Below are 171517 nucleotides of genomic sequence, written 5' to 3' on the forward strand. Positions count from 1 at the left end.
AACCATGCAATATCACGATCGGAAATCCTTCTCCAATGACTTTATGATAAATTGACATGTATTTGCATCCCCTTTTCTAGCGCTTCCCTAGTAATCTCAAGATTTTTTGTTGTTTTTCTTCATCATAGCTTAAAGTGAATAAAATCTTTGTTAGGAAGCTATGCTATGATTCCCCAACGAACTTCTCACGCAGATGGATTTTATTATGACTTTGATTTTTCTAATTGGTTTTCGCCCCATAAAAGAAGTTGTTCGAATATAGGGATCAGCTCTAGTCCTGCCCCAGTCAATGAATATTCTACTCTTGATGGAACTTCATTATACTGAACTCGTTGAACAATTCCGTTTTCAATCAGGTCCTTTAATGATTGATTGAGCATTGTTCCTGTAATTCCATACACTTTACGCTTTAACTCATTATATCGAATCTCCTTGTAACTACATAGTACAGCTAAGATTTTTAAATTCCATTTTCCTGCTAATATATTTAATGCATAACTCGCTGGAGCTATCGCTTTATTCAGCTCACTTTCAGTCATATTTTATCCACCCCTTAGTCAGTTTTTCCTTCCTTAAGCAGTTTATATTGCGTACTTGTTAAATCAATTCCATTTATTATAATCAAATATGTAAACCGTGTCATCCATGTAATAGAGAGCTAAATTGATTATAAAAATCCTTCAAGTTAATACTTTTTCAAGGAGATGGAGTGAGTAAATGAAAAATGAGAAGATGCGCGCTGCACAATACACTAATTATGGATCACCGAATGTTCTTTTTGAAGATTTTATATCAAGACCAGTTATAGAACCTGGAGAAGTACTCATTCGTGTACATGGGTCGAGTGTAAACTCTATGGATACACTGTTTCGATCAGGTAAGTTAAAACTATTAACGGGTAATCAATTCCCTAAAGGGACTGGAGCAGATTTTTCTGGAGAGGTTGTTGAAGTAGGGTCGAACGTAAAAAGTTATCAATTAGGTGATAATGTGTGGGGGGTTCTCCCTATTAATTTAAGGAACCAAGTTGGTAGTGCTGCTGAATATGTAGCTATATCACCTGAGAAAATATCTAAAACTCCTATAAAGATTGATCTCATACAAGCCGCGGCATTGCCTGGCGTAGGTGCTACTGCAATTATTGCCTTAAAATATAAAGCGAACCTTAGAAAAGGAGAAAAGTTACTTGTACGTGGTGCAAGTGGTGGAGTCGGAAGCATTGCGATTCAAATTGGAAAAATGTTAGGTGCTCATGTAACTGCTCTTGCAAACGAAAAACATCTTACTTTTCTTCAGGAGCTAGGTGCAGACGAAGTATTTGATTATAAAGAAACATCTCCTACTGATCTTAAAAAGTTTGATGTAGTCATGGACACTGTGGGAACTGACCTTAAACATTATAGACGCTTGCTTGCAAAGAACGGTAGAATGGTTACTATTGGATTTCCTAGTTTTTCGTCCTTCATATATATATTAACTTCAACTATTTTCGGCTCTCGTAGAGTTCGCACATTCAGCGCAAACCCCCAAAATGAAATTTTAAAAGAATTAGCATCTTATGTAGATTCCAACAAGGTCAGACCAGTTGTTGATAGCATTTATCGTTTATCTGATGTTGCCAAAGCACATCATTCCTTAGAAACTGGAGGTGGACGGGGAAAACGTATCATAAATTTACTTGATAAAAAATAAACCATCAATTGACATGACATTAATTTTTCTGTTGCAAAAGGTACATGCTTGGTAGCCATTTCAAATCTTCCAGCTCTTCTAAAGTATTCAGCTGCTTCTAATTCAAAATCTTCAATATCATTATACATTTTCCTACTTTTTAAGAACCCAAAACATCGGTCTAACAAATGCTTATCTTCTTTTAAATACAGACCTTGAAGATTATTAAATTTCGAAATATACTCGACATCCATACAATGAAAATATTTCACATTTTATGACGAATTTGTAACAAAACCAAACTTAGGGGGGAAGTTTAAAAATTTAACACAGATCATATAATGCTCTTACTCGAGGAATATAATATTATACAAATTTTTCTCTCCAAAATAAAAATATTGAAAATAACACAAAAAAACCAAAGGTCTATAAACCTTTGGTTTCTTAGATGCGGCCGAGAGGACTTGAACCTCCACGGGTTATTCACCCACTAGGCCCTCAACCTAGCGCGTCTGCCATTCCGCCACGACCGCGTGTATGATGTGCTCATATATTCATAAGTGCACTGTTTAAAAACAATGCGGGTGAAGGGACTTGAACCCCCACGTCATAAAGACACTAGATCCTAAGTCTAGCGCGTCTGCCAATTCCGCCACACCCGCGTGACAATGGTGAGCCATGAAGGACTCGAACCTTCGACCCTCTGATTAAAAGTCAGATGCTCTACCAACTGAGCTAATGGCTCATCTGCTATGCAGAAAAACATATATAAAAAAATGGCTGGGCTAGCTGGATTCGAACCAACGCATGACGGAGTCAAAGTCCGTTGCCTTACCGCTTGGCTATAGCCCAACGAATCAACATAAAAAAGAAAACATGACCCGTACGGGATTCGAACCCGTGTTACCGCCGTGAAAGGGCGGTGTCTTAACCGCTTGACCAACGGGCCATATGATAATGGCGGAGAAGGAGGGATTTGAACCCTCGCGCCGCTTGCGCGACCTACACCCTTAGCAGGGGCGCCTCTTCAGCCACTTGAGTACTTCTCCATTATGGCTCCGCAGGTAGGACTCGAACCTACGACCGATCGGTTAACAGCCGATAGCTCTACCACTGAGCTACTGCGGAATAATGAGACATGTTTCATTATATCTATGCCAGAAAAATGTGTCAAGAATTTTTAAACGTTTCATTCCTGCTTCATTTGCGACGGCTTTTATAATTTAACATATACTAATATAACAGTCAAGCCTTTTTCCATGCCATTTGTTTAACTTGGCAGAAAGCCCCCGACCTCCACGTAGACCAAGGGCCTTGATGCACCCTTCCTCATAAGATTAAGACAAATGAAACTTTCGCATCCACTTATAAAAAGTACTTCTTGGCACTCCTGCTAACCTCGCTGCTTCTGACACATGACCTTTTGTTTTATGCAGTGCGTCTATCACTGTTTGCTTTTGAATGCGTTCCCTGAATGTGAGTTCTTTTGAAGTCTCGGGTTGCTCCGCTGGATGCAGCTTCTGTTTTTTCTGATCAATCGTCTCTAATACTGAAGCATATTGCGATTCACCAATCCATCCACCTTTCGGAAAGAGGACCCTTAGATGTTCAAACAGGTTAAAAAGCTCTCGTATATTCCCTGGCCAATGATACGCCTGTAATTTCTGAAAAAATGATTCAGGAAACGCTGCATTCCAGTGATGCTTCTTTTGGTAATAACGATACAAATCATGAATGTCTTCTTTTCTTTCTCTAAGCGGCGGGATATTGATCGGATAGACATGAAGACGGTAATACAAGTCTTCTCGTATTTTTCCTTCCTTCAGCAGTTCGTTCATATTACGGTGAGTCGCTGTAATGATTCGAATATCCAAAGGGATTTCGTGTGTCCCGCCTAGCGGTACGACTGCCCTTTCTTCTATCACCCTAAGAAGCGCTACTTGCATCGCATATGGGATTTCGCCTATTTCATCTAGAAAGAGTGTTCCTTTATGGGCTTGTTCAAATTTCCCTTTAGCTCCGTGACGTTTTGCTCCTGTAAAAGCACCTTCAGCATAGCCAAACAGCTCACTTTCTAACAGGCTTTCAGGAATGGCTCCGCAATTAACAGCAATAAACGGCCCTTTATGCCTTTCACTGGCGGAGTGAATGGCCCTAGCGGCGAGTTCCTTCCCTGTCCCTGTTTCTCCCCAAATATACACATGAGCATCTGTTTGTGCCGCTCTCTTCATCTCACTAAGCGTCTGTTGAAATACCTTACTTGTTCCTGATTCCCCGGGAAATTGAGCAAAAGAAACGGTCATGCTGCTTTTCGCTGCTTCTTCAAGAGAAAGGGATATGCCTAGCACCTTCCCGTCTTGCTCTGATTGAATGATCTGCTTTCCCCGGATAACAAATGGATGATCCTTAAGCCGCTCAACATCCATTCCATGCCAGTCTGAAAATCGATCTCTTATCGACCTGCTGGCAGACACAATTTGCTTTTTTTCATTACAGACCACATACGGTTCATCTGCTTCCACCTGCTGGAGACAATGAGTGATCAGTTCCATCTCTCTCCTTTTTTGCTCGACTTGAATTTCTCTCTCTATGGCATAAGCAACCGTTGAAGCCATTCCAAGCATAAAAGGGTGCTTGTTATCCGTCATACAGGAAATGTCAATCACCCCTATGATTGTACCGTCCGCATCGCGAATTGGAGCAGCTGAACAACTCCAATGATGTGAGGCGATAGAAAAATGCTCCGTTCCGTTGATCGTCACCGCTTCTCCGATGACGAGTGCCGTTCCGATCGCATTTGTCCCTACATCTGTTTCAGTCCAGCGTGAACCCTCCATAAAATTAATTCTTCTGGCTTCCACCATCGTTCTTTCGCTTCCTGTCAGACTTAGCACATAACCATCTGCATCGATGAGTAAGGCCAGCATATCAGAATCTTTTAATTGCTGATTGATTTTATTTAAGTAAGGAAGAGCCGCATTTAGGAATAATGAATATTTCTTTTTTTGGGCACTGAATCGTTCCTTTTCTAACAACGACTGTCCTTTATCTAAATACGGATTCACATTTGCCTGTTTACACCTGTGCCATGATTCTGCCACTCTCTTATTCAGACGAGACTGATCAAGCAAACCTTCACGAACAAAACGTTTCCACGTATTTAAATAACAAGGCGTCGGATTCATTCCATCCTCTCCTCTGGGGGCTTTTTATTCATTATAGATAAACATAAAAGCGCTTTCAATTATCATTGGCTAACCCAAGAAGTCAATTGGATAGAAAAGGAGTCTCTTTCAGCAGTGCACCGCTCTTCCAATGGTTTGCAGAACGGCTTCGTGTATTGCCTCTGAAAGTGTCGGATGTGCCGCAATAAACTGCTCTAATGTATCGGCGGTCAACTCTGCATGCATCATCACCGCCGCTTGTCCAATCATTTCTGTTGCATTCGGTCCAATGATTGAAACGCCTAATATTTCTTGATATTGCGGCTCTACAATGACCTTTACGTGACCGGCTGGTTGATTTAAGATTAATGCTTTTCCATTTGCAGAAAATGCACATGTACCTATCCGAATCTCCTCATATTGTTTTCTAGCACTCTCTTCATTTAAACCAACACTCGCGATTTCTGGAGAGGTGTAGATGCACCTCGGAATCACTTGTTCATTGACCTTTAGATGTTCACCTGATGCATGGGAAGCCGCAACCGTCCCTTCATGAAAGGCAGTATGAGCAAGCTGGACACCACCTGTCACATCACCGCACGCATAAATATGCGGGAGATTGGTTTGCATATGTTCATTGACGTAGATTCCGTTTCTATCAAATTCAATTCCAATCTGATCAAGATTCAACTCTCCAAGTTGCGGAGTTCTGCCAATCGCCACTAAGCAAAGATCCGACTGGATGTCACAACGTTCTCCTTGATTATTCTCCACCACTACTTTTCTTGAAGAGGAATCAAGCTGTTTGACTGCGGCGGACGTCAAAATGTTTACACCCGTTTCTTCGAGCTGCTCGTGAAGACATTGTGCTGTATCACGATCTTCTTCTGGTAAAATGTGCACTGTCCGTTCAACCATGACAACCTTTGATCCCATTCTGCTAAAGATGCTCGCAAACTCACAGCCAATCACCCCGCCCCCAATGATACAAAGTGAATCTGGGATCGAAGAAAGTGACATGGCGTCCTTGCTGTGAATGATCCATTCGCCATCAAAAGGTGCAAACGGTAAAGCCGCAGGCACAGCCCCTGTTGCAATAATGATTTGTTTTGCTTGAATGATTTCAGACTTTCCTTCACTTTCTATGAATAGCTCATGTGCTGATAGAAATGAAGCCTTCCCATTTACCACGGTAATTTTGTTTTTATTCATCAAGTAACGAACACCATCAGTGAGCTGCTTGACGACAGACTGTTTCCGCTTTTGGACAGCATTCCATTGAATGATAGGCTCATGTTCTGGAAGCTCAATTCCAAAATGTCCAGCCGATTTCACATGCTCATACATATCGGCGCTTTGCAAAAGTGCTTTGGTCGGGATACAGCCTTCATTGAGGCAGGTACCTCCCAGCTGACCTTGATCAATTAACACAACCTCTCTGCCAAAACGGGCGGCTGTTATGGCCGCCACATAACCTGCTGGTCCGCCTCCTATAATGACCAGTGTCATGGTACATTCACCTTCTTTCTATAAAAGAATGGATAATGGTTCTTCTAAGTGTGCTTTGACCGTTGATAAAAATGCAGAGGCAGGCGCCCCGTCCAGCACGCGGTGATCAAACGTAAGACTGAGTGGTAGGATGGTCCCTTTGCACAATTCATCCTCTCGATAAACAGGGGTGTCATACATTGTTCCGACGCCAAGGATCCCCGCTTCCGGCGGATTCAAAATTGGTGTGAAATGCTCTACACCATACGCTCCAAGATTGGTGATGGTAAAGGTAGAACCTTTGATTTCGTCATGTAGAAGCTTTCCTTCACGTGCTTTTTTACCATACAATTTAATGCCCTTCGCCAGCTCTATCAGCGTTAACCGCTCCGCATGCCGAATGACCGGTACAGCCAATCCGTTATCTAACGCAGCAGCAATCCCAAGATGAACATTCTCAAAGGTTTCGACAACTCCGTTATGATATTGACTGTTCATCGCAGGATGTTCTAACAACGATAGGATTGCTGCTTTGGCTACAAAATCGGTGATGGTCAACTTTGTCTCGTAACGTGCGATGGCTGTTTCATTCAGCTGTTGTTGTAGGTTTGTCAGTTTTGTCACGTCCGCTTTCATCGTAATGGTTAATTGTGCACTTGTTTGCAGGCTTTCCATCATTCTTGAGGCAATTGTTTTCCGCATCATGTTAATAGGCTGTTGCACTGTCTCGTTTTGTTTCTTCTCTTTCCGTTCAGGAAGTGCACGAAGCACATCCTCTTTCGTAATTCTTCCACCTGGTCCTGTCCCCACTAGCGTATCAATGTCTAGATTTGCGCTATTCGCCATTTTACGGGCAACAGGGGAGATTTTCTTTCTCTCTTTCTTTGGTTTTGACTGGATTTCTTTTTCTTTCTTTCTCTCCACCTGTTCATTTCCTTCACCGATATAGCAGATGACCGTGCCGGGCGGTACACCTTCTCCCTCAGACACTTTTATATCCAAAATGGTTCCTTCAGCAGGTGATTCGATCTCCATTTCAATTTTTTCGGAGTTGATGCTTGCAATGCTTTCTCCTTTACTTACGGTCTCACCGACCTCTTTATTCCAGACAGATACCGTTCCTTCTTTCATCGACATGCCCAATTTAGGCATCACAACTTCGACAGCCATCTCCCTCTCTCCTTTCTCTAGTTCAAGATCTTGTCATGCCTCTTGCCAATCATCTCTAATACTGTGTTCACAACTTTATCGGGTGTTGGCAAATATATATCTTCAAGAGGCGGTGAAAATGGCACCGGTGTATGAGGAGCCGTCACTTTTTTGATTGGTGCGTCCAGTAAATCAAATCCTTTATCTGCAATCAAAGAAGAGATATCTGCGGCAATTCCGCATCTTGGATTTGCTTCATCGACAATGACAAGTCGATTTGTTTTTTCTACTGAAGTCAGAATGGCCTCCTCATCGAGCGGCGACAAGCTTCTTGGATCAATTACTTCCGCTTCAATACCTTGAGCAGACAATTGCTCTGCCGCTTCGAGTGCTGTATACACTTGTTTGCCCACCGCAAAGATGGTTACATCAGAACCTTCCCTCTTCACATCTGCTTGACCAAGCGGCAATGTGTAATACCTCTCCGGCACATCTCCTGTGATATTGTAAAGCGTCTTGTCTTCAAAAAAGATGACAGGGTCCTGATCCTCGATGGCTGCCAGCAGCAGCCCTTTGGCATCATATGGTGAAGAAGGCACAACTACTTTCAATCCAGGGATACTTGTAAATAGTGCATACAAACTTTGCGAATGCTGGGCAGCTGCTCTAAAACCCGCCCCATGGGTCGTTCTAATCGTGATTGGCACCTCTGCTTTTCCGCCAAACATGTATCGAAATTTTGCGCCTTGATTCAGCACTTGGTCGAGACAAGTACCGATAAAATCATTAAACATGAGTTCAGCAATTGGTCTTAGCCCTGTTGAAGCAGCAGCCATGGCCGCACCTATATAGCCAGCTTCACTAATCGGTGTATCAAGGACACGTTCACGCCCAAATTCCTGAACAATCCCTTTTGTTACACCAAGAACACCGCCCCATGCTTCATCATCCTGTAAGTGATCTACATGAGCACCTCCCGCAACATCTTCCCCCATTAAAATGACATCTTCGTCTCTTCTCATTGCCAGTTTAATCGCTTCATTCAAAGCACTAGACATGCTGATTTCTCTTGTCATTTCCCTCTCTCCTTTCAGATTTATTGATACGAAACATACACATCAGTTAGCAATTCAGTATGATCTGGATATTCACTTTCTTCACTGAATCTCACGGCTTCATCTATCGCTTCTGCTACAGACGCTTCAATACTTGATATTTCTTGATCTGTTAGCAGCTGCTGCTTTAATAATTCATTTTTAAAAAGAGTGATGGCATCTTTCTCTTCTTGATGTTCGGTTTTTTCTTGATTGGTTTTGTAGCGCTGAGCGTCTCCTTCAAAATGACCATAATTCCGATATGTCATGCATTCAATCAATGTCGGACCTTCTCCATTTTTTGCTCGTTCTATCGCTTGTTCTGCTGCTTGATAAACGGCTGTCACATCTTTTCCATCCACTTGAATACCCGGAATACCATAACTGGCGGCTCGATCCACAATCGATTTGCAGCTTGAAGCATACGAAAATGGCGTCGCTTCCCCGTAACCATTGTTTTCTGCGATGAAAATGACTGGCAGTTTCCAGATGGCAGCGAGATTGATTCCTTCGTGAAAAGTCCCTTGATTGTTAGCACCATCCCCAAAAAAGCAAACGCTTACATTATCTTTCTTTTTATATTTAGCCGTGAGGGCTGCCCCACACGCAAGTGGAAAGCCGCCTCCAACAATCCCGTTGGCACCGAGCATTCCTTTATCAAAATCTGCAATGTGCATAGATCCACCTTTACCTTTACAAAGACCTGTGGCTTTTCCATAGATTTCTGCCATCATTCCTTTTAGATCACAGCCCTTGGCGATACAATGACCGTGGCCACGGTGTGTACTTGTAATACTGTCTTGTTCATTCAGGTGAGCGCAGACTCCTACAGCAACAGCTTCTTCACCAGCATAAAGATGGACAAAACCTGGCAAGATCCCTTTTGTAAAAAGCATGTGTACTTGATCTTCAAATTGGCGAATTTCCTGCATTTTTTGATACATCCAAACGGCTTTTTCTTTTGTAAGTGCCATTTCCATGATAAAACCTCCTATCTTTTTTGCTTGCACTTCTATACAAGCAAAAAGCGTGCCAACATCATGGCGCTTGAAAGCTGAGGATTTGAGCGATTCCCATCGATCAAAAAGAGACAAAATGAGACTCGCGTCTCTATTTGTCTCAATATGTCTACTTCATCTCACAAAAAAAGCATCCCATAAAGGAATGCATATCACTCTGAACCGATTGTACGCTGCCATTTTAATTTTCCTTTGCAGACGCCGCACACATAACGAGAGGTATCAACTCGCCTTTTCCTGATAAAATACTGACCGCATCCTGTGCAAACATATTCTTGTCGCTTCTGTCCACGTCGTTTATTTTGTACGGTCTTTAGCGCTGTACAAAAACGCGGGGCTCCTACTTGTTTTAATAACTCTTTAAAGGAACGGTCACGATGCTGATAGCCTTTTCCCTCAAGATGCAGATGATAATGACACAGCTCATGCTTGATGATTCCGATTAATTCTTCTCGTCCATGTTCTTCTAGGTATCGGCGGTTCAATTCGATATTGTGTGTTCCAAGTAAATATCTCCCGCCTGTCGTTTTTAAACGGGGATTGAAAACAGCCTGATGGCGAAACACCTTACCAAAGAACTGCTCTGAAATGTCTTCTGTTAACTGCTGTAACTCTCTCTCGTTCAATCAAAATCGTTCCTTTCTATAAAAACCTCGAACGAGACAATTTCCTCTTTGCATACATTGAAGGTACACCCACTGTTTTGATCAAAGGAGGAATGGGCGATGCCCAACTGGCTGAAAAATCAGATGCAGAAAGCATTTTATGAGAAAAATCATTATCAAATCAAATTGCTTAATCAATGCTGGTACTTCTATAGAAAAAAACATTCAGTCACATCAAGGCACACCCCATCCTAAGGTGCGCCTCGTTTTTTGTTTACTCTGGTTTTAGCATCGAAAGAGCCACCCGACCTTTTGCCTGGTCAACGGAGTCTACCCAAACAGTCACAATATCACCGACTGACACGACGTCAAGTGGGTGCTTCACAAAGCGGTTGCTCAGCTTCGAAATGTGGACAAGTCCATCCTGTTTTACGCCAATATCAACGAATGCGCCGAAGTCTACGACGTTTCTCACCGTTCCTTGTAGCTCCATCCCTTGCTTCAAGTCCTCCAATTTCAACACATCTGTTTTCAAAAGAGGTTTTGGTACTTCATCGCGCGGATCACGCTCAGGTCTTGTCAGCTGATCAATGATATCCTGGAGTGTAATTGGACCAATGTCAAGCTGCTGTGCGGCTTCGTCTAACTTGACCTCAGCCATTTTCTCTTTTAACTGTTCTGTTCCAAGATCGTCTGGCGTCATGTTGATCATGCGTAAAAACTGTTTTGTTTCTTTATAGCTTTCAGGGTGAATACCTGTGCGGTCAAGTGGATCTTGTCCATCTGTGATGCGCAGGAAGCCGATACACTGCTCATATGTCTTTGCACCAAGCCTCGGGATATCCTTCAGCTCTTTTCTGCTTGTGAATCTCCCAATCTCTTCACGGCGCTTGACGATGTTCCCTGCGACGGCTTTTGAAAGACCTGACACATATTGCAGCAGTGCCTGTGAAGCTGTATTAACGTTCACACCGACTTGGTTGACGACCGTCTCCACCACGAAGGTTAACGAGCTGTTTAATTGCTTTTGGCTCACGTCATGTTGGTATTGGCCTACTCCGACAGACTTCGGATCTATTTTCACGAGCTCTGCTAATGGATCTTGTAATCTTCGAGCAATGGATATAGCGCTTCGTTCTTCGACTTGCAAGTCTGGAAACTCTTCTCTTGCCAGTGCAGATGCAGAGTATACACTTGCCCCTGCTTCATTCACGATCAAATATGAAACTGGCTGGTCCAGCTCTTGGATCAAGTCTGCGATGAATTGTTCGGTCTCTCTTGAGGCTGTTCCGTTTCCGATCGCAATGACTTCAATGTTGGATGATTGAATGATTTCTTTCACTTTTTGTTTGGCTTCCGCTTTTTTCTGCACAGGCGGGTGCGGATAAATGACGCCAATATGATGGACTTTTCCTGTATCATCCACGACGGCTAATTTACAGCCTGTACGAAACGCAGGGTCCACCCCAAGTACACGTTTCCCTTTCATCGGCGGTTGAAGAAGGAGCTTTCTTAAGTTTTCAGCGAAAATATGAATGGCTTGTTCCTCTGCTTTTTCTGTCAGCTCTTTTCGTATTTCCCGTTCAATTGAAGGCTGAATCAAGCGCTTGTATGCATCATCAATGGCCGCTTCAATGTAAGGTCTCGCCGTCGTTTGCTTGCCTTTTAAAACTTGTTTATCGAGGTAGAAACGGATATTTTCAGCAGGTGGTTCGATGGTTGCTTTCAAAATCCCTTCTTTCTCGCCTCGGTTGACCGCGAGTACACGATGAGGCACAATTTTTTTAATCGGCTCTTGATAGTCGTAATACATTTCATAGACGTTTTTCTCGTCGTTTTCAACGTCTTTTCCTGATGTGACAAGACTTCCCTTTTGGTACGTCTCACTGCGAATCCATTTCCGCATATCAGGATCATCCGCAAGCTGTTCAGCAATGATGTGCTGGGCGCCCTCTAGTGCTTCTTCTGCGGTTGTGACTTCTTTTTCTTCATTAATAAAAGCCGATGCTTTCTTTTTGATCTCATCGTTTGGCAGCTGCAGTAAATACTCCGCAAGCGGCTCAAGTCCTTTTGCTTTGGCTACATTGGCCTTCGTTTTTCGTTTTTGTTTAAATGGTCGATATAAATCTTCGACCTCTTGCAGCTTATGCGCCTGTTCGATCTTCTGTTTTAATTCATCTGTTAATTTGTCTTGTTCAGCGATTAAGCGAATCACTTCTTCTTTTCGATTCGTCACATTTTGGATATATGTATAGCGTTCAGAAATGGTTTGAATTTGCACCTCGTCTAGTGAGCCTGTCTGCTCTTTCCGGTAGCGTGCAATAAACGGGACGGTATTGCCATCCTCTAATAGCTGGATCACACTTCCAATTTGTTTTGTTGAAAGCTTTAATTCTGTCGCAATTTGTTTCAATAAAAAGTCAGATGTCTTCATACTTTGCATCCTCTCACTGTGTCTTCTCTTTTAGTGTATCAAAAAAACCGGCAAAACAGAAAAAAGGTCAGCTATTTCATGTAAGCTGACCAAGTACATAGGTGAGATCGTCTTTCTTGTCTTGTGTGTATGTTTCAAGTTCTTTTGCGATGTCTGCAACTGAATGGCTATGCTTTAAACACATTCGCATGTTTGGCACATTCAGCCCGTCTGAATACATAATGAATGTCGAACCTTTTTCGTAGGAATAGGTGTATGTTTTGTATTTTCTAGGTTTACCTGATAGATATCCTGATGTCGGAAGTGGATAAATATAGTCGCCAGAAGGTGCATTCAAGATAAAACGAATGTTACCAACCGAACAATAGGTAAACTGCTGTTGGGAAAAATTCACCTTTAATATGGCTACAGTGGCCCCGCGTTTATTTTTCATGGCTTGATTGCATCTATCAATGAGGGTTATTACATCCTCATGTCCATATTCTTCGACAATTTCGCTGACTAAAGAAGATGATTCATTGGCGAACTGGCCGCTGCCTAATCCGTCTGCTACAGCACAAATTAGTTCTTCATCATCTGCTTTAATAAAAAAACTGTCCCCGCAGCATGATTTTCCTTCTTTGTTCGATTGATAGATAATGGCGTTTACATGCTCATGCTGTTCGATCTGCTTCATTACCCTAGCTCCATAGACGCATCTTCTGACAATGCATCTCGTAGCTTTTTAACTGCCTTCCGCTGCAGCCTTGATACATGCATTTGAGATATGCCGAGTAAATCGCCTGTTTCTTTCTGGCTTTTATTTTGCAAATACGTGAGATTGATAATTTCTTTTTCTCTATCTGTCAGAACGTGAAGCACACTTTCAAGCATCATTTTTTGGTTTACACGTTCGTACCCTTCTTCTTGTGAGCCGACGACGTCTAAAATCGTCACAGTGCTTCCTTCAGAATCTGCCTCTACGCCTTGGTCAACAGACAGCGCTTGATAACTTTTGCCCATCTCCATTGTTTCAAGAACTTCTTCTTCTGTTACATCTAGATATTCTGCGATTTCTTGTACTTTAGGTGACTTTTGCGTTTCCGTTGTCAGGTGATCAACTGCCATCTTGATTCTTGGTCCAAGCTCTTTAATTCGTCTTGGTACATGGACACTCCATGTTTTATCACGTAAAAAGCGTTTGATTTCCCCGATAATGGTTGGAATGGCAAATGCCTCAAATGACTTACCGACAAGTGGATCATAACGCTTAATTGCGCCGAGTAGACCAATCATTCCAACTTGTCTTAAATCCTCATGAAAGCTTTTTCCTTTGGAGTATTTCTTCGCGAGCATATCCACAAGATTTGTATAACACTCAACTAGTGTTAGCTGCGCCTGCTCGTCTTGGTTGGATTGATAGCTTTGAATGAGGCGATCCACTTCATCTTTAGTTAGTTTCATAGTTTTGGATGGTTGTGTCATGGTCAACTCGCTCCCTGTTTAAAAACTTTGTCATCGCCACGGTAACTCCGGAGTTTGCTTGCACCTCGACTTCATCCATCAATGTTTGCATTAAGTATAAACCAAGACCTCCTTCTGCCAATTGATCCACCGTATGAGCAGATGTGTACGGCCCTAGGTCTTCCTGCTTTTGCTTAAAGTCAAAGCTACCGCCTTTATCAGCGACAATGATTTCTAGACGATCTTCATAGACAAGAAAGCGAACCGCTACCTCTCCATCTTCGCCATCTGCACCTTTATAGGCATGCTGAACTGCATTTGTACAAGCCTCACTGACGGCAATTTTTAAGTCTTCGATCTCTTCGTAGACATAGCCCATTCGGCTCGCTACGCCTGAAAGAGTCAGACGAATGATGCCTACATATTCTGGTTTTGCCGGTATTTTCATCTCGATTAGATCTACTGTTTCGTTCATTGTACCCCACCCTCTGACTTTGCAGAAATGTCAATGATGTCCTTTAGTCCAGTGATTTCAAACAACCTTACAAGCCGCTCTGACAAGTTCTCAAGCTTTAGTGTTCCACCTGCTTTTTGAGCTGCTTTAAACAACCCAACAAATACACCTAATCCTGTACTATCCATATACGTAACATCCTTCAAACAGATCTCTAGATGCTCGCCCGCCTCGGCTTTAGGCATGAGTGTTTCTCTTAGCTGAGGAGCAGAGTACACATCGATTTCTCCGCTAACACTAATTTTTGTTTTTTGATCTATTTGATGCTCTTTTACAGACATATTCATTATGCATTCACCTCGAAATTCTTGTTTCCTTGAATTTTATATACCCGTCTATGCACTTTCTAAACCTTCCTTTTGAGGACAAGTAACGTAAAATCATCATGCAGCTGAAATTCTTGCAGCTTGAGTAAGCTGTCATAGATGGAATCCACCATTTCCTGAGCTGAATAGGATAGGTTCTCAGATATCAGGGCTTTGATATCCTCACGCTCTAGGAAGCCATCCTCCGATTTGGATTCTGTGACACCATCAGAGAATAAGATCACCATATCCCCTACGTCCAAATGCTTCTCATACTGCTTATAATCAAAATCTGGTGCAATTCCAAGCACAAGACCCTTCGCATCTAAATCGTAAAATTGATTCTCTTTTTTGCAATAGAAAAAGCCCGGCTCATGTCCAGCCGATGCGTACTTAAATTCATGTGTTTCTTTATTATAGCTGCCATAAAACATGGTGATAAACATGCTTGGGTCTACGTTTTGCTCGACCACACGATTAAGGGTTTTGAGCACTTTCGTTGGGCCGCTTCCTGACTCTGGCAAGGAGTCCATCGCATACTTAATCATCGACATACAGAGCGCAGCTGGAATGCCTTTCCCAATGACGTCTGCAATCGCGATATTGATTGTATCGTGATCTGTTACGAAATGGTAATAATCCCCGCTCATCTGTTTTGCCGGCACACTGATGGCTCCGATATCAAATGTGTCTCCTTCTGGAATTTTCGTTTCCAGAAGGGTTTGCTGAACATTTGCAGCAATTTCAATTTCCGACTTAATTTCTTGCTGGATGCCTCTTAGTGTTAAATGCTCCTGGTAGGCAAGTCCGTATCCAATCATGACTTCAATTAAGAAGTCTAGTGAATGAAAGACATCTTCCGGCAAATCAGGGTAAAGCTCCTGAATCACTTTTCGGTGAACACTCACTATTTCTTCAGGAGGTATTTGATGCTCAATGGTTTTACGGCTAAATTTTTGAGCTTGATAAAGCGATGTTTCAGTTAAATCACTGATATAACGACTGAGCAGCTGATGGTACCGCTGCTCCATTACCTCCTTAAAATCCATGGTTTCCCTCCTAGCGAAGCCACTTGACAGCTTGTATCTCAGTTCCTTGTTCTGGTGCGGAATCTAATTTAAATTCATCCATCAGTCTTCTGACGCCCGGCAAGCCTGCTCCGAGTCCGCCTGATGTAGAAAATCCGTCTTCCATTACTTTACGTATATCCATGATGCCAGGCCCCTCATCGGCTGCGATGACTTTGAGTCCACGCTTTCCGCGCTCCATTACTTCTTCTATACAAATCTGACCTTTACCAGCGTATAAATAGATGTTACGAGCTAATTCTGAAATGGCCGTCGTAATTCTTGCTTGGTCAACTGTTCCAAAACCAAGTTCTTTTGCAACATTCCGCCCCAATTGTCTTGCTGCGACTATGTCCCATTCCGTCAATATTTTTACACAGGATTGGTCTTTCATATCTATTCCCCCAATTCCCGCTTCAGTGTCTCAAGCCCTTGTTCAAGATCTAGTGCTGTCTGAATTTCTTCCAGTGAAATGCCAAGTTCAATAAGCGTCACAGCGACTGCCGGCTGTATTCCTGTTAATACAACTTTTGCCCCCATGAGCTTGGACATGGTGATCACATCGCCTAATACCTTTGCGATAAATGAATCAATCATATCGACGGATGTTAAGTCAATGACCACACCGTTTGCTCCTGTTTCATGAATTTTATTCAGTAAGTCTTCTTGAAAGTGAAGAGCTGTTTGATCATCAAGCTCCCACTGTATTGAAATCAGAAGACAATTATATAATTTTAAGATTGGAATCTTCGGGTGATTTCTCAATTGGTTATCCCTCCAATGAAACAATTTTTCGATTTGTCATTTCCAAAGCAGTTTGAATTCCTTTTTGAAGGGTATTCTTTGTTGTAACCTGAGATAAATCAATTCCAAGGTTAACGATCGTTTGGGCTATTTCCGGGCGAATACCAACAAGTAAACACTTCGCTCCTACTAATCTCACAGCCTCTGACGCTTGAATAATATGGTGTGCCACCATTGTGTCCACGACAGGTACACCCGTGATATCAATCAAAACGACCTGTGAGCGATGTTTGACGACACCATTAAGCAGGTTCTCCATAATTTTTTTCGCACGATCTGTATCAATTGTGCCAACAAGTGGCATGACGGTGATGTGCTCAAACACAGGGATTAGCGGGGCAGAAAGTTCCTGCAGCGCAATTTTTTGAAGGCTGACGGTTTTTTCCCATGAGATGGAATACTGGTTTAAGATCTCATTATGGATGGGTGTGATGAATCGATCGATTTGCCAGATGAGGTCATGACTTTCTTGTGTTGTATCTTTGTCATCGTTCATTTTTTCATATAAATGTGTACGGATTTCCGTTAGACCGTTTGCCAGTAACTTAAGTGATATACCCATTTGAACGATTTTCAAAGCAAAATTTTGCACTTTTTCTTCAAAATCCTCATTACCCCCCTCTGAAAGAGATGTAATGATGAGTTGAACATATTCCGAACAGATGGTTTCATACATTTTGTCGTTCAGCATCATGTCCGTTTCTTTTTCTCCGAGTCGTTTTAAAATGTCCGTCCACTCTGTTTCTAATTCCTTTTGGTGCTTTCTTGCAAAAGCTAACACGATATGATTCGACATGTTTTACCCCCTACTTACATTTAAAGCTCTTCTTTAGTCTTTCTTCATTATAACGTTAAAAAAAATTGAACACAAAAAAAGTTGCTCCCAATAGAGCAACCAAGTATCACCATATTAAAAATCAATAAGAGCCAAACTAACTTGTAAGGCTTCATCAACCTTCTCCATCATCTCATCATCAAGATGTGTGATTTTATCTGTCAATCTTTGTTTATCGATCGTACGAATCTGTTCCAAAAGAATGACAGAATCTCGTTCAAAGCCGTAGCGCTTTGCATTAATTTCGACGTGAGTCGGTAATTTCGCTTTTTGTATTTGGGCTGTTATGGCTGCAACGATAGCAGTCGGGCTGAAGCGATTTCCAATGTCATTTTGAATCACCAATACTGGGCGAACCCCGCCCTGCTCGGAGCCAACAACAGGAGATAAATCAGCAAAGTAAACATCACCGCGTTTAACAATCAAATGTTTAACCCCCGCTGACTAATCGCTCAACTGTATTCTCAGCCTCAAACTCTGCGTATTGTGCTTCTGAAGAGATATTCAGATTAATTTTCGCCATCTCCATGTAGCCGCGTCTCATCGATTCACGATTTTGTCGAATATTACGTTCACGAATATACGTTTTTGTCGCTCGGTAGATCAATTCATTTCTTGTTACCTTATCCTGCTCTGCTACTCGTTCGATCTCAGACATTAAAGTCTCCGGCAGTCGAATCTTCATTTCGTTTGTTGCGCTGGATTCAGACAAAAAACATACACCTCCACAAAACTTACGGATTCCGTATCGATCCATTCCAAGACTAATCATACCATTATTCAATGCACAAGCAAAGCTGTTTTTTCATGATTTCTTATTAGAACATGAAGCGGCTCGCCACCCGTAAATCAAGATGATAATGGAGTTCCTCTTTCCCATTATACGCTTTTTTCCGAAAATCATACGGTATTTCCAAAATCTCTAAAAAAGGGAGAATGTTTACCCTATTTTTGTCGAATAAAAAAGAACGAAGTCAGTTTGACTATCGTTCTTTTTGAATGTTGTTTATAAAAAACTTGACCCGCCTTGAAGGAGTGGATTCCGCACTTGCACTCTTTTGCCGTCTTCTATATATACTCTTGGAACACGGTGGCCAATCGAGCACGTGACTTCATAGTTAATGGTTTCAAGTCTTTTAGCGATTTCATCGACTGGTACCATGTCTTCTCCTTGCTTACCAATTAAAACGACCGGTTCCCCTACTGGAAGCTTGTCTTTCAGTTCAACCATGAATTGATCCATACAAACCCTTCCGGCGATCTTCCGGCGCTTTCCACCAACAAGTACTTCCGTTCCTGCCAGCTTCCGGATCCATCCATCTGCATAGCCAACTGGAACCGTGCCGATCCACGTATCTTGATTGGCTGTATACGTTGCTCCGTAGCTGACACTCTCACCCTTTTGAATGTGCTTCACATGGGCAAGTTTTGTATGAAGAGACATAGCTTCTTCGAGCTTGAAAGGCAGTTCATCCTTGATTTCTTCTGACGGTGACAGCCCGTACATACTGATACCGAAGCGAACCATGTTAAACAAGACGTCTTTAAACCTTAGACCCGCTGCACTGTTGGCGCAATGAACGAGCAGCTTGTCCGTATGAAGCGGCTCAAGCAGTGTTTGAAAGGTGTCGACCTGCCGATCAAAGTAGGACTCATCCTTTTCATCTGCTGTCGCAAAGTGAGTAAATACGCCTTCCAGCTGTAAATAAGAGTGCTCGCTGACAAGTTTTTTCACTTCGTTCACTTGCTCAATCGTTTTCACACCTAATCGGTTCATTCCGCTGTCTATTTTCAAATGAAATCGTATAGGCTGTCCCATCTGCCCTTTTATCATGTTGGTGACGTCTCTCAGCCAATCGATGGAGTATGCAGTCATGATGACATTGTATCGAACGGCGACTTTGACATATTCAGCAGGTACAGCGCCGAGTACCAGTATTGGTGCTTTGATGCCTTTATTTCTTAAAGAAATGGCTTCATCTAAAAAGGCGACGGCTAATACGTCTGCTCCTGCTTTGAGAGCAGCTCTTGTCACTTCTATATCTCCATGTCCATATGCATTGGCTTTCACCACAGCCATTAGTTGAACATTTTGACCGATATGATCTTTCATATGTGAAACATTATGCTTGATTGCTGATAAATTAATTTCTGCCCATGTGTCTCTATAAAAGGCGTTTGTGTCCATCCGTCACACTTCCCTATTGAATGATTCAATCCCCTCATATGATACTAAAAATCCAGAATAATGTGAAACAACTCAAAGAAAATCAGCCCCTGCACAGGGCTGATTTGTTGTTATGTTAAGAATCTCGCCTATTTCGCTGACTGTCCTTCTACACTTTTGGCAACCATCAAGAGCTCTTCCTTCGATAGATCACTTGAAGAAATCAAGTAGTCAACTCCATCAGATGTCCAAGAAAGAGATTTGTCTGTCAGAACACCCACTGTCATGCCAAGATCGACTGGCTCGCCGTTCATTGTCACAGGCGTAGACGCTTCTGCTACCCGCGCTTTTTCCTGAATGAGTGTGAAGGATTTCTTTCCGCCATACGTCATCACATAACGCTTCCCGGCATCTGTTGTCATTTCTTTCTCTTCCATTTTCTTCACGCCCTCTGGCATATCCACAGGTGTTTTCACCGCAAAGCTGTCAGATGGATCTGCACTTGTGGCAACATCCATTTGAGAAAGTGTCATATTTTTCTTCTCATCAAAGGCGTCTTTGTCAAAGGATTTGTTGAATTCAAAGTGAGAGAATTCTACTTTCACCATTGGCTTTTTATCGCTATCCAGTACTTTCACACTGGCAGGCGCCATTGTTTTTTTATGAAAGGTAATCTCTTGGGTCGGCAGCATTTGGTTGTGCTGATAGTTGGTTTTTGTTTCAAAAACGTACTTCGACTCTTTTGCTTTGAACTGAGCTGCACTGTCATTTTTAATGTCTTTCACAAGTGATTCAAATAAATACACCTGACTGCTGTTGTTCGGCCAATCGCTATGGAAGCGGAAGCTTTTGTTTAATGAAGGTGTCAGCACAAATACACCATTGCCATTTCTTAAAATGACTTGACTCTGATCCTTCTTCGGATTTTCTAAGTAGACACGGTAAAGCTCCGGCTTCTTGTACCAAATTTCCACATGGTATTCCTGCGGATCATTTCCTGTCTCAATGGTCATTTTTGCTTTGGCTTTGTATGATGTCATTTCCTCTGCCTTTTTGTTTAAATCTCCAACGATATCCTGTTGAGATTTTTGACCGCATGCGGAGAGAATCAGTACAAAAAGGATCCCCGTTACAAGCAAAACAAAGCTTTTTCTCACCCTTTTCAACCCCTTCGTTAATTGTGTTAAAAGGAAGAAACCGCTTGTTTGACTTTAACAGTACGCCTCAAGAGTTAACTGCGTACCGCGAACCATCAAAGCCTGTTAGCAACTCGCCCTTCCTTATCGCACTACCCAATATATGAAGGGGGGACAAACAATATGCAGACTAGCTTGACAACCTTTCAATTAAAACTTGTGCTGCAGCATATTCTTTTGTGTGTGTAATGGATACATGAACGTAGTCTTCTTTTGTTTTCTCACTTTTGATGAGAGGTTTTCCGTTCGCATCTTTTTGTATCTCGATGTCGTGAAAGCTGACATACTGACCAATTCCCGTACCGTATGCTTTTGCGAATGCTTCCTTCGCCGCAAAACGGCCTGCTAGAAACTCCAGCTGTCTCTTTTCACTTAGTGTGCGAAAGACTTCCTGTTCACGTAAAGTCAAAATTCTTTCTGGTAAACGGGGCTGCCTGCTAAGCACTCGTGACAGCCGGCCGATCTCTACAATATCCATACCGATTCCTTTAATCATGAGGTACCTCCTATGATACTCGTACTAATTTGGTTGTTCGCTTCATAAACGTGTTACTATAAACTTACCATTATCTAGTCAAAAGGGGTTTGTTATGTTTATTCGAACGGAGAGCTTTCAACAATTTATTAGATCGTATCCAATCGTAACAGCGATCCTTGCTTTGCAAATCGGCCTATGGCTTTTATTTGCAATCCCTATTCCAATGATCCAGCTTGGGCAGGACCATCTCGTTGGTTTTAATTATGGTGTTGCAGCAGGAGAATGGTGGCGGCTTTTAACGCCTATTTTTCTTCACGGAAGTCTGACACATATTCTGTTCAATTCCATGTCGCTCTTCCTATTCGCTCCAGCACTTGAGTATTTGCTTGGAAAGGTTCGATTTCTTGTGATTTATCTGGGTGCTGGATTCATTGGCAATCTCGGAACCTATTGGGTGGAGCCTTTAGAGTACGTACATGTCGGGGCTTCTGGTGCGATATTTGGTTTATTTGGCGTCTATCTTTATCTTGTCCTATTTAAACCACATATGATGGACCGTGGTAATTCTCAGGTCATCTTAACGATTCTCGGCGTTTCTGTCATTATGACGTTCGTCAACTCGAACATCAACATCATGGCCCACTTATTTGGATTGATAGGCGGCATGATCCTAGCACCGATCACCCTATTCTTCCATTCAAAAAAACGACGCTATTAAGCTCATAAAAAATGTCGATCACTCCGTTTAACGGGAGCTGATCGACATTTTTTGGTTTAAGTTGATTGATTCGTTTCATAGGAATACCAATCGCATACACGTGCAGCATCTTCCTCTTCAAGGTGATGCACACCAAAGGAATCAAGCAAGGCAGAGGACTTCACAAAGGTGTGAATACTTGCCACCCGCCCTTTCTTTTGAAAATAGGATTGGGTCATCGTATAGTTTTGCATTCGTTTTCTTAAAACAATTCCGGTGGTCTTGCCGATACCTCTTGTCGTTAATTGAATCAGTTGATCTTTGATCACATATCCTGATTGTTTATAGGCTAAATACCCAAAAAACAAGGCAAATGGTAATGGAACCAGCGCCAAATATCCCCATGGTGGAAAACGTACAGAAAGGATTATACCTACAAGTAATGGAACAAATCCGTAAGATATCAGATAACGTTTTAGTGAACGCTTCGGCACTTTTTTCAATTCACTTTCTAGTGCCAGCTGATATTGATCTGTAAATTGCGTTAACAATTCATTGATTTTTTTCTTCCGTATGAGTGGAAATAAGACAGAAGAGGTCTCTTTTTCTGTAATGGAACCTCCTGCGCTGACAAGCATGACCGTCGCAAAACCAAATGGTTCACGCAGAATATTTTCTTTGATTTTCACTGCTTGAATTCTCGCAAGCGGAATGGTCATTTGATGCCTTTCAATGAGTCCTCTTGTGATGATGATGTCTTTCCCTTTTCGTTTTGCGGTAAAATTCGCATATTGAAGGGCTGTTACCCCAACACTAAGAATCCACGCAATCAATACGGCAATAAATATGAGAATCGCATAAATCTCAACACTCGCATGACTTAAAAAAGAAAACCGTTTGAAGAATCCGTCCAAAGGCAGAATTTCATCTATTTGTGTGTAAATGGCGAGACACCCAGAAATAATGACGCCGATTCCGCTTGAAGTGGTCGCAGCCAAAAGCAGCTCTGGTATACCCATTCGGTAGGAAACACTGATTTCTTTTTCTACAGGCTGTTGCGCTGTCAGAGGATCAGGGAGATCTAAATTTTCATCATTCATTTCTTCTTGTTGCAAGCTTTTCTTCCGGTTGAAAATCGATTGCTTTAATTGCTCAGCTTCTGCTTTTGTAATGGCCGTCAGGCTCACTTCAGGTCCATCCGTCCCGCCTGCCGTTTCGATTTGCACCCGAACCAAACCGAAAATCCGCTGGAAGATGCCTTCACTTGTATTCACCGTTTGAATTCGTTCTAATGAGATATACTTTTTCTTTTTGGTGATGACACCTGATTCTACTCGAAATTCATCGTCTTCCATTCGATAGGTGAATCGTCTCCATGCTAAAACGGTTGAAACAGCTTTCCATAAAAGAAGCACACCAAGAATGATAAACGCATAAAAACGAATACTTGAATTCGAGTTCACAAAAATAAGCACGAAAAAAGGGATAATGAAGTTTTTGATCATGGATACGGCATCTGATATAAAATCAATGAACATCGAGATTGGATGTACACGTTTTGGTTCAGACATCATCTTCCGTCACCCTTGCTAATCGAGATATGTAATCGCGAAGCTCATCTGCCTCTTCTAATTCCAGCGCCGGAATATCATGCACTGTCGCAGCAGTAGAAATTTGAACAGATGCCAACCGGTAGCGCCTTAAAAGCGGTCCTTGAGAAGTATCCACATGCTGAACACGTACCATTGGCACAATGACACGTGTGACACGAATCAGTCCGTGCTGTATTTCAATTTCGTTCTCAAATACTTCGTAGCGCCAGATGTGATGGCGGATTTTCGGTATGAGCCAGATTCCGAAGATGACCTGTAAAATCCACAAACCGATGAGGATGGCTCCAATCCAATATGGCCATTGAAAATAATAACTAGCTACAAATACCCCAATGATGATGAATAAGAAAATCAATGAGATAATTCCATTTTGAAGACGCCATACTTTTAATCCATTTAAGCTGATTTGACGTTGCGGCTGTTTTCTCACATTCTTCCCCCATTCTCTTACTTTTCTATCAATATATTACGAAAGAAAGCCTTAAAAGTTTCATTAGGCCTGTTAAAAAAAGCGAACCCTGCAAAGGATTCGCTTTTGAATTAGTTGTTATAAGATTTCTTTTGACGACGATCGTTAGAAGAACGATTGCGGTCATTTGAAGAACGCTTTTTATCACCGTAAGATGAACGGCTTTTTCCGCGATAGCCGCCTCCGCCGCCACCGTCTCTACGTTTTGAAGAGCTGCGGTTGTTACGATTGCGTTTTGAAACCATTGGTGCTTCGTCTGTCAAACGAACAGGCGTTGCATCTGGCTCTTTTGTCATCATTTTGATGGCAGCCGCAACCACTGTAACAGAATCATGATCTTCTAATAATTCAGCAGCTGCTGTCATGTAGAAGTTTAAGTTGTTTTCACTGATGATTGTGCGCAGACGATCAATGGTTACTTGTTGTTGTCCTTCGATTGCCTCATCTAGTGTTGGTTCTTTCATACGATCCATTTTACGTTTAGTCGTTTGCTCGATCGCACGAAGCATATCTTTTTCACGTGGTGTGATGAATGTCATCGCCATACCTGTACGTCCAGCACGTCCAGTACGTCCAATACGGTGTACATAGCTTTCTGGATCTTGTGGCACGTCAAAGTTATACACGTGTGTTACGCCTGAAATATCAAGTCCACGTGCTGCAACGTCTGTTGCTACAAGCACATCGATTGAACCTTCTTTGAATTTACGAAGCGCAACCATACGTTTCGCTTGAGTCAAGTCACCATGAATTCCTTCAGCTGTATAACCTCTAAGGTTCAGTGCTTCAGTCAATTCGTCAACGCGGCGCTTTGTACGGCCGAAGACAATTGAAAGCTCAGGTGATTGAATGTCAAGAAGACGAGTCAATGTATCAAACTTTTTACGTTCATGGATATCCAAGTAGAACTGCTGGATGTTAGATACAGTCATTTCTTTCGCTTTTACTTTTACGTGTTCTGGGTTTGTCATGAAACGTTCTGCAATACGCTTAATTGGTGCAGGCATTGTCGCAGAGAATAAAAGTGTTTGGTGTTCACTTGGTACATTTGAAAGGATCGATTCAATGTCTTCGATGAAACCCATGTTTAGCATTTCGTCTGCTTCATCAAGCACGACTGTTTCAACATTTTGAAGACGCATTGTACGACGGTTAATGTGATCGAGTAAACGTCCTGGAGTCCCTACGATGATATGAGGATTTTTCTTGAGCGAACGGATTTGGCGACCGATATCTTGTCCACCGTAAATCGGAAGTACGCGCGCACGCTTGTCTTGGCCAATTTTGTATAGCTCTTCAGATACTTGAATCGCTAATTCTCTTGTTGGCGCAATGATAATCGCTTGGATATTTGGAGACGCTGGGTCGATTTTTTCTACAAGAGGAATACCAAACGCTGCAGTTTTTCCTGTTCCTGTTTGTGCTTGTCCAATGACATCTTTATTCTGAAGACCGAGAGGAATTGTTTCCGCTTGAATCGGTGTTGCTTCTTCAAATCCCATGCGGTTAATAGCTTTCATGAGACTTTCGCTTAATTGAAAATCTTGAAACGTTATAGTCAAATTATTCAAACTCCTTCTAATTGCTGTTTCAGTAATCTCGTGAATGATCATTAAAAACTGCCCTTTGTATGAAAGGACAGGTCCATTATATACAAAGCCCGAATTACCCTACATTATATCTTACCATTACACTATTTGTTTTTCAACAAGACAGAAATGGATATATCTACTGCTCGACAATGACCGATTCACCTTCACTTTGATCTCCGTCCATCCATTTCCACTTTTCAAACAGTTGAATTTTTCCGTTATCCAGCTGCTTAGGAGTGGAATGACATGAACCGCTTCTCATGCTGCCATCCTTACTTACATGGTGATATCTAAAATGAAGTGCTCCGTCTTTATTCACAGTTCCTACAAGCACGCCAGATTGAATACTGCCGCCTTGATATGTGCCCGTTAAAATATTCCCGTCCTGACGATATTGAAATATGGTTCCTTCCGATACTTCCCCATTGCTCGAATTAGACTGCGGGACAAAGGTTTTTCCGTCATATTGAAACAACCGAATCGACCACCTTTTCTTACCTATTGTAACATAGGCCTGTCACTCATTCGACAAAAATGATGCAATTTTTAACAAGTGGGATTCAATTTATATTAGTTTAGCCACATTTTAGCTTTTCTATAGATTAAATTGTTTTTTTTAGAAATTGTTCGACTTTCTCAAACAATTGCTGTGCACAAGGCTCATGACAAACGTGATGTTTACAATCAGGTAAATAGAACATTTCTTTCTGACGGGACGGGATTTTATGATAAATGAATTCCGCACTAGAAGCGGGGACGATCCCATCACTTTCACCTTGAACGATCAAGACAGGTAGATGAAGCTTTTCAAGAGAACCTTTCGTTTGCTTCACCAATTTCATAAATTCTACAGCAGCTGATAGCGGTGTACTCGTCAGCTTATGACGATATCGATCATACAATGGGTTCGTCTCAATCAAACCAGACAAGGATTCCTTCACCATCTGCCTTGTGTCTTGAATCATTTGTTTTGGGTTTACATATTTAGCAGCAGCACTTAACAGAACAAGACGGGCCACTGGATACTTCGCTGCTAAATATGAGGCAATCATCCCGCCCATAGAAAAGCCGATCAAATAAATGGTGTCACATGTTCGGTAAAGGGATAAGAGTTCTAATTCAGCGGTGGCAATCCACTCCTGATAGAGAATGCCTTTGAGCTGAAGTTCCTCCCCATGCCCCGGAAGCGTGACAGATTGTACCGTCCAATCTGTCGTCTGCTTTAAATATTCCGCAAGCGGCTCTACTTCATACGGGGCACCAGTAAAACCGTGTATACATAGACAGCCAATCACCCTGTCACCTTCTTTGCCGATCTGATTTATAGTGCAGTAATAACGTCTTCCAATCTCATGCCACGGGAAGCTTTGACCAGAACGACATCGTCAGGTCCTGCCACATCCGCTAGTTTTTTCTTCAGTTCTTCTTTGTCCATATAAGAAGACACGCTATCGTCTCCAAATGCTTTCTTCGCTCCTTCAGCAATGAATGCGCCAAGACGGCCAAACGTTAAAACATGATCAATAAACTCAGGCTTGATGTACTCCCCTACTTCAAAATGATAGGTCTCTTCTTCACTGCCCATCTCCAGCATATCTCCGAGAACGAGTATGCGGTTAGCAAAGCCATCCATATCTCCTACAAGATCAATCGCTGCTTTCATCGACGTAGGACTCGCATTATACGCATCGTTGATAACCGTGATACCCTTATCTGTTTTAAACAGTTCTAAACGCATGCCTGTCAATTTCGTTTGCATCAGCCCTTGGGCAATTTGTCTTTCATTCAGACCGAAATGCTGGCCGATTGCAATAGCTGCAAGAGCATTCTTTACATTGTGTTTCCCTAATACAGGAATGAGAAACCCTTGAGCATATCCCTCCACTTGAAATTCAGTGCCTTCAGCGAGTTGGTGAATGTGAATCACCTTGATATCACAGTCCTCTGATTCTCCAAACGTTTTTACGCTGCGTGCCAGGGCATTTGCTCTTTGGCGGAGTAAAGGCTCATCTCCTAAATAATAAAAAGTCCCATCCTCTTTTAACCCTTTTGTGATCTCACATTTTGCATCTGCAATAGCTTCTCTTGATCCTAAATCCTGCATATGAGATTCTCCAATATTCGTGATGACAGCTGCATCAGGTTCAGCGAGTTTAGATAAAAATTCGATTTCCCCTTTTGCACTCATGCCCATCTCTAGTACAGCAATCTCGGTTCCTTCTGGCATCGCAAGGATGGTCAGTGGAAGTCCAATGTGATTATTAAAGTTGCCATCTGTTTTGTGGACTCTGTATGTCGTTTGTAGGACAGAATGGATCATATCTTTCGTCGTTGTTTTGCCATTACTTCCAGTAATACCGACAACTCGAGGGTTTTCCTCTTTTAAGTATGATTTTGCAAGCTGTTGGAGTGCTGTCAAAGTATCCTCTACAAGTATGACAGGTACACCGAACGGTGGATTCGCTTCTGTTTGATTCCAAAGAACCGCTGCCGCTCCAAGCTCCACTGCTTTTGAAGCAAAAGTGTGACCGTTAAAATGTTCCCCAATAAGCGGGATAAATAGTGCGCCTTTTGATACTTTTCGTGTATCTGTTGTCACTCCGTGTATCTGTTCTTCGCCAAAAGCTTCATTCGATAATGTGCCACCAGCCATTTGGGCGACTTGTTTCACTGTACGTTTGATCATGTTTTTTCGCCTCTCTTTCTCATTTCACGTTTGAAGGAAAAGAGACACTACCTGTAGGATAGTGTCTGCTTGCTTCTTACATTAAAAAGTGGTTTTAATGGTTTGTTTTTCTTGATGGCGCTCAATTGCAAGTGACACCAGCTTCTCAATCAGCTCAGGATACTCTACACCAGTATGTTTCCAAAGCAGCGGGAACATACTAAAAGGTGTGAACCCTGGCATTGTATTCACTTCATTGATCAGCACTTCGCCTTCTTCTGTTAGGAAGAAATCTGCACGTACGAGGCCAGATCCATCAATGGCTTTAAATGCCTTAATCGCCATATCGTGAATCGTCTTGTACTCTTCCTCTGTCACACTCGCAGGAATGATCAAATCTGTATCGCCATCTTCATATTTTGCTTTGTAGTCATAAAAATCTGTTTTAGGTGCAATTTCACCAACGACTGAGCATTTCGGCTCGTCATTTCCTAATACACCAATTTCAATTTCTCGTCCTACAACGCCTTCTTCCACAACAACACGACGATCATATTGGAAAGCCAAATCAAATGCTGTTTGCAGCTCTTCTTTGCTGCGGCATTTACTAATTCCGACACTTGATCCCATGTTGGCAGGTTTCACAAAACAAGGATACCCGAGAACTGCTTCTACCTGTTCTAGACTGTCTGATATGGCTTTCTCATAATCCTTTTTATTGAAGGAAAGATGCTTTGCCTGCGCAAGCCCAGCTTGAGCAAACACATCTTTCATCATGACTTTATCCATACCCGCAGCAGACGCGAGAACGCCGTTACCGACATACGGGATATTCATTAGTTCAAGTAACCCTTGCATGGTCCCATCTTCACCATTTGGCCCATGTAGCAATGGAAAGACGACATCAATCTTTTCATCAGCTGATGCAGGCTGTGGAAACATGCTTTCATTTAAAGAAGTTGGTAAAAACGTCTTTGCATTTTGTTCAAATTGAAGCATTTTGACGTTTGATACTGGTTCAGTGAGTTTTTCTCCTCTTAGCCATTCGCCCTCTTCTGTAATATAAATTGGATGTATATCGAACTTCTCAGTGTTAAGTGCTTTTGTAACTGCAAGGGCTGTTTGCAGTGATACATTATGTTCGGCTGACTTTCCGCCGTAAACCAATCCTAAACTTATTTTCAATGGATACTCCCCCCACTAAAATTCATCTTTACTATCTTATCACTTTCAAGCAAAAATGCTCTAATTAATTTTTGTTGTTACGGAATTGAAATGATTTGTAAAGGTTGTAAGCGCCCCCCCGAGCATTTGTATGTCATTCGCCTTTATTTTATATTAAAATGACATTGAAAAGGAGTTGTGACAAATTGAAAAAAATTACAAGCACTGAACAATTCAACGAAATCATTCAATCAGACAAAGAGGTCATCGTTAAATTTTTTGCGACATGGTGCCCTGATTGCACTAGAATGGACATGTTCATTCCAGACATCTTAGAGGCTTATGCTCAGAATGAATGGTTTGAAATAAACAAAGACGACTTTCCTGAGTTAGCGGAAACGTATCAGGTCATGGGAATTCCTAGTCTGTTAATTTTCAAAAATGGCGAAAAAACAGGTCATTTACACAGTGCCAACGCTAAATCACCTGAAGAAGTAACAGAGTTTCTTCAAGAACACGTTTCATAACTCATTTGAATGGAGACATCAGCCAACTTATGCTGGTGTCTTTTTTTATATCCTTTTAAATCAAATCTCTTCATAAGACGAGATGTGCGGCTAAAATGTTTCAACATCGACAGGAATGTTTGATCTGATTTCATGACAAGGTTTGACAGCGGATTATTTCCTGGGAAAGAATTCATCGTCGATATGGATGGGAATATGTCGGTTACGTGAATTTTCTGAATTGAATCTTTACTTATGACATTCTGCTTTGTATAATGGAGATGCTAATTGAAAATGATTATCAATTTCATCTGTGTGAAATCTTATAGAGTCCATTCTACCAAAGGAGCGTTGAGTTACATGTCTAAGAAGAAAATCAAAACGTATCAGCAATTGATCGAAGAAAACAAGGAAGCAATCATGCAAGACCCTAAAATGATGGAAAGTATATACGAAACCATCGACAAAAAGCACCAGAAGCAGCTTGCCGCTGCTGGACGTGAATCATAAACACAAGAAGAGCAGTCAAACAGATGGCTGCTTTTTTATTTGCCTGAAGAAAAGAAAAAGCCGATAAAATCTATTCTTCGATTTTATCGGCTTTTGTTTTAATGTGATTTCGCTACACGGTCTTGTTTCATTCCTAAATAGATGAGCATATATGTTAGATAACCCATTGTCATCGTTAAACCACCGAAGAAGAATTGTGAAAACACGGGTTCTTCAAATGTCGTAACGGCAGCAAGAACGATCCAGCTTGCATATAAATAGACCATGAACCATTTCATGTTTCTTTTAAGTGTATACAGAAAGAAAAGACCCGCTAATGAAAAGATCCCTAGCGCTAGTCTGAAATAAACAAGATGATCAAACTGGAAGGCAAAAGACACAAACGAAAACGACAACAGCAACAAAATAGGTAAAGCCGTAATAAAATTTTTCACGATAGTGCCACCTCCATGACTCTGTCTTATTATAAGACAAAATCAGCCGGTTATCGTGAAATACAGACTCGTTTTCACAAAGATGTCACGAATTTTTCTTGTTATTTGACACAATTTTTACACATTTACATCACGCTTCCAAAAAAGGAGCCAAGCAGCACCAACAAAGAAAACGAAATGCGCCCCTACAATGAATAGCGAAAACAGAGGGCTCATGCCCTGAAAGAGCGGCGGACCTTGAAAACTGTATTGTGTGAAGTCCGTATTAGCGAAAAGTAGAATTTTCCCCCACTGATTTTCTAAAAGAGACATGATCGACACTAATGATTTCGCCGCGTATAAGACGAAAAATGAAGTCACAAGTGCAATCAGACTGTTTCTAAACAAACTTGAGCACAGAAAAGCAAAGCTTGCCATCATGACCACTTCCACCCACTGTGATCCAATCACAGCAAATGTGTGCAGAAATAACCGGCCAGTGCTTTCATCAAAATCAGTACCAAAGAAAATAAGGCCAAAAAGAAAAGCGAACACATAATAAAAAACAAACAGGTAAAGGACCATCAGCACAAGAGTGATGTATTTTGACAAGAAAATATGAAGCCTTGTCTTCGGCCGAATCAACAAGAACTTGATGGTTCTCTTTTGAAACTCTGTTGAGATCAATGTGGCGCCAATCACGACAGCGAACACTTGTAAAATAAACACAACATTCGTGGAATAAGCAAAATAGTTCGCGACTGTATCTTGCCCGCCAAGCCCGGAAATGACTCGTTTTAATGCTAGAGCCATTGTCAATTGAAAGACAACAATCAGTCCAAGTGCAATGAATGTGATCTTTTGTCTCGTGATTTTTTTATGTTCATTCTTGATGAGTTGAAGCATCTGCCGTCCCGCCTTCCGTCCATTTCATAAAGGCCTCTTCAATTGATTGTTTTTGAGGCGTCATTTCAAGTACATCAAATTCTGCTAAGACAAGCTGTTTATTCAGCTCCGGCACACGGTCTTTTTTCAGTTGAACCAGCACATGCTGATCCCTTTGTTCATATGTATATCCTTGCGTATCTAGCCATGAAACTGCCTTTTCTACTGGCTGAATATTCATCAGCACCTGCTCTTTTCCTTCCATGTCGCGAAGGTTTGTATTGGCTTTGATCTGTCCTTTTTGGATGATGATCATGCGGTCACAAAGCTCTTCTACTTCATGCAAAAGATGTGTAGCAAATAACACAGAGACACCTTCTTCTTGTACAAGCATTTGCAAGTGCTCTCGAAACTCCTTCATTCCTGCGGGATCAAGCCCATTTGTTGGTTCATCTAAAATGAGCAGATTGGGCTTATGCAAAATGGCTTGTGCAATCCCGAGCCTTTGTTTCATCCCTAGTGAATACGTTTTGACCTTCAGGTGAATGGCGTGCTCCAGACGAACTCTTTTTACCACTTCAAAAATGCGCTCTTCTGAAACTCCATCATGCATAGACGCATACAGCTCAAGGTTTTCAAAACCTGTTAAATATGAATAAAATTCCGGATTTTCTATGATCGCCCCAACAGATGACATCGCCTTTAGATGATCATCATCTTGAGAATATCCATTAATGATGATCCGGCCGTTGTTTTTTTTCATCAAGCCAACAATCAATCGAATCAAGGTCGTTTTTCCAGACCCATTTGGTCCAAGTAAACCGACAATTTCCCCTTGCCTAATGTCCATCGAAATATGTTGCAAAATTTGATGCCGGCCAATTTGTTTATCGACGTTCTCTATGTGTAGAACAGCAGACTGCAAAGTGGTTCCTCCTTCTGATGTAAAACCTATGGCGGCAGTTACGGCCGCTCATCCTGTAAAAAGTATATCACGCTAGACAAGCCGTTCCACGAAAAAAAGGGCTGATCCAGTCAGCCCTTCTTGTTGTTACAGTGATAAATTAGGTGTTGGTGCTTCCTTCTCATGTTTCTTCTCGGTTTCAGATACAATCACCGCACATGCTGCGTCACCTGTAATATTGACCACGGTTCTTGCCATATCTAATAAGCGGTCTATGCCAAGGATCAGCGCAATGCCCTCAACAGGAAGATTCACGGAATTTAAAACCATGGCTAGCATGATGAGCCCTACCCCTGGGACACCTGCTGTGCCAATACTTGCTAGTACTGCCGTTAAGACAACTGTCAGCATTTGAACAAGGGTTAATTCAACTCCATACACTTGTGCGATAAAAATAGTCGCAACCCCTTGCATGATCGCTGTACCATCCATATTAATGGTCGCACCTAGCGGCTGCACAAAGCTTGAAATAGGTTCTGGCACCTTTAAGCGCTTTTGAGCTGTTTCCATTGATACTGGCAGCACTGCGTTACTGCTTGATGTACTAAATGCAACAACCATCGCTGGAGAAAATCCTTTGAAGAATGCCATTGGATTTCGTTTAGCTAATAGGGCAACGGTTGACCCATAGGTCAGGAAGAAATGCAAGATCAGCGCAATTAAGACGACTGAGAAGTAAAGTCCCATCGCTTTCATGGCATCGAGCCCCTGACTGCCAATCGCCGTTGCGATCAAACCGAATGTCCCGTACGGTGCGAATTTCATCACAACACCGACAAGATACATCATTAATTCATTTCCTTGTTCAAACAGCTTCAGCAAACCTTCTGTTTTTTTACCGAGCAAGGCAATGCCAAGACCTAAAAATACACAGAAGACGATAATTTGAAGCATGTTTCCTTCAACTAGAGATTGGACTGGATTGGTTGGAATAATATTGAGTAGTGTGTCTGCCATTGATGGGGCTTCCTCAGCGGAATATTCTGCCGCTTTCGTATCAAAATTGCCAAATGCGCCTGGCTTAATAAGTAAGGCCAATGAAATGCCAATAATGATGGCAAAAGTTGTAGTGAGTAGAAAGTAAGTAATGGTTTTTACGCCGATTCTGCCAAGTTTTTTCGGATCGCCAAGGCCTGCTACACCAAGTGTGATCGAAAAGAAGACAATCGGTACAACTAACATTTTAATCAGGTTTAAGAAGATTTGACCTAGAGGTGTAAATAGATAAGGGTCTAACACTTTGAATACATTTGGAGCAAAAATGTTGAGCAGTAGTCCTGTGATTGCACCTACAATTAAAGCAATAATAATTTTCGTCGCAAGCTTCAATAAAATCTCCCCTTCCTCGTCAAAAAGGCCCACGAGAGAGTCTTCTCGTGGGCCTGCGTGTCCATACGTGTACCACTGTCTACTCTCTTCACGCTGATGAGGTTAGCTGACGGGTTAGGACGAAGAGATGTCCTTTTTTCTTAAATAAGAAAAATTCACCCCAAAAACTTGGGTCCCCCATTCCTTTAGAAGGATTAAGCGTGTGGTAATATGATATTTTCATACTATTTATACCTTATTTTTAGAAAATTGTAAACAGGTTCATATGAACTTTTTAATTACTTTCTTCCTTATTCGTGACCTCCAAGATATCTAAGATAAACACAAAGATTGGGATGCCGATAATCAGTCCCCAAATGCCAATATAGTGTTCAGAAAAGATCAGGACAATAAACGTGAAGAAAATAGGGAGCTCTGTTTTAGCTGACATGAGCTTCGGATTTAAGAAGTAGGCTTCAATGGCATGGATGATCACAATCACCAGCACAATATATAGGACGTACATTCCGCCTCCAAGTGTATACGCAATGATGCTGAGTGGAACGAGGGAGATGACCACACCCGCTACCGGAATTAAACCTAACAAGAAGACCATGACCGCTAATCCAAATAATTGCGGAAAGCCCATAATGCCAAGCGCAATTGTCGTTAAGACACAGTTAACTGTTGCAATGATGAACTGTGCTTCAAGTACCTTACCAAATGTTCTGGAAAACTTACGTCCAAAGAAGGCAATTTCATGATAGAACACGGAGATTTTACTCGTTTTGAACTTATTCATGAATTGAATGAGGCGTTCCTTTTCGAACAGGAAGAACATGCTTAATATTAAGGACATAATGACCTGGATACTGAACGTGCTGAAATCTGTTAAGTATGTATAGAGGAAATTAAACCCTTTCTCGAAGAAAGAAGATATTTTGAAATCTCCGAACACATTGGTGACGACGTCAAAGAAGGGTAAATCTTGTGGATGATCTGCAATCTTTTTCCCTAAATGAAATAACTGTTCCACCTGTTTAGCAATGATGGGCACAAACACAAAGCCGCCAAACGTCAATCCACCAGCTAGAAGGATGTACAAAATGGTGATGACTGATTTCTGTCCTATTTTCAGGAAGCGATTTAAAAAGCCTCTTATGACCTCTTCTAACCGGTTCATTAAAAAAGTGAAAATGAAGGTCAGGAGGATTAAATTCATCATTCCTCTTAATAGATATAATGCTGTGGCTAATACTACAAATACTGAAAACCTCTTGACACCAGGTTTTTCGAACAATTTAAAAAATGCCGCCATACGTTACACACCTGCCAGGACTAAAGTCTATTTTTCGTTGGATCTCATATTCATTATATCGGATCTTTCTGTAAATTATATAACAAAAGGTCAATGAGGTCTTACGATTCGTCCTAAATTAATCAAGCTTTTATGTTTTTTCTTTTTTTACACAAGAAAAAACCGAACCCCATGTAGAACATAAGGTTTCGGTTTTTGGTTGTTTTTATACTAAACAGCCTGCTTGATATTTCGCATTTCCTGTAGCGCTGTTTTACTCTTCGCTTCGTCAAATTCCCCTTCACTTTTCGCTACAACAATTGTAGCAATTCCATTTCCAATCAGGTTCGTAATCGCTCTTCCTTCACTCATGAAACGGTCGACCCCTAATAGCAGTGCAAGACCTTCTAGCGGGATAACCTGAAGTGCAGCAAGTGTAGAAGCCAGCACGATAAATCCGCTTCCTGTGACTCCAGCTGCTCCCTTTGATGTGAGCATCAGAACAAGGATAATCGTGATTTGCTGTCCGATGGATAGGTCCACCCCAAACACTTGCGCTAAGAAGACCACGGCCATGGACAAGTAGATTGAAGTACCATCTAAGTTAAAGGAATAGCCTGTCGGAATGACAAGTCCAACGACCGACTTAGAGCACCCGTAGCGTTCCATTTTATCCATCATTCTTGGCAAGACAGATTCTGAAGAACTTGTGCCAAGAACAATTAAAATTTCATCTTTGATAAAACGGAGATAACCGAACAGGCTGAAGCCATACATTTTACAAATGATGTTCAGCACGACGAAAATAAACAAGAACATCGTCATATAAACGGAAAGCATCAGACTAGCCAGTGGTTTAATTGAAGCTAAACCGAAGTGTCCGATTGTATAAGCCATTGCTCCAAATGCCCCTAATGGCGCGGCACGCATGATGTAACCAATGATTTTAAAGAAGACAAGCGACAGTTTATCAAGCCATTCGATGATGCCTTTCCCCTTCTCGCCAAGTGCAGCGAGCGCAACACCGAATAAAATAGAGAAGAATAAGACCTGTAAAATATCTCCCTTTGCAAAAGCATCTACCATGTTAGATGGCACAATGTGTGTGACAAACTCCATCCAGTCGATACCCTGTCCCCCATTTTGGGTATATTGCGAGACATCCCCTTTTTCAAGCTTACTATAGTCAAGACCCGCTCCCGGCTTCATGATATTGACCACAAACAGTCCGATGACAAGCGCAAGCGTCGTCACAACTTCAAAATAGATAAAAGCTTTTCCCCCAACTTTTCCAACCTTTTTCATGTCCCCCATCTTGGCAATTCCAAGAACAATGGTTAAGAAAATAATGGGTGCAATGACCATTTTCACTGCATTAATAAATGTGTCACCAAGCGGCTTCATTTCTTTCCCGACGTTTGGCCAAACCATCCCAACAATGATCCCGATAATGACAGCTGCAATGACCTGAAATGTCAGGTTCTTCAATAGCCTCTTCATAAAAAATCAACTCCCTCACCCTTTGATGTAAACGCTTAACTGTTATCTGTAGGTAAATGATAGCGATTTCATCAAAGGCTGTGAAGCTTATGGACATATCGTACATTTTGGTCTTTTTGGTCTCTTAGTCAGAATGTACGATATATTTATTCACAGGGCGTCCGACCCCGCCATATTGCATATCTAATTTCAGCTCGCCTTCTTTTACAAGGAAGTCTAAATAACGGCGTGCCGTGACACGTGCAATCCCAAGTGCATTGGCGACTTCCTCTGCAGACTGCGCTCCTTCTTGCAGACGCATATAGGCTTTAATTTCATTCATCGTATGCACATTCAGCCCCTTAGGAAGCCATGTCTCTTCCTGCTTAACTGCAGGCTTTCGTATGATATCATCGAGCATCTCTTGAGAAAATTCTGCTGCGGTACGAATTTTTGATTTGAACGCTTTATAGCTTTCAAGAGATTCTTTCATCCGTTCAAACTTAAATGGCTTAATGATATAATCTCGGGCACCATTTTGAAGCATGGTGCCGATCGTCTCTTTGTCCTTTGCTGCCGAAATAACAATCACATCCACCTGCATCTTTTGCTTTCTGATGTCTTGCAGTGTTTTGACGCCATCTTTTTTAGGCATATACACATCGAGCACCACAAGATCTGGGCGAATGTCTTTGATTAGCTGGATGCCCTGCTCGCCATTTCCTGCTACAGCCGCAACTTGAAAGCCAGGGACACTCTTAATGAACTCTTTATTGACTTCTTGCACCATCGGGTCATCTTCAATTAATAGCACCTTAATCTGAGTCATCTGTCTCTCTCCTCTATTGTCATTGGGAATTCGATTGAGAAGGTGGTACCAATGCCGATGCTTGATGTGACTTCTACATTTCCCATTCCTTTGTCGATAATCGTTTTTACAATATACAGTCCGTAGCCTGTTCCGCCTTCTTTACCGTGAGTAAAGCCTTTGTCGAAAATATGAGGAATCATGTCCTCTTCTATTCCAGAACCATAATCTTCAATTAAGATCGCGAGGACATCCTCTGTTTGATCAATACTAATAGAAATGAGTTTTGTGTCTCTTTCTACAGTATCATACGCGGCAAAGGCGTTCTCGATCAGGTTGCCAAGTAGCTTCGTCATATCATGCTGATCCAGCCGCTCTGGGAAATCGCTCAGACTGCTATTTTCATCTACTTCAACCTTGATTCCAAGCTCCTTGCCCCTTCTTATCTTGCTCATCAATAAGCCTGCCACTGCGTCATGCTGTATCACACGGTGGAGAAAGTCCGTCACATGCTCCTGCTCTTCGGTCGTTTGAAACGCTAAATCGAGTGCTTGATCGGCTTTCCCCAGCTGAATTAATCCCGCAATTGTATGAAGCTTATTCATATGTTCATGATTTTGCACCCGTAGGCCATCAACGAAGTTCTTCACCCCGGTTAATTCCTCCGCCAATTTGGCCGCCTCTGTCCGGTCCTGAAAAATCGCAACCGCTCCGATGATTTTCTTTTTCATCACAATCGGAATTCGGCTGCTCATGATCCGCTTTCCGCTCATATGAATTTCTTCATTGTAGACGGGTTCTGCGCGGTCAATGATTTCTGGAAGCCTTGTATCTGACAGCACATCCCAAATATTTCGGCCCACTACATCACCTGTCACGCTGAAAATTTGCTTTGCTTTTTCATTAAAAATGGTGATCATGTGCTGGTTATCAATGGCAATGACCCCTTCATTAATGGAATGAAAGGTAGCGGTGCGCTCCTCTAGCATTCTGACAATCTCATGCGGCTCCAGCTTAAACATTTGCTGTTTAATATGACGGGCGAGCAAAAATGAACCGACAAGCCCAAAGCTGAGCGTCAGCAGCAGGATCATGAGGATATCTCGCTTCATTTCTCCTAATATATCTGCCATACTCGGCAGTGTTCTTCCGACTAGTACAACCCCTGTTTGGTTAAATTTTTCATCCTTTACTGGATAAAAGGCTCTAATGGCTGTGCCAAGCTCTCCCTGTGCTTCTGAGAAATAGATATGCTCTGCAAAGGCAGGTTCTTCATCTGTCCCCTCAGAGCGCTGGCCAATCCTTGTTTTCACTGGATGTGTCAATCGCACGTGATCCATATCCATGACAACAATGTAGTCAGCATCTTGGATAATCCGAATCTCTTCAATGGCATGCTGCAACCGAGCACGCTCCTTTGTCTGATCATCCAATGCCTGCTTTACCTCATTCATCTCAGCTACTGTTCTTGCCGTGTTCATGAGCCTTTTTCGAAGTTCTCGTTCCTCTGTTTGCTGAATTCCCCCGACTAGAACAATTCCTCCGATTAAAAGGGCAAAAATGACAACGAAATATGTGAGGATGGTGAGCTTCCATCTAATAGATAATTGTTGTAATTTCAGTCGATTTCTCATCATTTTTTCACCTGTATCTTTACGAATTCTTCCTCTGTCAAGTATCCTTGACATAAGGGGGATCTGACGCATGAAGAATTTACTCGCCTATACGCTATTGCTCATCATCGGTTTTGTAACCGCTTTATACTTTGGTTTTTATCATATGATGCCTAAATCAGCGACGATCTTCGACGATGAACAGACTGGGCTGAAGGATCAGCTTGTGTTCAAATTCAGCCATGTTGTCGCAGATAATACCCCAAAAGGGCTGGCTGCAAAGAAATTTGCTGAGCTTGTTCATGAAAAATCCGACGGCAGGATCAGCATTCAAATCTTTTCAAACGGGAGTCTTTATTCTGATATCGAAGAAATTAATGCACTAAAAGAGAATCAAGTTCAATTTATTGCTCCGTCTACGTCAAAGCTCGGCATGCTGTCCCCTGAATGGCTGGCACTTGATCTGCCCTTTGCCTTTTCTAACTACGATGCTGTCCAAGAAGGGTTACATGGTGCGATTGGACAGAGACTGTTCGGCACACTGCAAAAAGACGGACTAAAGGGAATGGCCTACTGGACAAATGGCTTTAAGCAAATCACTTCGAATAAAGGCCCAATCAAGCAGCCTAGTGATTTAAAAAAACAATCTCTCCGTATTATGCAAAGTGACATGATTGAAAAGCAATTCAAGCTTCTTGGCGCAAAACCCTATCAGGAATCGTTTAATTCAACTTTTCAGCTGCTAGAAACAAAAAAAGTAGACGGTGAAGAAAATACAATTTCAAATATTTATTCAAAAAAATTCTATCATATACAAGACTATATGACGATCAGTAATCACGGGTATTTAGGGTATGTCGTCTTAACAGATCAATCCTTTTTTGATCGCCAAACACCTGAGACGAAGCGAATTTTACTCGAAGCGATGGAAGAAACAACAGCATGGAACGAAAAACATGCAGAACAGATGAATAAGGATCAGCTGGAGGATATTAAACGCGAATCTCCAATTGCCATACACGAATTAACACCAGCAGAGCGGCAAAAATGGATGAAGGCGCTCGATCCTTTATATGATGAAGCAGAAAGGATCATCGGTTCCACCTTAATCAAACAAATCCGCGAGCTCCGGGCACGCTATGAATATTCTCCGATTCAAGCGTTTGAAGAAGATGCTGAGACCAAATAAAAAATCCCTTTTAGAAAGGGATTTTTTTATGCGCCGGAGTCACGCTGTTCTTGCTGAGCGAGCTCCTCTAATCTTGTTAATATTCTGCGCTTTCGATATTGCATGATGCCTGTTTCAGCAATTCCTTTTAACTGTGAGCGGTTGGACGCTGCACCAAACAAAATCCCCGCAATTGGGACAAGTTGAAACAGCTTCTTCCAGCCAAACGAATCACGGTAGTTATATACGACCTCACGCCATCCTTGAATTTGAGAGATCATGTTTTCGTGCTTCCCTTCTGATGCATGATAGCTCTTCAGCTCTTTTAATATTGATTTTTTCCCAACAACGTCAGCAGAATTCAACTGTAAACATTTAATGATAAAGACTCGTTCTTCTTTATTTTTCGGATCATAGCCATAGGTGACGGCGATATCCTGTAATGTTTTTAAAGAGAGACCGAGGACAGCCGGAATATCTGCCGCTAATGTAAACATACCTCCGACACCTGTTGTCGCACCTTGTACAGTGGCGAGGTTTGTTCGGTTTTTCCCCATCTGGTCACTAATGGCATCCATGACCTCGATCGGAGCCGCCTCAATATCTTCAATACGCTGAATCGATTCATCGGCACATTTCTTTTGAAATTGATGAATAATGCCTTTCTCTGACGTCAAATAGACACCGCCTGATTGAATGTAGTGCCCCATCTCATCTAATAACACACCGATTTTCTTTTGAATAAAGGCAGGGGTCAGCTTGTCCAGCATTTGAAATGGAAGCCGGCTGAGTTTCTCCCAAAACCATACCTTTTGCTGGTCTTTCTCCCATTTTTCAATCTCTTTTAATTGTGCTTTTAGCCACTCTCTTTCCTCCATGCCATTTGCCTCCTTAGATGCCGTTCAAGTATATGTCTGTTATTATACACAATCCTTGTCCATCATACGTATCGAACATTGAAGCGGTTCCGAAAGGTTTTAATCTCTTTTAAAACGGTTATTGCTTAGTAAACAAACAAAAGAGGAGTGATCAACATGTTAGGATTTCTGATTTCATTAGTTGTGGCGATTGTCATTGGTCTCATTGGGAGTGCACTCGCTGGAGGCAGTGTACCAGGAGGCTGGATCGGTTCAATGATTGCCGGGCTTGCAGGTGCTTGGATTGGTCATGGATTACTTGGAACGTGGGGTCCTAGTCTGGCAGGATTTGCGATCATTCCAGCGATCTTAGGAGCAGCCATTTTTGTCATTATTTTAAGCTTGATCTTCCGCAGCGTTGGATCAAGGGTTTCTTAAAAAACGATACAAAAGAAGAGGAAGCAGAGGATGCACCGCCTAAGATCAGAGGCGGTGTTTTTTATGTATTGATTGACAAGGTATCTATTTTTTTCACTTACATATGATAAACAAACCTATTAGTTCAGATAGTTGACTTTTCATGAAGATGGGCATATGATGATTAAAAATTGCATCGAGGAAACTTTTTGTGCCAAAGCAAAACTTTGTAGAATCTAGGTGATGACATATGACAAACAAATACATCGAGGCACAGGCCCACATGTCAGTGGCAGCGGAGCGTGCACTTGAAGGAAAGGTGAAGGGTTTTAGAAGGCTCCTTCCTTTTCTCGGACCTGCTTTTATCGCAGCCATTGCCTATATTGATCCAGGAAACTTTGCGACCAACATTGCGGCTGGCTCGAAATATGGCTACCTTCTGTTATGGGTCATTCTCATATCCAATCTCATGGCCTTACTCATCCAGTCTTTGTCTGCAAAGCTTGGAATCGCAACAGGGAAAAATTTACCTGAAATTGCTCGAGAAGAGTTTCCAAAACCAGTCTCGATCGGTTTATGGATTCAGGGCGAACTCGTCATTATCGCCACAGATTTAGCCGAATTTATCGGGGCTGCCCTTGGTTTATACTTACTCTTTCGTATCCCGCTGCTTGAAGCATCGATTATTGCAGCGATCGGTTCTTTTGCCATTTTAGAGCTCCAAAGACGAGGTTATCGAGCGTTAGAAGCAGGAATTACCGGCATGCTGTTTGTTGTCGTGATTGCTTTCGCTGTACAAACCTTTGTGGCTAAACCTGATCTTGCAAGTGTCGCCGGTGGACTGTTCATTCCAAGGTTTGAAGGGACAGACAGCGTACTGCTTGCCGCTGGTATTTTAGGCGCTACGGTGATGCCGCATGCGATCTATCTCCATTCAGCCTTAACGCAAAGAAGAGTCGTCGGCAGAACGGAAAAAGAGAAAAAGCTGATTTTTCGTTTTGAGTTTTTAGACATCCTCATTGCGATGGTAGTTGCTGGTGCCATCAATGCCAGCATGTTGATTGTAGCAGCTGCTTTATTTTTTAAAAATGGTCTTTTTGTTGAGGATTTAGATGTAGCATTTCAGCATTTTGGAACTCTCGCAGGTCCTGTATCAGCGATCTTATTTGGTGTAGGTCTGCTTGTAGCCGGACTTTCCAGTTCTTCTGTCGGTACACTGTCAGGCGATATTATTATGCAAGGTTTTATTCAGTACCGAATTCCGCTGTATGTCCGCCGGCTGATTACCATCATTCCACCTATTGCGATCATTGCATCTGGAGTCAATCCGACATCTGCGCTTGTGATGAGTCAAGTGGTCTTATCATTTGGAATTGCGTTTGCTTTAATTCCGCTCATTTTGTTTACAAGTAAAAAACGAATTATGGGCGATTTGACGAATGCTCGCTGGGTAACCGGAATATCTTGGGTGATAGCAACTCTTGTTGTCGCACTTAATCTGTTTTTAATTGTGGATACGTTTATGTAAAAGACAGTGATCAGGCTGTCTTTTATATCGAGTTGTGGTAGAATTTCCCTTGAGAGGATGTGATCACATGTTTTTTTATCAGGATCAAGATCTATCCATGCGGCTGCTTGAACCAAGAGACGCGAGAAGTCTGTATCTGCTCATCCAACGCTCAAGAGAGCACTTACGTGAATGGATGCTATGGGTCGATTCGACGCAGACAGAAGAAGACAGCATGGCGTTTATTCAAGGTGCCATGCAACAAGCTTTGCAAAACAATGGTTTTCAGGCTGGAATCTGGTCACATGGAGAACTCGTTGGTATCATTGGCACCCACCAAATTCATTGGATTAATCGGACGGTTTCCATTGGCTATTGGCTCGGGGAAGGCTATCAAGGAAAAGGCATCATGACAAAAGCATGCAAAGCGGTCATTCACTATTTATTTGAAGAGTGCGGTCTGCATCGCATTGAAATAAGGGCCGCTGTTGATAATCAAAAAAGCAGACGCATCGCAGAGCGTTTATCTTTTTCACTTGAAGGCATATTAAGACAATGTGAATGGCTAGGCGACCACTTTGCCGATCACTGTGTGTACGCACTTTTACAGCCTGAATATATGAAACAAAAAACGAATTCGATCAATCAGCCCACTTAATTGTGTCGATTGCATGAACTATTTTACAAAGTGAAGCTTTGTAGTATCCGTTGTGATTGGCATCTGATAAAATAGAAGGAAAAAATCGAGGTATGATGTATGTCTCTTATTATTTTATTTTACTTATGGATTGTCCCTTTATTATTTGGCATTTTCTTCTCATTCCTAACAAAGAAAGCCACATACAAACGCCGCTTTGTCCCATCATATAGCATGGCAGGACTCAGCATCGTGTTTCTCATTCTGGCACTCGTCTTTTCAGCCAGTCATTTTCTATTCATTTGCGGTATGTTCCTATTTGCCACAACACTTGTCGGCACAGGCATCCCGTTATTTTTAGCCTTTACCAAAACACCTTCATAAACAAAACCACCTTTTCGCGATGGAAAGGTGGTTTCTTTTTTTACTGCTGAGGCATTCGATAGGTCATTGTACCATTTGGGTTTTTTTCAATTACTTTCACAATGTCTTGAAGGATCTCTGACGCTCGATCGCTTGAGTCATACTTGCCGAGCGTCTTGACCCAAGAATCACTGCCTGCGATAAACCCTTCAATCTTTTTACCGGTTACTGTGACTTCGTGAACATTAACGAAACTTTGTTCGTTTTGTGTGAAAATCCATAGCATGGTTGATTCCCCTTTTTTTGTGGTGATTGAGTTTCGATAGTGTCATTTTCTAAATCTTAAAAAATGAGTACTTCACATTTCACCCTTTTTTGTTAATAACTCATTTCGAATAATGCGTGTCTCTATATCTGCATATCTTACAGGGATCGGCAGTCGACTATTTTTATCAATAAGTTTCATCACAATTTTTGTAGTTGTATCTAAATCAATCCAGTTACCACATGAAATAAAAATGGGCTTAACATTCATTCTGGTTCGAAGTACTCGACCATAAATTTCATCATCTATAATAATATCTGTGTATGCATTCTCTTTATTTTGGGGTAGGGTAAAATCTATTCCTTTGATTTTCAAATAGCTTTTTGCTACACCAATGGTAGGCTTCTTTAAGAAAAATGATGCCTGTGTAGCAATACCCATATGTCTATCATGTAAGTAACCATTTCCATCAAACATATAGATATCTACTTGTTTCGTCAGCTTTTTTACTGCATCTTTAATTAAAGGCAATTCACGAAAAGCAAGAAATCCGGATATATAAGGAACCTTTATTTCTCCATAACTATTCACTTTTTCAATTACTTGTTTTTCTGTCAAATCATATACAACTATGCAACAAACACCTTTCGATTTTCCATTTGTTTCAAAATAAGAAACATCTACCCCTGCGATAAACCGTATGTTTTCTAATCGGAAATTATTTTCCAATTTAACTTTAGGCAAGAGAGCTTTTTGTTCATTTTTAAATTTTTCTATTAAATGATCTATTTTATCATTATCCAGATTAACCATATATCACTTTATCCTTATTAATCGTTGAATTTTTCGACGTATTTTAAATCAGATTCATCAGGTTCTGCTTTTTGCTCTACAATATTTCCGTTTTCATCGTATTTTATATAAGTCATTTCTCGACCAGCAATATATTCAGATTCATACTTTCTATTTCCATTCTCAAAAAACTCGACTTGATATCCATCTGCAGCACTTTTATTCATATTACCTATTTTTTTCACATTTCCATTTGAGTAAAATTCAACACACTTTCCCTGCTTAACACCTTGCTCTACATAGAAGTAACTTTCGATATTTCCATTTTCGTATTTATCATAAGCTAAGCCCGTAAATAGTTTTTCGTTACCATCCGGGGTATATTCCACTATTGCTAGTTCGTAAGGACCCCCATACTCTAAATGTTCTTCAAACTCCGTACCATTTTCTAAAATAAAATCCTTTTGTAATATATCATTTAACATTTTTAGGAACCTCCGTGATAATTTTAGATCCATCCGTAAGATAAGCACAATGTGGACATCGTGGAAACATCATCCCAGCCGGTTTCACTCTACTTTGACCGGTCCTAACTACATTCAAAATAAAATTATCTAAACTAGCACCTGGGTTTTCCTTTAAGGCATTATTCAATGCAATCACTTCGGCATGTGACCCCGCACCTTTTGTAAATGCATATGAATCTATAACCTCTTTTGGCATTTTATCATATTTGTTTTTTATTAAGGGATGAAAATCTGGTAACTTTCCATCATAATCATTTATTGCATAAGAATATTTCCCAGTTTGTTTATCATAAACTCCAGCAAAAGCAGGTCCCATTTTCTTCTTACTAATACCAGTACCTTTTAATTTATTTAGCTCTTTCATCGTTTCACCGCGCAAATTGATTCTTTCATTTAATTCTTTAGAACTGATTGTTCCATATTTATTTCTTAAATAATCTATACGTTTTCCACTCTCTACAGCACCCATCTTCCCATGAAATCCTTTCGCCCCAAATGGCAAAAGCATCCCCAGCGCCGCATTCATACTTGCTTCCTGCTGTTCTTTCGAGACTTTATTTCCAAACATGTCTCGACCTGTAATCGCTTCGCTGAAGCCGTTGGTCGCGGTCAGCCCGTATAAACCTTTTTGGGATGTCTTTAGGGCATCAAAAGATTTTTGTGACGTCTTGTAGATGTCGACCGCTCTGACTGCGGCTGACGTGGCTTGGGTGGTTTTATAGACAGCCTTTCCGCCTTTGAAAATGCGACCTGCCCAACCAACGATAGGGATGTAGCCTGCTGCTGCCATGCCGCCTGCGGCGACTCGTTGGCCTGCGGTGAGTTCTTCACCTGTGATCGGATCGACACCTGTTGCGGCACGTTTTGCATCGTTCACGCCTGTCAGTTCATTGACGATATTTCCTCCGTAATCAAGAGCTTTTTCATACCAAGGACGGTTGGCGAGCGCTTCTTGTTCCTTTGCGATCTTGCGGGCTTCTTCTTGATCTTTTTTGATTTTTAGATATTCAGAAGTTTGCTTCTCAATATCGCTTTTTGCCTTGTAGATTTCGCTATTTTGATACGCTTTCTTGTCAAAATTCATAGGCAAAATGGATTTTCCGTCATTTGTCGCATTCATCATTTCTGCGTACAATGCCATTGTAGCCTTCTCCTCAGTCTCTGACAAAGCATATTCATCTTTTAGATTTTGATCAAGTTCTATTAAATCTTTAACCGTTTTCTTCCGTTCATCTTCCGCATCTGCAATCTTTTCGTCAAAGGTTTTACTATCAAATACCTCCAGAGAAATGAGGTCATCAATATCTTGAAAAATCGTTTTGAGTGCCTTTTTTTGATCCTTCACGATGCTTTTGGCATTCTTGATTCCCATATGTACAGCGTTGTCTAAAAAGTGTTCTTCTACAAAGGTGTCGCCGCCAAAATTTGTATCATCAAGCGTTCCAGAAACACCTTCATGAAAGGCTTTTTGTTTATCAATGAAGCTAATAAACATGTCCACATTTCCGGCGAGTTCTTTGTAGAAGCTTTTAATGTTATCGGCACCTTTTCCAGTGAAGTCGTCACCGAGATTGGCAACACCTTGTAATGCCTTTTTTAAATCTATCATTTGTTCGCGGAGTTCCTGATAGTGTTTTGCCCTTGTATCCATGGCACTGGTTAGTGCTTTTGCATCAAGTATCTTGCCCAGATTAAGCCACTCCCTCCATTATTGATCATAAAGTCTATTTTACCTTTCTCACCGAATTGGAAAAATAGGCTTTGAGTTGCAAAAAATCCAGTCTGTATATTTTTATATAGAAGAAAACAAGTGACAATTGAAATGATTTTACCTATTCAACAAAAAAAGTCAGTCTTCTAATTAGAAGACCGACTACCTGCTGTTTAGAAAAAGCGTTTAAGGCTTTTCTTGAGTGGAGGGATATCCAGCTCACCTTTTTCAAAGAATTTTTTCAATAAATATTTACTAAAGCCTGCTGCTTGTGTGTACGTGATTTTACCAGGTAACGGTGGTTCATTGGTCACCGCAACATCAATGATCACAGGTTTCTCAGCTTGAAGTGCTTGATCAAAGGCTGGTGCTAGTTCTTCATGTGATGACACCGAGATTCCTTTACCACCGCACGCTTCTGCAAATTTTGCAAAATCAATATCTTCCAGCTCTATACCATAGTTGATGTTGCCTTTTACCTGTTGTTCATATTCAATCATACCAAGGTTGTTGTTGTTTAAGATCACAACGACAATTGGCAGTTTATATTTTACCGCCGTCACAAAATCTTGCATCACCATTGTGAAGCCTCCGTCACCACAGACAGCAATGGCTTGGCGATTTGGTTCATTTAATTTAGCTGATATTGCGCCAGGTAAACCACAGCCCATTGTGGCAAGCCAGCTGGAAATAATGAAATCCTGCTGCTTCATTTCGAAATGACGTGCCATCCATACCGTCACATTACCGACATCAACTGAAAGAATGGCATCATCATCTACCGCTTCTTCTAATCTAGCGATGACTTGCTGCGGTTTAAGCGGTGATGTGGCAATAGATTTTTCCTTATCCATTTCTTCTCGCCATTTCATCATATGCTCTGTACAAGCTTCAAGGAAACCGCGCTGCTCTTTATATTCAATATAAGAGGTTAGTTCATGAAGACCAGTCTTACTGTCACTTACAATCCCCACTTCAACTGGATATCTTTTACCGATCTGATCCGGTTTGATATCCAATTGAATGGCAGGTGTGTCTTTCGGTAAGTAATCCCTATATGGGAAGGAGGTTCCAAGCATGATTAATAAATCGCACTCTTCCATCGCTTCATATGCCGGCTTCGTACCGATCTGACCTAGGTTTCCTAAAAAGTATGGATGCCTGTCTGGAACAACACCTTTTGCAGGAAGTGTAATGACGATCGGTGCAGCTGCCTTTTCTGCAAACGAAAGAAGTTCTTCTTTTGCATTTCTTAATCCTTTTCCTGCTAAGATGACTGGCTTCTTCGCATTGTTAATGAGTTGAGCAGCCTTTAGCAGTTGATCTTTCTTCGGCCGCACATCTCCCTCTACATAAAGAGGTGATGTATAAACGGGACTCCGCTTAATTTTCTGAGAAAATAAATCATCTGAGACAGTGAGAACCGCCACCCCTTTATGGGTATAAGCAGCTTTGATGGCTTGATTCAATAAGTCAGGCAGAGCTTCTGCTGTTTGTACTTGCTGATTAAAGACAGCAACATCGTCAAACATCCGCTCTAATTTGATTTCTTGAAATGCATCTCTGCCTACTTCAGTTGAGGCAACCTGCCCTGCAATCGCTAATACAGGTGCACCGTCCGCTTTTGCATCGTATAGTCCATTTAATAAGTGGACAGCACCTGGCCCAGCAATTGATAAACAAACTCCAAGTTTGCCTGTTAGTTTCGCATCAGCTGCTGCTGAAAGTGCTGCCACTTCTTCATGTCTTGTTTGTATAAATTGAATTTTGCTTGATTCATGCCTTAGTTCTTCGATTAATTCGTTAATACTGTCGCCGGGCATTCCATAAATATGTTTCACGCCCCACTCTTCCAGTAGCGCTGTTACTTCTTTTCCTGCGGTTCTTTGCGGCATGTGAGAAAACTCCTTTTTTCTTACTCCATACCACCGCACCCTTTTGATCAAACGTTTCAACTTGCTCTTGTTACTTTTTAAAGTGATATGGAAGAGTGGCGACAACAATATCCCGTTTCCATAATAAACGGAATCTTAATAAGAAAGCAGATTGATTATGCAAAATGGTGTGCCATCTTTTTTTCGGAATAAATTGAGGGACGAGCACCATCACTCTATATTGATGTGCATTTGCTTTCGCTTCAATCGTTTCAAGAAATTTATCAAGCGGGTGAATGAGACTTCGATAAGACGAATGTAAAATCACAAGACGCACATCACTATTCAGCTTTTCCCAATCAGCTTCAATTTTCTTGTCTTTCTCTTTATCAAACGATACATGAACCGCTATGACCTGGTCTGATAAGGATTTTGCATATTGCACAGATTGTTCGACGACACGTGTGACACCTGCTATTGGGACGATGACCACATTTCCTTTGATTTCGACAGGCTCGGTTTCATTCAATAAACGTAATTGTTCTCCAACAGACAGATAATGTTTCTTAATAGAATGAAAAATAAATAGAACAATTGGCATGAAAACAAATACTGGCCATACAAGATGGAACTTGGTCAAAATGAGAATCATGAAAACCGTAAATGAAATAAGTGCTCCCACGATATTGATAGGCATTTTCACTTTCCATCCCTGTGGTTTTTCACGAATCCACTTTACACACATACCTGTCTGAGACAAGGTAAATGGAATAAACACACCGACAGCATAAAGTGGAATGAGGTGTTCCGTTTTCCCATCAAATAGCCAAATAAGCAGCATAGAAGCTACACCTAAAAAGATAATACCATTGGAATAACCGAGCCGATCTCCTCTCACTGTGAACATGCGCGGCATATATTTATCCTTTGCTAAGTTGACAGCCAATAATGGAAAAGCTGAAAAACCTGTGTTTGCCGCTAATATTAAAATTAAAGCTGTGACAGCTTGAATGACATAGTAGAAAAATGTCCGTCCAAATGTGTCTGATGCAATCTGTGACACAACCGTTTCTTCTGGCTTTGGCGAGATGCCAAAACCAAACGCAAGCAATGTCACTCCTACAAATAGAACGGCCAGTAATCCCCCCATCATCAATAAAGTTCTCGCTGCATTTTGTGCAGCTGGTTTTTTAAAGGATGGAATTGTATTAGAAATCGCTTCAACACCAGTTAAAGCAGAACAGCCAGACGAAAATGCCTTTAATAAAAGAAATAACGTGATGCCTGATACATGTGTGCCAAATGCTGTATGTTCAGGTGCTGGCGGCACTTGCCCAGTTAATAGTTTAAACCCGCCCACCCCAATTAAAATGAGCAATGAAAAGACAAATAAGTACACAGGATAAGCCAAAATAGATGCCGACTCTGTCAGTCCACGAAGGTTTAACACCATAATCACTAGGACTAATACGATTGAGATCATGACATGATATGGATATAGAGCTGGAAAAGCCGATGTGATCGCATCGGTCCCAGCAGAAATGCTCACTGCTACGGTTAAAATGTAATCGACGAGTAATGATCCACCAGCAACCAGCCCTGGTTTTTCACCCAAGTTTCTGCTGGAGACGACATACGCCCCGCCGCCTTCTGGATAAGCATAAATAATCTGGCGGTAAGATAGAATTAACGCCATTAAAAGGATTAATACACAACCTGCAATCGGGAGTGAGTACCAAAACGCTGCCGCACTGACAACTGATAGAACAATTAAGATTTGTTCTGTACCGTATGCGACTGACGATAATGCGTCTGATGACAATAATGCCAAAGCTTTGATTTTTGATAGTTTTTGTTCTCCTGCTGCCTGTGATTTTAATGGTTTACCAATTAAAATACGCTTCATCAAACTGTACATGTGATGCCCGCTCCTTTAGTGTCAAACGATTTGAGTTACAAAATTTGGATCGCCAAAAAGACACAGAGGCAATAGAATGCCCCTGTGCCTATTGTTTAGATCACAGGTTGGTCTTTGCTCTCTTTAACGCTTACGAGGTTAGCTGACGGATTCGGGCGCATGAGATTTTGCCCTACCTTAAAAGGATTCACCCCACGTGGTGTTTTATACCACCACAATTGGTTCCCCCGCTCATCGAAATGATTCAGCGATTGGTCTTTTATAAAAGAGATCATACTCCCGTTTGACACCAAAGTAAAGAGATTTTTTCAAGGTCTTTTGATCGTTTAGAACTCAGTCTTTTTACGGTTTTTTCGTACGAAATAGACAATCATTAAAAGCACAAAAAGGATGAGTGCAGCGATACACACAAAGTAAATCCAAGACTCGCTACTGCTTTGTTTTTCACTTGTTTTCAGACTGCTGGATGTGCTGCTGACAGATTGATGATTAGTAAACACACCTTTGTTTTTACTCTCTATTGCAACTGTTGCTTTTTCTGTATTTGTTTGAAGAAATTGCATTACTTCATTTGACACGTTAGCTTCAGTTGCAGTCATTCCTGAAAAGACTGTCATTGTCTGTTCTTTATTCCAAACAGATGGCTGCGTCCATACAATTCGAGCCGTTGTTTCGTTGATCATGCCGAAAGAAGATACATCATACTGATCCTTTTTCACCGGAACAACGAGATCGGCTGCTTTTTCTTTCAGAAGAGAGAATGTTTGAATGCCTCCGATGAAAATGAGAGGGTGATTTTTCAATTGTTCATTTGTCACTTGAGAAGCTTTTATTAAATGATATTGAGCTACTTCTGGCTGACTAAAAGATTCCGTCAACATGGCCATTTGATTGATTGTTTCACGTTTGATTTGATCTGGTATGATGATCAATGTATTTTTCGAAGTGAACGGGAGCGGCCATGCGGCTAAATCTGGCTTTTCACTCGTTGTTCCTTCTGGTATTTGAAGAGAGCTGTCTTTGTCAATGAATATCCAGCCTTCTTCATCCGTATGTCTGCAAGATTCCATGTTTTTAAAACCACTTGTGACAAATTGCAAATCAATATATTCATTTTTTTGAAGTATCTTTGAATCTACTGGAATCGAGACATGATAGAATCCATTCGCATCTTTGCTGCCTAGTTTTGCTAATGGTATGTCGTGCGGTTCGTCATTGATCATAACAGTTAACCGTTCTGTTTTGCTTGCCGCTGTATCAGATTTTTTGAATGAAAGATTGAGCTTTGCACCTGATTTTTGGTTAGCCAGTAGCGCTTTCGGATAATAGTAGTGGTCGGATGCCGCCTTGTTGGTCCCAACCGTGACATCATCTCCGCCAAAATCTTTCAAACGAATCTTGTGAGATGGTTTAGACGTTTGAGCTGCAGCCTTTTGAAGCACTAGGTCTGTTCCAGTCAGTTGATCCGTTAATTCTGACTGAGTTAGAACATTGATTTTTCCAGCGATTGTCACAGGCTTTTCCGCTGTCACTAATAAAATGGGCTGTCTTGTTTTCTTTGCTGTCAAAGTTCTCATCGCTAACGTAAGATGACTACTTTTCGTTTTAATTCCTGCAGCTTGTTCAATCGTTTTCATCCGTCCATCCCAGCTTCCTATAGCTCCCACAGCAATCGTTGGGTGAGCCACTTGCTTGATGTCCTTTTCTTGGATCAGTTTGATCTCTTTTTGGCGATCTTTGTTTTTCAACGTACGATATACTTTGATGGCTGCTTCTAATTCAGCTGCATCCGGTGAATTAGGAATTACAATGTCTGTCTGTTCTTTCTGATCACCTGTTTGAATAAAAGGTGATGGAAAGCTATCTAATGTGAAATCTTTTGTCTGGATTCCTTTGAATGTAAGTTCACTTTCAGGATACACTTTTAGCCAATTAGCAGGTGTCTCTTGGTTGATACACACGCCTTCTTTTAAAACACCATAAAAGGTGACCTGAATGCGGTGAGTACCTTTTTTCAATTGTGCTTTGTTCAACTTGATTTGAATCGACTTTTTCTGGTTTTTCCCTGATACAGGGATGGTCTTTTCGATCTCTCCATCAATCATAACAGTGAATGAGGAAGGTGAAATCAATAATGGTGAAGCCTCTATATTGAACGTCAATGTGCTTGACTCTGTTTTTTCCTGATCCACTTGATAGGTAAATTCAGTGCGGTCTTCTTGTCCATATAAGGTCACTACGTCTTCTGATGGATGCTGCGTTTTTGTTTTGCTTTCTTTTGAAGGTTGAACCCAATCATCTTTGACTTGAACTCGGTTGGATTGCGCCATTGCTTGACCTGCCATGAAAAAAGGCTGGATCGCTAAGGATAATCCTAATATATAAATCAACCATTTTAACGATTTCAATATGTCACCCGCTTTTCTTTTGTTGTTGATTGTAACGCTCGGTTTTGTACCATTTCACTTCTTGTTTCAATAATCGGCTTTTCACCTCTACACATAAGGAGTACACAACAAGCACAATCCATACTTGGGAATAGGTAAAGTACATGAGAACGACAATGAGAATGTTTTGTTTGGTCAGCTCTGTTTTCTCTATGCTTAACGTAATCATTACTTCTGTTAAAAAGAGGAAGAAGGCTAACCCCCATAGGATGAGTGCCACAGCTCCCACAGATAAGTGAAGATCAACGAATAAGTTTACGATAAAAATGCCATTGGAGAGCAGTACACCAAAGAAAAATAAGAAATACGTAAAGAAAAAATAAAATAAATCGAAAATCATTCGTTTTCGTTTTAATTTCATAAACTGCCTTAAAAATTTGAGCACAACATATTGGTTGCCTCTAGCCCAGCGTGTTCGTTGCCGCCACCAGACTTTCCATGTTTCAGGCTCTTGTTCCCATGTAATCGCAGCAGGAAAGAACCGAATCACATAGCCCAGGTTATACACACGAATCGTTAATTCAGTGTCTTCAGCTAGTGCATGGACATCCCAGCCGCCAAGCTCTTCTAAAATATGCCGACGGATCGCAAAGTTGGTGCCTGGTATTGTCGCAATTCCAAACCATTTCCATCTCCCGCCTTGCGCCATCCACTGGAAGCAGATCGTTTCTATGTTAATGAATTTTGTCAGGAGGTTTTTGGCTGCATTGATGACCCTGAATTTCCCGACAACAGCACCTGCTTTAGGATCATTCAATAATCCAAGAACCAAATGGTAGACGGCTTTCTTTTCAGGCATATTATCTGCATCGTATACACAAATAATGTCTCCTGTCGAAGCCTTTAAGCCTTCATTCAGTGCAGTAGATTTCCCCTTCCCTGCAAATGGCGGCTTTGTTTCAATCATATGGACATGATCGTATTGCTCACTAAATGATTGCACAATCTCCCCTGTACGATCAGAGGAATTGTCATTAATCACAATGATTTCAAGAAGGTGTTTGGGATAGGATAACTGGACCATGGCTTTTAGCGTCTGCCGAATGACCACTTCTTCATTATGTGCTGGAATGAGAATGCTGACGGTCGGCAGATCTTTCCCTTGTTTTGTCCATTTAGGCAGCACTTTTTCGTAAGTTAAATAGTGCTGAAAGCCTCCCTGCATCAGAAACATATGATATAGGAGCATGATCCAAATCAGTATTAATGATAGGTAAAATAAGATATCAGCCACCTGATTTTCTCTCCTTAAAGATCCGTTTTTTCATCGTCAGCCTTAAATACAATGTGTAAAAAGCAAATGCCACAATAAAGAGCAGCACCACCATTGTGAGTATTCGAAGCATATTTTCCATCCCGCTTCGTTTGTTTGTTTTTGGTTCAGCTATATTGGATTGCTCTATTTGAATCTGTCCATTTCCTGTTGTTTTGATCTGGACATTCTGAGTTTGAACAGTCTGTTTTGTTTTCTTTAAATCTAGCCATTCACTAGAAGGGATCGCATCCATTTGTGTGATTACATCTTGCAGCCCATCTATCCCCGCTTCCACATCATAGGACAGCCCAATGGCGGCGGATTGGATATGCTGCATGGATTGAATTGTTTGCTCAGTCAGTATGTTTGCACCTTCTTGGTCAGACGCTGTATCTATAGACTGTTCAGGATATAAAGTCATGCCATGAAGCATGGCGGGTGTCGACAAAAATGGTGATGCACTACTTGTTTTCCATGTACGGTCTGAGAGCTGCACCTGTCCAAATAGACTGGACATATGGCGGGAAATCACTTCATAGCCTTGCAGGGAAATGGCGTCATTTGGCACTTCAAATGCAAGCGGATATAACCCCTGCTGCGCGAGCAGTTCAATGCCTTTTGTCAGCTTTTCTTCTGTATAGATGGCTTCTTGATGTTGATTGGATGTGTTATACGCATTAAAATCTTTTTCATTCGGAAAAAAGCTTTTGTTCAGCTGCTGATCAGCTTTCTCTGGTTCATTTGACGTAACGGGCTGATCGTACTTGACATCCCAGAATTCAAAGCCTTTACCCGACTCCTCCGTTCGATACGTACGGCTAAACCCGTGAAGAACGACACTAGCTCCATTGCTTTGCAATTGTGTTAACACGTGGACAAGTTTAGGCCGGTCACTGAGCGTCACTTCATCCCCTGTTGCTGGATCAATCCATATAGGGGTCACCGCCAGCAGAAAAGGGATGTGGCGAGCTGTTACGTATCGTCCAAGTTCAAGTAACTTCTTCTCATCCGTTACGGGGTTAATCTTCCCAATCTGTAAGTACTTTGTCGTCGTTTGATTAGAAGCCGGCAGGAGACTTTCCAGCACCTCTGCAAGCAGCTTGTCGTGCTGAAGGATATTTAGCATTCCGACATATGCCGCACCTTCTTTTGTTTGAATCACAAATGGCTGTTCAGCTTGATTTTTCTTCAATAAGAATTTACGTTGCAGATCTGTCCCTTGAACCGTCTGAGCTGTGATTCCTCTCTCTAGCTGACGGTATTCTTGATCATCAGTATCTTTGATTTGACTGATGTGATCTTGTTTGTGAAAAGTAAGCTTGGAGAATGGACGAAGCTGTTCCGCATTGTATCCTATTGCGATTAAGCGTTTTGATTCGTTTATGAGACGAATGGTTTGTGCTTTCAACGTTCTCTTTTCTTCACCTATATAGATAACTAGCTGAGAGTCATTGAGGTTCTTTTCAGTGATTTGTTCATCAGATAAAATGGTCGTTCGTGTGGAAAAATGCCCCACAAGTACATCAAGCATATGAACAGATGGCGTTGTCTCACCTGATTGTGTGGAATAGACGATGAGGGTCCTTGACTCTTTCTCAAGTGCACCGGCTGATGTACTGTCTTTGATCGAAAGCATAGAGAAAAGAACGATTAACAAACAACATTTCGTCAAAACATTAAAGTTCATTCATCATCATCTCGTTTTCTAGTTCTTCTAAAAATTGCTCTGGTGTCCGATAGTCCGAGCTGCTTGTTAAATGACAGACATGAAAAGTTAAGGTCACTTCACGACCATTTAGCAGGACATGCGTTTGCAGTTTATCCTTTAGCTTTTCAAGAACGATCGAGACGTTTTCTGCAGGTGTGTGAGTGAGCAGCAGCCCGATTCGTTCCTCGGATAATCGAAATTTCTTATCGGTTTCTCTCACACTTTCGCGAATCTTCATACTGAGTTGCTGGAAAAGATGCTGCATTTCTTTTTCTCCATATAATGTTTTGAATTCCGCTGAGTAGTGCATATGAAGAAGGATAAAGACGAATGGCTGTTTATATCGTTCTGCTCGTTTCATTTCCTCAGACAATTCGAGCCTCATCCGCTCTGCATTGTCAAAGCCTGTGGTTGAGTCAATCGCTACAAATTGTTTGATGGCCCTCTTTTGTTGGTCAATGGTGTAACGCATCGTTTTTATTCGCTCATGCACGTTTCCAGCAGAAATAGCAAAAAAGAGAAGCGCCACGCCCCATATCACGACATCTTGCAACGTTTGATGAGAAAAGAGTGAATTTGTGTGACCAAGCTCTGTAAAGAACATCCCGCTTCCTATAAAGAACAAAATCAACAAAGTAAAAACCAATGCTGGCAAAATACCAAATAAAATGCCGCATCCTATCACGACAAATGTGAGTGTGATGATCATGACACTCTCCGCATCACGTCCATTCAAGTAGCCCATAAATAAAATGAGTCCCGCAAACGTGAGGAGCACCGTATAATACGTGCGATAGGTGTTACTGAATAACCTTTTCATTTAGAAGCTCCCTTTCTGCAATTAGAGGCAATAAATTATCAAATGAGTGTGTATCTTTTTCGTTCATATAGCCTCCGTAATAAGGCTTGAGAGGATCTAGGATTTGCAGCTCTTTCATTCGGTGATAGACGTCTTTTGCAAAATCATCTTCTCCTTGTTTGAGTGCATATAAGATCACCAGTGCATAGACCGAAGGTGATTCATACGTCACTGCTGGCTTTAATGTGCTCAGTTTATATCGTCCATACAGTTTTCCTTCCTTTTGGAAGTTGGTTTTCAGCCATTTCATGATGACTGTTGTATCAACCTGTGCACGTTCGGCATAAAGAGCCGTATAAAGCTGGTCGATCAAGTTGATTTCCTGATCAAACGAGTAGACTTTCTTCGCTATGTCATAGGATTTTGGAAAAAATCCTTTTTGTCTCGGTGCATTTTTTAGAATGGCCAATTGGTTGTTCATCATTTGTTCTGTGAATAGGTGGAGGGATACTAGTTCTTTGATTGCTTTTGGGTCAAGATATGAAAGTGTGATTGTATGTGAAGTTTGCTTTGTCGATGCATCATAATAGTCGGTCAACATACCCTTGAACATGTTTTTGTCTTTTAACGCTTTTGCGATTTTTTTGGCTGTGGTTTGATACACTGACTTCTGCCACAATTGATCTGCTTTTTGAAGCGCTGTTACTACACGTAAGTCATCAACTAAAGCATTGACTTTGCTTTTTTGATGAGATTCGATTTGCCAGCTAAGAAGATTATGTTCCAGTAAAAATTGAGTGCGCAGGACGTCTACCTGTTGATCAAAAGATGTTTGATCTTTTTTTCTAACAAGATAATCCATCCAAAGTCCGAGCGATTCTGATAAGTAAGTAGGCTGCTCCGCAAGCGAGGTCCGGATCATGCCTTGATCTGTCATTAAGTGGTGAGTCATAAAGTACTCTCCTGACAATACTGGCTTTGCAGGTTCTGGTTGAGCTGAATGTTGCTGCTGTTTCCAGGTACATCCGCCTAGTAAAATGACAATAAGTATAGCGATAGACGTACGATATATGGGTGTATCCATTCGTGTCCCCTTTCAATCCTTGTTCTCTCTAAGCATCTAACGATTTATTATAGAGCGTTTCTGTTTAAATGAAAATAAATATTTTATACCAAATTACGAGTCTTTTCGCTTACATATTCCCATTTACAGAAAAACAACATGTCAAAATACTCGAACAAACAAAAAACCCATGCGAATTCACATGGGTTTTTACACAACTATTGATCTAATTTTAGTTTCTTCAATTGTTCTGCAAGTGCGTTATTGATTGGTTCTTCCACTTTCTTTTGTTTCTTCATATATTTAGACACATCGTGCTTACTGGCTCGTTTTTGATTGGATTGTGATTTGCGCTTTTCGAAAACAGACAATTTCTCTCTATGACCACAAACACAGGCAAATATTTTGCCATCACCTTCTCCTCGTAGCTCAAGCTTTTTATGACAGTTCGGGCAGCGTGCATTTGTTTTCTTTGCCACATTTTTTCGATGTCCGCATTCTCTATCCTGACAAACAAGCATGGTGCCGTTTTTCCCGTTCACTTTTAACATGAGTTTTCCGCAGTCAGGGCAATGTGTGCCTGTCATGTTGTCATGCTTAAAGGTTTGGTTCGTTTGTTTGATTTCAGATACGGCTTGTTTTGCATATGACTTCATTTCACTCATGAATTGAGAAGCTTTCAATTGGCCTTTCGCAATTTTAGACAGCTTTTGTTCCCATTCCGCTGTTAACGCAGGTGACTTTAAATCTTCAGGTACTAAAGAAAGAAGCTGCTTCCCTTTCGATGTGATGAAGATGTCTTTGCCTTTTTTCTCAATTAAGAAGCTGTTAAATAGTTTCTCAATGATATCAGCTCTAGTTGCCACTGTCCCCAATCCACCCGTTTCGCCAAGGGTTTTCACTAAGTCTTTTTCCTTGTTCTCCATAAATGCAGACGGGTTCTCCATGGCAGATAAAAGGGTCGCTTCGTTAAAACGAGCAGGAGGTTTCGTTTCGCCTTTTGTCTCTTTTAATTGGCGTACATCAAGTGACTGCCCCTCTGTTAATGCCGGCAAGTGCTGATCTGCTTCGGCTGATTCCTCGTCTTCATAGGAATCATCGTACACGGCTTTCCAGCCGGCTGATTGCACAATTTTTCCTTTCGCTGTGAACGTCTCACTGCCGATCTTGGCGATCACTGTTGTTTCCTCATATTCAAAAGGGGTCATCAGTACAGCGAGGAATCGCTTGGCAATCAGGTCATATAATTTACGCTCTTTATCGCTTAATGCACCTGGATACAGCTCTTCCTCGGTTGGAATAATCGCATGGTGATCTGACACTTTGGCATCGTTGACGAATCCTTTATGTGCATTAATGCCTGATTGTAAAATGCGATTCACATGCTGTGCGTAAGGTCTAACGTTCATTCCTTTGAGTCGATCTTTTAATGTAGGCACGATATCTGCCGAAATGAAACGTGAATCCGTACGCGGGTACGTGACGAGCTTATGCTGCTCATACAGACGCTGAAGTGTAGACAGTGTTTCTTTTGCTGAAAAACCGTAGCGTTTATGGGCATCACGCTGCAATTCTGTCAGGTCATACAACCCTGGAGCAAAGGCTTTTTTCGCTGTTTTTTTCAGTGCATCAATCACTGCAGGTTTTCCTTTACAGGCTGCCAAGCGCTCCTTCACTACATCTTCTTGGAATGTACGGTTTTGTTTTGTCTTTGCATCCTGCCAAGTCAGCGTCAGTCCGTCTACTTGTGCAGTCAGCCCAAAGAACGGCTTCGGCTGGAATTGCTGAATGTCTTCCTCTCGCTTGGCGATCATAGCAATCGTTGGCGTTTGCACACGTCCACAGGATAACTGCGCATTGAACTTCGTTGTCAGCGCTCTTGTTGCGTTGATCCCTACAATCCAGTCTGCCTCTGCACGCGCCACCGCAGAGCGGTACAAGTTGTCATACTCTCTGCCGTCTTTTAATCGTTTGAACCCTTCTTGAATGGCTTTGTCTGTAACAGACGAAATCCATAAACGTTTTAGAGGCTTTTTCACATGTGCTTTTTCAAGAATCCACCTTGCCACAAGCTCCCCTTCACGTCCAGCATCTGTTGCGATGACAATGTCTTTTACATCTTTTCTCGCCAGCTGCGCTTTAACCGCTTGGAACTGTTTCCCTGTTTTTTTCATCACGACAAGCTTGAGTGGTTCTGGAATAATTGGTAAATCCTCTAGGCGCCAGGATTGAAATTCTTTCCCGTAGCCTTCTGGATCAGCCAGTGTCACCAAGTGGCCCAGCGCCCACGTGACAATGTATTGATCTCCTTCTAAGAAACCATTTCCTTTTTTATGACACTTCAGCACACGTGCAAGGTCACGTCCTACCGAAGGTTTCTCTGCTAATACAACTGTTTTTGACACGAAATTTCACATCTCTTTCTTCTATCCATCCTTTTATTATAGCAGACGTGGAGATGCGGTTCTAATGACTGAACATAAATGAGAAATAGAGCTGAAATACTAGTGTAAAGACAACACACTTGAAATAGAGACATATCTACACTGAAACGTATTCAGAAAGTACCACGAAATTAGAGCTTGTAGTGCCGCATAGGCACCAACCCGCCAAATTTTCGTTCCATCATATGTTTTCCAGTCATACAAAAAAACCCTCTGTATTCAAAAAAAAGAATTTAGCATTTATGCCCTAGCTCATTTCATGATATCGATTAATCTTTAAAATCCATCAGAGCTGCAATTCTCCCATTTTTTAAAAATAACATGAACATATTTTGAATTTTTCGTAGATTATCGCATGTCCAGACGATCTTTCGTTTATATTAGAAGATGAGAAACTAGCTTTTATACAGGAGGATTTGTATATGCATACAAGTATTAGCCGTCTTCGACAGGCGGGTTTTATTGAGGGTATGTCTCTTTTAACCCTTCTTTTAATTGCCATGCCTCTAAAATATTTTGCGGATATTCCGATGGCGGTCACCATTGTGGGCTCTCTTCATGGCGCATTGTTTGTGATCTATATGCTCATTTTGGCATATGTGACATTTAAAGTTCGCTGGCACTTGAAATGGTCCATCGCCGGATTCTTTGCGGCATTCATTCCTTTCGGCAACTTCGCCTATGATAAGGTGCTTCGCCAGTATGATACAAAAGCTTAATCAAAAGGGCTAAAACGAAATTCGTTTTAGCCCTTTTTCTACACGCTGACGTATTTTTTAAATCGATGCATATTTCACAATGGCTGCTTGACGCGTCATGTCGTGATACGCCACCCATAATTCATCACCTGGCAGTACGCTAGTGATCGGATCGATTGGCTGTTTCACTTCATACATCACGCCATCTCTCTCAATCTGAATGATCGCTAACGGCTGGTTGCCGATGACACCGGAAAATGTGACATGGGTCACTTTTGCACTTCCTTGTTTCTCTTGCATAAGACTGATTTCTTTATCCAGCTCTTCTTGTTTTGTCTGCATCGTGATTTGAGTTCCTGGCGCGACCTCCATATGGTCAGGGATGAATTGACTGACCGTTTTTGTGATGGATTGATCTCCGCTAGAAACCGTCACATCCAGCATAATAGGCTTCTGATCATGAATTGTGACTGGATATTGCTTCACACGCTGGATCGTTCCTGTTAACGTCACATCTTTCCCCGATCGATTCCGCACTTCATGCCCATAGGCTGCCATTTTGAGCTGACCGCTGATGTCAACGAGATCGGCTTTTTCTCCTGTTCTAAACTCAAAACCAGCGGCTTGAATCATCGGAATGGTATACCTTTTCTGATCTGCTTCAAATGTAAGTGATAAGACGGTGCCTCGTCCTACGGTTCCATATGATGCTATGTTTCTTAAAATAGCGCCTTTGATGAACTTTGGCTCGCTCGGCTGCGAGAAGTCACCCTCTTTTAAGAGCATCGCTTTTTTCTTTTTCGGATTGTAGAGAATGGCGATACGCTGACCCGGTTGCGGTATCTGAGTATAGGATACAACCGTTTTAACCGCCTTCTCGATATTTTCCCCATCATATTGAAATTGAAGCTGCATGTTGACCAGCGGCTGTTCATTGATGTAGGTACCCGTTTCTTTGACAGATACAATATTGGCTTCTAATGTGACACTGTCCTTTATCTTGTTCTTTCTCACCAGTCTCAAAATCGGCGGCAGGAAGATCGCTAGCACAAATAACAGCAGTGGGATAAAGAGCCATATCGCCCAGTTGAGAATGAGTGGGCCTCCCTTCATGACATATTGTATAAAGGTGTCAACAGACGTTTGGTGGGCTGGACTGGCATTTTCGATTGAGATGACCTTTTGCAAAGGGAATTCCTTTAGCTGTTTGCTTTTCGCCTCAAATGCCCCCGTTAATTGGTTGCCAAGTGAATAATAGAGCCAATTGCTCTTCACATTTTTATGAAAAGAGAGATCTTCTTTTTGTAAAGATTCATATGACAACGACTGAAAAAGCTTGCTGGCAGACGTCGCCTTATTCGTGCGATGATTATAAATATAACCAGTCAGCTTGCCTTTTGCTTCGTCCTTTGCTGTAGAGCCTGCAAGAAGAACTTCTTCTTCATTCAGCTGGTAGATAAAGGTTTGGTAAATCGGTTTTGGTGTTGGGACGACTTCCCCAAGCCTTCCCTCTGCATCCACTTTCCTTGGTCTTTTTGGATAGTTAGATTCGACAGCGACTGCAACGTTTTGTGATGATCCGATCGTTTTTTGCAGCTGCTGCTCGACTTTATCTTCAATGAGGCTGAACGGTTCAGCACTTTTGGAGACATAGACCCCAAGCTGATGCTTCTCGTTTGAGATTCCGCTGACATACGCCTTCTGGTCATTTTTCAAAGTCAATTCAAACATAGGGAATGGGGTCTGCCCTCTAAAAGAATTCATGACGACATCGATGGAAACAGGTCTTGCTGGTAGCTTCAGCTCGTTGAGATTGTGGACATGAAACTGACCATTCTTTAGCTCACCGAGGACCGCAGCAGCGCCTTCCTTTTCTCCTGTAAACAAGAGTCGTCCATTCCATTGATATGTATTCGTTTTTAAAAATGAGGGAATCTGTAAGTTTTGCTTAACGAGTTCTTTCTTTGCTCCGCTTGGAGACAGTTTCTCGATCAACAGCTGCCCCTCTTTATTTTTTAAAGCAAGTAAGAGGTTGTTCCCTTGAATAGATGGCAGCATTTCATTAAACGTATCGCTTTCCGTGGTCCATTCACTGATTCTTTTTCCTGATTGAGGATCATACATTGCAAAATGGAGTTGCTGGTTTTTTGATACAGCACTCACCACTCGTTTTCCTTCATCGAATGTAAACATTCGTTTGACGTCATACTCTGTCGCTTTCCCTGCTGACAAATCATCTTGGTAATGGTTCCACACCAAGACACTAAGAATGATTGCTGGAATAAAGAAGACAATATACCTGAGGAAAATCACTGGTATTCTTTTCACTTGATCGCTTCCTTTCATGGAGTTCCTTTTTCTTATACGTCAGTGCAGCAAGAATGTTTCATGCTAGAAGAATACCATTCCAACTTTCTAAATCCATATTTTACATATTTGATTGTTTACGATAAAATCCAATCAGATTCAAAAAAAGGATGTTATCTCAATGGATAAGCTATCATCGATCATTCTAGCGGCTTGGCTGCGTGTTCCCCGTTGGTTCAAGCAAGGGGTGCTCGTATCTATTACCATTTTCTTTTTTTATATGTGCTTTGTAAAGGGGCTGACTAGCTGGTACACCTTGCCGCCTGTTACTTTGCTCGCATGCGCCATTTGTTCCTTCTTCATCTGGTTGGTGTGGCTAAACAGTCAAAAAAACAAGTAAAAAGGAGAATTTCATGAAAGAATCCATCTTTTATTTTGCTATCTCTTTTGTTCTTCAATGGGTTTGGTTTGGGGTTGTGCATTCAGATAGAGGCGTGACACTGCTGGACATGTTGATCTTCTCTATTTTGTTTACGGTGATGTTCTTTTTTATTGGCCGGATTTGGAGGTATCAGAAGAAAGGGCGAAGTGAGTAATGATGAAGCATTTCCTCTTTCTGTCGATGAGTGTTCGTTGTTCTATTGTTGGCGGCGGATCTTTTTGAAGAAGATATCATGCGGACGGTGTCCGCTTTTATCTTCCTTTTTCCTATTTTATTGTTTAAAACGTAAAAAGGCTGCCAAATAGATGGCAGCCCGTTTCTTACTCTTTTCATGCAAATAAATAATCAATGTTTAATCTCCGTCACGGAGTGTATGAATTAAGATTCGATCATATCAGTGTGTCATATGTGTTCCGAGTGAACCTACGTTTGAAAGTAAACGCCATGGAAGTTCTGGATAACAAGACAACGAAAGCCCTACCTCTCATTCGTCCTTACGGCTCCGAAGCCGTGCCAGTGTGAATTGTAAATCAAAACGTCTTTTTTCCATTCTTCCGCTTTTATAGGGGGGCGGTTGCAGAAGGAAAAGAATAAGTTTGTTCGCTTTGACAGCGTCTCGTTCTTATCAAGTAGAAGCTCTATTGCTTCTCATTATGTCATAGAAAAAAGAAAGTTTACTTTCTTTATTTATTTGCTATTTCAACACTTAATATAAAACTATAACACGTTCCCCCAACTTACGCAAGTGTTAAAGTGATAATTCTGCTGGTGTCCGGTTTCCTTCGTTCATATAACGAATAGAGGTTGGGTCAATCTTAAGGATCACTAGGTTTGGATCATCTTTTCCTTTAAACCATTTCTCCATCTCATCTGACCAAAGGCGGTCGATCAGTTCTGGATCATCAGTTAATGTGGCTTTACCTGCGATTTCTGCATATGTGTCCCCAAATCCTTCACCTGAATAACCAATGAGAATATGAACATTCGGATTTTTTTCAATCTCATCCGCTTTATGTGTTTCTTTGCTTGTTGGTGTATATAATGTCAGCCCTTCATGAAAAAAAGTCATATAGCGGGTATGCGGCTTATCTTGTTCAACAGTCGCCAATGTTCCCACTTTTTGTTCGTCTAATAAGTTCATTACCTTTTGCTTTAACTCTTCTTGTGACATGTATCTTCACTCCTTCAAAATGTCATCCGTACTCTTAGGTTTCCACGACAATCCATTCATTAAACAAAGAAATGTGTTTTTCATAAAAAGACATCTTCTAGCTGATGCTATAAAAAACGGATACATTGAAAGGGGAAGTTGAATATGCATCATGAAACGATGTTCCATTTGAGTTCACTTGTTATTGCAGCGGTTGTTGTGGGCATTATCATATGGTCTGTCTCATCTGTACAGAAGAATCGGAAGAAATACTAAATACACCGCCCAATCAAATCTGGGCGGCGTGCTATTGATCATGTATTCATAAAGGAACCGCCGTTGACATGAAGTGTCTGTCCCGTCATATAAGACGATTCGTCCGAAGCAAGCAGTACATAGCAGCCTACATGCTCCACAGGCTGTCCTGGTCTTCCCATTGGTGTCTCGGCCCCGAAGCTTTCGACACTGTCTTCATCAAATGTAGATGGAATGAGCGGCGTCCATATTGGACCGGGTGCTACACCGTTTACCCGAATTCCATCTTTCACAAGCGACTGTGCCATAGAACGAGTAAAGCCGTTGATGGCCCCTTTTGTCGCTGTATAATCAATCAGTACCTTGTTGCCTCGATACGGGTTAATAGATGTTGTATTAATAATGGAACTTCCCGGTTTTAAGTAATCGAGTGCCTTCTTCGTAAAATAAAAATAAGAATAGAAATTGGTTCTAAAGGTTTGGTGAAGCTGTTCACTAGAAATATCTTGAATACGTTCTTTCGGATGCTGTTCGGCCGCATTATTGACTAATATGTCCAGCTGTCCAAAGGCTTCAACTGTCTTTTCTACCGCTTTCTCACAAAAGCCTTCGTCCCCGACATCCCCTGCAATCGTTAAACATTTGACGCCTTCCTGTTCTACACGTTTTTGCGTATCCTCTGCATCCTCATGTTCATTTAAGTATACGATCGCGACATGAGCTCCTTCTTTGGCATACGCGACAGAAACGGCACGTCCAATTCCGCTGTCTCCACCTGTAATCAGCGCTACTTTTCCTTTTAGCTTACCAGACCCTTTATACGATTCATCCTCATAGATCGGCGCAGGATTCATTTCTCTTTCACTGCCTGGCTGCTGATCCTGCGTTTGGCGCGGAATGCCATTTGTTAAGTATTCACGTAAATCCATGTGTAAGCTCCTCCTTGATTTGTTGATGTATCCTTTCATTACCACTTCATTTTTCCACTCAAACATCCCTATGCGTAATCGATGCGTTTTGAAAACTGACAGGTTTCAGGATGGGGAAAATCGGTTACATAAACATAAAAAAGGAGCGTTCTCACATGCTGTCAACCATTTCTAAAACCTTCAGCAGACCAAAAGGCTGGCTCGGAAGCATCGCAGGTTTTATTATGGCAAATGAAAATAAGGCACTGAATCAATGGGCGATCCAGCATTTAGATTTATCAGATGGTGAAAACATATTGGAAATAGGCTATGGCCCCGGCTATAGCATCAAACATATGCTCAAGCATTTTGACGATCTTCACATTGATGGACTAGATGCTTCTTCAACTATGAAGGAACAGGCGCATTTGCGTATAAAGAAACGATCCAAAGAGAAGCAGGTCCGGCTGTATGTCGGGAAAATTGAAAAAACACGCCTGCCGGCAGATCAGTATGACAAAGTACTTTCTGTTAACAATTATACGATTTGGGATGACCCAAAGGCTGGCGCACTCAACCTTTATCACACCTTGAAGCCGGACGGAAAACTCGTCATTGTGATGCAACCAAGAGAAAAAGGAGCGGACGCCAATCGGACAAAAGAAATGGGCGAAAGCATCCTCAATGACTTAGAATTTGCTGGATTTGATCAGTTTTCTGTTGAATATGAAGAGATTCGTCCCACCCTCGCTGTCTGTGTCACAGCAAAAAAGCCGAGAAGCGAATAAGCTCTCGGCTTTTTCTTACCATTTTGCCTCTTTGACAAATTGATAAAAAAGTTGATGCAATTTCTGTTCAATCTCTTCCTTTTTTCCTTGTCCATAAAGCGCCATGCTTTCTTCGCTTTCAATGATGGATGAACTGATCAGGCTAAACATTTCAGACCCTTCTTTGCCAAGCTCTCGCGGCGCCAGCATGAGGAGCATTCTGGACATGAGCTGCTGCCCGCCATCCATGCTTTTGATCTCGTATGCCTCATCAAGATCATAGATATGAAAGACCGGTTTCTTAATGAGATCATGCTTTAAGTGAAAAAGAGCAAACTCGGTTCCTGGAATGCCTAAACCACCTTGCTGCTCACGCTCAAGCAAACCGGCTGTCACTTCGTCTGCACGTTCTAAATAGCCTTGACTTTCAACCTGACGCATCAGCTCTCTCATTGTTGACTCATGCTGCTCCGTCGTCTTCTTTTTTTCGATTGTAAAATGGGACAAGATGCTGCGAATCACTGACATATAATTCGTGATTTGCTCTGCCATCCCTATCATATCAACCGTTTCCTCCACCGATTCTTTTGCAGATTCCTGCGCTCTTTTTTTCTCAATCAGATAAGGAATTTTTCGTTTAATATGAGACTTGACCCGCACTGCGTCATCCTCGTTTAAGAGCGGGCTGACCATAATGTAATCAATATGCTCATAGGGGATCGGCACGGTTGATACAATCATGTCGTAGCTTGCAGCGTCGATTTCCTTTAGCTCCATTAAGGAAGATAGATCGAATTTGGCGATCTCAGGCAATTCTTTTTTTAATCGTGATGCGAGCATTTTTGACGAACCGATACCGCTTGAGCAAACGACCAATGCATGAATCTTGGTTTCTTCTTTTTTAATTTCAAGCACCGAACCAAAATGAAGCACGATAAAGGCAATTTCATCCTCAGGAAATTCGATCTCAGGAAAGAAGCGTTCCACACCTTCTTCAATCGCCATGAACAGCAAGAAGTAGTCTTTTTTTATTTGTTGTGTGAGCGGATTGTAAATCCGCATCTTTTCTTTTAATCGGTTCATAGCTGGTTCAAGATGAGACACGAGTCCCTCATACAATGAATCGTTTTCATTTAAATGATAGCCTGTTTTATGAGAAATAAAGTCAATGAGTTTCTTCGTTCTCAGCGCGATATCTAACTCAATCTCATCAATGCGGTATTCTGCCGTAAAGCTTCGATTTGCACTGCGCAAATGGATGGTCATGTATCCAACTTCAGCTTCAGGAATCTCTACATTAAACATGCGTTCTAATGCTCGCGCGATTCTGAGTGAAGATTCAAATTCCTTCGTCCGCTTTAATTCAAGCAATTCTTCCTCTTCCATCCGAATGGTTTCACCGATTTGAATGCGTTCAATGGCATAGGTCAAGTGAACGACAAGTGCAATATAGGCACTATCTGACAACGAGAGAGAGAGTCTGTTTTTCAAATGAAAGAGCAGCCTTTCTACCTTGAGCAGCTGTCCTCGACTGACTACCCCAAACACCTTTTCAGTCGCTTTCGTTCGATGTTTAATATTCATCTCAATCGTTTCGAGAAATAATTGAATGTCGAGACGGTCAACGATCAGGTTCCCGACAATTTTTCGTTTGGCTTCCTCCGGCCCTTTTAATTCAATGCCGTACCCACGCTTGCGGATAAGCAGTAAACCGTAAGGAGCGATCCAGTCCGTCAGTTCATCTAAGTCGTAGCTGATGGTCGCATTTGTGACCTGCAAGTCGGCTGCAAGTGTATATAATTTCACCGGTTCTTTTGCTTCAAGTAGGGCACACAGGATTAAGAGCTTCCGTTCATCAGAACTATATTCAATTTGATCTTCATTTGAAATATGAGACAGAAGCCGCTGTTTGTCTTCCTGTTCACCGACCGCCTTCAAGCCCTTCCCCGGCTGTTTATCAAGTGATAGGTTGTAATTCTTTAAAATAGGTTTAATGGATTTAAGTTCTCTATGAATGGTTCTTGTACTTACCTGAACAGAATCGGCGATCTCACGAATGGTGACATAACGATTTTGCTGAATCATATATTTGATCACTTTCTGTTCTCGTGCCGTTATGTACATGAAATGCCTCCTTCTGCTTAAATAGGTCTATTGTCACAACTTAATATAAAACGCTTTCACTGATCGATGCAACCTGAAGTTGATCTAAATTTGGCACACAGGCTGTGACAAAATGAAAGACTCACACGTTTCTCCAAAAGGAAGGTCCATAATCCTTTTGATGAAATTGAATCGTTTGTTCATGAAATGGCAGTGTGCCCCCGACCTTTAATGAATAGGTAGGGTTATAGACGGGAGAGCCAAAACAATACTCCATCGTCCCTTCCTCCGGCCGAAACATGACGGTTCGCATCGTCCCAAACAGCTCTTCATAATTGTGCACAGTCAGACCAGCAGGGTATTCTGTCTGAAATAGTTCCGTAAGAGATTCGCTTGACGGCTGTTCTTCTAAAGCTTGAATTAACATGTCATACCTGACAACAGAATGATGTTTCGTCAACCCTTTTGCCGTGTGATCAGCGAGCGGATGGTTCGTAGCCGCAATAAATCCACGCTCCGGCCTTCTCACCTTTTTTTGCCCATCAATCATTTCAATCACAGCCGCCTCTCCCTTCCGGTCAGCAAGCATGAGGTGAACATTAGACGCGACGGGCATTTCCTGTACCAAACGGACGGCATCCTCCACCGTTTTACAGGACTCTAGCACAGCACGAATGACATGATATACTTGCAAGCCAGCAACAGCCGGCGGCTTTAAGCCTGGTTCGTTGCCAATAGGCGGACCGCATGCAGAAAATGTCACCGATAGACCATGTTCATTCATCCCATCCGATCGACCAAATAAGATTAATGATGAGCCTGTATGGACTGCTGAGCCCTTCACATGCGTAGATACAAGACGCATATCATCAAACACCGGAGAAAAATCATAGTTGCGCAGCATCACCGTCTGTTGATTGGCAGCCTCATTCCCCTGCATCACACAATGGGAACAGCCCGGCTGAAGATGCGAAGAATAGAAAAAGGTCAAATCGCTTTCATCTATTTGCATTTCATCACAAAATCCCGAGAGCTCTTCTTCTAACTGAGGAAGAAACGGTCGAATCAGCTGCTTTGTTTCCTTCACAGCCTCTTTTGATAACGGTTCTGATTGAATGTATTGTTTCTTAAGCAAAGGGCGTTCCTTCAGCCAAATAGCCTGCTGCTTTCCTACCTCATAAGCTGTTCCTTTCAATTCATGAAAATACGCACTCATCTCCTGCATGCATCCACCTCTTTTGTCTTTGTTTCTTTTATCATATCGAAACAGCCCTTCATTTAAAAGAATGAAAAAAACTGTAATCCCGCGGGATCACAGTTACTTAAAGGTTTGTTGAAACAGCGCTTCTGCCATTGCTTCATATCCTTTGTGGTTCGGATGAAATTGATCAATCGATAAGTATGCGCTTTGATGACCTTCAAATACACCGTATATATCCACCACTTCTACATGTGGATTCGTAGCAAGCTGGCGAAGGTGATGGTTGTATTGCTTCAGCCATCTCTCGGCGATCGGAATCTCAGGAAAAGGATTATATAAATTCAATAAATATACGCAGTATGGTTGATGCTGTCCTCTTTTTATCAGGGCAATTTCTTGAACCATTTTGCTAAAATTCGCCTGACAATGCATAGACGCTTGCAGCAGTTTCTTTTCATCTTCACCTTTTTCATACTGCAGAACAGCTTGAACAAGATCATTCCCGCAGCCTGTGATGGTGATGATGTCAGCATGAGCAATCGCCCGTCTTACATCAGACCGCTGAAAAAGCTGCAAGATTTCTTCCGTTGTTAACCCTGATTTCGCAAATACGGACAGTTTCACCGGTATATGCAGCTTCTTTTCAAGCCTCGCCGCATATCGCTCCGTAAAACCGCCGCCAAATAAACGTGCCCCCACCCCAACCGTTAAGGAATCTCCAATCGCAACATAGGATCGTCCCACTCTTATCCCTCACTCTCTCCTGCCTTCTCTTATATATACGAAAAAGAAGAAGAAATGCTTGTAGCAGATGGCTTAAAGGCATCCACCTTTTTTTCAAAAACGCAGGATGAGCGCATTTACAAACACTTTACTTGCGATATCGATCCATTTTTTGTTCAATGGGAGTAGGGTTTTTTTGCTTAAATCGCGGACTTGAAGCGTTTCAGAAAAATTTACAAACTTTTTATCTTGATTTCAAGACTTTATACCTTGACTTCAAACTATATAGTGATTACAATGAAAATATCAGTTTTTATGTAACTGTGCTTGTTACATCTTTTTCATAGCATTCCAATATGATTAAAGATGCCACATATTCAGTGTATCTTTGGGATACACTAAAAAAATCATTGAAACAGGAAGGATTGAATGAACATGGCAAAAGTTTTATACATCACTGCACATCCGCATGATGAAACAGTTTCTTACAGTATGGCTACTGCTAAAGCATTTATCGAATCTTATAAGGAAGCAAATCCAAGTGACGAGGTTGTACATATCGATTTGTACAAAGAAAACATTCCTCACATTGATGCAGATGTATTCGCTGGATGGGGCAAGCTTCAATCTGGTGCTGGCTTCGATACACTTTCAGCTGAAGAGCAAGCGAAAGTTGCTCGCCTAAACGAATTAAGCGATCAATTCGTTTCTGCTGACAAATACGTATTTGTTTCACCACTTTGGAACTTCTCATTCCCACCAGTTCTTAAAGCATACATCGACTCTGTTGCTGTAGCTGGTAAAACATTCAAATACACTGAGCAAGGTCCTGTTGGATTACTAACAGACAAAAAAGCGCTACACATCCAAGCACGTGGCGGATACTACACTGAAGGTCCTGCTGCTGAACTAGAAGCAGGTCACCGTTACCTTGGAACAATTGCAAACTTCTTCGGTATTCCTTCTTTCGAAGGTCTTATTGTTGAAGGTCACAATGCTGAGCCTGCAAAAGCAGAACAAATTAAAGCAGATGCGATCGAACGTGCAAAAGCTTTAGGTAAAACTTTCTAATCATGAACACGCAAAAAGCCAATGATCTTAACGGTCATTGGCTTTTTATTTGTTCAGATGTAAAACCTAATTCTTTTGAAATGCCGCTGGCCGCTTTTTTGACCTGCTCAATTAAATAAGGAAGCCGTTCCTTTTGATAGCCGGCCTCAAACCCTGCAATACTAATGCCTGCTGCCACTTCTCCGTGATGATTAAAAATGGGCGCTCCAATAGCCGCAGTATAGTTTTCAAGCTCTGAATAGCTTAAGGTATATCCACGCCTGTTTGATTCTTCGATCATGTTTCGCAGGACATCTTTATCGGTAATGGTTCCGATCCCGATTTTCCCGAGCTCTACCGAATCAATATAGGAAAGTCTCTCTTCCTCTGGCAAAAAGGAAAGAATACTTCTCGCACAAGCTCCCGCATATAATGGGGATCTTCTTCCGACAGCGGTATAGAGCCGGACAGGCTGCGTTCCTTCCATTTTCTCCACATAAATGGCTTCATCTCCTTCACGAATAATGAGCTGAACAGCCTCACCTACCTCATCACGCAAGTTTTCCATAAAGGGCCTTGCAATTCTACGGATATCAAGGCGGTCTGCGACAAGCTGACCGTATTCAAGGAACATCAATCCTAATCGGTAAACACCTGAAGGATGCTTTTCTAATAACCCCATATCGGCTAACGAGTTGGCCATTCGGTGTACAGATGTTTTGGGCATGCTCGAGAGCTCAATCATGTCATTTAACGTTAATTGTTCGTGTGTGATAAAAAGCCGTAATATCTCCATTGATTTCACAACGGTTTTATTTGTGTTCTGCATGTTTCTCACCTTTTCTAAAATGAAAATGCTTCGAGTTTTAATCTTGCCGTCAGGTCCTTCATCTCTGCTTCTTGTGTGAATAAGGCTTGCTCTGCTTCTTGGCGGCTAATTTGTTGAAACGTGAGATTCGCTCCAGGCATCGCCTGCGCAATGAGCGGCAAATCGACTGTTGCCACCTCACCAATACGGGGATATCCACCTGTCGTTTGACGATCTGCGAGCAGAATAATCGGCTGGCCGTCAGGAGGAATTTGAATAGAGCCAAAAGCAACCGCTTCTGAAATCAATTCAAGTTTTTGCTTTAAACGAATCGGTTCCCCTTTCAATCTGCATCCCATACGATCAGATTGGGGAGTGACCTGATAAGACCGTTCGAAAAAAGCTTGCTGCGATTCTTCCTGAAAATGAGATAAATGTCTGCCTGCAAGCACCCGAATGACTGGTGATTTCCCGAGAGGCAAAAAATGCGCATGATTGACTGTCCAGTCTGGCGCAATTTCCCCTTTGCTTTTTAACATGTGAACGAGGCGCTCCGCCAGTGGTGACGGTTCTCCAATTGGCAGGACGTCTCCTTTTTCTAGCGGACGCCCTTCTATCCCGCCTATCTTCGCTCTGACGTACGTACTTTTACTTTTCATCACCGGCTCAACATCAAATCCACCGGCTACAGCGAGGTAGGAGCGGCATCCCCTCTTACAAGGGCCAAAGGTGATCGTGCTTCCTGCTCGAATGAAGAGTGGTTTCCATAGAGGCGCTCGTTCCCCGTCAATCTCAATCTCCACATCAGCACCGGTCAAGGCAATCAGCTGATCCTTCTGACATGTCAACACTGGGCCGGGCCCCATTAAAGTGATTTCCAGTACCGCTTCGTTTTCTTGATTCCCGGTGAGGATGTTGGCGATTCGGAGCGAGAGCGGGTCCATGCCGCCACTCGTTAACACACCGTACTTCTGATAGCCTATTCTCCCTTTATCTTGAATGGTGGTGAACATTCCTGGCTTGATGACATGCATACTCAACGTTCTTCCTCCTTCATGCTGAAAAATTCCTTTTCAGACAGTTGAACAAATCGAACCTCGTCCCCTGCCTTTAGTAGACTAGGTCTCTCAGCATTCGGCCGAAATAAGGACAAAGGGGTTTGTCCAATGAGCTGCCAGCCTCCGGGTGTAGATATCGGATAAACCCCTGTCTGCTTCCCCGCAATACCCACAGATCCTTTTGGAATCGACATTCTTGGTGTTTGTCTGCGCGGAGCTGCAATTTTTTCAGAAAGTCCGCCTAAAAACGGAAACCCAGGAGCAAACCCAATCATATAGACAAGATACGTTCCGGAGGTGTGAATGCGTACAACTTCTTCAGGCGTCAAATCATTGATACGGGCGACTTCTTCTAAGTCAGGACCGAGCTCTCCTCCATAACATACAGGAATGTCGACGATCCGGCGCTTTGCCTGATTCCCCTCCTGCCAGTTGTCTTCAAGGAGGTTTTCAATATAGTCTTTGACCCATTCATACGGAGAGATCGCACGTTGCTTAAGCTGAGCAGATTGATACACCTTATAGGGCTCATAAAAGACGGTCACGTTTGTAAAAGCTTGAACAGCTTCCACATATCCTTCAAATGGATGCTGTTCAATACATGAAAACAGCTGCTTCACACGCTCATGAATGTCTTCACTTATGTCAGTCCCGGCTTGGATGACAATGGCTGCGTCTCCTAGCGGGTGGAACGTGATCGTATCTTTTATCGTTGAAAATGCCACTCTTATGACACCTCTCTTTCTACAGGACACCGAGCTTTTGATCTCTTACATCTGTTATAAACATATGACCGGGTGCATGGGTGATCGCAATGTCTGGCTTAGTGTGCATGACGATGGCTTGCGGCGTCACACCACATGCCCAAAACACCGGAACTTCCCCTTCTTTGATCACAGATGGCTCTCCAAAGTCTGGTTGATCTACATGTTCTATGCCAATCACAGCCGGATCACCTATATGGATAGGACCGCCATGTACCGATGGGAATCTAGACGTCACCTGAACACTTCTTGTGACTTGATGCGCTGGGATCGGCCTCATGCTGACAACCATCGGACCATGGAATACACCTGCCCTTTCACATGAAATGTTCGTTTGATACATTGGGACATTATGTCCATTTTCAATATGGCGGACAGGAATGTCATTCAGCATGAGTGCATGCTCAAACGTAAAGCTGCATCCGATGAGAAAGCCCACCATATCATCCTCCCAATAGGAAGAAATATCTGTTATCTCTTCTTGAAGAACCCCTTTTTTGTAAACACGGTATTTAGGGAAATCCGTTCGAATATCCGCATCAGGTGCTGAACGCCTTGGCACTGGATCACCTGGGTCGAGCACATCAAGCAAAGGACACGAAGCCGGATTCCGTTGACAAAATAAAAGAAAATCGAAGGCCAGCTCTTTTTTGACGATCATTAAGTTGGCTTGCGCAAATCCCTCAGCAAAGCCAGCCGTTGGTCCTGTGATCTTCTGCTTACGAATCAATTCCCTTATTTGTGACGGCTTATAGGTTTGATATGCTTTCATGTGATCAGCTCCATAGTTTTGGAATTTCATTCATGATGGTATATCCGCCCATGATTGCCATGATGACAACAACAAACGCACCTGTTGCGGTCAAAAAGAATGGATGGCGATAATCACCGACAATTTCTTTTTTATAGGCAGCAATCAGCAATGTTCCGAGTGCAAGCGGCAAGATCAATGCATTGATGGCCCCAACCAAAATCAATATGTTCACAGGTCTTCCAATCGTTATAAAACAAATGGTCGAGAGCGCAATGAATCCAACGATAATGCCTCGTTGATTTTTCTCGATTTTTGGTGAGAAGGTTTTAAAGAAGGAAACGGAGGTGTATGCCGCTCCAATGACTGAGGTAATGGCGGCAGCCCACATAATAATCCCGAACATTTTATATCCAACATTTCCAGATGCTAATTGAAAAACAGACGCAGGCGGGTTCGACGGATCAATCTGTAAGCCTTTTGAGACAACTCCTAGAACGGCTAAAAATAAAGCCACACGCATCACGGATGTGATCAAAATACCGAAAATGGAACTTTTCGTCACTTGCGGCAATGCTTCCTTCCCCTTAATGCCAGCATCCAGCAGACGATGACCACCAGCAAAAACGATATAGCCTCCGACCGTTCCGCCGACAAGTGTGACAATCGATAACATGTCAATTTTCTCTGGCACGAAAGTTCTCATGACCGCTTCTCCAACTGGCGGTGCTGTGGAAATAGCCACATACAGCATCAGACCAATCATGACAAAACCAGCGATTTGTGTGAATCGGTCCATCGCCTTTCCTGCCTCTTTGATGACAAAAATGAGAATGGCAATGACTGCACTGACCCCAGCCCCTATGCGGGGATCGACGCCGAATATGACCTGAAAACCGAGACCTGCACCAGCGATATTTCCAATATTAAAGGCAAGACCCCCAATGACAATCAAACAGGCTAACACATATCCGAGCCCCGGCAGAACCATATTGGCAATGTCCTGTCCTCTTTTTTCCGAGACGGCAATGATACGCCATACATTTGTTTGCGCAAAAATGTCTAGCAAAATGGAAATCAAGATGACAAACCCAAAGCTAGCTGCGAGCTGCTGTGTGAACACCGTTGTTTGTGTTAAAAATCCCGGTCCAATGGCGGACGTTGCCATTAAAAAGGCTGCGCCCATCAGCATAGAACGGTTCCCTTTTGGAGCTTTCATCTGTTTGGCTTTCTCTCTTTTCATGCTGTTTCCCCCTTTGATGACGATTTATCGAAAGGCCTTGAGTTGAATAGCGGCTTCTTTTAGCTTCGCTGTAATGGTTTTTGCAAATTGAAGCGCGTGACTGCCATCCCCGTGGATGCACACCGTATCTGCTTTGAGCTGAACATCTTCCCCTTGCACTGTCCGCACTTTCCCCTCTCTTACCATACGGATGACCTGCTGAACCGCCCTTTCATCCTCTTCAATAAGTGCATGAGGTTCACGGCGGGATGTCAGTGTCCCGTCTGGTTGATACGTGCGATCAGAAAAAACTTCATGTGCCACTTGAAGACCGATTCTTTCCCCTGCTGACGCAAGTTCACTGCCTGACAGCGCAAATAACACAAGGTTAGGATCAATATCATACACAGCCTTCGCAATTGATTCAGATAATTCAGTATTTTTAGCCGCCATGTTGTAAAGGGCGCCATGTGGTTTGACGTGCTGCATCATGCCGCCTTCTGCTTTCAGAAAAGCTGATAGTGCACCAATTTGATAGATCACAAGATCATAGGCTTCCTCTGCTGAGATAGCGATTGGACGTCTGCCAAAACCGACTAAATCTTGCAGACCTGGATGTGCACCAATTTGAACCCCTTTATCCAGTGCCATTTTAACCGTCTTTCTCATCACAGTTGGATCTCCCGCATGAAAACCGCATGCAATATTGGCTGAGGTAACATATTCAAGAATTTGTTCATCTGAACCGATGGTGTATTGACCAAAACTTTCTCCCAAATCACAGTTAATATCCACTTGATACATAGGACCCCTCCTTGTCGTTCCGAATTGCGGAATATAAAGTCCGAATATTCGAATTTATATTGATTATACCAACTTTGAATAGACTGCACATGAAATTGTCAGAAAATATAACAATAGAACTAGTAGAATGTGTCTCTTGCAAACTTTCGGTCTCATTCTCAAAAAGGCTATTCTATCAACCTTTTTGAACATTAAAAAAGAACAAACGTTTGCAAATAAATGCAGACAAAAGCATTCATTTGGGGGAGTTTTTTAATAATTGACAGACGTAAAAGGAGCGTAAAATGAACATAAACAAAATAAGATCACTTCTATATAAAACATCAAAATACCTGGGTGACGTCAATGCCGTTCAAAAGGGTACTATCGGAAAACGTATCATGCGACGTGCTGCGGGTAAAACAACCGGCAAGCTAATGAAAAAGATATTCAAATAAAATAGTTCACGGTAGTGATTTAATGAATGATCTTGAGAGGGAGCTATACAGGATCATATAAGATGATCAGGAAAAGACGAACAGTCCATTAGAAAAGCCGTTAGAAACCTTATGTCTAGAAATGAACTGGCGTGGGATAAGGAGAAGCAGGAATGGAGATTCAAATAAAAAAAGAAGCCCCGAAAAGGGCTTTTTTAATTAAGCAAAATAACCGATACTTGTTGTATGTCCCCGTTGGGCTTCATTATGGATATCGTTAGATGAAACATAACTAAAAGCACCTAACACACTGACAATAATTAATACGGCTGCTACTGACTTAAATTTCATAAAGACAATCCCCTCTCTTAATTTGGAGTTGGAAATAAAGAATCTTCTCATAAAATTCGTTTGCACGCTCTTTATCTCCTGCCTTATTATAATGCTTCGCCGCATCTTTCGATAAATCTTCAAGATTCGCATAAAGAAATTTTGACTCCAAATAAGCCATTGCTTCTTTTAAACGACTAACATTGTTTTCTAAATACAATGATCTCAAGAGAGTGAATGTATTTAAAAATATGTCGTCTTTCAATTTTCCAGCCAATTCTATTCCCTCGTTTAAAGCGTATAACCCTAAATCATTTTGATCAGTTTTAAAGTATGACTTTGTCAACATAACCATCGGATCAAGAATTTTATTTAAATGTTCGTATCCTTGTTCTTTAAATGAATGGATTGATTCGTTAAAGTATTTGATAGCCATTAGTAGTTCATCATTGTGGAAATAACTTAATCCTATATTATAAAGCGCCGATCCTTTTAATCTTTTTGTTGAGTTGTCAGAAGCTTTTTTTAGTGCGTATTCAAAATGAGGCATTGCTTTTTCGGGGCACCCCATATCAATATAATTTAATCCAATAACAAAAGAACACTGTATCTGCCTAACAGTATAAGTGTTTTTTTCTTTGTAACAATCTATTGCTTGGGCTATATGGTGCATAGACATGTGGTTTTGTTTCATGTGGTAATAGATTTCCGCTATCTTGAAATTAAACTCGGCACGTTCAATATCATCACTTACAAGAGATAGCTTTTTTTCTGCTCGTTTGTAGAAGGTAATAGCGTTGAGGTATTCATAGTTTTCAAATTCGTACATGCCGTAGAAAAAGTTAAAATAATAATCTAGCAAGCCTGTTAATTTCTCTTGATCCTTTTTTATTTTCATTGCTAACTCTCTAAAGTTGGCGCGCTCTTTCCCATTTTCCAATGGGTTCAAATAATCCAACATTAATTTATGTCGGAACTCCATGAGTGAGAAATACAATAATAAATCTTGATTTTCTTCCATATCATCGAGCAAAGATTTTATTTCTTCTTTATATGCTTCGGCGTCCGGTACGTTAAATCTTTGAATATGATAATACCATTCATTGATTTTCATACCGACATGAGAAGATAGAACTATCTCCATAAGACCCTACCCCTTCCTTGCTATTCCCTATAATGACATATATTATCATTTTCCGAATAATTCCACACCGAAAACAAACCGCAATTTATGTCTACATATGAAAATGAAAAAAAGTGGAATCATGGTTAACTTGAAGGGGAATTGTCTAAATTAAGGGAATTTTAAGGTAACTCATCTTGTTTTGAATTCCTTTTATATGTACATTTGTAATTAAATAGAATGTAATTAGATGGTAAACGAGCAGCTCTATGACCACTTTTCGGGCATTTCCTCTAAAAAATTTAGCAGCTTGGGCTCATGAATTTCTGATATTGCAAATTGAATAAAATCTATATCATCAGTGCCGGGGAAATTAAATAACTGGATACTATAATTTGATGTGTTTTCACCAAGTAAACTGGCTATTTTTAAAGCAATATCGACATTTTTATAATCAACTCGGAAAATAATTTTCCCCCCGGAAGTGTGGAAGTCTTGAATTGCATTTTCAGTTTTTTCAGGGTTTACCATTAAGTCTAGAAAAGTCTTCAATTTATTCGCATGTTTAATCATCTTTGTTTATTACCTCCTAGATTTTCTATGAATTATAACTCAAAAATAATTTGTAAGGAAGTGTAAATAGTGGTTAAAAAAATGATTAGCCTTGCTTTAGTTTCTGTTCTAGCTTTAACTGTTTTTTCGAGTTCCGTTTCAGCAAGTGAGTCAGAAGTCGTTTTTGGTGGGAAATATGATTCTGTTATAAAAACATTGCCTAACACCTCAATAAGCGAACTTGCTTTACAAAAGAAAGCCGGGGAAGTTTCCACTAACACAACACAATGGGGACCGGGTGGAACGGCTTCATTAAGTGTAACTGGCGATCGTAGGCATATTTATTGGAGTGTTAAGCCAGCCGCAAAAGGTCCGTGGGTTTTTCATGGAAAATTAAAGTTAAGATATAAAAGTGGTTTTAAAAGAGATGTTCCTATTAGAGGCTTTGGCGTTTCCGGGGTTGGTTTTTCAAGTGTTGTAGATATTAATAAAAACAAAGGTGGAAAGGTTTTTCTATCAGGAAGTGCAGAAGATTCCTTTGGGGATAGATTCCCTGTATTACCTGGTTTCTTTGTAAGTTTTTAATAAGGTTTTCTATCACGTAAAAGAAGACAAAGGGCTAAAATCAAGTTCGTTTTAGCCCTTTGTCAACAATCTGTTTTTCTACTCATTTATTTAGACAGCACCCAATGTTGGATGGCTTTTGCTACCCCGTGCTCTGTATTAGGAGCCGTAATCCAATCTGCCGCTTCTTTCACAACTTCTTGTGCATTGCCCATTGCAATGCCTAATCCGGCTTCTTGAATCATCGCCATATCATTCAGACTGTCGCCAAGTGACATGACGTTGTCCATTGTGCAGCCAATGCGTTCTGCTACTTTTGCAAGAGCTGCCGCTTTGTTAATGCCTGCTGCATTGACTTCAATATTGGTTGGACTGGAATTTGTGATTTCTAGCTGTCCATTTGTTTTCAATGTATGGAGGACTTCCTCACGAACAGCATCGTCATGAATATCAAAACCAAATTTCAACCATTCGTGGTCATGAATGCGTTCTGGGAATTCTCCTCTCCACACCTTATCCACAGTAGATGCCCAGTAATCAGTTTCGTATCTGTTTTTTAGATCCCACATCATCTGAACGTGATCGGGATGCAGCAGTTCCCGTTCGATCAACTGGAAGTTTGAATCCCAAATTTCACTTCCGTTTGCTGTGACAAGATAAGAAGAGAGTTTCAGCGGCTCGACCAGCTCTTTGCATGTCATCAGCGTACGTCCTGTACTAATCACCACATGGACCCCTTTGGCTTCTGCTTCTTTAATGGCTTGTTTATTTTCCTCAGGAATGACGTGCTCACTGTTTAACAGCGTGCCATCCATATCAATGGCAATCAATCGGATGTCTTTCTTATCAGCTTGTGTTGACAAATTGAGTACCCCACTTTGTATCATTTTTTGAATCTATCTTTATTTTAATATAAAGATGAAGATGGCACAAAGGGACGAGTTTGATCCCAAAGAAAAAAGACCTTGTGACAGGTCTTTTTTCTTCTTCTTAACGTTCACATGCAATGCCGTCTTTATCACGGTCAAGGTGTTTATTTTTTAAGTAAAGTGCTTTTGATACATAAGGCTTGTACTTCGTTTTTCCACCTTTGTTTTTCGTATTTTTGCTTTTTGCCACGCCGCCTTTATACACTTTGTTGAGTGCTTTGCAGTTTTTGTACTTGACTGTTTTTGCATCCGCTGTGTGAGTGTCAACTTGTGTAAAGCTAAGTAAAAGACCGAAAGATATGACAGCCACCATGATTTTTTTCAACATGTAAGTCCCCCCTATTTTTTCTGATTTTACATTTTTATCATATGTCACCACATTTTGTTTTTCAAGACGATTGAGGTAGAAATATTGGTTTTTTTGGAATTAAATGAATCTTATTGCCTATGTGGTAAAATGAGTGGGAAACCTTTCCGGTTTTGACACGTATATGAAGAGAGGAACTTTCCACATGAAAATGAAATATACCATTCTATATGTAAACGATGTTGAAGCAAGTATTCAGTTCTACCATCATATCCTCGGTTTCCCGATTAAATTAAGAGTTGAATCCTATGTTGAGTTTGATACAGGAGAAGTGACCTTATCGATTAATTCACGCCAAGATGTGAAAGAGTCACTTGGTCTGCCTGTTCCAGAGGCAGTTAGCTCGTCACAAACGTTTGAGATTGGCTTTGTTGTGGATGATGTGAATGAAACAATTGCGTCCTTGAAGGAAAAAGGAGTACATGTCATCAAGGAACCTGCCAAGAAGCCGTGGGGACAAACGGTCAGTTATGTGTCTGATCCTGATGGACATTTCATTGAAATATGTGATGCGGTCTCCTAATAGCTGTCTGAAGGAGTGAAGCATAATGAGAAAGAAACATGCTTTTTTTGCTGGTGTTTGCTCCATGCTGGTGATTTGCAGTGCGGCGCTCATATTACAGCACCATGAATGGATTGGATTCGTCAGTGGTGGAATCTCTATTATTGCGTTCGTTGCATCTGGATTTCTTATGGGTGCATGGACCAACGGGGAAGAGGCACGAGCGGCCTATCACTCTGAAACAAAAGAACACCGGATGTTTCGTCTTGATACGGCTTTTCTTTTCATCATCTTTGCCCTTCCGCATATGGGTGTAGCACTGTTATATGTTTTTATGTAAATAGTTAATTTGGTTCAAAGGAGTAATTAACATGGCTGTTTTTGTCTTATTCGTTGTATTTGGTTTCCCTATGATCTCTGTGCTGATTGGTATTTTCGGCACATTGTTTTTAAAGAACATTTGGTTTCCTACCTTGATTGTGCTGGTTGCGAGTGTGATTCTGATGTTCACCTCTATTGGTGGAAATGAATCTTTTCTCATTTGGGTCATCGTCTACACAGTCTGTGCATTTCTCGGTGCATTCATTACAAAGCGATTCAAAGCTGTTTCATAAATACTCATCAAAAAAAGAACAGTTTACCTGTTCTTTTTTTGATTAAATATCGGCACACCATAGCTCTATTTCGATTTTTAGCTCTGGCCACCCTAATGCAGTCACATAGGCAACGGTCATTGATGGATATGTCGTTTTGAAGATTGCATCCCACTGTGGATATAGATGATCCCAATCAATTTCTTCTGTTGCCCAAATATTGACTTTGATGACGTGTTCTTCATTCAACCCTTCTGATGCAAGGATTCTCTTTATATTTTCAAACGTATTGGTGACTTGGTCGTTTAAGCTTGATGGGATCTGTCCATCCGCTCCTGTCCCTACTTGACCTGATGTCACAAATAACCCCGCACCCTTTGGCACCCTAGTAATATGACTGTAGTTGCCAACGGGTTTCGGCATACTTTCTGGATTTTTTCTCGTGATTTTCTCCATGTAAATCCCTCACTCACTATGATTTTTCTGCGTGTTTTTCTTCCTGTAGACAGACTTCACCAATTTTTGTCTATCCTAAAAGAAAACAGCAGTGGAGTATCCGTAGCCACAAGGTAAGAACATCAATATTTTCTTTTTCATGGACGAAACACTCCTTTTTGATTGCGTGAGCAAGGTTTAGATTCATTTCATCCTACCTGATAAATGAACCACAGTCAAAAATAAACGATAACGTGTAATATCTTGATTCTTATTGCCTATTATCTAAAATCGTTCTTTTCTTGTTCATGGTTTGTTCAAATTTCTTCTATATAGTAGATCGTAATAGGAGGTAGGATACATCATGGCAAAAATAAATAAGAAAATGATTAGTCTTTGCACCGCAGCTATCAGCAGCTTATACATCACTGGTTATGCAACTACCCATCACGCACAAGCCGTTCAGACAGCACAATCAAATACACAAGCAGACGCTTCTTCAAATCATACATCTCTCACATCAGATACTACCGCCACTCAAACAGAAGATACCACTTCAGAAACTGAACTCACGGATGGTACTTTCTCTGGTACTGGATCAAATGAGATTGGCTCTATTAGTGTATCTGTTACCATCAAACAAGGAAATATCACTTCTGTCGAGATTACGAGTGATAACACTAGATACGGACAAAGCTCCATTTCATCATTACCCAATGAAGTGGTCATCAGACAAAGTGCTGATGTAGATACGGTGAGCGGCGCAACATTAAGTACTCAGGATTTTGAAACAGCCGTTGCTCAGGCTTTAGAGCAGGCAAAGGCATAGAGAGGAGACACCAAGATGAAATGGTTAGGACAACAAAAACTCATTACTTTTCAAAAATCCATGCTGGCTATGGGAACTGTTATCAATATTCAAGTGGTTGCCTATGAAGAAGATCGACGGGCTGTTTTAGAGGACATCAACCGTGCCTTTTCCATTTTTTACGATATCGAGCATCGTTTTAGCCGTTTCCGCTCTGATTCTGAAGTCATGAAGTTAGCCAATCTTTCAAAGCAAGAGGTATTAGTCAGTGAAATGCTTTTCGATTTAACAGCCTATGCGCTAGAGTTAGCCGAGTTAACAAATGGCAAGTATGATCCAACCATCGGAAAAATCATGGAACAAAAAGGATTCGATCGTTTATATACGACAGGACAAACTTTTTCATCACATGACGTTCCACATGCAGCCGTTCATTATCGTGACGTCCAGTTAAACGAGAAGAATCGGACGATCCATTTGAACAAACCGCTGATTTTGGATTTCGGTTCTATTGCAAAGGGATTTGCGTGCGATCTTGCCGCAAAAGAGCTTGAAGCATGGGAAGGCTTTATGATAAATGCTGGTGGGGATGTGTTGGTATCTGGATTTAACGAACAACAAGAAGAGTGGACAATTGGGATTCGGCATCCCATTCACAAACAGACCAACATCTCGGTCATTCAAACCACAAATTGTGCGATTTGTACATCTGGAAGCTATGAACGGATCAGTCGTTATGATCCTCATACGCACCATTTGATACACCCTCAAACGAAACAGTCTGAACAAAGTTTGTTAAGCTGTACCGTCATTGCACCACTTGGTATGCTCGCAGATAGTCTCTCTACAGCTGCTTTTTTATTAGGTCGAGAAGGAGGTTATTCTTTTTTAGCCGAACATGAAATACCTGCCGTGATGGTAGATCAAACCGCTGATATGATCGTAACACCGGAGATGAAGGAGGTTCACTCATGGAATCACAACCAGCACCTATCACAAACCAAACATTTTTGAAACCATCACCCTCACTAAAAGCCTACATTCGGACACCAAAACGGTATGTCATCGCCATTCTTTTGGTCCTTTTAGCCGCCGGGAGTCTGCACGCTGGTTTTCTTAGTGGTCTCGCTACAGTTGCTACCAGCATCGGGACAGCACTAATTCTTGACTCTTTCATCTCAAGAGTGATTTGGAAAAACAATAAACACACATTCCCTGATGGAGCTCTGCTCACAGGGCTGATTATTGGCATTGTTCTAAGTCCAGCTACTTCTTTTGCTGTTTCTGTTTTCACAGCCGCAGCAGCCATTTTATCTAAGCATGTCATCACTTATCAAAAGAAACCGATTTTGAATCCAGCTGCGTTTGGTTTATGGCTCTCAGTCATTTTATTTTCTTCCAATCAAAGCTGGTGGGGCGGTATGTCTCTTCTACCTTGGTGGACCCTATTCCTTGTGGTGGTCGGCGGTTATTTAGTGACCAGCCGCGTACAAAAATTCCCGCAAGTTTTCGCCTTTCTAGCAGCATACGGCCTGATCCACCTCATATTTGGATTCATTGGCTTAACGGATGCTTCATCTGCTTTTATTACGCCCTACTTGAATGCTGTCTTGTTTCTTGCGTTCTTTATGTTGACTGATCCACCTACTTCACCAGCAAAGAATCGTGATCAAATCATCTTTGGTATCCTCTGTGCTGTCGTTTCGTGTGTGGACTTCTATTTATTTAATAGCTTATCTTACTTACTCACAGGGCTTTTATGTGCCAATGCTTGGAAAGCCTATCGAACGTACCAAACAAATCAAAAGCGACGGGCAACACGGACGAAAGTCGTCTAAATAAAAAAACGGACATCGACTTTTCGACGTCCGTTTGACCATACCTTATAAACGATAACGTGCAATATCTTGATTCAATCGCATGCTTAGCTCATTGAGCCTTTCTGCTGCCTTCGCCACATTGGAGATGGCGGTGACTTGTTCGTCTGTAGATGCAGTGATTTCTTCAATCGCTGCGGCATTTTCTTGAGAAATATGCGCTGCACCATGCATCGCTTTTGTGATGAGGTCGTTTTGTTCCAGTAATGTATTCAGCTCTTTTGCCATCGCATTTGTTTCAACGATGGTTTGTGAAATCGATGTAGAGATGGAATTGAATTCTTGTTCTGTTGCGTGAACCGCTTCATCAAGCTCGGCAAAACGATCCATTGTTTTGGACATCATGCCAGCTGTAGCCGTCGTTTCTTCTTTAATGCCTTGAATCATCTGCTGGATTTGAACGGCTGATTGCTTTGTCTGTTCAGCTAAATTCCGCACTTCACTCGCCACAACCGAGAATCCTTTGCCATGCTCTCCTGCACGAGCTGCTTCAATGCTCGCATTCAGGGCCAGTAAGTTCGTTTCATTTGAAATGCTTTCAATGGTATCTGTGATTTGAGAAATATCTTGTACTTTTGTACTTAACTGCTCGATCCCTGATCGAATGCCTTGAGATGCCTGAATGGATTGCTCATTTGATTGTTTTAATTGCTGGACAATTTGCTGACCCTGCTGGGAAGATTGGTTCGACTGGTCTGAAATTCGTTTGATCTGGTCGCTTTGTTCTTTGACGTTTTCAATGGATTGATTGAACTGAGTCATTTGTTGATTGGCTACCTCAAGGTCTGATGCCTGATGAAGTGTCCCAGTTGAGATATCTCCAATCGCTCGGCCAATTTCTTCACTGCTAGCGGATGTTTCTTCAGAGATGGCGGATAGATCTGTCGCAGATTCGACGAGCTGGCTGCTCGTTTCCTGCAAACCGCTCACAAGTGCTCTAAGCTCTCCTGACATATGATTAAAGCCTTTTGCCAACTGCCCAATTTCATCCGAGGTTTCTTTTAAGCTGGTGCGTTCAATATTGCCCGCCGCAATTTCTTTTGAAGCAGCCGTAACTTGCTTGAGCAGTCTCACTTTTCCTCGGGCTACCAAATAAAAGACACCCATACTTAAAAGAGCGACACCTGCTGTAATGAGAATAATATAGAGCTTCATCTGCTCTAGTTCTTTATAAAATTCATCCTGAAATACGGCGATTCCTATACTCCAATTCCACGGTGTAAACTGGTTCATATAAGCGAGTTTTTGCTTTTCTTCCCCCGTGGCATCGTCTTTATCCATATAGGTGATATAGTGTGCATCCTCGCCTTTTGCTGTAGCGCCAGCGACCATTTTTTGACGATTTGTCGTGTTATCTGGGATGACACCGATGTCGTTAACCGGATGAACCTGTGATGAATAATCGGCTCCATATGCGACAAGGTAGCCTTTATTTTTATAGATGAAATCTGATTTTTGAAATTGGTACCCTTTGCCGTCTTCATTCTTCGGCCCGTTCAAATAAATACGGGCTTGTTCCTGCGCCTGTTCAAGCGTCAGTTCTTTGTTCTCCACACGGTCGTTCAATTGTTCAAGAGTGGCCATCGCTCCATTTACGATGTGTTTTAAATCTGCTTTCCCTGCATCAATTAAGACATTTTTCGCTAAAAAATACCCCGTTGTTCCTACAAGTCCGCCTGTTAAAATTGTAATAACGATAATGGCTGACATCAATTGAAAAAAGACACTTCTTGAAGCAAACGCTCTCTTTTTCATATTCTAATTCCCCCTTACTACATATATCGTCATGCAGGGGAAAGTATTAAAAAAGTCATAGAAAAAATCCCTTTTACGTTAGAAAGGGATCTCAGATTGTTGACAAAGGGCTAAAATGAACTTGATTTTAGCCCTTTGTCTTCTTTTCAGCGTGATAGAAAACCTTTGCAGTCTAGGAAGGACGAGTATCGGAGCGGAGCGAATGAGAGATTCGTGAGCACCGACACACAGGACTGACACCGAATGCGGGGGTTTGTCTATACGCTGAAAATCCCTTTCACGTCAGAAAGGGATTTTTTGATTATCGCTCGGTTTCTTTGAGGATGGCTTGATAGAGATCGTCTTCAGGTTTGAGTCCACATACCTCTTGAAGCACACCTTCAATTCCTTTTTCTTTCCTTAATGCCTGCAAGCGAACCGCTTCTTCGTCTTCTGCAAAGTCGTAAGCCAAAGCAGCAGCGATCCCTTTGATTAAGTACACTGGCTGCTTGATCTTTTTCGCTGGACCGATTAAACGGTCATCTGCTCCCAGCTTTCTAAGAGGAGAGCGTGCGACACGAGTCACTTCATCGGAAATAAACGCATTTTCAAATCGCTTGATGATTTTTTGAATATACGCATCATGTTCTTCTTTTCGGAAGCCATACGCGTCAATTAAATAACTGCCCGTTTCATGAAGGGCACCTTCGACAACTTGACGAATATCTGGTGTATCAACAGCTTCTTTAATGGTTTTTACGCCTTGCTGATACCCGACATAAGCCGCTAGTGCATGTCCTGTATTAACGGTGAAAAGCTTCCGTTCAATATACGGCGTCAAATCTTGGACAAAGGTCGCTCCGTCAATTTGCGGAACATCTCCAATAAAGCCCGTCTCATCAATGACCCACTCGAAAAATGGTTCAACTGACACTTTGAGAATGTCCTCATGGTGCTGAATCGGAACAATGCGGTCAACCGCAGCGTTTGGAAAGCCAACGGTTTGTGATATCGCTGCTTGCTCATCTACTGTTAAATGAGAGAACACCGCTTCTTTTAAATGAGCACTTCCCCCAATCATATTTTCACATGCCACGATGTTGATGATATGGTCAGGCTTTTTTTGTTTTAATCCTTCAGCAATTGATGAAGCAATGATCTTCAATACGGCTGGTCCAACAGCTGTTGTAATCAAATTGGCTGTGGCAACGGCCTCTGTTAATGCTGCTGGATTTTGCGAAGAATTGATCGCTGATACGGGTCCGACTACTTCTTGCTTCTGCCCTGGTGCTGCGAGTTCAACCGTGTATTCTCCTCTTTCATTCAGCTCATTGATGACCGCTTCATTCACATCGGTAAAGACAAGCTCAAAGCCTGATGCCTTTAACAAAGATCCGATAAACCCTCTGCCAATATTCCCTGCTCCAAAATGAAGTGCCTTCATATTAGTTCACCTCGTTAAAGATGGCGATCAGTTCATCCTGATCCTTTGCATGAATGATCCGTTCTACATTTTCTTCTTCTGAACAGACAATCGCAATTTGAGACAGAATATCAAGATGCTCGTTGTTTTTCCCAGCGATCCCAAAGACGACTTTCGCCACATTTCCTTCACCATATTCAACACCATCTGGAATTTGGATAATCGAAATCCCTGAATGAAGGACAGCCGCTTTCGCATCCTCTGTTCCATGAGGGATTGCAATGCCGTTACCCATAAATGTAGAAGAAATCTCTTCTCTTTCAAACATTTTGTCGACATAATCACTTGTGACATAGCCGTTTGCTACGAGGACTTCGCCTGCTTTTTTGATGGCTTCTTCTTTAGAACCTGCTTGTTCGTTTAGAAAAATATTGTCTTTAGAAAGTACTTGTTTCATACATGATCACACACCTTTTTTAGAATAAAAATCAGGAAAACAACCAAAACGGGGAGTTCAATTAGGAAAAATTGGACTCAACCCGTTTCTTCATGTTATTTTTTCAATTTCTCAATCAGCTCATCATATTTCGGGCTGTTTAAGAAATTATCCACTGAGATATGCACAGCGCCTGGCAGCTTTGCCTTTGCTCTGTCTGTTAAATCTTTATGAGTAAAGACCACATCCGCATCGTCTGGGATGTTGCTGATCGATGTGTTTGTCACATCGATATCAAGCTCTGCCTTTTTCACTTTGTTTTTCAGAATGGACGCACCCATTGCACTTGAACCCATCCCTGCATCGCAGGCAAAGATGATTTTGTTCACGTCATCTGGATTGACATCACTTGGAGATGCTGCTTGCTCGTTTGCTTGAGCGTCTTCTTTTTGTGCCGTAAGAGCAGCGGCTGCTGCACTTTTCTTGCCTTTCATGTCCTGCATCTTTTCTGTTGCTGCTGTTAAATCTTCGTCAACTTCTTTAGATGCTTTCAAAATGACCGATGCGACAAGGAACGATACGATAGCTGCTACGACAACACCTGCTAAAACGGCAAGGTGACCGCCTTTTGGAGACATCAGCATAAGCGCAATAATACTTCCTGGTGACGGCACAGCTTTTAATCCTGCATTTAATAATGTGAACGTCAGGACACCACTTGCTCCCCCTGCAATGACAGCCAAAATAAGTTTTGGTTTCATTAAGATGTACGGGAAGTAAATTTCATGGATTCCTCCTAAGAACTGAATCACAATGGCACCTGGTGCAGACTGTTTCGCATTTCCTCTTCCAAAGAACATATACGCAAGAAGAACCCCTAAACCTGGCCCTGGGTTTGTTTCAAGCAAGAACAGAACAGACTGCCCTGTCTTCGCTGCTTGCTCCACCCCTAACGGACCTAAAATACCTTGGTTAATCGCATTGTTTAAGAACAATACTTTTGCAGGTTCAATGAAGATACTTGCCAGCGGTAGTAAATGAGCATTGACAATGATATCTACACCTGCCGCAAGGGCTTTATTCAGACCTAGTACCACTGGGCCGATGGCATAGAATGCAATGGCAACGAGAATGGCACCGAGGATACCTGCCGTAAAGTTATTCACAAGCATTTCAAAGCCAGATTTGATTCGGTCTTTGAACAGCTGGTCGATTTTCTTAATAAGATAACCGCCCAGCGGCCCCATGATCATGGCACCTAAAAACATTGGAATGTCTGAGCCAACAATGACCCCAATCGTAGCCGTAGCACCGAGCACTCCACCTCGATGGTCATAGACGAGTTTACCGCCTGTGTAACCAATTAAGAGCGGCAGTAAGTAGTTAATCATCGGTCCAACGAGTGTAGCTAATTGCTCATTCGGAAGATAACCACTTGGAATGAACAAAGCTGTAATCAGTCCCCATGCAATAAATGCACCAATATTCGGCATAATCATGCCGCTTAAATAGCTTCCAAAGCGCTGTACTTTCACGCGGAATCCGCTTTTTTCCTGCATCTGTGAAAACCCCTTTCTTCTCTCCCTTTATTTCGGGCTTTATAGGTCAAAAGATATAAGAACAAGAGTCAGTGAAGCCCTTATACCTATCGTAAAACGCTTTCACTTTCCCTTCAATTGAAACTAAATGTCACTTTGTCACTTAGTGTGTGACAAAATTGAAAAATAATGTGACACCTCTCGGCATACCATAGATGATAGCGGGGTAAAAGTTGAATCTACTGTTGTTTTGGCGCAAAATTCATTGGAATTTCACAACTTTCAAATGGTCACTTCTTGTTTCCTCTACTTAAATCGAATAGGCTTATATTGATCAAACATTCAAGAAACGTCTGCGCAGACAAGACATGACACAGAAAAAGTGAACCATCTTGCTATTTGTTTCGTTTACCTTTTAGAGTGGGCGGTACAATAGAAAGAGCGGTTTTTCTGTGACTCACAGTTTACTGCCGCTTTCTTTCTGATACATGAGACATTTTCATAGGTAGAAAGGCGGTTATTCACATTGTTGAAATATAGTAAGTGGCTTTTGCTGCTCATCTTCATGTTCTCCTTCTTCATGCCAAAAGAGGCATTTGCTCATGCATATGTAGTGAGCTCAAATCCAGTGGCAAATGAAGAGCTGGATCAGCAGCCTCCTGCAGTCTCGATCACCTTTAGTGAAGGAATCGAAAGTGGATTTCATGCCATTAAGGTGTTCAATGCAAAAGGGGATCGTGTAGATCGAGGAGATACGGTCATCAAAGAGCAAAAGATCATGGAAGCAGCTTTAAAAAAGAATTTACCTAAAGGAATTTACACCATTCAATGGAATGCGGTATCAGCCGATGGACACTCTGTGTCTGGCATGATTCCGTTTAGTATCGGAAAAGCGGATGGAGGATTTGATCAATTAGATCAAGGACAGTCGAGTGAATCCATCGATATGGCTTCAACCATTGACAAAGCCTTTCTGTATACGTCATTTAGCTTATTTCTTGGAACCATTTTATTTGGGCTTCTATGGTTTAAAGCGGCCATAACCGACGTTTTAGCCCGGCGAATGAAGCGACTCTTAACTGTTTCATTGATCATGATGGGCGGAGCACTCTTGTTCCAGCTGCCGATTCAAACTAAATCAGCGGCAGACGTGTCCTTTTTAGGGGCATTTCAACCATCTCTTTTACAAGAAACCATTGCGTCGACTTCGGGCGGGAGTCTGTGGATGATGCTAATGGCGTCATTTGTTCTACTGACGATCTGGACGATTGTGGCGATGAAAAAAGGAAACTTCACTTCCTTCCGGGTATGGCTGTTTCCACTGCTCATTTTCATCGTACTCCTTTGGCTGAAAGCACAAATCGGTCATCCAGCCGCAACAGATAATAAAATACTGACAACGTCACTTGACTTCATTCATCTCGTTTCTGCATCCATTTGGGTCGGCGGCTTAACAGCCATTGTTCTTCTTTTGATGAAGAAACTGCCGAATGAAGATCAGCCGCTCATACGCAGCACCCTGACAGCTTTTCATCCGTGGGCACTGCTCTCGGTTGGACTGATTGTGTTTTCTGGGTTTGTGAATGCGATTTTTATTCTGCAATCATTTGATGCCCTTTTCCAATCAGCTTATGGACGCACCTTCTTAATCAAACTTGGTTTATTTATCATCATGGGTCTTCTTGGGCTCGTCCATTATTTGATGCTGAGATGGGAAAAGAAGCAGAAACGAAACGTATCTTTACGAGCAGAGTGGATCATTGGGATCGCTATTTTACTATTAACAGCCGTATTCACCAATATCCCAAGTCCTCCGCCGCCTGCACCAGAGCCATTCTTTGCAGCCAATCAGGTGGAGCATCGTGACCTTGTGTCTTTGAGCATTACCCCGAATGCTCCTGGTAAAAACACGTTCGAGGTGGCATTTACGAAGAAGGATGGACAAACGATCACAGACATTCAATCTGTGACAGCTAAGATCCACAAAGTCTCCTTGTTCGGTGATGAAACGCCTAACGAGTTTCAGCTGAAACGATTAAAGAATGGACACTTCTCGGCTGAAAACCTCTTACTAAATGAAAAAGGCACTTGGAAAATTAACATTCATGCGTTAACTGGTTCTTTTGACAACATCGATACGACATTCATTAGAAGAAACTAAAAGGAGTTTATATGATATGAAAAAATACGTTAAAGCTTTATTACCAATGCTTCTCGCTTCATTTTTACTGGCGATTCCTGTAAGTGCACACGTGACAGTCAAACCTGATACATCCGCAACTAATGCTTGGGAAACCTATACGTTAAAAGTACCTTCTGAAAGCGACAGTCCGACAACAAAGGTTGTCATCACGATGCCTAAAGGCGTAGAATTCCAGCAATACGAGCCAGTGCCTGGCTGGAAAACAACAACTGAAGAGAAAAACGGAAAAGTCACAAGAGTCACTTGGGAAGCAACTGGCGATGGTGTCCTTGCTGGGCAGTTCCAGCAATTCGTGTTTGTCGCAAAAAACCCTGAAAAAGCCGGCGAAGCGGCATGGGATGCGTATCAATATTATAAGGATGGAACAGTAGTTGAATGGACTGGCGACAAGGACGCTGATAAGCCTCATTCAATCACAAATATTGTTGCGTCTAATACCGTAACGGATTCACATGGGCAAGAAAAACCAAAAGAAGAAAAGGCATCTGAAACAGCCTCTGCTTCTTCTTCACCACTTGTTCTTGGTCTGTCCATTGCAGCCTTAGTTGTGGCATTGATTGCACTTGGGCTTGCTTTTAGAAAGAAATAAACCTTACATGAGCGATCGTTTTTTCAAGCGGTCGCTTTTTATTTTCCCAACCTATCATTTCCAATATAGGATTGAATAGGATACTCGTGCATGCCATAATGAGACACATGACCACCTAGGAGGCTATGAGATGAACCATCTAATCATATTTGCTCATCCCCAGCAAAGCTTAAATCAAACCCTATTAGATCTTGTTGTAAGCACTCTTTTGAACAATGGTCATGATGTGACAGTTCGTGATGTGTATGCCATTGACTTTCCGCCAGAGCTGACAACAGCAGAAAAGGCTGCCATGAAAAATGGGCATGTGCCGGTACCGGTTCAAAGAGAGCAGAAGCTGATTCAGCAAGCCGATGTCCTCACATTTATCTTTCCAATATGGTGGACAGGCTTGCCAGCGATGCTAAAGGGTTATGTGGAGCGCGTTTTTTCAGAGGGGTTTGCATATGAGATCAATGAAAACGGAGTGGTGAAAAATCTGCTTCGAGACAAAAAAGGGGTCATTATTAATACGCATGATGCACCGAGGACCTTTCTTGATTCAAATATGATCATCACCCCCAGCCATCACATGACGACAGATACAGCCGCCTTCGATCTGATCGGCGTTGAGCCAGTCGAACGGCTCTTGTTCAGCAGCATGGAACAAGCATCTGCAGACGACATCCACGAGATTCTCAAAGAAACAAAAGAAACGGTGGATCAACTTTTCCCACCGGCTGTTTAACATAAAAAAGACTGCCGAGACTTCTCGGACAGTCTTTTTCACATGTTATTCATCTAAACCAATTGACACATACTTCGTTTCTAAATAAGGTTCGATGCCTTCGATGCCGCCTTCACGGCCAATACCGCTCTCTTTCATACCGCCGAAAGGTGCCTGCACAGCGGATGGTCCCCCGTCATTCCAGCCAATAATCCCGTAATCTAGATTCTCAGATATATAGAGGCCATTGCGGTAATTCTCTGTAAAGAAATAAGCCGCAAGTCCAAAAGGTGTATCGTTCGCTAATTCAATGGCTTCATCTAAAGTGCTAAATGTCGTAATTGGTGCAACTGGACCAAACGTCTCTTCATGCATAATGTTCATTGAAGGGTCGACATGAGTTAGCACCGTCGGCTGAACAAAATAATACGACTTCTCCTCGTCAAAATGTGTATCGCCGCCGACAAGAACTTTCGCCCCTTTATCCACGGCATCTTGAATTTGGTCGACAATTTTATCGAAGCCTCGCTTATTGATAATCGGTCCGATGGACGTGCCTTCTTCAAACCCATTTCCTACTTTCAGCTTTTCTACTTCTTTGCTGAAGCTTTGCGCAAATGCTTCATGAATTTCTTCATGGACGATTAAGCGATTGGCACAAACACACGTCTGGCCTGCATTACGGAATTTAGATGCCACTGCTTGTTTCACAGCCAATTCAAGGTTGGCGTCCTTATCGACGATCAGCGGGGCATGACCGCCAAGTTCCATAGAAACGTGTTTAACCGTGCTCGCACTGTTTTTGATGAGATGTTTTCCAACTGGTGTTGAGCCAGTAAACGTGATCTTGCGGATCAATGGACTATCTGTGAAGATTTCCCCCACTTCTTTTCCATCTCCAATCACCCATTGCAAGGCATCCTCTGGAATTCCGGCTTCATGGCCTAATTTCACAAGTTCAATGGCCGTAAGCGGCGTGTCTTCAGCAGGTTTCACGATAAACGTACAGCCCGCCGCAAGCGCTGGTGCCGCCTTCCTTGTAATCATCGCCGCAGGGAAATTCCATGGTGTAATGGCGGCAACAGGACCGACTGGCTGTTTTGTGACAAATAGGCGTTTGTTTGTCGTATGAGATGGGATCGTTCTGCCGTAAATCCGCTTTGCTTCCTCTGCGTACCACTCAATATATCCAGCGGCATAGACGATTTCCCCTAATGCTTCTTGATACGGCTTCCCGTTTTCTTCTGTGATGATTTTTGCAAGCCTATCTTTATGCTCGATCATGAGATCAAACCATTTGCGAATGATATTTGCACGTTCATGGGCTGACGTTTTTGCCCATGTTTTGAATGCTTTGTGTGAGCGAGTGATCGCATCTTCAATCTGTTCTTTTGTATGCTGAGCAACTGAGGCAATTTCTTCTCCGGTTGCAGGATTATACACTTTGAGTTCGTTTGTCATGCTCTATCTTCTCCTTCGTTCTTGGATTCATTACATATAGTATATACCCAATGAGTGCCCAACCTAAAAGCAAAATCCATTCAGCTGGCCATGACAAGGAAGCCGGCATCCCTGGAAAATAAAATGAAAGAAAAAGGAGACTGAGTCCAATGGCAAAAACGCCGGTCGTCCGCCAATATTTAATGCGGTATGGACGCTCAAGCTCAGGTTCTGTCTTGCGAAGTCTCATAAAGGCAATGGACACAATCAAATACCCAACGATGATGCCCACACCCCCTGCATTGACAATCCACACGAGGGCAGGTCGACCTAGTAATGGTGCAAAAAAGGCCAATGCACCTAAGAACAAAATGGCATTTGTCGGAGTTTTATACTTCGGATGAATATACGCAAACCATTTGGAAATCATGCCTCTTTCCGCCATTGCGTAGAGGATACGGCTTGCACCAATGATAAATGCATTCCAGCTCGTCACAATGCCTGCTACACCACCAATGACAAGCACAGTCCCAAACGCCTGATGACCAAGAAGCTGTACCATGGCATCTGCTGTTGCCAGTGATGAAGCCTCAAGCTGACCTTTTGACAATCCTGCCGCTACTCCAAAGACAATGAGCAGATAAAATACAACCGCACTCACAATGGAGATAATCAAAATTCTCCCGATGATCTTCTTCGGTGCGTTAATCTCCGCCGCTACCTGCGGGATGACATCAAACCCAACGAATAAAAAGGGAATCATCACTAACACAGCCATCAGACCGCCAACCCCGCCTTGAAACATCGGCTCAAGGTTTGCAAAATCTCCATTAAATGTAGCTCCGCCTAATAGAAGAAAACCTGTCAGGATAATGGCCACTGTGAACACCGATTGAAAAATAGCAGCAGGCTTTGCGCCAATGTAGTTCAGAGCTGTTAAAAACAGCGCACCGCCAGATCCAATCAATACCCATGTAAAGTAAACATCCCATCCTCCTATATTCCATAGGAAACCAACATGCTGTGTTGGAATGACATAGTCAATGACTGTCGGAAGTGCGACCGCTTCAAACGTAATCACGGACACATAACCGAACAATACGCCCCATGCGGAGACAAACGCTGATTTGATCCCAAATGCCCGCTGGACAAAGACGAGTCCTCCGCCTGTTTCTGGAATCGCAGAGGAAAGCTCTGCATACGTTAGTCCAATAAAGATGACGAGAATGCCCCCTATGACAAAGGCAATCACACTTCCTAAAAATCCAGCTGTTAAAATCCAATCTCCCGAAAGTACAACCCAGCCCCAGCCAAGCATTGCACCAATGGATAAAAACAGTACGTCTGACTGCGACATGGTTTTAGCCATTTGTTGTTTTTGCATACAACCATCCCCCTTTGTTGTTTAGCGTGCTGTGAAGGCGTCTTCGATGATCCCTAGTCCTTCTTGCAGCAGCTCATCTGTGATGACAAGTGGTGTTAAAAAGCGAATAATATTCCCATTGATCCCTGCCGTTAATAAGAGTAGTCCGTGCTTGTTTGCATAGGCTGCAATCGCTGCGGCTGTCTTCTTATCTGGTGTACGCGTTTTTTGATCTTCCACAATTTCAATGGCCGCCATTGCCCCTAATCGCCGGACTTCCCCGATGAATGAATACTTACTTCTCCACTCATTCGCTTTGTCCTCAATGACTTGTCCAATGTGTTCAGATCGTTCATTCAGTTGTTCTGTTTCAATAATATCAAGTACAGCCAATGCCGCCACACAGCCTAATGGACTGCCAGCATACGTCCCCCCTAGCTCCCCTGGGTCCGCTGCATCAAGTAATTCTTTTCTGCCAACAACACCGCTCAGCGGCAGGCCAGCTGCAAGTGATTTTGACACAGTGATTAAGTCTGGCACCACATCGAAGTGTTCAATCGCAAAGTATTTCCCTGTTCTTGCGAATCCTGTTTGGATCTCATCTGCCACGAATACGATGCCATGCTGCTGACAGAATGAAGCGACGTGCTGGACAAAACGCTTCGATGGTACAATGAATCCGCCCTCCCCTTGGACTGGCTCCATCACCACACAAGCGACTGTTTCTGGTGCAGCGGTTGCGACAAAGAATTGATTAAACTGATCAATGATGTATTCGTCGTAGGCTGCATCGCTTAATCCTTCAGGTTTTTGATAGTAATAAGGATACGGCGCTTGATACACCTCTGACGCAAATGGTCCGAATCCAAATTTATAAGGCTTGACCTTGCTTGTCATGCTCATCGTCATATTCGTTCTTCCGTGGAACCCTCTTGTAAAAGAGACAACCGCTTGTCTTTTCGTATATTTACGGGCAATTTTCACTGCGTTTTCAACTGCTTCTGCACCTGAATTTAAGAAAATGGCTTTTTTGTCATGGTCGCCTGGTGTGAGGTGGCATAGTTTTTCTGCCAATTCGATATAGGATTCGTACATCATGACATTAAATCCTGGATGAATCAGGCTATCTGCCTGTGCTTTGACTGCTTCCACAACCTTTGGATGGGAGTGTCCTACATTTAATGTACCGATGGCGCCTGCAAAATCGATAAAACGATTGCCATCAATATCGAAAAGCTCGGCTCCCTTCCCTTTTGCTGCAAGATGACGGTTGCCATTACTTACGCCTCTTGCGACGTATTGATCTCTTTTCCCCTGCCATTCCTCTGTTGAAAAACGGTTTGTTGTCGTTTGACTCATTGTCATCCATCCCCTTTATGTCTTTTTTATTATTCTGAATATTTTTTGGTATGATAGAAAGTACCAATATCATTTTTTTCATGGTACCAGAGAGGATGGAATGACGAGATGCTGACAATTCAACTAGATCAAACAGGGGAAAACGGCTTTATTTATCATCAAATTTACACGAAAATTAAAGAGGAAATTTTAAACCGCAACCTGCAACCACACGATCAATTACCGTCTAAACGAGAGTTAGCAGATACTTTAAACGTCAGCGTCAACTCAGTGAATGGCGCCTATCAGCAGCTGCTTGCAGAGGGATATTTATATTCAGTTGAACGGAAAGGCTTTTTCGTGGAATCACTGGAAACATTTCATGAATCAGGTCAACTGAAACCCTCTTCCCTTCCAGCGGATTTAAAAGAGAATCCGATTGAGCGAGATGACTGGTATTCCTTTTCACATATTTCTGTTGATACAGCCAATTTTCCTTTTAAAAGCTGGCTGAAAAGTGAGCAAAAAGCGATTCATCTCCACCAAGAAGCCTTTGGTGAGCTGCCGCACCCACAAGGCGTCTATGAGCTACGGGAAACGATCGCCCGGCTGATTGGACTTGCACGGGGGGTCAAATGCTACCCTGAACAGCTCATTTTAAGTGCAGGTACACAGTCACTCATTCATTCATTATCTAGCATCCTTCCAGCTGATCAAATATATGGATTAGAAAACCCCGGCTATCGCAGACTGTATCAAATGCTGAAAAACAATCATCACCGGATTGAAACGATTGGCATTGATCGAAAAGGGGTGCGGATGAGCGATATTCAGAAGAAAGAGCCAAATGTCTTGATCATTACGCCTTCTCATCAGTTCCCAACAGGGGTGATCATGCCGATTTCCCGGCGGATACAGCTGTTAAACTGGGCGGCTGATCAGCCAGACCGCTATATCATTGAGGACGATTATGACAGTGAATTTAAGTATGGCACAGACAGCATACCGGCGCTGCAGAGCCTTGACCGCTATGACAAAGTCATTTATATGGGGACCTTTTCGAAATCATTGCTGCCCGGCTTGAGGATCAGCTACATGGTGCTACCGCAGCATTTATTAAGACGCTATAAAGAAGAACAGCACTTTTTTATTCAAACGGCTAACCTTTTTACACAATACACCCTTCTTTATTTTATAAAAGATGGCGCCTATCAGCGGCATATTAAAAGAATGAATGGGCTATATGAGGAAAAACGAAAACAGCTCATTGGAGAGCTCGACACTGTCTTTCGTGACAACGTAAGGATTATCGGGGAAAATGCAGGGCTGCATTTTATCGCAGAGTTCCGTTCAAACCGCACGCAGCATGAGATTTTACAACGTGCCAAAGAGCGAAAGCTAAAAATGTACGGAATGGACCGTTTCACCCTTGATGAGCATGTACCCGGTCACAAAGAAGGCTTTGTCCCGCTCGTCCTCGGTTTCTCGCATATGCGGCCAGAGGATATTAAGCCAGCGGTGAAACGCCTGTATGACTCGATTTATGGGAAATGAAACAGCTCATGTAGATGAATCGTGGCACTCCTTTGACGGGACTATCCCCATAGAGGAGTGTTACGATCACATTCTTTCATAAACGAAATAGTTGATGTGAATATTTTTTTCTAGCAATTTCACGAGTGTTTGAAGGCTTTTTAAGTTGGTTGGCAGTAACGCAATACCATCTCCCTGTTCAACGATTTTGATCATTCCTTCAAACGAATCTAACTCAAATAGGGTTCGATCACCCAGCATACGTCTGGCCTCATGTCTTAATGGGCAAAGCTGATCACGATTCACGACCAATGAAATATCATCATCGTATATCTCTTTAGATTTTCCATATACGTTCAATGCCAAGCTCTTTACCTCTTTTAATTGATATTCCGCTTTTTCCATTTGATTAAAAGAAATAATTTGATCATACACATCCTCTGTTAATTTTTTGTTGATCGTACTTGATGAAGCAATGATAAAATCAGTGGCTTGAATATCCTCTAAAACATGCTGCTCGTATAAAACGGTAAATAGAAGCTCAGAGCATAAAACGGTCTTTTTCTTTGAAGTCAATTTTTGTTGAATGGCCTTCGTTTCTTTTACGATTTTTTGAGCGTATTGATAAAATAAATCCCCCTGTCCTGTTGAACTGATTCCATGATGATGCCGGATAAAAAATGTTGCATCATATAAAGTTTCAAGCGCTTTGATTCTTTGTGAAATATTGGATTGCGCATACCCTAAAGCTTTAGCCGCCTGATTAATCGATTCTTTTTGATACACCTCTATAAAAATAATCAAATCATTTATATTCATCATGATCACCTATCACTTTTTGTGATAACAATAACACAAATATGTATTATTCAACTGGTTTGAAGTCGATTATGATGGCTATTGAAAGGGAGTGTTTCTATGCATGCCATGCAATATCATGTGGATCTGCCTGCGGATTATGATATGAATATCATTAGAAAAAGAGTACGAAACAATGGATGGAAAACAGATGGATATCAGGATTTATTATTTAAAGCTTATTTGATCACTGAAAAAGACAAACATAGGAGTTTACACAATGGCTATTGCCCATTGTATATTTGGAAACAATCTGAGGGCATGACGGATTTTGTGTTTAAGGGGTCATTTGATCATATTTTACGTTCTTTTGGCTGGAAACAAATCAATATTGGCATCACGTATTCCGTTCATTTAACAGATGATTTTCATCGTAGCACATTCGTTCTTGAAGAGTATGTGACGATTCATCCTACTGATTGCCTGGAAAACCTAGATATCGCTCATCTCTTTTCCCATTTTAACGACAATAAGGGGGAAGTCATCGTATATAACCCCGATAAATGGAAATGCGTCAAATATTCTTTTCTAGACTCATTGCCAGTGAATATAGAGAAGCAAATTCACACTTATGAGATTATCCATCTGTCTATGGATCATTCAATGGCCTAATTCCGTTTTACACGAGACGCATCACAAATCCCCAAGGTTACAATGCCTTGGGGATTTGTCATTTATTGATGCAAAATTCTCTTACCACCGCTCCTTGTCTACAGCTAATACGGATGACAAGAGGCCTGGAAAAGCGGTATCAATGTCGTCCTTTCTGAGAGAGTAGTAACGGTGCTTCCCGTCAATTCTCACTTTCACGATGCCTGCTTCTCTTAGTACTTTAAAGTGATGCGACAGTGTGGACTTGGCAATGTTCATATGATACGTACCGCATGTTCTCTCACCCGCTTCTGCTAAGCAGCGGACAATCTCCAGCCGAACAGGGTCAGCCAATGCTTGCAGCACAGAAATGAGTCTCATGTTTTCTTGGGTTGGATGATTTGGATTATTCATACGATAAATGTATCGTATTTTGTTCTAACATACAATCTCGTTACTCGCCTATGACATTGTAACGTGACAACCTTTGGAAACGACTATGACTCATAGACACTATTTTGAAGGGAAGAACCTTATTTGACACGTACAATATGGACTTGCTTATTCATGCTCTTATTGGCAACGAGCTTATGCGCCTGCCAATCTGTTCAGCAATTTGAGTCAAAACCACCTAGTGCAGAAGAGTTATTAGCTCTCGATCCACAGGCAGATTTATTTCAATGGGAAGAAACGATCTATGAAACAAACATAGATTGGACAAAATCATTAAATGTAACAAAACATCAGCAAGTAGGTGTCATTCAGAAAACAGCTACCACACATTTTGAACATGGAACAGCTTCTCGGTTGAAAAAAGGAACACCTATTTACTCTGTCAAGGAGCGAGAAGACCTTTTAATCGCCGAACGTAACGGACAGATCCACATATATGCCGCACATGCGGAAGGATAAATACCTGTCATTGGGGCAGGTATTTTTTTAAGTTCATTTTCTTGTCATGTGCCATTGGTTTTGTTATCATAGCAAAAGTGACCACTCGGTTTCCATTGTGACCATATGGTTTTGCCGATTCGGAAAGGACTTATGAAGATGAACGAAAAGCAAGAAGAGATTTTGCGGGTATCGAAGAAATTATTTTCTCAAAAAGGCTATATGAGTGTCTCCATGCAGTCAATTGCTGATGCCTGTAAAATATCAAAAGCGTCTATTTATAAACTGTTTGATTCAAAGGAAGCTCTTCTATTGGAACTGATTAAATACAATCAGCGCAAAATGAGAGAGATTTCTCAGATCATTCATTCCGAAACGACGCTGTCCAAAAAGGAAAAATTCACAAAAAAGATTAAGCTTGAGCTTGAAGAGTTTAAAGAGAATCATAAATTTTTGAATATGCTGTCCTTTGAAGCTTTTTCACAGCATTCGCCCATCGTCATTAAGCATTTACGTGAGACACGCTCCATTATCATGCAGCGACACAGAGACATCATTTTAAGCACATATGGTGAATCTGTTGCGCCTTATGTGTGGGATCTTGTGATTGTCCTCAACGGATTAATGAGAGAATTCATCTTGATGTTGGCGATTGAGCACAAGAACATCCAATTAGAAAATGCCGCCGAAATGATCATCGGTGTGATGGACCGTGTATCAAAAAAGCCTTGCTCCATTGAGCCTGTGTTAACAGATCAGCTGATGGACTCTTATTTGCTTTCCACACAGGAAGAATATGATGAAGAAAAGCTTGTCATCTCGTACTTAACAAAGATGAAACAAGAGCTTCACACACTATCAAACGGAGAAGAAAAGGACGACCTCCTCTCTGCGTTTGAACTGCTGAGTCAAGAACTGTCAAAGGACCAACCGAGAACCTTTTTAATCAGCTCATTGCTTGATTATTTAGGCAAACACAGCGTTTTATCTCAAAACGTGTCACAGCTGAAAAGCATTATTTTATAGATAAAGAAGGGATAATATGAACCAATCAACAACATCGTATAACCGGTCTGTGATTGTTGGGATTTTCCTCGTTGGGGCGTTCGTTGCGATCTTAAACCAAACGCTTCTCATTCCAGCGATCCCGCATATCATGGAGGAATTCAATATCGATGTCAGTAAAGGCCAATGGCTGACCACAGCCTTTATGCTGACAAACGGGATTCTCATCCCAATTACGGCCTTTTTAATTGAGAAATTTTCAAGCCGTTCCTTAGTCTTAACGGCTCTTAGCATTTTTACAGCAGGTACCATTCTTGCTTCGTTCGCCACGAATTTCCCGGTGCTACTTGCAGCACGTATCGTGCAGGCAGCCGGCGCAGGAATTTTGATGCCGCTCATGCAAACGATCTTTTTAACCATTTTCCCAAAAGAAAAACGCGGGCAAGCCATGGGTATGGTCGGACTAGTGATTTCATTCGCACCGGCGCTTGGACCAACACTTGGCGGCTGGATTGTCGATTCCTTTAGCTGGAAGTTCTTATTCTATATTGTTCTTCCAATCGGTATTATTGATCTCATTCTTGCTTTCTTCTTAATGAAAAATGTCACACAGCAAAGAGACACTCGTATCGATGTCTTATCGGTGATCCTGTCTTCCTTCGGATTTGGCGGACTGCTGTACGGATTTTCAAGTGTCGGAACGTATGGTTGGACGAGTGCGACCGTTCTGATTTCACTCATTGTCGGCGCTGTAAGCTTGTTCTTCTTTATCCTGCGTCAGTCGAATTTGAAAAGACCGATGCTTGAGTTTGGCGTCTTTAAGTTTGCGATCTTTAGCTTAACGACCTTCCTCGGTATGCTCGTCTTTGCTTTACTGATTGGAACAGAGACGATTCTGCCGCTCTATACGCAGAATGTCAGAGGGTTATCTGCCCTTGATACAGGGCTGATCTTATTGCCAGGGGCTCTCTTTATGGGATTCCTATCACCGATTATCGGACGAATTTTTGACAAAGTAGGCGGTAAAGGGCTGGCTCTAGGCGGGTTTACGATATTAGCTGTCACTTCCCTGCCATTTATGATGCTGAACCTTGATTCATCGATTGCCCTCATTACAATGGCCTACACACTTCGCTTAATCGGGGTTGGGATGATCATGATGCCGCTGACAACAGCCGGTATTAACTCGTTACCACCGCATTTGATTCCGCACGGGACAGCAATGAATAATACGATGAGACAAATGGGCGGCTCTATCGGGACGGCTGTGCTTGTCTCCATTATGAGCAGCTCTGCTGCCAATGCAGCATTATCCGATCCAATGAAGTCAGCCGTTCATGGTATGAATACGTCATTTATCGTGTCTGGTGCTATTGCGGTCATTGGACTCGTTCTCTCGTTCTTCTTAAAAGAAAAACGTAAAAACAAAGTGATGAAGCAGGAGCTATCTTCTTCGTCCTCTTCTTCATAAAGACAAAGAGCTCGGCATATCGCCGGCTCTTTTTTCATCTATTCACACATAACGTCCTCCCCAAAAATACATTTGTTCATTCAGAGAAGAAAAACCTTGATAATTTGAAGAAAAGAGTTGATAATAGAAACTATTCAATTTGTGAGAAAATTTTTACTATAGGAGATGTATGCATTGAAGGTCGTTAAATTTGGTGGCAGTTCTCTTGCTTCTGGCAAGCAGCTGCAAAAGGTATTTGACATTGTCACAGCAGATCCAGCTCGAAAAGCAGTCGTTGTTTCCGCACCAGGAAAACGGCATTCAACGGATACGAAGGTCACCGATCTATTAATTAGTTGCGGTGAACAATATTTACGTTTAGGTGAAGCACACGATTTACAAGAAGCTGTCATCGAGCGATATGCCTCGATTGCGGATGAGCTGGGGTTAGGTCAAGACATTATTGACACCATCCGGCAAGATGTAAACACGTTATTACAGGCTGATTCTTCTCATCCTGAGCGTTATCTTGATGCGATTAAAGCAAGCGGTGAAGATAATAACGCAAAGCTGATTGCAGCCTACTTTCAGCATCAAGGCGTCGAAGCGCACTATGTGAATCCAAAAGAAGCCGGTCTATTTGTCAGCGACGAGCCTGGTCAAGCGCAAGTCCTTCCAGAATCGTATGATCATTTGTACAAATTAAGAGAACGCTCTGGCATTATTGTGTTCCCTGGCTTTTTCGGTTTTAGTCTAGCGGGTGATATCGTCACTTTTTCCCGTAGTGGATCAGACATTACCGGTTCCATTTTGGCAAATGGACTGAAGGCAGATGTGTATGAAAACTTTACGGATGTGGATGCAGTCTACGCCGTCAATCCAACGATCGTTCATGAACCAAAGGAAATCACAGAGCTGACGTATCGTGAAATGCGTGAATTGTCCTATGCGGGTTTTTCTGTATTTCATGATGAGGCACTTATTCCAGCCTTTCGGGCAGGCATTCCTGTTCAGATTAAGAACACCAATAATCCAGCGGCTAAAGGCACAAAAATTGTAAATCAACGGGATCATACGAATGGCCCTGTTGTGGGAATCGCGTCAGACAATGGATTTTGCAGTATTTATATCTCTAAGTATTTGATGAACCGAGAAGTGGGCTTTGGACGTAAGGTGTTGCAAACGTTAGAGGAATATGGACTTACGTATGAACACGTGCCTTCTGGCATTGATGATATGACCATTATTTTAAGGCAGGATCAGCTGGAGGAGCAGCAGATTGAACAAGAGCTTTTAGACCGATTAAAGCTTGTGCTTGATGCAGATGAAGTGGTTCTAGAGCGGAACCTCTCGCTTATTATGGTCGTAGGAGAAGCGATGCGTCATAATGTTGGTACAACAGCAAGAGCGGCAAAAGCGCTGTCAAAAGCCAAAGTGAATATTGAAATGATCAACCAAGGCTCTTCAGAGGTGAGCATGATGTTTGGCGTCAAAGCAGCTCAAGAAAAAGAAGCCGTTCAAGCCTTATATGAGGAATTTTTCTCTATGTCCACGGTGCCTGTCACCATTTAATCAGCAGACTGTCAGATCTCCGGATCGGCAGTCTTTTTGATCTCGCACGATTTGCGCATTAAAGTATATCTATTTCTCGTTTGATTTTGTATGATAGAGACAAATCAACTATTGTTCCGGCCATTGATCGGAGCTACAAGGAGTCCTAATCCATGCCTCGTCAACAACTATTAAAACAGTTTCGCAATTTTCATGATGCTTCTACAAGTATTTTAAACATGATGAGTCAATTCATTCATATGAATACACTGTTTATTGCTAAAAATGATCAAAACACCAATCAGATTGTGAAGGTGCTAAATCATGACGAGCAGCTTCTTGAAGAAGGGGAAGAAAATCCTTACGAGAAGACATTTTGCAAGCTGGCGGTCGATCATCGCGATACGCTGTTGATCCCTGATATCCGCTTGGACGAGCGTTCAAAAAACTTAGACGTCACGAAACAGCTGCAAGGCGGCTCATTTATTGGGGTTCCCATCGATTTTACTGATGGTACGAACTATGGAACAATTTGTGGACTTGATCTAAGGCCGCAGCAATTTACAGAAGAGCATGTTCATATGTTTGAAACGATGGCATCTTTGTTGAGTTACGTCTTAGAACTCGACCAGGCCAATCGGCAGATTCAGCAATTATCTGTACCGATCGTACCTGTTGTTGACGGTGTCGCCGTGCTCCCTCTTCTTGGTGATATCGAAGAGACACGTGCGCAGCATATTTTAGAAACCATTTTACAGGAAAGCTACAGGCTGTCGCTCTCTCATTTGGTCATTGATGTTTCAGGGACAAAACGACTCAATGAACAAAGCATTCAATACTTGGTCAGCTATGCACAAACGTTAAGACTGTTAGGCATCTCAGCTGTTTTAACAGGAATTAAGCAAGACCTTGCGCTGAGTGCGATTCAATCGAATATTTCATTTAAAGACATCACCATTCGTAAGGATTTACCGCAGGCACTTGCTCATATCGGCCTAACGTTCTCCAAAACAGAATAAGTGATGATACACCAAAAAGGGCTAAACAGAGTTTAGCCCTTTTCCTGTGGGAGCGGCAATCGAATGATAAATGTTGTTCCCTTATGTTTTTCACTTTTTAAATCAATCTGTCCGTCATGCAAGTCTACAAGCTGCTTGACAATCGACAGGCCAAGTCCGTATTCTCCATATGGTGTATTCGTTCTCGAAATATCCGCTTTATAAAAACGTTCCCAAATGTGTTTGACTTCTTCAGGTGCAATGCCGATTCCCGTGTCTTCTACTTCAATGATCGTTTCCCCGTTCTCTTCTTTCCCTCTCAAAGAAATACGGCCGCCTTCTGTAAATTGGATGGCGTTCTTTGTGATGTTGACGAGGATTTGAATGAGCCGGTCATAATCTGCGTATACCTTTTGTTCAGGGTGAACCTCTACCATGAGCTGATTGTTTTTCTCTTCAGCCATTCGGCTCAGCTGCTCCTTAATCACTTCAAACGTATCAATGAGTGGATAGTGAAATTTTTGAAGGGTGATTTGATTCGACCTGATTTTCTCATAATCCATATTTTCATTGACGAGACGCAGCATTCGTTTTGTCTCATCAGTGATCAGCGCATAGCATTTCTCTTTCTCTTCTGCCGGCACATCCGCAGTATTCAGCCATTCGACCAATCCTCGAATGGTCGTCAGCGGTGTTTTCAATTCGTGAGACACATCCGCAATGAATTGGCGTCTTCGTTTTTCGAGCCGGTCAATTTCCTCTCTTGACCGTTGAAGACGATTGGCCATCATATTAAAATCCTCACCTAGTGTGCCAATTTCATCAAGGTGTTTGTTTTCAAGATGAATGTTGTAGTCACCATGCGCAATTTTCTCAGTTGCCTCTCTCAATTTTTTGATACGATTCACATGGAACTTCGACAGAAACAGACTGAGAATAAAGGTAATCGTCAATGCCACAAACACGATGATATATAAATACCGGTTCATTTGAGCAATCAGCTCTTCTGCTCCTTGAATAGGAGCTATGAGCACCACCCCGCCCTTCAACTTTCCGTCTTCCATGACAGGAATTGCCACAAGTGATGCTTCTTGATCAAGCCGGCGCGAATCACTTCGCTTGACAATGATTTCTTCACCTTTTGCAAGCTTGGCCCACAAATCTTTTGTGAGTAACGCTTCATGCGGTGGCATCTCTTGCTGCTGAGACAGCACAGTCCCTTTTTCATCAAAGACGAAAAAACGGATTTGTCTTGTCGAAAGAATGTCTTCAAATGGACGCAAACGGAAGTTCATCTCGGCTTTCGACAGTTGTTTAAAATTCTCCAAAATTTCATTCCCATACGAACTCATTTCGTCTACCCTATTTTGATAGGCAATATCTTTTACAAAATGAGACATGAGGGTGCTGATAATAATGATGGCAATGAGCAATAACCCAAGGTGACTAATCAGCAACTGGTAAAAATATTTAATCTTCATCGAACTTATACCCTACGCCCCATACCGTATACAGAAAGGGCTTAGGTCCGTCTCCGATTTTTTGGCGCAATCGTTTAATATGAACATCAACTGTTCGTTCATCACCATAAAATTGGTATCCCCAAATTTGCTCAAGCAATTGTTCTCGTGAAAATACTTGCCGAGGATGCTCTATAAAAAAGCACAGCAGATCGTATTCCTTTGGCGTTAAATTTTCGATCCGTTTCCCCTCTAGAAACACTTCTCTCGTTTTTTTATCTAACTGAAAATGTTCGGTCTCTAGCCGTTCATCCTCTTTCGCTCCTTCTTGAGTAGATGTTGTTTGAGCAAAACGTCGTTTCACTGCTTTGATTCTTGCCATTAAGGTGAGCGGACTAAAGGGTTTTGTCACATAATCATCTGCCCCAAGATCGAAGCCCAGCACCTGATCAGATTCCGTTTCCTTTGCTGTCAGCATAATAATCGGAACATCACTGATCTGGCGTACTTTTTGACAAATGGTCAGACCATCCATTGAAGGAAGCATGACATCTAAGATGAGCAGATCCCAATCCTCCTCTTGCTTAAATCGATTCAATCCTTCTAATCCATCATGGACGAATTCCGCTTGAAATCCTTCTCGTTGAAAAAACATATCCGTCATTGTACAAACACTCTGGTTATCTTCAATCATTAATATTTTCATCATCAGCCTCCGCTGTTGCCTTTGTTTTTCTTTATGTAGCTTTATTTTACATGTTCCTTCTCAAATCTCAATTGGATTGATACGATTTCATGAACTTATCATGCTTTGGTCATCTTTTATTCATACTTTTTGATGGAGTTGACATTTTGGGGAATCACATTGTTCTTTTTTAATATAGTAGAATGGCAAAATGAAGGAATTGCAGAGGATAGTCTAAGATGAGGACAGTGTCATTTACGTTCTTTGAGAAGAAGAAGTCTCCCATGAAGTAAAAGAATGAAATGACACGCTTCCTGATCGTTATAAATGGTCTATATAAAACAGTTTGGAACTGGACATGCATATCGAGGGCGGGTGTGCCCTAACGAAGCTAATTGTGATTTTCTATAAGGCACCCCATTTCGATGCGAATTTCCTTTTTCTTTATATCTTCATTTGAATAAGAATTGACATTTAATCCAATCAGTTGAAAGCCATTTTTCAAATAAAACTGGATAGCTGGAAAATTGGATGATTGGGTTTCTAATACAATCATTCTAACTCCCAATTCACGAGCGCGTTTTTGTGCCATTTTAATGAAAGTGCTGCCAATACCTTTTCTTTTAAATTGTTTATCCACATATAAATCATGAATGAGTAATGTATTATTCCATTTCATGTGTTGAATGACTATAATTCCAGTTTCTTCACCATTCATCTCTGACACGTAAACCTCTGAACCCTCTTTATATGGATCGAAAATCTCCTCTTTTAGATTTTTTTTAACTGGCGCTTCAAATTCTTCTTCTGTAAGGGAGATGTTCCAACCATTGTGACTGGTTTCCATATGAATTTCATAGTATTTTTCAGAAGTATATTGATAATATACTTGTTTTCCTTTAGGATAATTTTTTTGATAGATACGACGAATCGTTAACATTTCATACTCCCTTCATTTCAATGATTTAAATCTTTAATCGTACTACTAAATTCGTCGATTTGCGATTTGATACCTTTAAAAATACACCTAAAAGATAAAACTCGTTTTGCCTCTGTCATAGAATAGGGTCGTTTTTAAATGTGATTGTTGTAGATCAAGATCAATTGTTCACCTGACGAAGAGAATATCTTCTTTGACGTTATAGAGTGTATTCACTCTTATAAGAATAAGGACATTTAAAAAGCTCATCTCCAAAGATGAGCTTTTTTCATATCACACGAGCAACTTCAGATAGGCAGCGTCATTCCCCTCTTCAACCGCCTGTAAAAGCTGCTTTGCCTGTGATGTGCTGGTGACGCTGCTTAACTTTTGTATGATATCTTCTGTCGATAACGCACAGCCTGGTGCTCCCCGAGGGATATCGACTCGTTTGCTGATGGTGGTTCCGTCAGATAAGGTGAGCTTTACAATCGTAAATCGTCCTTTTGGCACTGCGTCTGGATGGGGTTCTATCGTTTGATCATATACTCTATTTACCCGCTTCATCCATGTCCGCAGCTCTGGTGAAATGGCTTTTTTCGTAAAAGCATCCAGTGATAAAGGTTGTCCAAACACCGCTAGTGCGATGACATACTCGACACTAAATCGTCCCTCTTCTCCCGTCAAAGGTGTCCGCTCCGTGAGTGCGGCATCTCCGCCAGGCGGAAACATGACGTCGACCTGTTCGATCTTCCCCTGTAAGAAAGAGTGTTCTTGTACTAATGACTCGATCGCATCAGCTGCATGATGCGCCGCTGAACAGAACGGATACACTTTAAACCATAGACCTGGCGACACGATACGCCACGCAGTGCCATAGTCTTCTAGCAAACATCTTTCCGCTAGTTTCTGATCCCCATAGAGAGAAAAGAAGCCCAGCTCTCCATCCAGAAGCGATTCACTCCCGCCAAAACCTGAGCAAGCTAAATCTATGGACCATACGGCTGTTTTAGCGGCGAGGCCAGCTTGTAATGGTTTCATATCAGTCCCAAACTGCTTTCGCATTCCAGCTGATTGCGCACCAGCAAAGCCGATCGCTTTCGCCAGCTCTTTCTGTGAAACTTGTTTCAAATAACCAATCGCACAGACTGCTGCAATGGCTCCGAGAGTTCCGGTATTATGCCAGCCCCGCTCATAGTGCGACTTGCCGATGAATTCACCTAGCCTTGCCATTACTTCGACGCCAGTAATGTAGGCTGCTAGAAATCGATCACTGTACGCCTCCCCGTTGGTCAGCTGGGAAAGCAAGGCCGGGATGATGACCGCACTTGGGTGTCCTCTCACATCAGAATGCACATCATCATAATCAAGGGCGTGAATCAGGTAGCCATTTAGCATGGCTGCGGATTGACGGCTGACCTTCTTCCCTTGTCCAATGACGGGAATTTGAGCCGCGCCGCCTTCTTGTTCCACCAGCGCCATGAGCTTCTGAATCCCTTCATCCTCTTTTGCAGCAAGTGCTGCTGCCGCAGCGTCTAACAGACCGTTTCGAGCCATTTGAACGGCCTGTTGATCTTGCAGCGGATCAGCAGAGAGCACTGCCTCTGCGAGCTGTTTCGTTAGTTCCATGATCTTGACTCCAACGCCCGAACCGCAAGCTCGGAGAAGAAAGCAGCGGCAACAGGGAGTGCGTCTTCATTTAACGTAAAGGCAGGGTGATGCCACTCCTTTGTACCGCTCGTCCCCATCCAGACGAAAAAGCCTGGAATGTGCTCTTGGTAAAGGGCAAAGTCTTCTCCGCCTGGTGACTGTTCTGCCTCCACTACTGCGAGATCAAGCGCTCCTGCCGTTTCTTCCACAACCTTTGTCAAACGCTCGTCATTCATCACAGAAGGCAAATACGGATGCCATTTCACTTCTGCCTTTGCGCCAAATCCTTCTGCGATACCGCTCACGATCTGTTTCATGAGTTCTGGAATCATCGCTCTCACTTCAGGTTCAAACGTCCGAACGGTCCCTTCCATCTCGACGCGATCAGGTATCACATTCCATGATGTGCCGCCTTGAATACGTGTGATGCTGACAACCGCATGATGCAAAGAACTAATGCGGCGGCTGACAATTTGCTGTAGGGCGCTTGTGATCTGACCGCTGATGGCAATCGGATCAATTGTGTGATTTGGAATTCCAGCATGACCACCCGTTCCTTGAATGTCAATTTCAAAGCGATCGACACTCGCCATTAATGCTTTTTCTCTTATCCCGATGGTGCCAACTGGCAGGTTAGGTTTATTGTGCATACCAAATATCGCATCGACTCCATTTAAGACGCCTGCCTCTATGACGTGTTTCGCTCCTTGCGCCACTTCCTCAGCCGGCTGGAACAAAATGCGGACTGTTCCCTTGAGCTCATGTTTCCGTTCGTTTAATAGGACGGCCGCACCAAAAATCGAAGCGGTATGGAAATCATGACCGCATGCATGCATTTTCCCCTGTATCTTTGAAGAAAATGGTTCGCCAGATGCTTCTTCAATTGGAAGTGCGTCAATATCGGCTCTCAGAGCAATCGTTGGTCCCTCTTGTTCTCCTTTGATTTCACAAACGACTCCTGTTTGAAGATCTGGGAAATCGAGCACTGTGATCCCTTCCTCTTCTAACCAGCCTCGTAGTTTTTTTGTCGTTTCATACTCTTCAAATGCTAGCTCTGGATGCTCATGAAGCGCTCGGCGCATGTTAATTAAACGTTTGTTTAAAGCTTCATTTCCTAATGATTTCACTGATACTCACCCCTCTAAAGAGTAAAAAGCAGCTTATGCTTCTTCAGCCGCTGCTTCTTTTTGGATAAATCGTTTTGTTCGTTCATTCTTCGTTTCGTCAAATAGTTCGGTTGGCGTTCCCTGCTCAATGATATGACCATCTGCCATAAAAATCACATGATCTGCTACTTCTCTTGCAAACGCCATTTCATGTGTCACGATGATCATCGTTGTTTCTTGAATGGCAATGGATTTAATGACTTGAAGCACACCTGAAACAAGTTCTGGGTCAAGTGCTGATGTTGGTTCATCTAGCAGAATCGCATGTGGATCAACCGCTAAGGCTCGGGCAATCCCGATTCGCTGCTGCTGGCCGCCGGATAGTGTGACCGGGTAGCTGTCAGCTTTTTGTTCTAGCCCTACTTGTTTCAATAGCTTCATACCGATCTCATTTGCCTGCTGTTTTGTCATTTTTTTCGTCACAAGCAGTGACTCTGTAATGTTTTGCAAGGCTGTTTTGTTTTTGAATAAATTATAGTTTTGAAACACCATGGCCGTTTGCTGACGCAGGTGATGGGCTTCTTTACGTGTATATTTAGACGCATTCAGCTTCGCATCGCCAATTTCAATCGTACCTTCGTCTGGCGTTTCTAATAGATTTAGACAGCGTAGCAATGTTGATTTACCGGAGCCAGAAGGTCCGATAATGGCCACAACCTGCCCTTTTTGCACGTCAAGATTAATTCCGTCTAAGACGACAAGGTCGCCGAATGATTTTTTCAAATTGGTGAGCTTGATCATGTCCACACCTCCTTAATTCCGGTAAGGTTTGCTGAGTTTTCGTTCAAATAGGTCTTGTAGGAAACTATAAATGATGGTGAGCACCCAATACACAATGCCAACCGCTAAATACGTTTCAAAGTACTTATAATTGGCCGATGCAATCATTTTCCCTTGTGCAAACATTTCTGCCACCCCAATGGTAAAGGCAAGCGATGTTTCTTTTAAAAGTCCAATAAAGGTATTCCCCGTCGCTGGAATGGCATTTCTGACGGCCTGCGGGAAAATAATTCTGACGTAAGACTGCCATCTTGTCATGCCGACAGATAAGCAGGCCTCAAGCTGCCCTTCATCCACTGAATTAAGAGCCGCTCTAAAAATTTCTGCTAAGTACGCTGAGTTTTTAATACTTAAACCGATAATGACCGCTGTTAAGGCATCCATTGAGGTCATCGCAGGGAATAGCTGCGGAAGACCAAAATAAATGAGAAAGAGCTGAACCAAAGTTGGAACCGCTCTGAAAAAAGAAATATACAGCTTGGCAAATTGGTATAAGACAGGTATCCGGTTTTTCGTTATAAGCGCGAATACCACACCAATGATAATGGCAAATACCATGGAGACAATCGCCATGAAGATCGTTATCGGCAAGTATTGAATCAAGGTTGGAAAAACCGTCACCATATACTGCCAATCAATGTGATTCATGTCTGCTTTTCACCGCCGCTGTTGTTATTTTTTAATTGGAACTGTGACATCATCTTTGAAATATTTCTCAGACAATTTCTTCAGTGTTCCGTCTTCTCTTAATTCTTTGATCGCTTGATTGAATTCTTCTCTTAGCTTGTCGTGCTTTTCATCTTTGGCAAATGGGTAGCCGACTTCTTCATATACGATTGGGTTGCCGACGATTTTGAGTGGAAGTCCTGTTTTTTCAATTTGAGCTAACAAGACACTGCGTCCGTTGACGTAAGCATCTACACGGCCATTTGCGACTTCATTTAAGACACCGTCTTGTGTTTCATATGTTTTGATGTTGATTTTCTTGTCTGGGTCTTTGCTCTCTAGGTTTTTGGCATGGTTTGAGCCAAGAACAGCCGCCACCGTTTTTCCTTTTAAGTCATCAAGTCCTTTAATGTCCTTGTTGTCCTTCTTGACAATGATTTGTGTTCCTGCGTATGCATACGTATCTGTAAAGTTGAACGTTTGTTTACGCTCATCTGTAATCGCAACTTGGTTTGATACAGTATCCAGCTTACCAGATGTCAGCTGGCCCATCAGTCCGCTGAATTCACTCAGCTGCCAGTCTAGTTTGTAGCCTAGCTTTTTCGCAATGGCTTCTGTGACCTCGACATCAAATCCTACTAGTTTGCCGTTTTCTTTATAAGCAAATGGATAGCTTTGGCCTGTAGCGCCCACTTTAAGCACTTTCTCGTCTTTGCCTTCACTCTGATTACCCCCGCCGCATGCTGCTAACACCGCAAGCATTGCCGCAAATAAAACAACTAGCCACTTTTTGTTTTTCATGTTCGTACACCCTTCTTTCCTCTTATGGTTGTGTAATATCTGATCTTAATTGTTTTTTAAAATAAATGGTGATATGGCCTTTGCCTAGATCCTTTTCACCTGCTCTGACATAGCCTTTACGCTCATACATGTCCATGAGCCACGGATGCTTATCAGCTGTCCCAAGAGAGACAAACGGTACCTTTAGTGTGTCCCTTAGCACTTCCGTTTCAACCCACTCAAGCAAGGCTGAGCCTGTGCCTTTTTTTGCCGCTGGTTCTGAAGCAAACCACCAAATATGCGGAACGCCGAATGGTCCTGGCTGTTCTCCCCACGGCATACGGAGTGATAAGGTGGAGAGAAGCTCTCCGTTTTCTTCCATTACATAGCAAAGGTTCTTTTGTACATTTTTCTGAACGAGGGCGATATCTGCATGTGCTGCTTGGAACTGGATGCCGAGCTCACGAATCGGCTCATAGGCTCTTGTTGTCAGTTCAAGTAGCGCTTCTATATCATCCTCAGTTGCCAGACGAAACGTATATCCCAACGTTAGTCACCTCACCTTTATGTCGTGTAGCGATTTTTTGGCTGTTTTAATCCGAGATTTTCTCGTAAAGTTTTTCCTGTGTATTCTGTTTTGAACAGGCCTCTTTCCTGAAGGATCGGAACGACGCGATCTACGAAGGCATCAAGTCCTTCTGGCAATAATGGCGGCATCACGTTAAAACCGTCGGCTGCTTCCTCAACGAGCCATGTCTCCATCACATCTGCTAGCTGCTCTGGTGTTCCAATGAAGATATGGTGCCCACGGGACCCTGCAACAGATTGGTAGAGCTGGCGAATGGTCAGGTTGTCCTTTCTCGCCATATTCATCACAAGGTCAAAGCGGCTTTTCACGGCATTTGACGCGCTTGGATCAATCTCTGGAAGCGGTCCGTCTAGTGGATACTGCGAAAGATCAATACCCCCTAAGTAGTTTTGTAAAATGCTAAGGCCGATCTCTGGAACAATCAGCTCTTGTAATTCTTCATACTTCGCTTTTGCTTCTTCGACAGTATCGGCAATGATTGGGAAGATGCCCGGCATGATGCTGACATCCTCTCTAGCTCGTCCAGCAGCCTCTACTTTTCCCTTCAAACTTTGGTAAAATTCCTTCGCTTTGTCGAGATCGTTTTGTGCCGTGAAAATAAGCTCAGCCGTTTTAGCCGCAAGCTTTTGACCATCTTCAGAAGACCCTGCTTGAATGATCACTGGCTGTCCTTGAGGGGTGCGTGATACATTAAGCGGACCCCGTACGGAGAAGAATTCACCTTTGTGCTGCAGCTCATGAAGCTTACTAGGCTCAAAGAATTCTCCTGTTTCTTGGTTTCTGATAAGTGCGTCCTCTTCCCAAGAATCCCACAGACCTTTGACGACATCGACGAATTCTTCAGCTCGTTCGTATCGTTTGTGGTGTGCTAAATGCTCTTCTCCGCTAAAATTTTTCGCTGTTTCTTCAATAGAAGATGTGACCACATTCCATGCTGCTCGTCCGCCTGATAAATGATCGAGTGAGGCAAACTGTCTCGCAATATGGAATGGCTCACTATATGTAGTTGATGCTGTTGCTGCTAAACCAATTGTTGAGGTAGACTCTGCAATCGAAGAAAGCAGGGTGAGCGGTTCAAATCTTGTTAATACATTTGGATGAGATGTATGATTAATTGATAAGCTGTCGGCTAAAAAGAGCAAATCCAGCTTCCCTTCCTCGGCCTTTTTCGCTAATTGTTTAAAGTAATCAAGATTCATGGCTGCGTCTGGTACTGCTTTCGGATGTCTCCAAGAGGCGACATGATGTCCAGTTCCCGCGATGAATACGCCTAGCTTGAGCTTCCGTTTCGGCTGTGACACTTGTTCTTCATCCTTTCTATATCTTCCTTGTATCAAGTGATTATTTTACAAGATACATTTTTCTGATTGAATTAATCGGTTTTATCCATAAAAAAAGGGCAAATGTTGCGAAAAATGAAAAATAATTATTACTATATGCCCTTTTTACATGATTGTCAACCGCCTTCTAAACCTCCAAAAAAAGGGATTTACAGGCGGTTACGGTGGATCAATTTCAATATTTCCGATGAGCCGGTCCGTGGAGTGCGTCATCAATTGACTGCGCTCTAGTACGTTATGGGCAATCACCGAATGAGTGGAAGATGTGGTGCGGACGGCAATCGCTTTTTGAGGAGAGAGATTAATGATGTTATTCCGCAGCACACGTGCTGAGACAACCTCATCAAGAAAAACGGCTGTCGGCTGTCCGATTGAACGATTTAAATAAAAGCGGTTATCACCAATTTGGGGTGAGCCATTTTTAATATACATCACCACATATAAGGATGTTTCTTCAAAGGAATTGTCTTTAATCTCTAAAGGAGCGGTCGTATTGCTGTAGACGGCATAGTTTTGATAGTGCTTAAAACGATTCTGCCATATGAAAGCCTTTGCATTTCCTGTCACGCTGATTGTATACGAAGATGCGAGCTGTGAATGTCCTTCTTGAATAAAGTGATTGCCGTTGATCCCCGCTTCTCCCTCCTGCACCCATATCCCTCGGCTGAATTCCTTGAATTGATTATGCTGAATTAAGATATTCGTTCCTCTGACCATCGCCGCATCGATGACAGAGTAGACGGTATTGTTTGAAAAAACAATGCTGTCTGATTGATAAATACGCAGCGATGTACTTCTAAGCCGTGTGTTTGTCCCTGACTCAATATGATTTCCTTCTATTAAAATGCGATTGGCCATATAGACAGACACAGCCGCATCTTCAAAAAGACTGATTTTATTACCTGTGATGTGCACGCTGTCTCCCCTCACATCAATACCCTTTTCAAACCCTTCAATCATATTGCCAATAATGATCACATTGTTTTCCGATTGATCAAGCGGCACACCTAAGCTCGTAATCCCTGCTTTTGTCACGCCCCCTCTCACTGCACGAATCAAATTATTCGCAATGATCATTTCAGTGGCGAAGCCATAGGAGATACTGCTGTCCGTTTGATTGCCTTCAATGATCACACCATAGCCGTTGAAATTATAGATAGAGCTGGCTGCGCCGCCTCTGACTATGTTGTTTCGAATTTGAATATTCAGCGGTTCCTCCAAGTTGGTCGCATTTTCTCCGTATCCTTCAATATCAATGCCCATTTTTGGCTCGACCCCGTTTACCCCTGCCCTTTCAAGCAAACAGTCTTCCACAATGACACCATCACAGCCTGTAATAGAAATATTGTTTCGCCTTGAGTCAGTGATGGTGCAGCCAGAAATATGAATTGACGAAGCAGGCGAGTACGATTCGATATGGGTCAATAAACCGTGCGGACTGACAATGATGCCGTCTCCCGTACAATTGTTGATTTGAACACGATCGATATTCACATGGGAAGCACCTTCAATACACACCCCGAAGCCCCATTCATGTGTTTTTCTTTCTGGCGGGAGTGCCTTGTACACATGCTCATCACGGTCGCCTTCGATCCGCCCGCCCCGAATGGTCACATGCTCTACCTCTCCTATATAAAAGGCTGCATATCCCCACGAATCATTTGGTTTCACTTTGATAACGGCATCTGATGCCATCTCAATACAAATATGACTTGGCACTCGTATGCCGGCATGACGAAAAGGAAAAAATTGATCCCCCCTGTACACCGCATCTATTAGATACGTTCCACTCGGCAGCCAGACGTGGGAGTAACCCTGTGCTTTTGTCCATTCCAGGCATTCGTTCAGTTTCGCTGTACAATCTGTTTTCCCGTCAGCAATCACGCCAAAGTCTAATACATTGACAATGGGTTTCTTCAGATCAGATTCATTTACATCCCCCAATGAAAACCCCTCCTTTTTACACATGTCCTCTTGTCATCCTATGCATGTGGGAAAGGTTTGCTTGTACGATATTTCAAATTTTATATAAATTCTTCTGGAATAACTTTCTGATGATTTTCACTTGAGCGAATTTTTCATCTTTTTGAGTCTTTACGCCTATTGAACTAACATTTTCCTGTTTTAGAATAGTTTTATATTGACACAAGAACTATACAAGAATATCATTTTTCTCATATCTCTTTTTTTAAGAAAGGATCTATGCCATGTCTACAATTGACCACGATAAAATTGTTAAAAGTGTTCCTCAAAAAGGGTTTTTTGGACATCCTAAAGGACTTTACACACTGTTTTTCACTGAATTTTGGGAGCGTTTTTCTTATTATGGCATGCGTGCACTGCTTATTTATTATATGTACACAGAGGTGACAAAAGGCGGTCTTGGCTTCGACCAGACAACCGCTAATTCGATCATGTCTGTCTATGGTGCGCTTGTCTATATGTCAGGCATTATTGGCGGATGGCTTGCCGACCGGGTATTTGGTTCGTCCAGTACGGTCTTTTATGGCGGGGTATTCATTATGCTTGGTCATGTCATTTTGGCACTACCTAGCGGTGCAACAGCGCTCTTTATTAGTATGGGGCTGATTATTATTGGGACAGGCCTCCTAAAGCCGAACGTGTCAAACATAGTCGGTGACCTATATACAAAAACAGACCCTCGCAGGGATTCTGGATTCAGTATTTTCTATATGGGGATCAACATGGGTGGTTTTATCGCCCCATTAATTGTCGGAACACTCGGTCAAAAAGTGAATTTCCACCTTGGTTTCTCACTCGCTGCCGTTGGTATGCTTGTTGGACTGATTACGTTTGTCATCACGAAAAAGCCGAATCTTGGACTTGCCGGCACTTATGTCACAAATCCACTATCAGCTACTGAACGCAAGAACTTCAAAATTTTCGGTACATTGATCGTGATTGTACTTGCTGTTTTTGCTGTCATCGGTATTCAAACAGGAGCGCTCACGATTAATCTATTCACTTGGTTTGTCAGTGTCCTTGGTGTGCTGATTCCAATTGTTTATTTTATTGTGATGTATTTTAGTAAAAAAACGAGTGCAGTTGAGCAATCGAGGGTACTCGCTTATATTCCATTGTTCCTAGCTGCGGTGATGTTCTGGGCCATTCAAGAACAAGGCTCAAATATTTTAGCCACATATGCAGATCAGCGAACAAACTTGAATTTCCTTGGCATGACATTAGCCTCTTCTTGGTTCCAATCATTGAACCCAATCTTTATTGTGCTCCTGTCACCAGTATTTGCTTGGTTATGGGTCAGACTCGGTAAGAAACAGCCGTCTACCCCGATTAAATTCTCACTTGGCCTTCTGTTCGCAGGATTATCCTTTATCATCATGATCATTCCTGCCTACATGTCTGGACCACATACACTTGTAAGCCCACTATGGCTCGTTCTAAGCTTCTTCCTTGTCGTCATCGGAGAGCTTTGCTTATCACCAGTTGGGCTGTCAGCGACAACAAAACTGGCACCTGCTGCCTTCTCAGCGCAAACGATGAGCCTTTGGTTCCTTTCCAATGCAATGGCACAGGCGATTAATGCGCAAGTGGTCAAGCTGTTTGATAAAGTGCCAGAAACCGTCTATTTCGGGATCATCGGCATGCTCGCTATCGTTTTATGTGGCGTTATGCTTCTGCTTACACCGGTGATTAAGAAAGCGATGAAAGGCGTGCATTAAATTGAAAAAGAAGCCTCCCAAATGGGAAGGCTTCTTTTTTTGAATTAAAACCGAATCTCATCATTTCCGTGGATTTGCAACTGGAGCGGTTCACTTTTCACCTGATGTTTTTTCACATAGCGGTGATAGACAACATATCCAATGATCATGAGCGGTACGCCGACATACAGCCCAATCCGCTGCTCCGCATCAAAGGCAAGACTGATTAGCACAATCGAATTCAGCGTGATCGCAATGATCGGCAGTACCGGATAAAGAGGGGTTTTAAATTTTAGGTTTTCCAGCTTTCCGCCTGCTTTCAAATATCTTCTGCGGAAAAGCAGCTGTGATAATGTAATCGTAATCCAGCCGGTTTGGGCACTCATGCCCGCAATTGACACGATCCAAGCAAAAACGGTTTTCTCTGCAAAGAATCCTGATAATAACGAAATACCTGTAAACAGGAAAGTGAGCAGTAAGGCATTCATCGGGATGCCCCGCTGATTGACTCGTCTAAACGCCTTCCCTGCCATTCCTTCCTTCGACAAAGAGTACAGCATTCTCGTAGAGGCATATAGGCCAGAGTTCGCCACAGATAATAAAGCAATGATAATGACAAAGTTCATGATATCTGCCGCATAAGGAATGCCCGTTCTCTCAAACACAGTGACAAATGGGCTTTGCAGCACACTCGCTTCTTTCCAAGGCACCATACCCGCTAAGACAAAAATAGATAAAACGAAAAAGACAAGGGTGCGCCAAACCGTCTGATGAATAGAGCGAGGTACGGTTTTCTCCGGATTTTCACTTTCTCCTGCCGCAATCCCGATCAGCTCCGTCCCTTGAAACGAAAAATTCACCGTGATCATCGTGACGACAACGGCCAGCAAGCCATTCGGAAACAGACCGTCACTCACAAAATGACTAAAGTAAGGAGCTGGTTCCCCGCTCGTCGTTTGAATAAAACCAAACATCGCCGCTCCGCCTACGCCAATAAATAGTAAGATGGCAACAATCTTAATGGTTGAAAAGAAAAACTCCGACTCCCCGAACGCTTTCGCTGACCTGGCATTTAATAAGAACAAACACAGCCCAAATATGAGACACCAAATCCACACATCCACTTGTGGAAGCCAGCGTCTCATCAGCTGCCCTGCTGATAAAAATTCCAGCGCCACAGTAGCTGCCCAGCCAAGCCAATAAATCCAGCCAACAGCAAATCCTGCTGCAGGGCTGACAAATTTCGTCGCATACGTATGAAACGACCCCGACACAGGAAGCGCGACTGACAGCTCTCCAAGACACAGCATGGTTAAATACATAATCAATCCGCCCACTATATAGGAAAGAACAGCTCCAACTGGCCCTGCTTGTCCAATCGTATAGCCTGTTCCAAGAAAAAAGCCTGTCCCAATGACACCGCCAAGAGAAATCATAAATAAATGGCGGGAGGTCATCGCCCTTTTCAATTGTTCGGGCTGATTTTGTCCAACATCCACAATGATGCCCTCCTTCTTCTAAGATGTTCTGTTATCAAAACATGTCTCCATGTGATTATTCCATTTTCAAAACAACCTACTAATTATACATCTTTTATAATAAATATGCTTCCTTCTATCGTCACTGTTACAAAGTCTTTATTTTAGTAATGTTCGCACAACTATACGGTGATTCTGATCATTTGATAGGATGCCTTATATCCAAAAGAATTGCACGAAAAAACCAGCATGCAAACTTACATGACACACTGGTTTCATTTCCCTCTATTCGAGTCTCATTTCAAACAGTCATGAGTCATTTTTCTTTTGTAGACACTCTTTGATAAAACCATCTATTTCTTGAAAGCAGCGATTTTTAGATTCAGCGTGAAAAGTCGTAGAATCTGGATTGGCGAACCCATGCTGCCCCTTTACTATTTTCACGCATAGCTTTTCCTTTTTCTCCAAAACATTCGCAACCTCCCGAGGGTTAAAAGAAGCTTCAACTTCCGGGAAAAATAACAGCGTATTGCAGGTAGGCGTCATATCGAGAAAATCTCTTATCCGTGAACCATAAAATCCAATGACACCGGTAAACAACTGATCATATTGGCTGCATTGCCAAGCAATTGTTGCCCCCACACTAAAACCTATCAGACATATGTCTCTCTCTGCATTTTTCGTTTTTAACTCTTTTGCCACATTCAATACGATCTTTACCGATTCATCAAAACCAACTTTATTCATAAAGTAGTCATATGCCTCATTCTCACTGGCATAAGGGAAGTGTTTAGCCTGTCCTAATAAATGAGGACAATAAACCTCAAAACCAGCTTTGTCAAAATGATCGATCATACTCTTCATATGATCATTTATTCCATATATTTCGTGTACTAAAATCATGACAGGTTTTTGTTTCAATGTATGCAAATGATCACACTTCCCTTTTATTCCGTTTGTTCACTGGAGGATCTTGTACTTTAGAAAGTCATTTAAGTCAACTGATCAACACCCACATAAACTTCTTTCGATGTGAAAATCATAGCATATTTTACCATTAAGTAGTCTATCTCACATTCTCATCAATCGAACTCTCTTCATCATCGTTTGAGAATGCGTTTGGTTTTATCCACCTTTTGTTTTGGGTATAGTTCTATCGTTTATCCGTTCAACCAGTTCAAGGCATAAAGTTGGTGAGATTCGCTCAAGCTAGTTTCAAATGCTTTACTTTTAGGTTGCTTCTCTGTAAGATCATATGTTGTAAATACCAACAAGAAAAGTGGGGAATAAAATGAAAAAAATGTTCTTTGCCATTATTTTAGGCGCTTGTGTTGCATTGATCACAGCATGTGGATCAGCTGCAAACGACAGCGCAAATAAACAATCTGGGTCTAAGGAATCAGGTGACCTTTGGAAGTCCATTCAGGATAAAGGCGTATTAACCATCGGTACAGAAGGTACATATGCTCCTTTCACCTTCCATGACAAAAAGACAGATAAATTAACTGGCTATGATGTCGAGGTCATCACAGAAGTCGCAAAACGTCTTGACTTAAAACCAGAATTCAAAGAAACACAATGGGACAGCATGTTTGCTGGTCTGAATTCAAAACGTTTTGATGTGGTAGCGAACCAAGTTGGTAAAACTGGACGTGAAAATCAATATGATTTCTCTGATAAATACACAACATCTCAAGCCATTGTTGTGACAAAATCAGATAACAATGACATCAAGAAACTTTCTGATGTGAAAGGCAAAAAAGCAGCACAATCATTAACAAGTAACTATAACAAATTAGCTACAGATGCTGGCGCTAAAATTGAAGGGGTTGAAGGTCTTGCACAATCCATTCAATTGATTCAGCAAGGGCGTGCTGATTTGACGTTCAATGACAAATTGGCTGTCTTGAATTACTTGAAAACAAGCGGTAACAAAAACCTAAAAGTTGCATTTGAAACAGGAGATCCACAAGAAACGTATTTTGCCTTCAGAAAAGGCAGCGGCGAAGTCGTTGACAAAGTGAATGGCGCACTAAAAGAAATGAAGAAAGACGGTACACTCGCTAAGATTTCTAAGAAATGGTTTGGTGAAGATGTTACAAAATAATATCCTCGGAGTCGTCATTCCGTGGGATCTTCTTCAGCAATCTTTTTGGCCAATGGTGATGCAGGGAATTTATTATACAATTCCCCTCGCCATCATTGCTTTTATCATTGGTCTTTTTATCGCGCTTGTGACAGCTCTTGCTAGAATGTCTAAAATCAAAGCGCTCAGATGGATTTTTTCTATCTATGTGTCGGCTGTTCGCGGAACGCCGCTTTTTGTGCAATTGTTTATTATTTTCTATTTCTTTCCGACATTTAATATCACACTTGATCCATATCCAAGTGCTATCATCGCTTTTTCTTTAAACGTAGGTGCGTATGCTTCGGAAATTATTCGTGCATCCGTCCTATCTGTTCCAAAAGGACAATGGGAAGCGGGGTATTCGATTGGGATGACCCATCGCAAAACGCTCGTCCGCGTGATTTTACCGCAGGCAGTGCGTGTATCGATTCCGCCGCTGTCTAATTCATTCATTAGTTTGGTGAAAGATACATCGCTTGCCTCCCAAATCCTCGTGGCAGAGATGTTCCGTAAATCACAGGAAATTGCTGCGGCGAACTTGGATCAAATTTTATTTATTTATATGGAAGCAGCCCTGATCTATTGGGTATTCTGCTTCATTCTATCGCTCGTTCAACACCAAATTGAAAAACGACTTGATCGATATGTCGCAAGGTAAGGAGGGAACGACATGCTAACAGTCAAAGGCTTAAACAAATCCTTTGGTGAAAATGAGATTTTAAAGTCGATTGATTTTACGATCAACAAAGGGCAGGTTGTGGCGATTCTTGGTCCATCAGGTTCAGGAAAAACAACGATGCTTCGCTGTTTAAATGCACTTGAAATTCCAAATGCCGGCTCCTTTACCTTCGATGATTTCTCGATTGATTTTTCTAAAAAAAATAAACAAGCTGATTTGCTCAAGCTTCGCCGGAAGTCAGGCATGGTGTTTCAAGATTATCATCTGTTCCCACATCGCACTGTTCTTGAGAATGTGATGGAAGGTCCAGTCCAAGTCCAGCGCCGTCCGAAAGAAGCGGTGCGAAAAGAAGCGATTCAGCTTCTGCAAAAGGTAGGACTTGAGGATAAAAAAGATTTGTATCCCTTCCAGCTGTCAGGTGGTCAAAAGCAGCGTGTCGGCATTGCCCGTGCACTTGCCATTCAGCCAGAGCTTATGCTTTTTGATGAACCAACCTCTGCGCTTGATCCTGAGCTTGTCGGAGAAGTCTTAAAGGTCATGAAGGATCTAGCGAAAGAAGGCTGGACGATGGCGGTTGTCACACATGAAATCAAGTTTGCCCAAGAAGTGGCGGACGAAGTGATTTTTATTGATGGCGGCGTCATCGTTGAACAAGGTCCTCCTGAAGAAATCTTCAAACGACCAAAGGAAGAACGAACAAAACAATTCTTAAATCGAATTTTGAATCCAGTATGATCAAAAAGGCTGTTCTCATCATGTGAGAACAGCCTTTTTTTACCACTTTTAAAGAAAGCGATTACATTAAGCAAAGCCATTTAAAGGGGCGTGCGAGTATGTTACGATTGAAATCGAGTGTTTAAGAAAGAAGGGAAAGCTTTTGAAGCGGGAACATCTTTTACGTTGGTTTTTTTATTTTGTTGGATTGGTTGTACTTGCTTTTGGACTATCGCTGACAGTGAAGGGAAAGATCCTTGGCATTGGTCCGTGGGACGCTTTTCATTATGGACTGTTTCAGCATTTTGGTTTAACCATTGGACAATGGTCGATCATTATTGGTGCACTCATTGTGACACTGACATCTGTTTTCACGAAATCTTTTCCAAAGATCGGCGCCCTTCTCAATATGGTGCTGATTGGCGTGTTTATTGATTTCTTTAATGCAGTATTACCTGCACCACATGGGTATTTACCTGCTTTATATGTATTTATTACGGGCGTGATTGTGTCTGGGTATGGCGTTGGCATTTATGTCTCAGCTAATCTTGGCGCTGGGCCAAGAGATTCATTAATGCTGCTCATCTCAGCAAAAACAGGGCTGAACGTACAGTGGGTTCGAAATGGTATTGAGTTAACCGTGCTTCTATTTGCATGGATGCTCGGCGGCCCGATTGGCATTGGAACGATTCTGACGGCCATCTTTACTGGACTCGTCCTTCGCTTTTCATTGCCACAATCGACACGGCTCTTGCAGCTGCTCATTACAAAAACAGCGGAGAAACCTGTTCAAACCCTTACCCGATAAGAACAAGCCATTCTACTAAAAGAATGGCTTGTTTTGTGCTAAACTAAATAGACGCAATATTCTTAAAACAGGAGATGATCCTCTGATGCAGCTTTTCCATTATCATTACTGGACACCATTTGTTGAGGAGACGGAGCAGGCGTACACTTCATTAGGCTTTGAAGTAAAGGGGCGTTTCGCAAAGGAAGGTTCCTTTCCTCCTCCGCAGACATGGGATGATTTTAGAGAGAAGAAGCCCTCTTTCCGAATCATTGAGATGAGAAAGGGACAGATCAATATCACATTTGGTTATAGTAAAAAAGTCCTTTTTGATCACATCGGCTTTCTAGTGACTAATGATGAATATGATCAGTTGCTGGTACAAGCGCAAAAGAGAAACTGGGCAATCCAGACCGGGGAGCGAAGAACGTTTCTTTCTACACCGATGCGCTTAAGGCTTGAATTGCAGCGGCGGACAGATGTGATTGAAACTGGTGAAGAAGCAATTGCCGAGATGACGATCGCAGTACCTGATTTGACTCATACACCTGCGGTCGATCAGTTGCTGGACGGTTTGACACAACCTATTCATTGGAAAAAGGGAGAACGTCTCTCTTTACTTGAAGTGAAGATGATAGATTCTCATGGGATGAATACGACCGATCCAAACGGTGTTCACATCCTCAAACAAGGATAAAAAGCAGCGAGATACGCTGCCTTTTTTATGATTGTTTACGGATTGGAATCCAAATCAATGTCACATGATCTGGAGAATGTATCTCTCCATCTAAAGGATACGTTTCCATCTCCATTCCCCCAGCATGCTCATATCCTGAGGCAGGAAACCATTCTGTGAAAATACGTGTCCATGTTGAATGCACAGCGGTTTCGACAGGCCCCTTTGCCTGAAATACAGCCCATGTACTGGCCGGAATCTGCTCGACTGTCATGGTCGAATCTGGTTCTTCCTCACCTTGCTCAATCCCAATGATATAGTCAAATGTTTCAAGCGTTTCATCAAAATGCGCACATACACCGATATATCCGAGTTCTCCAGCTGCATGAGCCAGTGAATGCGTCCATCCTTCTTGATTGACACGCTTCCAAAAGGCGGGAATATCCTGTTTGTTTTGGCTATTCTTTGTTGTTGTCTTTAGTCTTCTGCCCATGATTGAAAATGAATCCTTTTCCACAATTCGATAATGCATCGGTTCGACTCCTTTTATTTGAAGTTCGAAGGAGAGACGGGGGTAGGCTTTCACTGTAAACTCGCCTGTTTTCACTGCTGCCGGTGTATATCCGTGATGCCGCTTGAAGGCTTTCGCAAACGACTCTGGGGTTTCATAGCCATACTTCACCGCCGCATCAATGACTTTCACTTGCTTGGTCATGAATTCTTCTGCCGCAAGGGTTAATCGTCTTTTGCGAATATATTCTGCTACTGCAATTCCTGTCAGCATATGGAATAGCCGCTGATAATGAAATTTAGACATACAGGCGGCCTCTGCCACTTCTTCGATCTGCAAAGGCTGATCCAGCCTCTCTTCCATATAATTGATACTATCCATGATCAAGTGAATCATTTTTCCCTCTCCTTCCTTTTCCACTATATCGAGAACCGCCCGCACCTTCCTGTCATTTTGTGCTTTCATTGAACAGGATGTCTGTTTCTCTTTTGCAGAGGTTCATCCAATGGTACAATAAATGTAAAAAATTGAGGTACGTTATGAAGATTTTCGCTATTCAATTACAACCTTTAGATGATAAAAATGCACGAAAACAAATAGAACAGCTGAAGCCTTTTGTGTCATTTGAAAAACGCGCCGCCGCTGAGCGCTTTCGTTTTTTGATCGATGCAAGAAGAACGCTTTTAGGTGAGGTACTGATTCGTCACATCATTCATGAGATGTACGCACTGCCTATGGAACAGATCATTTTTGAAACAGAAGGGAATGGAAAGCCTGTTGTCCGGCAAATTCCTTCTTTTCATTTTAATCTTTCTCACTCTGGTGATTGGGTCGTGGGCGCAGTAGATGATGCGCCTGTTGGCATTGATATTGAAGAGATTAAACCGATTGATTTAGCCATTGCCAAACGATTTTTTTCAGCTGACGAATATCAAGATTTACTCTCACAGCCGGCAGAACGGCAGGAAGCCTATTTCTTTCATTTATGGTCCATGAAGGAGGCTTTTATCAAGCTGACAGGGAAGGGAATATCCTATGGTCTTTCATCCTTTACCGCTCGCTTGTCAGAGGATGGACAGGCTACTTTGAGATTACCTGATCACGAAGCCCCTTGCGTTGTCCAAACATATTCACTTGATCCTGCCTACCAAATGGCGGTTTGTACAAGAAAACCCGCTGCGGCTGAGCACGTCGAGATACTCACTTGTGAGAACATGCTGTCTCGCCTTAATAACGTGTGATTTGTTGAAGTGATGACTTGAGCAAATCGACGCCTCGTGCGATATCCTCTTCTTTTACATGCCAAATGTTCAGTTGAAGTATAGGCTCCTTATGATAAGTAGAAATGAAATGGCGGTCGATCGGCTGAACCATCACAGAAGCCTTTTTTAGCTGCTGAATGAGCTGATTCATCGGAATGGACCGGTCGACACGAACGTGGGTATGGGTAGCTGGCTCCTCTTCTCCCAGCTCATAAGCGCCTTGATCATTTTTCAAACAGGCCACAAGTTGTTTGGATCGAGCTCTATAGGTCGCCTGCATCCTTTCTCTATGACGCTCAAACATCCCGCTTTTCAAATAAATTTCTAAAGCAGCCTGCGAGAGCATCGAGCTGTCGATATCAATAAGCCGTTTATGTTCACTAAAGGGGCCAATCAGCTCGTTTGGTAAGACGACAGCACCTGTTCTAAGCCCCGGAAAAATGATTTTTGAGAAGCTTTTTAAATAAATGACCTTCCCCGCCTGATCATATGAATAGATCGGGTCTCTTTTTGTATCGAATTCTAAATCAGCCAAATAATCGTCTTCAACGATGTAGACATCATATGCTTCGGCAAGGGCTGCAATCGCTATTTTTTCTTGTTTCGACAGACTCGTTCCAAGCGGGTTTTGAAATCTTGGCATCGTATAGAAAAAGCGAATATCCTCCTCTCGGAAGATACGCTCCAATTCCTGAAGATCGAGTCCTTTTTCCGTCCGCTGAATCCCCCGGACAGGCAGCTGGTTTTTCTCTAAGTATTGGAGGAATAGGTGATAGCCTGGCTGTTCGACCAATATGGTCTGTTTTCCATTCGGAAACGGGATGGTGCTTAAAATCGATAAAGCCAGCTGAATACCAGAAGTCATGACGATCTGTTCTGGAGAGGCAAACACTTGATAATCCGTTAAACGCTTTGAAATGATTGGCAGTAAAGATGGTAATCCATTGGTGGTGCCATAGATAAATAAATCATTTTGATACAGATCAATCGCTTGATTGATGCAGTGCTGAAAATCGACATATGGAAACACAATGGGATCAGGCGCAGAGGAAGCAAAATCAATCCATGTGCTGCCCTTCTTAACGGCTGACTGATTGGTTTTCACGACAAAATAGCCACTTCTTTCTACAGAGTACAGCAAGTGTTCACGCTCTAATGTGTCTAGTGCTTTTATGACAGTGCTTTTGCTCACAGCATATTGAGCCGCTAAGTGACGAATGGATGGAATTTTCATTCCAGCATTGTATTCACCGCTCTCGACTTTGTTTTTTATATTCAACACAAGCTGATCATATTTCCTCACAGTACTACCCTCCTTGTACCGGTACAGATATCAATAACTCTTATTGTACACTTTACTTGATCTGTTTACGATAAAAAGACAGAACCGGTCAATTCAACTGAAGCATGCATGCTCTTGTAAGGAGAATTCTGATGGATATGTCAAAACAAAAAGCGTATGCTGCTTCGATCGCATACGCCTGTATTATTGGTTTTTCATTCTTGTTTGTCAAAGTAGCCTTAGCATCAGCGAATCCAATTGATGTATTGGCACACCGATTTACTGTTTCTTTCGCAGCCGCTCTTTTGTTATTTCCATTTTTACGAAAAAAGTACCGTTTTTCCATTCAATGGCGTGATCTCATTTACATTGTGCCATTTTCCTTGCTTTATCCTGTGTTGTTTTTTGCATTTCAAGTGTGGGGGCTGATGTTTACCTCTTCATCAGAGGCCGGCATTATTCAGGCGACCATCCCTATTTTGACAATGGTGCTTGCAGCATGGTGTTTAAAGGAACGTCCTACCTCGATTCAGGTGCTGTTTACCATTCTTTCTGTGTGCGGGGTGATGCTCCTCTTTGTGGTGAAGGGAATTGATGTGAAACATTCTCATCTCATTGGTTATGTGCTGATCTTACTTTCAGCCTTATCATCCAGTGCCTATAGCGTATTTGCCAGGGTGATGACACGGCGATTCCATGTCATTGAACTGACTTTCGTGATGACATTCTTTGGATTTGTCTTCTTTAATGCTGCTGCTCTCATTCGGCACTCGGTAAATGCTACACTACCGCAGTTTTTCAGTCCGTTTACGCAGCCATCCTTTGTATGGTCTATGCTCTTTTTAGGCATTCTCTCATCACTGCTCACAGCGTATTTATCAAACTATGCTCTTTCCCACCTTGAAGCAGCAAAGGTGAGTATCTTTAACAATCTTTCTGCTTTCATTACCATTGCCGCTGGCGTGCTTATTTTACATGAAACGATTGATATGGTTCACCTCATCGGGGCTGTGCTCGTCATTGGCGGAGTGATTGGCGGGAATGTGGTGAGAAAGGGGAATTCAACACAGAAGAACTAGACAAAACTAACAACAAAACCATTTATTGTCTTGTATTTTTTTGTATAATAAGGAGAGAGAACCTTTCCTTATTATACAAACTAAAATGGACGTGTTATGAGTGCATATATTTATAGTATTTACAAAGATATTGATCCTCAACGAGTTAAGAGGCTATCAACGTAACAGACCTTATTTATATGTGTTATTTGCGATGAACTACATACTAGCACCACTCTTCCTAGGTGGACTGCTTGCGTTTTTTGTCAAAAACGTATCAATCATCTACATCTCTTTTTTCATTTTTTTAACAACGATTCACCTTGATAAAAGTCTTATGCGAATCTTATTTTCTTCAGATAAAAAACAAATGGCCATCCTGAAATTGAATATGGATCAATATATTTTTGGGAAAGATATGAGTAAATTTTTCGGTGTCATGATTGGTTTTATATGCTTTTTTTTAGGTTCTTTCTGCATGATTTTAAACACACATGCTTTGTATCATTCTTTTATTCTTGGAGCCTTAGGCATTAGCTCGTTATTATTCGGATATTTACTTAGATTGAACTTATTATTACTTCTTACTAGACCTAGATTCTTTTCAATCACACCCATGATTCAATACATCACCACTGGGATCATTGCTTCTTGGATGTTTTTTGTTTTTAAATTCGAATTATTTTCTATTCCTTTTTCTAACCAATTGGTGCTTACGCTTGCTGCTTTGATCTTTCTTACTAGTCTTATTTTGTTAATCAATTGGAAAAAGAACCTTAGATATACGCCTATCTTCCATTCAGAGGAGAAGAATAGACATCATCAAAACACAACATCAAGATCTTTCGATCATATTTTATTTTTTGAAATCATCCTTCTTTTGAGAAACCCTCCAATACAATGGTCGGTTTTACTATTTATATTCTCAATATCTGGTGGTCTATTTACTCTCATTCTGTATGGTGTTCATACAAACCAAATCGAAACACTGAATATAGAAAATGATTTTTTGTTTATCTTTAGTGTGATATTCCCTATGATTTTTATTTCTAACGCCCTTCAATCTTATGTCTCTTTTGATGTTGATGGTCCCATTATTCCTTTAAAACATCGGTTACCTCACTTTATAAAGAACAAAATAAACTCTAAGTTGATATTATCCGTTTTATTACATATGTTTTTTTGTATTGTATATGCTATCTTTTCTACTTTTACAATAAATGTAGATCACCCCTTTTATGTGATATTTACTTTGTTAGTTAGTAGCGTTTTAATAGGCGTATGCACAGTTGGTTCTACTGTTCTATTTCCTTATTTTAAATGGGAGTATGTGTATCAAGTTCCTAGCACACTGAGCAAATTAACATTAAACCTTTGCTTCAGTTTCATTTTAGGCTTATCCGTTATGTCCTCATATAACCTAGCCTCTTTTATTGCGGCAAATACGATCATGATTGTTTGTACAGTGATCATCATCGTCATCATGTTTTTATTTTGGGATAAAACGATTAACAAAAACTGCAAATCAGTTAAAACATTATTCGAGTGAGGGATTGTATGCTTTCAATTCATGATCTAATCAAAGAATATACAGAGTCCAACTTCAAAATATCAATTCATGAATTACATTTTCATAAAGGCTCAATTGTTGGATTATTAGGCAAAAATGGTGCTGGAAAAACAACCATTCTTGAAATAATCGCGGGGTTGATCACACCAGATAAAGGTGAATTGATCATACAAAAGGATATAGCAAATGGTTTTTCAACTGTCGGTTACATGGAAGATGATCCAACACTTTTTGAAAACTTAACATGCTTCGAATTGATTAAATATCAATCCATGTTAGTTGAACAACCGTTAAATAAAAAACAGATTCAACATTTATTAGAAAAATATGGGCTTGAAAAACAAGCCCATATTCGCTCTTCTTCTCTATCCCGAGGGATGAGGCAGAGAATTTCTTTTATATTAACCACCTTACACAATCCATCTATTATCTTATTAGATGAACCATTTACCGGTCTAGACCCAGCAAATATGACACTTATGAAAAGACATCTAAGAGAATTTAAGGCTCAAAATAAAACGATCATTCTTTCTACACACATCCTGCAATTTGCCGCTAACTTATGTGACGAGATCCTTTTTATAAATGAAGGACAAATCGTTCATTCAGAAAAAAAACCTTCCGAAGAAATATTTGATGAAGGTCAGCTTGAAAAAAGATTCTTTGAAACGTTATCCTAAATAGCAGTTTCTCTGCGTTTAAAATGATATTCAGCTATAGAAAACAACGGCCCTCGTTTGACGGGGCCGTTGTTTTCTTTTATTGGCTGATGAATTGCTTTTTGGTTGTCTGCTCAATGACATGCCTCATATGTTCTGCGAACTGCTCGAGGTGTGTGTTGATATACATGTGGCCTCCTTCGAAATCAGTGCGTTCGATGGCGTTTGCCCATGTTAGCCAGCCGTCTGCGTCTTCCATGCATTTCTTATCTTGCTTTCCGTTCAATAAATAAACGGGTGATTCAATGATTGTTTTGTCTGTGTGCTGGAAGGATTCTAATGCTTGATAGTCGGCACGTAAGGATGGTGTAAAGTAATCCATCATTGGCTTGTTCTCTAACAATTCTTTTGGAATTCCGCCCATTTCAGCAATATGCTGAACAAATGCTTCATTCGATAAATGGGTCAATATTTGTCTTTTTGTTTGCGGCGGCTGAATGGCAGAAATGACAACTGCTGCCGGATCGATGCCTTCCCTTTCTAGCAACTGAGTCAGCCTGTACACCACAAGTCCGCCCATGGAATGTCCGAACAAAATAAATGGACGGTTTAATTTGCCTGTCAGTCCTTCTTTATACAATTCAGCCAGCCGGTCAATGCTTGTTTCAAGCGGCATGAGGTTCGTTCCATGACCCGGAGGTTCTGCTGCTGTCACTTCGGCCGTGTCCTTCAGCTGTTCAAAGAGCGGACGGTAAGAGGCGGAATATCCGCCTGCAAAAGGAAAACAAATAAGCTGAATGAGATCTGATTTTTTTTCAAAGGTTTTAAATAATTGGTTCATACGTCCTTACCCCTTTACGATCGTTTCAAGAATCTGCGCAAGTTGATCTGCCTGCGGTCTTTTCATCATGGTCACATGGTCGCCTTTTATTTGATAATACGAGCACGTTTCTCTCGTGTAAGCTTCCCAATCGGCAAATTTTTTCTGGAAATCTGTGGCGTGATCGCTGCTTTGTATAATATAAAACGGCACAGAGAATGGGTCTTTTTCTAATTCAATGGCTTGTGACATGATGGTATTATGAGTCTGCATTTGCAAGTATTTATCTAAATAGTGATCATTCATAAATTGATGAACGACTTCATCCTTTTCTGCTACTTTGAGGATTTTCTGCTTCACTTCTTGGAAGCTGAGCCCTTGTAATGCTTCTGGTTTGATGCCGACGAGGTTCCCCATACCTAGGACGAGGGCCAGCATTTTCACTTCTTCTTCGTTCATATCGGCATGAAGCGCTTGATCTGCCTCATCTCTTAATACCGGAACCGTATCTAAAATGATCAATCCTTTTGGCGCTTTTCCTGCATGACAGAGTCTCTGATTCATTCCGTAAGCAAGATGTCCGCCCATGGAATGCCCTGCCAAATAATCAATGCCTGGTCGATAGAATGTTTCAATGGCTTCAATAAAAATGGTGACAAGCTCTGTATAATGAAGGAATTGTGGTTCTTCATCCTCATACAAGCCTGGAGACTGCAAGGCGTAAACAGCTCCTTCATGTGTCATGAGCTTGGCCACATCAATATACCCCATCACCGTTCCACCAGCAGGCGGTGCAAAGAAAATTCTCGGTTCAGCCGGATCCCCTTTTTTCAACTCGATCACATAGTCTTTCGGCGCTCTTTCGACAGGCTCGCCTGTTTCTGGCACTGTGTCCAAATATGCCGCTAACTGCGCTGGCGCTGGGTGCATGAAAATCCATTTCGGATCAACACGGACACCTTTTTCTTTTAATTTGGCAACGGCTTGAATACTCATAATGGAATCTCCACCTAAATCAAAGAATGAATCATGAATTCCTACTCGTTTGACACCAAGCACTTCACTGAAAGCTGTCACAATCAGCTGCTGTGTTTCTGTTGCCGGTTGATCGTCTTCATGTGAGGAAGAGACTGCGTCTGTCGGCTCCGGCAATGCTTTTTGATCGACCTTCCCATTTGTTGTGACAGGAATTGCGTCAAGTACGATAAAGTAACTTGGAATCATATAGCCTGGCAGGCTTTCCTGTAAAAATGCTTTCCATCCGGGAACAGGCTCTCCCCCATCTGTGACAAGGTAGGCTGCCAGCCGTTTTGAGCTGCCGTACGTTTTAGCAATGACGGTACATTCTTTTACTTGTGGGTGTTTGAGCAGGGCTGTCTCAATTTCTCCACATTCAATTCGGTAGCCTCTAATTTTGACCAAGTTGTCTTTTCGGCCAAGGTATTCAATACTGCCATCAGACCGCCATTTCCCTAGGTCACCGGAACGATACAGTTTGTCCCCTTTTAATGCCGGGAATGGATTGTCAATAAACCGCTCCTGCGTGCGCTCTGGGTCATGCAGATATCCTTTTGCCAGCCCTGTTCCGCCGATATAGATTTCTCCTTTGACGCCTGTAGGTACTGGATTGAGATGATCATCTAATATGACAACCGTTGAGTTGGCGACTGGCACACCGATTGGCACTGATCTTGCATCCTCGGGTACGTGTGTGACTTGATAAGTGGTCGCTAATGTTGTGTTTTCTGTTGGACCGTAAGCATTGATCAGCACACCCTTCATATGTGGCAATGCCTTTCGTGCATGCTCACTAGACATGGCTTCTCCGCCAACAAGTAATGTACGGTATCCAGCTACACTTTTTGGATCATGCTCAATCAGCCGGTTGAATAATGCAGTTGGCAAACAGTTGGCTGTGACTTGATGCGTTTTGATTAAACGGGTTAATTCGTCCATATTCAGAGCAGCATATTTCGGGATCAGAACCAGCTGACCGCCATTGAGCAGCATTCCCCATAATTCAAAGGTAAAGGCATCAAATGCATAGTTAGACAGCTGAAGCATTTTATCTTCTGAACCAAGCTCAATATAGTTTGTTTCTTTCACTAAGCGGACCACTCCTGCATGAGGAAGCATCACGCCTTTTGGTGTGCCTGTTGAGCCTGAAGTGTAGTTAACATAGGCAAGCTGGTCTTCTCCTACAATCGATTTTTCCCTTTGATACACTGCGCCTGTTTCTGGTAACGGCTTGTCCATTTCAATCTTTGTGCCGCTCAGATCGTCTAAACGATTGATCAGATGCGACTGGGTTAAGATGATATCGCTTTGTGTATCGCGAACGATCAGACCGATGCGGGCATCTGGATACTCAGGTGACATCGGTACATAAGCAGCACCCGACTTGACGATCCCTAGAACTGAGACCATCATGTCAAACGAACGATCAAACAGCATCGGGACAAGTGAACCTGGTCCAACGCCTTTTGACTGTAAATAGGCAGCCAGTTTTGTCGCCTTCTCGTCTAAATCTTGATATGTCATATGCTCTTCCATATAGGATACAGCAATCCGGTGCGGGTCACGCTGCACTTGTTCTTCAAATAATTCTTGCAGCGTACGCTTTGGATAAGGCGTGTCAGTTTGATTTTTCCTTATGATCATGGCATCCTGTTCTGTTTTGTCCATGACGCAAAATTCAGCAAATGTCCGTTCAGGCTGAGCCGTCATGCCATCTAACAGATTGAGATAATAATTCATCATACGGTGGATCGTTTCTTGCTCAAATAAATCCGTATTATATTCCACATGGATAGACAGCTTGTCCTCCTGCTCAAATACATGCAAGGTGAGATCAAATTTAGAGACGGTATGATGGACCATCACTTGTTCCGATGTCAGTCCTTTTAGGTTGATATCCAGCGAATCAGTGACATACCCCATGGCGACTTGGAAGATCGGTGAACGACTTAGGTCTCTATCAATTGAAAGGTCATCCACAAGCTTGTCGAATGGATAATGCTGATGCTCAAAGGCTTTTAACGTCATTTCTTTCACCTTTGCCAGTAAATCGGTAAAGGTATCGGCTTTTGAAACGTCCTGTCTCAGCGCCAATGTATTGACAAACATGCCGACGAGCTTCTCTGATTGTTCGACATCACGACCAGCGATCGGCGATCCAACAATGACATCTGTTTGTCCAGACAACTTGTGAAGTAGGACATAATAGGCTGACAACATCGTCATAAATAGTGTTGTCCCCTGTTGTCTCGACAAGGCATGTAAACGACGAACAAGCGGTTCATCTATCACGATTTTCTCTGTAGCCCCATTAAATGTTTGAACCGGCGGACGAGGACGGTCAAACGGGAGCTCTAATACCGGCAACTCACCTTGTAACGTTTCTAGCCAATAGCTCTGAGCCTCATGGTGGTTCTTTAATTGCTCATTCTCCCAATGAACATAGTCGGTCCATTCAATCTCAAGTGCAGGTAGCTCAGGCGTTTTCTCTGATAATAGCGCACCATACACGACTTCTAATTCTTGAATAAGCAGGCTGAGCGACCATGCATCGGAAATGATATGATGCTGCGCACAAAGCAAGTAATATTCCTCTTTCCCCATATCAACAATTGTCCATTGTGCAAGCGGTCCCCGTTCTAAGTCATAGATGCGGTTCGCCTCTTGCTGAATCAGCTGTTCCAATCTTCTCGCTCTTGTTTTTTCATTAAATAATGAGAAATTCGCAACGGTTACTGATGGCGGAAGATCTTCACGGATGACTTGAACCGGCTTGCCGCCAATGGTTTGAAATGTTGCGCGCAGTGCTTCATGACGTTTTGTTAAGAGACCGATCGCCTTTGTTAACGTTTGGATGTGTAATTGGCCCATCAGCTTCCAAGCACCTAATATATTGTAATGATGGCTCTTTTCTAATGTAGATAAGAACCAAATCCGCTTTTGAGCGTGTGACAGTTCATAGCTTGTTCGTTTTTCCAGCTTTGGAATGCTGGCTTCCTGAATAGCTGGTGCTCCATTGATGTCATCGACCATTTGTGCCAAGTGTGCCAGATTCTTGCTTTCAAATAATATTTTTAGCGGTGCCTTTATTGAAAACTCATGATTAATACGAGAAATCGTTTGAGTGGCCTTTAATGAATGTCCACCAAGGTCAAAGAATTGATCCTCTTTGTACACACGATCGACTTCTAAAATATCCTCCCATATGGCCGCAAGCACCTGCTCTGTCTTCGTTTCTGGCAATTGCTTTTCAAACGGCTGTGCGTGTTTGTGATGGAACTGTTTGAGGGCTTCATGATCAATAGAGCCATCTTGTTTTTTCGGTATATCTTCCACTTGCCTGATGTCCCATTTCCCCTCTATGATGTCTGTGATCTTGTCAGCATCCACTTCTTTGCCTGATTGAACCTTATAGTACAGTTTCTTTTCAAAATATGGCATTGGTGCTGGTTGAAGATGTTCAGCAATTTCTTGATTCGCCCCATCTAGGCCAATAAATAGATGCGCTTCATTCAGCCGAACACCTAGACATAATGAATGGAGTCCTTGTTTTTTTCCAATCAATTGAAAGCCCTTGCGAACGGTTAGCGCAGCCCCAGTATGTCCCTTAGACAAACCAAGATTATCCCACATGCTGAAATTCAACGAAATCGCTCTTCTTCCCTCATGATAGGTAAGGGCATGTGCGAGTCCATCTAAAAAGCTGTTCGCCGCAGAATATGCGCCAAATGTGGTGCCGCCAAAAAAGCCATTCACTGATCCAAAAAAGACGAGTGGAACTGACGGATCATGCTTGAAGGCTTCTTGCAGCACCCAAGCACCATCTGCCTTCCCTGAAACTTCTTTGACGAAATCTTCTTCTGTTGTATGAGCCAGTGTGTACGTATCCACATGCTGAAAGTGCTCAGATACATTGCCAGCACCGGCTAAATGAAGCGCTCCTCGGATCGACTGTCCGAAATGCTTTTCTGCTTCATAAATCGCCCGCTCGACGTCACATAAATTCGTCACATCGGCTTGTACATAAAGGACGTCTCCCAGATCTTTCAGTTGTGAGAATGACGCCTCTTTTTCTCTGTCTTCTTCAAGGGATGTCCGTCCAATTAACACGAGCTTCAAGCCAAATTGGAGCATTTGCTTAGACAGTTCAAATCCAATACCGCCAAGCCCTCCAGTCAGCAAGTACAAGCCTTCATATTCTAAAAACCCTTCTGTCTGAGGTGCCGTCATCATATTCACTTTTTCCAGCTTTGGTACGAGACGCTGGCCATGCCGGTAAGACACTTCTGCTTTCAAATGAATCGCACCTAGTTCGTCCGCAATATGCTTGGCATCCTGTTCCACATTCTCCGCTTCAATATCAAGGTGAGACACTTCTGCCCCTTCCCATTCTTGCGGGATGGTTTTTAATAATCCGGCAAGAGACGTTTTCTCCACATGAAACTCATCTTGCGGTTTTACAAATTGACCACCTTTTGTGACAACAACGAGACGCATCGGCTCTTTATTTTCTTGTCTCAATGCTTGATACAAATACAAAATGGATTGGCTAGTGCTTGCATTCAGTTCTTTGAACTGCGCAGGGCTCGCAATCATCTCCGTGTCTGATACATTCCACAAGTGGAGCATACGGTCAATTTTTAATTCATCGGCTTCAAGCGCCGCCACAAGCCTGACGTAATCCCCCTTGATTCGAGGGTTCATCTGATACATCCCTTTTGACAGGCGTAAAAATTCATAACCCTTTTTCACAGAAACATAAGGCAGGTTCATTTGTTCAAATTGTGTATAAAGCGATGGATAAAGCCCTTTTTCATCCTCAAATACGAGTACATGATCAGTGGAGACTGGCTGAGATGGACCGATATTCTCTTTTACCCAAATACGTTTAAAGAACCAATCTGGGAGGGTTTGTTCATTTTCCGAAGCAAGATCAAGTGCACGTTCAATGTCATGAAATACCCCATCTTTCAGTGCCGCACCTAGTTGGGCACGTTGAATTTTTCCGCTTTCTGTTTTCGGAAATTGGTCTTTTTTCACCGGAATGATATGGTCAGGTTCGATTCCCATTTTGCGAATGATGCTCTCTCTAATCTGCTGAATCATTGTGATTTGATCCTCTATCGAATCCTTCTGCGTGACAAAAAAGATGGCGAGTGTGTCATTACTTGATTCGGGATTGTAAATGCCGTACGCAGCGGCAAAGGTGACTTCAACCCCCTCAACTTCTTCCACAACGGCTTCAATTTCGTAATTCAAATAGTTCGCTCCGTTGATGACGATGATATCCTTTTCCCGTCCTGTGAGGACTAGGCGCCCTTCATGAATAAATCCTAAATCTCCTGTATGAAACCAGCCGTTTTCCGCAAATACTTCTTCATTGGCTTCCTCATTTTGATAGTAGCCCATCATAATCGTTGGACTCTTCACCTGCAAGCGGCCGACTTGATCTTCTGGCAGCACTTGGTGATGCTCATCGACAATCCGAATCCATACAGAAGGGATTGGTGCACCGACTTCTGTAAAAGTCATCTTGTGCGGATGATCGTGCGTCACATATTGAATCTCACTTGTTAATGTGGTCTGATCAATGGTCAGTTGTCCACCCTGATCATCATGACGCATGAATTCTTTTGACTGGACAATGGCTGATGATGTTTCTGACATGCCATAAGCCGGCACCATCGCATGGCGGCTTAATCCGTGCTCACCCATGATGTGCATGAAACGCTGCGTCACTTTAGGAACAACTGCTTCGGCGGCGTTCATGATATAGGTCAAGGTGGAGAGATCCCAGCTCCCTTTGCGAATGTCGTCTTCATATTCATTCATCATCGCAAAGGCAAAGTTTGGCGCCCACGTCCTTGTGACACCGTATCTTTCTACCCAATCCAGCCACACCATCGGCCGTTCGATAAATTGATCAATGGATGGACTAATTTGCTGGCAGCCGAGGTAGACATCATGGACATGAAACATGACAATGCCCCCTACATGATCAAGCGGCATCCAGTTCATTGATACATCCTCATGCGTGAAACCATTTGCCTGCTCAAAGGAAATGATTCTAGATAAAATGCTTTGATGGTTGTGCCGGATACACTTTGGCACACCCGTACTTCCTGAGGACAGCAGCTGAAGCACAGGCTCATCCGGCTCTGGTTCATAATGCTGTTCATCTGGGTCACAGGCAAGTAATGTTTCAATTGTTAAAATCGGAATCGCTTTTGCTTCAAACGTTTTACGTAGCCCTGCAATGTCCTCAGCACTCGCTTCATTTGTAATAATGAATGGCTCATTTTGAAGCTGAAATACGCCCTTGAGCTTGTTCACACCTTGATTCATTTCATCATACACAGGTGGTACAGAGACTGGGGTTGGAATGATTCCACCGAGAATACAGCCCCAGAATACCGTGATAAAATCTTGATGGTCTTTCAATTGAAGCAGCACTTGATCGCCGTTTGAAAGTCCGGCTGCCCTTAATCCAGATAGGACACGTTCCGCTCCTGTGAGTAATTCCGGGTAAGTCTGGATCACCTCATGACCGCCTTCTTTGAGATACGTGACTCCGCGATTTGGTGACATAAAGGCGGCTCGGATCAGTACCTCTGTCAATGTGACTGGTGTACCTGGTTTTCTGATCACATCACCTCCATAAACAAGAGCTGGTGGTTTTTCTTGTACGGAGGATTGTATGGTTTGGCTGACTTCATCTTTTGAAAACGATTCGTTTCCATTTGTACGCTGTCTATCTGGGAAGAGGTCATTTAAATGATAGGGTGTTTGTTTTTCTGTCTGACTCTCTATCAAAACGGCTGCTTCCTCTACTCCATCTATGGCTTTCGTGCGTTCTTCTATCTTTCTCCGTTCCTCTTCATCTAGTACGTCAATGGCAAGCAGCGCCTCGGTATCGACCGCTCCATTTTCTTTTCGCGGCAAGGAAGGGACGAGGACGAGTGCGGCTGGCACTTCATCAGGATGAAGCGGGCCTCTCATCAAATCCTCTCTTGTCAACGAAGGGTCCTTCGCCTGTGCAAACAGCACAAGCGATAGGCCTCCTTCTTGATTTTTCTTCGGGATGAGCGCACATTCCTTTAGTGGAAAGTGAAGCATGAAGACTTTCTCTAATGCTTTGAGATCGATTCGTTTTCCATTGATCCTGACAATATGATTTGCTGCATTTCCTTTTCGTCTACTAACTAGCATTCTTCTTCTCCTCCTACATCCAATCCAAAATCTGAATCTTGCTTTCTTCCGTCCAAACGCCGACATCCCCTGTCGGATAAAGGTATTCGCCTGTTTGATGTTTGAATGGATGCGGAATTTTATGCGCCTCCATCCAATCGGCTAGCTCTCCAAAAAGTGCTTTGATCTCTTTGGCGCCGATAAAAATATCTCCAGGAAATCCAATCGGCATGAGCTGATGTTCTTCATTCAGGACATATATTTCCGTTTCATAGGCAGGATCATGTACGCCTGCATAAACTTCTTCTTGGTCTGGGTATAGCACGCTGACATGTGCGTTTTTCGCCCAATCACTGATCATCTGCTCTTTTTCCTCACTTGTCACAAGTGTGAAGGAAGATAGCGGCGTATCCACTTGTTCTGTCATGGCTTCAAGTGTGTGAATCAGCTGCTGCATCAGCGTTTGTATTTGCTTTTCTGTATATTGATTTAAGTTGTATGTGATCCGAAGCTCCAGCGTATCTCCCGGCACTGCGACAAGGGTTAAGTCATAATTTGTTTCTTCATGACTGGCGATGTCTAAAATGCGTACGCCATACGGCTCAATGGATTCAATCGGATAGTTTTCAAACACGACAATGCTGTGAAACAATGCCTCTCCATTTGGAATTTCCGTCATCTGCTGAATATCTGGCAATACGGTATACTCGTATTCTCTCATCTGAAAAACGGTTTCCTGTGTATGGGCGAGCAATCGCGCAATCGTCCAGTCCGAATGGATCGGTAGACGAAGCGGCAATGTGTTAATAAAGAGCCCTGTCATGCTTTCCACTTCTGGTAAGTCGGCTGGCCGGCCAGATACGGTCACCCCAAATATGACATCCTCTGCGCCCGAATGAAGGTGCAAGAGCAGTCCCCACGCTGATTGAATCAGTGTGCTCATCGTGACCTTCTGCTTGCCAGTCATCTTCTCCAGCTTCTGCTGCATCTCTGGCGTCAATTTGACGCTGGACTGCGCCATGCTTGCTTCTTGGTCTGAAGCGTGTTCTTCGCCATCTCCTGGAAGCGGTGTCGCTTCCTCTACGCCTGACATATAACGCTGCCAGAATTCTTGCGCCTTCTCTTGATCCTGCTTTTGCAGCCATTCGATAAAATCTTTATATGGACGGACTGTAGAAAGACTGATCTCTCGTTCATCCACAAGAGAGCGATACAGCGCAAAGGATTCCTGAATAAAACTGAACAAACTCCAGCCATCGATTAAAATGTGATGAAAACTAAAGACAAACGTGCATCTTTCCTCATCACAACGGAATAAAGCAATCCGAATCAGCGGTTCATCTATATGGTCTAAATTGAAATCCTTTGAACGATCAGATACTAAAAATTGTTGGATTGTCTCTTCTTGCTCCGCATCACTCAGGTGGCGCACATCGTGCTGAGTGAGGTGGATGCTTCCTTCTGATTGAATGAACTGAACAGGCTCCTTCAGCCCTTCCCAAGCGAATTTTGTTCTCAAAATCGAATGACGTTCTACAAGAAGGTTCCAAGCTTGTTCATAGGCATCACCGTTTGTTAAGCCTTGGAGCGTCATATGCACCTGACCAAAATAAGCTTGTGAGGCTTGATCTAGCAGTGCATGAAACAGCATTCCTTGCTGCATTGGAGACAGCGGATACACATCGACTACATTGTCTGGAAGTTCATCTATTTGCTTTTGCGTGAGCTGAACCATTGGAAAATCAGATGGTGTAAAGCCGCCGCTCGTTTCAACACAATGCGCCAAGATGATCTCCATTTTTTCTTTAAAACGTTCAGGTAACAACCGCACCTCTTGATCTTGCAGCAGTTCACGATTGATCATAAAGTTCATCTGCAACTGACCATCTGTCACATATCCATACACATCGATCAAATGCTGTCTTTCTGCTTTCGGATCGTGAACATGTCCATTTCGTTCGTCTGCGATATAAAGCTTGGCTTCGCCATCTGCCTGATCTAACTGACCGAGGTAATTAAAGCTCATCTGCGGCGTTACCGTTTTGAGTAAACGAGATTCTGTCATGTATTGAAGCAAACCATAGCCGATTCCCTTTTGCGGCACAGCTCGTAAGGTTTCTTTGACGTCTTTGATTTGTCTTGCAACATCGGTTTGTATAAAAGGAATAAAAATAGGATAAGAGCTTGTAAACCAGCCGACTGTCCGTGACAAATCCATCTGTTCAAATAAATCCTCGCGTCCATGCCCTTCTAACGTGATGAGCATTGGCTTTCCAATGGCTTGCGTGAGTCCTGATAACAGTAAATCGTTAATCTCTGTTCGGTATGCTTGTGAGGCCTGTCTAAGTAACATATCTGTTTGTTCCTTTGTGAGCTGAACCGACAGGATCTCTGCATGTTCTTCTATATTAGAAAGCGCAGGCAGTTGGAAAGGAGAACCTTCTTCCTCTTGATCCTTGATTTTTTGCCAAAAAGAGGCCTGCGCTTGTAATTGATCTGTTTGTGCATATTCATATAAGGCATCTGCCCACTGCTTATAGGAGGCGGTTTTTTTCGCAAATATGATGTCCTGCCCCGTAGCAAGCTGTTTCAATCCATTTAGTACATCTTCTTGTATCATGCGCCATGATATGCCATCCATGACGAGATGGTGTGCAGCAATAAAGAGCTCAGACGTGTCTTCACCTGTATGAAAAAGAATGGCTTTGATCACTTCTCCGCGCTCTAATGACAATGTTCCTTGACAGGCACTTGTCTCCAAGCGGATTTGTTCCCGTGCTTCCTCCTGAGATACATCCGTCACATCAAAGAATGTGACACATGGTGTGACACCAGGCTCACGAATGGTTTGAATCCATGTGCCATCTGCCTCTTTTGTATAGATAGCTCTCAGCATATCGTGATGATCGACCAGTTTTGAAAGAACCTGTGTTAACTGTTCATGTGGAACAGATCGCTTCATTTCAATATGCGCCGATAGATTCCAATAATCTTGATTGGTCATCGATTGCTCAAAGAACCAAGATTGAATCGGGAGAAGACGAACCTCTCCTGTCACAGGTGATTGATCATAGACCTTAGAGACCTCTGACTTTCTCATCGTTTGTGCGAGTTGTGAGATGGTCTGTTTTTCAAATACATCTCTCGGCTGGATGACGTAGCCTTCCTGTGCTAAGCGTGCCACCATTTGTATGACAATAATGGAATCTCCGCCAAGCTCAAAGTAGTTATCATGGACGCCAATAGAAGGAACGCCTAGCAGCTGAGACCACACTTTTTCTAACACACGTTCTTCCTCAGTAGCTGCTTTGTCAATGGCTGTTTCTACTTCTTCTTGTCTCCACTCTGGCGGCGGAAGACGCTTTTGGTCTACCTTGCCATTTGGCGTGAGCGGTAATTCATCCAGCTCTATTAATAGGCTTGGCACCATATAATCTGGCAGAATGTCTTTTAAGTTTTGGCGAATGTCTTGCGTGGTCATGCCGCCTTTTTGGACAAAATAACCGATCAATCGCTTATGACCACTCTCGTGCTGATGCGGGATAACGGCACATTCTTTGATGTCATCAAATGTCAGCATAGCGGCTTCAATTTCTCCACATTCCACGCGGTGTCCACGAATTTTCACTTGATGATCGATTCTTCCAAGACAGTCAATGATGCCATTTGACAGCCAACGGCCCATATCGCCTGTTTTATATAAACACGCTCCTTCTTGGAAAGGATGCGGGATAAATGATGATGCTGTTTTTTCTTCATCTCCAAGGTAACCAAGTGCTAGCCCTGTGCCGCCAACATAAATTTCGCCGATGACGCCTTGCGGAACTGGCTGCATTTGGTCATCTAATACATAAGCTTGTGAATAAGCAATAGGCTGTCCAATCGGGACCGTCGCCTGATCTTCTTCCAGTGCCCGAATGTGATGCACACAGGAGAATGTTGTATTCTCTGTTGGTCCATAACCATTTAAAAGCCCTTCAGGCAAATACGGTAGTGCTTTTCGGATATGAGCGGCTGATAAGGCATCTCCGCCGACCAATAATGCATGAAGTCCAGATAAAGCTTCTGGATGTTCTTCTGTTAAACGGTTGAACAGCGGCACAGTCAGGAACCCTGTTGTAATCTGATAAGTTTTTAGTGCTTCCGCTAATGTATCCATTGATAAAATGGTATTTCGATCCGTCAGTATGAGCCTTCCCCCGTTTAAAAGGGCACCCCATATTTCATACGTAAAAGCATCAAAAGAGAAGCTGGCGATTTGTAAAATGCGCGTTTGTTCATTAAGGGTGACATAGTCTGTTTCACACACAAGCCGGACGACCGCTTGATGCGGGATCAGTACTCCTTTTGGCTGTCCAGTTGACCCCGATGTGTAATTGATATAAGCAAGTCCATCAGGTCTTAGTGCAGCGGGCATGACCTCTGCTTCTGGTAAAAATTCTTCATACCCTTGATCAAGACAAATAAGTTCCGTTTGATGGATGGATACTTTTTTCAGCCATTCATTTTTTGTCAGTAAAAGCTGAATCCCTGTATCTCTCAGCATATAGTCAATGCGGGCATCTGGATATTCAGGATCAATTGGCACATAAGCCCCGCCTGCTTTCACAATGGCCAGCACCCCAAGAATCATTTCAGGCGATCTGTCGATGAGCAGTCCAACTGGTTCATGCGGCGTCACGCCTCGTTGCTGCAAATAGGCTGCTAGACGATCGACTTTCTCATGTAACTCTTGGTACGTCCACTCATCTCCCTGGAACTCGAGCGCCACTGCATGAGGTGTCTTTTTCACTTGCGCTTCAAATCGTTCTGTCATAAGCAGCGGACCTTTTGGTTGATCAGTCTTTCCGCTCCATTCATAGAGCAATTGATGCTTTTCTTTCTCTGGCAGGAAATTCACTTGTCTGATCGGCTGCACTGGATTTTCACAAATGCTTTCAAGCAGGTGCTCGTAGTATGCGAGGAATCGCTCCATCGTGTCATCAGAAAATAAATCCGCATGATACTCCAGTTTTAACTGAAGGCCTTCAGCTCCTTCAAACACAAACAGGGAGAGATCAAATTTCGCTGTATCATTATCTTCAATGGCTAAAACCGACGTCGCCTCCCCCATTGGAGATGCTTCCAGCGGTAAGTTTTGCAGAACAAACATGACCTGAAACAGCGGCTGCTTACTGGCATCACGCACAATATTCAATTCATCGACCACCATCTCAAACGGCACATCCTGATGTGCATAAGCACCGACAGTTGTCTCCTTCACTCGCTCTAATAATTCCGTAAAGGCTGGATTCCCGCTATGGTCGATCCGAAGCGCCAATGTATTCACGAAAAATCCGATTAAATGCTCCATTTCCGTTCGATTTCTCCCAGCAATGACCGAGCCAATGACAAACTCATCCTGTGAAGACAATCGATGTAAAAGCGTAGAGAAAGCCGAGAGCAAGGTCATATACAGTGTGCTGTCTGTTTTCTTGGATAGCGCCTCAATCTTTTTAGACAGCGACTTCGACAGCTGATATGTTTTCGTCTTCCCTTTGTAGGATTGAACGGCCGGCCGCGGATGATCATACGGCAATACCAAATCTTCAACAGGTGCCGCAAATTGCTCCTTCCAATAGGCAAGCTGCTTATGCAATGGCTCTCCTGTCAAATACTCCTTCTGCCACAGTGCGTAATCCGCATATTGAATAGGCAGTGCCGGCAAGTGAGGCTCCCGCCCTTCGATCGCCGCTGTATACCACTCAGATAATTCTCTTGCAACAATGCCAATCGACCAGCCATCTGACACGATGTGGTGAATGGACATAAGCAAGATATGCTCTGCGGATGAAAGTCGAATCAGCTTCACTCGAAAGAGCGCTTCGTGTTCTAATTGAAAAGGTGTGGATGCCTCTTCTTTCGCCCATTCAGTCGCTTTTTGTTCTTTCTCTTCCTGTGACGCTATGCCTGAAAGGTCCATCACCTCAAGCTCTGGCAGGGCCATCTGTTCATGAATGACCTGTACCGGTTCATCCCCGCTCATCGTAAAGGACGTTCTGAGCGATTCATGCCTTTCCACCATATGATGCAGACTTTCCTGAAGCACCTTGATATCTAAAGGCCCATTCATCCGAAACGAAATCGTATTATTGTAAAATGGCAGATCCGGCTCTAATTGATAGAGGAACCACTGTCTTTGCTGGGCATAAGACATCGGAATTTCCTGACCCTTCTCCATTTTTCTCATCGGAATCACTTCATCTGCTTTGGCATTTGAATCGATCCAATCTGCTAATTCTCCGAGTCTCGTATGTTCAAACAACACAGCAAGCGGCACGTCAAACCCTGTTTTTTGCCTAACCGCAGACAGCATTTGCGTCGCCTTCAGCGAATGACCTCCTAGTAAAAAGAAATGATCGCCGCAGTTGACATCTGAGACACCGAGCAGCTCTGACCAAATGTGTGCGAGCAGTTTCTCCGTTTCTGTGTGAGGTGCTCTGTTGTCTGCATCCATTCCGCTTTCCTCTATTAATTCATGAAAATATGCCTCGTCTGGCGATCCATCTTCTGTTTCTTTCCAATATTCCTCAGGAAACAAATGTACGGCATATTCACCAGATAGACGGGACTGTAAACATGTATGAATCGATTGATAAAGCCGCTCTTCCACCGCCTTTGTTTGATCAGTTTTGAAAAAGACGTAAAAGGTCTGCTCTGTTTGCATCTCCGCATCCCCATGGATCATCTCGTGAATCTCTTTCTTCGATCGATCCAATCCCGCATAAATGAGCGGAGCATCTGTCATCAGACATGCGAGCATCGTTTGGAAGCCTGCATGCTTTGAAATTGGAAGATAACCTCTTTCTTTTAAAATGCCTTTTATCATGGAGCCTTCACTCATGCCAATCTCGTCCCACATGCTGAAACTAAAGCAATATGGCTTCACTGTAGATGTCAGCTTCTGATAATGAGCAAATTGTTCCACGAACTCATTGGCAGCGCAATAGGCGCCGACAGTCATACCGCCCTTTAGCGTTCGGGCTGACGAGCTGGAAAGAAATAAAACATTCCTGCGTTTGGAGGCAGCTTCATGAAGCGCAATTGTTCCATATACCTTCGCTTCGTACATGTCATTCAGAGACACAGATGTCATATCAGCAAGTAGTTCTTCTTGAATGATACCTGCGAAATGAATGATGCCATCCAGCCTTTGATTTCCAGCGACCTCATGTCTAGAGATGATCGCTTCCACCTCTTTTTCAGCCGTGATATCTGCTTTCTCATATAGAACCTTGCCGCCATGCACTTTTGCCTGCTTCTCTAGCAAAGACAATGTCTCTTGCTGGTCACTAGAAAGTGCCTCTCTCTCTTTCCTTCCAAGCAACACGAGATGTGCTTGATAAGATGTCAGTAGGTGTTCACTGACTAAACGTCCAATTCCGCCTAGCCCGCCTGTTATGACATAAAGCCCAGATGATTCAAATGGCGGCTCTTTCCTTTTCTGTTCCTTTTCCAAATGAAGAGGTGCTAAAAAGGGAATATAACGAACACCGTGACGATAAGCAGCGACATGACGGTCTTGGTCATGTGTGAGTTCTGCCATAATCGCCATTGCATGAGAATGACTAGATACCGATTCTGCTAGAGAAAAATCAAGACATTGCACCTTGATAAACGGCCATTCATGCTGAACTGCTGTCATCAGTCCGGCTGTCGTTGCTTTTTCTACATCGTGGATATGATCCTCCGGCACATTCATCGCATGGGCTGAGACAAAAGTGATGGCCACCTGCTCCTCATAGACGGAAATGGCTTTTGTTAAAAATAATGCACTCATGCTGCCCGTTTTCTGCGCTTGTTTCGCCTTGGCCACATAAAGCTTGTCTTCTTGGTTTGTATAGTTCCAAAGGTGAATGATGTGTTTCACCGAAACGCCATACGAACGGAGCGTCTCAAAGAGTTGTTCGTAGTCAGACGGCCGATTCGGGTGGATGATGAAGTGAGTGTGTGTGAGTTGTTTGAACGCTTGACCCGGTTCAACCGTAATGTATGTTTGTTCACTGTTTGCAAAAGATTTCAATTGATCTGCCAGTCCTAATGGATCTGCAAAGATCACAACGTCCCCTATGATCTGCTTGTCAGCTGCATCAAGTGGAGCAGGTATCCACTTCTTTTGATAACTCCAATCAGGCAAGGTATGTTCATTTTCAAGTCTCATGTCCATTTCCATGATCATTTCATCAAATTCGCCTTCTTGCCATCTTGTCTTGAGCTGTGCCCTTTCTATTTTTCCAGAGCTTGTTTTGGGAAATGCATGCTTCTGGACAGGAATGATGCGAGATGCAGACAAGCCCATTTTTGTTGCAATATGGGATTTAATGTGCTGACTTGCCCTCATAATATAAGTCGGCTCATACAGCTTCGGTGTAAAAAAGAGAATCAGTTCATCGGATGCAGAAGCCTCCATTCGGACGGAACAAGCAGCCACAAAGCTCGTTTCTACTCCCGGTACTTCCTCTGCTATGGCTTCAATTTCATAGTTGTGATAGTTTTTCCCGTTGATGATAATCATGTCTTTTTCTCTACCGGTTAGTGTCAGCCTTCCTTCGTGCAGGAAACCTAAATCACCCGTGTGAAACCAGCCATCCACTTGAAATACTTCTTGATTCGCTTCGTCATTCCGGTAATAGCCCTTCATGGTGGTTGGGCCTTTTATTTGCACACGGCCAATATGATCTTCTGGAAGAAGCTCATGCTGATGATTGACGATGCGTATCGTGATACCTGGAATCGGTTTGCCCAGCTCTGTAAAGCTGACGGTTCCTGTCTCACGTGCTTCTGCTGGTCTTAGCTGCTCTGTCAGCGACGTTTCCTCAAAGGTCAGAACCCCGCTGTTTTCATCTCCACGCTCAATCGCAAAGGAAAACACAACCGCTGATGAGATTTCAGACATGCCGAAAGCCGGTCTAATCACATCTCCCTTTAAGCCGTGCGGAGCAAGCAAGTTTAGAAATCGGTGGATGGTTTTTGGAACGACCGCCTCTGCCCCATTGATCATGCAGGCCATCGCCGACAGATCCCAAGACCCTGATGAAATCTCTTTCTCATAATCGTTGATCATCGCAAATGCAAAGTTAGGTGCCCACGTCTTCGTTGCACGGTAGCGGTCCATCCAGTCAAGCCACCGCAGCGGCTGAGCGATAAAGTCATCTGTTCTTGCCCGAATCTGCTCGCAGCCTGTGTACACATTGACAAGGTGGAACATCACGATGCCACCAATATGATCTAAAGGCATCCAGTCTAACGAGACATCCTCTTGTGTAAATTGATTCGCTACCACTGTTCCTTTGACGTTCGCCAGCACACTTCTATGGGAATGCTCTACACACTTTGGCATCCCTGTACTTCCAGACGTTAAGATAAAGAAGACGGAATCATCCGGCGCGGCAGGGTGAGCGGCTGTATCTCTTTCTAATGTCAACATCGGCTCAACTGCTGCGACACGTAATTGGTCTGTATGCCACAGTAAGGCTAACCCTTGCACCTCCTCGATCAGTGAGTCATCTGTTAGGATGAGCGGATGCTCGAGCAGCTTCCAAGCATGATGAAGCTTCTTCACTGCAGCATTCATCTCCCGATAGGTTGGGGCAGCTGACACAAGCGTTGGAACAAATCCGCCTAATACACATGCCCAAAAGGCAGTGACCATGGCATGATTCGATGAGAATTGAAAGAAAACAGGATCGCCTGCCTTAAGCCCCAGTGCCCTTAAACCAGTCAGAACCCTCTCGGCGTCTCCTTGTAACTGCGCATAAGATTGTGTGAGTTCGTTCTTGCTATTCACGATATACGTAAGCCCATTTGTCGTTTTTGCAGCCTCTGTTAAGACTTCCTGTAAGGTCTGTGCGCCTTGTGTGACGTCGAGATCCCCTCCATAGGAAAGAGCGGGCGGCATGTCGGCCAAAGCAGGTACAGCCGTTTGCGTCTGTATCGCTTCCGCTGCGGCCTCCTGCTCAATGTGCTTATCGAGAAATAAATGAGAGAGGTGATACGGCCGCGGTCGAATGGTTTTTTCACGTGAAAAAACAGCGAAGCGTTCGATTTCGTTGGTTTGTAAAATGGTTGTCTTTACATCTTGTAAAATCGCATCCATTGATTCATGTCTACTCGTTTGGTTAATGGTTGATGGTTTCATATGAGTTCCTTTCCTTTTTTGTTAGGCAGGACTGCAAGGCTGCATCCTGCCTAATCTAAAGTTTACAAGACTCGTTCTCTATTTGTTTGATTGACAATATGTTTGATCAGCTTTGCATTTTGAGCTGCACATTCTTTATGTTTGAACATATCAGCATGCCGGCCATAGCCTTGGTATTGGGTAAAAGATCCGGCCGTTGCCTGTGTCCACTCTTCCATCCAGTCCGGGATCGCTATTTGTTCTTCAGATTGGATGAACGTAATATCTGCCTGTATTTTGCCTTGATTCACCCCCTTAACAAACGTTTCATAGTAGGCGCGCGTCTTTTGGGCAAGCGCTTCTTGAACGATCTCCCCTTGAGCAAGTTCGCTTTGTTTCGTTTGATGAACAATCGCTTCAATATCATCATCAATGGATCGCCCTTCTAAATCACTTTCTCCAATTTTCTTATAGGAATCGATCATGATGACCTTCTCGACTGTCCGTCCTCCTTGTTCAAGCGCTTGAACAAGCTCAAAGGCGAGGTAACATCCGCCTGAGTACCCCATCAACGTCAGCGGCCCTTTTGGCTGAAGGTGCTGAATATGCTGAACGTACTGCGCCATTCGGTTATTCGTTTCAATAAAATCAAAGGCGATCAACCGGACATCATCAAGCGTTTTTGCTGCTTCCTGATAGATAAAGCCGTAGCCTGGTAACGGCGGAAGAGCAAAGACTGTTGATGTTTGAGATTCATTGAATACAAGATAGCCAGCGGTTTCCCCGTCCTGATGCTGAATATAATGACTAAGCGCTTCAATCGTCGGGGTCTCAAACAACAAATGGATCGGCACCTGAACCTCAAACTCTTTTGATACTTTGGACAAAAGAGACATCGCTTTTAAAGAATGTCCACCAAGCTCAAAGAAATGGTCATCTGTGCTAATATCTTCTCGTTCAAGTACTTCCCGCCACATCACCAACAGCTTTTGTTCCACTTCATTTGCGGGCAGTTTCACACGGCGGTTTCCTTGCGGCGCCTCTGGTTTTGGTAGCTGGCGTTTATCAACCTTCCCGTTTGGCGTAAGTGGGAGGTTCTCCAGTTCAATCAGCTCATGAGGCAGCATATAAGCTGGAAGACGCTCTTTCAGCCTTGATTTGATGTCATCGAGTTTGCCTTTCCATGCATCATCACACGTGATGTAGGCAAGCAGCCTTGTATGATTGGTTTCATCATGATCCGCTAGGAGTACAGCTTGTTTTACACCTGGGTGCATGAGTAGGTTGGCTTCAATTTCTGTCAGTTCAATTCGGTGTCCTCGAATTTTTACCTGATCATCAACTCTGCCTGCATACTCAATCAGACCGTCTTCTCGAAAGTAAGCTAAATCCCCTGTGCGATACAGACGCTCACCCGAAGCGAAAGGATGAGGAATAAACACTTGTTTTGTCAGATCAGGACGATTCAAATATCCTTTTGCCAGTCCTTTGCCGCTCAGACAAAGCTCTCCAACCATTCCAATCGGCTGAAGCTGCCTGTGCTCACTCAATATATAAGCGCCCGTCTGGTTGAGCGGCTTCCCAATTGGAATAGAATGTGACTCTAACGGGATCGCTTCATCTATCGGATAATACGTGGCAAAAACCGTTGATTCGGTCGGGCCGTATACATTCAACAATCTGCCTTTTCCCATCACATCAAAGGCTTTTCTCACATGCTGAACCGATGCCCTCTCTCCCCCAAACAGCACCTTACGCACACCGCGCATCCAGTCTGTTCCTTCATCAACGAGAAGATGGAATAAAGCGGTTGGAACAAACATGACAGAAATATGCTCTCCTTTTATCAGCTCAGTGAGCTTCCCCATATCTAAAATGGTTTCTTTTTGCGGCAGGACAAGCTTTGCTCCGTTTAAAAGCGCACCATATACATCAAATGTAAAGCCATCAAATACACTATTTGATAACGACAGCAATGTATCTGTTTCTAAAATAGTTAAGTAATTCGTATTTTTGACCACCCGGGCAATATTGGAATGGGTCGTCATGATGCCTTTTGGCTGTCCGGTTGTTCCTGATGTATACATGATGTATGCCGTATCATCTAAACCAGCTTCAAGTGGCAGATTCTCTGAGCTCATCAGTAAAATTTCTTGGTCATCTGCAAAAAGATACGTGCCATCAAATGCGAGTGACCTCGTCTGACTGATAAAGGATGAATGAGTCAGAAGATGCGTCGCTCCGCTGTCTTTCAGCATATATTGGATACGGCTTTCTGGATAATCTGGATCAATCGACACATAGGTGGCACCTGCTTTTAAGACAGCGAGTAAGCTGACAATGAGTTCAGGTGTCCGCTCTGCTAAAATGGCGGTCACCGTTTGATGATTGACCCCATTTTTTTGCAAATGCCTTGCCAGTCGATTGGCTTGTTCGTTCAGCTCCGCATATGTCATCGTGTGATCACCTGCTGATAATGCCACTGCATTCGGCTGTTTTCGGACATTATGTTCAAACCACTTTGTCAAATAAAGCTGATCATGCTCCAGCTCAGGTGCATTCCATTCCTCTAACATTCGCTGCTTTTCCTGCTTAGTCACAAGTGTCAGTGTATGAACTGACTGATCTGGATGTTTGATGGTCCCTTTGATCAAAAGGGTCAGCTGATCCTTTAATTTATGGACAAATGCAGGATCAAATGCACGCTGATTAAAGGCCAGCTTCAGCTGCAATCGTTCCCCAGGTGACGCAAGTAAATTGAGATCATAGTTCGATTTTTCATAGACATTCATGTCTTCTACTGTAAAGCCAAGCAGTGACTCCTGCTCGTCTTTCTTTGCAGCAGGGACATTCTCAAACACCACAATATGATCAATGAGCTGCTGCTGACCTGCTTTAGCCTGAATATCATAAATCGGGATATATTGGTGCGGTTCAGCCGCTAAAGACTGCTGCTGCGTCTCTGATAATAGAGAACGGAACGTCATTTGGTCTGTCAGCTGAATTCGTCTTGGAATGACATTGATGAACAATCCCACCATCCGATCCACACCAGCCAAATCTGCCGGACGTCCTGACACAACCGTTCCAAACAACACATCGTTTGAGCGCTGATACCTGCTGAGTAAGATAGACCAAACCGATTGAAGCGCACTGCTTAACGTGGCATTCTGCTGCAAGGCTAACTCTGATAAAGCAGCTGTTTCTTCTTTACTCATGGCCCATTCGATTTCGCCTAATTCATGCTCATTTGTTTGCTTTCGCTGTTCTTTAAAAGTCGATTGCCCCTCAAAGCCAGCCAAAGATTGCGTCCAATATTCAAGTGAGGCTTGTTTATCTTGTTTTTCCAGCCATTGAATATATTCTTTATATGGCTTGACTGGCTCCAGCCTGTAAGGGATGTCATGCAAAAGTGCATGATAAATCGCAAACAATTCCTGTACAACTAGACCAAAACACCAGCCATCTAGAAGGATATGGTGATAGCTCCATATCCAGCGATAGCTTGAAGGACCCGTTTGAAAAACAGAGGCCCGCATGAGCAGATCCTTCGAGAGATCAAATCCTCTTAGCTGATCCTTTTGTTTAAAACGATCGATACGTTCAAGCTGTTCACTTTCAGAAAGATCCTGTATGTCCACAATATCAAGCTGGAAAGGTCGATTCTTTAATACAACTTGGACAGGACGCTTCACTTTTTCGTGGAGGAACACGGTACGAAAAATATCGTACCGTTCCACGATGATATTCATGCTTTTCTCAAGCAGATCAGACCGAAGTGTCCCCTTTACGTTCATATCCATTTGTTCTACATAAAAGCCTTTTTCTTGATGATGGAGGGTATGAAACAGCATTCCTTCTTGCATCGGTGACAGATAGTACATATCTTGAACTTGATCCCTTTTAAATTGACTCATCTATTTCATTCCTCCTTTCCTTTTTCATGACTGATCTAGTGGTGTTACGTCAATTTCTCCTCGAGCATGTCAAAGATATCGTCCATTTCATCCATTTCAAGGTCTGCAGCCGAGAAGTCACTTGGCGTAAATTCTCGCTCTTGATGCGCTAAGCAATGAGTGATGATGGATCTGATTTTCTCCTTCAACAATGCGATGAACTGCTGTATCGTTTGTTCTTCATATTCACTTGCACAATATGAGCACGACAGAATGAATTGATTGTGCTGAACAAGACCGCTGAGGTTCAGCTTATAAACAGCTTCTGATTCAGGGCTTGCTTGACGGCCCATATCATAGGTTGAGGGCCCAAAGAGTTCTGTCGTCACTTCCTGATCAATCTGCCCGAGATAGTTCAAGCTGATTTCAGGCTGCACGTGTTTGACTGACGGTTCGGATGGTGTCATGTATCTTAAAATACCGTAACCAATCCCTTTATTCGGTACACGCCGCAGCATCTCTTTCGTTCCTTTGATAGCGTCTGCAATGGTCTGATTCGGCTTCGCTTCAAGAACGACTGGATACATGCTCGTAAACCAGCCAACTGTGCGGGATATATCTAATCCTGATAAAATATCCTCTCTTCCATGACCTTCAAGCTGTACATGTACATGAGATTGTCCTGTCCATTCCTGAACGGCCAGCCCCAGCGCACATAGAAGAATATCATTCATTTCTGTTGTGTACGGAAGATGGATATTCGTTAACAGATGCTCGGTTTCTGCTTCTGTCAGCTGCATTTTGACCGCTTTCGTATCCGCGACTTTTCTTTCTTTTACTTCATGGTCAACAGGTAAAGTCGTAAACGGTCTATTTTCAATCGCCGCCCAATACTCCTTCTGGTTTTTTAGCAGCTGCGACTGCGCGTATCGTTCAACCGCTTCTGCCCATTCTTTGAAAGAGTGCGTTTTTGGCGGCAGAACCATCGTTTCTCCTTTTTCTGCCTGATGATAAAGAGACATAAAGTCTTCTAGTAAAATCCGGCAAGAAACGCCGTCAATCACAAGATGATGGGTGATGATGAGTATGTGATCACCGTTTTCTGTATGGAAACAAATCACTTTCATCAATGGACCTTTTTCAAGATTCAGTTGACGCTGATACTCATTGGCGTATGTTGAAATCGCCTGTTTCACATCTTGCGCTTTTGAAACATCACAAGAAATAATTGAAAATGGTTCTGATAGCTCCCGCTGATTGTATTGCAGAATGTCATCATGCTCCTGTCTGAACACCATGCGCAGTGCATCATGATGTGAGAGTAGTCTTTGCAGAACTTGTTCTGTGACAGCCAAGTCAAACCCTTTTGGCGCATGAAGCATCATTGATAGATTCCAGTGGTGCTGGTGATCAAAGTTACGCTCAAAGAACCAGCGCTGAATCGGTGTTAAAATGACTTCCCCTTCCACAGGTGATTGATCAGCTGTGAGAATATCCGCTTCTTCGATATATGGGCGAAGCTCCGCAATCGTTGGGTATTGGAAAAGCAGTTTCATATCGAGCTTCCAGCCTTCTTGCGTGAGTCTGCTTGCCATTTGGATGCCTTTAATCGAATCTCCGCCAAGGAAGAAGAAATGGTCGTGAATACCAACTTGGCTGACGCCAAGCACATCTTCCCAAATGCCGCAAAGCAGTGCTTCCACTTCATCTCTTGGCGCTTCGTATGCTGTTTGATTCGCTTCCATATCAGGTGCTGGCAGTGCTTTGAGATCCACTTTGCCATTTGCCGTCATCGGCATTTGGTCTAGCTTGATGATCCATGATGGCACCATATAGTCAGGCAAGGTGCGCTTTAAGCTTTCTTTCAAAGTGGCCGCTTCTTCATCTGTGATGGCGTAAGCGACAAGAGCGTCTTGATCACTTGCGTCTTTGACCGTTGTCACGACGGCTTCTTTCACTTCATTTAGCGCAAGGAGCTGCGCTTCAATTTCTGATAGCTCAATCCGGAATCCGCGGATGTTCACTTGATGGTCTTTTCTACCGAGGTAGATCAGCTCGCCATCCTCTGTCCATTTCACCAAGTCGCCTGTACGGTACATGCGCTCTCCAGGATAAAACGGATCCGGGACAAACCGTTTGTCCGTTTCCTCTGGGAGATTCCAGTAGCCTCTTGCCAGTCCTTTCCCCGCAATCACGAGCTCACCCGGTACGCCTTGCGGCGAGAGGTCATATAACGAACCCTTAATGTAAAAACGAGTATTGGCAATCGCTGTTCCGATAGGAAGCGTGCCTTGATCTGGATCAATGATCCCGCTTGTCGCCACGACCGTATTTTCTGTTGGGCCGTAGTTATTGACGAGTTTGTATGGAACGGGCTTCACCTGTTTCAGCTTGTCCCCGCCTGTCAGTAAGTAACGGAGAGAATGATTGTCCATCGACATAAACTGCTCACATAGCTGTGTTGGCAGGAACGCAATGGTGATGCCTTCGTCATTGAAATACGTATTGAGCTTGATCATATCGAGGCGAATCGCTTCGTCGATGATATGAAGCTCTGCGCCGGCCATCCACGTCGGGAACATCTCCCAAATGGAGGCATCAAAGCCAAAGCCGGCATATTTGGCGGTTCGGTCTTGTTTCGTCACCTGGAAGGCATCATTGTGCCAGTAAGCCAGATTGACAAGAGACTGGTGCTCGACCATGACACCCTTCGGCTGTCCAGTCGTTCCAGATGTGTAAATCATATAAGCAAGATCCGTTGGTTTGATAGGAACCTGAATCTCGTGTGCTTCTCCTTCTACCGCCTCTTCTATGAAGAGGGTATGACCTGTGAATGAAGGTGGTGCAGTGAGCCCTTTCTGAATCAGAAGGACCTCTGCCCCGCCATCTTCCAGCATGTAGGCAATGCGCTGCGCTGGATAATCGGCATCAATCGGCACAAATGCCGCACCTGCCTTGAGAACTCCGAGAACAGCGGCTGTCATCTCAAGCGATGGACGTGTGAGAATGCCAATGCGGTCTCCCGGTTTTGTGCCGCTGGAAATGAGTCTTGCGGCGACTGTATTCGCCCGGTTGTTCAGTTCTTCATACGTCCAGCTTGTGCCGCAGAAAGTTGCAGCTTTTTGATCAGGTACTTCCTGTGACTTCGCCTCAATCAATGCATGAACCGTTTGATCTGTCGGGACATTTAGATAAGGTCCGGACCATTCATCAAGCAGATGTCGCTCTTCTTCTTTTGTTAAGATGGAGATGGTCGAGATCGACTGATTCAATTTCGCAAGCATTTCGTCTATGATTCGCTCAAAATATTGACTCCATCGCTGAATGGTACTCTTTTTAAATAATGCCGCTGCATATTCAAAGCGCAAGCCCACTTGATCTTGTTCCTCAAAGACACCGAGCGTTAAATCAAATTTTGCCTGAACGGCTTCTTGCTGTTTGTGCGAAAGCGTAAGTCCATTCAAATTCGGTAACGTCAGATCACGCTCATCCGTTGTCATCATGACACTAAACAACGGGTTGCGGCTCGTGTCTTTCGGAAGGTCTAACTGCGCGACCAAATCCTCAAATGGGAATCCTTGATGTTCATAAGCTGATAGATTGTGATCTCTTATTTTTTCTAGCAGATGCTCTGCAGTTTCTTCTAACTGAACGTCATGTCGAAGGGCCAGTGTATTCACAAACATGCCCGGGATCCGTTCGATTGACGCATGTGTACGTCCAGCCGTTACAGCCCCTATCACGATGTCATGCTGCCCAGTCAATTTATGAAGGAGAATGGCAAAGGCCGTTTGCATCACCATGTTCAAGCTCACACCTTTTTCAGCCATGAGCGCTTTGATATGCCGCGCCTTTTCAGCAGACAGCCATCTATCAACCCGGTCTCCTGCAAATGACTGCACGCTAGGCCGCGGGAAATCAAGCGGAAGTGCCAAGTCTTCTGGTGGCTGTGCATATTGCTCCAGCCAATACTGCCGCTGTTTTTCAAGTGCTGCTTGCTGCTCTTCCTCTTGCTGCCATACCGCATAATCCTTGTAGTGCAACTGAACTGGCGGTAACGTCTTATGCTCATACAACTCCGCTAATTCTTGAATAAGCAGACTGCGTGTCACTCCGTCTGCGATGATATGGTGCATATCCATCATGAACACATATTTGTCATCAGACAGCTTTGCCACTTTTGCTCTCATTAGAGGTGCTTGATGTAATGAGAATGGTGTCATGAAGTTGTCTACGACGGATTGTACCTGATCGCTTTCTACTTCAACCATCTGTAACGTAAACGGCACACGGCGATAGATTTTTTGGACGGGACTGCCATCAATTTCAACAAAGGCTGTCCGCAATGACTCATGTCTATCAATTAAAGCTTGAATCGCTCCTTCTAGCTGCTTCAGATCAAGGTTTCCTTCCATCATGAAAACGGCTGGCATATGGTAGGTGACGGATTCTGGATGCAACTGCTGTAATACGTACATTCGCTTTTGTGCGGAAGAGACTGGATAGAAATCTTGCTTTTCCGCTGGCTGAATGGATGTGACGAGCGAAGCATCAGCTTCTTCCAAATAGGCAGCTATCGCCCGTATCGTTGGCTTTTCAAAAAGAACCTTGAGTGGAACATGCTGATTCAGTTTGGCTTGCATTTTCGAAATGAGCACCATGCCTTTCAAAGAATGCCCGCCTAATTCAAAGAAATGGTCATCAATGCCGACTTTTTCAATCTCAAGAACATCTGACCACATATCACAAAGCGTCTGCTCAAGCGCCGTTTCTGGTGCTGCATGTGCCGTGCGGTTCATATGTGCCTCATGAGGAAGCGGCAGAGATTTTGCATCCACTTTTCCGTTTTGCGTCAGCGGCATATGATCCACTTTGACAAAATAAGTAGGAATCATGTAATCCGGTAGTGTCTCTGAAAGCTTTTCTCTAAATGTCAGCGTTCCAATGTGATCAGGTGCTGTATAATATAACGCCAGCTCCGGTAAACGAGATGTGTTGATCACTTTGACATACACTTTTTGAATGGTTGAAAGGGCACGTGCGGCATGCTCAATTTCTTGTTTCTCAATTCGATAACCGCGAATTTTCACTTGATCGTCTACTCTTCCAAGGAATTCAATCTCCCCATTAGCATGCTGTCTAACCAAATCTCCCGTTCGATACATCCGCTCTTGAGGGAAATAAGGATTTTCAAGAAAACGCTCCGCTGTTAATTCAGGCTGATTCAAATAACCTCTTGAAACACCATCACCTGAAATATAAAGCTCCCCCGGTGCACCATAAGGAACAAGGCGCTGCTCGCGATTGCATACGAGCGCTCTTGTATGAGCAATAGGCTTTCCAATGATAGAACGCTCCTTTAAAGCGTCCAGCTCATGCGGTGTCATTAGCTTGCTCACTGTACCAATCGTTGTTTCTGTCGGACCGTAATGGTTCATCACTGCCACGCATGGATGCTGCTTCATAAATGTCGCAACATCTTCAGAGACAATCGGTTCTCCTCCCAATACCACAAGCCGTAAAGCATCAAATGTATGACCCTTCGAATCTGCCATCATATGAAATAAGGATGGTGTCATTTTGATATAAGTCAGCTCTTGTTCATCAATAAAACGCATGAGACGTACAGGGTCTGTATACACGTCTTCATGAGGAATATAGAGTGTCCCGCCTGCTTTTAGAACAGGGAAAATGCTTGTGTAACCAAGGTCGTATGCATAAGAAGACAGGAGTGCCGTTCGATCGCATTCTTGTAAAGTCACTTCATGTGTCAACCAATTGACGTAGTGTGATAGATTACGGTGCGTGAGCTGTACACCCTTTGGCTTCCCTGTTGTTCCAGATGTGTAAATCACATAAGCCAGTTGATCAACCGATACGTCTGGCAGGTCTAGGGAATCGTTTCGTTGGACGGCTTTCTCCACATGTACGACCTGAATCGACTTGAGATGCTGATACGAATCGCCAAGAGACTCATTTGCCACGATGACTTTTGCCCCTGAATCTTTTAATGTGTAACGAATACGTTCCGCAGGAAAAGCTGGATCAATTGGTACAAATGCACCGCCTGCTTTCATTACACCTAGCATCGAGACAATGACATAGACAGAGCGATCAAGAATAAGTGCGACTGTGCTTTCTTTCTCTACGCCTTGCATCTTCAGCTCACTGCAAAGAGCATTGGACATGTGATCTAGTTCACGGTAGGTCAGCTTCCTTTCACCATCCATCACCGCAATGGCATCAGGCGTTTCCATGGCTTGACGTGAAAATTGCACATGGTACGGCTCATGTTGACCTGTTTGTTCCCCATCCCTTTTCTCCAGCCGCTCCATTTGCTCATGCTGATCCAAGAGGTTGAACAAGCCAATTTGTTCATTCGGATGCTGGACCGCCTCACGAATAATCGCAAGAAGATGTGTTCCGAACCGGCGGATGGTTTCCTCTTTAAATAATGCCGTTGCATAGTCTAGGCTTAGTTTTATTTCTCCCTCACGTTCAAATGCTTCTAGAGACAGATCAAATTTGACGGATCGGTGCTGCATTGCATAAGGCGAAATGTTCAGATCGCCGAGCTTTAGTGCAGGAACATCCATGTTCTGCATATTAAACGAAACACTAAAGAGCGGGCTTCGGGTTGTATCACGATCAAGCGGTAGACGCGCGATTAACTCTTCGAGCGGATAGCTTTGATGTGCAAAAGCATCTACACTCGTTTCTTTTATTTCTTCAAGCAGCTGTAAAAATGACTTTGTTTGTTCCGGTTTTCCGCGCATCGCAATGGTATTGATGAACATCCCTGGCATGTCCTGAATATCTGGATGTGTTCGCCCCGCAACAGGAGATCCGACAATGATATCTTCCTGTCCACTGTAGGATGCGAGCAGCACTTGAAATGCAGATAACAAGAACATGTACAGTGTCGTATCTGTTTTCTTGAGCAGCTCATGAATACGCTGAGTTGTCGCTTGATCACAGCCAAACATCACCCGTTCTCCAGAAAAATCACGTTCCACTGGACGCGGGTAGTCTGTCGGCAAATCTAAAACCGGTACATCTCCTTGGAATTGTTTCAGCCAATACGCTTCATGTGCACGCTGTTTCTCTGTTTCTTCTTCACTTAACTGCCAGACAGCGTAATCTTTATAATGAATGGCTCTTTCTGCAAGTGCCTCTCCATCATAGGCTTTCGCCAAATCCTGAATGAACGTCTTCATGGAGCTGCCATCTGTAATCAGGTGATGTGCTTCCAGAACTAATAGATGACGATCATGACTCACTTTGAGCAGCTGTGCCCGCAGGAGGGGAGCGGCTGTCAAATCAAACGGCGCCTGACGTTCAGCAAGAAATGCCTCGGCCTCTTCTTCCTTTACATCATGGATGGGGAGGTCAAATGCCGATCGTTCATGTACCCTTTGGACGATGTGCTCGCCTTTCATATGAAAACTCGTTCTTAAAATTTCATGCGTTTGAATCAATTCATCAAATGCTGAGGTGAGCCGCTGATGATCGAGCGTACCCTCAAGCGTTAAGACGATCGGAATATGATAGTTCGTACTCTTAGGTTCAAGTGTTTGTAAAATGTATAAGCGCCGCTGAGCTGGTGACACTGGATAGTTCTCCGCCTTCGCTGCGGGTAAGATCGGATGTCCTTGTTCTTCTTGACCGTCCTGGTCAATGTATGACGCAAGCGATCGAACCGTTGGCTTTTCGAATATCACTTGAATCGGAACTTCCTTTTGGAACACTTCTTGGATTTTGGCTGACATCATCATTGCTTTGAGTGAATGTCCGCCAGTCATGAAGAAATGCTCATCTATTCCCACCGCTTTCCCAAGCAGTTCCTCCCAAATTTGAGCAAGCGCCTTTTCCGTCTCGGTTTCAGGTGGAATGATCCTGATTTTTTCACGATCAGCTTCGTCAGGCGTTGGTAAAGCTTTTCGATCGACCTTTCCGTTTGTGGTAAGCGGAAAAGCATCTAGCTTCATGACGTGATGAGGTACCATATATGCTGGCAGTGCTTGATTAAATAGAGCCCGCACTTCTTCTTCCGTGATCTTTCCCGTATAGTAAGCGGTCATTTCTTTTTCATCTGAAGGAGACTCATGGATGAGCACAACCGCATCATCGATCCCCGTCTCTTGTTGAAGAATCGTTTCAATTTCACCGAGCTCAATACGGAAACCACGAATTTTCACTTGATCATCTGTCCGTCCGAGGAATTCGATTTGACCATTTGAACCGTACCTAGCCAAATCTCCTGTTCGATACAAACGCCCTTCTGCCTTGAAAGGATCAGCGATAAATGCTTGCTTTGTTAATTCTGGACGATGGAGATATCCTCTTGAGACACCGTCTCCGCCAACATACAGCTCTCCTGGTGCGCCAATTGGCTGAAGTCTTTGATTGTCATCTAAAATGTAAGCGGACGAATGATTGATCGGCTGACCAATTGGAATCGTGCCCGTTTCATCCCCTATCACCTCATAAATGGTCGAGATGGTGGTGTTTTCTGTGGGGCCATACGCATTCAGTAAAACAAGTGATGGATGATTTTTCTTCACAAGCTCTGCACTTTTCACATTGATCACATCACCGCCTGTGATCAATTTGGACAGTCCTTTAAACATATGCGGCCGCTGCTGAGCGAGTTGATTAAACAAACCAGTTGTTAAAAAGAGCGCCGAGATTTGATTCGTTTGGATAAAGCGTTCAAACCGGTTGATGTCCAATAACGTGTCACGGTCAACAGGATAAAGCGTTGCACCGTTCAGCAGTGTGGTGAAAATTTCAAAAGTAATGGCATCAAAGCTGACTGCTCCTGTATGTGCCATACGATCCGACTTGTTCAAGCCCAGTGTCTCCTGAGAACATGCCAATCTGACAATATGCTGATGCTCAATTTGAACACCTTTTGGCTGGCCGGTTGACCCCGACGTGTACATGATATACGCCAATTGCGAAGGAGAGGTCTCGACTTCGAATGGTCCGTTGGACTGATCCGATATGTCCGACACACGAACGGCTTGGATACTTTCATGAACTGGCGGCTGGCTGTCCGCATAGAGCAAAACGGATGCGCCGCTGTCTTCAAGCATAAAGCGGATTCTCTCCTCTGGCTGGGCTGGATCAATTGGTACATAAGCAGCCCCTGCTTGAAGAATCGCTAAAATGGCGATCACCGCTTCAGCAGATCGATTCATATACACTGCGACGGCATCTTCTTGTTTCACTCCGCTATCAATCAAATATCCCGCAACACGATGGATTTCTTGGCCGAGTTCTTCATAGGTGAATGCCCGCTCTCCTTCGACTAACGCTAGATGGTCTGGCTGCGTTTGAATGCGTTCTTTAAGAAGCTCAGGAATAGACAGATGCTTTGGATAATCTCGTTCTGTCTTGTTCCATGCTTCAATCTGCTGTTTTTCTTCTTCGGTGATACACGTCACGTCATGAAGGCGAACTTCCGGATTCTCGATGATCTGCTTCATGAGGTTGGTCAGGTGTTTCGATATTTTTTCAATGACCTCTTCTTCAAAAGCAACCGCATTGTATTTGATTTTCAATGTCCATGTTTCACCTGGATATACAAGGACATTTAGATCGAAATTCGTTTGTTCAAATCCGTCTTTTACATCAATGGAAAACCCTAGACGTTCCGACATAGTGTCACCAGATAGCTCTTGATCTAAAGGATAGTTCTCAAATCCGACCAAGTGATCGAAGAGTTGTCCTCCTGCAGCTGTCTGTTGCTGAATGTCATAAAGCGGCATAAAATCATAGTTTTCCGCTTCCAGCGCATGCTGCTGAACTTTTTGAAACAGCTGTTTGAAGGTGTCTTCCTGATTCATTTCTACCCTGACCGGTATTGTATTGATAAAAAGCCCTGCCATCTGTTCTATCCCAGCCACACTTGGCGGCCTGCCAGATACGACTGTTCCGAAAGTGACATCATTTGTAGCATGGTAAGTGCCTAAAAGAACCGACCAAACAGCCTGGAATAGATTTGGTGCTGTCACTTGGCAATTCCTTGCGATCTCTTGAATGGTGCTGACCATTTCAGCATCCCATGTGAACGTCCATTCCTGATGGTCATATTGTCCGTTCGCTTCTTTTTGCTGCAAAAGCCCTTGATGCTGAATCGCACCATCTAAGCGATCCTTCCAATAGCCTTCCGCTGCTTGTTGATTTTGCTTGCCAAGCCACTGGATATAATCTGCATAAGGTTTTCCTTGTGAGCGATCCGGCGTTTTGCCGTTCCGATAAGATTCGTAGTAATGAAACAATTTTTTCATCAAAACTCCCATGGACCAACCATCCATGATGATGTGATGGTTGCTCCAAATGAGATGCCAGTTTGTTTCATTCAGTTGAAAAACAGCGACCTTCAATAACAAATCATTCGTTAAATGGAAGCCTTGCTTTCTCACTTGCTTTTTATATTGATCTAGTACCTTTTGCTGTTCCTGATGATTCAGGTGAGATAGATTCTCTCTATACACATCTAGATTGCGCTCTGCCAGTACAACCTGACGCGGCTTCTGTAATTGCTGATAGACAAAGGCTGTACGGAGAATGTCATATGTGCCGATGAGCTCATTGAGACTTTTTTCAAAAAGATCGAGATCAAACTCCCCTCTTATTCCAAGCTCCAGCTGTGTGAAATAAGAGGACGAATTAGGGTCTAGCATGGCATGATATAACATACCTTCTTGCATTGGTGTTAAAGGATATACCTTTTGAATCTTCTGTTTGCTCATAGTCCACCTCTTCGTTTGCTTAAAATATATCCATTAGCTTTTCAAGTTCATCCATGGTCAGGTCATCGTCTCCTACATCACTAGGCGTAATTTGCGCTTCATCTTGTGATACACAATGTGAGATGAGTGCCTTCACGTTCTTTTCTAAAAGGTCCTTAAACTGTTCCATCGTTTGCTCTTCAAATTCAAGCTGGTGATAGGATATCGTCATCTGGAACATGCCCTGTTCTACGAAACCAACAATATCTAATGCATGAGGTTTCTCTGATTCTGGACTTAATGATTGACCTGCCTGCCAAGTGGATCGACTTAGTTCACCCCCGCCAATCTGTTCATCAAACTGACCAAGATAGTTAAAGCTGATATCTGGCGTGACATCAAATGCGAGACCGCCCTTCATTTTGTCAGGCGTTAAGTATTTTAAAACGCCATAGCCGATTCCCTTGTTCGGAATGTGTCTAAGCTCTTCTTTCAAAAGCTTGATTTGATACGAAAGATCCTCCGCATGCGACAAATCAAGCAGCACAGGATACATGCTCGTAAACCAGCCGATGGTCCGCGACACATTGACCGCCGGAAGGATGTCTTCCCTTCCATGTCCTTCAAGGTGAATAAAGTGTCTGTCTTCTCCTGTCCACTCTTTCAGGGTCAATCCTAAAGCGGTTAGCAAAATGTCGTTGATTTCCGTGTGGTACGCCTCATGTACTTCTGTCAGTAGGCTGCGTGTTTCTTCCTCAGACAGCGTAAAGCGAATGGTTTTTGTATGCAGCATTCTTTGATCCTCTGTGACATGATCCTTTTGCAGAGGTGCAGTTAAATGCCCAAGTACCTTTTTCCAATAGTCCCTTTCTGCCAGCAGCTCATCTGACACTGCGTATTCCGTCAACTTCTGGGCATATGCTTGGAATGAATGTGTTTTTTCAGGAAGTGTCAGCTCCTCCCCGTGCTTCGCCTGCTCATAAAGAGCCATGAAGTCTTCAAGGAAAATACGCCATGACACACCATCAATGACAAGGTGATGTACAACGAGCAATAAGTGATCTCCATGATCCGTACGGAAAATCGCAGGTTTGACTAATGGTCCCTCTGTTAAAGAAATACTCGCCTGCACTTCATTTGCTAGCTTTTCTACCTGCTGGATTTGCTGTGATCGTTCTCCTTGTACTTCTATCACGTCCACCGCTACATCGTTTTCGTCTACTCCACGATGACGCTGGATGATGCGTCCTTCTTCTATCGGATAAACCAATCGCAAAGCATCATGATGGGTCATCATCTGCTCGAGCACTTGTTTGACAAGCACTTCATCCAAACCATTTGCCGCATGGAGCATAACGGACTGATTCCAATGATGTTGGCTGCTGAAGTTCCGTTCAAAGAACCAGCGCTGTATCGGTGTTAAAATAACCTCTCCTTCGACAGCTGACTGATCGGCTGTGAGAAGGTCCGCTTCTTCGATATATGGGCGAAGCTCCGCAATCGTTGGATATTGGAAAAGCAGTTTCATATCGAGCTTCCAGCCTGCTTGCGTGAGTCTGCTTGCCATTTGGATGCCTTTAATCGAATCTCCGCCAAGGAAGAAGAAGTGGTCGTGAATACCAACTTGGCTGACGCCAAGCACATCTTCCCAAATGCCGCAAAGCAGTGCTTCCACTTCATCTCTTGGGGCTTCGTATGCTGTTTGATTCGCTTCCATATCAGGTGCTGGCAGTGCTTTGAGATCCACTTTGCCATTTGCCGTCATCGGCAGTTGGTCTAGCTTGATGATCCATGATGGCACCATATATTCAGGCAAGGTGCGCTTTAAGCTATCTTTCAACGTATCCGTTTCTTTATCTGTGATGGCGTAAGCGACAAGAGCGTCTTGATCACTTGCGTCTTTGACCGTTGTCACGACGGCTTCTTGGACTGAATCCAGCGCAAGGAGCTGCGCTTCAATTTCTGATAGCTCAATCCGGAATCCGCGGATGTTCACTTGATGGTCTTTTCTACCGAGATAGATCAGTTCGCCATCCTCTGTCCACTTCACCAAATCACCTGTACGGTACATACGCTCTCCTGGATAAAACGGATCTGGGACAAACCGTTTGTGCGTTTCCTCTGGGAGATTCCAGTAGCCTCTTGCCAGTCCTTTCCCCGCAATCACGAGCTCACCCGGTACGCCTTGCGGCGAGAGGTCATATAACGAACCCATAATGTAAAAACGAGTATTGGCAATCGCTGTTCCGATAGGAAGCGTGCCTTGATCTGGATCAATGATCCCGCTTGTCGCCACGACCGTATTTTCTGTTGGGCCGTAGTTATTCACGAGTTTGTATGGAACGGGCTTCACCTGTTTCAGCTTGTCCCCGCCTGTCAGTAAGTAACGGAGAGAATGATTGTCCATCGACATAAACTGCTCACATAGCTGTGTTGGCAGGAACGCAATGGTGATGCCTTCGTGATTAAAATACGAATTGAGCTTGATCATATCGAGTCGAATCGCTTCATCGATGATATGGAGCTCTGCGCCGGCCATCCACGTCGGGAACATCTCCCAAATGGAGGCATCAAAGCCAAAGCCGGCATATTTGGCGGTTCGGTCTTGTTTCGTCACCTGGAAAGCATCATTGTGCCAAAAAGCAAGATTGACAAGAGACTGATGCTCGACCATGACACCCTTCGGCTGTCCAGTCGTTCCAGATGTGTAAATCATATAAGCGAGATCCGTTGGTTTGATAGGAACCTGAATCTCGTGTGCTTCTCCTTCTACTGCCTCTTCTATGAAGAGGGTATGACCTGTGAAAGAAGGTGGTGCAGTGAGCCCTTTCTGAATCAGAAGGACCTCTGCCCCGCAATT

The 171517-nt window shown here is 42.7% G+C and carries 140 protein-coding genes, 7 tRNA genes and 2 riboswitches (1 of these 149 only partly in view); of the genes, 42 read left to right on the forward strand and 105 right to left on the reverse strand.

Annotated elements, in window-relative coordinates; genetic code table 11:
* A protein-coding gene (locus tag MHI20_RS17560) for an alpha/beta fold hydrolase (RefSeq protein WP_144668425.1) crosses the window boundary here: on the reverse strand, positions 1–58 show its start. Its footprint begins 737 nt before the window's first position; 58 of the gene's 795 nt are visible here — the first part of the coding sequence; it begins with the start codon at positions 56–58; its stop codon lies beyond the left edge, outside the window.
* 145 nt (positions 59–203) lie between these two features.
* A complete protein-coding gene (locus MHI20_RS17565; RefSeq protein ID WP_034666063.1) occupies positions 204–539 on the reverse strand; it encodes a winged helix-turn-helix transcriptional regulator in 336 nt (111 codons plus the stop codon).
* Positions 540–717: 178 nt separating this feature from the next.
* On the opposite strand from MHI20_RS17565, the gene MHI20_RS17570 reads away from it, so the two are divergent.
* A complete protein-coding gene (locus tag MHI20_RS17570) occupies positions 718–1692 on the forward strand; it encodes an NAD(P)-dependent alcohol dehydrogenase (RefSeq protein WP_144668427.1) in 975 nt (324 codons plus the stop codon).
* 428 nt (positions 1693–2120) lie between these two features.
* Here MHI20_RS17570 and MHI20_RS17575 read toward each other — a convergent pair.
* The 13 genes from MHI20_RS17575 to MHI20_RS17635 form a co-directional block, all read right to left on the reverse strand.
* Positions 2121–2204, reverse strand: a tRNA-Leu gene (locus tag MHI20_RS17575).
* Between the two features lie 46 nt (positions 2205–2250).
* A tRNA-Leu gene (locus MHI20_RS17580) sits at positions 2251–2333 on the reverse strand.
* A 7-nt stretch (positions 2334–2340) separates the two neighbouring features.
* Positions 2341–2416 (reverse strand) — tRNA-Lys (locus MHI20_RS17585).
* A gap of 32 nt (positions 2417–2448) precedes the next feature.
* Positions 2449–2523 (reverse strand) — tRNA-Gln (locus tag MHI20_RS17590).
* Positions 2524–2548: 25 nt separating this feature from the next.
* Positions 2549–2620 (reverse strand) — tRNA-Glu (locus MHI20_RS17595).
* Between the two features lie 9 nt (positions 2621–2629).
* Positions 2630–2720 (reverse strand) — tRNA-Ser (locus MHI20_RS17600).
* Positions 2721–2724: 4 nt separating this feature from the next.
* Positions 2725–2799, reverse strand: a tRNA-Asn gene (locus tag MHI20_RS17605).
* 209 nt (positions 2800–3008) lie between these two features.
* Positions 3009–4856 carry a sigma-54-dependent Fis family transcriptional regulator gene (locus MHI20_RS17610; RefSeq protein ID WP_340940203.1) on the reverse strand — a complete coding sequence of 616 codons (1848 nt, stop codon included), beginning with the start codon at positions 4854–4856 and terminating at the stop codon, positions 3009–3011.
* 108 nt (positions 4857–4964) lie between these two features.
* Positions 4965–6344, reverse strand: coding sequence for a dihydrolipoyl dehydrogenase (gene lpdA / locus MHI20_RS17615; RefSeq protein WP_340940205.1), 1380 nt, complete (start codon positions 6342–6344; stop codon positions 4965–4967).
* An 18-nt stretch (positions 6345–6362) separates the two neighbouring features.
* Positions 6363–7493, reverse strand: coding sequence for a dihydrolipoamide acetyltransferase family protein (locus tag MHI20_RS17620; protein ID WP_340940207.1), 1131 nt, complete (start codon positions 7491–7493; stop codon positions 6363–6365).
* Between the two features lie 17 nt (positions 7494–7510).
* Positions 7511–8548, reverse strand: coding sequence for an alpha-ketoacid dehydrogenase subunit beta (locus tag MHI20_RS17625; protein ID WP_277519646.1), 1038 nt, complete (start codon positions 8546–8548; stop codon positions 7511–7513).
* A 20-nt stretch (positions 8549–8568) separates the two neighbouring features.
* Positions 8569–9546: a thiamine pyrophosphate-dependent dehydrogenase E1 component subunit alpha gene (locus tag MHI20_RS17630; protein WP_340940212.1), complete on the reverse strand. Its 978-nt coding sequence runs from the start codon at positions 9544–9546 to the stop codon at positions 8569–8571.
* 191 nt (positions 9547–9737) lie between these two features.
* Positions 9738–10211 (reverse strand): SprT family protein, encoded by a 474-nt coding sequence (locus MHI20_RS17635; protein WP_268413042.1) that lies wholly within the window; start codon positions 10209–10211, stop codon positions 9738–9740.
* A gap of 99 nt (positions 10212–10310) precedes the next feature.
* On the opposite strand from MHI20_RS17635, the gene cmpA reads away from it, so the two are divergent.
* On the forward strand, positions 10311–10445 hold the full coding sequence (cmpA, locus tag MHI20_RS17640) for a cortex morphogenetic protein CmpA (RefSeq protein WP_008346893.1): 135 nt from the start codon (positions 10311–10313) through the stop codon (positions 10443–10445).
* Positions 10446–10464: 19 nt separating this feature from the next.
* On the opposite strand, the gene MHI20_RS17645 is transcribed toward cmpA, so the two are convergent.
* The 14 genes from MHI20_RS17645 to acpS all read right to left on the reverse strand — a co-directional run bounded on the left by MHI20_RS17645 (position 10465) and on the right by acpS (position 21451).
* A complete protein-coding gene (locus tag MHI20_RS17645; RefSeq protein ID WP_061418053.1) occupies positions 10465–12624 on the reverse strand; it encodes a Tex family protein in 2160 nt (719 codons plus the stop codon).
* A 76-nt stretch (positions 12625–12700) separates the two neighbouring features.
* On the reverse strand, positions 12701–13300 hold the full coding sequence (locus tag MHI20_RS17650) for a PP2C family serine/threonine-protein phosphatase (protein ID WP_024719202.1): 600 nt from the start codon (positions 13298–13300) through the stop codon (positions 12701–12703).
* Entirely contained in the window at positions 13300–14088 is a 789-nt protein-coding gene (sigB, locus tag MHI20_RS17655; RefSeq protein ID WP_012009000.1) for an RNA polymerase sigma factor SigB, read from the reverse strand. The genes MHI20_RS17650 and sigB overlap by 1 nt, the downstream gene beginning before the upstream one ends.
* Positions 14054–14542 (reverse strand): anti-sigma B factor RsbW, encoded by a 489-nt coding sequence (gene rsbW / locus MHI20_RS17660; protein ID WP_048001251.1) that lies wholly within the window; start codon positions 14540–14542, stop codon positions 14054–14056. Before rsbW ends, sigB begins: the two co-directional genes overlap by 35 nt.
* Positions 14539–14868 carry an anti-sigma factor antagonist gene (locus MHI20_RS17665; protein WP_017358393.1) on the reverse strand — a complete coding sequence of 110 codons (330 nt, stop codon included), beginning with the start codon at positions 14866–14868 and terminating at the stop codon, positions 14539–14541. The genes rsbW and MHI20_RS17665 overlap by 4 nt, the downstream gene beginning before the upstream one ends.
* Positions 14869–14927: 59 nt before the next feature.
* Positions 14928–15935 carry a PP2C family protein-serine/threonine phosphatase gene (locus MHI20_RS17670; RefSeq protein ID WP_017358394.1) on the reverse strand — a complete coding sequence of 336 codons (1008 nt, stop codon included), beginning with the start codon at positions 15933–15935 and terminating at the stop codon, positions 14928–14930.
* Between the two features lie 10 nt (positions 15936–15945).
* Complete coding sequence (locus tag MHI20_RS17675) at positions 15946–16347, reverse strand: anti-sigma regulatory factor (RefSeq protein ID WP_003214085.1); 402 nt, start codon at positions 16345–16347, stop codon at positions 15946–15948.
* A 2-nt stretch (positions 16348–16349) separates the two neighbouring features.
* Positions 16350–16718 carry an RsbT antagonist protein RsbS gene (rsbS, locus tag MHI20_RS17680; RefSeq protein ID WP_003214235.1) on the reverse strand — a complete coding sequence of 123 codons (369 nt, stop codon included), beginning with the start codon at positions 16716–16718 and terminating at the stop codon, positions 16350–16352.
* Between the two features lie 4 nt (positions 16719–16722).
* Positions 16723–17553, reverse strand: a complete 831-nt coding sequence (locus tag MHI20_RS17685) for an RsbT co-antagonist protein RsbRA (protein WP_024719204.1) — start codon at positions 17551–17553, stop codon at positions 16723–16725.
* A gap of 114 nt (positions 17554–17667) precedes the next feature.
* On the reverse strand, positions 17668–18018 hold the full coding sequence (gene ndoA / locus MHI20_RS17690) for a type II toxin-antitoxin system endoribonuclease NdoA (RefSeq protein WP_003214169.1): 351 nt from the start codon (positions 18016–18018) through the stop codon (positions 17668–17670).
* Positions 18019–18022: 4 nt separating this feature from the next.
* Positions 18023–18304 (reverse strand): hypothetical protein, encoded by a 282-nt coding sequence (locus MHI20_RS17695; RefSeq protein WP_012008995.1) that lies wholly within the window; start codon positions 18302–18304, stop codon positions 18023–18025.
* 294 nt (positions 18305–18598) lie between these two features.
* The gene (alr, locus tag MHI20_RS17700) at positions 18599–19780 is read right to left on the reverse strand and encodes an alanine racemase (RefSeq protein ID WP_327872479.1); all 1182 of its coding nucleotides are present in this window, start codon (positions 19778–19780) and stop codon (positions 18599–18601) included.
* Positions 19781–19908: 128 nt separating this feature from the next.
* Positions 19909–20925 (reverse strand): outer membrane lipoprotein-sorting protein, encoded by a 1017-nt coding sequence (locus MHI20_RS17705; protein ID WP_007496489.1) that lies wholly within the window; start codon positions 20923–20925, stop codon positions 19909–19911.
* A 160-nt stretch (positions 20926–21085) separates the two neighbouring features.
* Positions 21086–21451, reverse strand: coding sequence for a holo-ACP synthase (gene acpS / locus MHI20_RS17710; RefSeq protein ID WP_017366663.1), 366 nt, complete (start codon positions 21449–21451; stop codon positions 21086–21088).
* Positions 21452–21545: 94 nt separating this feature from the next.
* On the opposite strand from acpS, the gene MHI20_RS17715 reads away from it, so the two are divergent.
* Positions 21546–22151 (forward strand): rhomboid family intramembrane serine protease, encoded by a 606-nt coding sequence (locus tag MHI20_RS17715; protein WP_007496491.1) that lies wholly within the window; start codon positions 21546–21548, stop codon positions 22149–22151.
* A gap of 56 nt (positions 22152–22207) precedes the next feature.
* On the opposite strand, the gene MHI20_RS17720 is transcribed toward MHI20_RS17715, so the two are convergent.
* The 7 genes from MHI20_RS17720 to MHI20_RS17750 all read right to left on the reverse strand — a co-directional run bounded on the left by MHI20_RS17720 (position 22208) and on the right by MHI20_RS17750 (position 29654).
* Positions 22208–23704, reverse strand: a complete 1497-nt coding sequence (locus MHI20_RS17720) for a PH domain-containing protein (RefSeq protein WP_217967519.1) — start codon at positions 23702–23704, stop codon at positions 22208–22210.
* The gene (locus MHI20_RS17725; RefSeq protein WP_008346922.1) at positions 23694–24173 is read right to left on the reverse strand and encodes a PH domain-containing protein; all 480 of its coding nucleotides are present in this window, start codon (positions 24171–24173) and stop codon (positions 23694–23696) included. The genes MHI20_RS17720 and MHI20_RS17725 overlap by 11 nt, the downstream gene beginning before the upstream one ends.
* A 110-nt stretch (positions 24174–24283) precedes the next feature.
* Positions 24284–25774, reverse strand: a complete 1491-nt coding sequence (cshA, locus tag MHI20_RS17730) for a degradosome RNA helicase CshA (RefSeq protein ID WP_041507152.1) — start codon at positions 25772–25774, stop codon at positions 24284–24286.
* A 166-nt stretch (positions 25775–25940) separates the two neighbouring features.
* Positions 25941–26279 (reverse strand): hypothetical protein, encoded by a 339-nt coding sequence (locus MHI20_RS17735; RefSeq protein ID WP_017366661.1) that lies wholly within the window; start codon positions 26277–26279, stop codon positions 25941–25943.
* A 127-nt stretch (positions 26280–26406) separates the two neighbouring features.
* Entirely contained in the window at positions 26407–27099 is a 693-nt protein-coding gene (locus tag MHI20_RS17740) for an alpha/beta hydrolase (protein ID WP_144680395.1), read from the reverse strand.
* A 26-nt stretch (positions 27100–27125) separates the two neighbouring features.
* On the reverse strand, positions 27126–28490 hold the full coding sequence (locus MHI20_RS17745) for a UDP-N-acetylmuramoyl-tripeptide--D-alanyl-D-alanine ligase (protein ID WP_340940227.1): 1365 nt from the start codon (positions 28488–28490) through the stop codon (positions 27126–27128).
* An 81-nt stretch (positions 28491–28571) separates the two neighbouring features.
* Positions 28572–29654, reverse strand: coding sequence for a D-alanine--D-alanine ligase (locus MHI20_RS17750; protein ID WP_056703464.1), 1083 nt, complete (start codon positions 29652–29654; stop codon positions 28572–28574).
* Between the two features lie 185 nt (positions 29655–29839).
* On the opposite strand from MHI20_RS17750, the gene MHI20_RS17755 reads away from it, so the two are divergent.
* The gene (locus MHI20_RS17755; RefSeq protein ID WP_008346934.1) at positions 29840–30160 is read left to right on the forward strand and encodes a thioredoxin family protein; all 321 of its coding nucleotides are present in this window, start codon (positions 29840–29842) and stop codon (positions 30158–30160) included.
* Between the two features lie 339 nt (positions 30161–30499).
* Positions 30500–30649 (forward strand): Fur-regulated basic protein FbpB, encoded by a 150-nt coding sequence (gene fbpB, locus MHI20_RS17760; protein WP_065461547.1) that lies wholly within the window; start codon positions 30500–30502, stop codon positions 30647–30649.
* 98 nt (positions 30650–30747) lie between these two features.
* Here fbpB and MHI20_RS17765 read toward each other — a convergent pair whose 3' ends face one another.
* The 8 genes from MHI20_RS17765 to MHI20_RS17800 all read right to left on the reverse strand — a co-directional run bounded on the left by MHI20_RS17765 (position 30748) and on the right by MHI20_RS17800 (position 39440).
* Positions 30748–31083: a hypothetical protein gene (locus MHI20_RS17765; protein WP_017366657.1), complete on the reverse strand. Its 336-nt coding sequence runs from the start codon at positions 31081–31083 to the stop codon at positions 30748–30750.
* 117 nt (positions 31084–31200) lie between these two features.
* Entirely contained in the window at positions 31201–31968 is a 768-nt protein-coding gene (locus MHI20_RS17770; RefSeq protein WP_024720482.1) for an ABC transporter permease, read from the reverse strand.
* Positions 31946–32872 (reverse strand): ABC transporter ATP-binding protein, encoded by a 927-nt coding sequence (locus tag MHI20_RS17775; protein WP_340940241.1) that lies wholly within the window; start codon positions 32870–32872, stop codon positions 31946–31948. The genes MHI20_RS17770 and MHI20_RS17775 overlap by 23 nt, the downstream gene beginning before the upstream one ends.
* Positions 32873–32998: 126 nt before the next feature.
* Complete coding sequence (locus MHI20_RS17780) at positions 32999–34240, reverse strand: dicarboxylate/amino acid:cation symporter (RefSeq protein ID WP_025206789.1); 1242 nt, start codon at positions 34238–34240, stop codon at positions 32999–33001.
* Between the two features lie 77 nt (positions 34241–34317).
* Positions 34318–34451: riboswitch (cyclic di-AMP (ydaO/yuaA leader) on the reverse strand.
* A 63-nt stretch (positions 34452–34514) separates the two neighbouring features.
* A complete protein-coding gene (locus MHI20_RS17785; protein ID WP_007496515.1) occupies positions 34515–35537 on the reverse strand; it encodes an AI-2E family transporter in 1023 nt (340 codons plus the stop codon).
* Positions 35538–35747: 210 nt separating this feature from the next.
* Positions 35748–37016: a C4-dicarboxylate transporter DctP gene (gene dctP, locus MHI20_RS17790; protein WP_007496516.1), complete on the reverse strand. Its 1269-nt coding sequence runs from the start codon at positions 37014–37016 to the stop codon at positions 35748–35750.
* A 124-nt stretch (positions 37017–37140) separates the two neighbouring features.
* Entirely contained in the window at positions 37141–37824 is a 684-nt protein-coding gene (locus MHI20_RS17795; RefSeq protein WP_039166112.1) for a response regulator, read from the reverse strand.
* On the reverse strand, positions 37821–39440 hold the full coding sequence (locus tag MHI20_RS17800; protein ID WP_414642650.1) for an ATP-binding protein: 1620 nt from the start codon (positions 39438–39440) through the stop codon (positions 37821–37823). The genes MHI20_RS17795 and MHI20_RS17800 overlap by 4 nt, the downstream gene beginning before the upstream one ends.
* A 67-nt stretch (positions 39441–39507) precedes the next feature.
* Here MHI20_RS17800 and MHI20_RS17805 point away from each other — a divergent pair, with 67 nt between their 5' ends.
* Complete coding sequence (locus MHI20_RS17805; protein WP_096881033.1) at positions 39508–40605, forward strand: TRAP transporter substrate-binding protein; 1098 nt, start codon at positions 39508–39510, stop codon at positions 40603–40605.
* A 26-nt stretch (positions 40606–40631) separates the two neighbouring features.
* Here MHI20_RS17805 and MHI20_RS17810 read toward each other — a convergent pair whose 3' ends face one another.
* Positions 40632–41462 (reverse strand): EcsC family protein, encoded by an 831-nt coding sequence (locus tag MHI20_RS17810; protein WP_024720476.1) that lies wholly within the window; start codon positions 41460–41462, stop codon positions 40632–40634.
* Between the two features lie 156 nt (positions 41463–41618).
* On the opposite strand from MHI20_RS17810, the gene MHI20_RS17815 reads away from it, so the two are divergent.
* The 4 genes from MHI20_RS17815 (at position 41619) to MHI20_RS17830 (ending at position 44386) form a co-directional block, all read left to right on the forward strand.
* Positions 41619–41879 carry a GlsB/YeaQ/YmgE family stress response membrane protein gene (locus MHI20_RS17815; RefSeq protein WP_003214275.1) on the forward strand — a complete coding sequence of 87 codons (261 nt, stop codon included), beginning with the start codon at positions 41619–41621 and terminating at the stop codon, positions 41877–41879.
* Between the two features lie 229 nt (positions 41880–42108).
* Complete coding sequence (locus MHI20_RS17820) at positions 42109–43386, forward strand: Nramp family divalent metal transporter (RefSeq protein WP_058336392.1); 1278 nt, start codon at positions 42109–42111, stop codon at positions 43384–43386.
* 67 nt (positions 43387–43453) lie between these two features.
* Positions 43454–44023, forward strand: a complete 570-nt coding sequence (locus MHI20_RS17825; protein ID WP_008346964.1) for a GNAT family N-acetyltransferase — start codon at positions 43454–43456, stop codon at positions 44021–44023.
* Between the two features lie 99 nt (positions 44024–44122).
* Positions 44123–44386 carry a hypothetical protein gene (locus MHI20_RS17830; protein WP_008346966.1) on the forward strand — a complete coding sequence of 88 codons (264 nt, stop codon included), beginning with the start codon at positions 44123–44125 and terminating at the stop codon, positions 44384–44386.
* Between the two features lie 40 nt (positions 44387–44426).
* Here the strand turns inward: MHI20_RS17830 and MHI20_RS17835 are convergent, their stop codons facing one another.
* The 12 genes from MHI20_RS17835 to topB all read right to left on the reverse strand — a co-directional run bounded on the left by MHI20_RS17835 (position 44427) and on the right by topB (position 61129).
* Positions 44427–44651, reverse strand: a complete 225-nt coding sequence (locus MHI20_RS17835; protein ID WP_024720475.1) for a hypothetical protein — start codon at positions 44649–44651, stop codon at positions 44427–44429.
* Positions 44652–44723: 72 nt separating this feature from the next.
* A complete protein-coding gene (locus MHI20_RS17840) occupies positions 44724–45443 on the reverse strand; it encodes an endonuclease V (RefSeq protein WP_039166131.1) in 720 nt (239 codons plus the stop codon).
* A gap of 17 nt (positions 45444–45460) precedes the next feature.
* Entirely contained in the window at positions 45461–45907 is a 447-nt protein-coding gene (locus tag MHI20_RS17845; RefSeq protein WP_061418008.1) for a toxin-antitoxin system YwqK family antitoxin, read from the reverse strand.
* On the reverse strand, positions 45897–47600 hold the full coding sequence (locus tag MHI20_RS17850; protein ID WP_082708259.1) for a T7SS effector LXG polymorphic toxin: 1704 nt from the start codon (positions 47598–47600) through the stop codon (positions 45897–45899). Before MHI20_RS17850 ends, MHI20_RS17845 begins: the two co-directional genes overlap by 11 nt.
* 233 nt (positions 47601–47833) lie before the next feature.
* Positions 47834–49555 carry a pyruvate oxidase gene (locus MHI20_RS17855; RefSeq protein WP_340940253.1) on the reverse strand — a complete coding sequence of 574 codons (1722 nt, stop codon included), beginning with the start codon at positions 49553–49555 and terminating at the stop codon, positions 47834–47836.
* A gap of 70 nt (positions 49556–49625) precedes the next feature.
* Entirely contained in the window at positions 49626–51452 is a 1827-nt protein-coding gene (locus MHI20_RS17860; RefSeq protein WP_007498061.1) for an APC family permease, read from the reverse strand.
* A gap of 112 nt (positions 51453–51564) precedes the next feature.
* Positions 51565–51712, reverse strand: a riboswitch (cyclic di-AMP (ydaO/yuaA leader).
* Between the two features lie 66 nt (positions 51713–51778).
* Positions 51779–53860 carry a cellulose biosynthesis cyclic di-GMP-binding regulatory protein BcsB gene (locus MHI20_RS17865; RefSeq protein ID WP_340940259.1) on the reverse strand — a complete coding sequence of 694 codons (2082 nt, stop codon included), beginning with the start codon at positions 53858–53860 and terminating at the stop codon, positions 51779–51781.
* Between the two features lie 4 nt (positions 53861–53864).
* Positions 53865–55088: a glycosyltransferase family 2 protein gene (locus tag MHI20_RS17870; RefSeq protein ID WP_414642652.1), complete on the reverse strand. Its 1224-nt coding sequence runs from the start codon at positions 55086–55088 to the stop codon at positions 53865–53867.
* Positions 55089–55125: 37 nt separating this feature from the next.
* Entirely contained in the window at positions 55126–56841 is a 1716-nt protein-coding gene (locus tag MHI20_RS17875) for a DUF2334 domain-containing protein (protein ID WP_340940263.1), read from the reverse strand.
* A complete protein-coding gene (locus MHI20_RS17880) occupies positions 56831–57682 on the reverse strand; it encodes a GGDEF domain-containing protein (RefSeq protein ID WP_039166145.1) in 852 nt (283 codons plus the stop codon). The genes MHI20_RS17875 and MHI20_RS17880 overlap by 11 nt, the downstream gene beginning before the upstream one ends.
* Positions 57663–58745, reverse strand: coding sequence for a glycosyl hydrolase family 8 (locus MHI20_RS17885; RefSeq protein WP_340940266.1), 1083 nt, complete (start codon positions 58743–58745; stop codon positions 57663–57665). The genes MHI20_RS17880 and MHI20_RS17885 overlap by 20 nt, the downstream gene beginning before the upstream one ends.
* A gap of 197 nt (positions 58746–58942) precedes the next feature.
* Entirely contained in the window at positions 58943–61129 is a 2187-nt protein-coding gene (gene topB / locus MHI20_RS17890; protein ID WP_340940268.1) for a DNA topoisomerase III, read from the reverse strand.
* 461 nt (positions 61130–61590) lie between these two features.
* Here topB and MHI20_RS17895 point away from each other — a divergent pair, with 461 nt between their 5' ends.
* Positions 61591–61887: a DUF3817 domain-containing protein gene (locus tag MHI20_RS17895; protein WP_008347156.1), complete on the forward strand. Its 297-nt coding sequence runs from the start codon at positions 61591–61593 to the stop codon at positions 61885–61887.
* Between the two features lie 57 nt (positions 61888–61944).
* On the opposite strand, the gene MHI20_RS17900 is transcribed toward MHI20_RS17895, so the two are convergent.
* The gene (locus MHI20_RS17900; RefSeq protein ID WP_340940270.1) at positions 61945–64194 is read right to left on the reverse strand and encodes a hypothetical protein; all 2250 of its coding nucleotides are present in this window, start codon (positions 64192–64194) and stop codon (positions 61945–61947) included.
* A gap of 160 nt (positions 64195–64354) precedes the next feature.
* Here MHI20_RS17900 and MHI20_RS17905 point away from each other — a divergent pair, with 160 nt between their 5' ends.
* Both MHI20_RS17905 and MHI20_RS17910 read left to right on the forward strand, forming a co-directional pair.
* Positions 64355–64573, forward strand: coding sequence for a hypothetical protein (locus MHI20_RS17905; RefSeq protein ID WP_082708258.1), 219 nt, complete (start codon positions 64355–64357; stop codon positions 64571–64573).
* Positions 64574–64586: 13 nt separating this feature from the next.
* Entirely contained in the window at positions 64587–64769 is a 183-nt protein-coding gene (locus tag MHI20_RS17910) for a hypothetical protein (RefSeq protein ID WP_113767193.1), read from the forward strand.
* A 594-nt stretch (positions 64770–65363) separates the two neighbouring features.
* Here the strand turns inward: MHI20_RS17910 and MHI20_RS17915 are convergent.
* Both MHI20_RS17915 and MHI20_RS17920 read right to left on the reverse strand, forming a co-directional pair.
* Positions 65364–65786: a pyridoxamine 5'-phosphate oxidase family protein gene (locus MHI20_RS17915; RefSeq protein WP_008347166.1), complete on the reverse strand. Its 423-nt coding sequence runs from the start codon at positions 65784–65786 to the stop codon at positions 65364–65366.
* A 293-nt stretch (positions 65787–66079) separates the two neighbouring features.
* Entirely contained in the window at positions 66080–66949 is an 870-nt protein-coding gene (locus MHI20_RS17920) for an SDR family oxidoreductase (RefSeq protein WP_340940279.1), read from the reverse strand.
* A 155-nt stretch (positions 66950–67104) separates the two neighbouring features.
* Between MHI20_RS17920 and MHI20_RS17925 the strand changes: the two genes are divergently transcribed.
* A complete protein-coding gene (locus MHI20_RS17925) occupies positions 67105–67716 on the forward strand; it encodes a class I SAM-dependent methyltransferase (protein WP_340940281.1) in 612 nt (203 codons plus the stop codon).
* A gap of 15 nt (positions 67717–67731) precedes the next feature.
* Here MHI20_RS17925 and MHI20_RS17930 read toward each other — a convergent pair whose 3' ends face one another.
* The 3 genes from MHI20_RS17930 to MHI20_RS17940 form a co-directional block, all read right to left on the reverse strand.
* The gene (locus MHI20_RS17930; RefSeq protein WP_065459870.1) at positions 67732–69819 is read right to left on the reverse strand and encodes a BglG family transcription antiterminator; all 2088 of its coding nucleotides are present in this window, start codon (positions 69817–69819) and stop codon (positions 67732–67734) included.
* A gap of 121 nt (positions 69820–69940) precedes the next feature.
* Positions 69941–71023 (reverse strand): C45 family peptidase, encoded by a 1083-nt coding sequence (locus MHI20_RS17935; protein ID WP_340940287.1) that lies wholly within the window; start codon positions 71021–71023, stop codon positions 69941–69943.
* Positions 71024–71116: 93 nt separating this feature from the next.
* Positions 71117–71743, reverse strand: a complete 627-nt coding sequence (locus MHI20_RS17940; RefSeq protein WP_340940289.1) for a GDSL-type esterase/lipase family protein — start codon at positions 71741–71743, stop codon at positions 71117–71119.
* Between the two features lie 414 nt (positions 71744–72157).
* On the opposite strand from MHI20_RS17940, the gene MHI20_RS17945 reads away from it, so the two are divergent.
* Positions 72158–72793: an FMN-dependent NADH-azoreductase gene (locus tag MHI20_RS17945; protein WP_024720223.1), complete on the forward strand. Its 636-nt coding sequence runs from the start codon at positions 72158–72160 to the stop codon at positions 72791–72793.
* A 34-nt stretch (positions 72794–72827) separates the two neighbouring features.
* Here the strand turns inward: MHI20_RS17945 and MHI20_RS17950 are convergent, their stop codons facing one another.
* From MHI20_RS17950 to MHI20_RS17990, 9 genes are all read right to left on the reverse strand, one after another.
* Entirely contained in the window at positions 72828–73601 is a 774-nt protein-coding gene (locus MHI20_RS17950; protein WP_340940292.1) for an IclR family transcriptional regulator, read from the reverse strand.
* Between the two features lie 14 nt (positions 73602–73615).
* Positions 73616–74620: a 5-oxoprolinase subunit C family protein gene (locus tag MHI20_RS17955; RefSeq protein ID WP_340940294.1), complete on the reverse strand. Its 1005-nt coding sequence runs from the start codon at positions 74618–74620 to the stop codon at positions 73616–73618.
* Positions 74617–75363, reverse strand: coding sequence for a 5-oxoprolinase subunit PxpB (gene pxpB / locus MHI20_RS17960; RefSeq protein WP_335352086.1), 747 nt, complete (start codon positions 75361–75363; stop codon positions 74617–74619). Before pxpB ends, MHI20_RS17955 begins: the two co-directional genes overlap by 4 nt.
* A gap of 19 nt (positions 75364–75382) precedes the next feature.
* Positions 75383–76174: a putative hydro-lyase gene (locus MHI20_RS17965; RefSeq protein ID WP_144679586.1), complete on the reverse strand. Its 792-nt coding sequence runs from the start codon at positions 76172–76174 to the stop codon at positions 75383–75385.
* A 4-nt stretch (positions 76175–76178) separates the two neighbouring features.
* Positions 76179–77396, reverse strand: coding sequence for an NRAMP family divalent metal transporter (locus MHI20_RS17970; RefSeq protein ID WP_007498097.1), 1218 nt, complete (start codon positions 77394–77396; stop codon positions 76179–76181).
* Positions 77397–77420: 24 nt separating this feature from the next.
* Positions 77421–78179 (reverse strand): LamB/YcsF family protein, encoded by a 759-nt coding sequence (locus MHI20_RS17975; RefSeq protein WP_041508277.1) that lies wholly within the window; start codon positions 78177–78179, stop codon positions 77421–77423.
* A gap of 635 nt (positions 78180–78814) precedes the next feature.
* A complete protein-coding gene (locus MHI20_RS17980; RefSeq protein ID WP_255816864.1) occupies positions 78815–78946 on the reverse strand; it encodes a hypothetical protein in 132 nt (43 codons plus the stop codon).
* Positions 78936–80069, reverse strand: a complete 1134-nt coding sequence (locus MHI20_RS17985) for a response regulator aspartate phosphatase (protein WP_041508275.1) — start codon at positions 80067–80069, stop codon at positions 78936–78938. Before MHI20_RS17985 ends, MHI20_RS17980 begins: the two co-directional genes overlap by 11 nt.
* A 246-nt stretch (positions 80070–80315) precedes the next feature.
* Positions 80316–80621, reverse strand: coding sequence for a hypothetical protein (locus tag MHI20_RS17990; protein WP_024720216.1), 306 nt, complete (start codon positions 80619–80621; stop codon positions 80316–80318).
* Between the two features lie 69 nt (positions 80622–80690).
* Between MHI20_RS17990 and MHI20_RS17995 the strand changes: the two genes are divergently transcribed.
* Complete coding sequence (locus tag MHI20_RS17995; RefSeq protein ID WP_041508274.1) at positions 80691–81185, forward strand: hypothetical protein; 495 nt, start codon at positions 80691–80693, stop codon at positions 81183–81185.
* A gap of 86 nt (positions 81186–81271) precedes the next feature.
* Here MHI20_RS17995 and MHI20_RS18000 read toward each other — a convergent pair whose 3' ends face one another.
* On the reverse strand, positions 81272–82051 hold the full coding sequence (locus MHI20_RS18000) for a Cof-type HAD-IIB family hydrolase (protein ID WP_375831194.1): 780 nt from the start codon (positions 82049–82051) through the stop codon (positions 81272–81274).
* A gap of 103 nt (positions 82052–82154) precedes the next feature.
* Complete coding sequence (locus MHI20_RS18005) at positions 82155–82406, reverse strand: excalibur calcium-binding domain-containing protein (protein ID WP_370539175.1); 252 nt, start codon at positions 82404–82406, stop codon at positions 82155–82157.
* A 199-nt stretch (positions 82407–82605) separates the two neighbouring features.
* On the opposite strand from MHI20_RS18005, the gene MHI20_RS18010 reads away from it, so the two are divergent.
* From MHI20_RS18010 to MHI20_RS18020, 3 genes are read left to right on the forward strand one after another with little or no spacing between them, the layout of a single operon-like run.
* Positions 82606–82983 carry a VOC family protein gene (locus tag MHI20_RS18010; RefSeq protein WP_041508272.1) on the forward strand — a complete coding sequence of 126 codons (378 nt, stop codon included), beginning with the start codon at positions 82606–82608 and terminating at the stop codon, positions 82981–82983.
* 25 nt (positions 82984–83008) lie between these two features.
* Positions 83009–83302, forward strand: coding sequence for a DUF5316 family protein (locus tag MHI20_RS18015; RefSeq protein ID WP_041508271.1), 294 nt, complete (start codon positions 83009–83011; stop codon positions 83300–83302).
* 31 nt (positions 83303–83333) lie between these two features.
* The gene (locus MHI20_RS18020) at positions 83334–83576 is read left to right on the forward strand and encodes a DUF2651 family protein (RefSeq protein WP_041508270.1); all 243 of its coding nucleotides are present in this window, start codon (positions 83334–83336) and stop codon (positions 83574–83576) included.
* Positions 83577–83618: 42 nt separating this feature from the next.
* Here MHI20_RS18020 and MHI20_RS18025 read toward each other — a convergent pair whose 3' ends face one another.
* Complete coding sequence (locus MHI20_RS18025) at positions 83619–84011, reverse strand: RidA family protein (RefSeq protein ID WP_041508269.1); 393 nt, start codon at positions 84009–84011, stop codon at positions 83619–83621.
* 343 nt (positions 84012–84354) lie between these two features.
* Between MHI20_RS18025 and MHI20_RS18030 the strand changes: the two genes are divergently transcribed.
* From MHI20_RS18030 to MHI20_RS18040, 3 genes are read left to right on the forward strand one after another with little or no spacing between them, the layout of a single operon-like run.
* Positions 84355–84819, forward strand: a complete 465-nt coding sequence (locus MHI20_RS18030) for an FMN-binding protein (RefSeq protein ID WP_041508268.1) — start codon at positions 84355–84357, stop codon at positions 84817–84819.
* A 15-nt stretch (positions 84820–84834) separates the two neighbouring features.
* Positions 84835–85812, forward strand: coding sequence for an FAD:protein FMN transferase (locus tag MHI20_RS18035; protein WP_340940316.1), 978 nt, complete (start codon positions 84835–84837; stop codon positions 85810–85812).
* Positions 85770–86636 carry an RnfABCDGE type electron transport complex subunit D gene (locus MHI20_RS18040; RefSeq protein ID WP_159160174.1) on the forward strand — a complete coding sequence of 289 codons (867 nt, stop codon included), beginning with the start codon at positions 85770–85772 and terminating at the stop codon, positions 86634–86636. The genes MHI20_RS18035 and MHI20_RS18040 overlap by 43 nt, the downstream gene beginning before the upstream one ends.
* A gap of 45 nt (positions 86637–86681) precedes the next feature.
* Here MHI20_RS18040 and MHI20_RS18045 read toward each other — a convergent pair whose 3' ends face one another.
* The 4 genes from MHI20_RS18045 to MHI20_RS18060 all read right to left on the reverse strand — a co-directional run bounded on the left by MHI20_RS18045 (position 86682) and on the right by MHI20_RS18060 (position 91827).
* Positions 86682–88430 (reverse strand): methyl-accepting chemotaxis protein, encoded by a 1749-nt coding sequence (locus MHI20_RS18045; RefSeq protein ID WP_159160175.1) that lies wholly within the window; start codon positions 88428–88430, stop codon positions 86682–86684.
* A gap of 301 nt (positions 88431–88731) precedes the next feature.
* Entirely contained in the window at positions 88732–89853 is a 1122-nt protein-coding gene (locus MHI20_RS18050; protein WP_159160176.1) for a mannitol-1-phosphate 5-dehydrogenase, read from the reverse strand.
* Between the two features lies 1 nt (position 89854).
* Positions 89855–90289 (reverse strand): PTS sugar transporter subunit IIA, encoded by a 435-nt coding sequence (locus MHI20_RS18055; RefSeq protein WP_019743148.1) that lies wholly within the window; start codon positions 90287–90289, stop codon positions 89855–89857.
* Between the two features lie 95 nt (positions 90290–90384).
* Positions 90385–91827, reverse strand: a complete 1443-nt coding sequence (locus MHI20_RS18060) for a PTS mannitol transporter subunit IICB (protein ID WP_007498124.1) — start codon at positions 91825–91827, stop codon at positions 90385–90387.
* A 505-nt stretch (positions 91828–92332) separates the two neighbouring features.
* On the opposite strand from MHI20_RS18060, the gene MHI20_RS18065 reads away from it, so the two are divergent.
* From MHI20_RS18065 to MHI20_RS18075, 3 genes are all read left to right on the forward strand, one after another.
* Positions 92333–93967, forward strand: a complete 1635-nt coding sequence (locus MHI20_RS18065; RefSeq protein WP_100325541.1) for a copper resistance CopC/CopD family protein — start codon at positions 92333–92335, stop codon at positions 93965–93967.
* Between the two features lie 16 nt (positions 93968–93983).
* Complete coding sequence (locus MHI20_RS18070) at positions 93984–94598, forward strand: YcnI family copper-binding membrane protein (RefSeq protein ID WP_039166206.1); 615 nt, start codon at positions 93984–93986, stop codon at positions 94596–94598.
* Between the two features lie 130 nt (positions 94599–94728).
* Complete coding sequence (locus MHI20_RS18075; protein WP_041508261.1) at positions 94729–95325, forward strand: NAD(P)H-dependent oxidoreductase; 597 nt, start codon at positions 94729–94731, stop codon at positions 95323–95325.
* Positions 95326–95370: 45 nt separating this feature from the next.
* On the opposite strand, the gene MHI20_RS18080 is transcribed toward MHI20_RS18075, so the two are convergent.
* The 3 genes from MHI20_RS18080 to gabT are packed head-to-tail and all read right to left on the reverse strand — an operon-like array spanning position 95371 to position 99466.
* A complete protein-coding gene (locus MHI20_RS18080) occupies positions 95371–96765 on the reverse strand; it encodes an NAD-dependent succinate-semialdehyde dehydrogenase (RefSeq protein WP_041508260.1) in 1395 nt (464 codons plus the stop codon).
* The gene (locus MHI20_RS18085) at positions 96740–98128 is read right to left on the reverse strand and encodes an APC family permease (RefSeq protein ID WP_039166214.1); all 1389 of its coding nucleotides are present in this window, start codon (positions 98126–98128) and stop codon (positions 96740–96742) included. Before MHI20_RS18085 ends, MHI20_RS18080 begins: the two co-directional genes overlap by 26 nt.
* 21 nt (positions 98129–98149) lie before the next feature.
* The gene (gabT, locus tag MHI20_RS18090) at positions 98150–99466 is read right to left on the reverse strand and encodes a 4-aminobutyrate--2-oxoglutarate transaminase (protein WP_340940326.1); all 1317 of its coding nucleotides are present in this window, start codon (positions 99464–99466) and stop codon (positions 98150–98152) included.
* A 108-nt stretch (positions 99467–99574) separates the two neighbouring features.
* Here gabT and gabR point away from each other — a divergent pair, with 108 nt between their 5' ends.
* Complete coding sequence (gene gabR, locus MHI20_RS18095; RefSeq protein ID WP_340940328.1) at positions 99575–100999, forward strand: MocR-like transcriptional regulator GabR; 1425 nt, start codon at positions 99575–99577, stop codon at positions 100997–100999.
* 66 nt (positions 101000–101065) lie between these two features.
* Here gabR and MHI20_RS18100 read toward each other — a convergent pair whose 3' ends face one another.
* Entirely contained in the window at positions 101066–101797 is a 732-nt protein-coding gene (locus tag MHI20_RS18100; RefSeq protein ID WP_340940331.1) for a LysR family transcriptional regulator, read from the reverse strand.
* A gap of 99 nt (positions 101798–101896) precedes the next feature.
* Between MHI20_RS18100 and MHI20_RS18105 the strand changes: the two genes are divergently transcribed.
* A complete protein-coding gene (locus MHI20_RS18105; protein WP_024720198.1) occupies positions 101897–102448 on the forward strand; it encodes a DUF4865 family protein in 552 nt (183 codons plus the stop codon).
* Positions 102449–102529: 81 nt separating this feature from the next.
* Here the strand turns inward: MHI20_RS18105 and MHI20_RS18110 are convergent, their stop codons facing one another.
* Positions 102530–102841 (reverse strand): ArsR/SmtB family transcription factor, encoded by a 312-nt coding sequence (locus MHI20_RS18110; protein WP_007498144.1) that lies wholly within the window; start codon positions 102839–102841, stop codon positions 102530–102532.
* Positions 102842–102964: 123 nt separating this feature from the next.
* On the opposite strand from MHI20_RS18110, the gene MHI20_RS18115 reads away from it, so the two are divergent.
* From MHI20_RS18115 to MHI20_RS18135, 5 genes are all read left to right on the forward strand, one after another.
* On the forward strand, positions 102965–103339 hold the full coding sequence (locus MHI20_RS18115; protein WP_039166230.1) for a hypothetical protein: 375 nt from the start codon (positions 102965–102967) through the stop codon (positions 103337–103339).
* A gap of 138 nt (positions 103340–103477) precedes the next feature.
* Positions 103478–104344, forward strand: coding sequence for a TetR/AcrR family transcriptional regulator (locus MHI20_RS18120; RefSeq protein WP_237562571.1), 867 nt, complete (start codon positions 103478–103480; stop codon positions 104342–104344).
* 16 nt (positions 104345–104360) lie between these two features.
* The gene (locus MHI20_RS18125) at positions 104361–105794 is read left to right on the forward strand and encodes an MDR family MFS transporter (protein WP_268383625.1); all 1434 of its coding nucleotides are present in this window, start codon (positions 104361–104363) and stop codon (positions 105792–105794) included.
* A 174-nt stretch (positions 105795–105968) separates the two neighbouring features.
* The gene (locus MHI20_RS18130) at positions 105969–107345 is read left to right on the forward strand and encodes an aspartate kinase (protein WP_160758162.1); all 1377 of its coding nucleotides are present in this window, start codon (positions 105969–105971) and stop codon (positions 107343–107345) included.
* 152 nt (positions 107346–107497) lie between these two features.
* A complete protein-coding gene (locus MHI20_RS18135; RefSeq protein ID WP_024720194.1) occupies positions 107498–108343 on the forward strand; it encodes a GAF domain-containing protein in 846 nt (281 codons plus the stop codon).
* Between the two features lie 32 nt (positions 108344–108375).
* On the opposite strand, the gene MHI20_RS18140 is transcribed toward MHI20_RS18135, so the two are convergent.
* The 11 genes from MHI20_RS18140 to MHI20_RS18190 form a co-directional block, all read right to left on the reverse strand.
* The gene (locus MHI20_RS18140; RefSeq protein ID WP_217967548.1) at positions 108376–109803 is read right to left on the reverse strand and encodes a sensor histidine kinase; all 1428 of its coding nucleotides are present in this window, start codon (positions 109801–109803) and stop codon (positions 108376–108378) included.
* Complete coding sequence (locus MHI20_RS18145) at positions 109793–110488, reverse strand: response regulator transcription factor (RefSeq protein ID WP_268383628.1); 696 nt, start codon at positions 110486–110488, stop codon at positions 109793–109795. The genes MHI20_RS18140 and MHI20_RS18145 overlap by 11 nt, the downstream gene beginning before the upstream one ends.
* Before the next feature lie 370 nt (positions 110489–110858).
* A complete protein-coding gene (locus tag MHI20_RS18150; RefSeq protein WP_268383630.1) occupies positions 110859–111407 on the reverse strand; it encodes a GNAT family N-acetyltransferase in 549 nt (182 codons plus the stop codon).
* A 273-nt stretch (positions 111408–111680) separates the two neighbouring features.
* Complete coding sequence (locus MHI20_RS18155; RefSeq protein ID WP_268383632.1) at positions 111681–113015, reverse strand: MmgE/PrpD family protein; 1335 nt, start codon at positions 113013–113015, stop codon at positions 111681–111683.
* On the reverse strand, positions 113006–114163 hold the full coding sequence (locus tag MHI20_RS18160; protein ID WP_319078394.1) for an amidohydrolase: 1158 nt from the start codon (positions 114161–114163) through the stop codon (positions 113006–113008). The genes MHI20_RS18155 and MHI20_RS18160 overlap by 10 nt, the downstream gene beginning before the upstream one ends.
* 33 nt (positions 114164–114196) lie before the next feature.
* Positions 114197–114943, reverse strand: a complete 747-nt coding sequence (locus MHI20_RS18165) for an amino acid ABC transporter ATP-binding protein (RefSeq protein WP_007498162.1) — start codon at positions 114941–114943, stop codon at positions 114197–114199.
* A 12-nt stretch (positions 114944–114955) separates the two neighbouring features.
* Positions 114956–115630 (reverse strand): amino acid ABC transporter permease, encoded by a 675-nt coding sequence (locus MHI20_RS18170; protein ID WP_249855982.1) that lies wholly within the window; start codon positions 115628–115630, stop codon positions 114956–114958.
* Between the two features lie 24 nt (positions 115631–115654).
* Positions 115655–116449 (reverse strand): amino acid ABC transporter substrate-binding protein, encoded by a 795-nt coding sequence (locus MHI20_RS18175; RefSeq protein ID WP_007498164.1) that lies wholly within the window; start codon positions 116447–116449, stop codon positions 115655–115657.
* Between the two features lie 22 nt (positions 116450–116471).
* Positions 116472–116975: a GNAT family N-acetyltransferase gene (locus MHI20_RS18180; protein WP_025206740.1), complete on the reverse strand. Its 504-nt coding sequence runs from the start codon at positions 116973–116975 to the stop codon at positions 116472–116474.
* 17 nt (positions 116976–116992) lie between these two features.
* Entirely contained in the window at positions 116993–118318 is a 1326-nt protein-coding gene (locus tag MHI20_RS18185; RefSeq protein ID WP_160758159.1) for an LLM class flavin-dependent oxidoreductase, read from the reverse strand.
* Positions 118319–118516: 198 nt separating this feature from the next.
* Positions 118517–120301 (reverse strand): right-handed parallel beta-helix repeat-containing protein, encoded by a 1785-nt coding sequence (locus MHI20_RS18190; RefSeq protein WP_039166244.1) that lies wholly within the window; start codon positions 120299–120301, stop codon positions 118517–118519.
* Between the two features lie 263 nt (positions 120302–120564).
* On the opposite strand from MHI20_RS18190, the gene MHI20_RS18195 reads away from it, so the two are divergent.
* A complete protein-coding gene (locus MHI20_RS18195) occupies positions 120565–122058 on the forward strand; it encodes a peptide MFS transporter (RefSeq protein WP_046527503.1) in 1494 nt (497 codons plus the stop codon).
* 44 nt (positions 122059–122102) lie between these two features.
* On the opposite strand, the gene MHI20_RS18200 is transcribed toward MHI20_RS18195, so the two are convergent.
* On the reverse strand, positions 122103–123536 hold the full coding sequence (locus MHI20_RS18200) for an amino acid permease (protein ID WP_412055237.1): 1434 nt from the start codon (positions 123534–123536) through the stop codon (positions 122103–122105).
* 288 nt (positions 123537–123824) lie between these two features.
* Positions 123825–124445, reverse strand: coding sequence for a dienelactone hydrolase family protein (locus MHI20_RS18205; protein ID WP_135010135.1), 621 nt, complete (start codon positions 124443–124445; stop codon positions 123825–123827).
* A 361-nt stretch (positions 124446–124806) separates the two neighbouring features.
* Between MHI20_RS18205 and tcyA the strand changes: the two genes are divergently transcribed.
* The 5 genes from tcyA to MHI20_RS18230 all read left to right on the forward strand — a co-directional run bounded on the left by tcyA (position 124807) and on the right by MHI20_RS18230 (position 128520).
* Entirely contained in the window at positions 124807–125622 is an 816-nt protein-coding gene (tcyA, locus tag MHI20_RS18210; protein WP_007498178.1) for a cystine ABC transporter substrate-binding lipoprotein TcyA, read from the forward strand.
* Positions 125609–126301, forward strand: a complete 693-nt coding sequence (locus tag MHI20_RS18215; protein ID WP_008347286.1) for an amino acid ABC transporter permease — start codon at positions 125609–125611, stop codon at positions 126299–126301. Before tcyA ends, MHI20_RS18215 begins: the two co-directional genes overlap by 14 nt.
* Before the next feature lie 12 nt (positions 126302–126313).
* Positions 126314–127057, forward strand: a complete 744-nt coding sequence (locus MHI20_RS18220) for an amino acid ABC transporter ATP-binding protein (RefSeq protein ID WP_007498183.1) — start codon at positions 126314–126316, stop codon at positions 127055–127057.
* Positions 127058–127199: 142 nt separating this feature from the next.
* Positions 127200–127844: a YczE/YyaS/YitT family protein gene (locus MHI20_RS18225; protein ID WP_048001285.1), complete on the forward strand. Its 645-nt coding sequence runs from the start codon at positions 127200–127202 to the stop codon at positions 127842–127844.
* Between the two features lie 85 nt (positions 127845–127929).
* A complete protein-coding gene (locus MHI20_RS18230) occupies positions 127930–128520 on the forward strand; it encodes a hypothetical protein (protein ID WP_277519570.1) in 591 nt (196 codons plus the stop codon).
* 25 nt (positions 128521–128545) lie between these two features.
* Here MHI20_RS18230 and MHI20_RS18235 read toward each other — a convergent pair whose 3' ends face one another.
* Positions 128546–129406 (reverse strand): effector binding domain-containing protein, encoded by an 861-nt coding sequence (locus MHI20_RS18235; RefSeq protein WP_340940369.1) that lies wholly within the window; start codon positions 129404–129406, stop codon positions 128546–128548.
* A 143-nt stretch (positions 129407–129549) separates the two neighbouring features.
* On the opposite strand from MHI20_RS18235, the gene MHI20_RS18240 reads away from it, so the two are divergent.
* Positions 129550–130251, forward strand: coding sequence for a 4'-phosphopantetheinyl transferase family protein (locus tag MHI20_RS18240; RefSeq protein ID WP_217967557.1), 702 nt, complete (start codon positions 129550–129552; stop codon positions 130249–130251).
* Here MHI20_RS18240 and MHI20_RS18245 read toward each other — a convergent pair.
* A complete protein-coding gene (locus MHI20_RS18245) occupies positions 130238–131575 on the reverse strand; it encodes an aminotransferase-like domain-containing protein (protein WP_340940376.1) in 1338 nt (445 codons plus the stop codon). The genes MHI20_RS18240 and MHI20_RS18245 overlap by 14 nt on opposite strands.
* A 131-nt stretch (positions 131576–131706) precedes the next feature.
* Here MHI20_RS18245 and MHI20_RS18250 point away from each other — a divergent pair, with 131 nt between their 5' ends.
* The 3 genes from MHI20_RS18250 (at position 131707) to MHI20_RS18260 (ending at position 134862) form a co-directional block, all read left to right on the forward strand.
* Positions 131707–132633: a DMT family transporter gene (locus MHI20_RS18250; RefSeq protein WP_203144092.1), complete on the forward strand. Its 927-nt coding sequence runs from the start codon at positions 131707–131709 to the stop codon at positions 132631–132633.
* Positions 132634–132826: 193 nt separating this feature from the next.
* Complete coding sequence (locus MHI20_RS18255) at positions 132827–134161, forward strand: hypothetical protein (protein ID WP_226650779.1); 1335 nt, start codon at positions 132827–132829, stop codon at positions 134159–134161.
* A gap of 8 nt (positions 134162–134169) precedes the next feature.
* Complete coding sequence (locus MHI20_RS18260) at positions 134170–134862, forward strand: ABC transporter ATP-binding protein (RefSeq protein WP_041091079.1); 693 nt, start codon at positions 134170–134172, stop codon at positions 134860–134862.
* A gap of 79 nt (positions 134863–134941) precedes the next feature.
* On the opposite strand, the gene MHI20_RS18265 is transcribed toward MHI20_RS18260, so the two are convergent.
* The 6 genes from MHI20_RS18265 to MHI20_RS18290 form a co-directional block, all read right to left on the reverse strand.
* Complete coding sequence (locus tag MHI20_RS18265; RefSeq protein ID WP_110487630.1) at positions 134942–135682, reverse strand: thioesterase II family protein; 741 nt, start codon at positions 135680–135682, stop codon at positions 134942–134944.
* 6 nt (positions 135683–135688) lie between these two features.
* Entirely contained in the window at positions 135689–143887 is an 8199-nt protein-coding gene (locus MHI20_RS18270) for an amino acid adenylation domain-containing protein (protein ID WP_340940385.1), read from the reverse strand.
* Positions 143888–143900: 13 nt separating this feature from the next.
* The gene (locus tag MHI20_RS18275) at positions 143901–154043 is read right to left on the reverse strand and encodes a non-ribosomal peptide synthetase (RefSeq protein WP_340940387.1); all 10143 of its coding nucleotides are present in this window, start codon (positions 154041–154043) and stop codon (positions 143901–143903) included.
* A gap of 62 nt (positions 154044–154105) precedes the next feature.
* Complete coding sequence (locus MHI20_RS18280; RefSeq protein ID WP_340940389.1) at positions 154106–157939, reverse strand: non-ribosomal peptide synthetase; 3834 nt, start codon at positions 157937–157939, stop codon at positions 154106–154108.
* A gap of 44 nt (positions 157940–157983) precedes the next feature.
* Positions 157984–168678, reverse strand: coding sequence for a non-ribosomal peptide synthetase (locus MHI20_RS18285; protein ID WP_340940391.1), 10695 nt, complete (start codon positions 168676–168678; stop codon positions 157984–157986).
* A 19-nt stretch (positions 168679–168697) separates the two neighbouring features.
* On the reverse strand, positions 168698–171517 hold a 2820-nt coding region (locus tag MHI20_RS18290; protein ID WP_340940393.1), incomplete at its 5' end, for a condensation domain-containing protein.

Origin of the sequence: Bacillus sp. FSL K6-1106 (assembly GCF_038005245.1) — a bacterium.
Lineage (GTDB): Bacteria > Bacillota > Bacilli > Bacillales > Bacillaceae > Bacillus > Bacillus altitudinis.

What these genes read in the sequence shown, in the direction of transcription:
- MHI20_RS17950 (WP_340940292.1), bottom strand. Translation starts at nt 73,601, where the DNA reads ATGCAGAACACAAATAAAACCGTTGTGAAATCAATGGAGATATTACGG.
- MHI20_RS18060 (WP_007498124.1), bottom strand. Translation starts at nt 91,827, where the DNA reads ATGCAGGAAAAAAGCGGATTCCGCGTGAAAGTACAGCGCTTTGGAAGC.
- MHI20_RS18240 (WP_217967557.1), top strand. Translation starts at nt 129,550, where the DNA reads ATGAAGATTTTCGCTATTCAATTACAACCTTTAGATGATAAAAATGCA.
- MHI20_RS18135 (WP_024720194.1), top strand. Translation starts at nt 107,498, where the DNA reads ATGCCTCGTCAACAACTATTAAAACAGTTTCGCAATTTTCATGATGCT.
- MHI20_RS17945 (WP_024720223.1), top strand. Translation starts at nt 72,158, where the DNA reads ATGGCAAAAGTTTTATACATCACTGCACATCCGCATGATGAAACAGTT.
- MHI20_RS18075 (WP_041508261.1), top strand. Translation starts at nt 94,729, where the DNA reads ATGAACCATCTAATCATATTTGCTCATCCCCAGCAAAGCTTAAATCAA.
- MHI20_RS17990 (WP_024720216.1), bottom strand. Translation starts at nt 80,621, where the DNA reads ATGATTAAACATGCGAATAAATTGAAGACTTTTCTAGACTTAATGGTA.
- MHI20_RS17835 (WP_024720475.1), bottom strand. Translation starts at nt 44,651, where the DNA reads ATGCTATGGATTTTCACACAAAACGAACAAAGTTTCGTTAATGTTCAC.
- MHI20_RS17860 (WP_007498061.1), bottom strand. Translation starts at nt 51,452, where the DNA reads ATGTACAGTTTGATGAAGCGTATTTTAATTGGTAAACCATTAAAATCA.
- dctP (WP_007496516.1), bottom strand. Translation starts at nt 37,016, where the DNA reads ATGAAGAGGCTATTGAAGAACCTGACATTTCAGGTCATTGCAGCTGTC.
- MHI20_RS17985 (WP_041508275.1), bottom strand. Translation starts at nt 80,069, where the DNA reads ATGGAGATAGTTCTATCTTCTCATGTCGGTATGAAAATCAATGAATGG.
- MHI20_RS17720 (WP_217967519.1), bottom strand. Translation starts at nt 23,704, where the DNA reads ATGATGTCTGAACCAAAACGTGTACATCCAATCTCGATGTTCATTGAT.
- MHI20_RS18070 (WP_039166206.1), top strand. Translation starts at nt 93,984, where the DNA reads ATGAAAAAATACGTTAAAGCTTTATTACCAATGCTTCTCGCTTCATTT.
- MHI20_RS17925 (WP_340940281.1), top strand. Translation starts at nt 67,105, where the DNA reads ATGCTGTCAACCATTTCTAAAACCTTCAGCAGACCAAAAGGCTGGCTC.
- tcyA (WP_007498178.1), top strand. Translation starts at nt 124,807, where the DNA reads ATGAAAAAAATGTTCTTTGCCATTATTTTAGGCGCTTGTGTTGCATTG.
- MHI20_RS18025 (WP_041508269.1), bottom strand. Translation starts at nt 84,011, where the DNA reads ATGGAGAAAATCACGAGAAAAAATCCAGAAAGTATGCCGAAACCCGTT.
- MHI20_RS17935 (WP_340940287.1), bottom strand. Translation starts at nt 71,023, where the DNA reads ATGCAGGAGATGAGTGCGTATTTTCATGAATTGAAAGGAACAGCTTAT.
- MHI20_RS17840 (WP_039166131.1), bottom strand. Translation starts at nt 45,443, where the DNA reads ATGGTTAATCTGGATAATGATAAAATAGATCATTTAATAGAAAAATTT.
- MHI20_RS18150 (WP_268383630.1), bottom strand. Translation starts at nt 111,407, where the DNA reads ATGTTAACGATTCGTCGTATCTATCAAAAAAATTATCCTAAAGGAAAA.
- MHI20_RS18030 (WP_041508268.1), top strand. Translation starts at nt 84,355, where the DNA reads ATGGCAAAAATAAATAAGAAAATGATTAGTCTTTGCACCGCAGCTATC.
- MHI20_RS17795 (WP_039166112.1), bottom strand. Translation starts at nt 37,824, where the DNA reads ATGACTCAGATTAAGGTGCTATTAATTGAAGATGACCCGATGGTGCAA.
- MHI20_RS18085 (WP_039166214.1), bottom strand. Translation starts at nt 98,128, where the DNA reads ATGCAAAAACAACAAATGGCTAAAACCATGTCGCAGTCAGACGTACTG.
- MHI20_RS18170 (WP_249855982.1), bottom strand. Translation starts at nt 115,630, where the DNA reads ATGAATCACATTGATTGGCAGTATATGGTGACGGTTTTTCCAACCTTG.
- MHI20_RS17875 (WP_340940263.1), bottom strand. Translation starts at nt 56,841, where the DNA reads ATGAACTTTAATGTTTTGACGAAATGTTGTTTGTTAATCGTTCTTTTC.
- MHI20_RS17570 (WP_144668427.1), top strand. Translation starts at nt 718, where the DNA reads ATGAAAAATGAGAAGATGCGCGCTGCACAATACACTAATTATGGATCA.
- MHI20_RS17675 (WP_003214085.1), bottom strand. Translation starts at nt 16,347, where the DNA reads ATGAAAGACCAATCCTGTGTAAAAATATTGACGGAATGGGACATAGTC.
- MHI20_RS17815 (WP_003214275.1), top strand. Translation starts at nt 41,619, where the DNA reads ATGTTAGGATTTCTGATTTCATTAGTTGTGGCGATTGTCATTGGTCTC.
- MHI20_RS17785 (WP_007496515.1), bottom strand. Translation starts at nt 35,537, where the DNA reads ATGGCGGCATTTTTTAAATTGTTCGAAAAACCTGGTGTCAAGAGGTTT.
- MHI20_RS18285 (WP_340940391.1), bottom strand. Translation starts at nt 168,678, where the DNA reads ATGAGCAAACAGAAGATTCAAAAGGTATATCCTTTAACACCAATGCAA.
- MHI20_RS17800 (WP_414642650.1), bottom strand. Translation starts at nt 39,440, where the DNA reads ATGATGAGAAATCGACTGAAATTACAACAATTATCTATTAGATGGAAG.
- MHI20_RS17970 (WP_007498097.1), bottom strand. Translation starts at nt 77,396, where the DNA reads ATGAAAAGAGAGAAAGCCAAACAGATGAAAGCTCCAAAAGGGAACCGT.
- MHI20_RS17820 (WP_058336392.1), top strand. Translation starts at nt 42,109, where the DNA reads ATGACAAACAAATACATCGAGGCACAGGCCCACATGTCAGTGGCAGCG.
- MHI20_RS18120 (WP_237562571.1), top strand. Translation starts at nt 103,478, where the DNA reads ATGAACGAAAAGCAAGAAGAGATTTTGCGGGTATCGAAGAAATTATTT.
- MHI20_RS18125 (WP_268383625.1), top strand. Translation starts at nt 104,361, where the DNA reads ATGAACCAATCAACAACATCGTATAACCGGTCTGTGATTGTTGGGATT.
- MHI20_RS18280 (WP_340940389.1), bottom strand. Translation starts at nt 157,939, where the DNA reads ATGAGTCAATTTAAAAGGGATCAAGTTCAAGATATGTACTATCTGTCA.
- MHI20_RS18100 (WP_340940331.1), bottom strand. Translation starts at nt 101,797, where the DNA reads ATGAATATAAATGATTTGATTATTTTTATAGAGGTGTATCAAAAAGAA.
- MHI20_RS18080 (WP_041508260.1), bottom strand. Translation starts at nt 96,765, where the DNA reads ATGACAAACGAACTCAAAGTGTATAATCCTGCAACCGGAGAAGAAATT.
- MHI20_RS17620 (WP_340940207.1), bottom strand. Translation starts at nt 7,493, where the DNA reads ATGGCTGTCGAAGTTGTGATGCCTAAATTGGGCATGTCGATGAAAGAA.
- MHI20_RS18215 (WP_008347286.1), top strand. Translation starts at nt 125,609, where the DNA reads ATGTTACAAAATAATATCCTCGGAGTCGTCATTCCGTGGGATCTTCTT.
- MHI20_RS18010 (WP_041508272.1), top strand. Translation starts at nt 82,606, where the DNA reads ATGAAAATGAAATATACCATTCTATATGTAAACGATGTTGAAGCAAGT.
- MHI20_RS18250 (WP_203144092.1), top strand. Translation starts at nt 131,707, where the DNA reads ATGGATATGTCAAAACAAAAAGCGTATGCTGCTTCGATCGCATACGCC.
- cmpA (WP_008346893.1), top strand. Translation starts at nt 10,311, where the DNA reads ATGCCCAACTGGCTGAAAAATCAGATGCAGAAAGCATTTTATGAGAAA.
- MHI20_RS17895 (WP_008347156.1), top strand. Translation starts at nt 61,591, where the DNA reads ATGCATACAAGTATTAGCCGTCTTCGACAGGCGGGTTTTATTGAGGGT.
- acpS (WP_017366663.1), bottom strand. Translation starts at nt 21,451, where the DNA reads ATGATTAAAGGAATCGGTATGGATATTGTAGAGATCGGCCGGCTGTCA.
- MHI20_RS18165 (WP_007498162.1), bottom strand. Translation starts at nt 114,943, where the DNA reads ATGATCAAGCTCACCAATTTGAAAAAATCATTCGGCGACCTTGTCGTC.
- MHI20_RS17665 (WP_017358393.1), bottom strand. Translation starts at nt 14,868, where the DNA reads ATGAATATGTCTGTAAAAGAGCATCAAATAGATCAAAAAACAAAAATT.
- MHI20_RS17845 (WP_061418008.1), bottom strand. Translation starts at nt 45,907, where the DNA reads ATGTTAAATGATATATTACAAAAGGATTTTATTTTAGAAAATGGTACG.
- MHI20_RS17885 (WP_340940266.1), bottom strand. Translation starts at nt 58,745, where the DNA reads ATGGATACACCCATATATCGTACGTCTATCGCTATACTTATTGTCATT.
- MHI20_RS17810 (WP_024720476.1), bottom strand. Translation starts at nt 41,462, where the DNA reads ATGGAGGAAAGAGAGTGGCTAAAAGCACAATTAAAAGAGATTGAAAAA.
- MHI20_RS18155 (WP_268383632.1), bottom strand. Translation starts at nt 113,015, where the DNA reads ATGGAACTAACGAAACAGCTCGCAGAGGCAGTGCTCTCTGCTGATCCG.
- MHI20_RS17650 (WP_024719202.1), bottom strand. Translation starts at nt 13,300, where the DNA reads ATGAAGCAGATCGAACAGCATGAGCATGTAAACGCCATTATCTATCAA.
- MHI20_RS18270 (WP_340940385.1), bottom strand. Translation starts at nt 143,887, where the DNA reads ATGCTAGTTAGTAGACGAAAAGGAAATGCAGCAAATCATATTGTCAGG.
- MHI20_RS17670 (WP_017358394.1), bottom strand. Translation starts at nt 15,935, where the DNA reads ATGGATTTTAAGGAGGTAATGGAGCAGCGGTACCATCAGCTGCTCAGT.
- MHI20_RS17625 (WP_277519646.1), bottom strand. Translation starts at nt 8,548, where the DNA reads ATGACAAGAGAAATCAGCATGTCTAGTGCTTTGAATGAAGCGATTAAA.
- MHI20_RS17645 (WP_061418053.1), bottom strand. Translation starts at nt 12,624, where the DNA reads ATGAAGACATCTGACTTTTTATTGAAACAAATTGCGACAGAATTAAAG.
- MHI20_RS17915 (WP_008347166.1), bottom strand. Translation starts at nt 65,786, where the DNA reads ATGTCACAAGAAGAGTTAAAGCAAAAGGTAATGAACTTATTAGACGAA.
- MHI20_RS17965 (WP_144679586.1), bottom strand. Translation starts at nt 76,174, where the DNA reads ATGAAAGCATATCAAACCTATAAGCCGTCACAAATAAGGGAATTGATT.
- MHI20_RS18045 (WP_159160175.1), bottom strand. Translation starts at nt 88,430, where the DNA reads ATGAAAAAGAGAGCGTTTGCTTCAAGAAGTGTCTTTTTTCAATTGATG.
- MHI20_RS17565 (WP_034666063.1), bottom strand. Translation starts at nt 539, where the DNA reads ATGACTGAAAGTGAGCTGAATAAAGCGATAGCTCCAGCGAGTTATGCA.
- MHI20_RS18260 (WP_041091079.1), top strand. Translation starts at nt 134,170, where the DNA reads ATGCTTTCAATTCATGATCTAATCAAAGAATATACAGAGTCCAACTTC.
- MHI20_RS17930 (WP_065459870.1), bottom strand. Translation starts at nt 69,819, where the DNA reads ATGTACATAACGGCACGAGAACAGAAAGTGATCAAATATATGATTCAG.
- MHI20_RS17610 (WP_340940203.1), bottom strand. Translation starts at nt 4,856, where the DNA reads ATGAATCCGACGCCTTGTTATTTAAATACGTGGAAACGTTTTGTTCGT.
- MHI20_RS17715 (WP_007496491.1), top strand. Translation starts at nt 21,546, where the DNA reads ATGTTTATTCGAACGGAGAGCTTTCAACAATTTATTAGATCGTATCCA.
- gabR (WP_340940328.1), top strand. Translation starts at nt 99,575, where the DNA reads ATGCTGACAATTCAACTAGATCAAACAGGGGAAAACGGCTTTATTTAT.
- MHI20_RS17980 (WP_255816864.1), bottom strand. Translation starts at nt 78,946, where the DNA reads ATGAAATTTAAGTCAGTAGCAGCCGTATTAATTATTGTCAGTGTGTTA.
- MHI20_RS18020 (WP_041508270.1), top strand. Translation starts at nt 83,334, where the DNA reads ATGGCTGTTTTTGTCTTATTCGTTGTATTTGGTTTCCCTATGATCTCT.
- MHI20_RS18055 (WP_019743148.1), bottom strand. Translation starts at nt 90,289, where the DNA reads ATGAAACAAGTACTTTCTAAAGACAATATTTTTCTAAACGAACAAGCA.
- MHI20_RS18005 (WP_370539175.1), bottom strand. Translation starts at nt 82,406, where the DNA reads ATGGTGGCTGTCATATCTTTCGGTCTTTTACTTAGCTTTACACAAGTT.
- MHI20_RS18275 (WP_340940387.1), bottom strand. Translation starts at nt 154,043, where the DNA reads ATGAAACCATCAACCATTAACCAAACGAGTAGACATGAATCAATGGAT.
- MHI20_RS18265 (WP_110487630.1), bottom strand. Translation starts at nt 135,682, where the DNA reads ATGAACCAATTATTTAAAACCTTTGAAAAAAAATCAGATCTCATTCAG.
- MHI20_RS18110 (WP_007498144.1), bottom strand. Translation starts at nt 102,841, where the DNA reads ATGAATAATCCAAATCATCCAACCCAAGAAAACATGAGACTCATTTCT.
- MHI20_RS18105 (WP_024720198.1), top strand. Translation starts at nt 101,897, where the DNA reads ATGCATGCCATGCAATATCATGTGGATCTGCCTGCGGATTATGATATG.
- MHI20_RS18040 (WP_159160174.1), top strand. Translation starts at nt 85,770, where the DNA reads ATGGAATCACAACCAGCACCTATCACAAACCAAACATTTTTGAAACCA.
- MHI20_RS18230 (WP_277519570.1), top strand. Translation starts at nt 127,930, where the DNA reads ATGCAGCTTTTCCATTATCATTACTGGACACCATTTGTTGAGGAGACG.
- MHI20_RS18175 (WP_007498164.1), bottom strand. Translation starts at nt 116,449, where the DNA reads ATGAAAAACAAAAAGTGGCTAGTTGTTTTATTTGCGGCAATGCTTGCG.
- MHI20_RS18195 (WP_046527503.1), top strand. Translation starts at nt 120,565, where the DNA reads ATGTCTACAATTGACCACGATAAAATTGTTAAAAGTGTTCCTCAAAAA.
- fbpB (WP_065461547.1), top strand. Translation starts at nt 30,500, where the DNA reads ATGTCTAAGAAGAAAATCAAAACGTATCAGCAATTGATCGAAGAAAAC.
- MHI20_RS17825 (WP_008346964.1), top strand. Translation starts at nt 43,454, where the DNA reads ATGTTTTTTTATCAGGATCAAGATCTATCCATGCGGCTGCTTGAACCA.
- MHI20_RS18035 (WP_340940316.1), top strand. Translation starts at nt 84,835, where the DNA reads ATGAAATGGTTAGGACAACAAAAACTCATTACTTTTCAAAAATCCATG.
- MHI20_RS18050 (WP_159160176.1), bottom strand. Translation starts at nt 89,853, where the DNA reads ATGAAGGCACTTCATTTTGGAGCAGGGAATATTGGCAGAGGGTTTATC.
- MHI20_RS17910 (WP_113767193.1), top strand. Translation starts at nt 64,587, where the DNA reads ATGAAAGAATCCATCTTTTATTTTGCTATCTCTTTTGTTCTTCAATGG.
- MHI20_RS17830 (WP_008346966.1), top strand. Translation starts at nt 44,123, where the DNA reads ATGTCTCTTATTATTTTATTTTACTTATGGATTGTCCCTTTATTATTT.
- MHI20_RS18015 (WP_041508271.1), top strand. Translation starts at nt 83,009, where the DNA reads ATGAGAAAGAAACATGCTTTTTTTGCTGGTGTTTGCTCCATGCTGGTG.
- MHI20_RS17770 (WP_024720482.1), bottom strand. Translation starts at nt 31,968, where the DNA reads ATGCTTCAACTCATCAAGAATGAACATAAAAAAATCACGAGACAAAAG.
- MHI20_RS17975 (WP_041508277.1), bottom strand. Translation starts at nt 78,179, where the DNA reads ATGTATCAAGTGGATATTAACTGTGATTTGGGAGAAAGTTTTGGTCAA.
- MHI20_RS17745 (WP_340940227.1), bottom strand. Translation starts at nt 28,490, where the DNA reads ATGATCAAACGTACAGTGAAACAAGTCGCCCAAATGGCTGGTGGCACA.
- rsbW (WP_048001251.1), bottom strand. Translation starts at nt 14,542, where the DNA reads ATGAACGAAACAGTAGATCTAATCGAGATGAAAATACCGGCAAAACCA.
- MHI20_RS17630 (WP_340940212.1), bottom strand. Translation starts at nt 9,546, where the DNA reads ATGGAAATGGCACTTACAAAAGAAAAAGCCGTTTGGATGTATCAAAAA.
- MHI20_RS18140 (WP_217967548.1), bottom strand. Translation starts at nt 109,803, where the DNA reads ATGAAGATTAAATATTTTTACCAGTTGCTGATTAGTCACCTTGGGTTA.
- MHI20_RS18000 (WP_375831194.1), bottom strand. Translation starts at nt 82,051, where the DNA reads ATGATACAAAGTGGGGTACTCAATTTGTCAACACAAGCTGATAAGAAA.
- MHI20_RS17805 (WP_096881033.1), top strand. Translation starts at nt 39,508, where the DNA reads ATGAAGAATTTACTCGCCTATACGCTATTGCTCATCATCGGTTTTGTA.
- MHI20_RS17855 (WP_340940253.1), bottom strand. Translation starts at nt 49,555, where the DNA reads ATGCCGCAAAGAACCGCAGGAAAAGAAGTAACAGCGCTACTGGAAGAG.
- MHI20_RS18235 (WP_340940369.1), bottom strand. Translation starts at nt 129,406, where the DNA reads ATGATTCACTTGATCATGGATAGTATCAATTATATGGAAGAGAGGCTG.
- lpdA (WP_340940205.1), bottom strand. Translation starts at nt 6,344, where the DNA reads ATGACACTGGTCATTATAGGAGGCGGACCAGCAGGTTATGTGGCGGCC.
- MHI20_RS17850 (WP_082708259.1), bottom strand. Translation starts at nt 47,600, where the DNA reads ATGGATACAAGGGCAAAACACTATCAGGAACTCCGCGAACAAATGATA.
- MHI20_RS17685 (WP_024719204.1), bottom strand. Translation starts at nt 17,553, where the DNA reads ATGTCGAATCATATCGTGTTAGCTTTTGCAAGAAAGCACCAAAAGGAA.
- MHI20_RS17880 (WP_039166145.1), bottom strand. Translation starts at nt 57,682, where the DNA reads ATGAAAAGGTTATTCAGTAACACCTATCGCACGTATTATACGGTGCTC.
- alr (WP_327872479.1), bottom strand. Translation starts at nt 19,780, where the DNA reads ATGGACACAAACGCCTTTTATAGAGACACATGGGCAGAAATTAATTTA.
- sigB (WP_012009000.1), bottom strand. Translation starts at nt 14,088, where the DNA reads ATGACACAACCATCCAAAACTATGAAACTAACTAAAGATGAAGTGGAT.
- gabT (WP_340940326.1), bottom strand. Translation starts at nt 99,466, where the DNA reads ATGAGTCAAACGACAACAAACCGTTTTTCAACAGAGGAATGGCAGGGG.
- MHI20_RS18145 (WP_268383628.1), bottom strand. Translation starts at nt 110,488, where the DNA reads ATGAAAATATTAATGATTGAAGATAACCAGAGTGTTTGTACAATGACG.
- MHI20_RS17905 (WP_082708258.1), top strand. Translation starts at nt 64,355, where the DNA reads ATGGATAAGCTATCATCGATCATTCTAGCGGCTTGGCTGCGTGTTCCC.
- MHI20_RS17920 (WP_340940279.1), bottom strand. Translation starts at nt 66,949, where the DNA reads ATGGATTTACGTGAATACTTAACAAATGGCATTCCGCGCCAAACGCAG.
- MHI20_RS18220 (WP_007498183.1), top strand. Translation starts at nt 126,314, where the DNA reads ATGCTAACAGTCAAAGGCTTAAACAAATCCTTTGGTGAAAATGAGATT.
- MHI20_RS18255 (WP_226650779.1), top strand. Translation starts at nt 132,827, where the DNA reads ATGAACTACATACTAGCACCACTCTTCCTAGGTGGACTGCTTGCGTTT.
- MHI20_RS17870 (WP_414642652.1), bottom strand. Translation starts at nt 55,088, where the DNA reads ATGCTCCTATATCATATGTTTCTGATGCAGGGAGGCTTTCAGCACTAT.